Here is a 227,520-nt window from a genome sequence, read left to right as displayed (position 1 = left end):
GGGCAACAACGCGCGCCATTTTAGGCAGGTGCAGGCCGCTGGCCAGCTCCGGGTAATGGCTTTCAACCTGACGCTGCACCGGTGTTTTCTGTAGCGGCTGACCTGTTGTGCGGTTTCGCGGCGTCCAGGTGATTGTCATGGTGTCGCTGTTCAGCTGCACCTTTGTGACGCGCTGGCCGTTCACCTCTACGCCCGGACGAAGTGACTGAATCACAGGTACGGTCATCGTATTGCCACCGGCAGTGGACTGGCTGAACTCCGGCGGAATATCCACCGGCTTACCGGCAAACAGCGCCTTTTCAGCGCCGCCCAGATACATGCTGCCATCGGGCAGCTGATACCAGATGTAATCGGCAACCCCGAAGGCGCGCCCCAGACTGGCCAGCAGCTGAAATCCCGTGCCGCTGTGCGTGAAATGCGGGATCGGCCTGTCGCTGTAATCTGCCTGCGGCACGGTGACAGTCAGGCCGCTGTGTTCTTCCAGCCAGGCGGCAATCTGGCGAAGCGTCGGGTGCTGGAAGGCGCACGGCCAGGCGCGATCAAATACGCCGCACAGCTCCCGGATGAAAAGGCGCTGATAGCCGGTTTCTGAAGGCTGCGAGCGCTCCACGTATCCGGTAAACCAGCGCAGCAGCCGGTCAGGGTAGCCGGTGTCAATGCGGACCATTTTGCCGGTGTAATCCGTGCTGGTCTTTGCCGTGATAAAGCCACGGCCACAGCTGTTAAGCTCCAGTACCAGAGCGGCATCCGTCAGATGCACTTCGTCAGTTGACAGGTAAAGCCGGGTTACAGGTTTCATCGCTATTCCAGTGCGTCGTTCACCGGCTTAAGCACTTTGCGCTCAAACCACGTCATTTGTTCTTCGCTCTCGCCTGCGGCCTGCCCTTTACCGCCCGCGCTGCCGGTCTGTTTCGTGGCCGTGGTTTTACCGCTTGCGCGCGCTTCACGCTTTTCCTGAACGCTGACATGCTCAGTCAGCGTGAACGTTATCAGCCAGGACATTTTTCCTTCCTGCTGCGGTGCGTCCACGTTGCCGGTGAAAGTCGCCTCACGAAAACTCACCGCGCGCGCTACCTCATGCGCCACGCGGTATTTCTGCCGCTGGCCACTGGCATCAGTTGCAGACGCCAGCTCAAAAATGCGCTTCAGCAGGGCAATATCACTGAACCCGATTTCGCCGCTGATCCGCAGCTCTTTTCCCTTGATGCCCTGCTCTGCTTTTGCCGTTGAACTGGTCTGCCCGGACTGGTCTTTGTCCTGAAAAGCCATTGAAACGGTCACCCGCATATTTTTAAGCGGGATGCCCTCACCGTTAAGCGCCAGCGTCGGGTTTGTACTCATGGATCATGCCTCTTATTCCTTCAAGATTGTCACCGACCAGCATCACCGCAGCCGTATGCACAGCGGACGGCTGCGGAATGTCTTTCACCAGCTGCGTGAGCGTAGTCACCACGTCGCCGCTGCCGGTAAACACCCATGCCCGTGCGCTTTTGCCCTGCAGATCGCCCAGCCCGGCGGCAATGTCTGCCAGCATGGCATCACGTTTCTGGCCAAACGCAGCCAGCTGCGCTTTCAGCCCGTCAAGCCCTGCCGCCGCGCCTGCTTCGCTCTGTGCCTGTTTCACGGCAGCGGCTGCAAACGCGGCGCGGCTGGATGGCACGGACAGCGGCACTGACGGCGGCAGCGCAGCGCTCATACCTGCAGGCAGCTGCATCTTTTCCGTGGCCAGCGTGGCGGCTGACTGCGCCAGCCGCTTTACCTGCACAAACGCCGGTGCCGGAAAAACCTCAGTCAGCTGGTTCAGTGAGGACATAAAACTGTCATGCGTCTGGTTGGCCACCATCAAAATCACCACGTCAGACTTTCCGCCGATGCCTGCCAGCTTCTGCGCCAGATAGGCCGTGGCGTTAACCGGACTCAGATACGCGCCGTTATCGGTTTGCTGTCCCAGCCCGTAAATCCACGGATGCACCGGGACCATGCTGCAATTCAGCGCGGTCACTGCATCCGTCAGCGCCAGCCGCGCCTCACGCCACATCATTCAGCTCCGGCCATACAATGTTATCCGGGTCTGAAACATCAAGCTCAATCAGATCAAGGCGGTAATTTTTCAGCGCTGTCAGACGGGCAGACTGCTCAGCGGTTGCTCTGCCCAGCTCTACCGCATCCAGTAGCGGGGACATTTCTGCAACCGCATCAGCAATAAGTGACAGGCGTTTTTTATCTGCCAGCTCAACCCTTTCAGCCTGGGTGTAGGTGCGCGGGACGATTGCGGAACCGTCAAACATCCATGAACCATCAATTGAGATACCTTCGGGAACCGCTTCTTTTTCGACTTCAGCAACGGAATATCCGCCAGGGTAAAGGCGCGATGCGTCAAACCCGAAAGAACGGATCACGCCGTCGCTGTCAAAGCAGACTTTAAGCGTGTCATCGCTGAAGCGCATACGGTGAAAATACCAGTCCTCACCTTTCTCACTCTGAAAATAAAGCGCGGGGATCATTAAATCCGCATATTCCGGAATGTACTGCGTGAAATTTTTGAGTATTAACATCATGCCGTATGCCCTACATTTACCCATCCCATTGACGGGACATATTTCTGAATGGGACGGTAAAACACCGTATCCCCGCCGGGGTTATCGCCTTCATAATTCCAGCCGGTCATCACACAACCACCGGGAACACGTTGCTGGCCGTTTTTAACAATGAGGAATGCGCCCTCACCACCCAGAGCAACATCCTGAACCCTGTTCAGCTGCGCATCATTTGCTTTGTTCCAGGCATCATTAGCTCTGCCATTTACCGCGTTGATAGTGTTATTTACGTTACCAAGTTGGCCGTTAATCCAGTTGCTAATCCATCCTCCCCAGATAGAGCCGTAAACATTGCCATCGGTAGAGACAATGGCCCCTCCTGCGTAAAGCGCGGCCGGTGCCCTGAAACTACCGTCATTGCGGAATGCAAAGGAATGGACCACGCCAAAACCATCCACCAGAACCTCTGCAAACGCATAATTGCCGATAACTTCAACCATGCGAAAACAGGCCGACGCGCCATCCTTAAAATCCCTGTCGCCGCCTCGGTTTTTGAGACAGGATCGAAACAAAGGCGCATAAAGTGCCTGTCCCGTGTTACCACTTTTGGTATTGGAAATTACGGTAACGCTGGCTTCCTCATTCAGCGTGCCGCCGGTGACAGGATAAGCGCCAGTTTGTGCCGCACTCGGCGGGTTAGCCGTGGTAAATAGCGCCCCTACATCTGTTGTATCCACTGTCGCGTGCAGCTTTCCGTCATCGCCCCAGTCAATAAAAATACTGTGTGCGCCTGAAGAATGTTTACCGCCATTAGCCTGCACGGCTTTGTAGTTACCGACCTGATCCAGTGAAAGAGCCTTTCGCGCTTCGTTTTTATCAGCAAGGTCTTTAAGATTTTCAGATGCCTTCAGTCGCGAACTGGCATTATCGTTTGCCGCTTTTACCGCTTTAGGCGTTGCTGCAGCCGTTTCGCTGGCGCTGTCTGTTGCACTGCTCAGCTGAACGAAGCCCTTTTCTTTAAGTGTCGCATCCGGGTGATTGCGTGATTGCTCATGTTTTCTCAGCGCATCACTGGCCTGCTGATTATCCAGCGACCCCTTGGGGCGCAGGTCTGTGATATTCCCGGCAGCGTCAATGCTCGCCAGCGCGGACACGTAATGCTTAACACCGTCCAGCTCATAATCAGCAAGATCAGCCGCCACAGTGATTTTGCTCTGCACGCCCCAGACGCTGGCCAGCGTCCCGGTAAAGCACACGTCCAGCCATACTTTTACCGGCTTCACGCCGACCGTAATATTCTGGTCAGCATCCAGCTGGGCGCGCAGGCCGCCCACGTATCCCGCACCACGGGAAACAAAAAACTGCGTGCCGCTTTTGCCGACCAGCCAGCCGTCACCGAAAAACGCCGCCGGGCCGTAAATATCGGTGTTTTCCAGCCGCTGACGTTCATCCATCGCCCCCATGCGCGCGGTGAAATCAATCTGCCACGTTTCCGCTGGCGTACTGATATCGGTTTCCTGCTGTGCGCCGCTGTACTCCATCAGGAATGAACGTGTCAGAACGTTGCCCTGCTGGCCCTCGCGCGTTTTCAGCTTCTGCTGTGCCGGGGCATGTACGATCATGGCCAGCGTGCCGGTTGCGCTGTTCACCAGGCCAATCCAGTTAAACGTAAAATCGCCCGTGTCCGCGCCCAGTACCACCGAATGCACCACCGCATTCTGATTCACCACGCCTTTGCGCGTGACCGCCTGCCGGTGAACGATTTGTGCCTCTGGCGGGATGCCCTCACTGCGGTCTACCGGCTTAGCCGGATCGAGGCCCGGCACGTTCGCAAAAATAAACCCATCCAGTAAAACCGGCTCACCGGATTCCGCCTGGCGCGCTTTCCACTGCTCAAATGCTGTCGTGATAACTGTCTGTGACATAGTTTTTCCTTAAATTCCTGCGCTGAACGTCGCGCTGGCCACGTCCGCCCCGGCGATGCGCGCCGGATATACCACATATTCACCCTGGTCCCAGCCTGCACGGATGGCGAATGGCTGCGAGGTGATCACCTCAAACTGATAGCGGCGGCACGTCCTGCCGTATTGCTGGATAATCTGAAGCAGCAGCTGCGCGTTGTCCGCAATCTGGCTGTCTGAAACCCGCACCTGTATTACGTCCCAGTCAATGCCGGGCTGGCGCTCGACCAGCTCCACATAGCCAATCCCCAGACGCTCAAAAATGCTGATAAACCCTGCCACGGACCCGGCATCGCGCGCGTTAATAAACGCAAACGCTACGCGCCTGCGGAACAGTGAAAGCGGCTCACCGTTGAAGCGGGTAATATCCCGGTCATACGCCAGCAGATTCAGCAGCGGTTCAGAACAGGTCAGCGGATCAAACTGGCTGACCGGCCACGTAATCCAGCCGTAAACCTGCGCCCAGAATCGGCGCGCGGCTTTCAGAAGTTTGTCTGGCTCCCCTTTGCGCATCCACGTGGGCAGACGCAACCCGGCCAGCTTTTTATCGAAATCAGTCATGTTCAATGCTCACTGTCAGGCTGTTAAGACGCGGCACGCTCAGATCACTGACGATATCGTCCAGCGAAAAGATGACCGAATCGACCTCCGGAAACGTCCTGTGCAGCTCACGCCCAAGATTCGAAAATGAAAAGCGTGCGTAGGGCCACGTCTTTTTAACGTCATAGTCAGCGTTTTCGCGGAATGCGCTGCGGATCAGGTTTCCGGCGTTTTTTATCAGCAGCGCCTGATTTTCGGCTGTTACGTTGTCCAGGTTCTTGAGATACATTTTCACGCTCAGATCGTGCCGGGTTTCCGGCATTGCGAAGCACTGCATATCATCACCGTGGCCGTGATGGCCCTGTGTGTTGATGTAGTCATTCACCGCCGTAATAAACGGCTCTGACAGCACGCCGGAATCCAGCAGAAGATAAGCATTTGCCGTTCCCGGCCCGCGCGGCGCATCGTGCAGGAAGAAAATCCGATCAATGCTCAGCCCTACTACCCCGGCAATCATTGAGCGGTAAACCGCGTCTGTATGGTAGTTACCCACCAGGTTAAACTGATTGCGGCAGCGCTCGCGCAGCTCGTCATCACTCTCTTCATCTGCGCCCGGCACGGTCAGCCAGTCTTCCTCACTCTCCGCCTGCGTGATGCCGGTGACGGCCACCGGCAGGATGCGGTAATAACCCGGCGCAAGGTTCCAGGCGGCCCCCACATCTGACGCACGCACCGGGATCAGCGCGCTGGCCACCCCTGCCGGAATGGTGAAATCAGCAACGGTCACCAGCTCGTAAACCACGCCATTAATGCGCTCAGTCTGGATACGCGTACCGGCCTGCACGGTCACATCTGCCCCGGCGCTTTCCTTAGTGAACCGGATCACGCCCTCAGCCCGGCTGGCCGGTTTTGCCGTGACGTTGACCGCCCACGCCAGCAGGCGCAGCATCTGGCCGCCTGCCGTGGCCACGAACATATTCACCAGCACCGTATTGATCATGACGTCTGCCAGCCAGAGCACCGGCGCGGTGATAATGGCCGTGACCAGTCGCCAGAACGGCGACATGCGCGACGTGTTGGTGATAAGCCCCTCCTGCGCGGCAATAGCCGTAAAGCGCGCTTTCAGCTCCGCTTCAGTCACCGGCATCCCGCTTTCTTTTACTACCTGCGTAAAATCCACCTGCGGTTTGTCCGTCATATATCCACCCCGTAAGACAGTGCGCCGAAATCGTATGTGCTGGCCGTCACCCAGAGGCGTGACAGGCTTTCTTCTGTCAGCTCAATGGTGCCGGGGATAATCCGTTCATCGTCCTCAATCAGTAATTCAAGCCGCGTCAGGATATCCGCACGCATCGTCGGGCTGCGCTCCGCGATTAACTCCGTCAGCAGCCCGGATTCAAGGATTGCGTGTGCAATATCCTGCTGAATACTTTTTCGGTTATTACAGGTGACCGGTTCTTTACCGGTATTTAAAACAAAGTTTCCGTTTTCAATCAGAAGATCGATATACAGTAATTCACTCATCCCGCCAGCTCCTGCCATTCCATTAGCTGCTGCGGCGTCATGCCGCCACCTGTATTAATTTCCACTTTTTCGATGCGTTTACTGTTATCCGTTACGCTCCGGCTGCTGCTGGAAATGGTTTTATTAATTCCGCCTGTCTCAACACCTTTTAACTGGCCGCCGGTTGTCAGGTTATTTTCGACGCGCGGCGGCGGTGCGGCAGGCTCCCCAAATTCCGCAATATCCACGCCGGGAATTTTATTTATTTTGCTGATAATCCAGTTCAGTGAACTCAGCGCGGTTTTTTTAATGTTGTCCCACAGGTTCGCGAAGAGGTTCATTATCCCGCTGGCCATATTCCCCAGCGTTTGCGTCACGGAAAAACCGGACAGCAGCGACACGAAACTCTGCCAGCCTTCGCTGATAAACGCCCAGGCTTTGCCAAATACACCGGCTACAGCGGCCACCGCGCCGGATACAACCTGAAAGGCTTCGGTGTTCATCACGGCGGCTTTGATTGCATCCCAGTGCGCGATCAGCAGATAGCAGCCTGCGGCCAGCAATGCAACTGCGCCAATGATCAGCAAAATCGGCCAGCTCATGAAGTTAATGGCCACACCGGTCATTACCGATGCCATGCGCACGGCCAGCAGTACGCCGCGCAGGGTTCGCATAACTATCGCGTAAGCCTTAACCGCTGCCCCAGCTAGCCAGATCGCCCCGGTGTAAAGGCGCGTTACCAGCAGCAGCCCCATCACGATGCCGCGCAGCCCGGTCATAACAAACGTGGCCATGCCCATCACGATATTGGCCACCGCGCCTGCACCGGCAAAGCTCAGCACGGCCAGCGCCACATATCCGACCACGCGCGCGATGTTCGGAAACATCTGCATCCAGCGCGCGAACGTCTGCCCCATATCCGCCAGGCGGTTCAGTAGCGGATAAATCACCGGAATCAGCGTCAGACCGATCACGCGCCGGATGGCTTCCAGAATTTGAATAAACCGGTCCCACGGCTTAACCATCTTCGCGGCCATTTCCTGCGTGCGCTTAAGCCCGTCATTGCCGCCCAGCTCGGTGATGTTTCGCTGCAGTGCGGTCACGTTGCCCCAAAGCTGTTTGACCACCGCTGAACTGTCACCGAACGCATCATCCAGCGCCTTCTGCGCCTCCACGTTGCCGGTGATACTCGCGCCGTATTTAGCCTGCAGCTTGATCAGGATTTCCGGCATGGACAGCATCTTTCCGGATTCATTTTTGAAGCTCATGCCCAGCTTTTTCGCGCCTTCCTCAGCACCGGTCAGGAATCCTTCATACGAACCGGACGCCTCTGTACCCAGCGTGCGTTGCAGCTCCCCCATCACGGCAAGCTGCTCATTAAGGCCGATGCCGTAGTTTGTGCCGACGCCGCGTGCGCCCTCCATCAAATCTTTAATTGCGCCCATTTCCACGCCGAAGCGCTGACGCATAAACGCCACTTTCCCCGAAAGCTGCTCCGCAAACTGCACGTTGCCCAGGCGCTCCGCATCCTCACGGAAGTTGCCGAACATCTGCCCCATGAACTCTGCCGACTCCGCTGCTGTACTACCCAGCGCAGCGGCGGTCAGGTTGGCAATCCGGGTAACCTTCGGCAGCTCGTCACCGGTCAGGCCGCTTATGGCGGCGTTAATGCTGGCCGTTGACTGCACAAACTCCACGGCGCTTTTGCCGTAGGTCATCGCAAAAAGGTTCGCGTCCTTTTCAACCTGCTGCAGCGCTGTGCTGTCGATGCCGCGCGCGGTCTGCTCCTGCAGCGCGTCATACATTTCAATGGCCGGACCCAGCGCGCCTTTGATGGCCTGACCCACGCCCCACAGCGCCGCGCCGCCAACACCAACGCGCTGAAACGCTGAGCGGGACTGGTCTGCAAATTCCGTGACGCCTGCCTGTGCCTGACGAAGCGGCCGCGTTACCTTGTCGATCAGCGATAACGTAAATTCCAGCTGTTTCATTCGCTTCCCTTAAACGCCAGCGCAATGCCGTTTGCTATGGCAATGCGCTGGTTTTCCCAGTGCCGGTTATCAAGCCACAGCGCGGCGGCAAGGTTATCCACGCTGTCATCCTCTCCGGGCAGCCAGCGACGGCGTAAAATCAGATATTGTTCGAGTCCGTTGGCGTCAATATTACGGACCCGCTCACTTAGTTTTTTACGGTGATTTCCAGCTCAGGTGTATATTCTTCCAGCACCTTACCCACAATCTGTAATGCCGCACCCGGCAGCGCCAGTAATTCCTGCAGCGCGTCTTTTGTTTCCGGCGTTACAATACGGACCAGAAAGTTATGCGCCGGGGAAACTTTATTTCCCATCGTGATTTCGTTGATATATTTGTTATAGGCGGTGACGTTCGGCGTAAAAGAAACGTCTTTGCCTGCGATGGTCATTTCAATTTTTTTATCACTCATGCTTTCTTCTCTCTTAAATTAATTTCGTCAATAAGCTGGTTATGGCGCGCCGCGCAGGTTGAATAAATATCAATCCACTGAATTAATAATTCTGCTGCGGCTCTGCCGTTGGTGCCGTTTAATCGGGGAAGATTAACGGGACATTTTGTTTTTAGATTTTCCTGATAGGGTATGCTCTGCGTTTTCACTGGCGGCGTTGTACAGCCTGAAATAATCACCAGACAGACAATCATTACTGAAAACGGGCTTATCCAGTTCAGCGCGGATGCCTGCCGGTATCGCACCTTTTAATTCCTCCAGTTTGTTTTCAAGCTGCCTGGCGGATTCGCTTGCCACGCCCTGCAACTGATCACGCGCCCTGTCAGCGGCAATCCCGGCGGCACGCTCTGCGACCAGCTCCATGCTGTCGCGCTTCCACTCCGCGCCGGTCCAACCTGCCAGAAACGCCAGCCCCAGACCGGCCAGCAAAAACAGCACGTTTCTGGCCATCAGCGAACACCGTTATGCTCAAGGCTGAAGTGGTTACCATCCGGATTCGACTTAAAACGCCCGCCCCAGCTGCCGCCCAGTGATTCCCAGTATTCACCCAGCGCCCGGTAATCCTCGGTGCGGGTTTTATACTCGCCGTTAACAAACAGGTTAAAATCCACCGCCAGCCGCTGCGTGTGCAGACTGTTGGCGATGCCGCTGCCCTTCTTCGCATTCAGCGCGGCCTGCTCCGGCGTGCGGTATGCCTCCCCGAACGTCAGGCGCATCCCGCGATCATTTGCCCAGGTGATCAGCTGTGCAATCAGCCCGGTAAATAACTGCTGCTTTTCCGATAGCGTCACTTTCACTTCTCCTTATCGTCGCCACCCAGACGGCGGCGCAACCACATTTCGCAGAACTGATAACCCAGAATCCCCAGTCCCGCCCCGACCCCGTTCACCGCCAGCGGCGACATATCCGGGAACTGCACCAGTGCCGCACCTGCCGCGACCGAAATGGCCGACCCCAGAATGACGCGCCCCACAATCAGGCGCGGCGTGATTTTTTCATTACTGGCCAGCACCTTGCCCAGCGCGATAATCCCGCCGAGCACCAGCAGCTGCATCAGTGTTTTTTCATGGTCCTGCATCGTATCCCCGTTAGCTGATCAGGCTTTCCGTTGCCGCCGCTTCCAGATACGGCACGCCGTTAATATTCACGAACTTCGGACTGGTCACGAAGTACTTCACCTTGTGCGTGCTGACAGCGCCGCCCTTCGGATCGATATCCAGCACGTTACTCAGCACCAGTTTGCAGCCAAAGGCTTCCACCTTCGTTTCTTCGCTGCCGACCTTCGCATAAAACAGAAAGTCCAGCGTATCGATGCCGCGCCATGACCCGGCGGCACGCGCCTTCGCGGTCAGCTGCTGAAAGGTTTTGCTGCTCAGCTCAATCTCACCTTCTGCAGCGACTTCCCCGGCTACGTGTCCGTCAGGGACGCCGCGCGTGGACGCCGCCGCCGTGCTGTCCGTGATATCGAGTGAGATTTTTTCGACGTGAAGTAATTCCCCGTCGATGTTTACATCGAATGACTGACCGCTGATGCGCTGACTCATGCTGCCCCCTCAGTGCTGTCCAGGCTGGTATCCAGTAGCAGCCCCACGGTAATTTCCTTTGGTGATTCAACCGGACGCATCACGATATAAATCTCCACCTGTTTAGCGCTTTTCCAGCTGATTGATACGTCACCGTCGCGCGGCGATTTCACCTCACCGGGGAAACGGATGCCGTTAATCTGGACTGACTGCGACATTTCACGCAGCGGCTTCGCAAAACTCTGCTGCGCGGCGGCAATGCTGCCCGGCGTGCTGTTCAGCGTGCGGTCAGCGATTCGGGCGATGGCCAGCAGGCGCACGCGGCGTGCAATTTTGTCAGCAATTCGCACGTACTCGATAACCTGATAATCCCCGCCTTCCACATCCAGCGTGCGCCCGTCGGACCAGTAAAGCCCGTCATAATCCGGATACCACATCGGCACGCTGAAACGCAGCTTTTCCAGCGCCTGCAGCGTGGCCAGCTCAAGCACTTTGTCAGTGCCATCTACCGGCAGGCTGTCACTGCCCAGACTTACCAGCGCCCCGGTTTTCACGCGCGCCGGGCTGTCAGCAATGGTCACGGCGCGGTTACAGAGGCGACCTGCCAGCACGCCCGGCTCATTGCCCCACAGGCGCGGAACCAGCTGCACCGCTGACGCAGAAATTCCGCTCTGCAGCTTACTCATGCGCGTCAGATAATCCGCCCAGGCTTCGCCAGTCTCCGGACCGCCAACTGACAGAATGAACCACACCCAGCGTCCGAACTTCGCCAGCAGCGCGCTGCGAAGCGAGGCGGCAGCGTTAATCTCTTTCTTATCCGGAACATCCGCGCACAACACGACCCCTTCCACGGATGCCACCTGCTGCGCGCTCAGTACGGCATCTGCCCATGCCGACAGCTCTGCATCTTCGGCCAGGACGTGAACGAATGCGGACCAGTTCTGACCGGCATTTTCCAGCGCGGCCATAACCTGACTTTTCAGCACCGAATCCGCCGCACCCAGCTGCGCATCAAAATCGGTCTGCGTATTAACCGCCAGCGTCTTCCCGGCGTTAGTTGCGCCGCGTCCGATAAAGAGCACGACGCGCTCAATATCCTTTGTTTCACCCTGCAGCTGATTAAGCTGATTGACCGTTACATTTGGCCAGCTCATACCCTTCCCCTGATATCCTGCGCATTAACGTCCCAGCCGTAGCCAATGGCCTGCAGCTGGCGCGCCAGCGCCTTATTGAAATCGTCGCTGCCCATCCCAAGAAACGGACGGGACGGCACATCGACAGTCCATACCGTTTTTGCCGCCCGCCCTGTCAGCTTGCGGATCAGCAGACCGGCCTGCGCATATCCCATCGTTTCGGTAATTTCCTTAAACGGCGGCTTACGCCAGCGCTTACCGCGCCTTACCCTGTAGCCCAGCTTTCGCAGCCGTTTAGCCTGCGCCAGCGTGGCCATTTTCCCTGCCGGTGCGGTGCGACCCTTACCGCGCGCCCTGACGCTGGTTTTCATGCCTTCCTGCTGCGCGTAACCCACGGTCCCTGCCGGTACTGCTTTGTCCCCATTTCGGTATCCGCCGCCCTGCAGATAAAGCCGGACGGCTTCAATTTCGGGCATTTCGCGGATATGCAGCAGGTTCGGCAGATTGCGCAGCATCTTCCCCCTGCGTCGCGTTTTTCTTGCCTGCCACGGCGTGCCGTCCGGTGACTGCTGATTACGCACGTTGCGCTTTGCCGCCGGGATCACGCCATATTTCGCCATGCGCCAGATAAGCCGCTGGCGCTTTTTGTCGGGCAGCTCCAGCTTTGCAATCTCGCGGCGCATGTCACGCAGCTGCGCGGCGTTAATCTCCGCCCCGAAAATCACTCCTCAACCTCCGTGTAAATCATCGCGCTCAGCGCCGTCCAGATTTCCGGATCGGCCAGCCGGTAGCGTCCGCCCTGATAAGGAACCGGCCCGTTTTCGTCCGGCACGATAATCAGCCGTTCCGCCATCGGCACCGTAACGGTCACAATTGCGGCTTCCTCGTCTATCAGCTCAATGTCCCAGTCCGGATCGGCATTAGTGATGCCGACCTGGCTGAATAAATCCCGGTCCTCTGTATCAGTCGCCTGCCACACTTCCAGCAGCGCCATCAGCAGACGCGGATCACACTCACGGTACGGGAAGCGCTCCCAGATTAGCTCTGCGTCATAGCGGATCACCGAAAGCTGCACCTGCCCCAGCCCCATATCACGCGCGGCGGGAATGGTTTTAAGTCCCGTCATTTCACTGGTGAATGACTGCATGGCACGCTGTGGCATTTCTGACTTAATAAAGCTGGTCAGTGATTCAAGCTGACTTTCTGTGCTCATACCTGCCTCACCGTGGCGCGCTTAAGCCCCTTAATCAGGCGGATAGTCACCGACGCCTCCGCCAGCAATCCCTTGCGCGTTTCATCGCTCTCCTGTCCCGGATGCGACTCGCGGCGGCCAACAGACGCAAACTCACCCATCAGGTCCGCTTTTGCCCTGGCATACACCGCCTTTTTATACTGCGCCGCCAGCTGACTGATGCCGTTCATGCTGACCCCCGGCACGTCAGCAGCGGTCTGGTATCCTGCCGCCCGGTGCTTTTCCTGCACACCGGCAAGCCCGCTGTTTACCTCCGCTGCCGACGTAAGCAGCGCATTCGCCACTGTTTCCGCGTCTACGTCAGCCGGAATACTGCGGCTGCGCTGGAAGTCTGACAGGTTCATATCCGGCCAGAATCCGTCATTGGTCAGCGGGCTGTCCTGGTATTCAATCGGCTTGCCACTGAACATAAAATCCCCCTTAAAAAGGTGGGCTGACCGGAATCCACGGCGCATTACACTGCGTGTTCTGCCCTCATCCGCGCCCACCCGGCTTGCGGTAGTCGTTATTCAGCCGTAAGCGCCCGGATGCGCGCCGCAATCGTTTTGCGCATCGTGCCTACGCCTGCTCTGTGATACTTCGCCTCGGCGGCCGCCAGCAGCCGGTCAGCTTCAGACAGCGTTTCGACGCTATCTGAAGCCGCCGCCCGCGCCTGTCCTGATTCATCACGCAGCAGCAGAAGCCCCGCGAATTTGAACCACTTAGCGGTAATCTCCTCGTGCAGCCGCCAGCGCTGCGTAACGTTCTCAAACGTCCGCGAGAAATAAGGCTCTAAGTCTTCACCCGCCTGGCTGGCCTGCTCTGCCCAGTTCATCATCTGATCGGCCACAAAAGCCGGGAATCGTGATTTGATGTTTTCCGGCGTGGCCTGCTCCTGCGCAATGGCAATGTCTGCCCAGTCCAGCGCCTGATCGAACTCGCCTACGTCAAACAGCCAGACGACGCAGTACGCAAACACCGGATTGGCATACACGCGGCCCAGTTCGAGATAGCTTTCGACCGTGGGCATCCACTTCGGCAGCAGCACATCACGCTTCATTGCCACGCGCTCTGCCGTGGTATCGAGGCTGCGTAATACCGCCACGTCTTCCATGATTTGCTGCATCTGCAGGTGAAGGCTGGCCGTGGTGTTCACTTCCTCAAGCCGCGCCTGCTGCTGCTGCATGGCCACGCGCTGGCTGTGTCGCTGTGCGGGTGAAAGACTCATAATCAGCCCTCTGCCGGTTCGGTCACCTTGCCGATGGTCACCGCATCTTCGTCAATGGCCGCATAAAGCTCCGGCTCCTCAACGGCGTAACCTTCATTGCGCAGGTACTTGTTTTCGTACTGTTTGCGGTCTTCCACAAACTCCGCCTTACGCTGACGCGTGCCGCGCTGCGTGTAGATGTGCAGGTTTGACAGTGGCGTGACCACCATGCGCTTGCCCGGCATAAACGGCGGAATAATCGCGGTGCGCCCGGCAATGGTGCTGCCCAGCATCTGCGCGGCGATTTTCTCCGTGGGCTTGTCCGCCTTCTGATACAGGCGGTACTGCTCCGCCGCAACCAGATCGGCCCCGACCAGCACCACCAGACGCGGATCGTTACGGAACTGTGCCGGAATTTTGGCGTTAATCAGGTCAGAGGCCATCGCATCCAGCGAGCGATAATCACCGGCATCGTCCAGGGTGACCGCATCGGTCATAATCTGGAACCCGTCTTTGAAGCCTTTCATGCGCTGATGCCAACCGATATTCACGTCTTCGCCGTTCGGGTTTTTATCCGGATCGGTTGTCGTCGCCACCTCTTTGCCGTTAAAGCCGATGCGCAGCATGTCCAGCGCAAACGCCTGGTTTGAAAACGTCTGCACCATCTGGAAAAACTCACCTTCATCACCGGCGTTTGCCCACAGCGACAGCAAATCCCACTGAAGTTCGGCGCATGAATCCGTTTCGACCAGCTTGTAATCGTTGCCGTCTACACCGACTTTGCGACGAAAACGCCCGCCAGCCACGCGCCCGGTATGTAATCCAGATTTGCCAACCTGAACGACCTGACCACTTAACTGGTCCACATCCGCGATGGTGATCAGATCAAGAAACTCTACGGACTCCAGCAGCGCAGCGCGTAAGCTGGTTTCCTGCGGATCGGTGAGGCTGAATGCGCGGGCCGGATTCGTCACGCCGTAATGCTCAGCCAGACCGGCAGAGAAAGCGTCAATGAATGCCAGTGCGCGTTTGTTTAACTTCATAAATAACCCTCTCGCAAATAATGCGATTTATAGAAACTTCCCTGACGAAGGCGAAATTAGATGAATTTAAATTTGCGGCTTTCCTGCTTATCGCCGGGATTACGCTTCGGCAACTGGGTAATCTTGTTATCCAGCTTTCCAAAGTTTTTAATGACTGCCCCGATGTTTTCACGCAGCGTTGCAAATTCCTGCGTATCCACCACTTCGGCAATGGTATCCACATCTTCCTGCGTGGAAGCCAGCTGCGTTTCGATTGCAGACACACGGCCTTCCAGATTATTCAGGGCTTCAGCCAGCGCCTGTAATTTGTCGCTGTCTTCAGGCGCGTCAGTATTCACGTCATCTTCAGCGAATTTTTTAGGCTGAATGCCAAACAGCTTTTGCCAGTTTTTCATTTTTGTTTCCTGTTCCACTTTTCCATTCCGGCCAAACTTATAGCGATAGCAGCCGGGTTTGATTTTTTTGCGCTGGCTAAAGCGCATACGTGAAGTGCCCACGCTGGCAGGCGAGTCCGTTGCCGCCAGCCCTTCGAGATAGCTGCGCCCTGTGCCGCGAAAGTTTCCGTCTTCGGTCAGTTCTACCGAAAAATAAAGAAGCTGATCGCGTTTATTGGCTTCAATCAGGCTCATATTCGGACTGATTTTTGCGTAAAGCCTTACCAGCCCGTCATCACCTTCCTGCCACATCACCTGTTTTACGCAGCCCCCATTTCCGTAATCGCGTTCATGCTCCGGCCAAATAAGTGCGGCGTATAATTCAGGGTCATATGTTTCAGCAGCATCAATTAACCATTCCCGTTTTAATTCCCGGCGGTCAACCGTATCTCCCTCGGTGGCAATACACAGCCAGTCAGTACATAACTGTGACATATATTTTCCTGCCCTCCGTAACAGCAGAGCCATTATTAATGATTTAAACGCCTGCCGCACCCTGACAAATTCCACTGCGTTCGGATAACAGCAATTAAGCGAACCATAAAGAATCAAAGCGGGATTTTTATTTACTCTGCATCGGCATAATAGCGTTCAGGCAAATAAAGGAATGAATATTTGATGGCTAAATACAGTGATGAATTACGCGGCGTTGCGCGCGCCCTGTATTTAAGGCGGTATACGCCGAAGGAAATTGCCAGTGAATTAAATCTGCCGAATGCGCGGATTATTTATTACTGGGCTGAAAAGGAAGGCTGGGCAGACATGCTGAGCCACGAAAGCACGGAAGATGCGATTGAGCGCCGCATCCAGCTGCTGACCGGACGCGATGGCAAAACAGAACTGGAACTGAAAGAACTGGATCAGCTGATTGCCCATTCAGTAAAGCTGCGCGCGCAGCATAACAAACACAAAGAGAAGCTGGCCGCCGCGCGCCCGGCATCTGCAGGCTGCAGCAACGGCGGCAGCGAAGAGGAAGGTGATCAGCCGCGCAGTAAGCGCAAATACAATAAAAACGACGTATCCGGACTGACGGAAGATGACCTGAACTTATGGGCTGAAGAACACCTGTTTGGCTACCAGAAACACCTGCGCCTGAACATTGGCCAACAGGTGCGCAACATCCTCAAAAGCCGCCAGATCGGTGCGACCTGGTATTTTGCTTTTGAGGCGTTTGAAAACGCCGTGCTGACCGGTGACCCGCAGATTTTCCTTTCCGCTTCGCGTGCGCAGGCGGAGGTTTTCCGCTCATACATCGTCAACATCGCACAGGAATACTTCGGCATCACGCTCACCGGCAACCCTATCCGCCTGAGCAACGGCGCAGAGCTGCGCTTTCTGTCCACGAATAAGAACACGGCGCAGTCATATAGCGGCCACCTCTACTGTGACGAATATTTCTGGGTGCCGAACTTCGCGCGGCTGAATGAAGTGGCGTCTGCGATGGCCACACACGACAAATGGCGCACCACCTACTTTTCAACGCCGTCAGCCAAAACTCATCAGGCTTACCCGTTCTGGACCGGTGAGGAGTGGAAAAAAGGCAGTAAAAAGCGCGCCGCCGTGGTGTTTCCCACGTTTAACGCCATGCGCGACGGCGGACGCCTCTGCCCCGATGGCCAGTGGCGCTACGTCATCACGATGGAAGACGCGATTGCTAACGGCTTTAACCTCGCCAGCATCGACAAGCTGCGCAACCGCTACAGCAAAGACACGTTCGATATGCTGTACATGTGCGTCTTCGTTGACAGTAAAGACGCGGTGTTCAGCTTTTCCGACCTGGAAAAATGCGGCACTGATATCACGTTCTGGCAGGACCACGACCCGAAAGCGCGCCGCCCGTTTGGCGATCGTCCTGTCTGGGGCGGTTATGACCCTGCCCGTTCCGGCGACCTGTCTACATTCGTGATTATGGCCCCGCCGGTGCTGGCCGGTGAGAAATTCCGCGTGCTGGCCATCATCAACTGGCGCGGCATGAACTTCCGTCATCAGGCCAGCGAAATCAAAAAACTCTTTACCCGGTACAACTTCACCTATCTGGGCGTAGACGTGACCGGCATTGGCCAGGGCGTTTACGACAACATTCACCCCTTTGCCATGCGCGTGCTTAAACCTATCCGCTACGACCTGAGCACTAAGAATCGCCTGGTGCTTAAGGCGGCAGACGTCATTGAAAGCGGCCGCATTGAATGGGATGCGGATCTGAAGGAAGTGGCCGCGTCGTTTATGTCTATCCGGCGCGCCGTCACGAAATCAGGCAGCGCGGTGACCTTCGTCGCTGATCGCACGGCTGAAACCGGCCACGCAGAAGCAGCCTGGGCAATTATGCACGGTCTGGACAACGAGCCGCTCAACTACGAGCACAAACCTAAATCCAAATGGAAGTTTCAGAAGGCAGCATGAAAAAACGATATAAGCAACGCGCCAGCGGCGCACAGCAGGCGGCAGGTAAGCGCAAAATGTCAGTGCTGCGCTTCGGCAAGCCTGAACCGGTCCTGACCACCGGCACCGATTACCGCGACGTGTGGTATGACAACGATTTTGACCACTACAGCCTGCCGATTGATCGCCTTGCACTGGCGCAGCTGGTAAATCTCAACGGCCAGCATGGTGGCATCCTGCACGCGCGTAAAAATATGGTGCTGTCGGATTACCTGGGCGGCGGTCTGACATTTGACAGCCTTGAGGCTGGCGCGATGGATTTGCTTACGTTCGGGGATCTGGCGCTCGTTAAAATCCGCAACGGCTGGGGCGACGTGGTTGCCCTGGAACCGATGCCCGGCCTGTATATGCGCCGCCGCAGGGATGGTGAATTTGTGGTGCTGCAGAAAGGTGAACCGCTGGTATACGCTGAAAAGGATGTGATTTTTATCAGGATGTATGACCCGCAGCAGCAGATTTACGGCCTGCCGGATTATATCGGCGGCATTCACTCTGCCCTGCTTAACAGCGAAGCGGTGATTTTCCGCCGCCGGTACTATCACAATGGCGCACACACCGGCGGCATCCTCTACACCACGGACCCGAACATGACGGATGAAGTAGAAGAAGAAATTGAGCAGCAGCTGGCCAACAGCAAAGGGATCGGCAACTTCAGCACTATTCTGGTGAATATCCCCGGCGGTGATAAGGAAGGCGTGCAGTTTATCCAGATGGGGGATATTGGCGCGAAAGATGAATTTGCCAACGTGAAGAACATCAGCGCACAGGACGTGCTGAACGCTCACCGCTTTCCGGCTGGGCTTGCGGGGATTATCCCGCAGAACACTTCCGGCCTGGGTGACCCGGAAAAAGTGGAAGCCACCTATAAGAAAAACGAGGTGGCACCACTTCAGCGCCGCCTCATGATGGCGGTGAACGGTGATCCGGAAATACCGGAACACCTTCACCTGAAATTTTCCCAGCAATCAAAGAACAAGGATGCGGCATGAGGCGTAATCGGATAAAATCCAGGCAAACTTATAACGCCGGAGCCGCAAATATGCGCGTGTTAAAAATTGAGTGCCCAGAGTGCGGTTCAAAAGCTGTGATTCGTAAAACCAACCGGAAACATAAAGAGCTGGCAGATATCTATTGCAGCTGTTCAGACGTTGAATGCGGCCACACATTTGTAATGAATCTTACTTTTTCGCATACCCTTAGCCCTAGCGCTAAGAAAGGCGATTTACTGCTTCAGCAAGTTATCTCGTCAATGTCACCGCTTCAAAAGCAGATCGCTTTAGAACTCTTACAGACGAATACTGCCGCCTGATTTACAGCCCCGGCGAGGGGCTGTTAGTTTCACGAACTTTAGCCTTTACTTCGTCTGCCATGTTCGTAGCAAGTTCTGCAATCCACATCCCTGCCATCTCTTTATCCTCCTGACTATACAAATCATTTACTAAGGTTCTAGTAAGTAATTCAATACGTTGCAAACGAACCGCTACCGCAAGAAAATCCTTCATTAATCCTCCCTCACGCAAAACACTGGATATGCGTACAGTATAGCAAGTGTAATAAAATATGAACCTTTTTTTTAAGATTCATCCGCTATAAATGCTATGCAATACCGGGCGTTAGGCTACGACCAGCCCGGCCAGCACTCATTTTCATTGGTATCAGGAACGTCTATTAACCGCTCCGCCTGATACTTCACAAGACCATGCCCCCTGAAAGAGATTGCTGCCCCGGTTAAGAGGCGGTCAATTTCTTCATCACTGCCCTCAAACCCTCTGCCTTTCAGCTCCACTTCTAACCTGCGGCGCTTCGGCCCCGTACAGTTATTGACAGAACTCCAAGGGGCGGCGTTGCCGCCAGAAAAACCAGCCTCCGCTGACGCTTCGGCCAGTTTGGCGACCTTTTCCCACTTAACCAGACGTGTTGGCACTTCCGAACCGGCAGCACGCGGACAGTAAACCCCCTGCACCCGCTGAACGTCTTCACCGTACTCGTTGCCACATTCCGTAATTTCGTAAGCCAGACGAACAACCAGATCACACCGGGCAACGAGTGGACCGCCCTGCGCCTGCGTGTATGCTGCCCAGTCCACCGCCACGCTTGCAGATGCCAGAACCGCATCCATTTCTGGCTGCTCAATCTGCTGGTCACCCAGTCTGCGCAGTTCACGCCACACCGTCACCGGCGCACCGCCAATCTGCTGAAACTGACGGATGCGCCAGCGTGATGCCCAGGCAGAAACAGCTTTTGCCATTTCGCGCGCATTTCCGCCCGTTTCGCCGTCGCTTTCTTCATCAAGCGCATAGCCGTCGATGTTTTTAGAGATATATTTTGCGATGTAGCCCGTCGCGCTGCCTTTAGTGGGATCAATCGGCTCAACATGAAAACGCGCCTTTAACGCCTTCTCTGTGTTCAGTTCCTCACTGTCAGCTATCCGCGCGTGGTAACACATAATGTCTCGCACTTCGTCAACGTGTTCCGGACGCATGAAAAGCAGCATGTGCCAGTGTGGCGTTCCATCGTGATGCGGCTCCACAACGCGGAAGCCGAAAACGTGGATACCGGCACGGGACAGCGCAGCCCGGATTTTTGCCCAGACTGAACAGAGATATTTTTGAGAGTCGCGCGGGTTGGCACCGTTCCACTGTGAAACGAACCCACCTTTGCTGTGTACGGCATGAAAACGTGATGGCGCGGTGATCGTGTAAAAATCACCGGCATAACCTTCATGGTTGGCGATATCCTCAAACCCGCGCATACGCGCCATCAACTCACAACGTCGAATAGCGGGATTAGCATTGCTGCGGTTGACCATATCGGCCAGCGCAATGCGATCACCATCCTCATTAACCAGATCAAACTTTTTGAAAAACTCGCGGTTACGCTTTTTCTGTTCTGCCCACTCTCCAAGTGTTCCGCGTGAAACGTAGGGACTGGCGGCCTTCTGAACCTGCCCCACGGCAATAGCCATATGCTCACGGTGCAGATCACGACGACGCTGCAGACGAACCCGCCACCATTCAGGTGACATCATGCGCAGAATAGCGCTTTCAGCGTTGCGACGCTTAATCCTGCCGGTCTTCTTAACGGATAGCCAGAAAGGCGGCGTGGTGCCGCATTTCAGTGCTTCCTGTGCCAGAAATACATAACCCTGAGCCGTGCGCTGCTTCAACTCGTCTTCATCAGGTTTATCGTCGGGCGCGGTCATTTCAGCCCAGGAGTGAAAAGCCTCGCCTAAGTGACTGGCAATGTTATAAGCCAGATCACGTACACGGTCCCGGTCATAGCCCGGCAAATCATCAAGGTTATCTTTGAAAGGCGAAGGCATACCGGTTGAGTAATCACGCTGCCATGCTGCGTTAACGAGTTTCAGACGTGGCAATACGCTCTTACCGATAGTGTTGCGTAAGAACGTATTGGCACGACGGCGACCGTTTTTTGATGCCTTTAAAAGCGATTCATATTTCTGGCCAAAATATCCCGACAGGTAATCCGGAATGTTATGCAGGTACTGGCTGCGCCACTCATGATCGGTGGAATCGCAATGCCAGAGTTTAAGCTCTGTATGGGTGATGCCCTGCGGTGCTCCAGGCGCAAAGAACTCACGCCGCATTTTATTGACGGCGTGATACTGGCCATTATGATTTAGAACTTCATGAACGCTCACATTTACCTCAAGGAAGCTATGGAAAACAAATATTTGAAAGATTGCGAACGCCCTGCGCATGACGTCCGCATTACGGAATGGCTTGCCGTTCAGGAAAACGATTCAGGCATAACTTCTTATAAAATTGCTTTGTTTCATGACGGCTATTTATACCGTTCGATTAGCTGCACTGACCTCGCAGAGTATGTTGCTGCGTCGGAGTTTCTGAAGTCGCTGACGCTGGTAAACTGTCTTGATAGCACCGCCACTTTTCGCGGGTTTGATGCAGTGTTCGCAACTCTTCAGGACTATAAAAAAGCTTTTCCAGCTCGTCAGCCGCCTCTTTAATGCTAGTTTTTTGAGCACACTTCAGCACACACATTGCAAGGGTGAACGCTTCCTGAGTTGGTTTTACTGCCATAGCGCACCGCCCTTGCCATCAATCGCTTCGGCTTCCTGCCGAATCAGTTCAACAATCTCAACAGCAGACAGTCCTTTATTGGCGGCGTGTGTTGCCAGGCGATCAAGGCGGCCTGACAGCTTTGTTGCCACATCCTTGCCACCTTCCACACGCGCCTGACTGCACAGCTCCTGAACCAGTTCAGTGCTGCCGGCCGCTTCTTTTTTTAAATCCTGACGTGTCATTCTCATGGCAATTTCTCCAATTAAGAGCGCACGAATCCCCGGCTATCCGTTGGAAAGCCAAAAAATCGTGCGTCGGGTTATTAGCGGTTAAACAGCGAATTAAGAATTGAGGAACGGAAAGGCTTTACCTGCATCTGCGACTGGTTAGGCGATGACAGCAAATGTAATTCGTAAGACACGCTCCACCATGACCGGATAAGCGCTACAACGGGCGATGCTCCAAGGAAGCCAGCTGCGAAGTAAATTGCGCGGATTGCGCTCAGCGCTTCAGTCTGCTGCGTGTGGGTTTCTGCTTCACGGAATGCACGGCACCAGAAAGCAGAACTTACCAGCAGCCACTGAATTTTGTCGTCCAGTTGGATAGTGTCGTTAAATACAAATTGCTTAAGCGCGACTGTGCCGCCTTCGGTGTCACACTTACTCAGGAAGAACTCGGCATAATCCGGGTTAACGCCCCAGTCGCGGAAATCTTCAAGCAGCCCTTTTTTTTCAACGGTGATGATATTCATAATATTTCCTCAGTGGGCGCGATTGTCAGCGGGTTTGCGCAGCTGCTGCCGCGCCTTTATCAGTTCATGAACTGGTGTCCCCGGTACTGTAGGGACTGATCGCGCTGCGTGTAGCGCGCTCGGTGATGGTTTCTTTTCCTGTTGAAACGCCAGCGGCCCCAGCCCCTTGAACATTTCAACCATGCACTTCAAACGCTGCAGGCCACGCTTAATCTGATGTAACTCGTGGTCAGTAAACTGGCTCCACGAATAACGGCAGTGACGCGCCTTTAAACCTGCGGCGTGCAGAATAATTCCGCGCTGATTCTCGCTAAGCCGTTCCCAGACGCTGTATGCCTGTGTGCTGTGACCAGAAACCATCTGGCGCAGCACGCCCAGCCATTTTTCATCATTTGCATTCATGCTTTGCCTCATGATTTTTTCGGGTTAAAGCAGGATTCCAGCGCAGGCCGTTAGGCAGCTGGATGGTTCCATGCCCATACGCAGGCAACTGTTTTGATGGCGACTGGCGCTTTAACAGGTTTACGAATACGAACACATTCACCTCACACAACGATGCCAGGCATTGACGCGCTTACCACATCAACGGCAGCAGCCAACACCGGCACGGTTTGAAAACGACTTTCAACGGAATAGACGAGTAAAGACAGGCTGCGGATAGCATCACTGGCTCTGTTAAGAATCTGATTGCGGCGTGCAACGGTCATCTTTTCCGTTGAAACCGCTTCCCCAGCGATTACCCCGACGCTGGCCACGGCAGTTAATGCACAAAACTGCATGTTTTCAGGTTGGGCGTTGTTTACCGGTACAGAAGGCTGACAATTAATCTGGCGTAGAAAACCATCCAGAATGGTTGGGTCTTCGGTGAGATCGATGATCGCCAGCAGTTCAGGTAATGTCAGTTGGTGCGACTGGTCCGGATTCAGCTTGTTACGCAGTGTGGCCGGTTGCATTCCTACTTTTTTAGCCAATTCTGTGACGTTATGTGCCAGTGAAAACTGGCGACAGGCATCATCAAGATAGTTTCGTACTGAAACTTTATAATCGTACATGTTTTGCACCGTTCAAATTGATAATTTTGAAAGCCTGAGTTCCCCACTGGGTTCAGGACGGTTCACGGCCAACAATTATCTGGAAACGGTTGTGACCTAATGCCTGACGAGCCTGTCTTTCAATGAACTTGAGATAGTGAATTGATGTACGACCATTTTTATGAGTTTTCTTATCCTGTGAAAGAATGCCCTTTTCACACCATGACCGCACAGTGCGTACCTTAACGCCTTGCAGCTCACTGAATTCTTTAGGCGTTACCTTAGCCTTGGGGATATAAATTGAAATCGAAGCAGCCATAAGGCATAGTCTCCTGTTGAGTATTCATGAGTTAACATGTCGTAACACCCAGTTCGCAGCTGGGATACGCAGAAGATAGGATCACTACTGGGAAATGTCAACTAAAACGTTCGCACATGGGATAACCCTAACGCCTACTGAAGGTGGAAGGGATGCTATAGAAAGGATTTGTGAGGCTTATGGCTTCACAACGCGGCAGCAGCTAGCTGATCACATGGGAGTTTCAAAGGGCGGAATTGGAAACCGCTGGATGCGAGACACATTTCCATATGATTGGGTGATTGTTTGCGCTGCGGAAACCAAAGCCTCTCTCGCCTGGCTTATGACTGGTGAAGGCCCAGCGTTCGACCCGAAAGAATCTGACGTTATTAGTATAAATAATATAAAACTAATTAACGGGGTGATTCATCAGGCTAGCTATAACCTGTTCGACTTATCATTTTTAAGAAACGATTTAAAAAAACCAGTTCAATTAATTGATGGTGATCAGCGATATATTCTCGAAACCTCTTTTACCGACATCAACGATGGGTTGTGGCTGGTTGAGATTGATGGCACATGTAGTTTAAAGAAAATATCAAAAATCCCGAACAAGAAAATCAAAGTCAGCGATGAACAAGTATCATTTGATTGTTCCGTTGATGATATTAAACCGATTGGCCGTGTTGCCATGACTGTTAATAATATTTAAGGCTGCTTTGTGACTATCCGAAAACTGGAAACAGGAAAATGGATATGTGAATGCTACCCTAATGGCCGCACAGGCAAACGCATTCGCCGCCAGTTCGCTACCAAAGGCGAGGCTGTAGCTTTTGAAAAGCATACAATGGATGAGGCTGAGGCTAAGCCTTGGCTGGGTGAGAAGGAAGATAATCGTAAACTAAGTGAGCTTATTGAACTCTGGCAATCAGTTCATGGTGTTACGTTGGCAGATGCCAGCAATACAGCTAACAGATTACAGATAATCTGTGAGTCGCTGGGAGATCCAATAGCTTCAACAATCACAAGCGAAGATATTGCTGATCATCGTATGCGTAGGCTTAAAGGCGAGGTATTCCGGAAAGATAAAAACCGGTATTTACGACCAGCCTCTACAACAACTGTAAATCTGGAATGCACCCGCCTGCATGGGATGTTTAGCAGATTAAAGAAACTCAAATATATTAAATACCCTAATCCTCTTGAAGACATAGAAGCTTTTAAAGTAAAGCAAAAGGAACTTAGTTTCCTGCGCACCGAAGAAATTCACCGTTTGATTCAAGCCTGTAATGATTATGGGAATAGCGATCTTTTTACTGTTATCAGAATATGCCTAAGCACGGGATGCCGCTGGAATGAAGCCGCACAGCTAAGAGGCTCACAGGTCATTCCATATAAGATTTCATTTACTAACACCAAAAGCGGAAAGAATAGAACCGTACCCATATCAAAATCATTATATGAAAGTATCCCAAAAAAACAGGGTCTTCTTTTTGGTAAGGTTTATAAGCGTTTCAAAACAGTTTTAAAAATGGCTGCAATTGAATTGCCAAAACATCAGAACACTCACGTTCTACGTCATACCTTTGCAAGCCACTTCATGATGAATGGCGGCAATATTCTTGTTCTCAAAGAAATACTGGGTCATTCAGAGATCAATATGACAATGGTTTATGCTCACTTCGCGCCTAATCACCTGGAAGATGCCATTGTTAAGAACCCCTTCTGCACGGCTGGACTGGAAGAAACCAATGGCGGCAAAATGGCGACACAAACTGTCAACTTACAGCATACAAGCGTTAACGAATCACACTTAACCGCTTGATTATGAAATAAATTGCATATAATTCAAAGGGGTGTGAAGTTATGCAAAAAACCATTCTGATTACAGGTTGTTCCAGCGGTATTGGCCTGGTCGCCGCGCACGATCTGCTGGCGCGGGGTTATAAGGTGATCGCCGCCTGCCGAAAAGCCGACGATGTCGCCCGCATGAACACGCTGGGTTATACGGGCATCCAGCTCGATCTCGACGATCCGCAGAGTGTCGATCGGGCAGCGGATGCGGTACTCGCGCTCTGCGATAACCGTCTGGCCGCACTGTTTAACAATGCCGGATTTGGTCTCTATGGCCCGCTGCATACGCTCTCGCGTCAGCAGTTAGAGCAGCAGTTTTCCAGCAACTTTTTCGGCGTCCATCAGCTGACGCTGCGGCTGTTGCCCGCGCTGCAGGCCAGCGGTGATGGCCGCATTGTTAATACCAGCTCGGTGCTGGGCCTGATCTCCACGCCTGGCCGGGGTGCCTATGCCGCCAGTAAATATGCGCTGGAAGCCTGGAGCGATGCGCTGCGGCTCGAAGTGCGCAGCCGTGGCATCCGGGTCAGCCTGATTGAGCCTGGCCCGATTGAGACCCGCTTTACCCACAATGTGACGCAGGGGGAACAGCATAACCCGGTGCGTAACCCGGGCCTCGCGGCACGCTTTACCCTGCCAGCGGAAGCCATTCTGCCTAAACTTCGTCACGCACTCGAGAGTAAACATCCACGTTTGCGCTATCCGGTGACGCTGGTCGCACACGTAATGAGCCTGCTGAAACGGTTACTGCCAGGCTGGATGCTGGATCGCATTTTGCGCAGCCATTAATCAGCCATGCGCAATAGCGCTTGAAGCCGGGCCAGTTGGCCCCATATTCTTAGAACACTTTTTGCAAAGAGACTTATCCATGTCACCACACGCTTCTATCATCGACATCAACGAATCTAACCTGCAGCAGACCCTTGAGCAGTCGATGCAGCTGCCGGTGCTGTTCTACTTCTGGTCTGAGCGCAGCCAGCACTGTCAGGAGCTGACACCTGTGCTGGAGCGTCTGGCGCAGGAGTACGCGGGTCAGTTTATTCTCGCAAAACTCGATTGCGACAAAGAGCAAAGGGTGGCGTCGCAGTTTGGTCTGCGTTCAATCCCGACCGTCTACCTGTTCCAGGATGGTCAGCCGGTTGACGGCTTCCAGGGACCGCAGCCGGAAGAGGCGATCCGTGCCCTGCTGGAAAAAGTGCTGCCGCGTGAAGAAGAACTGAAAGCGCAGCAGGCGATGGCACTGATGCAGGAAGGTAAACCGCTGGAGGCATTGCCGCTGTTAAAAGATGCGTGGCAGCTGAGCAACCAATCCAGTGAGATTGGTTTCCTGCTGGCAGACGTGCTGATTACCCTGAACCGCAGCGATGAAGCGGAGGCGGTGCTGAAAGTTGTCCCCCTTCAGGATCAGGATACCCGCTATCAGAGCCTGATGGCGCAGATCGATCTGCTGAAACAGGCTGCGGATACGCCGGAGATTCAGCAGCTGCAATCCGAGCTGGAAGCGGACCCGTCTAACGCCGGGCTGGCTGCTAAACTCTCGTTACAGCTGCATCAGGTGGGTCGTAATGAAGAAGCACTGGAACTGCTGTTCAGCTTCCTGAAATCCGATCTCAATGCCGCTGATGGCCAGGCGCGTAAAATGCTGCAGGAGATTCTGGCAGCGCTGGGAACCGGCGATGCACTGGCTGCGCGTTATCGTCGCCAGCTCTATTCCCTGCTGTACTAAACAGCAGCACCACGGGCCGAAGCGACTCGGCCCGTTAATCTGACAATGCGGAGGTTGTATGATAACAGTGATCCCTGCCCTGATTATTCTGGCACTGGTTGCGGTCTGGGCGACCGTCAAGATCGTCCCACAAGGTTTTCAATGGACGGTTGAGCGCTTTGGCCGTTATACCCGCACGCTACAGCCAGGATTAAGTCTGGTGGTGCCGTTCATGGATCGCGTTGGTCGCAAGATCAACATGATGGAACAGGTACTGGATATCCCCTCTCAGGAGATCATCTCCAAAGATAACGCCAACGTCACCATCGATGCGGTCTGTTTTATTCAGGTCGTTGACCCGGCGCGTGCCGCCTATGAAGTCAGCAATCTTGAGCAGGCGATTCTGAACCTCACGATGACCAATATGCGTACCGTGCTGGGCAGCATGGAGCTGGACGAAATGCTGTCACAGCGCGACAGCATTAATACCCGTCTGCTGCATATCGTGGATGAAGCCACCAATCCGTGGGGCGTTAAGATTACCCGCATCGAGATTCGCGACGTGCGTCCACCGCAGGAGCTGATCGGCGCAATGAATGCACAGATGAAAGCGGAGCGAACCAAGCGCGCCGATATTCTGACAGCCGAAGGGGTACGACAGGCGGCAATCCTGCGCGCTGAAGGGGAGAAGCAGTCGCAGATCCTCAAAGCGGAAGGTGAACGTACCTCGGCGTTCCTGCAGGCAGAAGCCCGTGAACGTCAGGCTGAAGCGGAAGCTAACGCCACTAAAATGGTCTCGGAAGCGATCGCCGCGGGAGACATTCAGGCTATCAACTACTTCGTGGCGCAAAAGTACACCGATGCGCTGCAAAAAATCGGTGAAGGCACTAACAGCAAAGTCGTGATGATGCCGCTGGAAGCGAGCAGTCTGCTGGGGTCGATTGCGGGGATCGGTGAACTGCTGAAGGAATCGCGTACCGAGTCGAAACGCTGATGCTGATGGAAATCATCGCGCATCCGCACTGGTTCTGGCTGACGCTGGGTGGATTACTGCTGGCGGCTGAGATGCTGGGCACCAGCGGTTATTTGCTGTGGAGCGGGCTGGCGGCAGTTATTGTCGGCATCTTTGAGTGGCTGGTGCCGGTGAGCTGGACGACACAGGGGTCACTCTTTGCCGTGCTGACCCTGGTCTGCGTCTTTCTGTGGTATCGCTGGATGCGCCACCGTGAAACGCGTCAGACGCCCAATGCCCTGAACCAGCGCGGCAGCCAGATGATCGGGTTGCAGCTGACGCTGGATACCGCGCTGCATAACCGTACCGGGCATATACGCATCGGTGACAGCAGCTGGCGAGTTGAGGCGGAGCATGATCTGCCTGCGGGCACGCCGGTCGTCGTGGTCGGCATTGAGGGGATTACTCTGCGAATTCAGCCACGCTGACCGCAGCACCCGGCCAGATTATTGATAATCGGGCACTCTGCGCTCTCATCGCCCGGACAGGCGTCCGCCAGCGCCAGCAGACGAGCGCGCATGGCGTGAAGCTCTTCAATGTGCGCCGCAATTTCATCGGCTTTCTGCAGCGTACGGGCTTTTACATCGGCACTGTGTCGCGAGGGATTATTAAACAGCGCCACCAGCTCGCGGCACTCATCCAGCGTAAAACCCACCTGCCGCGCCTGACGTAACAGGTTCAGTTCATCCAGATGGTGACCGTCGTAATGGCGGTAACCATTTTCACTGCGCAACGGCGGCGTCACCACGCCTTTCTCTTCGTAGAAACGAATCGCCTTGCTGGTCAGCCCGGTCTTTTTCGCCACATCGCTGATGTTCATTTTCGTCCCCTTGACCTTCCCCTTGATGGAAGGTTTATGCTTAAGCATGAATCGAAACTGACCAATCGGTCAAATGGGATCACAAGAGGAGTTGATTATGTCACACACTATTTCTCTGGCACTGGACGGCTTGTCCTGCGGCCACTGTGTCAAACGCGTCAAAGAGGCACTCGAGCAACGCGACGATGTTGATCAGGCTGAGGTGACCCAACAGGAAGCGCAGGTCTCCGGTCACGCGGATGCGACTGCACTGATCGCCACGGTTGAGCAGGCGGGCTATCACGCGACGCTGAAAACGGCGGACGCGTCCCCAAAGTCTGAACCGTTGACAGCATCGGAGCCGCCGCCGGAGGCGCTGACAACGGAGATCCCTTCTCATCCGGCAGAAAAAACATTACCTGCCCACGTGCTGCTGATTGAAGGTATGACCTGCGCCAGCTGCGTAAGTCGGGTGGAAAAAGCGCTACAGCAGGTCACAGGCGTCAGCCAGGCGCGGGTCAATCTCGGTGAGCGCAGTGCGCTGGTGCTGGGCAATGCTGACCCGCAGCAGCTGGTCGCTGCCGTTGATGCCGCGGGTTATGGCGCGCAGGTGGTGGATGACGAGCAGGAGCGACGTGAGAAGCAGCAGCACAGCGCCCGCAGCGCGATGCGGCGTTTCAGCTGGCAGGCGGCTGTCGCGTTAGCCTTTGGCGTGCCGCTGATGGTCTGGGGCATGGTGGGCGACAACATGATGCTCACCGACCATAACCATGGCATCTGGCTGACGCTGGGCATCGTGACGCTGCTGATCATGGTCGTGACCGGCAGTCACTTTTATCGCAGCGCCTGGCGCAGTTTACGTAATGGCAGCGCCACCATGGATACGCTGGTGGCACTCGGCACCGGCGCGGCCTGGATTTACTCCTTTAGCGTGGTGCTGTGGCCCGACTTTTTCCCGCCGCAGGCGCGCCATCTCTATTTCGAAGCCAGTGTAATGATTCTGGGCCTGATCAATCTGGGGCATGCGCTGGAGCAGCGCGCGCGTCAGCGATCGTCCAAAGCGCTGGAACGACTGCTGGATCTGACACCGGCTCAGGCGCGGCTGGTCGATCCCCGGGGCGACAGGCTGATCGCGGTCAGTGACGTCCAGCCCGGCATGACGCTGCGGCTGGTCACCGGCGATCGGGTGCCGGTCGATGGCGACATCACCACAGGGGAAGCCTGGTTTGATGAAGCGATGCTCACCGGCGAAGCGGTGCCGCAAAGCAAAAGTCCGGGTGCGGCGATCTTCGCCGGCACCCTGGTGCAGGATGGCGCGTTAGAGTTTATCGCCCGGGCGACCGGGAATCACACCACCCTGTCGCGCATTATCCGGCTGGTGCGTCAGGCGCAGAGCAGCAAACCGGATGTGGGCCGCCTGGCCGATCGCATCTCCGCTGTGTTTGTACCGGTAGTGGTATTAATTGCGCTGCTCAGCGGCGCAGTGTGGTACCTGTTCGGGCCGCAGCCACAAATCGCCTACATGCTGGTGATCGCGACAACCGTCCTGATTATCGCCTGCCCCTGTGCGCTGGGACTGGCGACGCCGATGTCGATTATTGCCGGTGTTGGCCGTGCCGCCGAGCTGGGCGTACTGGTGCGCGACGCCGATGCCCTGCAGCGCGCCAGCCAGATCGACACGCTGGTGTTTGATAAAACCGGCACCCTGACGGCCGGAAAGCCGCAGGTCAGTGAAGTGCTGGTCTGGGGTAATGCCAGCCGTGAATCGGTGTTAACGACTGCGGCTGCGCTGGAGTTCGCCTCAGGTCATCCGCTGGCGAAAGCGATTGTCGCCGAAGCGAAGCTGACTCAGCCAGCGTCGTTAACGCAATTTCGTACAATACGCGGCAAAGGGGTCAGCGGTAGTCTGGATGGCAGAGCGCTGCTGCTGGGTAACGCAGCGCTGTTGCAGGATAACGGCGTCGACTACCGGGCGGCAGAAGCAGCGATCACGCGCCTGACGCAACAGGGTGCCACGCCGGTATTACTGGCGGAACAGGGGCAGCTCACCGGGCTTATCGCGCTGCGCGATCGGCTGCGTCCTGAAAGCAGTGCAGCCCTTAAGCGACTGCATCAGCAGGGTTATCGCCTGATTATGCTGACCGGCGACCATGAAAGTACCGCACGCGCCATCGCTGCCGAAACCGGCATTGATGAAGTGATTGCAGGCGTATTGCCTGAAGGCAAAGCGGCTGCAATCGAACAGCTACAGCAGCAGGGCCGTCGCGTCGCGATGGTCGGTGATGGCATCAATGACGCACCTGCACTGGCGCAGGCGGATGTGGGCATTGCGATGGGTGGCGGCAGCGATGTGGCGGTAGAAACCGCGGGTATTACGCTGATGCGCGCCGATCTTAACAGCGTGGCAGATGCGTTAGCGCTCTCTTCCGCGACGCTGCGCAATATCCGGCAGAACCTGTTTGGCGCATTTATCTATAACAGTATCGGTATTCCGGTAGCCGCGGGCGTGCTCTATCCGCTGACCGGCACCCTGCTCAGCCCGATTGTGGCAGGTGCGGCGATGGCGCTCTCCTCCATTACCGTGGTCAGCAATGCTAACCGCCTGCTGCGTTACCGGCCACCGCGCCAGTAATCGCCGTTTCAGCGCTGTTTTTCACGCTCTGAAGTCGCTAGCATGGGGTTTTGAATCGCAAAGGACCGGGAATGACAGGCAACATCTGGCGCTCACTGCGCGGCCTTATCAGCCAACTTTTTCCCGCCAGTTACCGCTGGCCTGCGCTGGATGTCCGGATTGGCAATCGTCAGCTGCATCTGGTGGGCAGCATCCACATGGGAACGCGTGACATGCAGCCGTTGCCCGCTCGCCTGCTGCGGCAGTTGCAGCAGGCGGATGCGCTGATTGTGGAAGCGGATATTACCCAGGGTGGCTCGCCCTTTGACCATTACGGCGATCGTCCTGCGCTCTCTGAACGACTTGAGAGCAGCGCGATGCAAACGCTCACCGCACTGTGTCAGGAGATGAGTCTTACGCTTAGCCTGCTGGATAATCTGCCTGCCTGGCAGGTGGCGCTAATGTTACAGGCTCAACAGGCACAGAGGCTGGGATTACGGCCTGACTACGGCATTGATTATCAGCTGTTGCAGGCAGCGAAAAGCCTGAACAAACCCGTGATTGAACTGGAAGGCGCCGATGCGCAGATCGCCCTGCTGACCGCGTTACCGGATGATGGCATGGCGCTGTTACAGGATACGCTGCTGCACTGGCACACTAATGCACGACTGCTGCAGATGATGCTGAGCTGGTGGCTTGATACGCCGCCACGCCAGCCGGAAATCACCCTGCCCGCGACGTTCAGTCAGGCGCTGAATGATACGTTGATCGGTCAGCGTAATGCGCAGTGGTGTGACCGGCTGCAGGGGTTGGCGGCGGGAAACTATGTGGTTGCGGTGGGTGCTTTGCATCTTTACGGCGAAGACAATCTGCCTGAGATGCTGAAGAAGCCCTGAAAAAAAGAGAGCCGATAAGTTTATCGGCCCGTCAAAGAGGAATTTGTTTATGATTTTGGTTATCGCTCAGCAATCAGATTGCTGGCGCGCGGCCAATTTTACGCAAAGAACAAAATTTCGCCACCTTTTTCCATGATTCTGCGCAATAAGATTTTTCTTAGTAAGGAACCTGTATGACGCCCGCCGTAAAATTGCTGGAAAAACAAAAGGTCAGCTTTATTCTGCATCCTTATGAGCATGACAGTAACGAAACGCATTTTGGTGACGAAGCGGTCCGCAAGCTTAATCTTGATGCGCGCCAGGTCTATAAAACGCTGCTGGTGGCACTGAATGGTGAGGCGAAACAGCTGGCGGTAGCGATTACGCCGGTATCGACCCAACTCGATCTGAAAAAGGTGGCAAAAGCGCTGGGCGCGAAGAAAGCGGATATGGCCGATCCGCAGCTGGCACAGCGGGTTACCGGCTATCTGGTGGGCGGTATCAGTCCGCTGGGGCAGAAAAAGCGTCTGCCCACGGTAATCGATGACTCTGCCAGCGCGTTTGACGCCATGTTTATCTCTGGCGGCAAACGGGGCCTGGATATTGAACTGGCGCCTCAGGATCTTTCACGCCTGCTGGACGCGCCGTTTGCGGATATCGCCCGCCACGACTAAACCCGCGGCTGGGCGCACAGCTGATCGATCATCCAGCGCCCCGCCGGACCGGGCGGCGTTCGTCGTGACCAGACGACTTCAACGGCGATGTGCTGTGGCCAGCCCGACATCGACAACTCTTTCAGCACGCCATGCCCAAACTGTTTCACCAGCCAGCGTGGCAGAATCGTCCAGCCAAATCCCTGCTCCGCCATCTCCAGCAACAGTAAATAGGTGGGCGCTGACCAGATGCGACCCATGGGCGCGGGTTCATGCGCCTCAACCCAGGTGTTAAGTCGCAGATGCCGCACGCTTTCCAGTTCGCTTTCGCTCAGGGTATCAGGCTGTGCCAGCGGATGATCGCGATGTAAAAAGACCGCCATCTGCGCTTCAACCTGCAGCCGCGCTACTGCGATATCAACCGGCAGATTGGGCTGCGCCCGCACGACGCCCAGATGTACCCGCCCGGCCTGCAGCAGATCCAGGACATCCCCATCTTCAGCAATCATGACTTCCAGTTCGATCTCCGGATAACGGGCATCAAATTGCCTCAGCAGATGTTCATGATGATCGGTTTGCCAGAAATCGGACATGGCAAAACTGAGCCGGGGTTCAACGCCCTGCGACAGACGTATCGCCAGCGCATCCAGCCGCTCGCTGGCCGACAGAATCTGCTGAACCTGAGGAACAACCCGGCGTCCCTGCTCGGTGAGGATCGGCTGACGGCCCGTGCGGTCAAACAGCTCAAAGCCGAGGTCATCTTCTAAATTTGCCACCGCTGCGCTGATGGTGGACTGACTTTTACCCAGCGCACGCGCGGCCGCCGAAAAGGAGCCACTCGCCACGGTCTGCATAAACGCCTCAAGGGATTCCGGGGAGTATCGCATCTGTTCCATCGCTTTTTTCGATAGGTGTTCATTATATCTTAGCATTCTGACATGTGAAAATGCGCCGCATTATTGAAGGAGAACAAACAATGCGTACCCGCTCACTTAAAGAACGTATTCTTCATGCTGTCTGCTTTGAAACGCTGGCGATTCTGACCGTTTCGCCGCTGGCAGCATGGATCATGAATAAACCGCTGTTTCAGATGGGCTCGCTGGCGATCATGCTCTCTACGGTCGCGATGCTATGGAATATGATTTACAACAGCGGGTTTGATCGGATCTATGCGCCAGGCCAGAAACGCGGTCCGGGCGTGCGCGTGTTACATGCGCTGGGATTTGAAGGGGGATTTATCCTGATTGGTCTGCCGATCGCCGCCCTGATGCTGGATATCACCCTGTGGGAAGCTTTCCTGGTCGAAGTAGCCTTCTTCCTATTCTTCCTGCCTTTCACCATGGCTTACAACTGGGGATGGGACAAACTGCGCGAGCGCTGGATCAGACGTCACCCCTGCCGGGCATAAGAAAAACGGGAGGCGCAAGCGCCTCCCGGTCAGTTCAATGCGTGGCGGCTGTTTCGTTCCCCCACGGCCAGATCCACGCCAGAATCATTTTGGGATAGTTACGCTTCCGTGCTTTCTCTGCTGCCTCATCCCGCGCCCGAATCTGCTCATCGGTCAGATGTACGATCTCGCCTTTCGGCTGATAGTCACTGGCTTTAACCGGTGAATGCGCCTTAATAAAGTCGCGCAGCACCTGCGCATCGACTGCTCCGCTGTTGACGTACCCGGCATGATTATCCAGACGCGGATAGCCGTCGCCGCCCGCCGCATTAAAGCTGTTGGTCGCCATGCGATAATGCTGCGTATCTTCAATCGGTTTGCCGTTAATACGGACGTTACTGACATGCTTTCCGTCGGCGGTCAGGCTGATACCGGCAAACTGGGCATAGCCACCTGAGTCAGGCTGAATATTGGCGACCACATCCAGATATTTTTTGATCTCTGCGCCGGTCAGGCTGACCGAGACTACCTGGTTGCTGAACGGCTGGACCTGCAGCAAATCACGCCAGCTCAGCTTGCCCGATTTCAGCGAGGTGCGAATACCGCCGCCGCTCATCACCGCAAAATCGGCTTTAGTATGCGTCATCTGGGCGCGCAGAATCAGCTGGCCGAGATTGGTCTGCTCAAACCGAACCTGCTCTTTTTCACCGCTGAAGTCGCCGTCAACGCTGCCGACACTCAGGGTCAGCTTCGCCTCTGCCCGCTTCTGAAACGGCATCAGCAGCTTCATCATCGCGGTATTTTTCGGGATCTCTTCCTGCCAGGTGAGCCAGGTTTCACTGCCATCTGCATTCTTTACCTGATGTTTGAGGTTGACCGGCACCAGCTGATAAGCCTCCAGCGACACCTCTCCATTACGGAAGGTGAAGTCGCCACGGCCGACATATTTGCCCCACTTGTCGGCCTGCATAATCCAGATGCCGTTCTGCTGATCGGGTTTGCAGGGCTGGCCGGGCTGATAATTTTTAACGCTGACGTTCTCTTTTTCCATGCAGACCGCATCATGAGAATGTCCACCCACAATCAGATCGATTGTGCCGGCAGGCAGGCTGCGGGCCAGAGTAACGTCATCGATGCCGTTGCTGCCATGCTTACCGTCGTCATAGTGGCCAAGGTGAGTCAGCGCGACAATCACGTCCGGCTTCTCGGCGGCACGCAGTTCAGCAACCGCCTTCACCGTCTCCGCGACAGGATCGCGGAACTCGGTATCTTTCAGCCCAGCCGGGTTAGCCAGTTTTGCGGTGTCCGGGGTAATTAACCCGACGACAGCGATTTTCAGCCCGAGGCGGTTGAATACCGCCCAGGGTTTAAACAGGCGCTGATCGGTGCCTTTCTGATAAACGTTGGCGGCCAGCAGCGGGAATCGCGCCCACTTCTCCTGCTTGCGCAGAACCGCAATCGGCTTGTCGAACTCATGATTGCCCAGCGCCATCGCGTCATAGCCAATCAGGTTCATCGCGCGAAAATCGGGTTCAGCATCCAGCTCGTCGGACTCCGGCACGCCGGTATTTACATCACCGGCAGAGAGAATCAGTGCGCCGCCGCCTCTGGCCTGGACATCGTAGCGCAGGGTATCCATCAACGTTTTCTGCGCCGCCAGACCATATTCGCCCTGCGCATTAAACCAGAAGTGGCCATGCTCATCGTTGGTGTGCAGCAGGCTGAAGCGATAGGTGCGATCGGCCTCGGCGGCCTGTGAAAACAGCGGCATCAGGGCCACCAGTAGCGCCACACCTGCCCCTGTCCATTTTGATAACAACACGGTGATTCTCCTTAATTTACTTTCTGGCCCGATTATTTGCCGCTTTGCCCCACTGTGTCGCATATTCCCCCGGCGAACTCAAGGCCAATGCACATCTGCATGCATGCAGGTGCTCACGCTTTTCGTCTCTGCCTCCCCTTTGCAGAGCCGCAGAGTGACACCCGTGCAACAGCGGGCTATCGTGCCAGCCCGGGTCCGGTTTCTCACGGCTGAGCAGGAACAGGCAGTAAACCATGTTGTTAACCGATTGTTTACTGCTGCAAAAGTGCCGCTGGCTGGCTTTACACCCTCTGTGCGCGCATTTATCCCTTATTAATCCCAGACCGGCGTAATTTACCGAAGCTAATTTTTATTTATCCGGCCCTGTTTAAAGCGTCAAATCAGCCAATATTATGGATAATGGACAAAAACACCCTTTCGATTGTGTTTTCGACTTTTTTTCATGATTTTTTAAGGTGTTCCCGCAAATTGCTCAGCGAAAGAGGTGATTTTGTTTTAAACTCATTTGTTACAAGCGGATACATTTGTATACAAGGAGACAGGCATGCATCACACCACACCGTTGATCACTACCATTGTCGGAGCGCTGGTTCTGGCATTTCTCCTTGGGATGCTGGCAAACCGCCTGCGTATTTCGCCCCTCGTTGGCTATCTGATGGCCGGCGTGCTGGCTGGCCCCTTTACGCCCGGCTTTGTCGCAGATACCAATCTGGCCCCTGAACTGGCAGAACTCGGCGTTATCCTGCTGATGTTTGGTGTCGGCCTGCACTTCTCAATGAAAGACCTCATGTCGGTAAAGTCGATCGCCATTCCCGGTGCCATCGCGCAGATCGCAGTCGCGACGCTACTGGGAATGGGATTGTCATGGACGCTGGGATGGTCGTGGATGACCGGCCTGGTGTTTGGTCTCTGCCTCTCTACCGCCAGTACCGTGGTGTTACTGCGCGCGTTAGAGGAACGACAGCTGATTGACAGCCAGCGTGGACAGATAGCCATTGGCTGGCTGATTGTCGAAGATCTGGTGATGGTGCTGACGCTGGTGCTGCTGCCAGCCATTGCGGGCATGATGGAACAGGGCAACGCCAGCGCCGGACTGCTGGCCTGGGACCTGCTGTGGACCATCGGCAAAGTCGCTGCGTTTATGGTGCTGATGATGGTGGTGGGACGCCGTGCCGTGCCCTGGATCCTCGCCCGCAGCGCCGCCACCGGCTCACGCGAACTGTTTACGCTGGCGGTGTTAGCGCTGGCATTGGGCATCGCCTTTGGGGCCGTTGAATTCTTTGATGTTTCATTTGCGCTGGGTGCTTTCTTCGCCGGTATGGTGCTGAACGAGTCGGAACTGAGCCACCGTGCCGCACGCGATACCCTGCCGCTGCGTGATGCGTTTGCCGTGCTGTTCTTTGTTTCGGTCGGCATGCTGTTCGACCCGTCGATTCTGGTGACACAGCCGCTGGCGGTACTGGGCGCGCTGGTGATTATCGTGGTGGGCAAGTCGGTTGCCGCGTGGCTGCTGGTATCGCTGCTCGGCCATTCGCGCCGCACAGCACTGACCATTTCGGTCAGCCTGGCGCAGATTGGTGAGTTCGCCTTTATTCTCGCCGGTCTGGGCATCTCGCTGGGTCTGCTGAGTGATGAGGGCCGTAATCTTGTGCTGGCCGCCGCTATTCTGTCGATTATGCTTAACCCGATTCTGTTTACCCTGCTGGAGCGTTTCCTGGCCAAAACGGAATCCATGGAAGAACAGACGCTGGAAGAAGCTATTGAAGAAGAGAAGCAGATCCCAGTGGATTTCTGCAATCACGCAGTGATTGTGGGCTATGGCCGGGTTGGCAGCCTGATTGGTCAGAAGCTGCTTGAGGCTAATGTTCCGCTAGTGGTGGTTGAAAACTCCCGTACGCGGGTCGAAGCGCTGCGTGAACAGGGCATCAAGGCGGTGCTGGGGAATGCCGCTCGCGCGGACACCATGGAACTGGCACGGCTCGATTGCGCCCGCTGGCTATTACTGACCATCCCGAATGGCTACGAAGCGGGTGAAGTGGTGACGGCGGCGCGTGAAAAACATCAGAATATCGAGATTATCGCCCGCGCTCACTATGACGATGAGGTGGAGTACATCATGGAGCGTGGCGCTTCGCGCGTGGTGATGGGTGAACGTGAGATTGCCAGCAGTATGCTGCAAATCCTGCAGGATGAGATGACGCAGGGCGAAGATTTACAGCCCTGCGACGTCGTGCGCTAATGCCTTTTTAGCAAGGCCTCGCAGGCTACTGATATATCAAAATCAGGGTAAATTTTACCGCAACGAATAAACTCAATGCGCAGGGAACATGGGCAGAGGAGGAAAGCGTCCCGCGCCATGGACGGTGCGGGCCGAGCGGCCAGGGACGGTGCGGGCCGAGCGGCCAGGGATGGTTTAAGCGCCTTTCCGATCTGACCGTGTTCCCTTAGCAGGCTCGATCTCACCGCTAAACGAGCCAGACGTTGCCAGTCATCTAAGGCCCTTCTGTTCAGAAGGGCCTTTTTTACGCCCTGAGGCGACCCGCGTTACCGATCCCAGTAAGACTCTTCCAGACTGTCTTCGCGCTCCGGCAGGCCGCGGGTTAAACGCGGTGAATGCTGATTCAGCACCTGATAGCTGACGCGGTTGGCATACTTACACACCTGTGCCAGCGACGAATAGGTCAGATACGGACGCGCATGTTTACTGGAGTTCGGCACATTCAGGCTGTGATAGTTGTTAGCCGTAATGTCATGCAGCAACGCCGCCAGCGCGCCATCTCCGGCGCCATTGGTGTTCATGATCTTTTCCGGCCCGCCCATATAAGGCGCGATGTGCGAGAAGATGCGCAGCGGCTGCTGGCAATCCTGCTGACGCATCACGCGGCTGAACTCATACTGGTTGAATTCCGCAATCGCGCCAGGCAGCAGCGGATGGTTGGTTTTACGTTTGAACTCGTCTTCGGTGTAGCCCGCCATATAAAGCCCAATCGGGCCAGCGGTGCAGAGCACCAGATCCACCCAGTCCAGCGCCATATCGGAAGCAAGCAGCGGATCGGATTCGCCGGTCAGCGCCAGCGCTTCCTCCTCGTTCATCGCCACGATGCTGACGTGCTCGCGCAGGAAATCCCGCCAGAACTGAGGATTGTCGCCAATCACATGTTTGGTGCCCAGCGTCAGTACCACCGGCACGTTGTGGCGTTTGGCATATTCAATCGCCTGTAACGTTGCCTGCGGCATGGGTTCACCTTCGGCGCAGCGCACCAGATAGGAGGTCAGCACCAGCGCAGACGCACCGGCAATCACCTCTTCCGGCACATTATCCGGATGCAGCTGGTTCATCTGGCCGGGGCTGATCGCGAAGGTTCGCTCTCCATGTTCGCCAATCAGCGTAAAGCAGCGGCCAATAGCGCCATCAACGCCCTGCAGATAATTAAGATCGACCCGGCTTGAGGTGTTGCAGAGATAGCGATAGGCGTAGCCGCCAATCTGGATATTGTTGCACATTACGCCCAGCAGCACGGAGCGGTCATCGGCCAGCACCGAGAAGTTGTGCAGGGTGTTACCAATGGTGCCACCGGCAAACTGATGGGTGATCAGCGCATCGCGCATCAGCTCGTTGTACAACGCTTCCGCGACGGCATTATCGATAACCAGCGAGTGCCCGGCACTCAGGCCGTAACGGGCGAGAAAGTCGTCATCGACTTTGGCTTCGATATCCACCAGCGTCTGGTCGATACCCACCACCCAGCTGCCAGCATCTACATCGTGCTGAGCGGGCTGTAACAAGGGATCGCGTGCGCTGACGGGAAAGTAGTGTTTGGATTTGCGTTTGCCGGGAAATTTCATCGGGAATGCCGTCTGGAAAAACAGGCGGAGAATGATATCACACTCTCCGCCTGCGCTTTAACGGCGTGCGTCGACCAGTTGCACCATCATGTCGATATGCGCCTCATCGGCGTTCAGCGCCGGGATATACTCAAACTTCTCACCGCCGGCATGCATAAAGATTTCGCAGTTTTCACCACTGATCTCCTCCAGCGTTTCCAGGCAGTCAGACGAGAAGCCCGGACTCATGACCTGAACATGTTTGATCCCTTTGGCAGGCAGACTTTCCATGGTTTTGTCGGTGTAAGGCATCAGCCACGGCTCACGACCAAAACGCGACTGGAAGGTCATCATGTACTGATCCTCACGCAGACCCAGCGCTTTGACCAGGGCCGCCGTGGTATCGGCACAGCGCTGCGGATAGTCATCACCTTCGTTGGCGAAGCGCTGCGGAATGCCGTGGAACGACAATACCAGCAGATCGGGCTGACCGTGCCGCTCAAACGAGCGCTCTACCGTCGCTTTCAGTGCAGCGATATAGGCCGGATGTTCGGCGTAATCACGGATAAACTGCACATCGGGCAGCGAGCGATACCCTCTGAAGACGGTGGTCAGGCCATCCCATACCGCGGCCACGGTAGAGCAGGAGAATTGCGGATAGAGTGGCAGTACAATCAGGCGGGTGACGCCCTGCGCCATCAGCTTATCCACTGCGCTTTTCAGGCTCGGATTGCCATAGCTCATACCCAGCTCGACAGGCATATCGACGCGAGCCGCCAGGGCATCACGCTGACGCTGACTGTAGACCAGCAGCGGTGATCCACCTTCCATCCAGACCGATGCGTAGAGCTTCGACACGCGCGGCGAGCGAAACGGCAGAATGACAGCATTGAGAACCGGCCACCAGAGCCAGCGCGGTGCATCGACCACGCGCGGATCGCTTAAAAACTGTTTCAGATAGCGTTTAACTGCAGGTGTGGTTGGGGCGTCTGGCGTACCTAAATTAACCAATAACACGCCGGGCTTATCTTGCCTCATTTGAGTTCCTTGATGACAACGGGGATGCGTGAAAACAGGGAAATTGTAGCGGAATTAGTGGGAGGTAAAAGCAATTACTGCAAAAGGGGCCAGTGATACCGGCCCCATTGAGCTTAGCCGAGGATCTTTGCCAGCTCGGCACTCACTTCGGTCACCTTACGGGTGCCGTCGATTTTGTGATAGGCGGTGTTGCCCGCTTCGGCTTCTTTGCTGTAGTAAGCAATCAGCGGCGCGGTCATCTGATGGTATTCCACCAGGCGCTTACGCACGGTCTCTTCCTGATCGTCTTTGCGCGTGGTCAGCTCTTCGCCTGTGACATCATCTTTACCTTCCACTTTCGGTGGATTAAAGGTGACGTGATAAACGCGGCCAGATGGCGCGTGAACGCGACGGCCCACGATACGTTCAACAATCAGCTCGTCCGGTACAGCGAACTCCAGCACGTGATCAACGGTGATCCCGGCTTCTTTCATTGCATCTGCCTGAGGAATGGTGCGCGGGAAACCGTCGAGCAGGAAACCGTTTTTGCAGTCTTCCTGAGTGATACGCTCTTTAACCAGCGCAATCACCAGCTCATCGGTTACGAGTTTGCCAGCATCCATGATGGCTTTCGCCTGGTTACCCAGCTCGCTGCCTGCTTTTACTGCTGCACGCAACATGTCGCCAGTGGAGATTTGCGGAATGCCGTACTTCTCCATGATGAATTGGGCCTGAGTCCCCTTACCTGCGCCCGGAGCTCCGAGCAGAATAATACGCATTGCGTAAATCCCCTTGCGAATCGCATTGATCTATCTTAGAAGCGGAAGAACATACCATTATGACCCGCTCATCACAAGGAAGGGCGAGGATCGCTCAGGGCGGCTTTACTCTGTTTGTGGCCCTGAACCCGACCCGGCGGGTGGGACTGCTGCTTTTTCAGATTAACCGCCTGCGCTGAGCAGAAATGGCGGGATGCCGCACAGCCATAAAAAAAGCCGGTGATCATCACCGGCTTGATTTTGATGACCGCGTCAGGCCTGGACTGCTGTTTGATCGAGCCAGCGCAAAAAACACGGTCAGATCGGAAAGACGCAAAAGCCGTCATCCATGGCGCGGGACGCTTTCCTCTTCTGACCGTGTTCCCTGCGCACTGGGTTCATTCGTTGCGGCCAGAATCCCCCTGCTTTGACTTTAACAGCCGTCTGAGGCCGGTGAAATTCACCGGCCTGTTGCCGTTATGCGGTCAGCAGCTGGTTCATGCGACGGATAAACTGGTTAGGATCGTCCAGCGTGCCGCGCTCGGCCAGCAACGCCTGATCCAGCAGCAGTTCAATCCACTCACCAAAGCGTGTTTCATCCTGCGTATCGGCAACACGTTTCACCAGCGGGTGATCCGGGTTGATTTCAAACAGGTACTTCACTTCCGGCACTTCCTGTCCAGCCGCCGCGAACAGCTTCGCCATCTGCGTGGTCATCTCGTTGGCGTCGGTAGTCACAATCGCTGGCGTATCGGTCAGACGATGGGTCAGACGCACCTCTTTCACGCGTTCGCCCAGCAGATTTTTCACCCGCTCAACAAACGGCTCCAGCGCTTTTTCCGCCTCTTTCTGCTCTTCGGTCTCTTCATCCGCCAGCTTGCTCAGCGACTCATCCGCTTTGCTGACCGACTGGAAGGTTTTACCGTCGAACTCGGTAAGGTAACTCATCATCCATTCGTCGATGCGATCGGAAAGCAGCAGCACCTCAATGCCTTTTTTGCGGAACAGTTCCAGATGCGGGCTGCTCTTCGCGGCGGCATAGCTGTCAGCGGTGATGTAGTAAATCTTCTCCTGACCTTCCACCATGCGGCTGACGTAATCTTCCAGCGAAATGGTCTGTGCCGAACCTTCGCTCTGGGTGGTGGCGAAACGCAGCAGTTTTGCAATGGTTTCCTGGTTGGCGTTATCTTCCGCCGGGCCCTCTTTCAGCACCAGACCGAACTCATTCCAGAAGGTCTGGTATTTCTCGTTATCTTCTTTCGCCAGTCTTTCCAGCATCTGCAGGGTACGCTTAGTCAGCGCAGCACGCAGACTCTGGGTCACGCGGCTATCCTGCAGGATCTCACGGGAGACGTTCAGCGGCAGATCGTTCGAGTCAATCAGACCACGCACAAAGCGCAGGTAGTTCGGCATAAACTGCTCAGCGTCATCCATGATAAAGACGCGCTGCACGTAAAGTTTCAGGCCATGCTTCTGATCGCGGTTCCACATATCGAATGGCGCACGCGCCGGAATGTAGAGCAGGCTGGTGTACTCCTGCTTACCTTCCACCCGATTGTGGCTCCAGGCGACCGGATCGCTGTAGTCATGGGCGATATGCTTGTAGAACTCATTGTACTCGTCGTCGCTGATCTCAGATTTGTTGCGGGTCCACAGCGCCTGGGCTTTGTTGATTTTCTCCCAGTGCGTTCCCTCGCCCTCTTCATCTTTGCTCTCGATCTCAACCGGCAGCGCGATGTGATCGGAATATTTGCTGATGATGCTGCGCACGCGCCATGCGTCCAGGAACTCATCTTCGCCTTCGCGCAAATGCAGGGTGATCTCAGTACCGCGATCGGCTTTCTCAATCTCCGCCAGGGTATATTCGCCCTCGCCTGCGGATTCCCAGAACACGCCTTCATCGGCTGATGCGCCAGCGGCACGGGTACGCACCGTGACTTTGTCCGCCACGATAAAGGCAGAGTAGAAACCGACACCGAACTGACCGATCAGCTGGCTGTCTTTCGCCTGATCGGAGCCCAGCGACTCCAGGAAAGATTTGGTGCCTGATTTGGCGATAGTCCCGAGGTTCTCAATGACCTCATCGCGACGCATACCGATACCGTTGTCGCTGAGCGTGATGGTACGGTTGTCCTTATCAACAGAGAGACGAACACGCAGCTCGCCATCACCTTCATACAGGCTGGAATCTGACAGCGCACGGAAGCGCAGTTTGTCTGCCGCATCTGAGGCGTTGGAGATCAGCTCACGCAGGAAAATCTCTTTGTTTGAATAGAGAGAATGGATCATCAGGTGCAGAAGTTGTTTTACTTCCGACTGAAAGCCACGGGTCTCTTGTCCTTTCATGGTCATTGCTACCTCAACAAAACAGGTTGAACAAACGTTGAGGTTGATGTGGGGATGACAGGAGGAATTTCAAGCCGGTGTCTGTCACAACACCGGCAAGTGATTAAAATTTAAACTTCTGGCGGCCTGCCAGCGAGTGGGACAGCGTGGTGCCATCCACCATCTCCAGCTCTCCACCTACCGGCACACCGTGCGCGATACGGCTGGCGTCAACGCCATACTGGCCACAGAGCTCCGCGATGTAGTTTGCGGTTGCCTCGCCTTCTACCGTCGGGTTGGTGGCGAGGATCACTTCCTGCAGCGTTTCACTCTCCAGCCGCTGCTCCAGACGATCCAGACCGATATCAGCCGGACCGATGCCGTCGAGCGGCGAGAGATGCCCCATCAGCACAAAGTAGCGACCGCCAAACTGACCGGTTTGCTCAATGGCGTGGATATCTGCCGGGCTTTCTACCACGCAGATTTGACCATTCTGCTGACGCCGTGGATTGGCGCAGATGGTGCAAATTTCCTGCTCGGTGAATGTCCGGCAGTCAGAACAGTGTCCGATCTCCGACATCGCCCGGGTCAGCGCCTGTGCCAGCCGCATGCCACCGCTGCGATCGCGCTGCAGCAGCTGAAAAGCCATGCGCTGTGCCGACTTCGGCCCAACGCCGGGCAGACAGCGCAGCGACTCCATCAATGATTCAAGCAGTGGACTGGTTTGCATCAGAACGGCATCTTAAAGCCTGGTGGCAACTGCATGCCTGAGGAGACAGACGCCATCTTCTCTTTCTGGGTCTCATCAATGCGACGTGCCGCATCGTTGAACGCCGCGGCAATCAGATCTTCCAGCATATCTTTGTCATCTTCCAGCAGGCTGGGATCGACTTCCACGCGACGGCAGTTGTGCGCGCCGTTGATGGTGACTTTTACCAGGCCAGCACCCGATTCACCGGTCACTTCAATCGCGGCGATCTCTTCCTGAACCTTGGCCATTTTGTCCTGCATCTGCTGGGCCTGTTTCATCAGGTTGCCCAATCCGCCTTTACCACCAAACATAGTTTTCTCTCTCAGCTGAGGCTACAACGCTATCGTTACGATAGCAGCAGCGTGTCTAAACAGGTCGGATACTCTCCTCATCCAGATCGGCATCAAAAAATCGCTGCAGCGTCTGAATGTGGGTATCACAGGTGATCGACTGACGCGCCTGCGCCAGTTTCTCTTCGTAAATGGCCTGACGCCACTCCAGTGGCGTCAACACCGATGAATTATCGTCTTCAACGACAGAGAGTTCAACTTTCTGCCCGGCACTCTGGCTAAGCGCATCACTTAGCACCTGCTGCGCCGACGGTGAATTAAGGTGACGCTGGCTGCTGCGCAGATGCAGGCAGACACCATTTTCAGTTGTCTCTTTCCAGGCATTTAATGCCAGCTGCTGCACCAGCTTTGGCAGCGGCAGGGTTGTAATCTCTGCGGCCCAGGGATCGCGCTGCTGCGCCTCTTCGGCCAGACGCGCCGCCAGCTCAGGGGTTTTCTCATGCTCCAGCGCGGAACGCAAGGCCTTAGGCGTCGCCACCGGCTCCGCCACTTCAACCGGCTGATTAACCGCTTTCCAGCGGTATGCTTCCTCTTTTACCGGGGCGGCGGGCTCACGATCGCGGATACGCTGCTGACTGCGCTCGGTAACCGAGGCCAGCCGCTCCAGCGCGGAGTTGGCCGGCCGCGCACCTGGCGCCGCCGGCTCACTCTTTTTTGGCTTGTTCGCTCCCTGACGCAGCAACTGAGTGCGCGCCTGCAGGAGCTGGCTGGTGGAACTGGAAAGTGCCGTGTCAGGCGCCGCATCCGGTGGCGGCGCAGGCTGCGGAGCCGGATCGGGCGCGGCCATCTGTGGCTGAGCGGCCACCTGCTGTTGCGGAGCAGGCATCGGCTGCTGCGCTACGGGCGACCTTGTCTGAGCAGGTGACGATGTGGCTGGCTGTGCTGTCGTGGGTCGTGCTACAGGCGCAGGACCGGATGGTGCCGGTGACGTCTGCGCCGGAGCAACAGGTGCCATCTGTTCCGTTAACGCGGGACGCGCAATGGGTTCTGCCACCGCCGCTTTAGGATGAAACGCCAGGGCGCGCAGCAGCGTCATCTCAACGCCCATGCGGCGATCGGGCGCAATCGGCAGATCCTTACGGCCCATCAACAGGGTCTGATAATAGAGCTGCAGATCGGCTGGCGGCACCACGCGGGCCAGTTCACGCAGTCGGATCGCATTGCTTTCTTCGTCATCGTTGAGCGAGGCCGGCAGCAGTTGCACCATCGCAATCTGGTGCAGCAGGCGCAGCATCTCGACCAGCAGCGCCTCCCATTCCACCCCACGTGACGCGGCCTGGCTCAGCAGGTTCATTACCTGCTGACCGTTACCGTCAACCAGCGCTTCCAGCAGACCCAGCGGCTGTTCATCATCCAGCGTGCCGAGCATAACGCTGACCGTGCTGCTGGTCACCGCGCCCTGCCCCATGGCAATCGCCTGGTCGGTGAGGCTCAGCGCATCACGCATACTGCCATCGGCGGCACGCGCCAGCAGCTGCAGCGCCCGGGTTTCGCTCTCAATCTGTTCCTGCTTCAGCACATGCTCAAGCTGCTGACGGATTTGATCAACATCCAGCGCTTTGAGGTGGAACTGCAGGCAGCGCGAAAGAATGGTCACCGGCAGTTTCTGCGGATCGGTGGTCGCAAGCAGGAATTTAACGTGTGAAGGTGGCTCTTCCAGCGTCTTTAACAGCGCATTGAAGCTGTGACGCGACAGCATGTGCACTTCATCGATCAGATAAACTTTGAAGCGGCCACGCGCCGGGGCGTACTGCACGTTGTCGAGCAGATCGCGGGTGTCTTCAACTTTGGTGCGTGAGGCGGCGTCAATCTCAATCAGATCGACAAAGCGGCCCTGCTCAATTTCACGGCAATTATCGCACTGACCACAGGGCGTGGCGGTGATGCCGGTTTCGCAGTTAAGGCCTTTGGCCAGCAGACGCGCAATGGTGGTTTTCCCTACGCCGCGGGTGCCGGAGAAGAGATAAGCATGATGGATGCGTCCCAGAGACAATCCATTCGCCAGCGCCGTCAGAACATGTTCCTGACCGACAACATCAGCAAAAGCCTGGGGACGCCATTTTCGCGCAAGTACCTGATAGCTCATGTGGAGTTCGACGAAGTTGGATGGAAAGATGAGCGCAGACGCTCTGCAACCCCTGTATAAGATTGCAGTAGTCTATCAGCTACGCTTTTGGCTGGCACTCGTTATCTTGACGCCGGAGGCGTGACGGCCTCGCCGGGTAGCGAGACCGAAAGCGTGGCTTAGTGGCCGGGGAATTTGACCAGGCTGTAGCTCTCAACGCCCAGGGCATTGAGACGCGATTCACCGGTCAGATCGAACAGGTTGATAATGAAGGCTGCGTCTTTCACTTCACCACCAGCACGGCGAATCAGTTTAACGGTCGCTTCGATGGTGCCGCCGGTCGCCAGCAGATCGTCAACCACCAGCACCAGATCGCCTGGCTGGATGGCATCTTTGTGCAATTCCAGCTTATCGGTGCCGTATTCCAGTTCATAGGACTCGCTGTAAACCTCACGCGGCAGTTTGCCAGGCTTACGAACCGGAACAAAACCGACACCGAGACCTAATGCCACAGGTGCACCAAACAGAAAACCGCGCGCTTCCGTACCCACCACTTTGGTGATGCCTTTATTACGGTAACGCTCAACCAGCAGCGCAATCGACGCGGCGTAGGCTTTCGGATCTTCCAGCAGGCTGGTGACATCGCGGAACAGGATGCCTGGTTTAGGATAATTGGGGATACTTTTAATGCTGTTTTTAATGAATTCAAGCTGCTGCGCAGTGTCGGTCATAATGATACGCCTGGTAAAAAATTCTGTTTCGCGCAGCTTCAAAAGCGCTAATACCTGGTAAAAGGCTCAGCGGAAGTCAATTCACAAAGGGAAGCCACGCACGAAGACGCCCAAATCTAAGCAAATGACCGGCTAAATGCAACTTTATCGCGGCGGCGGCGGTGCGTCCGCTGTTTCTGCCACCACCGGAATACGCCACATAAACAGCAGCAGCGCCGCCAGCATGATTAGCAGCATGATGCGAACCCAGAGCTGATGCACCAGGAAAAGTGAGAGACTAAAGGTGGCGACAATCAGGCAGATAGCGCGCAATTTGGCACCCGGTGGCATGGCGCGATGCTGTTGCCAGTGACGCAGATAGCGGCCAAACGGTGATTTCCACAACAGCCAGTGATGGAATCGCGGCGATGAACGGGCAAAACACCAGGCCGCCAGCAGCATGAATGGCGTGGTGGGTAATAAAGGTAATACAATGCCCAGCGTCCCCAGCACAATCGCCAGCCAGCCGAGGGTTAATAACAGAATGCGTTGCATGAATCTCGCCCAGCTCTTTCCTCATCAGCGTACGTTAGCACAACTCAGGGCCAGACGATGAGTGCGATCGCTGTGCAACAGCGCCTGCACCAGCTCCTTATCGCCCTGCGTCAGGAGATTGCCCGCCATCCCGATGGCGTTTGCCGTCTGCCACGTTTTGATACTCAGCTATTCCAGACCAAAGGTACGCGACTGGCAGATTATCTGCAGGAGGTGGAACAGAACTTCGCCCGATTATGCGATGTTAGCCATGACCTTGCCCGCAGTGCCTGGCTGGCTGAACGCCTGGTCGATCAGATTGCCGCCCTGCAACGCGAGGCGAGTACCCAGCAGTTGCGTACCCGACGCGAACAACCAGTAAAGAACCCACGCGCGACTAAATATCAGGAGTACCGTGAATTTGAACGGCGTTTACTGGCGATGATCGATCAGCGTGAGCAGCGGCTGGCACTGGCTGAAACCCTGGCGGTACAGCATCAGCTGAAGCAGGATCTGGAAACGCTGGAGGGACGACTGGCACGCTGTCGACAGGCGATTCGCTCGGTTGAGTGGGCCTCGTCATTGCGCGGCAGTGAAGACGGCGAATAAAGCGCAGCGTGATAAAAGCGCTTCTATACTGGGTGTAATTCTGCGTGGAGAAGAACCATGGGTTTACTGACCTGGCTGCTATGCGGGCTGCTGCTGGGATTGCTGAAGCGTCTGCTGATGCCGGGACGACCCGGCGGCCTGATGGCGACCCTGACGCTATCGATGATCGGCGCACTGATTGGCGGCTATATCGCCACCTATTTTGAACTGGGCTCGCTGGCAACGTTGCACGCTGGCGCGCTGGGCATGGCGATTCTCGGCGCAGTGCTGATGCTGCTGGTCGCGGCCCGCTTACGTATTTAGGAGAAAAGATGTCACTGGAAAACGCCCCTGACGACGTCAAACTGGCAGTGGATCTGATTCAGCTTCTGGAAGAGCATCAATTGCCGGTTGAAACGGTGCTTTCAGCGCTGGCCATGGTGCAGCGCGATTTCGAGAACAAGCGCGATGGGCAGCCTGCTTAGCGCTGAGCAGTCAGCGTCGGACTAAGACGCAGCATATCAATAAAGGCATTGACCAGCGTTGGCGCGTCAGCGGCTAAATCAAAACTTTCGGGCGCAAACAGCCAGCTTTCCATCATGCCATTAACGTAACCACGCAGGATTAGTGCGGCCTGACGCGTACTGAGACTGCCCGGAAGTTGTCCGGCTTCAATGCACTGACGCAGAACATCTTCTATTTTGTCGTAGCACTCCAGCAGCAGGCTTTGCTGAATATTTTTCAGCGCCGACATTTCGCCTACAAATTCACATTTATGGAAAATGATCTCCATTAGAGCGCGGCGCTGCGGATCCTTTGCTGTTGCATCAAAGATATAGACCAGCATTGCGCGCAACACAGAGAGTGGATCACCAGGGTATTTTGTCTGATACTCAAGTTCCACATCGTCCAGACCAGCATCACAACGAAGCCATATTTCATGTAATACATCGGCTTTATTTTTGAAGTGCCAGTAGATAGCCCCACGCGTGACACTGGCGGCGGTGGCGATCTCTGCAAGAGAAGTGGCTGAGACGCCCTGCTGCGAAAACAGAACAATGGCGGCATCAAGAATTTGATGTCGCGTTTCAAGTGCTTGCGCTTTGGTTTTTCGTGCCATAGGGGGCTTTTTTTACAAACAGGTAAGTTTACATACATTTGTGAATGTATGTACCATAGCATGACCTGCGACTTGACACAGCAATGGGTTTTTCAGTTTGTGATCCATTGACCAATTGATATCGGACACTAGAGGTTTATTTATGAATAAAATCAGAGGATTATCGCCTCTGGCGGCCGTCCTGATGCTATCAGGCAGCTTTTTGTTAACAGGATGTGACAACAATAAATCCGAACAAGCTGCCCAGCAACCGCCAGCAGTGGGTGTTGTGACACTTAAAACTGAACCCCTGAAAATTTCGACTGAATTACCTGGCCGCACCTCAGCATATCGTGTGGCTGAAGTCCGTCCGCAGGTTTCCGGTATCATTCTGAAGCGTAACTTCATTGAAGGCAGCGATGTCAAAGCAGGTCAGTCTCTTTATCAGATCGATCCGGCGACTTATCAGGCCGCTTACGACAGTGCTAAAGGCGATTTGACTCAGGCTCAGGCGAATGCACGCATCGCTCAGCTGACCGTCAAGCGCTATAAACCGTTGCTCGGCACCAAATATATCAGTCAGCAGGATTATGACACCGCCGTTGCTACTGCCGCGCAAAACGATGCTGCCGTGCAGGTGGCAAAAGCCAATGTTGAAACGGCCCGTATTAACCTGGCATATACCAAAGTGACCTCGCCTATCAGTGGCCGCATCGGTAAATCCTCTGTTACCGAAGGTGCACTGGTACAGAGCGCACAAACCACCGCGCTGGCTACCGTGCAGCAGCTTGATCCCATGTATGTCGACGTGACCCAGTCGAGCGAAGATTTCATGCGCTTACGTTCAGAACTGGAATCGGGTCAGCTGAAGCAGAATGATGGCAAAGCCAACGTGACGCTGCTGATGCAGAATGGCAGCAGCTATGCACAGACCGGTACGCTGGAGTTCTCTGACGTGACCGTTGATGAAACCACCGGCTCCATCACCCTGCGCGCCATTGTCCCGAACCCTAACCACACGCTGTTACCGGGCATGTTTGTTCGTGCGCGTCTGGATGAGGGGATCAACCCGAATGCAATGCTGGTGCCGCAACAGGCTGTCACCCGCACGCCAACGGGTCAGGCAACCGTGATGGTTGTGGGTGCAGATAACAAAGTCGAATCACGTCAGGTCACCACCTCTCAGGCGATCGGTGACAAGTGGTTAGTGACCGACGGCGTTAAAGCAGGCGAACGTGTGATCAGCACCGGTCTGCAGCGTGCCAAGCCAGGCGCACAGGTTACTCCACAAGAAGTTTCAGACGATGCGAAAGCGGCACCCGATTCAAAGCCGCAGTCTGATAAGTCATCGTCATAACAGGAGCCGTTGATTCATGGCTAAGTTCTTTATCGATCGCCCCATCTTTGCGTGGGTGCTCGCCATCATCATCATGCTGGTCGGTGCGCTATCGATTCTCAAACTTCCGATCGAGCAATATCCTAATGTTGCGCCGCCGGCGATTGAGATTCAGGCGACCTACCCTGGTGCGGATGCAAAAACGCTGCAGGACTCGGTGACGCAGGTCATTGAGCAGAACATGAACGGTATCGATGGACTGATGTATATGTCCTCGAGCAGCGACTCATCCGGTACGCTGACCCTGACTATTTCCTTTGAGTCAGGAACAGATGCGGATATCGCGCAGGTTCAGGTGCAGAACAAACTGCAGCTGGCGACGCCGCTGCTGCCGCAGGAAGTGCAGCAACAGGGGATTCAGGTTAAAAAATCCTCCAGCAGCTTCCTGATGGTTGCGGGCTTCATCAGCGACGATGACAATATGACGCAGAATGATATTTCTGATTTCATTTCATCGTCCATCAAAGATCCTATCAGCCGTACCAAAGGTGTGGGTGATACCCAGGTATTTGGTGCGCAGTACGCGATGCGTATCTGGATGGATCCGCACAAGCTGAACAACTACAACCTGACCCCGGTCGATGTGATCAGCGCGCTGAACACTCAAAACACCCAGGTCGCTGCCGGTCAGTTGGGCGGTACGCCTCCGGTTCCGGGCCAGCAGCTTAACGCCTCCATCATTGCGCAAACCCGTCTGACCTCAACGGATGAGTTCGGTAAAATTCTGCTCAAAGTAAACGAGGATGGTTCTCAGGTTCGTCTGCGTGATGTGGCCAGAATTGAGCTCGGCGCAGAAAACTACGAGATCGTTGCCCGTTATAACGGCAAGCCTGCATCCGGTATCGGTATCAAGCTGGCCACCGGTGCGAATGCGCTGGATACCGCCAATGCGGTAAAAGCCGAGCTGGCCAAACTGCAGCCAACGTTCCCTGCCGGGTTAAAAGTGGTTTATCCGTATGACACCACCCCGTTCGTTAAGATCTCAATTTTCGAAGTCGTGAAAACGCTGATCGAAGCGATTGTGCTGGTGTTCCTGGTCATGTACCTGTTCCTGCAGAACTTCCGCGCCACGCTGATTCCTACCATCGCCGTACCTGTGGTATTGCTGGGTACGTTTGCCGTTATCAGCGCGTTTGGTTATTCGATAAATACCCTGACGATGTTCGGGATGGTGCTGGCCATCGGCTTGCTGGTGGATGACGCTATCGTGGTGGTCGAGAACGTCGAGCGCGTCATGGCGGAAGAAGGATTGCCGCCAAAAGAAGCGACCAAGCGTTCCATGGAGCAAATTCAGGGCGCACTGGTCGGTATCGCGCTGGTGCTTGCCGCCGTATTTATTCCGATGGCGTTCTTTGGTGGGTCGACCGGCGTTATTTATCGTCAGTTCTCAATCACTATCGTTTCAGCGATGGCGCTGTCGGTGCTGGTCGCCTTTATTCTGACGCCGGCACTCTGTGCCACCATGCTGAAGCCGGTTAAAAAAGGCGAGCACGGTAAAACCACCGGTTTCTTCGGCTGGTTCAACCGCATGTTCGACAAAAGCACCCACCACTATGTCGACAGCGTCGGTCACATGATCCGCAGTACGGGTCGCTATATGGTGATCTACCTGCTGATCGTGGTCGGTATGGCGTTTCTGTTTATGCGACTGCCCTCTTCATTCTTACCGGAAGAGGATCAGGGTCTGCTGCTCGCTCAGGCTCAGCTGCCAGCGGGTGCAACTCAGGAACGTACCCAGAAAGTGCTGGATCAGGTGACGGATTACTTCCTGACGCAAGAGAAAGATACGGTTAAATCCGTGTTCACCGTTAACGGCTTCGGCTTTGCTGGTCGTGGACAGAACACCGGTATCGCTTTTGTCAGTCTCAAGCCGTGGGATGAGCGTGCCGGTAGCGACATGAAAGTTCCGGCGATTGCTGGCCGTGCCATGCAGGCGCTGGGCGCGATCAAAGATGCGATGGTCATCCCCTTCAACCTGCCAGCGATTATCGAGCTGGGTAACGCGACCGGCTTTGACTTTGAGCTGATCGATCAGAACAACCTCGGCCACGATAAGCTGACGGAAGCACGTAATCAGCTGTTCGGTATGATTGCGCAGCATCCTGATACGCTGGTGGGTGTTCGCCCTAACGGGATGGAAGATACACCGCAGTACAAACTGACTATCGATCAGGAAAAAGCGCAGGCGCTGGGCGTATCACTGAGTGATATCAATACCACGCTGGCAGCCTCCTGGGGCGGCTCCTACGTAAATGACTTTATCGACCGCGGTCGTGTGAAGAAAGTTTATGTCATGGGTAATGCGGATTCCCGTATGCTGCCGGACGACATTGGTAAATGGTACGTGCGTAACAGCAGTGGAACCATGGTGCCCTTCTCTGCCTTCTCGTCAGCGAAGTGGCAATATGGTTCACCGCGTCTTGAGCGCTACAACGGTCTGCCAGCCATGGAAATTCTGGGCCAGGCCGCACCAGGCAAAAGCTCCGGTGCAGCAATGGACCTGATGGAAGAGCTGGCGGCGAAGCTGCCTGCTGGCATCGGCTATGACTGGACCGGTATGTCCTATCAGGAACGTCTGTCAGGCAACCAGGCACCTGCGCTCTATGCCATCTCGCTGATTGTGGTCTTCCTGTGTCTTGCCGCACTGTACGAGAGCTGGTCGATTCCATTCTCGGTCATGCTGGTTGTTCCACTCGGGGTCATCGGTGCGCTGATCTTTACCACGCTGCGTGGCCTGAGTAACGACGTCTACTTCGTGGTGGGGTTACTGACAACCATCGGCCTCTCGACCAAGAACGCCATCCTTATCGTCGAATTTGCCAAGGATTTGATGGATAAAGAGGGTAAAGGGCTGATTGAAGCAGCGCTGGAAGCCTGTCGTATGCGTCTGCGTCCTATCCTGATGACGTCACTGGCGTTTATTCTCGGGGTGCTGCCGCTGGCGATCAGTACGGGTGCTGGCTCCGGTTCACAAAACGCCGTAGGTACTGGCGTTATCGGGGGCATGGTCACCGCGACCATACTGGCGATCTTCTTCGTTCCTGTGTTCTTTGTGGTGGTACGCCGCCGCTTTGGCAAGAAAAAAGAAGAATCAGCGAACAGTCATCCGGTTGAGCACAACCAGACTCACTAAGCTGTAAATCATCTGAGGCCGCGCAAGCGGCCTTTTTTTTGCCTGCGATTCTGCCCTTCTCCCTTCCTGACACTTCACGCGAGCTGACATTCTGGCAGTTGCAATCCTGAACGGTGCGGCGCATAATAATGTTATATTATAACATTACAAAGGCGGGCATTATGAAAGCGAATATTCATCCTCACTATCGTCATGTGGTCTTCCATGACACATCAGCTGACGTTTATTTCAAAATCGGTTCAACCATCAAAACCGATCGCACCGTAGAGTTTGAAGGTGAAACGCTGCCCTACGTCACGCTGGATGTGTCGTCGGCCTCGCACGTTTTCTATACCGGCAAACAGAAAGATTTCGCCAAAGAGGGCAGCACCGCGCGCTTTAATCAGCGTTTCGGGCGCTTTCTTGGCCGTAAATAAGGAAAAGATTCATGCAGGTATTGAGTTCGCTGCGCTCAGCAAAAAATCGCCATCGGGATTGCAGGGTAGTGCGCCGCAAGGGACGGATTTACGTGATCTGTAAAACGAATCCACGCTTTAAAGCCGTACAGGGAAGGAAGAAAAAACGCTAGTGTGTGTCGTGATGACTGGCCGGGCTTGCCCGGCCTTTTTTATGCTTAGCGCATGCTCTTCAGCATCGCATTCACGTTATGTTTAAAGGCCGCCTGATAAGTGGCTGCCGGGCCAGAGGCGGTGGACAACGCTTCCGGATAGAGTTCGCCACCCGGTTCAGCGCCGGTGGCACTGGCAATCTGTTTAACCAGGCGCGGGTCGGTCTGATTCTCGATGAAATAGCGGTTGATATGCTGCTGCTTGAGTTGGGTGATTAAACTACCCACGTCACTGGCACTCGCTTCCGCTTCAGTAGAGAACCCTACCGGCGCAAGAAACGTCACGCCATAGCGCTGTCCAAAATACCCAAACGCATCATGACTGGTCAGCACTTTCCGCTTGTCGACAGGCACAGCATCAAAGGCCATTTTTGCCCAGCTATCCAGCGCCTCCAGTTGCTGAATGTAATTCTGACCGCGCTGACGAATGGCTGCGGCATCTTCAGGATCGGCTTTGACCAGCGCATTCATCACATTGGTCGCGTAAATCACACCGTTCTGCATGCTGTTCCAGGCGTGCGGATCGGTAACGGTTTTGCCGTCCTCCTCCATGCTGCGGGTCGTAACGCCGGTGGAGGCGACAACCGGCTGGCCGCGATATCCGGAGGCGCTGACCAGCCGATCCATCCACCCTTCCAGTCCCAGTCCACTGACAAAAACCAGATCGGCCTTTGCCAGTGCCTGACTGTCCTGTGGCGTCGGTTCAAACGTATGAGGATCGCCATTCGGCCCCACCAGGCTTTTCACGTTGACATGGTCGCCGCCGACCTGCTTAACGATGTCTGCCAGCACGGTAAAGCTGGCCACCACATCCACTGTTTTTGCCATCGCAAAAGGCGTGGCAAACAGCGCCGCGAGCGCCAGGCTAACCGGTAATTTCTTCATAGATAGATACCCCTTAAGATTAATGGCGGCGCAAAATCCCGCCGCACGGCCCTGCAAGAATGGAGAGAAAAAACAGCATGGCGGCGCTCAGCACCACAGCGGGGCCGGCCGGCAATGAAAAGTGCCAGGAGAGCATCAGCCCCGCCAGCGCTGAAATCATTGCCAGGAAAATGGCAATCACCAGCATTGCGGCAAGATGACGGCTCCAGAAACGGGCGCTGGCGGCGGGCAGCATCATCAGTCCCACCGACATCAGCGTGCCCAGAACCTGAAAGCCCGCGACCAGGTTCAGCACCACCAGCATTAAAAACAGACCATGCACCAGCGGCGCGCTCCATTTCCCCTGCGCCCGCAGAAAGTCACCGTCAAATGCGTCGATGACAAGCGGACGATAGATGATCGCCAGCACAATCAGCGTAAAGGCAGCGATGCCGCCGACCAGCAGCAGCGCGGCATTATCCACCGCCAGCAGCGAGCCAAACAGAACGTGCAGCAGATCCACGCTTGACCCGCGTAATGAGACCAACGTGACGCCCAGCGCGAGGGAGCCAAGATAGAATCCGGCAAAACTGGCATCCTCTTTCAGGGGCGTATAACGACTGACCGCGCCAGAAAGCAGCGCCACGGCTAAACCGGCGATCAGGCCGCCGATACCCATCGCAACCAGTGACAGGCCGGAAATCAGATAGCCAATAGCGGCACCGGGCAGCACTGCATGTGATAAGGCATCACCAATCAGGCTCATCCGGCGCAGTGAAAGGAACACGCCGAGCGGCGTAGCGCTGACCGCCAGTGCAAAGCAGGCCACCAGCGCGCGCCGCATAAAACCGAACTCAATAAAAGGCTGCATCAGGGTCACGGCGCACAACTCCGCAAAGGGATAGCAGGCTGGCTGGTGCAGTTGACCTCACTATCATCCATCGACATCACGTTACTGAAGTAGCGCGCCACCAGCGGGCGATTGTGCAGCACCACCAGCAGGGTTGTGCCGGCCTGCTGTTGCTGTTCAAGGATCGACATCAGTAATGTCACGGTCTGGCTGTCAATGCCGTTGAAAGGCTCATCCAGCAGCCAGAGCTGGCTGCGCTGCAACATCAGCCGCGCAAACAATACGCGCTGAAGTTGTCCGCCTGATAAAGTCGCGGGCTGCGCATCTGCATAATCACCCATCTGAACGGCCTCCAGCGCTTGCCAGATTTCCCGGCGTAGTACCCGGTTAATACCGCCGAACCAGCCGCAGCGCGGCCAGCAGCCTATGGAGACCAGTTCAAATACTGTCAGGGGAAAACGGGTTTCAAGTTCTGTACGCTGCGGCATCCAGCCGATATCCCGACGCGAAACCTGCAATTCACAACGTCCGGCTATCGGTGGCAACAAACCCGCAATGGTTTTGAGCAGGGTTGATTTGCCACTGCCATTAGCACCGACCAAGGCTGTCATTGAGCCAGCTGCAAGCTGCCCGGTAACCGGCGGGGTTACGCTCTGTCCCTGATAGCCAGCACGAAGCGTATTGAACCGGATCATGCGCTGATCCCCCATTTTATGGCCACGGCAAGCAGCGCGATGAATAGCACCGCTACACTCAGCCGCCCACCCAATGACATAAGTAATCCACTCTGACGCATCGTCTCACCAATATGTTATAACATAACAATCAAGATACCGGATATTCCCGTCAGGGAAACGCGTGATTGTGTATCAAAAGATAAACAGCGATGGGACTTACGGCAGGAGGCTGGCAGGCACAGTCGCCTGCTGACGCGCAGATGCTGACAGTTTTGTGCTCTGCTGGCTTGCAAACCAGTTGCAGAAAACCAATGATAGGTTTATTAACGGTTATTAGTGGATCAGATATGCTGTCACGTATTGAATGTGATATTGCCCCGGGCGAATCAGACTGCGCAAAAATAGCAGAGATTGTTCAGCGGAATATTCTCAAAATAACAGATTTGCTGGTGGGCGATTTACGCTGGTACTCACAGAATGCACAGTTAGTTCCAGGCAGTTTAAAAATTGTTTCGGTTGAATACCTGGATATGAATAGTTTTAAATTACTTTACGATTTTGACTGGAATTTATTTAGTCCCTGTCTGGATCTAAATGAAACCGTGACGCAATCTGAGCAGGTAAATTTTCACATTAAGCCCGGAGCACTTGAGTTTGATGTGATCGACAATCAGCAGCCCTCCCCTGGCGATGAATTGTAATATTTAGTAATGGAGGTGAGCAGAACTAATGGTTCTACACTATCTTTAAGGTATCCCGTTTAATAACTGCCCGAATAATCGCTTCCTGGCCGCGTTATCCAATATCGCCGCCCTGCGGCAACTGTGCTAGCTATGGAGGGGAAAAAGATGGACGAATACTCACCGAAACGGCATGATATTGCCCAGCTTAAATATCTGTGTGAGAGCCTGTTTGACGACAGCATGGCAACATTAACCGACAGCCATCACGGCTGGGTGAACGACCCCACTTCTGAAAGCAATCTGCAGCTTAACGATTTGATTGAACACATTGCCTCTTTCACCATGAATTACAAAATTAAGCACGTTGAAGATGAAGCGCTGATTTCGCAAATCGATGAATATCTTGATGATACTTTTATGCTATTCAGCAACTATGGTATCAATAGTCCGGATCTTCAACGGTGGCAACGTTCAGCAAAACGCTTATTTAATCTGTTCACTGAAGAGTGCGCTTTTCTCCAGCAACCAAGCCATTCATTATAGTACAGACATGAGAACGGTTTATTTATGAACAAAACCCTGACTAAAACCGATTATTTGATGCGACTGCGGCGTTGCCGCTCTCTGGATACCCTGGAAAGGGTCATTGAAAAAAATAAGTATGAATTACCCGAGGATGAATTAGCGGTATTTTACTCTGCAGCTGACCATCGCCTGGCGGAACTGACGATGAACAAGCTTTATGATAAAGTCCCAGGTTCAGTATGGAAATTTGTCCGCTAATCTGACGGATTGCTGCTACGTTTAATCTCCTCTTTAGTACCAGATATTCCTGCCTGCCGGCAAAGGATCGGCCCAGGCGGGTTTTGCCTGTCTGCAGTTTATGGAGAGGAGATATTCAGAGGGAGAAAATGGTGGGGGCCCTGCCAGCTACATCCCGGCACACGCGTCACCTGCTGCGGCTGCTTCCTTCCGGATCTGACCGAGTTCACAAGCTAGCATTGCGGGAGAACCAACAGGGCCCCCATTGACAAGCCCTCTTTACGAGAGCGGGGGCATTATCTGGGAAGGAGGTGGCAATTGCAAGCGTAGTCGGGACAACCGTTGTTTTCTTGAACAACCAACGTGCTGGCACTGTCTCTTCATCCTCGCCATGCTAAAGTTAAAACCCTATTCCTGATGAAAAAAGCAGAAGAAATAAGCACATGGATCAGCCTGACTCTTTCCGGCAACGCATCTGGCAAATTGTTGCCGCCATTCCCTATGGCCACGTCGCGACCTATGGCGACGTTGCGCGACTGGCGGGTTCCCCGCGCGCGGCACGTCAGGTGGGCGGCGTGCTGAGCCGGTTACCAGAAGGCACCACGCTTCCCTGGCATCGTGTCGTCAATCGTCACGGTACTATCTCACTGCAGGGCGACAGTCTGTTGCGGCAGCGGGATGCGCTGGAAGCGGAAGGTATAGAGGTCAGTAATGAGGGACAGCTCGATCTTAAAACTTATCGCTGGGATTTCAGGCAGGAAAAAGGGGCGACAACGTCGCCCCGATAAATTAAATATGGGTTGGTGCCGGAACAGCAGCCGATGGCGTCACCTGAGTGGGTGACGTCGACGGAACAGTCGTCGCTGCGCCTGGCTGAGTTGGCATCGCTACTGACGGTACCGGTACCAGCAGCAGTTCAGCTTTAGTGCCGCCCTGGTTGATGACCGGCTTCACGCCTTCAGTGACAAAGGCCAGCTTGCCATCAATTGAGATGGCTGCGCTTAACAGAATGCGCGCGTTGGGCTGAATGTCGGCCGGGTTAAACGGTAATACAAACTGGAACGGTGCCTGTTTGCCTTCAGTACGCACCACGCGCTGCGACAGCACTTTTGATGGCGCGTCGGATACAGAGGCATCAGAAAGCGTCACGGTTAATACCGCATCCGGCGGCAGCGCAATGCGCTGGCGGATAAAGACTGAACCACTTACGTTTGGCTGCGCAATCGCGGCCGTCTGTCCTGCAACTGCAGAACCCAGCGTTGGTGTTGGCACTGGTTTACTCTTGTCGGCACATCCCGCAACAGCAACCGCAATAACTACCCCACTGAACACATGCCTGAGTTTCATTGATGTCGTCTCCATTTGATCAAAATGATTGTCGGCAGCGAATCCTGCTTACAGCGCTTCACTCGCCGTATGTGCTTAATATTGGCACAAAAATGAAATTTTGCCTGGCACAGGCAAAGCGGAAAGTCTGATTGACGTCAACTGGTCCGATCTTTCACACTGAGCGAGTCACTATATTGAGGAATGCGCCATGAGTCAGGCACTGCAAAATCTGCTGAATTTATTGAATCTGGAAAAACTGGAAGAGGGTTTATATCGCGGCCAGAGCGAAGATCTGGGACTGCGCCAGGTGTTTGGCGGTCAGGTGGTGGGTCAGGCACTGTATGCCGCGAAGCAAACCGTCGCGGAAGATCGCATTATTCACTCATTTCACAGCTATTTTTTGCGGCCCGGCGATAGCCAGAAAGCGATTATCTATGATGTTGAAACTCTGCGTGATGGCAAAAGTTTCAGCGCACGCAGGGTCAGCGCCATTCAGAATGGCCAGCCGATTTTTTATATGACGGCCTCTTTCCAGTCACCGGAAAGCGGATTTGAGCATCAGAATCCGATGCCCCAGGTGGCGGGGCCAGAAAACCTGCTAACCGAACAGGCGATGGCGCAGAAAATGGCGCATCTGCTGCCAGAAAAGTTACGTGAAAAATTTATTGCTGAACGTCCGCTGGAGATTCGCCCGGTGCAGATCCATAACCCGCTTCGTGGACATGTGGATAAACCGGAGCGTCAGGTCTGGATCCGTGCCACCGGCCCCCTGCCCGATGACCTGCGTATCCATCAGTACCTGCTCGGCTATGCCTCTGACCTCAACTTCCTGCCGGTCGCGCTGCAGCCGCATGGCAAAGGCTTTTTAGAGCCGGATATGCAGGTCGCCACAATCGACCACTCTATGTGGTTCCATCGCCCGTTCGACTTCACTGAATGGCTGCTCTACAGCGTGGTCAGTACCTCAGCTTCTGGCGCACGCGGTTTTGTCCGCGGCGAGTTCTACAATCAGCAGGGTGTGCTGGTAGCCTCAACCGTTCAGGAAGGGGTAATGCGCCAGCGCAGCGAATGAAGAGAATAAAAAAAGGGGCGATTGCTCGCCCCCGATTGTTCATTTCAGTGCCTGTCCATTACTGGTTGTAAGCATTCTCGCCGTGGCTGTTTACATCCAGGCCTTCGCGTTCATGCTCTTCCGGTACGCGCAGTCCGACAATCAGATCGGCCAGCTTGAAGCCGATGAAAGCGACAACGCCGGACCAGACAATCGTCAGACCCACGCTGAAGAGCTGCACCCAGACCTGATGGCCCATGGTGACGCCCTGCGCATAGCCGACGCCGCCCAGTGAAGAGGAAGCAAACACGCCGGTCAGGATACAGCCGACAATACCGCAGACGCCATGCACACCGAATACATCGCACGGGTCATCGACGCGCAGCCATTTTTTCAGAGTGGTGACGCCCCACAGTCCCGCGAGGCCGCCGACCAGACCGATGATTAATGCACCGCCAACGCCGACATAACCACAGGCCGGTGTAATCGCGACCAGACCCGCAATAAAGCCTGAGCAGGCACCCAGCAGTGAAGGCTTACCGCGTACCGCCCACTCGCCAAAGGTCCATGCCAGTACGGCACCCGCTGTTGCCACCACGGTGTTCAGGAAAGCCAGTGCGGCGATTTCGTTTGCTGCTGAAGCTGAACCGGCATTAAAGCCAAACCAGCCAACATAAAGAATAGCGGTGCCGGTGAAGACCATCGGCAGGTTATGTGGCTTGAACGCCTCTTTACCAAAGCCCGCACGTTTGCCCACCAGATAAGCACCCACCAGACCTGCGACAGCCGCGTTGATGTGCACCACGGTACCGCCAGCGAAGTCCAGAGCGCCATCCTGAGCCAGGAAACCGCCCGCCCAGACCATGTGTGCGATAGGTAAATATGAAAGCGTCAGCCAGACACCGACGAAGATCAGTACGGCAGAGAAACGGATGCGTTCTGCAATGGCACCAACAATCAGGCCCACGGTAATACAGGCAAACGAGGCCTGGAATGCTACGTGGATATACTGATAGAAACTGCCCATAACGGCGGTGAGCTGAATGTTTTTCAGCATGGCCCAGCCAAAGCCGCCAAAGAAGGCATTGCCTTCACTGAAGGCCAGTGAATAGCCGTAGACCACCCACAGCACGCAGACCAGCGAGAAGGTCACAGCAACCTGCGTCAGCATCGACAGAACGTTTTTGCCACGAATCAGACCGCCGTAAAACAGCGCAATACCTGGAATTGACATAAAGAGCACCAGCGCGGTGCAAATCATCATAAATGCGTTATCAGCCTTGTCCGCAACGGCAGGCGCAGCCATTGCGAGTGAGGGTAACAGTGCCAGGCTGGTGAGACCCAGCTTCGTGAAAATTTTATTCATTTTTATTCCATCCCATCACAGTACTGAGTCTTAATTACAGAGCGGCTTCGTCGGTCTCGCCGGTACGAATACGGATGACGCGCTGCAGTTCAGCCACGAAAATTTTACCGTCGCCAATTTTGCCGGTGTAGGCCGCTTTACTGATGACATCCACCACTTCGTCTAACTGATCGTCGGCAATCGCGATATCAATTTTGACCTTCGGCAGGAAGTTAACGCTGTACTCTGCGCCACGATAGAGCTCTGCATGGCCTTTCTGACGACCAAAACCTTTCACTTCGGAGACGGTCAGTCCTTGAATGCCGATAGAGGATAAAGCTTCACGTACATCCTCCAGTTTGAATGGCTTAATTACGACGGTAACCAGCTTCATTGGATCCCCTCCAGCGAGTAAATAGGTAACGTTTATGGACACGCAGGGATATAAGCAAAGCCTGTGCCAGAGTGTAAAAGTGCCCTTAATCAGTGAGTCAGGCGAGACGGAGCAAGGGATGCTTCAAGGAAGATATGAATGAGAATGGGTGTGTGACAGGGATCGCAGCCTGAGACTGCACTCCTTTGGTGCTCCAGGCGTCAAAGGAGTGCATTTATACAGATTATTCCGATAAAGCTGCGCAAAAAAGGTGCAAGTCAGCTTTCAGATGTTACAGGTACGCCCGACGCCAGATCTTCCCCTGCCTGTTGCAGCTGATACATCTGCCAGTAACGTCCCTGTAGCGCCAGCAGTTGCTGATGAGTGCCCTGCTCAACCACACGACCACGATGCAGCACCAGAATCTTATCCGCATCGATAATCGTTGAGAGGCGGTGAGCGATCACCACCAGCGTGCTGTGTTGCCGTAGCGTCGCAAGCGTATGCTGAATGGCCTGCTCGGTGCCGGAGTCGATGTTAGCGGTCGCCTCGTCGAGGATCAGGATCTGCGGCAGATCAACCAGTACCCGGGCCAGCGCCAGCAGCTGCTTCTGCCCGACCGACAGATTATTGCCCTGCTCGCCCAGCCGGGTGTGAATCCCCTCCGGCAGGGCATGCGCCAGCAGTGCCAGCTGCACCTGTTCCAGCACGGTCCAGACGGCCTCTTCGCTGATGTCGCGGCCCAGCCGCACATTGGCCAGCAGCGTATCGGCCACCACCACCGGATCCTGCTGCACCATCGCGATACCGCGTCGCAGCACGGCATGGCTCAGGTCGCCAATCGGACGATCATCAATACGGATTTCGCCGCGCGTCACCGGGTAATAACCCATCAACAGGTTAGCGAGGGTACTTTTGCCACTGCCGGTATGGCCCACCAGCGCCACAAACTCACGCGGTGCGACGTCAAGATTGATATCACTCAGCACATCGCGGTTTTCACGGTAGGCAAAACTGAGGTTGTTCAGGGCAATACGACCTGAAGCCAGTGGCTGCTGATCGGCACCATACTGCTGCTGGGCGGCATCCATCAGCTCGAAGATACGCTCGCCAGACACCACCGCCTGCTGCAGCATCGACTGCTGGGTGGTCAGCTCAATCAGTGGCTCATTCAGACGGCCCAGGTAAGTAATGAAGGCATAGAGCACCCCCACTTCAAACACGCCAGGCACCGAAAAACTGAACAGAATCAGCAGCCCGCACAACACCATCGCTGAAAACAGGCTCAGCAATGGACGCAGCAGAAAGCCATCGAGACGCAGCGTCTCCATTCGCGCCAGATAGTGAGAGCGGCTCGCTTCGCCCATACGCTCACCAAATCGCGCCTGCTGACGAAACTGCTGAATCACACTCATGCCGCTGATCACTTCGTTGAAGCCATTGTTGATGTCAGCCAGATAGCTGCGAACCCGTCGGGCAATCGGCGTGCTGTAACGCTGATAGATGAGCATCACTATCAGTACCAGCGGGAAGATCATCATTGCTACCAGCGCCATGCGCCAGTCAAGACTGAACATCGCCACCATCATGGCGCCGACCAGCGCAGCGCTGCGCAGTACGGTTGAAACTACCGTGACATAAAGATCGCGGATCACTTCGGTGTCATTCGTCACGCGCGAAATAATCTGCCCGACCGGCTGAGTATCAAAAGCGCTCAGCGGCTGACAGAGCGCGGCATTCATCACGTCACTGCGTAACCGCTGCACCACACCAATGGCGGCGCGATTGAACAGCAGCGCCTGCCAGTAGTGCAGCCCGGCGGCCAGTAGCTGAAGCAGGACAAAGCTGATGACCAGACCGGCCACCAGCCCCCAGGGCATCTGATGTTTCGCCACCAGGTTATCGATAAAATAGCTGACCAGCACCGGACCGGTTACTTCCGCCGCGGCAGCGATCCACAGCATGCCTACCGCCAGCGACAGGGATTTACGCCAGGGCTTACCGTAGCTCAGCAGGCGCTTCAGGGTGGGCCACAAGCGGGCAGATTTAGCCATGCGGCACTCCTTTCTCATTTTCATCATCATCCAGCGCCGCTTCCAGTTGCTGGTAACGGTACATGTCACGATACCAGCCAGCGCTGGTGGTCAGCGCGTCATGATCGCCACGCTGTGCCACGCTGCCCTGTTGTAACACCAGGATTTCACTGGCTTCCGTCAGCGCCGACAGGCGATGCGCGCTGATAATCAGTGTTTTTCCCTGCCCCCAGATGCGCAGGTTATGCAGGATTTCGTGCTCGGTACGACCATCCACCGCAGAGAGCGCATCGTCCAGAATCAGGATTTCTGCGTTCAGCAGCAGTGCCCGGGCAATTGAAAGACGCTGCTTCTGTCCACCCGACAGCATCACACCTCGCTCCCCGACTTCGGTTTCATAACCCTGCGGCAGCCGCAGAATATCGTCATGCACGCAGGCCAGCGTGGCGGCCTGTTCAATCTCCTGCCGGGTTGCGCCCGGTTTCCCCAGCGCAATATTGTTCGCTACGCTGTCCGAAAACAGGAATGGTGTCTGGCTGACCACGGCGAGACGACTGCGCCAGCTGTCCAGCCGCAACTGCGTCAGCGGGATCTGGTGATAACGGATGTCGCCCTGCTGAATATCAAAATGGCGCTGGATCAGGCTCAGTAAGGTACTTTTTCCGCTGCCAGTTGGCCCACACAGTCCCAGCATTTCGCCGGGCTTCAGCTGGAAGCTGACATCACTTAACACCGGAGCCGCGCTGGCCGGATAGTGAAAGGCGCGAATCGCGACCTGCAGCGTGCCCGGTTCAGGTGGCAGAGACTTATCGCCATCTTCCACCGCGGGCGCTTCCGCCAGCAATGCACCGATGCGGCTCCAGGCGGCGCTGCCGCGTTCGACGATATTGAACATCCACGCCAGGGCGAGCATCGGCCAGATCATCAGGCCGAGATACATCACAAAGCTGGTCAGCTGCCCCAGCGTCATCTGGTCATGCCACACCAGCCAGCTGCCGCCGCCAATCGCCAGCAGGTTTGAGAAACCAATAGCGATGTAGATTGTGGGATCGAAACGGGCATCGACCCGCGCCACGCGCAGGTTCTTATCACCTGTATCGCGGGCGATATCGGAGAATTGCTGCGACTGATGCTGTTCAAGACCGAAGGATTTAATCATCCGGATGCTGGTCAGGCTCTCCTGTGTCTGATCGTTAAGGCTGGAGAAGGCCGCCTGGGCCAGTTTGAACCGATGATGAAGCTGATTACCGTAGCGATGGATGACGATTGCCATAATGGGCATCGGCACCAGCGCCAGCAGGGTCAGCTGCCAGCTGATCTGCGTACTCATCACCAGCAGCACCACACAGCCCATCACCAGCGAATCGACCAGCGTCAGCACCCCTTCCCCGGCCGCAAACACCACCCGATCCACGTCGTTAGTGGCACGCGCAATCAGGTCACCGGTACGGTGACGCAGATAAAATGCCGGTTGCTGCCGACTCAGCTGGCGATAGAAATCTTCGCGCAGCTCAACCGCCAGCTGGTAGGAGGCACCAAAGAGCAGCACGCGCCAGACATAACGCAGCAGATAGACCACCACTGCGGTTGCCAGCATGATACCAATCCACATCATGATGCGGCTGGTACTCATGTTGTCACGTGTGACACCATCAACAATGACACCGACGACATGCGGCGGCAGTAATTGCAGAACAGCAATAACAATCAGCAGGATGACCGCGCCCAGATAGCGCCGCCACTCCCGCAGAAAATACCAACTTAATTGACTGAATAATCGCACAACGCTGCTCTCAATCTCAGGCCCTCAGGGGGCGACAGGTAAAGCCGTGGTGTATTTAATCTCTTCCATGGCGAAGCTGGATGTCACATCAATCAGGCCGGGCACACCGTTCACTAATCGCTTGTAGAACGCATCATAGCTCTTCATGTCCGCCACCTGAATGCGCAGCAGGTAATCATACTCACCTGCCATCCGGTAAAAGGCCATCACCTCGGGCATGCTGCTGACCACCGAGACAAAAGCCTGATACCAGTCGCGGCTGTGCTGCTGGGTCTTCACAAACATAAACGCCGTCAGTGACAGTCCGATTTTATCCCCATCCAGCAGCGCCACCCGGGCGCGAATAATGCCATCATCTTCCAGCTTTTTCAGGCGCTTCCAGCAGGGTGTGGTAGTGAGGTTGACGGCATCCGCCAGCGCCTGCAGTGACAGCGTGCAATCCTGCTGCAGCAGTGAGAGCAGTTTAAGGTCAGTTTTATCTAACATACGGGACTCCGGGAGAATCATTTTCTCCATTACCGCGATTTTAGCGGTATTTTTGCAATCTCTTTTTCCTGCACGTGCCATAAAATAGCCGCATCACTTCTTTACCGGATGCCTGAGATGCAGACCTGCTGGATTCGCCACGCTATCAACGAAATTAACGCTGATTTTCAACGATCGGCTGAAACCCATTTGATCCGTTTCGATCTGGCGGATTTTCCCGGCATCTGGTTCTACCTGAAAGATGAGAGTACCCATCCCAGTGGCAGTCTGAAACATCGGCTGGCACGATCCCTGTTTCTCTACGGTCTCTCCAACGGCTGGATTAAAGAGAATACGCCGATTATCGAAGCCTCATCAGGCAGCACGGCCGTTTCTGAGGCGTACTTCGCAAGGTTGCTAGGCCTGCCCTTTATTGCGGTGATGCCCGCCAGTACGGCGAAACGTAAAATTGAGCAGATCACCTTTTATGGCGGACAGTGCCATTTTGTCGAGGATCCCTGCCAGCTTTACGCAGAATCTGAACGGCTGGCACGTGAGCTGAATGGCCATTTTATGGATCAGTTTACCTATGCTGAACGCGCTACCGACTGGCGCGGTAATAATAATATTGCTGAAAGCATATTCCGTCAGATGCAGCATGAGCCCTATCCGATTCCCCATACGGTGATTATGAGCGCGGGTACCGGCGGCACCTCGGCGACGCTGGGCCGCTATATCCGTTATCAGGGCCTGGATACGAAACTGCTGGTGGTGGATCCGCAGCATTCGGTGTTTTTCGATTACTGGCAACAGCGTGATGCAACGCTGACCAGCACACGTGGCAGCATGGTCGAGGGAATTGGCCGTCCGCGCGTGGAGCCGTCGTTCATGCCTGACGTGATTGATGAAATGATCAAAGTACCGGATGGTGCAACGCTGGCCGCCATGCTGAAGCTGGAAAAGATTCTGGGACGCAAGCCTGGGGCCTCTACCGGCACCAATTTCTGGGGCATGATGCAGGTGGCGAAACGCTTACGGGCAGCGAATCAGCAGGGATCCGTGGTGACACTGCTGTGCGACAGTGGCGAACGTTATCCCGATAGCTACTATCAGCCGGAATGGGTGGCAAAACATATTGGCGATATCACGCCGTGGCAGCGCGAACTCGAATAAAAAACCGGACATCCTGTCCGGTTCACGGCAATCCTCAGCATTCGGGGGAATACGCGAGGTCGGGTGTAGCCAGCCAGTGATTTAAATAGTGAGACACCGCCTGTGTCTCGCAATGCCCTAATACCGGCAGATGCGGTAGCGCGGCTTTCAGCTGCGCCATCGCATTGCCCATGATGAAACCCCGTCCAACCTGCGACAGCATCTCTCTGTCATTCATTGCATCCCCGAACGCCATGCACTCCGCCAGCGTCAGTGACAGATGGTCGCACAACAGTGCCAGCGCGCTGCCTTTGTTGCAGCTGGCGGGCAACACTTCCAGACAGTCCACCGCAGAGAAACAGATATTTGCCTGCTCACCCAGCGCCGCATCCAGCTCTGTTTTCAGCTGACACAGACGCTGATGCTGATCGATAAAGCAGATTTTTGTTACCTGATGCGCGGGCAGCCTTTTCAGATCGCACAGCTGATAGCCAAATCCGCTCATCTGATGGGCCACCAGCAGCTCAGGCTGGGGTCGATCGGTAAACCATCCCTGATCGTTGAAAACGTGGATCGACGCGGGTGTTTCCCAATGGCGATGAATGACCTCTTCAGCTACCGCAGAGGGCAGATCGCGGGCAAAGATCAGATTGCCAGACCGATCGTGTACGCGGGTGCCATTCCCGGTAATCAGCCACGCGGGCAGCGTTAATTTCTCCCGCAGAATCTGCATCTCCAGCAGATGGCGGCCCGTCGCCAGCGCCAGATTAACGCCGCGCAGATGCAGCGCCTGCAGACTGTCCAGCGTCTGCTGACCCAGTTGATGATCCGGCAGTAATAATGTGCCATCCATATCGAATGCGGCTAAACGCATTATGGTTACCCTCCTGCTGAAAAGATGAGCTTACTATTGCCTGTTAATTACGGAAGTAATAGTGAATACTTTTAAAAAACTGTTCCGGGTTTATCATGCGTCAGCTTAACCGCCTTAATCAGTTTCAGCGCCTGTGGCAGCAGAGCCAGGGCATCCCTCAGCAGACCTGCGTGGCAGAGATGGCGCGCCACTGCATCTGCAGTGAGCGTCATCTGCGCACGTTACTGTCACAGTGGCAGCACGCTGGCTGGCTTAGCTGGCACGGTGAACCGGGCCGTGGCAAACAGGGTCGGTTAGTGTTTCTGCGCACGCCTGAACAGTTACGGCAGCAGTTGCTGCAAAAACAGCTTGATGCCGGAGAGGCAGCTGACGCTTTACAGCTGCTGGATCTGCCGCCGGAAAGGCTGATTAATATGCTGCGGCCGTTAATGGGTGGACAGTGGCAGAACGACACGCCGGTTCTGCGCATCCCCTACTATCGTCCCATGGAGAGTACCGAGCCACGCCAGATTACCGGGCGGGCTGAACAGCATCTGGTTCGTCAGATCTATTCCGGTCTGATCCGTTTTGAGCAGGATGAACCGGTCGGCGATCTGGCGCATCACTGGCAGCACGATGAAGCGTCCTGTAGCTGGTTATTCTGGTTGCGGCCTCAGCTGATGTGGCATAACGACGAGCCGGTGCAGGCCGCGCAACTGGTGGTGCAGTTCCGCCAGCTGCTGCAGGATACGCGTGTCAGGATATTGCTTGCCGATGTGGTCAGCGTGGATGCGCCTCACCCGCTGGCGGTGCGGTTTAACCTGCGACGACCTGATTTCTGGCTGCCTCACCGGCTTGCCCATCTTTTGTGCCTGTTGCCCCATCCCGATTATCCCGCCACAGGCAGCGGGCCATGGAAACTCAGGCATTTCAGCGCTGAGCTGGTCAGGATTGAAAGCCATGCGCGCTGGCATCTGCAGCGTCCGCTGTTGCAGGCGGTAGAGTACTGGATTACTCCTCAGCTGTTTGATGCCGCACTCGGCAGCAGCTGTCGCCATCCGGTGCAGATTGCCATTGGCGATGCCGCTGAACTCAGGACATTAAAGCCGGTAAGCAGTAGCATCAGTCTCGGCTTCTGTTATCTGGTCTGCCGCCCGCGAGCCGGATTTACACCCGCGCAGGCGCGCACGCTTTTCCAGCTCATCCAGCAAAGCGGCATCGTCAGCCGGTTGCCACTGGATGAGGGATTGATTACCCCCAGCAAAGAGCTGTTACCCGGCTGGGAAGTACCGCTGATTGATAGTGTTCCGGTCCCCTTGCCCCCCACCCTGACGCTGCATTATCAGTTGCCGGTTGAGCTGCATCAGATGTCACAGGCACTGGTCGCCCTGTTAAAACAGCACGGCTGTACTCTGAACGTCGTTTTTCATCCGGTCAAAAGCTGGCATCATATCGCCCCGCCTGATGAGGCGGATATCGTGATGGGCGATCGGTTGATTGGCGATGCGCCGGTCTTCACACTGGCGAGCTGGTTACAGATTGACCCGCTATGGCGTCGGCTGTGGCCCACACCGCAGGGCGAAGAAGTCCAGGCGCAACTGCTGGCTATCCAGCAGATATCAGACGGCAATAGTCGTACCCGTGCGCTGCAGCAGCTTTATCATCAACTGATGACGGACGGCATCCTGCTGCCCCTGTTCAATTATCGCTACCAGATTTATGCCCCCCCTGCCGTTGAAGGGATAGAGCTGAACACGCTGGGCTGGTTTGATTTCAGCCGCGCATGGATTCCGCCGCCTATTGATCCGCCTTGCAGCTGTTCAGCGGCGGACTGAGGCATTACCATAAGCGCAAAATTAATTATCAGGGAAACACCATGAAACGCGCGGTTGTAGTTTTCAGCGGTGGACAAGACTCCACTACCTGCCTGATTCAGGCTGTACAGCTTTATGATGAAGTTCACTGCGTCACTTTCGACTATGGACAACGCCACCGGGAAGAGATCGAGGTCGCCCGCGATCTGGCGATGACACTGGGTGCGCGCGCACACAAAGTGCTGGACGTGACCATGCTGAACGAACTCGCCGTCAGCAGCCTGACGCGGGATAACATTCCGGTGCCGGCTTATAATCCTGAGGCCAGTGGCTTACCCAGTACGTTCGTGCCGGGCCGCAATATTCTCTTTCTGACGCTGGCCTCGGTTTACGCGTATCAGGTCGAAGCAGAAGCGGTCATCACCGGCGTCTGTGAAACCGATTTTTCCGGCTATCCCGACTGCCGCGATGAGTTTGTCAAAGCGCTGAACCATGCGGTGTCGCTTGGCATGGCGCGCGAGGTGCGTTTTGAGACGCCGCTGATGTGGCTCAATAAAGCGGAAACCTGGGCGCTTGCAGATTACTGGCAGCAGCTTGCGCTGGTACGCGAGCAGACGCTGACCTGCTATAACGGTGTGAAAGGCGACGGATGTGGTGAGTGTGCTGCCTGTCATTTACGGGCTAATGGCCTCCAGGGTTATCTCAACGATCGTGCTGGCGTCATGGCAGCAATGAAAGCAAAGAGCGGCCTTAACTAAGGCTGTCTGGCGTGGCGGCAAAGCAGTTCGGTTTGCCGCTTTTTATCGGCTCATGCCATCAGACGCATCAGTCGCTCGCGTAACTCCCCTTCCAGCGCAACCGCCTTTTGGGTCCGCAAATCAATACAGACAAACGTGAGTACGGCATCCGCCACCACGGTCTCCTGACCTGCCAGCAACACCCGCTGGGCAATAATGCCGCTTTTGCCATTTAACTGCGTAATCTCACTGTCGATAACCAGTACGTCGCCCAGCACGGCCGGGCGACGATAGTTGATGTTGATATTGACCACCACAAAAGCCAGTTTCTGTTCCTGCAACCAGTGGAACGCTTCAGCCTCTTCCAGCCATTGCCAGCGCGCCTCCTCAAGAAACTCAAGATAGCGCGCATTGTTGACGTGCTGATAGACATCCAGATGATAGCCACGCACTTTTATGGTGGTCTGCATGATCATGCTCTCCTGCTACTGTGAGTTAACTGGTTGGACCTGTTCACTTTAGCAGAGTCGTCTGGTTAGCGTGGATTAAGCATCACAGATGTGTACTGCCTCACAATTTCAGCCGGGCCGCATTTCGCTCTATCAGCGCGTTACCGATACCCGGTACTTCACTGAGTTGCTGAATCGCGCTAAAGGGTCCGTACTGTTCGCGATAGTTCACAATCGCCTGCGCTTTCTTCAGCCCCACACCATTCATAGCGGCAGAGAGCTGTTCCGCTGTCGCTTCATTGATGCTGACCTGCTCCTGCTTTGGCTGCAGCTGCGCGGCTGTCTCCGGCTTCGGTGCAGGATGTGTGTTCTGCGAGACCGCCGGACTGGCAGGTTCAGGTGCCGCAGAGACGCTGCCGTGACAGAGTACACCGCCCAGTGCGAGTGAGAGATAAAAGGCAACAAGTTTAGATTTAGCCATGCTGTGTTTCTCCTTGTGTGTAAACAGCAGCGACAGAGTGGCACTACGCTGCACAAGGCTCAAAAGCGGAATATCAGAAATGGAAAAGGCCGCGAATGCGGCCTTTGATTGTTACAGTCGTTGCGTAATTTTTGCGAGGCTTACTGCATTTGTGCGGCAGCGCCGTACTTGATTTTGGCCTCTTTACGCAGATTTTGCAGTAGGGCTTCAAACGTCAGCTGCGCATTATTCTGCGTAACGCCTTTGACCATTTCGTCAATCTGCGCCTGCGGCATGCTGCCGGTTTTAACTTTATCTACCGCCACCAGCACCACATTGCCCTGCATATCTTCGCTGACACCCCATGAAGGCTTATTATCAGCAGGCTGAGGCAGGTTAAAGGCGGCCTGTGCCACCGGATCCTGTGCATTGCGATCAACGGTTTTGCTGGCGCTAAGGGTCAGGCCTGCTGCAGTCAGTGCGTCCAGCTTGCCCGCTTTGAGGTCGGTCAGCAGTTTATCGGCCTGGGCTTTAGCCTGCTGTGTCGCTTTGTCATGCTTAAGCGTATCCGTAATCTGCGCCTTCACCTGCTCCAGCGGTTTTACCGCTTCCGGTTTGTGCTCGCTGATACGCAGTACAAAGGCACGGTCGCCATCGACGGTGATAATATCGGAGTTGTTACCCGGCGCACCGTTCTGACCCACCAGACCACCGTTAAAGATCGCCTGCTTCACCGCATCGAAGTTAAGTGCGTCTGGCAGTGTGTCCTGACTGAACCAGCCGGTCTCTTTCGCTTTCAGACCCGAAGCCTGCTCGGCACCCGCCAGTGACTCATTGTCATTGCTGGCTGCTTCACTGACTTTCTGCTGCAGTTTGTAGAAGGCATCAACGCCCTTCTCCTGCTTCACTTTCGCTGCAACAGCGCTGCGAACCTCATCCAGTGGTTTAACCTGCTCTGGCTGAATATCGTCAAGACGAACCACCAGGAAGCCCACTGACGATTTGATCACGCCTGACATCTGGCCTTTCTCAGTCAGACCCGCATTTTTCAGCTCATCCGGGGTGGTTGACGGTTCCAGCCAGCCCATATCACCGCCCTTACGCGCAGAGATGGGGTCGATTGATTTGGCTTTCGCCACATCCGCGAAGTTAGCGCCACCTTTCAGCTGAGCCAGTACCGCATTGGCATCCGCTTCCGTTTTGGTCTGAATAACGCTGTAGCGATTACGCTGTGGTTGCGAATAGTCTGCTTTATGTTGGTCGTACCAGGCCTGAATATCTGCTTCGCTGGCATCCTGCTGCATGCTGGCGGCATCCATCAGGATGTAGCTGACGCGGAACTGTTCCGGCGCCATAAAGCTGGTTTTATGCTGCTGATAGTACTGACTGATTTCGTCGTCGGTGACGGTTTGTTTCGCCATCAGGGCATTAACGTCCAGCGTCGCCTGACGAATATCACGTTGCTGTGAAACCAGGTCCACCAGTTTGCTGGCTTCGCCTTTCAGCGTGAAATCTGTGTTCGCCACGGCATTGATCAACTGCTGATTGGAGAGTTGCTTGCGCAGCGCTTCAGCATACTGGTCGGCGCTGAAACCCATGTTGCCGATCAGCGCCAGATATTTAGCATTGTCGAATTTTCCGTTGGTCTGGAAAGCCTGCTGATTGAAGATAGCCTGCTTAACCTGATCGTCACTGATGCTGAGATGAAGCTCTTTGATGTAGCTGTCGAGCAGCGCCTGGTCGATCAACTGCGACAGCGCCTGCTGACGCATCTGCTGCATGAAGCCATCGTTGCTGGCCAGCTGCGAGAACTGGTCACCCAGCATCTGTTGCTGGCGACTGCGTTCGCTGTTAAACGCCTGCTCCAGCTGTCCCCGGCTTATCTCCTGACCGTTAACTTTGGCCGCATAGTCGTTATTGCCGCCAATCAGATAGTTGCCAACGCCTGTCAGCACAAAAGAGACGATAATCAGTCCCAGAATAATCTTGAGCACGACATGGTTCGACGCCGCGCGTAAATTGTCCATCATGGTATGGCAACACTCCGCTGTAGTGTGAATGTAAAGCTCGGTCGCAATTCGCCACTGGCTGGCGACTCACGCAACTGCTGGCTTAGCTGGCAGTCTCAATCCGGTCCAGGTCCATCTTACGGCCCGATTCTCACCGGTTAAAACAAAAAAGGCACATCTCATTGATGTGCCCGTATGTTACATGAGAACGGGTTAATCGTCCTCTAATCCACTGAAGAAAATGCGTCAATGAATCTATTCGTTATTATTAATTGACAGCGTCTTTCAATGCTTTACCAGCACGGAAACCGGGTACTTTACCAGCCGGGATGGTGATCTCTTTACCGGTTTGCGGATTGCGGCCGGTGCGTGCAGCGCGGTCACGCACAGAGAATGTGCCGAAACCCACCAGAGCCACTTCATCCCCCTCTTTCAGCGCATCTGAAACTGAGCCCATAAATGCATCTAAAACACGTCCTGCTGCAGCTTTAGAAATATCAGCATCGGCAGCAATTTTGTCGATCAATTGTGACTTATTCACTCTCTTCATCCCCTCTTTTATTATTTCACATCGTACCGGGCTTCCGGCCGGGTACGAACGCGCAGCAAGTTATATCAAGCCTGTGGAGCCGAAACAACGGAATTTCTCTGAGAACGTCGCCCCGACAGTCACCTAAATTAGCGGCACAAAAAAAAGCTGGCAAGCGCCAATTGCCTTGCCAGCTCCGCTTTTTAACGGTTTATGCCGTTAATCACTATTTTGCTGTTGCGACCTGCATGCCGTAAGGCGCATTTTCCAGTGCCAGATTCAGCACCTCTTCAATGCGTTTCACCGGATGGATCTCCAGATCGGCAATCACGTTCTGTGGAATCTCTTCCAAATCACGCTTGTTGTCGTCCGGGATCAGCACGGTTTTAATGCCACCACGGTGTGCTGCCAGCAGTTTCTCTTTCAGACCGCCAATCGGCAGAACCTGACCACGCAGGGTAATCTCACCGGTCATAGCGACATCCGCACGCACCGGGTTACCGGTCAGACAGGAGACCAGCGCGGTACACATTGCGATACCTGCACTTGGACCATCTTTGGGTGTGGCGCCTTCTGGCACGTGAACGTGAATATCGCGTTTTTCGTAGAAGTCACCATTAATGCCCAGCTTCTCGGCACGGGCACGCACCACGGTCAGCGCAGCCTGAATAGACTCCTGCATTACTTCACCCAGAGAACCGGTGTAAGTGAGCTTACCTTTACCTGGTACGCACGCAGTTTCGATAGTCAGCAGATCGCCGCCCACTTCCGTCCACGCCAGGCCAGTGACCTGCCCCACACGGTTTTCACTGTCAGCACGGCCATAGTCGAAGCGCTGTACGCCCAGGAAGTCCTTGAGGTTTTCACCATTGATGGTGATGTGCTTTTTCGTCTTGTCCATCAGCAGTGATTTCACCGCTTTACGGCACAATTTCGACAGCTCACGCTCAAGGCTACGCACGCCGGCTTCACGGGTGTAGTAACGGATAATGCCGACAATCGCGCTATCTTCAACCGTAATTTCACTGGCTTTCAGGGCGTTGCGTTCAATCTGCTTGGTCAGCAGATGCTGCTTAGCGATATTCAGTTTCTCATCTTCGGTGTAACCCGACAGACGAATCACTTCCATACGGTCCAGCAGCGGTGCCGGGATATTCATTGAGTTCGATGTTGCCACGAACATCACATCAGAGAGGTCGTAGTCGACTTCCAGATAGTGGTCGTTGAACGCAATGTTCTGCTCTGGATCAAGCACTTCCAGCAGCGCTGAAGCCGGGTCGCCGCGCATGTCCGAAGACATTTTGTCGATCTCATCCAGCAGGAACAGCGGGTTTTTAACCCCGACTTTCGCCATTTTCTGGATGAGTTTACCCGGCATGGAGCCGATGTAGGTACGACGGTGACCACGGATTTCCGCTTCATCACGCACGCCACCCAGCGCCATACGGACATATTTACGTCCGGTCGCTTTGGCGATCGACTGACCGAGGGACGTTTTACCTACCCCTGGCGGTCCGACCAGGCACAGAATCGGCCCTTTGATCTTGCTGACGCGACTCTGAACCGCAAGATACTCAAGAATACGATCCTTCACGCGCTCCAGGCCGTAATGGTCAGTATCCAGGGTCTCCTGCGCTTTACGCAGATCTTTCTTCACTTTGCTGCGCGCGTTCCACGGAACCTGCACCATCCAGTCGATGTAGCCGCGAACCACGGTCGCTTCAGCGGACATCGGGGACATCATTTTCAGCTTCTGCAGCTCAGCTTCTGCTTTTTCACGCGCTTCTTCCGGCATTTTTGCCGCGTCGATTTTGCGTTTTAACGCTTCATACTCGTCAGGCGCATCGTCCATCTCGCCCAGCTCTTTCTGAATTGCCTTCATCTGCTCATTCAGATAGTACTCGCGCTGGCTCTTCTCCATCTGCTTCTTAACACGGTTGCGAATACGCTTCTCAACCTGCAGCAGATCGATCTCAGATTCCATCATCGCCATCAGATATTCCAGACGCTCATTGACGTCGGACATCTCCAGCACAGACTGTTTGTCTGCCAGTTTCAGTGGCATATGTGCTGCAACGGTGTCGGCAAGGCGGGCCGCATCGTCAATATTATTCAGTGAGGTTAAAACCTCAGGTGGGATCTTTTTATTAAGTTTGATGTAGCCTTCAAACTGATTGATCGCCGTACGCACCAGCACTTCCTGCTCGCGCTCTTCAATCTCTGGCGAAACCAGATATTCAGCTTGAGCCACAAAATGGTCACCGTTGTCGGCCAGCGTCGTAATATGGGCGCGCTGTAAACCTTCCACCAGGACTTTGACCGTGCCATCCGGCAGTTTCAGCATTTGCAATACTGAGGCAACGGTCCCTACTGAAAAGAGATCGTTAATGCCAGGTTCATCCGTTGAAGCCTCTTTCTGTGCGACCAGCATGATTTTTTTATCATGATCCATTGCGGCTTCAAGGCACCGAATTGATTTTTCCCGGCCAACAAACAACGGAATTACCATGTGCGGATAAACCACCACGTCGCGCAGCGGCAACACGGGGATTTCAATGCGTTCAGAACGCTCAGGATTCATAGAGCTCTCTCTTTGTTTAATGTCCGCCAGGTGATGGGAACCGCATCAGGCAGGTATGCAGTTAAACCCACAGGTATCTGAGTATATGGGGATGATTGTCCGACATTCAACGTCACAGAGGCGAGAAAAGCAAAAGGGGAAACATTTTCCCCTTTTTTAATAGAACAACATGGACGATCTGTTTAATTATTCGCCAGATGCCTGCGCTTCATGCTTGCCGTAGATCAGCATGGGCTCAGACTGACCTTCAATAACTGATTCATCAATCACTACTTTTTCCACGTCATCCATGGAAGGCAGGTCGTACATGGTTTCCAGCAACGCGCCTTCAACAATAGAACGCAGACCACGCGCACCGGTTTTACGTGACATCGCTTTCTTAGCAATGGCGGTTAATGCCTCGTCACGGAACTCCAGCTCAACGCCTTCTAGGTTAAACAGCGCCTGGTACTGTTTTGTCAGGGCGTTTTTCGGCTCACGCAGAATCTGAATCAGTGCTTCTTCGCTCAGTTCACTCAACGTTGCGACCACAGGCAGACGACCGATAAACTCAGGGATCAGACCAAACTTGATCAAATCTTCAGGTTCACACTGTGACAGCAGTTCGCCTTCGCTGGCTTTCTGCGACTTCCCTTTTACGGTAGCGCCGAAGCCAATACCGGATCCGGTTTCCACACGCTGGGAGATCACTTTATCCAGGCCGGCAAATGCGCCGCCGCAGATAAACAGAATTTTCGAGGTATCAACCTGCAAAAATTCCTGCTGCGGATGCTTACGTCCACCCTGCGGCGGAACAGCAGCCACGGTGCCTTCAATCAGTTTAAGCAGAGCCTGCTGTACACCTTCGCCTGACACATCACGTGTAATCGACGGGTTATCTGACTTACGTGAGATTTTGTCGATTTCATCGATGTAGACGATGCCGCGCTGTGCTTTCTGTACGTCGTAGTCACATTTCTGCAGCAGTTTCTGGATGATGTTTTCAACGTCTTCACCCACGTAACCGGCTTCAGTCAGCGTGGTGGCGTCAGCCATAGTGAATGGCACATCCAGCAGGCGCGCCAGCGTTTCTGCCAGCAGCGTTTTACCACTACCGGTCGGGCCGATCAGCAGAATGTTACTTTTGCCCAGTTCGATGCCATTGCTGGTATCGCCGTTACGCAGACGCTTGTAGTGGTTATAAACCGCAACCGCCAGCACTTTCTTCGCTCTTTCCTGACCGATAACATAATCATCGAGGTGATGGCGAATTTCATGTGGGGTTGGCAACGCACTGCGTTCACGATGCGGGGCAACTTCTTTAATCTCTTCGCGAATGATGTCGTTGCACAGGTCAACACACTCATCGCAGATATACACTGACGGCCCGGCAATCAGCTTACGCACTTCATGCTGGCTTTTGCCGCAAAAAGAGCAGTACAGCAACTTTCCTGAACCGTCTTTGCGCTTATCTGTCATCAGTTAACCTCTTCTTGTTCTCAGGCCATACCCGCGTACGGCTCAGGCCGTACAGGGACGGCCGAAATTCATTCAACCCATAATAGTACCGTTGTCCTGTTAACTATAGACCAGGGACAACGGTAAGTCGGGGTCTTATTGGCGATGCGTCAGAATTGAATCGACTAATCCATACTCTACCGCTTCATTTGCAGAGAGGAAACGGTCACGCTCGGTATCACGCTCAATCTCTTCCAGCGTTTTACCGGTGTGCTCAGCCATCAGCTCATTCATACGCTGTTTAACTTTGAGGATTTCACGCGCATGGATTTCAATGTCTGACGCCTGGCCCTGATAGCCGCCCAGCGGCTGGTGGATCATCACGCGCGAGTTTGGCAGACAGAAACGCTTGCCTTTGGTGCCCGCTGTCAGCAGGAACGCACCCATTGAACAGGCCTGTCCCATACAGATAGTGCTGACATCCGGTTTGATAAATTTCATGGTGTCGTAAATCGACATACCGGCCGTGATCACACCGCCTGGCGAGTTGATGTAAAGATAGATATCTTTTTCCGGGTTCTCAGCTTCCAGAAACAGCATCTGCGCCACGATCAGATTCGCCATGTGGTCTTCAACCTGGCCAGTCAGAAAGATAACGCGCTCTTTAAGCAGACGGGAGTAGATGTCGTAAGAACGCTCACCACGCGAAGTTTGTTCAACCACCATTGGCACCAGCGCATTGTGCGGTGCAGTATATTCACGATCGCCACTGTATGACATTACCGTCTCCTGGATAAATTTCATTGGCAACATTCTGTACCGATTCTACGTAAGACGCGCGGGAAACTCCACGTCGCACCTTTTCCGACACCTTCAGGACGGTTAATCAGCCAGCCTCACTCTTCATTCTGCATACTCCCACTATCTGGGGATGCTGCACGCATGTTTCAAGCATAACAATCTTTTCCCTGTTCGCTAACCCGGAAAAAGCGATGCGTGAATAATTTGCCGATTAATTAAGCAAATAGCGGCGAAGAGTCGCGTTCTGTACGCAAAACACAAAAAAGCCCGCGACTTTTCAGTCACGGGCTTAGCACAGACGGTTAACTGCGTGATCAGGCCTGAGCGGCCTGATTCATCAGTTCCTGGAAGTTGGTCTCTTTCTCGGTCACTTTAGCTTTCGCCAGGACCGCTTCAACCGCTTGCTCTTCCAGCGCGACGTTGCGCATGTTGTTCATCAGCTCGTTATTCTTGCTGTAGAACTCGATAACTTCTTTCGGATCTTCATACGCAGAAGCCATCTCTTCGATCATGGTGTTAACGCGCGCTTCGTCAGCTTTCAGTTCGTGGGTACGAATCACTTCGCCCAGCAGCAGACCGACAACAACACGGCGTTTAGCCTGCTCTTCAAACAGTTCGCGTGGCAGTTCCAGCGCCTGCTGTTCGTTGCCGCCGAAACGCTGTGCAGCCTGACGACGCAGAACGTCGATTTCGCTGTCAACCAGCGCAGCTGGCACGTCGATTTCGTTCGCTTCAACCAGGCCGTCGATCGCCTGAGTTTTGATGCGGTTACGGATAGCGCCTTTCAGCTCGCGATCCATGTTCTTACGCACTTCAGTACGCAGACCGGCAACTGAACCATCTTCAACGCCGAAACGTTTGATGAACTCTTCAGTCAGCTCTGGCAGCTCACGCGTTTCAACTTTCTTCAGCACGATCTCGAATTTCGCATCTTTCCCTTTCAGGGTTTCTGCGTGATAGTCGTCCGGGAATTTCACGTCGATAGTGAACGTTTCGCCCGCTTTGTGGCCCACAACGCCTTCTTCAAAGCCTGGGATCATGCGGCCCTGGCCCATGGCCAGAACGAAATCAGTGGCTTTGCCGCCTTCGAACTCTTCGCCGTCAACAGAACCGTTGAAATCGATAGTTGCACGATCTTCCGGGCCTGCAGCTGCGTCGCTTTCGATCCAGTTGGCCTGCTGCTTACGCAGGGTATCCAGCATGGTATCAACGTCAGCATCAGTCACTTCAACGACAGGTTTTTCAACTTCGATGTTTTCCAGGCCTTTCAGCTCAACTTCCGGATAAACTTCGAATTCAACCGCGTAGGTAAAATCCTGACCTTCTTTGTATTCGCCTGGCACGTAGTTTGGTGCGCCAGCCGGATTAATTTTTTCTTTGATGATGGCGTCAACAAAGTTGCGCGTCATCAGCTCGCCCAGCACGTCCTGACGGACAGAAGCGCCGTAACGCTGCGCTACGATGTTCATCGGCACTTTGCCTTTACGGAAACCATCGATGCGAACTTTCCTGGCAACGTCAACCAGTTCTTTTTTTACTGCGCTTTCGATGCTGTCAGCTGCAACAGTAATCGTAATGCGACGGCCCAGGCCCTGAGTGGTCTCTACAGAAACTTGCATCTTGTTACCTCAAAAAATCACGTGCTCGGTCAACTTCAGACACCACACATCGTGAAATGCGCCGTATCCAACAACCGGGACGGCTTCCGTGAAGAGAACCTGATCCCTGTTACCAGAAGCGTCCCGAAGACATTCCGGAAAAATAGACGCAGCATTATAGCGGCATCGCTGGAATGAGTCGAGGACGCTAACTCACCACTTTTCAGCAGGTTTGCTGCTTTTTTGAGCCAGGGATCGCGTTTTTCGCTAAATCACAGAAAAAACGGCCAGCAGGCCGTTTCAGAGAAGGGAGATCAGGCGAGACTTCCGGCACCACGACAGTTAGGTGAAGCCAGAACGGTATCCTGCAACCCTTCCCACTCTTTCAGGGTGTAAGTATGCAGGGCTAAGGCATGGACACTGCCCGCTAATTCAGCCGCCAGTTCACTATAAATCAGACGATGACGCGCCAGGAAGCGCTGGCCTGCAAAGCAGTCGCTGACAATAACCACTTTGAAGTGACTTTCCGATCCGGCAGGCACGTTGTGCCGGTAACTTTCGTCATGCACTTCCAGATGAGCTGGCTGAAACGCCACACGCAGCTTTTCTTCTATTTGTTCGCGGATCATGGCTATTACTCCTCAATGGCGAGCGCGGTGCCCCATCTTATTCAATCTTAGTCGCTTTTAGTGCGCTTACCCGCCGGCGGACGCTAAATATTGCATTTTATGTCAGCCCGCTTCCGGCAGGCATCATAACGCAGTCGAAACCATCAGCAAACCAGCCTGTCAGAGAAGAGGCTTAAAACGGTTTCAGAGACAATTTCACCCGTAACAGGGCTTTTTTCACTGCCGGGCAATGCTATGATGGCCGCAGTTTTTGCAAACCAACCCCCTGACACCCACGAGAAAAAGTATGTTGAAAAAACTGTTATTCCCACTGTTGGCTGCGTTCATTTTAGCCGGCTGTGCAACCAGCAATAATACCCTCACTATCCAGCCTAAAATTCAGCTGCCGCAGCAGGATCCGGGCCTGATGGGCGTGACTGTGAGCATCAATGGTGCCGACCAGCGTAAAGATCAGGCGCTGGCAAAAGTTAACCGTGATGGTCAGTTAGTGACCCTGACGCCATCGCGCGATCTCCGTTTCCTGCTGCAGGAAGTGCTGGAGAAGCAGATGACCGCACGTGGTTATATGATTGGTCCTGATGGCGCGGTCGATCTGCAGATTGTGGTTAACAATCTCTACGCTGACGTGACGCAGGGCAATGTGCGCTACAGCATCACCACCAAAGCGGACATCTCTATCATCGCGACCGCCAAAAACGGCAACAAGCAGGTTAAAAACTACCGCCAGACTTACAGCGTAGAAGGCGCGTTCAACGCTAATAACCAGAAGATCACTAACGCGGTCAACGCCACCATGAGCGATGTAATCGCGGATATGGCACAGGACACCAGCGTTAACGACTTCATCAAGCAGAACACCCGTTAATACCGTCTCACCTCTGCCCTGCCTCGTGCAGGGCATTTTGTTATCTGCAGGATCCGCATGAACCACTATCTTCGCCTCTTCAGCCAGAAAAACGCCGCTGTACTGTTGCTCCTTGGTTTTGCTTCCGGACTGCCACTGGCACTGACTTCGGGTACGTTGCAGGCATGGATGACGGTGGAAAATGTCGATCTGAAAACCATCGGCTTCTTTTCACTGGTCGGCCAGGCCTATGTCTTTAAATTTCTCTGGTCGCCGATGATGGACCGCTATACGCCGCCGTTTCTCGGCCGGCGTCGCGGCTGGTTACTGCTGAGTCAGCTGGCGCTGGTGGGCGGGATTGTCGCGATGGGATTTCTGCAGCCAGGCCGCGATCTGACCCTGATGGCGGCGCTGGCAGTACTGATCGCCTTCTGCTCCGCCTCACAGGACATCGTTTTTGACGCCTGGAAAACCGATATTCTGCCACCTGAAGAGCGCGGCAGCGGCGCAGCGATTACCGTGCTGGGCTATCGGCTGGCGATGCTGATTTCAGGCGGGCTGGCGCTGTGGCTGGCTGACCGCTATCTGGGCTGGCAGGCGACCTACTGGCTGATGGCACTGATGATGGTGCCAGGCATTATTGCCACGCTGATGGCGAGCGAGCCGGACACGCGCACTTCCACCCCGCATTCACTGCGAGAGGCAGTTGTCGACCCGTTGAAAGATTTCTTTCAGCGCAACAACGCCTGGCTACTCATTACGCTGATTATTCTCTACAAGCTGGGCGATGCCTTTGCCGCCTCGCTGACCACCACTTTTCTGATCCGCGGCGTCGGGTTCAATGCCGGTGACGTCGGCCTGGTTAACAAGACGCTGGGTCTGCTGGCGACCATTATCGGGGCGCTTTATGGCGGCGTACTGATGCAGCGCCTGAGTCTGTTCCGGGCGCTGCTGATTTTCGGCGTGCTGCAGGCGGTTTCAAACTTTGGTTACTGGCTACTGGCGGTGACCGACAAACAGTTGTGGAGCATGGCCAGCGCAGTCTTTGTCGAAAACCTCTGCGGCGGCATGGGCACCGCGGCCTTTGTCGCGTTGTTAATGACGCTGTGCAATAAATCGTTCTCAGCTACCCAGTTTGCCCTGTTATCGGCGCTCTCCGCAGTGGGCCGGGTCTATGTCGGCCCCGCAGCGGGGTGGCTGGTAGAACTCTGGGGCTGGCCAACTTTTTATGCTTTCACGGTGATCGCGGGTGTGCCGGGCCTGGTGCTGCTGGCTTTTTGCCGCCAGACGCTTAATCAGGTCGAGCAGAGTGGCAATTTCCTCACACGGAGCTACTATCCTCATGGCTATCGCTGGACTAATCGTCTGTTTGCAGCCGGTTGCGGCGTGCTGGCTCTCTGGCTGCTCGCGCTGGCACTGAATGCACTGGGGCTGATTGCGCTGGCACCGCTATTGACCCGCCTGTTTGAGCTGGGCATGAGCCTCTCTCTGCTGGCGGTGCTTGCCGGGGTGTTGCTGGATTACAAGGCACTGAAGAGAACGCCGGTGTTGCCCGCGTCAGATGCTTAAGTGAAATCGATAGGTTAACGGGCTGCGGCTTATTTTGTGACGTCCGGATAAGTCGCCGTCATTTATCATCGCGTGTTATTTTTAAAAAATAAGAATAGATCCTGAGGAGGCGTAGCGGAAATACTAAAAACCGGTTAGCAATTACTTTAGTTAAATTTCATCGCGCAAATGATGCAGACTTGTTAAATATTTGGGAGTTAAAAGTAAGGGTTATTCCTTTCCCTGATTTTTTTACGGTTACTTCCATCGGTTTTTGTTATATTGATGCCAACTGCTTGTCTGCGTTAATTATTTGTCACCTGGCGCAACATCTGTGACACCCTTAGCAAAAGGTGTCAACACGTATCTGACACATCCTTAAGCTGGTTTACACTGCATAAACCTTCCCGTAAAATGCGCGCACACTTAAACGACAATAGAGCCCTTTGTCATTGAGGTCGTTAAATGAGACTCAGTAAATACAATAAAAGTTTGGGGATTTTGTCATTAATTGCAGGCACTTTATTAATGAGTGGCTGCGATAGTGCATTGTTAAATCCCAAAGGACAGATTGCACTGGAGCAACGTTCGCTGATACTGACTGCCTTTGGCCTGATGTTGATCGTCGTGATTCCCGCAGTCCTGATGGCCGTGGTGTTTGCCTGGAAGTATCGGGCGTCCAACACGAATGCGAAGTACAGCCCTAACTGGTCACACTCTAACAAGGTTGAAGCCGTGGTCTGGACCATTCCGATCCTGATCATTCTCTTCCTCAGCGTACTGACCTGGAAATCAACCCACGCACTGGAGCCCAGCAAACCGCTGCAATCTGATGTGAAACCGGTTGAGATCGATGTGGTTGCACTGGACTGGAAATGGTTGTTCATTTATCCGGAACAGGGTATTGCGACCGTGAACCAGATTGCCTTCCCGGCAAATACTCCGGTGAACTTTAAAATCACCTCTAACTCCGTCATGAACTCTTTCTTCATTCCAACACTCGGCAGCCAGATTTATGCGATGGCGGGTATGCAGACCAAACTGCATCTGATTGCGAATGAACCAGGCACTTTCGACGGTATCTCTGCGAACTTCAGTGGTCGCGGTTTCTCTGGCATGAAGTTTAAAGCCATTGCAACCAAAGACGATGCGGAATTCCAGCAGTGGGTGGCTAAAGTCAAAGCAGCCCCTAACACGCTGACCACCATGGAAGATTTCGAGAAAGTGGCTGTGCCAAGCGAAAATCATCCGGTGGAATATTTCTCTTCAGCTGATCCGAAACTGTTCATGCAGGTTATGGACAAGTTCAGGATGAGCCACGGGAAAATGGACATGCCACAGCATGAAGGTATGGACATGAGTCACGCCGCTTCCGCGGGAGCCGAGGAATAATACGATGTTAGGAAAATTAACACTTGATGCAGTGCCGTATCATGAGCCGATTATCATGGTTACGGTTGCCGCTATCCTGATAGGTGGTGCTGCGCTGGTCGCTGCGCTCACCTATTTTGGTAAGTGGAAATATCTGTGGTCTGAATGGCTGACGTCAGTTGACCACAAACGCCTGGGTATCATGTATATCATCATGGCGTTCGTCATGCTGATTCGTGGCTTCGCAGATGCCATTATGATGCGTACCCAGCAGGTGATGGCTTCGGCCGGTGAAGCGGGAATTCTGCCACCGCACCACTACGACCAGATCTTTACCGCGCACGGCGTGATTATGATCTTCTTCGTGGCGATGCCTTTCGTGGTTGGCCTGATGAACATCGCCGTTCCGTTGCAGATTGGTGCACGTGACGTTGCGTTCCCGTTCCTGAACAACCTGAGCTTCTGGTTTACCGCGGTCGGTGTGATCCTGGTTAACCTGTCTCTGGGTGTGGGCGAGTTCGCACAGACCGGCTGGCTGGCTTATCCGCCGCTCTCCGGCGCGGAGTACAGTCCCGGCGTCGGGGTCGATTACTGGATCTGGAGCCTTCAGCTCTCAGGTATTGGTACGACCTTAACCGGTATTAACTTCTTCGTGACCATCCTGAAGATGCGCGCACCGGGCATGAGCCTGTTCAAAATGCCGGTCTTTACCTGGACCGCGCTGTGCACCAACGTCCTGATCATCGCTGCGTTCCCGGTTCTGACCGTGACCCTGGCGCTGTTGACCCTTGATCGTTATCTCGGCTTCCATTTCTTCACCAATGAAATGGGCGGGAACATGATGATGTACGTCAACCTGATCTGGGTCTGGGGCCATCCGGAAGTGTATATCCTGGTACTGCCGGTGTTTGGTGTGTTCGCAGAAATTACCGCGACCTTCTCCAAAAAACGTCTGTTTGGTTATACCTCGCTGGTATGGGCGACTATCGCCATTACCGTGCTGTCGTTCATCGTCTGGTTGCACCACTTCTTCACCATGGGTGCGGGTGCCAACGTTAACGCCTTCTTCGGTATCATGACGATGATCATCGCGATTCCGACCGGGGTTAAAATCTTTAACTGGCTGTTCACCATGTATCAGGGCCGCATTCAGATGCACTCTGCCATGCTGTGGACCGTTGGCTTCCTGGTAACCTTCTCTGTAGGGGGTATGACCGGCGTACTGCTGGCCGTTCCGGGCGCTGACTTTATTCTGCACAACAGCCTGTTCCTGATTGCACACTTCCACAACGTAATCATCGGTGGTGTGGTCTTCGGTTGTATGGCGGGCGTGACCTACTGGTTCCCGAAAGCATTCGGCTTCACCCTGAACGAAACCTGGGGTAAGCGCGCATTCTGGTTCTGGATCATTGGCTTCTTCGTTGCCTTTATGCCGCTGTACGCACTGGGCTTCATGGGTATGACCCGTCGTCTGAGCCAGGATATCGATCCACAGTTCCACCCTCTTCTGGTGGTTGCTGCGGTCGGTGCAGGTCTGATTGCACTGGGTATCCTGTGTCAGCTGACCATGTTCTACGTCTCCGTACGTGATCGCGACCAGAACCGTGATGTGACAGGTGACCCGTGGGGCGGTCGTACGCTGGAGTGGGCAACCTCTTCACCACCTCCGTTCTATAACTTTGCTGTGATCCCACATGTCCATGAGCGTGATGCGTTCTGGGAAATGAAAGAGAAAGGCGAAGCGTACAAACAGCCGGCATCGTATGAAGAAATTCATATGCCGAAAAACAGTGGTGCGGCAATCGTCATCTGCGCATTCGCTACTGTGATGGGCTTCGCGCTGATCTGGCATATCTGGTGGATGGCGGGTCTTTCATTCCTCGGCATGATCGTTACCTGGATCGTGAAGAGCTTCGACGAAGACGTGGATTACTACGTTCCGGTTGCCGAAGTTCAGAAGATTGAGAACCAGCACTTTGACGAAATCAGCAAAGCAGGTCTGAAATAATGTCAACTGAAACTCTGATTAAACATCACCACGACGCCCATGCGGAGCATGGGCATCACGATGCAGGAGCCAATAAAGTCTTTGGCTTCTGGATCTACCTGATGAGTGACTGCATTATCTTCGCAACCCTGTTTGCGACCTATGCCGTCATGGTCAACAACACTGCCGGTGGCCCGGCAGGTAAAGATATCTTTGAGCTGCCGTTTGTTCTGGTAGAAACCGCCCTGCTGCTGTTGAGTTCGATCACTTACGGCATGGCTGTTATCTCCATGAACAAGGAGCAAAAAGGTGCCGTTATCGGCTGGCTGGCGCTGACCTTCCTGTTTGGTCTGGGCTTCATCGGTATGGAAATCTATGAATTCCATCACCTGATTGCTGAAGGCTTTGGTCCGGATCGCAGTGGCTTCCTGTCAGGCTTCTTTACGCTGGTCGGTACCCACGGTCTGCACGTGACCTCCGGTCTGATCTGGATGCTGGTTCTGATGTTCCAGATTTCCAAACGTGGCCTGAACGCGACTAACCGCACCCGTATCATGTGTCTGAGCCTGTTCTGGCACTTCCTGGACGTGGTCTGGATTTGCGTCTTCACCGTTGTTTACCTGATGGGAGCCATGTAATGAGTCATTCTGTTAACGAACATGGCGCTTCACACGGTAGCGTGAAGTCCTACATGATCGGCTTCATCCTCTCTATCATCCTGACGGCAATCCCGTTCTGGATGGTGATGGATGGCAGTGCATCTCACGGTACTATCCTCGGTGTTGTTCTGGTGTGTGCGGTCATTCAGGTGCTGGTTCACCTGGTGTACTTCCTGCATTTAGACAGCAAATCTGAGGGTGGCTGGAACATGGTAGCCATTGTTTTCTCGGCCATCATCATCCTGATTGTCGTAGTAGGCTCACTGTGGATCATGTGGAACCTCAACTACAACATGATGCCTCACTAAAGAGTCACGCGTAATGTTTAAGCAATACCTGCAAGTTACAAAACCAGGAATTATTTTCGGGAATTTAATTTCTGTGATCGGCGGATTCCTGTTGGCCTCCAAAGGCAACACGGATTACGCCCTGTTTCTCATCACCCTGGTGGGCGTGTCACTGGTGGTTGCATCGGGTTGTGTTTTCAACAACGTGATTGACCGCGACATCGACATCAAGATGGAGAGAACCAGGAATCGGGTGCTGGTAAAAGGCCTTATCTCCGCGAAAGTAAGCCTGGTTTATGCCACTGTGCTGGGTATTGCTGGCTTTGCGTTGCTCTACTTCGGTGCTAATCCGCTGGCCATGTGGCTGGCGGTGATGGGCTTCGTGGTGTACGTGGGCATCTACAGTCTGTATATGAAGCGTCATTCCGTTTACGGAACGCTGATTGGCAGTCTGTCGGGTGCTGCGCCGCCGGTTATCGGCTACTGCGCCGTCTCTAACCAGTTTGATGCTGGCGCGTTGATCCTGCTGGCTATCTTTAGCCTGTGGCAGATGCCGCATTCGTACGCGATTGCTATCTTCCGCTTTAAAGATTACCAGGCAGCGAACATCCCGGTTCTGCCGGTGGTGAAAGGCATTTCCGTCGCGAAGAATCATATTACGCTCTATATCCTGGCGTTTATGATTGCCACGCTGATGCTGACGCTGGGCGGTTACGCGGGCTACAAATATCTGGTGGTGGCCGCTGCGGTCAGCGTCTGGTGGCTGGGCATGGCGTTATCGGGTTACAAAACCGCAGATGACCGTGTCTGGGCGCGTAAGCTGTTTGTCTTCTCTATCGTAACCATCACCGCGCTGAGCGTGATGATGTCGGTAGATTCGATGGCTCCGGCTTCGAAGGACCTGCTGACCTACGTCTGGTAACCGGCACCGATACAGCATGAAAAGGGCGCGATTTTCGCGCCCTTTCTTTTTGTTACCACTGCTTAAAAACTATTGTTTTACCCGCCCTGCCCCGCCCCCTAGAATAAATGCAGCACATTAACAGAGGTTGGAATGAACGATAATAAAATGACTCCGGTGGAGCTGCGCGCCACATGGGGCCTCGGTACGGTCTTTTCCCTGCGTATGCTTGGGATGTTTATGGTCCTGCCGGTACTGACCACTTATGGCATGGCATTACAGGGCGCGAGTGAAACCTTAATCGGTCTGGCGATTGGCATCTATGGCCTTGCCCAGGCGATATTTCAGATTCCTTTTGGTCTGCTCTCTGATCGCATCGGCCGCAAGCCGTTGATCGTCGGCGGACTGCTGCTGTTTGTTCTGGGCAGCGTTATCGCAGCCTGCACCGACTCCATCTGGGGCATTATTCTGGGCCGTGCACTGCAGGGTTCGGGCGCGATTGCGGCTGCGGTGATGGCGCTGTTATCCGACTTAACCCGTGAGCAGAACCGTACCAAAGCGATGGCGTTTATCGGCATCAGTTTTGGCGTGACCTTCGCGATTGCGATGGTGGTCGGTCCGGTTGTGACTCATGCATTGGGTCTGCATGCGCTGTTCTGGATGATTGCAATTCTGGCGTCGCTGGGAATCGTGATCACCCTGCTGGTAGTGCCATCGGCCTCCCATCATGTCCTGAACCGTGAATCAGGCATGGTGAAAGGCAGCTTCCGCAAAGTGATGGCTAACCCGCGTCTGGTAAAGCTCAACATCGGGATTTTCTGCCTGCACGTTCTGCTGATGTCGAGCTTTGTTGCGTTGCCTGGGCAGTTTGAACAGGCTGGATTCCCGGCCCCCGAGCACTGGAAAGTCTATCTCTCTACCATGCTGATCGCCTTTGCGGGCGTGGTGCCGTTCATCATTTATGCCGAAGTGAAGCGCCGTATGAAGCGCGTGTTTGTCGGTTGCGTCGGAATGATTGTCATTGCGGAGATCGTGCTCTGGGGTGCAGAAGGCCACTTCTGGACGCTGGTAGTGGGTGTTCAGCTCTTCTTCTTCGCCTTTAATCTGATGGAAGCCATTCTGCCTTCGCTGATCAGTAAAGAGTCACCCGCAGGTTACAAAGGTACGGCGATGGGGATTTATTCCACCAGCCAGTTCCTGGGCGTGGCCGTTGGCGGCAGCATGGGTGGCTGGGTGTTTGGTCATTTCGATGCACAGACCGTGTTCCTGGTGGGCGCGATGGTGGCAGCGGCCTGGCTGTTTGTCAGCATGACGATGCAGGAGCCGCCTTATGTCAGCAGCCTGCGCATTGTGCTGAGTGATGCGGCACTGGCTGTGCCGAATCTGGAGCAGCGTCTGAAGGCGCAGAAGGGCGTTAATTCCGTGTTTATCGTGCCGGAAGAGAAAAGCGCGTATATCAAAATTGATAGTAAGGTCACCAGCCGCCCTGAGCTGGAAGCGCTGCTGGGGAGTTGCTAGTTTAAGAAAATTTTCGCGACAACTTCCGCTCGTTTCGCTTCAGGATCGAGCTGGCTCAGGGAACAGGGTCAGATCGGAAAGTCGCAAAAGCCGCCATCCATGGCACGCTCGGCCCGCGCCGTCCTGGCGCGGGACGCTTTCCTCCTCTGACCCTGTTCCCTGCGGCCCTGAGCTTTTGCGCTGCTGCCAGGTCACCCGCATTTAAGTTTCTGAATAAATATCAACCCGCGCAATCCTTCTTACAGACCACTAACCAGCTTAAAGCGATGGGAGCCTGTGCCTGTAGCAAAGCATCGCGGGCAGGGACAAAAACGCCGGGAGCGTTTTTGAACAACGCAACGCGTTGGCCCGGCTACGGGCGCACCTCAGGGATGAGGTACGTACTAAAAACGCCAGGCGTTTTTGAACAATGCAAAGCGTTGGCCCGGCAACGGGCGCACCTCAGGGATGAGGTGCGTAATCGCCCGCGCTGAGCCAGCCATGGATGGCGCTGTTGCGTCTTTGCGTAAGGCACTGGCTCCCTGAGCCGGTACACGATCTCGCAGACGCCGCAACTCCTAACCTGCTCTATACGCTAGACATTTTCAAAGTAATATCCCCTATTAATAACAAAAAACCCGGCCTGAGCCGGGTTTTTTATCACTGCATTCATGCTGAAAATTCAGCCTCTCCCACTTAATCGCGGAAGTTTTTAAACTGGAACGGCTGGCCCAGATTGCTGCCGCGCACGATCGCCATCGCACCCTGCAAATCATCACGCGCCTTGCCGGTCACACGCAATGCTTCACCCTGAATCTGGGTCTGCACTTTAAGCTTGCTGTCTTTAATCAGCTTCACCAGCTTCTTCGCCACGTCGCTCTCAATGCCTTTCTTCAGTTTGGCATCGACCGCCCAGCTTTTGCCGCTGTGCTCGATCTCTTCCGGCACCTCTAAAGCTCCGCCTTCAATTCCGCGCTTCAGCAACTTCTCACGTAAAATATCGACCAGCTGCTTAACCTGGAAATCAGACTCGCTGGTGATCTTGATGGTTTCATTCTTTTCGTTGAGCTCGAACTCGGCGTTCACGTTGCGGAAATCGAAGCGGGTAGACACTTCACGGTTAGCATTCTCCACCGCATTGCGAATTTCCTGCAGATCGACTTCTGAAACGATATCGAAAGATGGCATCTCTTCTTCTCCTGACGCTAAAGTGACATGCATAATACGCGTCTTAAGGTGCTAAATAAAATCAGGCTGCACACAACGCTATAATGTAGGTGTGACAGTAAATAACAGATGGATAGCCCGCCAGCGGGAGGCAGCATGAAAATTACCGTGTTAGGTTGCGGTGCATTGGGTCAGGTCTGGCTGACAGCGCTTGCCCGCCAGGGACATGAAGTACAGGGATGGCTGCGCGTGCCGCAGCCTTACTGCTCAGCCAATGTGATCGATCCACAGGGCAACATCTCGAATCGTACGTTTATCGCCAACGATCCGCTGTTCCTGGCGGAAAGCCAGCTGCTGCTGGTCACACTCAAAGCGCCACAGGTCTCACCCGCCGTGAAGAATCTGGAAAGTGTGCTGCCAGAAAACTGCCCGGTGCTGCTGCTGCACAACGGCATGGGTACGCTGGAGGAACTCAAAGGGCTGACTCAGCCACTCCTGCGTGGCGTCACCACCCATGCAGCGATGCGTGATGGCACCGTTATCAAGCACATCGCCAGTGGCATCACCCACATTGGTCCCGGTAACCGCAAAAGCGCCGCTTACAGTGACCTTGCCGACATCCTGCACCCTGCCCTGCCCGACGTTGCCTGGCATGACAATATCCGGGCGGCCTGCTGGCGCAAACTGGCCGTCAACTGCGTCATCAACCCGCTCAGCGTGGAGTATGAATGCCAGAACGGCGCACTACGCGCGTATCCGGAGCAGATCGCGCAACTGTGCGAAGAGATCAGCTGGGTTATGGATCGTGAAGGCCAGAACGTCGCCAGTGACAGCCTGCAGGACATCATCTTCGACGTGATCGAAAGCACGGCGGCCAATATCTCATCGATGCTGCAGGACGTTCGCGCCCAGCGGCTCACCGAAATCGACTATATCAGCGGCTTTCTGCTGCGCCGCGCCCGGACGCACGGCCTGGTGCTGACGGAGAACACCCGTCTGTATGACATTGTAAAACGCAAGGAGTCCCATTATGACCGCGAACGCATCGGTGCTGGTTTGCCTGGCACATGGCAGTGAAGAAACCGAAGCTGTCACCACCATCGACCTGCTGGTTCGGGCGGGCCTGAAGGTTGTCACCGCCAGCGTCGAAAGCGATGGCAGCCGTGAGATCGTCTGCTCACGCGGTGTTCGTCTGCTGGCTGACGTCACGCTGGTTGAAGTCGCCGACAACGATTTCGCCGCCATCGTCCTGCCCGGCGGCCTGAAAGGCGCGGAGACCTTCCGTGACAGTCCGCTGCTGGTCGAAACGGTGCGTCAGTTTCACCTCAATGAGAAAATTGTCGCCGCGATATGCGCAGCCGCAGGCACGGTACTGATCCCTCACGATCTCTTCCCGGTCGGTAACATGACCGGCTTTCCTGGCCTGAAAGAGACGATTCCTGAGGAAAAGTGGATGGAGCGACGTGTCGTCTGGGATCCCCGCGTTAATCTGCTGACCAGCCAGGGACCTGGCACGGCAATGGATTTTGCGCTGAAGCTGATCGATCTGCTGGTGGGAAAAGAGATGGCGCGTGAGGTCGCTGCACAACTGGTGCTGGCTCCCGGCATTTATGACTATCAGGCGTAAAGACTCAGGCTTAAAACGAGAAAGCCAGTCAGACCTGAACAGGCACTGACTGGCTCAGAGCGATGACTACGGGCGGTAGACTTTAACGTTCTTAAAGCCCTGCTCATGCAGATAGAGCGCCTGCAGACGGCTCATCACACCACGATCGCAGTAGAGCAACCAGGTGCGGTTCTGATCGAGATCGCCAAACTGCGTACTGAGTTTGTAGAATGGCAGCGACTTCACTTCCGTGGCGTTCAGCGTCAGGGGCTTCTCTTCCTGCTCATCAATAGAGCGGATATCCAGCACCACATCGTTGTCACTCAGAAGCGCGACGGTCTCAACTTCCACCACCTCCTCTTCCGTTTGCTCAGCAATAGTACGGATATCGACATTGGTCGCTTCTTCGATGACCCGATCCAGAATCGAGAAGTCGAAATTCTGCTCTTCCGCTTCGATCTTCGCCTTCACCGCCTTCACCGTCGGGCTTTTTGAGATCACGCCGCAATATTCCGGCATGGTGCTGGCGAAATCTTCGGTGCCGATCTCCCGGGCAACTCTGATGATGTGCTCTTTGTCATGAGAGATCAGCGGACGCAGAATCAGCGTATCCGACGCGTTATCAATCAGGCGCAGGTTGGTCAGCGTCTGGCTCGACACCTGCCCTACCGCTTCACCCGTGACCAGCGCCTGCACGCCGTAGCGCTCAGCAACCGTCGAGGCAGCACGTACCATCATGCGCTTCAGCACCACGCCCATCTGGCCGTCATCCACTTTTTCGAGGATCTCACCGACGACCGGCTCAAAATTGATCGCCACGAAGCGCACGCGGTGTGAACGACCAAAACGATTCCACAGATAGTGCGCAACCTGACGCACGCCAATCTCATGCGCGGCACCGCCAAGGTTAAAGAAGCAGTAATGCACGCGGCTGCCGCGGCGCAGCAGCATATAGCTGGAGACACCGGAGTCGAAACCGCCGGAAATCAGCGACAGCACATCTTCCTGCGTGCCGATCGGGAAACCGCCCAGACCTTCATAGCGCGCCGTCACCAGCGTCAGGCGATTCTCTTCAACTTCAAGGTTCACCGTCACGTCAGGATTTTTAAGCTGCACGCGGGCGCTTTCAATATGCTGATTCAGACCACCACCCACATAGCGCTCTACATCCTGCGAACTGAAGCTGTGCTTACCGCGACGTTTCACACGCACGCAGAAGCTCTTGCCCTCAAGACTGTCGCGATACTGCGCTAACGTCTGTTCAAAGATGTGATGAATATCGGTGTACTCGCGATCTTCAACCGCTAAAACGTGATGGATACCGGGAATGCGGGAAAGCTCATCGGGAATAATGTCCGCCAGCGCAGCATTTTTTGACCGCACTTCAATGTGATCCCAGTAGCGCACAACGGCGATGTCGTCGCTGACGGTTTTCAGGACGTTGCGGATATTGCTGGCAAGAATCTTGATAAAGCGCAAACGCACCGACGGACTCTTGATGGTGATTTCAGGAAATAACTTGATGATAAACTTCATGGCGACACAGCTTCGTTGGGCAAATAAGTGCTAAAACAGGCGGCACTTAGCTGGTAAAATCACAAAATTGCGGGCTGCAAGGCGCAACCGCATCCGAGGCGCGGGAGTATATCACCTTTGTCAGGTGACTGCTTCTTCATCAGCCGCCGCATTGATTATTTTGCTAATCATAGGGTCTCAGCTACCATGACCGATTGCGAGATAATGTCCCAACCGTGAGTCGACACGAAATATGCCGAAAAAAGCCGAACAGCCAGCCAGCTTTGAAACGTCATTGCAGCAGCTGGAGCAGATTGTCAGCCGTCTGGAAAGTGGTGAACTGCCGCTGGAAGAAGCCCTGAACGAATTTGAGCGCGGCGTGCAGCTGGCGCGGAATGGCCAGCAGACGCTGCAGCAGGCTGAACAGCGGGTCCGCATTCTGCTGAACGATGATAAAGATGCCGACCTCACTGCTTTCACGCCGGAAAATGACTAATGGATTTTGCCCGCTTACTCGACGTTTATCAGCAGCAGGTGAACGCCGCGCTGACGCGTTTTATAGAGCCACTTCCTTTTCAGAGTTCTCCTCTGGTGAATGCCATGCATTATGGGGCATTATTAGGCGGTAAACGTCTGCGTCCTTTTCTGGTCTACGCGACCGGCGAAATGCTCCACGCCAATCCGGCGAGTCTGGATGCTCCTGCCGCCGCAGTTGAATGCATTCATGCGTACTCTCTGATTCATGACGATCTCCCTGCGATGGACGATGATGCACTGCGTCGCGGGCAGCCAACCTGTCATATTAAATATGGCGAAGATACCGCGATTCTGGCGGGCGACGCCCTGCAGACGCTGGCCTTTTCCATTCTGGCCGATGAAGCAATGCCCGGTGTCAGCGCCGAATATCGATTGATGATGCTCTCCGAACTGGCAAAAGCCAGTGGCGTAGCCGGAATGTGTGGCGGGCAGGCACTGGATTTAGCGGCGGAAGGCAAATCCGTCGATCTCGATCAGCTGGAACAGATCCATCGCCATAAAACCGGCGCCCTGATCCGCTCAGCGGTACGGCTAGGCGCATTAACGGTAGGCGATGCGGGTCGTGAAGCGCTGCCGCTGCTCGACCGCTATGCAGAGGCGATTGGTCTCGCGTTTCAGGTGCAGGACGACATTCTGGATGTGATCGGCGACACAGCCGTGATCGGAAAACGTCAGGGTGCCGATCAGGATCTGGGGAAAAGCACCTATCCTTCACTGTTAGGCCTTGAAAGTGCCCGTGCCAAAGCGCGGGATTTGTATCAGGAAGCTCTTGATGCTTTAGAATTGCTCGCTGCGCACTCTTATAACACTACAGCACTACAGGCGCTGGCGAGCTTCATAATTGAACGCGACAAATAACTTCCATAATGAGTCTCTGATGAGTTTTGATATTGCTAAATACCCGACACTGGCGCTGGCAGACACGGTTCAGGCGCTGCGCGCCCTGCCAAAAGAGAAGTTGCCTGCGCTGTGTGATGAACTGCGTCAGTATCTGTTAGACAGTGTGAGCCGCTCCAGCGGCCATTTTGCATCGGGTCTGGGCGTGGTTGAACTGACGGTCGCGCTGCATTATGTCTATAACACCCCGTTTGACCATCTGGTCTGGGATGTGGGTCATCAGGCTTATCCGCATAAAATTCTGACGGGTCGCCGCGATCGCATCGGCACTATCCGTCAGAAAAACGGCATACACCCGTTTCCATGGCGCGGAGAAAGTGAATATGACGTCCTGAGCGTCGGTCACTCATCGACCTCTATCAGTGCCGGTCTCGGCATGGCAGCGGCGGCAGAACGTGAAGGTCAGGGCCGTCGCACTGCCTGTATTATTGGCGATGGTGCGATTACCGCAGGTATGGCGTTTGAAGCGATGAACCATGCTGGTGATATCAAGCCGGACATGCTGGTCATCCTCAATGATAACGAGATGTCGATTTCCGAAAATGTCGGCGCGCTGAATAATCGCCTGGCGCAGATCCTGTCGGGGAAAACCTACGCACGACTGCGCGAAGGCAGTAAGCGCGTGCTGACAAATCTGCCGCCAATCAAAGAGCTGGTCAAACGCACCGAAGAGCATCTCAAAGGCATGGTCGTGCCGGGCACGCTGTTTGAAGAGCTGGGCTTTAACTATATTGGCCCGGTTGACGGTCACGATGTGCTGACGCTGGTCAATACGCTGAGCAACATGCGCAGCCTGAAAGGCCCGCAGTTCCTGCATATCATGACGAAGAAAGGTAAAGGCTACGCCCCGGCAGAGGAAGATCCGATTGCCTGGCACGCCGTTCCTAAATTTGACCCGGCGATTGGCGAACTGCCGAAAAGCGCAGAGGGTCTGCCGAGCTACTCTAAAATCTTCGGCAACTGGCTGTGCGAAATGGCTGCCGACGATCCGAAGCTGATGGCGATTACCCCGGCGATGCGTGAAGGCTCCGGCATGGTGGCTTTCTCTCGCGAATTCCCGAAACAATATTTTGACGTAGCGATCGCCGAGCAGCATGCGGTGACCTTCGCGGCCGGTATGGCGATTGGCGGCTATAAGCCCATTGTTGCCATCTATTCCACTTTCCTGCAACGCGCCTACGATCAGCTGATTCACGACGTCGCCATCCAGAAACTGCCGGTCCTGTTTGCTATCGATCGCGGTGGTATTGTTGGCGCGGATGGTCAGACCCACCAGGGCGCGTTTGATCTCGCCTATCTGCGCTGCGTGCCGGATATGGTGATCATGACGCCGAGCGATGAAAATGAGTGTCGGCAGATGCTCTATACCGGCTATCACCATCAGGCTGGCCCGAGTGCGGTGCGCTATCCGCGCGGCACCGGTGTCGGTACCCCGCTGGCTCCACTACAGAGTCTGCCGCTGGGTAAAGCAGTCGTGAAACGTCAGGGTGAAAAGCTGGCGATTCTGAACTTCGGTACCCTGCTGCCGGAAGCCGCCGCCACGGCGGAAGCGCTGAACGCGACACTGGTCGATATGCGCTTTGTGAAGCCGCTGGATGAAGCGCTGATCGCCGAGCTCGCTAACACCCACGACTCGCTGATAACGCTGGAAGAAGGCGCCATCAAAGGCGGTGCGGGCAGTGGCGTAAATGAGTTTGTGATGGCGAAACGCCTGGGCATTCCGGTACTGAACATCGGCCTGCCCGATGAGTTCATCCCGCAGGGCACGCAGGATGAAGTGCGTCATGACTATCTGCTGGACGCGGAGGGCATTCAGCAACAGATCGCCCGCTGGCTGGCGCAGTAACCTCTCCTCTCTGCGCTCCCCCCTGGGGAGCGCAACATCCTGCTATGCTGTAACCTTTGCACTTTCGCAGGAGCCTCCACCATGAAAACGATTCAACTGGGTACCACCGATCTGCAGGTTTCGCGTCTCTGTCTCGGCTGTATGACCTATGGCGAGCCAACGCGCGGTAATCATGCCTGGACGCTGCCGGAAGCAAGCAGCCGTCCGCTGATCCAGCAGGCGCTGAACGCGGGCATCAACTTCTTTGATACCGCCAACAGCTATTCCGATGGCAGCAGTGAAGAGATTCTGGGCCGGGCGCTGAAAGAATTTGCCCGCCGCGAAGAGATCGTGGTCGCCACCAAAGTCTATTTCCCGCTGACCAATCTCTCACAGGGACTGTCGCGCAAAAATATCCTGCAATCCATTGATGACAGCCTGCAGCGTCTCGGCATGGAGTATGTCGACCTGCTGCAGATTCACCGCTGGGACTACGAGACACCGCTGGAAGAGACGCTGGAAGCGCTGCATGACGTAGTGCAGTCCGGCAAAGCCCGCTATATCGGCGCCTCATCCATGCACGCCAGTCAGTTTGCGCAGGCGTTGCAGCTGCAGTCAGATCAGGGCTGGCATCGCTTTGTCAGCATGCAGGATCAGTACAACCTGATTCAGCGTGAAGAGGAGCGTGAAATGCATCCGCTCTGCCTGAAAGAGCAGATCGCCGTGCTGCCATGGAGTCCCCTGGCGCGCGGTAAGCTGACCCGCCCGTGGGGGGAAAACACCGCACGTTCCGCCTCCGATCAGGTGATGGCAAAGCTCTATGACAACACCGAAGAGAACGATGCCGTGATTGCAGAGCGGCTGGCACAGGTGGCGGAAAGTAAAGGTGTGACGCGAGCGCAGGTGGCGCTGGCCTGGCTGCTGAGCAAGCCTGCCGTTACGGCACCGATTATTGGCGCGTCGCGCGCTGAGCAGTTTGAGGATCTGGTGAAGGCGGTGGATGTCACGCTGAGTGACGACGAGATTACCCTGCTGGAAGAAACCTATCAGCCGCATCAGGCGGTGGGATTCGAATAAATCAGAATGTGACGCCCTGGCCGGGCGTCACCTCTTATTCAGGCGTTCAGCCTCGGCAATTAACCCGCCAGCCAGACCCCAAAGCCATAAAGCATGGCCGCAGAAATCACGCCAGCAATGATGTCATCCACCATAATGCCCATACCGCCATGCACATTGCGGTCAAACCAGCGAATCGGCCATGGTTTCCACATATCAAGAATACGGAACAGCACAAAGCCGCCCAGCACCCATTGCCAGCTGTTGACCGGGATCGCCATCAGCGTAATCCACATGCCGATAAATTCATCCCAGACAATACTGCCGTGATCGTGTACGCCCATATCTTTGGCGGTGCGATGGCAGAGATAGACACCGACGCAGATTCCAACCAGCACAACCAGCGAATAGAGATCCTGCGGCAGAAAGGTCATCAGCCACCAGAATGGGATGGCCGCCAGCGATCCCATGGTACCAGGCACGACCGGGCTTAATCCGCTGCCGAAACCGGTGGCCAGCAGATGCCAGGGATTGCTCATCCGCAGGCGTCTCTTCGCCACGTCGTTATTTAGTATCAAAGTGATCAAACCCTTTATGATGGAATGTGGCAGGTTTGCCATTATCCAGCAGCGTTAAGCCTTCTGATTCCGGTGCTATCTGTCCGATGCAGGTATAAGGCACGCCCAGATGCCCCAGCGCCACATCAAGCGCGCCGCGATTCACTTCCGGCACGGTGAAGCAGAGTTCGTAATCTTCTCCGCCACTCAGCGCCCAGCGCAATACCTGCTCAGGGTCAAAATGGTCGCGCAGCGCCGGCGACAGCGGCAACGCATCCAGGTTAAGCCGTGCACCACAGCCGCTGGCTTTCAGCACGTGGCCGAGGTCGGAAATCAGGCCATCAGAAAGGTCCACCGCTGAAGAGGCCAGCGAACGCAGTGCCTGGCCCTGCAGAATACGCGGCATCGGACGCAGATGCCGTTTAATCAGCGCCTCATGCACCGCCGGATCGCTGATGCGGCAGTGATGCTGCAATAGCGCCAGACCCGCTGCGCTGTCACCCAGCGTGCCGGTCACGTAGATCCAGTCGCCCGGCTTCGCTCCGGAGCGTTTCAGGGCGCGGCCCTGCGGCACCAGACCGTGAATCGCCAGCGTCAGGCTCAGCGGGCCACGGGTCGTGTCACCGCCCACCAGCTGCATGTCGTAATATTCCAGCAGTTCAAACAGGCTTTCGCTAAAGGCAGAGAGCCAGCTCTCATCGACCTGCGGCAGCGTTAAGGCCAGCGTCAGCCACGCGGGATCGGCGCCCATGGCAGCGAGGTCGCTAAGATTAACAGCCAGGGCTTTGTAACCCAGATCGGCGGGATGAATATCCCGTAAGAAGTGCACACCCGCGACCAGGGTATCGGTGCTAATCGCCAGCGTCTGTTTTTCCGGCACGCTAAGTAACGCACAATCGTCACCGATGCCGAGTTCGACATCACGGCGGCTGCGTGTTCTGCGGTTGAAGTAGCGTGCGATGAGTTCAAATTCACCACAAGACATAATTACGTTCCGCTTAACTCTTCATGAAAAAAGGCCGGCAAGCCGGCCTTTTTGTTTATTTGCGATTGGGTCGAATTTGTGGACCGGCTTTATCCAGCACGCCGTTAACAAATTTATGACTGTCTTCGGCACCGAAGACTTTCGCCAGCTCAATCCCTTCGTTGATGGCCACTTTATAGGGCACATCATCACGTTTGCTCAACTCATACAGCGAGATGCGCAGGATAGCTTTTTCTACCTGGCCCAGCTCTTCGAGCTGACGCGACAGATAGGGCTTCATCAGTCCATCCAGATACGCACTGTTGGTCGCCACACCGGACAGCAGTTCGCGGAAGTAAGTAATGTCGACGTCTTTGACGTCCTGTTCCGCCAGAAACTGGTATTCCACATCGGCAATGTCGTTATTCGACAACTGCCAGGAGTAAAGCGCCTGAACAGCGCACTCACGGGCGCGACGACGAGCAGCAGGTTTCACAAAATTCCCCTTACAAAAATCAGGCTTTAATGGCTTTCAATACGTTGATCATTTCGAGCGCAGTCAGCGCCGCTTCAGCACCTTTGTTACCCGCTTTGGTGCCGGCACGCTCAATGGCCTGCTCGATGCTTTCAGTGGTCAGCACGCCGAACGCGACAGGAATGTCGCTGTTCATGGCAACGCTGGCGATACCAGAGCTGGCTTCACCCGCCACATATTCGAAGTGCGCAGTGCCACCACGAATAACGGTGCCGAGTGCGATAATCGCATCATGCTTGCCGGAGTTCGCCAGCGCACGTGCTGCCAGCGGCAGTTCGTAAGCACCCGGCACCCAGACAACGGTGATATTTTCATCTTTGACCTGGCCGATACGTTTCAGGGCATCAACTGCGCCATCCAGCAGGCTGTCATTAATGAAGTTGTTAAAACGCGCGATGACGATGGCAACATTGGCCTCAGGCGTTGCAACAGCAGCTTCGATAACTTTCATACTTATCCTTTCAGGGGTTTGGTTGGCCCCGCGCAGGGGGGCGGATTCTATCATACTCTTAGGCGGCGTGCTCTCGCTTTTCCGGGCATGCTATTGCGGTGTCAGGGTCAGACGTAAATCGTCACCGACCTGCCGGACATCGCTGAAACGGAACGCAGGTGCGTCAGCCAGTTGGCTGAGCCCCGGCAGCTGACACAGGCCGCGTCCTTCATGACCTAACAGCTTAGGTGCCAGATAAACGATCAGTTCATCCACCAGCCCGGCCTGTAACAGGGCACCGGCGAGCGTCGCACCCGCTTCAACCCAGACGCTGTTAATCTGTCGCTGTCCCAGCAGCATCATCATCGCCACCAGATCCAGCTGCTGTTCGCGCAGCGGCACGGCGATTTGCGTGACGTCAGCGGGCCAGAGCTGCTGATCCGGCTGATGGCGCATCAGCCAGGTTTCGCCCGGCTGTGAGATAAGCCGATGCTGCGGCGTCACGCGATTCTGGCTGTCGATAATCACACGTACCGGCTGACGCAGTTGCTGCTCATCAACCAGAGCCTGGCTGTCGGTATTGAGTTCAGACCAGCGCACGGTCAGAGAGGGATCGTCCGCCAGCACCGTAGCGCTACTGCTGAGAATGGCGGCGCTTTGCGCCCGCAGACGCTGCACATCACGGCGGGCAGCCTCAGAGGTGATCCACTGGCTCTCGCCACTGGCCATGGCCGTGCGGCCATCCAGTGACGCGCCCAGCTTGAGCTGAATCCAGGGAAAGCCGGTGCGCATGCGCTTGAGGAAGCCGCGATTCAGTGCTTCGGCTTCCGGCATCATCAGACCATGGCTGACGTCGATGCCCGCCTGATGCAGACGGTGCAGTCCGCGCCCCGCGACCTGCGGATTCGGGTCCTGCATGGCGGCGACGACACGGATCACACCTGCGGCGATCAGCGCATCACAGCAGGGCGGCGTGCGGCCATGATGGCTGCACGGCTCCAGCGTGACATAGGCCGTTGCGCCACGCGCTTTCTCGCCAGCCATGCGCAGAGCGTGGACTTCGGCATGGGGTTCACCAGCACGCTGATGCCAGCCCTCACCCACGACTTCACCATCGCGCACAATCACACAGCCGACATTCGGGTTCGGCATGGTCGTAAAACGGCCGCGTCGCGCCAGTTCCAGCGCACGCGCCATGTAGCGTTCGTCCATACTCTAATCCTGTAACCGGGCGATCTCTTCGCCAAAATCGCGAATATCTTCAAAGCTGCGGTAAACCGAGGCGAAGCGAATATAGGCGACTTTATCGAGCTTTTTCAGCTCATCCATCACCAGATTGCCAATCAGCTTACTGGGGATCTCACGTTCGCCGGTGGCGCGCAGCTGCGTTTTAATATGGTTTACGGCGCTTTCTACCGCGTCGGCGCTGACCGGACGCTTCTCAAGCGCTTTCATCATCCCGCTGGCCATTTTGTCTTCATTGAAAGGCTCGCGCACATCATTGCTTTTCACCACGCGGGGCATCACCAGTTCCGCCACCTCAAAGGTGGTGAAGCGTTCATGACACATCAGACACTGGCGGCGGCGTCGCACCGAGGAGCCTTCACTAACCAGACGAGAATCAATCACTTTGGTGTCCACAGCGGAGCAGAATGGGCAATGCATGACGTTTCCTGACGCGAGAGTGATGGGCCATACAGTGTAGCGCGAACTGCGAATCAACAAAATCTCTTCCGTGTCTTTCGCGGGCTTCTCATCGCAGGATAAACGATGCTAAATTTCGTCTGCGGCAAAAGGGACTACGCTTTAAGAGCTGCAATTAAAATTTTCCACTAACACATTGGAGGTTGTATGGGTCTGTTTAACTTTGTGAAAGAAGCCGGTGAAAAACTCTGGGACGCCGTAAACGGCGGTGACGATCAGAATAAAAAGCTGCAGGATCACATCAACAAGCTCGGTTTGCCAGACAGCGACAAGGTGGACGTAAAGGTCAATGGCGATACCGTCACCGTGACCGGCGATGGCCTTTCTCAGGAGCTGAAAGAGAAGATTCTGATCGCGGCAGGTAACGTGGCAGGCATCACAAAAGTGGAAGACAAGGTCACCGTGACAGACAGCGCGGCCGAGTCAGAGCTTTACACCGTGAAGAAAGGCGACACGCTGAGCGCTATTTCTAAACAGGTTTACGGTAACGCTAACGAATATAACAAGATTTTCGAAGCGAATAAGCCAATGCTCACCCATCCTGATAAGATCTATCCTGGCCAGGTTTTACGTATTCCAAAATAACGGACAAGGATAACTTATGAGCAGGATGGTTTGGGTTCCGGTGGCGTTCTCACTGGTGGCGCTGAGCGGCTGCAGTAGCAGTGCAGGTAACCCGCAGGTCAGAGAGCTGCATCAGGAAGTGAGTCAGCTCAATCAGCAGATGCAGCATCTGACCACGCAGGCCAGCGCGCTGGAGATTCAGGGGCAGCTTAACAGCCAGTTGCAGCAGGGTGCCTGGCTGGTGCCACAGGCGAATACGCCAGTGGCGCTGCAGACTCAGCTCGGCACGTTGCGACTGACGCTGTCCCCTGTCACTGCGGAAGCCAGCGGTTCGCGGGCAACCCTGACCGTACGCTCAATGGACGATCGGCCTTTGCCCGCCCTCCACGCGACGGTGATCTGGGGTGAACTCGACCCGGCGACCGGTAAACCGCTGAGCAGTGACAGTCTGACGCAGACGGTGGCGGTGCCTGCCTCGCTGCTGCCGCAGCATTCGGCGAGCATTCCGCTGCGTCTCAGCGGCCTGACGCCGGAGCAACTGGGTTATGTCCGCGTGCATAACGTGACCGCTGACGCACCGCCCCCGACCTCCCCTGCGGCACCCGCTAATCCTTAGCCGTGGTGCAAAAAAAACGGGCAGCCAAAAGGCTGCCCGTTTTTATTTCTGATGCGCGATTAAGGCAGGATAGAAGGCTGATCGGCGCCCTCTTTCTCGACTTTCTGCACCATCATATGTTCACGCTTCATACCCAGCTTCAGCGCCAGCGCTGAAGAGACATAAATCGATGAAATCGTACCAATCGTCACACCAATCAGCATGGTCAGTGAGAAGCCTTTCAGCAGCGCACCACCAAATATGAACAGGATGAGGATCATCGCCAGCGTCGTCAGCGAGGTAATCAGGGTACGGCTTAACGTCTGGGTCAGTGACACGTTGGTAATATCGTAAGAGCTGCCGCGACGGATCTTGCGGAAGTTTTCACGAATACGGTCAGAGACCACGATTTTATCGTTAAGCGAGTAGCCAATCACCGACATCAGCGAAGCAACAATCGTCAGGTCGATTTCAATGCGGAACAGCGCCAGCAGGCCGCAAGTGATGATCACGTCATGCGCCAGCGCCAGCACGGTGCCCAGCGCCAGACGCCACTCAAAGCGAAAACCGATATAGATCAGAATCGCAATCAGCGCCGACAGCAGCGCCATCGCACCCGCCTGCGCCAGGTCGCTGCCCACACTCGGCCCCACGAACTCAATGCGCTTAACGGTCGCGTTTTGCTGCGTGGTCTGGTTGATCACCGACACCACTTTATTGCCTAACTCGGTACCTGCCGGGCCGGTAACCGGTGCCATACGCACCATCACGTCACGGCTGCTGCCAAAGTTCTGCACCAGCGGCTCGTCAAAGCCCGCTTTCACCAGTTCGCTACGCAGCGTGTCGAGGTCGGCCGGTTTCTCCAGCGCGATCTCAATCACCGTACCACCGGTGAAATCGAGGCCCCAGTTAAAACCACGCACGCCCACGATCACAATCGCGGCCACAATCAGCAGTCCCGAAATGATGAAGGCCAGCTTATCCCAGCGCATAAAGTCGACGACTTTACGCCCGTGGTTCAACTGCTCAATGTTATATTCCTGTGCCACAACGCACTCCTCAGATAGACAGCTTGTTGATGCGTTTGCCACCGTAAACCAGGTTAACAATGGCACGGGTACCGATAATCGCGGTGAACATTGAGGTCGCGATACCAATTGCAGTGGTAATCGCAAAGCCTTTGATCGAACCGGTGCCGACCGCGTAAAGAATGATAACTTTGATCAGGGTGGTCACGTTCGCATCGACAATACTGGAGAAGGCACCTTTATAGCCTTCATGAATTGCCTGCTGAACCGAGCGCCCGTTGCGCAGCTCTTCTTTAATACGTTCGTTAATCAGTACGTTGGCATCGACTGCCACCGCCAGCGTTAACACGATACCGGCAATACCCGGCATGGTCAGGGTCGCGCCCGGCAGCAGGGACATGATGCCGACAATCAGCACCAGGTTCACCAGCAGTGCACTCGTCGCAATCAGACCAAACTTCTTATAGAACACCACCATAAACAGGATCGAGGCAAGCAGACCCCACAGGCAGGCTTCCAGACCCTGAGTAATGTTCTGCTGACCCATGGTCGGCCCGATAGTACGCTCTTCCACAATCTGGATCGGCGCAATCAACGCACCGGCACGCAGCAGCAGCGACAGCTGACGCGCTTCGTTCGGGTTGTTGATACCGGTGATGCGGAAGCTGTTCCCCAGGCGAGACTGGATATTGGCGACGTTAATCACCTCTTCCTGCTTCACCAGAATGGAACGGCCATTGGCATCTTTCTTACCGCTGTCCTTGTACTCCACAAACAGGGTCGCCATCGGCTTGCCGATATTGTCCTTGGTGAAGTTGGACATGATGTTACCGCCTGCGCCATCCAGTGAAATGTTCACCTGTGGCTGGTTGTACTCATCCATGCTGGAGGTTGAGTCGGTGATATGGTCACCGGTCAGGATCACCCGCTTGTAAAGCACGACCGGCTGGCCATCACGCATGTCTTTAACTTCAGAGTCACCCGGTACACGGCCACTGGCCGCCGCAGTCGGATCCACGCTGGTGTTCACCAGACGGAATTCCAGCGTCGCGGTGGCACCCAGAATCTCTTTGGCGCGCGCCGTATCCTGAATACCCGGCAGCTCAACCACGATACGATCGGAACCCTGACGCTGAACCAGCGGTTCAGCTACGCCCAGCTGGTTTACACGGTTACGCAGAATCGTAATGTTCTGCTGAACCGCATATTCACGTGCTTCGCTGAGACGGGCATCGCTCATGGTGGCACGCAGCGCATCGCTGCCGCTGCTGTTGATCACCAGATCCTGATGACGGGAACTCAGCCAGGAGATCGCCGCGTCGCGGCTGGCAGCGTCACGGAAACGAATTTCCACGCCGTAGTTCGCGATTTTATTGACGTTGGTGTAGGGGATATTTTTGGTGCGCAGGTCGCTACGCAGCGTGTCAGCATTCTGCTCCTGCAGCTTGCTGAGCGCGGTGTCCATGTCCACTTCCATCAGGAAGTGCACACCACCACGCAGATCGAGACCGAGTTTCATCGGCTCTGCTGACAGCATCGTCAGCCAGCGCGGCGTGGCAGGCGCAAGGTTCAGCGCGACAACGTAGTTTTCACCCAGCGCTTTCATGATCGCTTCACGGGCGCGTAACTGCACATCCGTATTAGCGAAACGCGCGGTAATCGCACCATTTTCCAGCGCAACAGATTTGCTCTGGATATGGTCTTGTTTTAATGCGGACTGAATTTGATCCAACGTCTGCTCACTGGCGGCGCTTCCGCGCGCACCAGTGATTTGAACGGCCGGATCCTCACCATACAGGTTGGGAAGCGCATAGAGCAGGCCGACGAGAATCACGACGACCAGCATTACGTACTTCCACAAAGGATAACGATTTAACACGGCAGTTCCCTTAGGGAAGAAAGAATTACAGCGCCTTGATAGTGCCTTTCGGCAGCACGGCGGCGACGAAATCACGTTTAATGACGACTTCATTGGTGTCATTCAGCGCGATAGCTACGTAGCCCGTGTCAGAGACTTTCGTTACGCGGCCTACGAGGCCACCGCTGGTCAGCACTTCATCACCCTTAGAGATGGAATCCATCAGCTTCTTGTGCTCTTTCGCACGTTTCTGCTGCGGACGCAGGATCATGAAATAGAAAATCAGACCAAACACCACCAGCATGATCACCAGAGAATACGGACTTCCCTGAGACGGAGCGCCTGCTGCGGCCACGGCGTCAGAAATGAATAAGCTCATTAAATTTCCCTCATTGATGAATTATCAGACGTTAATGGCGGAACTTCTTTGCCCGTCCGTTGGTAAAACTCAGTTACAAAGCGCTCTAATTTACCCTCTTCGATGGCCTGGCGTAAACCTGCCATCAGACGCTGGTAGTAGCGCAAATTGTGGATAGTATTCAGACGCGCGCCCAGTATTTCGTTACAACGGTCGAGATGATACAAGTAGGCACGGCTATAATTGCGACAGGTGTAACAATCACACTCCGCATCCAGCGGCGCAGTGTCATCTTTGTAGCGGGCGTTGCGAATCTTCACCACACCTTCGGTGACAAACAGGTGACCATTTCGCGCATTACGGGTTGGCATCACGCAGTCAAACATATCAACGCCGCGACGGACGCCTTCAACCAGATCTTCTGGCTTGCCGACACCCATCAGATAACGCGGTTTATCCTGCGGAAGCTGCGGACAGACGTGCTCAAGAATACGGTGCATGTCCTGCTTAGGCTCACCCACCGCCAGGCCGCCCACAGCGTACCCATCAAAGCCAATCTCTACCAGACCTTTCACCGAGACATCTCGTAAATCTTCGTAAACCGAGCCCTGAATAATGCCAAATAAGGCATTTTTATTCCCGAGGCTGTCGAAACGGTCACGGCTGCGTTGCGCCCAGCGCAGTGACATCTCCATGGAGCGTTTGGCGTAGTCCCAATCCGCCGGGTACGGCGTACATTCATCGAAAATCATCACGATGTCGGAACCCAGGTCGTACTGGATCTCCATCGATTTTTCCGGATCGAGGAAGATCGGGTCGCCATTGATCGGGTTACGGAAATGCACGCCCGCTTCGGTGATTTTACGGATGTCGCCCAGACTGAAGACCTGGAAACCGCCGGAGTCGGTCAGGATCGGCCCTTTCCACTGCATGAAGTCATGCAGATCGCCATGCAGTTTCATAATCTCCTGGCCGGGACGCAGCCAGAGGTGGAAAGTATTGCCCAGAATGATCTGCGCGCCGGTTTCCTGCACTTCTTCCGGCGTCATGCCTTTCACGGTGCCGTAGGTGCCAACGGGCATAAACGCCGGGGTTTCCACCACGCCGCGATCAAAAATCAGACGGCCACGGCGTGCGCGCCCATCTGTGGTATCAAGTTCAAATTTCACAAAGCCTCCATCGGAGAAACAGTCCGATGCAGATAACCTTCGTCACGTAACAGGCGATTCCGGCTATCGGTTAATAAATCAGTCGCCCACTTTTTCCAGCGGCGCCTGCGGATTTTTGCTGATAAACATCGCATCTCCATAACTGAAGAAACGATATTGCTCAGCCACGGCTGCGTGATACGCCGCCATGGTGTGCTGATAACCGGCAAACGCCGAGACCAGCATAATCAGAGTCGATTCGGGCAGGTGGAAGTTGGTGATCAGCGCATCGATCACCTGATACTCATAGCCCGGATAGATGAAAATCTGCGTATCGTCGAAGAACGGCGCAATCAGGGCATCCTGACTTGCTTTGGCGGCGCTCTCCAGCGAACGGACAGAGGTGGTGCCGACGGCGACCACTTTATTGCCACGCGCTTTACAGGCCAGCACCGCGTCGACAACCTCCTGCGGCACTTCGGCATACTCCGCGTGCATGTGATGCTCTTCGATGGTTTCGACACGCACCGGCTGGAAGGTGCCTGCACCGACATGCAGCGTCACAAAGGCCATCTCGATGCCCTTCTCTTTCAGCGCCTGCAGCAGCGGTTCATCGAAGTGCAGACCAGCTGTCGGAGCCGCGACGGCACCCGGACGGGCGCTGTAAACCGTCTGATAAAGCTCGCGATCCGCCTCTTCATCAGGACGGTCGATATACGGCGGCAGTGGCATGTGACCGACGCTGTTGAGGATATCGAGCACCGCGCGCTCATCATCAAACGCGATCTCAAACAGCGCATCGTGGCGTGCCACCATGGTCGCTTTCACACTCTCATCTTCGCCCAGCAGCAGTTCTGCCCCCGGCTTCGGCGCTTTTGAGGCGCGCACATGTGCCAGCACGCGCTTGTCGTCGAGCATCCGCTCCACCAGCATCTCGATTTTGCCGCCGCTGGCTTTACGGCCAAAGACGCGCGCCGGAATCACACGGGTGTTGTTGAACACCAGCAGATCGCCTGGATTCAGCTTATCCAGCACGTCGGTGAAAACACCGTGCGACAGCGCACCGCTGGGACCGTCGAGCGACAGCAGACGACAGCCGCTGCGCTGCGCCTGGGGATAGTGAGCAATCAGGGATTCGGGCAGTTCAAAAGCAAAATCGGCGACACGCATTGAAATGTTCTTTCTCAGGCAAAAACAGGCGGCACAGTTTAGCGGAAAACCGACCAATTCTGAACAACTGGCTGCGCAAAGGCAGTTCAGCCTATAATGCGGCATGAACTTTCTTGCGCATCTCCATCTGGCTAAGCTGGCCGACAGCTCCTTACTCGGCAATCTAATGGCCGACTTTGTGCGGGGCAACCCGCACCAGCACTGGTCCGCGCCTGTCGCAGACGGCATTCTGATGCATCGTCGTCTGGATGTGATGACGGATGCGCTGCCGGAAGTGCGCAGCGCCCGTCAGCTGTTCCGTGCGGAAACCTATCGCGTCGCCCCCATTACGCTGGACGTCATCTGGGACCATTTTCTGGCCCGTCACTGGCAGCAATTTACGCCCGACCAGACGCTGGTGCAGTTTTCTGCCACCGCCGAGCGCGAAATCCTGCCGCAGCTGGCCGACACGCCTCCTGAATTTCAGGCACTCAACGCGGTGATGTGGCGCGAGCGCTGGTTTGAGCATTATGCCCAGCCTGCGCGGCTGGAGCGGGTGCTGCACGGCATGGCCAGCCGCCGTCCACGCCTGGCGGCACTGCGCGACTCCTACCACGATTTCACGCAACATTATGATCAGCTGGAAGCGCTGTTTTTTGTTTTTTATCCGCGTTTAATGGCGCTGGCGACCAGCAGAACCCTGTAAAACCCGATCCTCTGCTACCGGGCTGACGGACATGCGCTTTTGCCTGATGAAAAAAGCCAGCAGCCCGGCTCAGCACCATCTTGCCATTGCTGCTTATCTGCGGCTTAATGAAGCCTTTCTTAACAATAGTGAAGTAAACATCATAGCCAGACCGCCTGTTCAGGCGCGCCTTCCGTTCGTTATGGCAAAAAAATCATAAGAGGAAAAGATGTCATCCGCTTCGCATTCTGAAATAGACGCGCGTTACCGTTACGCCTGCGACATCGCCCGTGCAGCGGGCAGCCGGGCCCTGTCATGGTATCAGCAGCGTCAGACACTGGTCGTGGAACACAAAAGGGATTTGCAGGACGTAGTCAGCGAGGCTGATCGTAACGTTGAGGCATTAATTAAGACCTTAATCGCTGAACGTTTTCCTGAGGATATCGTCTATGGCGAAGAGAGCGGCGGCGAGGTTGAGGGTGCGCCCTTTATCTGGGTTGTCGATCCAATCGATGGCACCGCCTGTTTCGTCAACGGCCTGCCTAACTGGTGCGTTTCACTGGCGGTGGTCTGCGAAGGGGAACCGGTGATCGGCGTAGTCTGCGATCCCAATCATCAGGAGCTGTTCCACGCACGGGCAGGCCAGGGGGCATGGCTGAATGAAAGTCGCCTGCAGGTTCATGGCGCTACGCATCTCAACGAGGGTTTACTTGGCATCAGTAACTCCAGCCGGACGCCGGGCGAAAGCGTCTCACGCCTGATCAGCGGCTTAATTGAACAGGGTGGTATGTTTATTCGCATCGGTTCGGGTGCGCTGACCAGCGCCTGGGCAGCAGCCGGTCGGCTGATTGGTTACTACGAAGCGCATATGCATCCGTGGGATAGTCTGCCGGGCATCGTTCTTATGCGCGAAGCAGGCGGTGTTACCAATGATTATCTGCGTAATGAAGGCCTGAAAAACGGTAACCCGGTGTTGCTGGCCAATGCGGCTCTGTATCCAAAAATTAAAGCGCTGACCGGCAACGGCGCACTGGAAGAGTAAATGACGCTGCCAACCCTGTGCCGCTGTGCGCTAATCCTCGGTTCTCTCTGGCTGTTAAGCCCGGCGACACAGGCGGCGGATTACCAGCTGGAGAAAGTGGTTGAACTGAGCCGTCACGGCGTACGTCCACCCACGCCAGGCAATCGTAAAGAGATGGAAGCCGCCAGCCAGCAACCCTGGACACAGTGGACCACTGCCGATGGCGAGCTGACGGGTCACGGCTACAGTGCCGTAGTGAATAAAGGACGCTGGGAAGGCGAGCACTATCGCCAGCTTGGCCTGCTGGGCACGGGCTGTCCGGATGCCGCTCAGGTCTACGTGCGCGCCAGCCCGCTGCAGCGCACCCGCGCCACGGCTGCGGCGCTGACGGACGGCGCGTTTCCCGGCTGCGGCGTAACCGTACATCACGTCGCGGGCGATGTTGATCCCCTGTTTCAGGGTGAAAAGCTGACGGTCACCCGGACCGATCCCGCGCAGGAACTGGCTGCTAAACAGCAGAAAGCGGGCGATCTGGCACACCTGCAACAGCAACTGCAACCGGCGATTCAGCAGCTGAAAGCCACCGTCTGCCCCCCCGCAACGGATTGTCCCCTGTTTGAGGCGCCCTGGACGTTCCGGCAAACCCGCAACGGGAATAGTTACGTTTACGGGCTGAGCGTGATGGCGAGCATGGTGGAGACGCTGCGACTGGGCTACAGCGAAAATCTGCCGTTTGATCAGCTCGCCTGGGGGCATATCACTTCGGCCGCGCAGATCACCTCCCTGCTGCCGCTGCTGACCGCCAACTACGATCTCAGCAACGACGTACTCTACCTGGCACAGCGCCGTGGCTCGATACTGCTCAACACGATGCTGGAGGCGATCGCTGCCGACAGCTCGCCGGGCCGCTGGCTGGTTCTCGTCGCGCATGACACCAACATTGCGATGGTGCGCACCCTGATGGACTTTAACTGGCAGTTACCCGGCTATTCTCGCGGTAACATTCCGCCGGGCAGCAGTCTGGTGCTGGAGCGCTGGCGCGACACCCGTAGCGGCGAGCGTTTTTTGCGGCTCTATTTTCAGGCGCAGAGTCTGGATGGCATCCGCCAGCTGCAACCGATTGATGATAAACATCCGTTATTACGGCAGGAATGGCATCAGCCCGACTGCAGAGTTACCGCTGTCGGCCTGCTCTGCCCTTATCAATCCACACTGACTCATCTGCGTAAAAACCTGGATAACAGCGCTGTGCTGCCGGTTTCGGTTATATTGCCCTGAGTCTGTGGCTAATCAAATTAAGGCCGCAGCCGCAATGTGGCCTTAATAATGTTAACCGCTGTTAATTAACGCCACTCCGACCTTTTCTTATTTAATTCGCCTGACTATCAGCGCCACGCATTTTGATTTACGATAGTCCTGTCAATCATCCCTTTATTATCTATTTTCCTGTAATTCTTGCGTATTTCGGCGACTGGTTTCGCCGTTTTTTATTTCCGCCTCTCTGCTTTTTTAGCGGGTCAGTGCCCATATAGCGGCACATTCCTGCGCATGAAGCCCTTCAACAATTTTTCCCGCCTGTAATCTTCAGCGATATTCACTGTCCGTTTGAATAATCTTTTCGGGATACATTGGCCGTAATAAACCGGCGCAGAGTCTTATTTCGATAACAGTGGTTCAACGCGTAATAAAAGAATTCAGCGTTGTGGCGAAGATCACACAAATAAATAGCGATGGGAGGAAATAAATGAGGGAAACAGCGGGTTCTGCTCCCCCATAAATCGGGAGAGCAGAACAGGAGATTAGCGTGGTTTACGCACCAGCTTATAGCCCAGCAGCAGCACCACAATCCACACCATGCCAACATAGAGTGAAATGCGGGTATCGGGGAAATAACCAATCAGCCCGATAATAAAGCAGAGGAACGCCACGCCGACGCCAGCCGTCCAGCTGCCACCTGGCAGTGCAAACTGCAGCTTACTCGCTGCCTCTTTGCCAATTTTGCGACGGAAGGCAATCTGCGACAGCAGAATCATGATCCAGACCCACACCGTTGCAAAGGTCGCCAGCGAGGCGATGACCAGGAAGACTTTTTCCGGCATCAGGTAGTTGAGATAAACCGCAATCAGCATGGCGAACATCATCACCACCACCGTCACCCAAGGAATGCCGCGCGACGAGACCTTCATAAAGACTTTCGGCGCATGACCCTGCTGCGCCATCCCGTGCAGCATACGGCCCACGCCAAACACATCGCTGTTAATCGCCGAGAGCGACGCGGTCAGCACGACGAAATTGAGGATAGAGGCGGCTGCCGCGATCCCCAGATGCTGGAAGGTCAGCACAAACGGGCTGCCCGAGGTTCCTACCTGATTCCACGGGTAGATCGACATAATCACAAACAGCGTGCCAACGTAGAACACCAGAATGCGCCACGGCACCGAGTTAATCGCGCGCGGAATCGACTTCTCCGGATCTTTCGCTTCACCCGCAGTGATACCGATGATTTCGATGCCGCCATAGGCGAACATTACCATCTGCAGCGACAGCAGCATGCCGACGACGCCGTGGGCGAAGAAGCCGCCGTTGGTCCACAGGTTATGGATACCGGTCGGCTGACCGCCGTTGCCAATCCCCCAGATAATCATGCCGAAACCAGCCAGAATCATCACGATGATGGTGGCGACTTTGAAGAAGGAGAACCAGAACTCCACTTCGCCGAACACTTTCACGCTCATCAGATTGACGGCACCGATGATCAGCACCACGCTCAGCACCCAAATCCAGTGCGGCACCTCAGGGAACCAGACGCCCATATAGATGCCGAACGCGGTAACGTCCGCTATCGCCACAATCAGGATTTCAAAACAGTAGGTCCAGCCGGTGATATAGCCCGCCATCGGCCCAAGATAGTCCTGCGCGTAGCGGGAGAAAGAGCTGGCCTGAGGATTGTTAACGGACATCTCACCCAGCGCGCGCATGATGATATACGCCACTGCCCCGCCGATGATGTAGGCGAGCAGCACGCTCGGTCCGGCCATTTTTATCGCGTCAGCGGAACCGTAAAACAGCCCGGTGCCAATCGCCGATCCCAGCGCCATAAAACGGATGTGGCGCGTGCTCAGTCCGCGTTTGAGCTTGTTGGTTTCTTGCATAACAACCTGTACCTGTGAAATGAAAAAACCACGGGCAAGCCCGTGGTTAAAGAAGAATCAGTGCGCTCTGTTACGAGTGAACCGTCACCTGTTCCGGTCCTTTCACCCGATCCACAACAGCGGCAATCAGCAGCATTACCAGTGACGGTGGCAACCAGGCAAGACCCTGGTCAGCCAGCGGCAGGTGCTGACTGAATGCCGGCAGCAAATCTTTAAACCCGGTGGTTTTAATCGCATCAACAATGCCAAACAGCAGGCTGACCAGCATCGCTGGCGCGATAATCCGGCTGCTCTTATTCCACCAGTTAAGGGTGAAACTCAGCACCACCAGCACGATACAGGGCGGATAGATCGCCGTCAGTACCGGGATGGAGATCTGAATCAGGTGGCTCAGGCCGAGATTCGACACCACCATCGAGAACAGACCCAGAATAAACACCAGCGTTTTATACGACAACGGCAGGTATTGCGCAAAAAATTCCGCACAGGCACAGGTCAGGCCGACGGCGGTCACCATACAGGCGACGAAGATCAGCGCGGCCAGGAAGAAGCTGCCCATGCTGCCAAAGGTATGCTGAACATACGCGTGCAGAATCGCTGCGCCGTTAGCATTTTGATCCACCAGCGCCCCGCTGCCTGCGCCCAGTTTAAACAGGCAGAGGTAGACCAGCGTCAGGCCCAGACCGGCAATCAGTCCTGCCAGCACGGTATAACGGGTCAGCAGCGCGGCATTATCAACACCACGTGAACGGGCGGCGTTAACGATCACGATGCCGAACACCAGCGCGCCCAGCGTATCCATGGTCAGATAGCCATTAACGAAACCGCTGGAGAACGCCGCACGCTGATAGTCCGCGGTCGCCGGAATGGTGCCGCCTGCGGGCCACACCAGTGCAGCCACGCCCAGCACGGTCAGCGCGATAATTTTTAGTGGCGCCAGGAAGTGCCCTACCGTGTCGAGCAGCTTGCCCGGATAGAGCGACACGCCAATCACCAGCGCGAAGTAGATCAGGCTATAGATGAACAGCGGCAGCGCGCCATCGCCGGTCAGCGGTGCAATGCCCATCTCAAACGAGACGGTTGCCGTGCGCGGCGTAGCAAACAGCGGCCCGACAGCCAGATAGCACACGGTGGCCAGCACGATGCCAGCGACCTTGCCAATCGGGGTGCTGAGCGCATCCACGCCGCCGCCGACGCGGGCCAGGGCGATCACGGTCATAACGGGCAGACCAACAGCGGTAATCAGAAAGCCGATGGCGGCTGTCCAGACGTGTTCGCCAGACTGAATACCGACCATGGGCGGGAAAATGATGTTGCCCGCGCCAACAAACAGGGCAAATGTCATAAAGCCCAGCGCGAGAATGTCCTTCGAAGTTAAACGATGTGTCATACGGCCTGTCACTGATGTTGCGGTGGAAGTTGGGTTAGTGTTGTCCCCTCGCTGCGTGCAAACCGCGATCTGGCTGACAATGTCAGCGCATTATGCTCGTCGCAGGGTAAAGCGCAGGTGATTTAAGCTGCTTTTATTCTGTTCACAGAGGGATGGATCGACAACGGCGCTAAGTAAAACGTTTATAGCGGTGAAAGGCAATACGGGATCGGAAAACCAGAAGGTTATGCCGCCATTTTTTCAAAAGGCAGTGGATAGCGTTAATTTTTGCCGCAGGCACACAAGATGATGTGCTTAAATAACAGACAGAGCGTGAGAAAACCCCGCATAAACGGGCCAGAAGATACACAAAAGGCGCGTTTTACGCGCCTGTCTGCGCAACGTTACAGCATTACCATACCTGATTAGCGATATCGACCACTAAACGAATCTTCTGCCATTGCTCGGCTTCGCTCAGGCTGTTGCCCTCTTCGGTAGAGGCAAAGCCGCACTGCGGGCTGAGGCAGATCTGGTCCAGGCTGACATACTGCGTCGCCTCTTCCAGCCGGGCTTTCACCTGCGCCGGATCTTCCAGCTCACCCACTTTGGTGGTGATCAGCCCCAGAACGACCTGCTGATGGCCCGGCTTAACGTAACGCAGTGGCTCAAAGCCGCCGGAACGGGCGTTGTCATACTCCAGGAAGAATGCATCCACGTTGACGCTGCCGAACAGGATTTCGGCCACCGGGCCATAGCCGCCTTCAGAGATCCAGGTTGAGCGGAAATTCCCGCGGCAGACATGCAGACCCACGGTCAGATCGGCAGGTTTATCTTCCAGCGCTTTATTCAGCACCTGAGCATACGTCTGTGCCAGCTGGTCCGGATCATCGCCACGAGCGCGGATATCGCGCTTCTGATCTTCAGAACAGAGGTACGCCCAGACGGTGTCATCCAGCTGCAGATAGCGGCAGCCCGCGTCGTAAAACGCCTTGATCGCCTGTTTGTACGTCTGCGCCAGATCGTCGAAGTAGTCCGCCAGATCGGGATAGACTTCCGAATCAATCACTTTGCGGCCACCGCGGAAGTGCAGCACGCTGGGGCTGGGAATGGTCATCTTCGGTACCGCATCACCGGCAATACTCTGCAGGAAGCGGAAATGGTCGAGCATCGGGTGATCCGCCGGGAAACCGAGTTTGCTCACCACTTTCACGCCATGCGCTTTAGTCTGCACGCCATTAAACTGGATGCCCTGTTCCGCTTCATAGCTCTCAACGCCGTCAAGACCATAGAAGAAGTCGAAGTGCCACCAGCCGCGACGGAACTCGCCGTCTGTCACCACTTTCAGGCCATTTTCACGCTGTTTCGCGACCACATCGCGGATTGCCGCATCTTCAACCTGACGCAGGGCGGCGGCATCAATCTCTCCGGCTGAAAACTGTTCGCGTGCCTGCTTAATTGCAGCGGGACGCAGGAAGCTGCCAACGGTGTCGGCGCGGAACGGGGCGGTTTCTCTTTGCATGATCACTCCTGTCCTTCCTGCAAATGATTACGGCAGGAAATAATTACATTCTGATATAAATAGCCATCTGGATGGCTATATGTCTGAATGCAGAGTGACACGAGTAACCTCTGTCTGCAACTGAAGAAAATTCAGCAATGATGAAAAAAATTCATGCTGGAAGATTATTGCAGCGCTGCGCGCGCCTGCGCCATCTGGCTGTCAGAGAGCGGCAGGTAGCCCGCTTCGCTGACGCGCCGCTGTCCCTGCACGGAAAGCACCTGCTGCAGAAACGCGGCTACCAGCGGTGGCAGCGGTTTGCCGGGCGCTTTGTTGACATAGAGATAAAGCGGACGCGCCCAGGGATAGCGGCCGCTGCGGATCGCATCGGCATCCGGAGCAATCGCCTGGCCCTGGTCATTCACCACCGCCAGCATTTTTACGCCGCTGAGGTGAAAGCCGAAACTGGCATAGCCGATGCTGCGCGAATTACCAGCCACCGCCTGCACCACCGCCGCCGAGCCGGGAAACTCCGCTACGTCACTGCGGAAATCGCCTTTACACAGCACCTGCTGTTTGAAGAACCCCCAGGTGCCGGAGGCGGAGTTGCGCCCATAACGCTGAATCGGCCGTTCGCGCCACTGGTCGCCGGTTAAACCAAGATCGCCCCAGCGCAGCGGCACACTGTGCGCGCCACACAGGCGGGTAATGGAGAAAATCGCGTCGAGCTGGCGCGGTTCAATATGCTGCAGCGGATTGCGCTGATTGACCACCACCACCAGCGCATCCATTGCCACCGGCACCGCCAGCGGTGGATAGCCGTAGCGCGCCTCAAAGGCCTGACGTTCATCAGCCTGCATGGGGCGACTCATCGGCCCGAGCTGTGCGGCACCCGCCGCCAGCGCGGTCGGCGCGGTAGACGAACCGGAGGCCTGAACCTGCACATTGACGCCCGGTGCCTGGCGGCTGAAATCTTCGCCCCACAGGGTCATCAGATAGCCGAGCGTGTCGGATCCGACGCTGCTGAGATTGCCGGAGAGCGTGCCGGGCTGGGCCAGCGCCAGACCCGGCAGCAGAGAGACGATTAATAAAAGAAGGAGGCGCATCAGAGAGATCCGGCAGCGATTAATGAACGGCATTCTCCTGCATCACGCTGTTCACAATCAACCTCGCGGGCAGCGTAAAGGTAAAACAAGTCTCTTTATGTGGCACGCTGGTGATATCGAGCCGCGCGTTGTGGTGGCTCAGCGCATGTTTCACAATCGCCAGTCCCAGCCCGCTGCCGCCGGTAGCACGCGAACGCGCCTTATCAACCCGGTAGAACCGCTCGGTCAGACGCGGAATATGTTCTGACGCAATACCCGGCCCGTTGTCGCACACCCGGAAGGTCGCGCCCTGCTTGCCACGCAGCCAGCTGATATCAATCCGCGTGCCCTCCGGCGTGTGATTCACCGCGTTGTACACCAGATTGGAAATAGCACTGCGCAGCTGTTCGTCGTTGCCGAACACTTTCAGATGGGGATCGGTATGGAAATGAATATCGTGACGACCGCCACTCAGCGTCGCCGCCTCATGCTGCAGCAGCTTCAGCATCACCGGCACATCGACCTTCTCTTTGAGATCGATCGCGGGCGCGGCTTCGATGCGCGACAGCGTCAGCAGCTGTTTCACCAGGCTGTCCATGCGGCGCGTCTGCTCCGACATGGTGTGCAGCGCTTTGCTGCGCGACGGCTCGCTCATCACCGAGTCATTCATCATCTCCAGATAGCCCTGCAGCACGGTGAGCGGCGTGCGTAACTCATGGCTGACGTTGGCAAAGAAGTTGCGGCGCGCCCCTTCCAGCTGATGCATCTGCGTCACATCACGCGCCACCAGAAGCCACTGCCCTTCGCTATAGGGCATGACGCGGAATTCCATGTGAAGTTTGTTGTTCAGCACCAGCGTCAGCGGCTTGTCAAAATCGCGCTGGCGCAGATAGCGGGAGAACTCCGGGTAACGCAGCAGATTGAGGATATTCTGGCCATTATCTTCCGGCCAGCGCAGGCCCAGATGCTGCTGTGCCAGGCCGTTACACCAGAAAATAGTGCCCTCTTCCGTGGTCAGGATCACCGCATCCGGCAGCGATTCGGCCCCGCTGCGAAAACGCTTAATCAGATTACCGAGTTCACGCCGCCGCCGCCGGTTGCGCAGCTGCATCTGGTAAAGCCCATAAAACAGCGGTTCCCAGCTGGCACGCCCGGTCGGTGGCGTCATGGTGCGGTCGAGCCACAGCCAGTGCGACAGCCGCATCAGATTGTGGAAATGCCACAACAGCACCATGACCACGCTCAGCAGCAGCCACCAGGGCAGGCCGCCAAACAGCAGCCCCAGCAGCGCCGCAGGCAGACAGGCCAGCAGCAGTTCTGTCAGTAATCTCTTCCAGGAGAGGCGTTCCAGCACGGTAAAGGCTCCGTTTAGTAGCGGGCAGAGAAACGATACCCTGTTCCACGGACGGTTTGTACCATGCGATCGTGGCCGGAGACTTCCAGCGCTTTACGTAAACGGCGAATGTGAACATCGACAGTGCGATCTTCCACATACACATTGGTGCCCCAGACGTGGTTCAGCAGCTGTTCGCGGCTGTAGACGCGCTCCGGGTGGGTCATAAAGAAGTGCAGCAACTTATATTCGGTGGGGCCCATCTCCAGCGGCGTGGTTTCGGACATCACGCGATGTGAGGAGGGATCCAGACTCAGCCCCTGCATCTCAATCACCTCTTCCACTGCCATCGGCGAAATGCGGCGCATTACCGCTTTGATCCGCGCCATCAGCTCTTTAGGTGAAAACGGCTTGGTAATGTAATCATCGGCGCCCACTTCCAGGCCACGTACCCGATCTTCCTCTTCGCCGCGCGCGGTCAGCATCATCACCGGGATATCGCGGGTCATCGCCTCGCGCTTAAGATGCTTGATAAACTGAATCCCGCTGCCACCGGGTAACATCCAGTCCAGCAAAATCAGATCGGGCCAGGGTTCAATCAGCTTGCCAACGGCGCTGTCATAATCTTCCGCCTCGATTGGCTGATAGTCGTTCTGCTCCAGAACAAAACACAACATTTCACGGATGGGGGCTTCATCCTCCACAACCAAAATGCGCTTAGCCATTATTACTCCTGCTGATTATGACGGCTGTCACTGAGATTCGCGGCGCCATTATGCGTCAGATTTGTGACACTTTTATGAAAAACATAACCTGCCTGTAACCTCACTGGTAATCATTTATGACAGCGCAGCGACATTTTTTTGCTTTGGCCGCAGAGCCAGTATAATCGCCCGGCGAATCACAACGGCAGGGACTCATCATGCGCATCATTCATACTGCGGACTGGCATCTGGGGCAGTTCTTCTACAACAAAAGTCGGGCGGCGGAACATCAGGCGTTTCTCGACTGGCTGTTGATCCAGATTGAACAGCATCAGGTGGATGCGCTGATTATTGCAGGCGACCTGTTTGATACCGGCACGCCCCCCAGCTACGCCCGCGAGATGTTTAACCGCTTCGTGGTGGCGCTGCAGCCTGCGGGCTGTCAGCTGATTGTGCTGGCGGGTAACCACGATTCCGTGGCAACGCTGAACGAGTCACGCGAACTGCTGGCCTGCCTCAACACGCGGGTAATCGCTACACCGCAGGCGCAGGATGATGTGCTGCTGCTCAACACCCGCCAGGGCGAGCCGGGTGCCCTGCTGTGCGCCATTCCCTATCTGCGCCCGCGCGATATCCTGCGCAGCCGGGCGGGTCAGTCGGGACGCGACAAGCAGACCTCGCTGCTGGAGGCGATTGCCCACCACTATCAGCAGCGTTTCGCCGCCGCCCAGGCGCTGGGCTATGCGCTGCCCGTCATTGCTACCGGGCATCTCACCACCGTTGGCGTCAGCCAGAGCGATTCAGTGCGTGACATCTATATCGGCACGCTGGATGCGTTTCCCGCCAGCGCGTTTCCCGCTGCTGATTATATTGCGCTCGGCCATATTCATCGCGCCCAGCGCGTGGCGGGCAGCGAGCATATCCGCTACAGCGGCTCGCCGATTCCGCTGAGCTTTGATGAGCTGGGGACTGAAAAAAGCGTCTTCCTGCTGGAGCTGGCGGCCAGCGGCCTGCAGTCAGTCACGCCGCTGATGGTGCCACAGGCGCAGCCGATGCAGGTGCTGAAAGGGTCGCTGGCGCAGATAGCGGAACAGCTAAATGCCTTCAGTTCGGCAGAGCAGGAAAAACCGACCTGGCTCGATATCGAAGTCACCACTCAGGAGTACCTCAGCGATCTGCAACGTCAGGTCGAAACCCTGACCGCTACGCTGCCGGTCGAAGTCTTGCTGCTGCGCCGCAGCCGTGAACAGCGGCAGCAGAGCCTGGCGCGGTTCGACAACGAAACGCTGAGTGAGCTGAAGGTGGAAGAGGTCTTTGCCCGCCGCCTGGCGCTGGATGAGGAGCTGCAACCGGCGCAAATCGACGAGATGATCATCCTGTTCCGCCAGACGCTGGCCGCCATGGAAGAGACCCAATGAAGATCCTTACGCTACGGTTTAAAAACCTCAATGCCCTGCGCGGTGAATGGTTCATCGACTTCCGCGCCGAGCCTTTTGCCAGCAACGGCCTGTTTGCGATAACCGGGGCCACCGGGGCGGGTAAAACCACGCTGCTGGACGCCATCTGCCTGGCGCTCTATCACCAGACACCGCGCCTGGGCGCGATTTCCCAAAGCCAGAATGCGCTGATGACCCGCGACTGCGCAGAATGTCTGGCTGAGGTCGAGTTTGAGATCAAAGGTGAAGCCTGGCGCGCCTTCTGGAGCCAGAACCGCGCGCGCGGCACCGCTGACGGCAAGCTACAGGCGCCGCGCGTTGAGCTGGCGCGCTGTGACGACAACACCATTGTTGCCGATAAGGTCGGTGACAAGCTGAAGCTGATCGAAACCCTGTCAGGTCTTGATTTCGAACGCTTCACCCGCTCAATGATGCTGTCACAGGGCCAGTTTGCCGCCTTTCTCAACGCGAAAGCCAGTGAACGCGCCGAACTGCTGGAGGAGCTGACCGGCACCGAAATCTATGGCCTGATTTCCGCTGCCATCTACGAGCGTCATAAAGAGGCGAAAACCCAGCTGGATCTGCTGCGCAGCCAGGCGGGTGCGATGGCGCTACTGGATAGCGACGCCCGCGACGCGCTGCAACAGCAGCTCAGCGATCTGACCAGGGCTGAACAGCAGCTCAGCGCGGATTATCAGCAGGCGCAGCAACAGCAGCAGTGGCAGCAACAGGCACAGCAGTTACAGCAGGAGAGTGCGCAGGCTGAAGCGGCGCTACAGCAGGCGCAGGCCGCCTCACAGGCGGCTGAAACCGACCGCCAGCGGCTGGCTCGCAGCGAACCGGCTGAAAAGCTGCGGGTAAAACTGCAGCAACGTGACGCATTGCGCAGTGAACAGCAGCAGGCTGAGAGCCGCTATCAGCAGCTTACCGCAGCGCAGCAGCAGGCCCAGAACCAGCAGCAGCATCATCAGCAGAATTATGCGGCCGCTCAGACCGCCCGCCAGCAGGCGCAGCAGGAACAGCAGCAGCAGGAGAGCCTGCTGACGGAACAGGTGCTGCCGCTGGATCAGCACATCACGACGCTGCAGCAGCAGCTTGCAGAGCAGCAGCAGGAAAATGCCCGGCAGCAACAGCATGCCGACCAGACCCAGGCCAGCCTGACGCAACAGAAGCAGCAGGTCGCGGGCTGGCAGCAGGCGATTACCGAACAGCATCAGTTACGTGAGCAGCTGGCCGATCTGGCGCACTGGGGTGCTTCGCTGCCGGTATGGCAGGAGAACTTTGCCCTGCTGGCACAGCGTGAGGCAACGCTGGCGGGACTGACACAACAGCGCGAACAGCAGCAGCAACAGATCGATGCGCAACAGGCGAAACAGCAACAAGAGGCACAACAGGCACTGCCGCGCCAGTTGTCAGAGCAACAGGCCCGCCAGGCGCTGTCGCAGGCGGAGCAGGTACTCACTTCGCTTCAGGAGCAGCATCCGCCTGCCGCACTGCGGCAGGCATTAAGCCAGTTGCAGAACAGCCGTCCGGCGCGTCAGCAACTGCTGCTGCTCTCAACGCAGTGGCAGCCGCTGCACCAGCAGCTGGGCCAGCGCCAGCAAAGGCTGAGCGCGCTGGAAAAAGCGCATCAGCAGAGTGAAGCGGAACTCCAGAGCCTGCGCGAGACGTGGAAACGCGAAAAACAGCAGCTGGATGATGTCGAAAAAATCTGCGCGCTGGAGCAGCAGATTGTCGACCTCAACGATTACCGCGCCCGGCTCACCGCCGATCAGCCCTGCCCGCTGTGCGGCTCCTGTACCCATCCCGCCGTTGAGGCCTACAGCACACTTGAAGTGAGTGCTAACCAGCAGCGCCGGGCTGCGCTGCAGCAGCAAACCGAGGTACTGCGTGAAGCGGGCACGGCAAAAAATGAACAGCTGAAGCAGTCAGTAGTGCAGCAGCAGGCCCTGCGCGATGAAATCGCCGGGATGCAGCAACAGCTTGATCAGCTTGAGCAGCAATGGCAGGCGCTGAGCGGTGAGCTGGCACTTACCTTCCCGCTTGCCGATCGCGAGGCCTTAGCCGCGTGGCAGCAGCAGCAAAGCGACCGTGAAAGTCAGCTTGAGCAGCAGCGACAGGCTCAGGAAGCCGCTGAGCAGGCGCGCCAGGCTGCGAAAGATCACCATCTTCAGCAGCTGCAGGCCTGGCAGCAGCACCAGCAGGCCGAACAGCTGGCGCAGCAGTCGCTGACCAGCCTGCAACAGGCGCTGGATGCGCTGCAACAGCGTCAGCAGCAGGAACAACAGGCCTGGGAGCAGTTGCAGAGCCGTCTGGAGCAGCAGTTCAGCGCGCACCATCTTGCCCTGCCCGATGCCGCCGATCGCGATGCGTGGCTGGCGGAGCAACAGCGGCGCTGGCAGCGCTGGCAGGAAAGTGATCAGTTGCTCGCTAACCTGCAGCCGAAGCTGTTAAAAGGGGAAACCCAGCTCACTGCCCTGCAACAACAGGCAGAGCAGGAACAGCAGCAGCTCGCCATCCGTCAACAGCATCAGCAGCAGAGCCAGGCGCAGCTCAGCGAAATGCGTCGTGCCCGTCTGGCGCTGTTTGGCGATCGCGATGTCGCCAACGCCCGTCAGCAGCTGCAGGCCCGCGTTCAGCACGCTGATGAACAGCTGGCACAGCAGCTCACCGCCCTGCAGCAGGCGCAGGCCGAGGTCAGTCGCCTGCAGGGTGAGCTGTCGGGGCTGGAAAATCAGCGTCAGACGCTCAGCGGCAAACTGGCAGAGGCGGAAAGCACGCTGCAGCAGGCACTGGAGAGCGCCGGATTTATCGATGAAACCAGCCTGCGCGCGGCGCTGCTGGATGAGCAGACCGCGCTGCAACTGCGTCAGCAACTGCAGCAACTCGATCAGCAATGCCAGCAGCAGCAGGCGCGACTAGCGGATCTGCAGCAGCGGCTCAGCGTTCATCAGCAGGCGAAACCCGATGCGATGCCGGAATCCGCCGAAGCACTGGCGCAGCAGCTGGAGCAGTTACGGCTGGCCCTGCGCGACAACGCCAGCCAGCAGGGTCAGATTCAGCAGCAGCTGCACAGCGACGCCAGCCTCCGCGCCCGACAACAGAGCCTGATGACGCAGATTGAACAGGATGGTGTGGTGCTGGCGCAGTGGAGCCTGCTCAACGATCTGATCGGCTCCGCTAGCGGCGATAAATTCCGGCGCTTCGCCCAGGGGTTAACGCTGGATCATCTGGTAGCGCTTGCCAACCGTCAGCTCGATCGGCTGCATGGCCGTTATCTGCTGCAGCGCCGGGCGCAGGATCTGCTGGAGCTGGATGTCGTCGATACCTGGCAGGCCGACGCGGCGCGCGATACCCGCACGTTGTCAGGTGGCGAGAGTTTCCTGGTCAGTCTGGCGCTGGCGCTGGCGTTATCGGATCTGGTCAGCCACAAAACGCGCATCGAATCGCTGTTTCTGGATGAGGGGTTCGGCACGCTGGATGCCCAGACGCTGGACACCGCGCTGGATGCCCTCGACGCGCTGAACGCCAGCGGCAAAACCATCGGGGTGATCAGCCACGTGGAAGCGATGAAAGAGCGTATCCCGGTGCAGATTAAAGTGCGCAAGATGAATGGATTAGGGTACAGCCAGCTGGAATTGCCGCAGGGATAACGGGCACCAGAGCGCCCGTTTGAGTCTGATCAGCGGGTGCTGACGACTTTGTAGCGAGGGCCGGTAAGTAATCCGCCCTGCTCGTTCTGTGACAGCAGACGATTGCTGGTCAGTCCGGCCACGGTATGGGCTTTGTCAGTGACGTTGTCGGAAATCTGCTTGATCGCCGCGCTGACCAGAATACCAATCACGCCGTTGTTGTTATTATTGCCCTGATCATTGTCGGTAGCGGTAGCGGAACCCTGCCAGATCTCTTTGCCGCTGCGTAAATCCACCAGCCGTGCTTTGGCGGTCACGGTGGTCACGCTGTCGATCACCCGATAGCTGCTGCCATAGTCGCTGATCGAGATATAGAGCGCGCTGTCGGCGTGGAAGATCTCATTCAGACGTTTCGCGCTGACCGCCTGGGCGTCGCTGGCGCTGGTCAGGCCGTTCTGCTGAAAGGTCTCTTCAACCACCGCCACCGGGAAGACGTAGTAACCGGCTTCGGCCAGCGGACGCGTCACCAGCGAGTTCAGGCTGTGAGCGGCGTTGATATCCGGCGAGGTGTTAGCGGCAGGCAGCACCAGAATCGAGGCAGGCTTGCTGGCACGAAACGCAGTGTAGTCGTACGGTTTTTTTGGCTGCGCACAGCCAGTCAGCAACAGCACCATCAGCGCGCCGCTCAGGGCAATCCATTTTTTCACTGTACCACTCCTTGTTTTTTACTCATCAGAAAATCCATGTAAGGTGCTGATTCGGGGAACAGCTGCTTCTCGGTGGCGAACTGACCAAACGCTTTATTGGTATCACCGGTTTTAGCGTAGAGCAGGCCGAGCTGCGCATGCAGGCCTGGCGGTACGGGCTGACCCGCAGCACGGGCTTTTTCCACATCCAGACTCAGCGCATCAATCTGCTTCAGCGGATCGCCGCTTTGCTGATAGTAGCTATAAATCTGTTCCTGATAGTCGCCCCAGTAGTAGATCGTTTTCGGCGCTTTTGGCGCACAGCCGGCCAGCAGCGCCGCTGCTATCAGCAGGCTGCTCAGTGTCATCATTTTCATTTACTGCTTCCTTATTTAGCCGGACGCCATGCGCCGTTGTTGATTCCATCCACTAAATGATCGACCGCTTCGCGAATCGCCAGATCCATCACTTTGCCGTTCAGCGTCGAGTCATAGCTGCTGGTGCCGCCAAAGCCGATCACTTCACGCGCCGAAAGCTGGTACTCGCCTGCACCCTGGGTGCTGTAAACCACTTCAGAGGTAGTGACATCCACCACGTTGAGATTCACTTTGGCATAGGCGATCTGGGTTTTGCCGCGGCCCAGAATGCCCCACAGCTGCTGATCGCCCACTTCTTTGCGGCCAAACTCGGTAATATCACCGGTGATGATGTAGTTCGCGCCTTTGATATTCTGCTGGCTGCGTTTGAAGTCTGACTCCTGCTGCAACTCTTTCAGATTGCTGCGATCCAGCACGCTGAAGCGATTGGTCTGCTGCAGATGGGTAATCAGAATGGTTTTCGACTGATTACCCAGCCGATCGACACCATCAGAGAAGATGCCATTCATGTACGAGGAGCGGTTATCGAACTGACCTACCGCAATCGGGCTGCGCACGCCCTGATAAACCGGCTGGCTGGCTGCACGAACCTGCGGAGCCTGAATAGCACGGGAAGATTCGGTAGCACAGCCGCTGATTAGCGAGGTGGTTAACAAGGAGAGTGCCGCAAAGGCATATTTTTTCTGCATTTCTAATCCATGAAGTGAAAAAAGACATCATCCGCACAGGGGCGGTAAATTCTGGTTCTGCCGACAGTCGGAGGAATGCCATAGCATTCAGCAGGCCGGTCTGTAGACTGTCGGCAGCAGACCGGAAGATCTTTAGAAAAAAGTGGCTAATTTAATGAATTTAATTAATACAATAGTGAGAGTATTGCCAGGTGTGATTATTGCAATGGCGCTCAGCGCCTGTCAGCAACCTTTGACAAAGCAACGGGATAGCGTGGCAAACCTGTGTGAGCCTGCGAAGGATCCGGACAGCAAATCCTGTCACTGGACTAATCAAATGCAGCCGGTACTGAATCGACAGTTTACTGATGCGGCGCGTTACGCCGGTCAGCAATGTCTGGTACGGATGGAGTGGCAACAACACAGCAGACATTATGCCGTGACGCAGACTCAGGGGGATGAGGCGCTCTGCCTGCGTGCCTGGCAGCTGGTGGCACAAACGCGCGATCTGCCCCCGCCGCCGGAGCCGGGACAACCGGCGTGGTTTGGCTTTGCGCCGCGTGGTTAGCTGGCCAGACCTTCCTGGCGCCACTGGCGCGGACTGATGCCAAACCAGCGGCGAAATGCGCGTGAGAACGCGCTGACTTCCGAGTAGCCCAGCAGCAGCGCCATCTCCGAGATCGGCAGCTGCTTCTGCTGCAGATAGTACGTCGCCATTTCGCAGCGCACCTGATCCACCAGCGCAGTAAAGCTGCTGCCCTCTTCGCGCAGCCGCCGCTGTAGTGACCAGCTCGACAGCCCGAGTTTATCCGCCACCTCTTCCAGCACCGGCTCGCCCTGCATCAGCGATAAATTAACCTGCGAACGCGCCTGCTCAATCATGCTCTGCTGAGACGTCCCGCGGTTCAGCCGCCGTATCGCATCCTGCATCACCATCAACAGGATCGGATCGCTCTCCGGCATCGCGCGCAGCAGATCGCGTTTCGGGATCACCAGCGAATTAAACGGCTGATCGAACCAGACCGGCGCATCAAACACTTTGCAGTGATCGTGCCACTGGCCGGGACGCGGATGCTCGAAATGGACTTCGCGCGGCGCCCAGTGTCTGCCCGCGACGTGCCGGATCAGATTCATAAACATCCCCAGCGTCAGCTCGGCATCCTGACGGCGCGACAGAATAGCCCCGTGGCGCACCTGATAGTCGAGCCGCCAGCACTCTCCCTTATCCACCAGCCGGGTTAAGGTGTCGTGCTGATGCCAGGGAAAGGCGTTAACCACATTGTGCAGCGCCTGTTCCAGCGTGGCGGAGCACAAGCCAATGTAGCCGATCAGGCCTAATGACTGCGGTTTAAACTGCCTGCCGTAGTGCAAACCGAAGTTATCAAAACCAGAGTGGCGCGCCGCCTCTTCCAGCACCCGACAGTAGTTCACCAGCCCCAGGCTTAGCGTCGGACTGGCCAGACGTTCCGGATCGATGCCGCTGATGCCAAATATGCGATCAACATCGCCGCCCTGAGTATGAATAAACTCGCTCAGGCCGGTCGCCGCCGCTGCCAGTACGCCGTGATTGCCTGCCCCTGCCGCGGCAGAGCAGGCCGCAAACGCATCGGGCTTGATCAGTGTCGGATTCATGGTCGCCTCAGTCAGAAGTCAGGTGGATCACCCGTTCCTGAGATCAGAGCAAATTCCATACCAGGTCGCTAAGCCCCGCCTGCGGGAGGTCCGGACTGCGCGCGGACACGGCATCCGGCACTGCGGCGGCGCAGCCACGCCCGCCGCTGGTGCATCAGACACCGACCGGCAGCGCTTTACCCTCCAGATAATCGCGGCAGAGTCGGACCGAGTGACTGGCCCACGCCGGGCCGAGACTACGCGCCATTTCGGTTTCAGCATGCGATCCTACCCAGGCGGTGAGCTGAATACGACGCTGGATCAGCAGCGCGGGCAGCATGGCCATCTCCGCATCGCTGATATGCGCCACCTGCTCATAACCGCGTATCCAGTGATCGATCCACTCTGGCGCGCGCGGGTGATGCTCAACAAAACTGATCGCGGCCGCCAGATCGTGCAGATACCAGCCGAGTCCGCAGTCATCGAAGTCGATCACCCGCGTTTCGCCCTTGTGCAGCAGCAGATTGGTCAGCCGCAGATCGGCGTGGATCAGGCCATAGCGATCCGATCCCTTACCAAACTGCGCCATCGCCGCGCCGACCTGCGCGATCGTCTGTTCGACGACGCCGTGATCGGCAACAGGCAGATTCGGCGCATCCTGCCAGCGCCCCCAGTGACTCTCAGCGCTGGTCATGGTGTGGTGATCCCAGACAATCCGCTGGAAACCCGCGGGTGGCTGCCACTGTTTGCTGTGCTGATGCAGCCGCGCGGTAATCTGGCCCAGCTGCTGAAAGGCGCGGGGATCAACGTCGGTGGTCGGCATCTCCCCGTCGATCCAGTGAAACAGCACCACGTAGCGCTCACTGCCATCCGGCAGCCGCAGCGTCAGCACCGTTTCGCCCGCGTTGTCCGGCACCGCTTCCGGCACCATAATGCCGGTTTCGCGCAATGCATCGAGCCACAGCAGTTCGCTGAGGATATCTGCTTTCTGATGGTAATCGCCGCGATGCAGCCGCAGCGCATAACGCCGGCCTGCCGCTTTCACCAGGAACGTGGCGTTCTCTGAGCGGCACAGCAGGCTGAGCTGACCCTGCAGCTCGGCGGGATAGCAGGCGAGCGCCTGCTGCGCCATCAGGGTGAGTTGGGAATCAGTCAGGTTGTCATATTGTTTAGCGCTCATCATCCGGCTCCTTTTCACTTGCGTTATCTCAGCATGCGTTGCCAGAAGGTGAGCTGCTTGACCTCAGAAGAGACAAAGTTGACCGCAGCGTGCAGCTGGCCAGGTTGTTGCCTGTGAGTTGACTGTGGAGGACAGAAGTTACTGCGCCCGCGTCAAGTCGTGGTGAGTAATGCAACGGCATTATCCCCTTACTTTAGTAGTTATGGCGGTGAAACGCCGCGTGAGACCAACAACGACGGGGATAACAGTATGACAAACAGACTCAAGCCCACGCTGGGCACCCTGCATCTGTGGGGGATTGCGGTTGGCCTGGTGATCTCAGGCGAATATTTTGGCTGGAGTTACGGCTGGGCTGTGGCAGGCACGCTGGGATTTCTGGTGACCACGGCGCTGATCGCCACGCTCTACACCTGCTTTATTTTTAGCTTCACCGAGCTGACCACCGCGATCCCCCATGCGGGCGGCCCCTTTGCCTATAGCCGTCGCGCCTTTGGCGAAACCGGCGGGCTGATTGCCGGTCTGGCGACGCTGATTGAGTTTGTCTTTGCGCCACCGGCGATCGCCATGGCGATCGGGGCTTATCTCAATGTGCAGTATCCCGAGCTGAACCCGAAAACCGCAGCGGTCGGCGCGTACCTGGTGTTTATGACGCTGAATATTCTCGGCGTAAAACTGGCAGCGATGTTCGAACTGGTTGTCACCGTGCTGGCGGTCATTGAGCTGCTGGTGTTTATGGGCGTGGTTTCACCTGGCTTCAGCCTGGCGAACTTCGCCGCAAACGGCTGGGCGGGCAGCGACAGCTTCGGCCTGCCCGCCTTCTCCGGCATTTTCGCCGCCATTCCCTTCGCTATCTGGTTTTTCCTGGCCATTGAAGGCGCCGCGATGGCGGCCGAAGAGGCGAAAGATCCCACCCGGACCATTCCCCGCGCCTATATCAGCGGGATCCTGACGCTGGTGGTGCTGGCAATTGGCGTGATGCTGATGGCGGGCGGCGCAGGCGACTGGCGCAAACTTGCTGACATTAACGATCCGCTGCCGCAGGCGATGAAAATGATCGTTGGTGAACACTCTAACTGGATGCATATGCTGGTGTGGATTGGGCTGTTTGGCCTGATTGCCAGCTTCCACGGCATCATCCTCGGCTACTCACGGCAGTTTTTTGCCCTGGCCCGCGCGGGCTATCTGCCCCCTTCGCTGGCAAAACTGTCGCGTTTTCAGACCCCCCATCGCGCAATTATTCTCGGCGGCGTGCTGGGCATCGCGGCGATTTACAGCGATGGCGTGATTAATCTGCAGGGGATGACGCTGACGGCAGCGATGATCACCATGGCGGTGTTTGGCGCGATTGTGATGTACATCATGAGCATGCTGAGCCTGTTTAAACTGCGCCGCAGCGCGCCGGAGATGGTGCGCAGCTTCCGCGCGCCGGGTTATCCGATTGTGCCGGGCATCGCCCTGCTGCTGTCAGTCGTCTGCCTGCTGGCGATGTTGTGGTTTAATCCGGTGATTGGCGCGCTGTTTGTCGCCATCATGGTGGTCGGCTATCTCTACTTCCTCGCCACCAAAGCGCAGCGCGATCGGGCACCGCAGGACACGATGCTGGCTGGCGAATAACCGCGGCGCGGCAGGATGCTGCGCCAGAGGTTAACGGTTCAGCACCCGGGCTTCAGGTGCTGAACCGCGGGCAGGATCGGCATCAGCCGTTAAGCGGCCAGAGCCACGCCGCACCGCGCACGCCGCTGGAATCGCCATGCTGCGCCTTCAGCACCGGCGTTTCACACTCCCCGCCAAACACCCACTTCTTCATCAACACCGGCACGGTCTGATAGAGACGATCCACATTGCTCATCCCGCCACCCAGCACGATCACGTCGGGATCGATCAGGTTCACCACCTGCGCCAGTGATTTGGCCAGCCGCAGCTCATAGCGGCTCATCGCCAGTTCGGCGATCGGATCCTGCTGTGCCAGCAGCGAAACGATCTCTGCGCCTTTGCGATGCACGCCGCTCAGCCGCTGGTAGTCGATACCAAAACCAGTGCCGGAAACAAAGGTCTCGATGCAGCCCTGCTGCCCGCAATAACAGGGCACTTCCTGGCGGTAGCGCAGCTCATCTTCATCCATCCACGGCAGCGGATTGTGGCCCCACTCGCCAGCATTGCCGTTGCCACCGATGCGCGACTCCCCGTTGATCGCCACACCCGCGCCCGACCCGGTGCCGATGATCACGGCAAACACCAGCGACTGTCCGGCTCCCGCCCCATCAACCGCTTCCGACACGGCCAGGCAGTTAGCATCGTTGGCGATGCGCACTTCCCGGTTCAGTGCCTGAGCCAGATCTTTATTCAGCGGCTGGCCGTTGAGCCAGGTGGAGTTGGCATTTTTCACCCGCTTACTGAAGGGCGAAAGCGAGCCAGGGATCCCAAGGCCGACCGTACCGGTCTCGCCGGTTTTCTGCTCGGCCAGTGTGACGAGATCGACAATCGCCTGCACCGTGGCCTGATAGTCATCACGCGGGGTATTCACCCGATGGCGGAACATCTCCTGTCCCTTATCCGACAATGCAATCACTTCTGTCTTGGTGCCACCCAGATCTATGCCTATGCGCAAGGTTACGTCCTCGTTATTCGTTCAGGTGAGAGATACAGTAGAAGGCGGCTGCCTTAAAGGCAATGAAACCACTCCGATGTTTCGCTATCATGCGCGCTGACTCTCGCAGACTTGTGCGCCCGATCGCGCCCCGGTAAGGAATCCCGATGTTGTGGTTTAAAAATATGATGGTTTATCGTCTGAATCGTGACATTCCGTTGTCCGCAGATGAGATGGAAAAACAGCTCGACGCCTTCACGTTTTCACCGTGTGGCAGTCAGGATATGAGCAAGACCGGCTGGGTCCCGCCGATGGGTAACCGCAGCGATGCGCTGACCCACGAGAACAAAGGCCAGATTGTGATTTGCGCCCGCAAAGAGGAGAAAATCCTGCCGTCGCCGGTCGTGAAACAGGCGCTGGAAGCGAAAATCGACAAGCTGGAATCTGAGCAGAGCCGCAAGCTCAAAAAGACCGAAAAAGATTCGCTGAAAGATGAAGTACTGCACAGCCTGCTGCCGCGTGCCTTCAGCCGTTTCAGCCAGAATTATCTGTGGATCGACACGGTCAATAACCTGATTATGGTTGACTGTGCCAGTGCGAAAAAAGCGGAAGATACTCTGGCGCTGCTGCGCAAAAGCCTGGGTTCACTGCCGGTGGTGCCGCTGACGCTGGAAAATCCGATTGAGCTGACCCTGACCGAGTGGGTACGCTCGGGCGACCTGCCTGCCGGTTTTGCACTGATGGATGAAGCGGAGCTGAAAGCGCTGCTGGAAGATGGCGGTGTGATTCGCTGTAAAAAACAGGATCTGGTGTGCGATGAGATCGCCAACCACATTGAAGCGGGTAAGCTGGTGACCAAACTGGCACTCGACTGGCAGGAGCGCATTCAGTTCGTACTGGCGGATGACGGTTCAGTAAAACGTCTGAAGTTCAGCGACACGCTGCGCGACCAGAACGACGATATCGATCGCGAAGATTTTGCCCAGCGTTTTGATGCAGACTTTATTCTGATGACCAGCGAACTGGCGGCACTGACCAGCAATCTGGTGGAAGCGTTAGGCGGCGAAGCCCAGCGTTAATCAGAATCACCCGGACAGATATTGTTTGCCAAAAAAATGGCCGCTTCGCGGCCATTTCAGAATGCTGACAAACCCAATCACGGTTGATCTCGCAACTGCACATTCGCTAAAAGCGCAGGGAAAGTGGGCAGAGGAGGAAAGCGTCCCGCGCCATGGACGGCGCGGGCCGAGCGGCCATGGATGGTTTAAGCGACTTTCCGATCTGACCGTTTTCCCTTCGCAGGCTCGATCTCACAGCTGGCCAGGGCAAACTTTATCAGCAACTTCAAGGGCCGCTTGGCGGCCCTTTTTTTAATCTTTATCTTTCAGGTAACGGCAGAGATAGGAACTTGGCTCGCCAACCTGCAGATGAAATTCGCTGTGGCCCGGCACGTTAAACACCGAACCCGCTTCAAACCATTTCCACTCGGTCTCACCTGGCAGCAGCACCTTAAGCGAGCCGCTGACCACGGTCATCTCTTCCGGCTGGCCGGTACCAAATGTGTATTCACCTTCAGCCATCACGCCCACGCTGGCACGGCCGGTGCTCGCACTGTCAAAACCGATAGATTTAACTTTTCCGTCAAAATACTCACTTACGTTGAGCATAATAGTTCTCCAGAGCACATGTTGTGTGTCAGGCAGTGTAGAAGGGAACCCGCTGATCTGTCACGCGAAATGATGGCGGTTTGTGATCGCCTGCGTCAGGGCAGCAGCTCCGCCGCCAGTCGGGCTACCAGCTGATTAGAGAGCAGAACCGGCACGTCCAGCCGCTGCTGTAACCATGCCCGATGCTGCTGGTGATAGCCCATGCAGTCAAGCACCACCAGCTCTGCGCCCTGCGCTTTCAGGCGGTTTGCGGCATCGGCGAAGGTTGCCTCATCGCCCTGATAGGGGCTGGCGACCGCAAAACAGGGCTGCGCGGGCAGTGGCTGCCACTTGCCAGCCTGTTCAACAATCTGCTCCTCAACCGGCACCACAATCCCGACCCGCTGCTGCTGCACCATGGCGCGGATAAGCGGAGGAATGATGCGATCCGGCTCCAGCAGCAGCGCACGCCGGGTAACGAGCTGGCTGAATTCACCGGTGCATAGCAACAGAATGGTGTCATACCCCATCTGCTCCAGCGCGCTGATTTTACGCTGTAATCCCTGCTCCACCTTCGACGCCGACAGCCGCACCTGTTCGCCACTCTGTAACCGAGATACCAGAACCCTGTCGCCTGCGGCTGGCGTGAAGTGGTCGGCAATCTCAGTAGCGTCCAGTCCATCCAGCAGACCGGCATGATCGGTCACCGCATCCGGCAGATGCTGACGCAGCAACGGCAGAATATCGCTGCGTGGTGACTGCCCGATTGTCAGGGTCGCCAGTGATTTCGCCATCTTAGTGGTTCCGGTGGCGCAGGTGCGCCAGGCTGCCATAGAGCGTAATCAGCCGCGCATACTCTTCAGCGTCATAGAAGTGACAGGTTCCACGACCAAACGCCTTCGCCACCTCAATTGCAAACTTCGCCGCTGCCGCAATGTCCACCTCATGACTGGCCCCGGTTCCGCAGCCCGGCACCACCGACTCGGCAGTGATCGCCACACCGACCACCGGCACATCGGTGGCGGTCGAGGGTTGCAGGATGCTGTTGAGGTGATAAACACCGTTGCCGTAAGGGGTAATATCCTGCGTAGTGATGGGAAAGGTCACCGCCGGACGGCCGCTGGTCATCTCCATAATGCGCAGCAGATCTTCCGAAACCCGCAGGATATAGCCCTCTTTCACCGTCGGCGACAGGGCAAAGCCTTTGTGATTGATAATGCGATTACCTTTGGTGGTATCGATCGACAGAATCGCATCCACGTCCGCCACCACTTCATTATCATTCATGGTGACATCATCAATCGGCGAATCCATAAAATCGACCGGCTGATGCGGCCGTGTCGGTGCATCGGGACAGATATGAGTAGTGATGATTACGTCGCCGGCGAGCCTGTCACCTTTGCTCTGCATCTGCGCCAGTTTAAGCGCACTGGCGATCGCCGCTATTGCGCCATCCGCATCGGATACCATGCCGATACGCCCAGGACGGGCACCAATGCCACCCAGGCGACCAATGATGCCCAGCGTCGGTGCAGACCCGCCGCCTGATTTACCCTCCGTACCCGGGATATCAATGCGCACAAAATCAGTACGACCTTTGGGGCCGGTGACGCGGGTAAAGCGGGCCATAACGTGAGGATAAGAGGTAAACAGATCCACGACCTGCTGCCCGTCAATGTGGGCACTATCCAGTAACTCAAAAACCGCCAGGGTCTGCTGCAAGCTCATGCTTTATCCTTTATTTTTTGCTGCTGCTGGCAAACAGCGAATGAAAGAAGCTATAGAGAGCATCACCGGCAATGAAGCCTGCCGCCATGACCTCCATGGGCGACCGGCCGCGTTCGCCCCAGATGCGAATGATCACAATGCGTAAGGCGATCCCCACCACCACCGCCCAGCCCGCCATCGCGTTATTAATTAATAAACCAGTGGCGAGCAGCACGCCCAGCTGGCGTTTCGGCCCGCCGATCAGCTGGATAAGGGCACCCGGAATAGCCCACATCAGCAGGTTTCCGGCGATACCGGGTTCAGCACCCGCCTGAATTGTTTTGGCATACACCCGCGCCACCGGCGGCAGCAGATTGTCTGTAAAGAAAAGAGTGTGCGCGTACCAGACAAGGGGAATCGACACCACAAAGGCGATCATGGCCGCGATCAGCTGGATACGACGTCCCCACAACTCCTGCTGCAGATCCGCCCCGTTACCGCGCAGGATAAAGCCCGCCTTCAGGTCATAACCCATGTCGGCAAACGCCGGGCCGGTAGCGGCCGTAAAGCCGCACAGCAGGCAGAGCGCCAGCGGTGGAAAGCCGATCAGAATGCCGATAATCAGCGTAATCAGCGCCACAGCAAAGGCCGGGAACCAGCCGGAGTGCATGGCGGCAATGCCGACAATCAGTTCATGGGCGAAAGCGGCAAACGCAGCATAGAGAACAAACAGCAGCAGCATCGCGATGCCCATCTCACTCCACAGACCACCCGCCAGGGCCAGCAGCGCCGAAATCACGATATACCCCACGCTGCCGAAACCCAGCGCCCGCTGCACTTCATTACCGTTGCGGCTCACCGTCAGCGCATCATTTTTACGGCTGCGGATGACCATCACTACCTGAATCAGCGCCACCAGACCGGCACCGACCATGACCCCATGCGGAATATAGAGCGCATTGATATCAATACCGGCCACCGGCTGCGCGTAGGCGCGCAGCAGAAAACCGATGCCGAGCATCGACAATGCCCAGATATTGCCAATAAACGCGGTGCCAAAAGCGGACATCGGAATCTTCAGCATGGCGCCGACAACGCCACCGGCAATGCCCGCCACCAGCAGCCACGCCTGGCGTCCGCCTTTATCCCCCGCTTTAATCGCTTCTGCTGCCGCAACGCCTGGCGGCCATGCATTACTGGCCGGAAACACGCGGGTATCAAACAGCCGATAGAGCAGCCAGGCATCGAGCAGCATCGCGGCGCTGACGCCACAGAACAGCGGCAGCACCAGCTGAGGCTCACCCAGCGCCCAGGGCACAGCAATCGGCATCAGCAGACTGTTAGCCGCCCCGAAGGTCGCTGAAGAGATGGCGGTCTGCGCCAGGTTCTGGATTTCAATCGAACGATAACGGCGAAATGCCTGCAGCGGAATACGCGCCAGCAGCATGGCAAACAGCGCCCCGATAATGGAGGTATTAGGCGTTACGCCAATCGTCGTAATCAGCTGAATGCCGATAATGGCACCCGCGATGGAAAGAAAAATTAAAACCAGTGCCACGCCAATGTGTCTGATTGGATTTACCCGTTCCATATGTCCCCGCCAGTCCTTGTTGAGAAGAAATGAAATAACGTCCGCCTGCCTGATGTCAGGTTTACGCCGGTTTTCTGGTTCACTGCCCTGATGCGCGCCGCATAGCAACAGCCATTGCAGATGGTCGTCACCCCGGATGCTGAACCGATACAGGAGACAGGGGGAGACGAACACAGGCAACCGGGTTGCTGCGGACAACGTAGCGATCAGATTGAAAGAAAAAGGCCCGAAGGCCCTGGTTTTCCCTGGTGTGGCGAAAGTATTACGCCGATAAAATCGTGGTGAAGTTACGCGCCATATTTGTCGGTCATCTCTGTGGCCGTTGCACGTAGTGCTTCAAGGAGCGCTGGCGGGAAACCCGGTTCACTCTCCTGTGACAGAAACGACAGGCAGAGTGCCACCGTTTCGCCATGATGTTTGTTATGAACAATGACCGACAGCGAGCTGATGCCTGGCAGTGATTCATTGCGGGCCAGTGACCAGCCGTGCTGGCGGATTTCAGCCAGTCTGGCACAGAGCGCCTCGGGACTTTGCGGCGAGTTCGCCGGGCCAGCCTGCCAGTGATCATGAAAGCGCGCTATGACCTCTTCGTCACTGAGTTGCGCTAACAGCGCCCGACCGGTTGACGTCGCAGCGGCAGGCATTCGACTGCCGGGCGGTGTGACCATCTGCGTAAAGTGACGCCCATGAAACATGCGCATTACTAATACTTCCCGTCCATCGAGCTTCGACACGTATCCCATGCAGCCGGTCTTCGCAGCCAGCCGGACCATCGCCGCTGAAACGCTATCGACCAGCGGTGCCGAGAGATAATGACCAGCGGCGGCCAGCAACACGCGACCAATATGATAACCGCGCGTGTCCGCATCCCGCTCCAGCAGCCCCTGACTTTCCATCGTGGCCAGCAGACGTGAAACGGTGCTCTTCGGCAGCGTCAGCGCCTCAACCACCTCACTGAATGAGAGACCAACATGCCCCTGCGTCACACCTTTGTGCTGAAACAATCGGAGTACGGCAGCCGCATTTTCAAGTGTGGTCATGTAACGTGTTCCACTATATGGAACTAAGTTCCTCTGTTGGTTTGACGAAAGTAAAACGTGACGCTGAATCGGTCAAGCGACAATTCAACACTTACCGTTATCGGCAGCAGAGAAAATAATGTGACAGAAATGATTAGCGGGGCTTTATATGGCGACGTGAAGAGAGTGCAGAACAGACGCATGAGCAGAAAGCATACGACAGGAAATCTGCGTAAATTTCGCTTCTTTAGTAATCAGGTCGCTATGAGTGCAAAGAGGCGTTGTACTGGAACAGCGTTGCGCTGAAAAAGACGGGATTATCAGACATGACAGGCTGGCGTCCCTGCCAGCAGCAAAGCTTTACTCTTTCTCGACATCTTCGTAACGCTCTTTGGCGTCACGCGCTTCTTCTTCCGTTTCGTGCTCACTGATTAATGAATTCGGTTTGGGATGATCAGCACGCAATTCGTAGGAGGTTACTTTGTTTCCCTCAGGACCCTTTTCAACAGGCACAACTTTCGCTTCACGTGGGTATGGTGGTCTGGTCGGCATAGTATGTCCCTCTTGTCTGAATAACATTCCACAGGACAGGCTGTTGCCTGTCATAGGATAAGTATAGACAATGCCATCCGAAGCGGGATCAAAGCGGGAAAAATCTGAGGGTTAGCTGGCGCGCGCCAGAGAGAGGGAAAGCAAAATCTCCTCCACTACGCACTCAGGCGATTGCATGGCATTCACCTGATGATGGGCTGCGGACTGATAGAGATGCGCGCGTTCACGCAGCACATCACTCATCTCATCGGCAATCGGACGTCCGGTCAGCGTCGGACGCTGAGCCGCTTCAGGTTCGCTTTCCAGTCGTTCTGCCAGCACTTCGGGCGACGCGCTGAGCCAGATCACCCGGCCCTGCTCCTGCATGAAACGGCAGTTCTCTTCAGCCAGAATCATCCCGCCACCGGTGGCAATCACGGTCCCGGGTGCCGTCACCGCTTTAAGCGATTCCGTTTCACGGGCGCGAAAACCTTCCCAGCCTTCTGCCGCAACAATCTCGGCCACGCTGCGCTGCGTGCTAAGTTGCAGATGGTGATCGGTATCCGTAAAGGCGTAGCCCAGCGCCTGCGACAACGCTTCGCCGACCGTGGTTTTGCCGCAACCGCGAGCGCCAATCAAAAAGATGGGTAGTGACATCAGGGCCGTTCCTCCGCCTGACCGCGCGATGCGGCTGCATGGTTAGCTTAATAATGCGACGCATGATAACTGGAAATTATTATTGCCTCCACCTGTCAGGCATGATTTACGCATTTTCGTTACCTGAACAGCGATAATCTTTGTGTTTTCAACGGGAAAAGCATGCACGTTTTGTGCATCACGGCGCTAACAGGACGATAAAAAACGCGCAAAACAGCGTCCGGAATGCGCTGGCAATATTTGCTTACCGCCGCGATTTTACTTTTCTTACCGGCGCCCCCATATACTGGTAACAATCGCCACAGGAGAGTCATCATGCAACGCGAAGAACAACAACTGATTGAAGGGCTGTTCAGCCGTCTGAAACAGGCTGAAAGCCAGACCGCGGCACGCGATGCCGCAGCCGAACAACTGATTAACCAGCATCTTCAGGCGCAGCCGGGCGCGCCTTACTACATGGCGCAGGCGATCCTGATTCAGGAAGCGGCGCTGAAAAAACTCAATGAGAAAGTGTCAGCGCTGGAAAGCCAGGTTGCACAGTTGCAGCAGCAACAGCAGCAACAACCCGCACAGAGCAGCGGCGGCTTTCTGTCGGGACTGTTTGGCAGCGGTTCGCGCCAGCAGCAGCCCGTCCAGCAGCAGCAACAGCAACCATCGCCGTGGAACAGTGCGCCGCAACAACTGGCACAGCAGCAATATGCCCCTGCTCAGGCAGCAGCGCCACGCGGCACCGGTTTTCTTGGCGGCGCACTACAAACAGCAGTGGGCGTGGCAGGGGGTGTGGTGATGGCCGATATGCTGACCAGCATGTTCCACCATTCACAGCCGGAAGAGATTGTGAACATCATCAATGAGCCGCCGCTGCCGGAGGTGAATGATAATCTCAACACCTTTAACGGTGGCGATGACAACGCCGATGCCTTTAACGGCGGTAACGATAACGCCTTCCTCGATCAGAACTCAGGCTGGGACAGTAATTATGCCGACAACAGCGATCTGAACGATTTTGGCGGCGGTGATTTCGACGATGACGACAGCTTCGTTTAAGTCGAGCGTTTCTGCTGAGTGAGCCAGCTATCCAGCTCATTCGCAAACTGCTGGCGGTCACGCGGACTCATCGTCGCGGGGCCGCCGGTCTGCACGCCGCTTGACCGCAGAGTATCCATAAAATCCCGCATCGTCAGGCGTTCACGTATCGTTGCCGGTGAGTAACGTTCACCGCGCGGATTCAGCGCTGCCGCCCCCTTCTCAATCACCTCAGCCGCCAGCGGAATATCGGCGGTGATCACCAGATCGCCAGGCTGACAACGCCTGACAATCTCATTGTCCGCCACATCAAATCCGGCTGGCACCTGCAGGGTGCGCAGATAAGGCGATGGCGGCACACGCAGAAACTGGTTTGCCACAAAAGTGACCGTGGTGGAGGTGCGATCCGCCGCACGGTAGAGCACCTCTTTGATCACATTCGGACAGGCATCGGCATCGACCCAGATAAACATCATGATTCCTTACAGTCAGAGAAGCCTGAGATCTTGCCGGGTTCTCCCTGAATGGCAAATTTTATTTGCGGCACGCTTTCCAGCCCGCATCCGGCTGACTTGTTATTCGGGCTGGCTGAAGTAAGCTAGCCCACTGAGAAAACCGAATAATGTCCTAAGGAGATGGCGATGCTGGCAAAAAAAATCGGGTTTATCGGCGGGGGAAACATGGCGAAAGCTATTATCGGCGGACTGGTCAACAGCGGCAAAATCGCCCCGTCTGATATCTTCGTTTACGATCGCAAAGCAGAGACCAACCAGGCGATGGCAGAGCAGTATGGCATCAACGCAGCTGAGAGCGCGGATGCGCTGGCGCGTGAGGTGGACATCCTGTTCGGCGCGGTAAAACCCAATGTGATTCTGAAAGTATTAAAAGAGCTGGCCGGCAGCCTGAAAAAAGAGGCGCTGGTAGTGTCGATTGCGGCGGGCGTGACGCTGGATTCGCTTTCATCGGTGCTGGGCTACGATCGTAAAATTGTCCGGGCGATGCCGAATACGCCCTCGCTGGTCAGCGAAGGCATGACCTCGGTCACGCCCAACGTGCTGGTTGAGCAGGCGGAGATCGACGAGGTCGTCGCGATTTTTGAGAGCTTCGGCAAAGCGGCCGTGGTGGATGAATATCTGATTCACTCCGTGGTCGGCGTCAGCGGTTCTGCACCGGCCTACGTCTTTATGTTTATCGAGGCGATGGCGGATGCGGCCGTACTGGGCGGCATGCCGCGCGCCCAGGCCTATCAGTTTGCTGCACAGGCGGTAAAAGGGGCGGCGGAGATGGTGCTGACCAGCGGCAAACATCCGGCTGAACTTAAAGATATGGTCTGCTCGCCTGGCGGCACCACCATTGAAGCCGTGAAGGTGCTGGAAGAGAAAGGGATGCGCTCGGCGGTGATTGAAGCAATGCAGCAGTGCATGGCGAAGTCCGAAAAACTAAGCCGCAGCTAAGCGTTCAGGCACTGCGCAGGGCGGACCGGCTCGCGGCCCGCCTTGTGCGCAACTTAACTGATGTGCGCCTGAGCGAGCGCCACCGCGTCGGCAAGCGACATCGGTTGCTGCATCCGCTCCACCAGCTCAGCAGTCAGCGTATACATACCGCATGAGCAGATCGCCGCCAGTTGCCCCTGCTGACCATAAAACGCCATAAACTTTTTGTCCTCCAGCGAGCCGATCAGCTCGAAATTATCCCATTCTGCCGCATGGCCAACATACTCATAACGGGTGCCATACTGCGTGGTCCAGAAGAACGGCACACGATCAAAGGCAACGTTCTGATCCAGCATATTCCATGCGGCGGTCTGTCCCTGCTGATGCGCGACGCGATAGTGCTCAATGCGCAGCGGACCCTGTGCCGACGGATACGTGGCGATATCACCCGCCACCCAGATATTGTCAGCGACCCGTAAATGCTCGTCTGACTGCAGACTGCCATCCTCTGCCAGCGCCAGATCGTGGATAAAGTCGGTAGCCGGTTTTACGCCGGTAGCAAACAGCACAACGTTCGCATCCAGCTGCCGTCCACCCTTAAGCTGTACGCCACTCACCTGCTGGTCGCCCTGTATAGCTTCAATCTCGCCCTGCACCCACTTCACGCCGTTTTGCTCATGCAGCTGGTAGAAATAGCGGCCTATCTGATCGCCAAACCGTTTTGCAAAGGGCAGCGCCTGACGGGCAATCACCGTAACGTCGATGTCACGATTACGCAGTGCCGACGCCAGCTCGGTGCCGATAAAACTGTTGCCGATAATCATGATTTTATGGCTGGCATCCACCGCTTTAAGCAGCTCATCGGTCTGCGCTTTGCTGCGCAGCAAATAAACTCCTTCAAGATCGCTGCCTGGCAAATCGGGACGGACAGGCTTTGCGCCGCTGGCGATCAGCAGTTTGTCGAAGGCAAGCGTTTCGCCATCGTCGAAGATCAGCCGTTGCTGCTGCGTATCAAGGCGACTCACGGTAGCCTGCACGCGTTCAACGTGATCCATCACATCCGCTTTCAGCAGCTGTGGCACCTCGCTGATGTCCATTTTGCCCGACGGCACAAATTTGGTCAGCGCAGTGCGGTCGTAAGGCGCGTCCGCTTCCCGCTCAACCAGAATCAGGCGGCCTTTGAAGCCGTCATGACGCAGACGCCACAGCGCTGCGCTGCCCGCAGCGCCACCACCCAGCACTACATAAACCGGTGCGTCTGCTCCGCTGCCAATGGGTGCAGCGGGAGACATCGCTTTTGGGTTTACCAGCACCCGGCCCTCTTCAATGCGCAGCGGATATTGCTTAAGATCGGCCAGCGCCAGCGGTTCACACATTTTGCCATCGGCGATATGAAACGCGGCTTTGTGCCACGGGCAGACCAGCCGGTCGCCACAAATCGCGCCCTGCTCCAGCGGCGCGCCCGCATGCGGACATTTCGCCTGATACGCGCGTACGTTGTCCCCGTCGCGAATCAGTAACACCTCTACCTCACCCAGCGTTTTCTTAACCGGCTGTCGCTGCGGCAGATCGTTCAGGTCGGCGGTAAATTGATAGTTCACGGCATGGCTCCTTTCGCTGTTTCGGGTCTGGTGCTGCGCGGTAAAACAAAGCCTGCGCAAATCCCCACAAACAGTAAGTGTGGCAAAGGAACCGGGAAGCCTGATGAGGAATGTTTGTCAGAGGGGTTAAGGTTTTGTTGTGGAAGGTAATTTAATCAGCGTTAAGGAACTGAATCATCGTTGCGCAGAAAGAAGAAGCGGCCACCTGCGTGGCCGTGGGGGATGATCAGCTTTTTTTCAGGCACTGGCTCATAAAGGTTTTACGCGCATCGCCTGCCAGCTTTTTATCGCCAGCTTCGCCGTTACAGCTTTTCATTTTCATCTGCTGCGACGACATGTGCGACAGTTTGCTGTCTTTTTTCAGGCATTCACTCATAAAGTTTTTACGTGCATCCCCTTTGAGATCCTGTGATTTAGCATGCTGGTTACACATTGTCATCTTTTCCTGCTGCGGGGTCTTCTCCGCCGCACCCGCCAGCCCGCTGACCAGCAGGCCCGCCATCATCATCGCCATTAAACCGACTTTCATCTTGTTATCTCCACAATGGATTGTCCCCTGTTATTCTGGCAGCGAATAAGCAAAGCGGAAAATGTTTCATGTCAAAGTGATGTGAAGATCCCATTCCAGATTGGTACCGGGCTCGTTACTGGCGGGGATGCCGGAGCAGCTTTTCGATGTAATTACGCAGCAACAGCGCATCGTTGTCATCGGCACAGGCCACGTTGTCCATGGCGGTTTCAATCGTAGTCGTCATGTCCAGATGTTGTTGCGGATCCAGCTTGCGAACCAGTGCGGTCACGACAATTTCCAGCGCCTCAATCTGCGCCACCTGCTCTTTCGCTGTCGCTTCTTTTTCAGCCAGCTTAACCAGTAACTCAGCAATCAGGTTTTTCATGCTGTTGTCTCAGCGGTGAAGAAAAGCTGAAACTATCACCACGCTGGCTAAAAAAACAGAGGGCAACTCACCTTTTTTCAGCGAGTTAGCCTGCACCGCTGCGCTTTTCACGGCGATTTCCGGCTAACTTTGCAGGCGAAACGTTTTGCGGACAAACATCACCGCTGTTAAACGTTTCGCCTGCCAGCATTCAATAAGCAGACTTAACGCGGATCGACAAATCCGCGGCCCGGTCCGCCGCCAGGTCCGCCCCAGCCACCACCTCCTCCACCGCCGCCGCCAGGAGGCGGGAAAAGACATCCGCTTAATGCAGTCACTAATGCCACAACGGCAGCCAGCTTAACGATTCGTACCATATTTACCTCAGGGTGATGAAATCGGGCTGAGTGTATGAAGCCACCCGCATGGCGACAAGTGAGATTCCTCCGCATCCGGCCGCTATTCATCTTTGCTGACCAGACTTAACGTTTTACAGTCAGTAAGCCGCCACATTCTCAACACTGCGGCCCGCTTTCGGGGAAAACTATTTGTGCAAATCGGGATGGCGAACGCTTTACAGCCTGAACAATTTTGCGCATTGTGAGCGCATCACATTTACAGGATATAACCATGACTCTCTCACAGGCTGCTTTCAGTGACATCCTCTCCCGGCGCGACTGGGAAAATCCGGTCGTGACCTCGCTGCATCGGCTGGATGCGCACCCGCCTTTTGCCAGCTGGCGGGACGAAGCAGCGGCGCGTGATGACACGCCCTCGGTGTCACTGCAGAGCCTGAATGGGGAGTGGGGTTTCAGTTACTTTGCGCAGCCTGAGGCGGTCCCGGCCAGCTGGTTACTGCAGGATCTGCCGGATGCCAGCACGATTCCGGTGCCGGCAAACTGGCAGATGCACGGCTTTGATGCGCCTATTTACACCAACGTGCAGTATCCCATTCCGGTTAATCCCCCGTTTGTACCCAAAGAGAACCCGACAGGATGTTACTCGCTCACATTCAGCACGGACGCCGCCTGGCTCACTTCCGGGCAGACACGCATCATCTTTTACGGCGTCAATTCAGCCTTTCATCTGTGGTGCAATGGACAGTGGATTGGCTACTCTCAGGACAGCCGCCTGCCCGCCGAATTCGACCTGAGCCCTTATCTGCGACCGGGCAAAAACCGGCTGGCGGTGATGGTGCTGCGCTGGAGCGACGGCAGCTATCTTGAAGATCAGGATATGTGGCGGATGAGCGGCATTTTCCGCGATGTCACGTTACTGCATAAGCCGCAGGTGCATCTGGCTGACGTGCAACTGGAAACCCGGCTCAGCCCGGAGTTTACCCGTGCCGAGCTGCGCGCCCAGGTCCGCGTTGCCTTGCCGCCTGACCTCACCTCGCGCTATCAGCTGCGCCTGACGCTGTGGCAGGGTGAACAGCCGGTTGCGCAGTGTCAGCAGCTGCTGGGCAGTGCCATTATTGACGAGCGGGGTCACTATCCTGAACGCGCCCTGCTCAGCCTGCCGGTGGAACGGCCCGCGCTGTGGAGCGCTGAAACACCACACCTCTATCGCGCCACGCTGGCGCTGCTGGATGGGGATCAGCAGCTGATCGAGGTGGAAGCGTATGATGTCGGCTTCCGTCAGGTCACTATCGATAACGGCCTGCTCTGTCTCAACGGCAAACCGCTGCTGATCCGTGGCACTAATCGCCACGAACACCATCCGGAGCTCGGTCAGGTGGTGGATGAGGCAACGATGTGCCGCGACATTGAGCTGATGAAGCAGCACAATTTCAACGCGGTGCGCTGTTCGCACTATCCCAATCATCCGCTCTGGTATCGGCTGTGCGACCAGTACGGGCTTTATGTGGTGGATGAAGCGAATATCGAAACCCACGGCATGCAGCCGATGAACCGGCTCTCCGACGATCCCCGCTGGTTCGCTGCCTTTAGCGAACGTGTGACGCGTATGGTGCAGCGCGATCGTAATCACTGCAGCATTATTATCTGGTCGCTGGGCAATGAGTCGGGACATGGTGCCACGCATGACGCGCTCTACCGCTGGGTGAAAAGCAGCGATCCTACCCGTCCGGTTCAGTATGAAGGCGGCGGTGCGGACACCGCCGCGACCGATATCATCTGCCCGATGTATGCCAGGGTCGATGAAGATCAGCCATTCCCGGCGGTGCCGAAGTGGTCGCTGAAAAAGTGGATCGGCCTGCCGGGCGAAACGCGTCCGCTGATCCTGTGTGAGTATGCGCATGCCATGGGCAACAGCTTTGGCGGTTTCGCGAAATACTGGGAGGCCTTCCGCCAGTTCCCGCGCCTGCAGGGCGGCTTCGTCTGGGACTGGGTGGATCAGAGCCTGACCCGCTATGACGATCAGGGCAACCCGTGGCAGGCTTACGGCGGTGATTTTGGCGATAAACCCAACGACCGCCAGTTCTGTATGAACGGGCTGGTGTTTGCCGATCGCACGCCGCATCCGGCGCTGTATGAGGCGCAGCGCGCACAGCAGTTCTGGCAGTTCACCGTCGATCCCGGCGACCCGCTGAGCGTTACGGTCAGCAGCGACTACTTATTCCGTCACAGTGACAATGAAGTGCTGCGCTGGCGCATTGAGCAGGAAGGCCTGGTAGTGACGGAAGGTGAAGTTTTACTGGATATCGGCCCACAGGGTCAGCAGCGGATCACCCTGCCGTCACCGCCCGCCTTACAGGGCGAATGCTGGCTTAATGTTGCTGTTCATCAGATTCACCCGACCCGCTGGAGTGCTGCCGACTGGCGTGTCGCCTGGCATCAGTGGGCGCTGCCTTCGCTGCTGGCGCTGCCCCCGCTGCCGGAAAAAGCTGAAGCACCGGCCCTCCATGATGACGCCAGTGAGATTGTCGTCACCCATCAACAGCAACGCTGGCATTTTTCTCGCCACAGCGGCGAACTGACGCAGTGGTTCGTCAATGAGACACCGACGCTACTCTCGCCGCTTCAGGACTGCTTTATTCGCGCGCCGCTGGACAATGACATCGGCACCAGCGAAGCGGAAAGGGTAGATCCTAATGCGTGGGTCGAACGCTGGAAGGCGGCAGGATATGACCAGATGAGCAGCCAGCTGGTGTCGATAGCCGCGTATGCGTTGCCGCAGGCGGTGCAGATCGAAACGCTGCATAGCTGGCTCGCCAGTGGCAAGCTCGCCTTTATCAGCCGTAAGCGTTATCTGATCAATGCGCAGGGGGAGTTGCAGTTACAGCTTTCCGTTGAGCAGTCACGCGGATTGCCACCGCCCGCGCGCATCGGCTTACGCTGTGAGCTGGCGCAGATCCCGCAGCAGGTAAGCTGGCTCGGCCTGGGACCGCATGAAAACTATCCCGATCGCCAGTTGGCCGCGCAGTTCTCACGCTGGCAACTGCCGCTGGATCAGCTTTCAACGCCCTACGTTTTCCCCGGTGAGAATGGTCTGCGTGGCGGCACCCGCCAGCTCGACAGCGGCAGTTGGCAGGTCAGCGGTGATTTCGCTTTTTCGCTGAGCCGCTTCAGTCTGGAACAGCTGCGTGAGGCATCCCACCGCCACCTTCTGCGTCCGGAGGCGGGCTGCTGGCTGCACCTGGATGCCTTCCATATGGGCGTCGGCGGTGATGACTCCTGGAGCCCCAGCGTCAGTCCTGAGTTTTTGCTGACTCAGCAGCGCTGGCAGGCTGAACTGAAGATTTGTCAGCCGACGCGGGCAACACAGTCTTCGGACGCCGGTAAAAGCGTTTCAGAAACAGCACGTTAATCAGCACCACAACGGCGGTGGCACAAAAGACCCAGCGGAAACCTGCCACCGCCGAGACCGCTGCGCCCAGTAATGGGCCAGCAACATTGCCAAGATACATAAACGACTGGTTATAACCGAAGATCCGGCCGGTGATATTGTCGCGCGAATGACGCACCAGCAGGGTCTGCACCGCAGGCATCATCGCGCCATCGGCGAAGCCCAGCAGAAAACGTAAGACGCCCAGCTGCGTGGCACTGGTCACAAAAGACATCGCGATAAACAGCAGCAGCGAGATGACCATCGTCGCCAGCAGGATACGCTGCGTACCAATGCGGTCACCGAGTCGTCCCAAACGTGGCGCGGCCAGCAGTGCAGAGACGCCGGGCAGTGCTGCAATTACGCCACTGAGAAACGCGATATTCTCTGCGGTGGGCGCCAGCTCGCGCACAAACAGCGTCAGGATCGGGTTCACCGATCCGTTGCACATCTGGATCACCATGGTGGTGAAAAACAGGCAGAGCATCAGCCTGGGGTTGTCCAGCGAGCGGAAAACCTCGCGTCCGCTGAGCTTCTCTTTTTTACTCACCGGGGTGTAACCGGTCTCTTTAATCAGGAACAGCGTCACCAGAAAGCTGACCATCAGCAGCGCCGCGGTGACGATAAATACCGTGCGCAAACCGACCCAGTCAGCCAGCAGCCCACCCAGCATCGGCCCCAGAATCACACCGCCAATCTGTCCGGTGGAGACACAGCTCAGCGCCCAGCCGCTGCGTTCACGCGGCACCTGAGCCGCCACCAGCGCCATCGCGTTGGGGATATAGCCGGAGGTCAGCCCCATCAGGGCGCGCAGCAGCAGCAACTGCCAGGCTTCGGTGACAAAAGCCTGCAGCAGGATCACCACGCCCATACCAAACGCCGCACGCAGCAGCATCAATTTACGGCCTTTGCGATCGGCCAGACTGCCCCACAGCGGGGCGACCGCCGCCGAAACCACGAAGGTGATACTGAAGGTGAGCCCCGACCAGAGACTCAGGGACTCGCCTCCGGTGACGCCAAGCTGCTCAAGGTAGAGCGGCAGAAACGGGATAATCTGGCTGATGGCCAGGCCAGTAAAAAAACAGCCAAACCAGACCGAGATCAGGTTTATCTTCCAGGGTTCAATAATGCGTGGCATGAGCAGATAATTCAAAGAGAGGGAGTACTTAGTTTAACGCGACGATTCTTAACGTGACCGACATAACATGGCACAAACGGCAAAAGACCGGATTCCTCTTGATTCAGCGCAATTACCCGCGAAAATTTTCTCTGACCAGCGGTTTACAGCGTGAATCCCGTGGCCGACGGCCTGCCCTGGCACCCTCTTCCTCAACCATGCCTCATCAATGTGGAAAAATATGTCATTCTGTTACTGACAACGATTCACGCCGCTTCTATGTTTAAAAAATCGCCAGTCGTGGCGATGTGGCGATCATTCTGCCTAGCGCGACGTCCTCCGCTAAAAAACGGTCCAGACCATCCGGCTACGCTGAGGCAGTTCAGCTTATGACATGCATAGATGCTCTTACACCTGTGTAAGGGTCGGGATAGTGTTTCAGCGGAGGTAGGGAAATGAGAGTGCAAACGAACAGTGCCAGCCGCGCTATCAGTGACTATTTCAACAGCCCGAACTGGCGAACACCGCCAGAGTCCGATCTGCTGGCGGTTATTCTGCGTGAAATTATGGAGGCGGGAGAACCCGCGACCAGTAAGGCGCTGATTGCGCGGGTGATTGACAAACTGGAAGTGGAAGGCGATGAAGCGCAGTTGCAGCGGTATCGCACCCTGCTGGCACAGCTCATCGACACGCAGCCGGAGGTGTAAAACGGCGGTTTACTTCACCCAGCGCAGTTTATCCGCTTCGCTGACGCTGGCCCGTCCACTGCTGCGCTGAAACAGGCAGAGCTCCCGTCCACGCCTGTTTTTCATATGCTGCTGGGGATAGCGTCCTTCCAGCAACAGTGCGCTGTAACCTGTGTTGTCGTCATACTCAATCGGCTCGCCCAGCACTTTTACTTTGCTCAGGTGGCTGGCGTTAATACACGCCTGCGTCATGATCTGACGGCTCTTCTGCCAGGCCTCTTCACTGGAGGCCTGTGCCAGCGTGCTGCTGAGTAACAACGTGGGCAGCAGTGCCACGATGATGCGTTTCATCTTCTCCGCTCCTGTTCCGGCCCGAAGGCGCTAAAAAAATTCCCGCCGGGGCGGGAATAAACAAGACGAGCACTATTTATTGTGTGACGAGGAAGTTTCTTAAACGCGCTGCTATCCTCGCCTGCCGTTATGACAAGCCTATGACAGACCGGCCGTCAGCCACAATAAACTGAGCTGATATTGCCATTTTTGTCGGCCAGGAAGTTAAGCCGGTTGAGGTTGAAGTCCATGGTGACCGCAGAATTATAGGGGATTGGACGTACCTGCTGTTCAAAGTGTTGACCCTGAAGCACGGTTAACGGTTTGCCGACATAGTTCTGAAACTGAGAGGCACCGCAGCGGTCGGCTTCAGGATCCTGCGGCACACTGGCGGTGTCAGGTTTACTGGCAGACTGACAGGCGGTTAATGCAAACAGACCCACTACCAGCAGCCCTTTTCCATAAAATTTCACGTTTGTTCTCCTGTTGGACGTGTAAAACCTGCCCCAAGAGTAGCAAAGCGTGCCTGCTGACCAGAAGCCGGAAAAGGTAAAGTTGTTACAGTGAGCGCGGATCCGGGTGTCACACAGGGGCATTTTTTAAGATTAATCGCACTCACTGCCTAAAAAAAACACAGTGAGCCGCTACACTATCTTAAGACTATTCTTAGCGCTGTGGAGGTCATGATGGAACTGATTATTTTTGTTGTCTGCGCAATACTGATGACCGCCGTGGCGGTCAAAGTCCGTTAAACCGGCTCAGCCTGATTTTGCGTTGTTCTTTCCAGAAGCGTACTGAATGCAGCCAGCGGCATCGGCCGACCGAGGAAGTAGCCTTGCCCCTCTTCGCACGAGAGCTGTTTTAGCTGGTTCAGCTGCGCTTCTGTCTCAATTCCCTCCGCCGTAATCGTCAGCGCAAAAGCGCGTGCCAGCGCAATAATGCCCGCCACGACCGATTGCGCCTGCTGCGACTCCGGGAAATCTTTCATCCAGGAGCGGTCTATCTTCAGACCGTTAAACGGGAAGGTCTTCAGGTAGCCCAGCGCGGCATAGCCGGTGCCAAAATCGTCAACGGTTAACCTCACCCCCAGTGACCGTAAGCCCTGCATCACCTCCAGCGCATGCTGTGGATGTTCAAAGGTGACATTTTCCGTGATCTCCAGCTCCAGCCTTGTCGCTGGCAGACCACTTTTCGCCAGAACATCTGCCACACGTTGCACCAGATCGCTGGTACGAAACTCCATCGGCGAAATATTGACTGACACATAGCGATCGCCGCCCCAGCCCAGCGCATCCTGGCAGGCGCGCATCAGAACCCAGTCGCTGATAGTGGCGATCAGACCGCTCTCTTCCGCCAGCGGAATAAAGTGGTCAGGCGTAATCCACTGATCCGGGGCAATCTGCCAGCGAATCAGCGCTTCAGCGCCGGCCAGCTGACCGGTCAGCAGCTGATAACGGGGCTGATAGTGCAGACGGAATTCGTTGTTAGTCAGCGCTTTCTCAATGCGCCGCGCCATTTCACGCTTATCTTCGCGCTGGCTCGCCATTTCATTGGCGTACCAGACCCACTGATTACGTCCCGCATCGCGTGCTTCATTCAGTGCGATATCCGCCATCTGCAGCAGCGCTTCCGGATGGCTGGCATCCTGCGGCGCACAGGCAATGCCCATGCTGATGGTGAGATAGTGGACATGCTGGCCGGTGCTGACTGGCTGCTGAACCTCGTGCACCAGCTGAGCACAACGCTGATCGATCCGCTCACGGTTCGTTTCCCGTAACACCAGGACAAATTCATCTCCGCTCAGCCGCGCCACCAGCTCCTGCGGGCCGATACAGTGCTTCAGACGCTGCGCTATCTGGCTCAGTACCTCATCGCCCGCCGCATGGCCCCAGGTTTCATTGATTGGCCGGAACTGATCGAGATCGAGAGTAATCAGCGTCAGCGGCGCAGCGCCATCAGGCAGCGCAAGGTGCAGCGTCAGAAACTCCAGCAGCTGCACGCGGTTCGACAGACCTGTTAAAACGTCGTGACGCGACAGAAACTGAATGCGTGCCTCCGCTTCCATGCCCTGGGTAATGTCCGATACCGTGCCGCGAAACCCGATACGTCGCGCATCATGCCAGATGGTTTTCGCTACCAGCTGACCGATGCGGCGGTGACCCTGAGCCGACATAAACTGACAGCGCAGCGGCATCTGTTGCTCTTCCGCCTCCTGCCGCAGCAGCCAGGCGACCAGCGAATGGCTGGGATGAGTCAGCAGGTGATCGATGTGACGTCCCAGCCAGTGTGTGATGTCATGGCCGGTAAGGGTATGAAAACGCGCTGACAGATAGATCAGACGGCCCTCTTCATCCGTTTCCCAGATCCAGTCTGACGCCGCCTCAGCGAGATCGCGAAACCGCGCTTCACTGTTGGCAAGCTCCTGCTGACTGATTGCCAGCATGGCAAAGCGGCGGTCAGAGAGAATCGCATTAGAGAGCGCATGGCGGCTGACGCGATGGGTGATGATGCCGATGATGATCGCCGTCAGCAGCAGCAGTGGCAACAGCAACCCGATCAGGCCCATGCCCGGCATTTTTGACGTCCAGCGCAGCACAATGGGCTCGCCGCCTGGCAACGGGAGTACCATTCGCGGTTCACGCAGGGCATCCTCTTCACTGGCGGGCAGACGCAGTTCGCGCACATCCAGCGTCGCGCCGAGTGCCTGTAATTTGGCGGGTGTGAACAGATTCACGAACACCATGATAGACGCAGGTCCGGCCATAGGCGGCACGTTAGGCAGTTTACCGCTGCTGATAGGTGCAGCCACCACAATCGCGGGCAGATGATTGATCAGCGCATTGCGGGTCATCGCTTTATTATTGAGCTGACGCGCTGCCGCAATAAGCAACGGTGTTTCATTACCCAGCCAGGCTTCCAGCGACGTATCCGCCAGTTGCCCATTAATCACGCTGTAGGTAGTGCGGCCTTTGCCGTCAACCACGAACACGCCTTCATAGTGATACTCTTCGTAAAGACCCGGTCCGAAGTTCTCTTCGTCAAACGCCCAGACCTTGTTCACCCTGACATGGAGATTGCGCCAGGCTTCTCCCCAGAAGGCATAATCCCGGATATCGGTGACCATCGCCTCCTGACGATTTTGCCACGTCTGCTGCATCAGCATGCGGTCATGCTCAACCGATGCGCTGTTCTGACGCTGCGCAATCGTCAGCACCATCAGCATCGAGAGCACCAGCACACCAGACAGCAGCAGCGAAAGCGTACGCAGGCTGCGCCGCGTAAAGCGGACAGTGCGATCTTCAGCGGCATGTCTGAATGGCGGCGACGGCGGCGCCGGAGGGTTAAAAGTCATTAAGAGTGCTCACTACACAGCCAGGGGTTGAGATCACAGACCTGCAATACAACATGCGTTGCTGGCCAGATTAGTTTCATCAGTTATCGGCCTGGGTGCTCTGGTGTTTAGTCTGCGGCTAACATTTTGCGCTTAAATAATGTGTAACAGGCTCACTCGACAGCGATCGGGTGCATTGCTACTATGCGCTTACCTTCGCTGGCTGAGTCGCCTATGAACACCAATTCCGACAGAGTGACCCTGACGCTGTTCTACGTCGGCAGCTTTGTGGTCTATTACCTGGTTACCATGCTGATCACGCTGTTCCCTAATTACAGCGTGCTGCGTAATGACGGCCTGCTGGTGCCCGTACTCTGCCTGTTTGAATTTGCTGTTATCTATCCGCTTTATCGCTTCTACTGCCAGCGCCGCACCGATTTGCCGCTGGGTGAACTTTATACGCTGCAAACCCTGCTTTTTACCGGCGCGCTGTTTGTGCTGATGGCGGCACAGATGCAGTTCATGCAGCCGGAAGGCTGGCTGGTGATGCAGGCCCAGCAGGGACGCAATTCGCTGTTGATCCTGCTGCTGACCGCCGTACTGCTGGCGCCGGTGTTTGAAGAGGTGCTGTTCCGCGGTTTCCTGTTACAGGGTTTTCTGCTGTGGGCGCCGCGCAGCCGTTTCGCCTGCATGCTGCTGACCTCACTGCTGTTTGCGGTGATGCATACACAGTATGTGCACTGGCAGACCCTTATCGCTCTGACGCTGTTTTCACTGCTGCTCTGCTATGCGCGGCTGCGGAGTAACAGTCTGGCGCTGCCCATTTTCCTGCACACCCTGAATAACCTGATTGCGCTGCTGCCCGCCTGGTATTTCGCTGGCTGACTCCCCGCCTGCGTCCTTGTCTTACACAGCCCTCATCCTGCCGCAGACCGCTTCCTGGCAGGTCATAGCTCACACTGACAATGCCGCCCCGTCACGTTTGTCTATACTGGATGTTAAAAAGGGATAAAAAGCACCACAGTCCGGACCACCAGACCGTGTAAAGGAGAGGATCTATGTTGATAGGATTTGTGTTGTTAGTGAGCGCGTGTGGCTACGACGCCTGCGAAGCGCTGCCGGTCTCGGAGCGCATTTATCCGACGAAGGTGGACTGTGAAACGATGGCAAACCGTATTCATAAAGTCAGACCGAATGTGGTCCTGCTTTGTGGTGAGGTCCATCGCTGATTCAGGACCAGATTCAATAAAGCAGGGCTGCAACATTGCAAGCTGGCGCTTTAGCGTACAAAATATAAGCTGTTGTTACCCATTACCGTTGTGAATCCCATGAAAACATCACGCCCCCGTCGTCCTGGTGGACGCTGGGTTTACTATCTTTTGTATGATGGCATTCTGTGGCCCTGCCCCGTCCGATGGGAGTGGGAGAGCAGCTATGGCGGCTGGTTGCCATTTTATTACACGCCAACTTTTGAGTTTGTGGTGGGCGATCCGCGTAAGGCTTATCGCATTGCGCGCAGCGATGTGCGGACTAAACGGCGCGAGGATGCCTTTGTCTGAATGCGTTTATCGCCACGGCAGCCACGAGGCGGTGAGCAGAAAATAAACCACTTCCAGTACGATAATTACCATCACTAATATGCCCAGCGAGTGGCGACTAATCCACTTCATCTGCTCAGGCCCAGATCATGGCAGCCCAGCGTATCAGCAGCAGCGCGCCGCAAATGCACAACAGAACCAGCACCATCTTCCAGTACTTTTTGGCCGCCCGGTATCTTGTCACCTCGGTCTCCCCTAATCAGAAAGCGAAGATGCGCCAGAAGGCGCATCTGTTCCGGTCAGCAACAGGACCGGGAGGCATAGCATAACGTCCGGGCCACCAAAAGGCGACCCGTTGCCGGCATCAGTTGTTCAGGGTGTAATCCAGCGTAATTTCCGCGTTCAGTACCTGAGAAACCGGGCAGCCCGCTTTGGCTTTGTTGATGATTTCGTCGAAGGTCGACTCATCAATGCCTGGCAGGGAGATGGTGCTGGTCAGCGCCACTTTGGTGATGGCAAAGCCCTCGCCTTTTTTATCCAGTGACACATCAGCCGTGGTATCAATGCTTTCCGGTTTATGGCCCGCATTGCCCAGCATCAGCGACAGTGCCATAGAGAAACAGGCCGCATGCGCTGCACCAATCAGCTCTTCCGGGTTGGTGCCTTTGACGCCTTCGAAACGGGTATTAAAGCCATAAGGCTGCTGGCTCAGCACGCCGCTTTCGGTGCTGACGGTGCCTTTGCCTTTAATATCGCCTTCCCAGTGCGCCGAACCTTTCTTATGAATGGTCATGTCATTCCTCCTGTTGGTAAAGAAGCTAAGTATAGACAATACATTCATTTTCGCAGGCTAACTCACCGCGCGGGGACGTGATACCGTGCCTGTTGGTGTCAGCAGCGTCTCCGCCTGCACCAGCGAATCGCGGGTAATTTCACTTATCGATTTTGCGCCGGTCAGCGTCATGGCCACGCGCATCTCTTTCTCAATCAGGTTCAGCAGGTTTTCCACGCCGCGCTGTCCATGGGTCGCCAGCGCATAGATAAACGCCCGTCCCAGCAGCACGCTATCTGCCCCCAGCGCAATCATCCGCACCACATCCAGCCCGTTGCGAATACCGCTGTCTGCCAGAATAGTAATGTCACCTTTGACCGCATCGGCAATCGCTGGCAGCGCACGGGCTGAGGAGAGCACGCCATCCAGCTGGCGTCCGCCGTGATTCGAGACCACGATGCCATCAGCGCCAAAACGTACCGCGTCGCGTGCATCTTCCGGATCGAGAATGCCCTTGATCACCATCGGCCCGTCCCAGAATTCGCGGATCCACTCCAGATCTTTCCAACTGATCGAGGGATCAAAGTTGTTCGCCAGCCAGCCAATATAATCTTCCAGCCCGGTCGGCTTGCCGAGATAGGCGGAAATGTTCCCCAGATCGTGCGGACGGCCCTGCAGTCCCACATCCAGCGCCCACTGTGGATGGGTGACCGCCTGCCAGTAACGACGCAGCGCCGCGTGATTACCGCTCATCCCGGAGTGCGCATCGCGATAGCGCGCGCCCGGCGTCGGCATATCCACGGTAAACACCAGCGTTGAACAACCAGCGGCTTTTGCACGCTCCAGCGCATTGCGCATAAAGCCGCGGTCACGCAGCACGTAAAGCTGGAACCACATCGGACGATTGATCTGCGGGGCCACCTCTTCAATCGGGCAGACTGAGACTGTCGACAGGGTAAACGGAATGCCTTTCAGGGCTGCCGCACGCGCCGCCTGCACTTCGCCGCGACGGGCATACATGCCGCACAGGCCGACCGGTGCCAGCGCAACCGGCATCGACAGGGTTTCATTAAATAATTTCGTTTCGAGGCTAAGTTCCGACATGTTCTTCAGAATGCGCTGGCGCAGCGCCACGTCAGAAAGGTCCTCCACGTTACGTCGCAGGGTGTGCTCGGCGTAAGCCCCGCCATCAAGATAGTGAAACAGGAACGGCGGCAGGATACGTTGCGCGGCGGCGCGATAGTCACTGGCAGCTGAGATAATCATCAGTCAGATTCCTTTGGGTTGCGTGTGTCGTTATCCGGTAAGCGTGTGATGCGCGCCTGGCGCGCTTCATCTTCATGGAGACTTTTCAGCGTGGTATGGACAAAGCCCAGATGCTGCATCGCCGCCTGACGGGCCGCGTCGGCGTCGCCCGCGAGGATCGCATCCAGCAGCCCCCGATGCTGTTCCGTCAGGCGGGCAAAAATGGCTGGCTGGGTGTACATGCGCTGACGGCTCTGCATCACCGACGACTGCAGCAGCTCGAAAAAGCCGCGCATGGTCTGCAGCAGCACCACATTGTGTGACGCCTCGGCAATCGCCAGATGGAAGCGCACATCCGCCTGGGCAGCGAGGTCAGGATCGTCACTCTCTTTCAGCTTCAGGGGGGCGTCAAAGGCGTACTGCAGCTTCTCTTTGTCGGCGTCGGTGGCGCGCAGTGCCGCATGCCAGGCAGTACTGGCCTCGATGGCATGGCGCGCTTCCAGAATGTCGTAGCGGTAGTCGGGATCGTCGCGCAGCAGCTGGCGAATCGGTTCGACGATGCGCTGTTCCGACCAGGGTGCCAGCTGCTGACGAATCCAGGTGCCGCCGCCGCGCCGGCTGATGAACATGCCACTGCTGATCAGCTGCTGTATCGCTTCACGCAGCGAGGAACGTGAGACGCCGAGTTCAGCAGAGAGCTGGCGCTCGGCGGGCAGGCGCATGCCCGGCTCGAGCTGATGTTCGGTGATATAGGCCCGCAGGCGTGTCACCAGCGGATCGGCAGTGTTGCTCATGGGATCATCCAGGGGAAGACGTAGGCCTGAAGTGTGGTAATCCCCCCCACCATACAGGTGAAAATCAGGCTGTGTTTAACCGTAAACCGGAACAGATCGGACTCTTTTCCCACCAGCCCGACCGCCGCACAGGCGATGGCGATCGACTGCGGCGAGATCATCTTACCCGTCACACCGCCGGTAGTATTAGCCGCCACCAGCAGAACATCGGAAACGCCGATCTGCTGGGCGGTAGTCGCCTGTAACGCGGCAAACAGCGCATTCGATGAGGTATCGGATCCGGTCAGGAAGACGCCCAGCCAGCCCAGGAAGGGCGAGAAGAAGGTAAACGCGTGGCCGGTGTGCGCCAGCGCCAGAGCAAGCGTGGCAGAGAGACCGGAGTAGTTGGAGATAAACGCAAAGGCCAGCACCATCCCGATGGAGTAGATCGGCAGCGCCAGCTCTCTCAGCGTTTCACCAAAGGTCTGCAGCGCTGCCTTTGGCTTCATGCGCAGGAACAGCATTGCCATAATCGCCGCAATTAAAATGGCGGTGCCGGTTGCAGAAACCAGATCCAGCTTAAAGATCGCCGGATAAGGCGTTGCACTGCCGACCACGGGCGGCATCCGCGCCACCAGCTCATTCAGCATCGGCACCGGCACCGCCAGCACCCACTCATAGAGTGCACCACCTTTGGCGAACAGCGCTTTAAAAGGCGGGATGCTCCAGAGCGTGACGGTGGCGGTGAGAAACAGGAACGGCATCCACGCGCGGATCACCTGCCCCAGCCGATACTTCTGTGGCGGTTGCAGCACATCGCCGTGCTTCGCCTCTGCATCGGCAAAACGAAAGATGCGTACCGGTTTCCAGACCCGCAGGAACAGCGTCAGCGAAATCAGCGAGGCGAGCGACGAGATAATATCGGGCAGCTCCGGCCCCAGGAAGTTGGAGCTGAGGAACTGGGCAAGGGCAAAGGATCCACCCGCCACAACGACCGCTGGCCAGGTCTCTTTCACGCCGCGCCAGCCATCCATAATCGCCATAATCCAGAACAGCACAATCAGCGTCAGCAGCGGCAACTGGCGTCCGGCCATCTGGCCGATGGCGAAGCTATCCAGTCCGGTGACCTGACCCGCCACGATAATCGGAATGCCCATTGCGCCAAAAGCGACCGGCGCGGTATTCACAATCAGGCAGAGCCCGGCAGCGTAGAGCGGATTAAATCCCAGCCCCACCAGCAGCGCCGCGGTAATCGCCACCGGCGCTCCAAAGCCCGCCGCGCCTTCCAGGAAGGCCCCGAACGAGAAGCCGACAATCAGCATCTGCAGACGCTGATCGGGGGTAATGGAGAGGATAGAGGCACGGATAATATCGAACTGGCCGGTTTTGACCGAGATTTTGTAGACGAACACGGCGGCGACAATAATCCAGGCAATCGGCCACAGCCCATAGAGAAAACCGTACACCACGGCGGCCAGCGCCTGGGCAACGGGCATCTGATAGAGAAACAGCGCCACCAGCAGCGCCAGCACCACGGTGGTGGTGGCGGCCAGATAGCCTTTCATCTTCAGCTTAATCAGTGCAAAGAAGAAAAACAGAATCGGGATCAGCGCGACCAGGCTTGAGAGCCAGATATTACCCAGCGGATCGTAGTTTTGTTGCCAGATCTGCATGCCAGTATCTCCAGAGGAAAAGGTGATGTGGCATGCAGATGCAGTACTGTATGCCATCTGCCCCGGATTGGTCAGACCAAACCGCTGTATTGGGGCTTATGACAACAGATAGTTAATGCATTGTTAATCTATAGCAACAGAAGTTGGGCGAATTTTCCCGGAGTGTGAACCAGAGAAAAATATTACCGGGATTGGTCGGACCAAAATCAGCAATTTATCTCCGGGAAAGCGCGCTGATAGCTGTGCGGATGAAAACGCAGATTAAGCACAATCAGCAGCAGCGTGACCGTCGCCTGCAGAATCCAGACGCTGGTGAAATTTCCGGTGAGCGCATGCAGCTGACCGGCGATAAACGGCATGCTGCCCGCAATAATAAAGCCGACGCCCTGCATAAAGGCCACCAGCCGCGCGCCAGCCTGGGGCTGCTCCAGATGATCCAGCGCCAGCACCAGTGCCAGCGGAAACGCCCCGCCCAGCCCGAAGCCCGCTATCCCCGCCCAGAACCATGGTGCCAGTTGTGGTGCAAACAGGAAGCCGAGCATGCCGCAGAACTGCATAGCCAGGGTGAGCAGCAGCAATGGACGACGATCGCGGCCCCGCGCCAGCAACGGCAGCAGCAGCGCACCGGTAACCTGACAGCCGATCATCATACCGAGCAGTGAACCGCCCGCCTGCGCACTCCAGCCACGCTGATGGTAAAAATCGGGCAGCCAGGCAACACAAATGGCGTAACCGCCGTTCACCAGCCCGAAGCTCAGCGCCAGCGTCCAGGCGCGGGTTTTTCGCCACAGCGAAGGCACTGCGTCGGCCTCCGTGCGGGCTGCGGGTGGCGTGGTGGTGATCAACAGCCAGAGCAGGATAGCCAGCACCACCGGCAGCGCCCAGCTGCTCAGTGCCCCCTGCCAGCCAGCATGTGCGCTCAGCCACGGCGAGATCGCCGCGCCAATCCCGCCGCCGCCCATCAGCGCCGCTGCCCATAGTCCGGTCACGCCCGCACTGCGGCTGCCAAAGCGCTGACGAATCAATCCCGGCATCGCCATCTGGACGATACCAATGCCCGCCCCACCCGGCACGGCAGTCAGCACCAGCCCGCGTCCGTCAGTCACAAACCATCGACTCACCAGCGCCAGCAACAGCAGCAACAGCCCGCCCAGCAGTAATTTACGTACCGCAAAGCGCTGCATCAGCGGCGCACTGACCAGGGCAATGGCACCCATCATCATCATCGGCACCGCAGGCAGCAGCGAGGCCGCCAGCGGTGACAGACCGATGCTCTGCCGCAGCTCACCGAGTAACGGACTGACAGAGGTCATCAGTGGCCGCATATTCAGCCCGGCCAGCACCAGCGCCGCCAGCAGCAGGTTGTTCTCTCTCTTCATATGAAATCTACGCCATTAAAAGTTGCCAGCCTGACAGCAGTCGCTACTATCTGGAAATGAAATATTACTCTGCCAGGTAGTGGAAAAATGAATCGTCAGCCGATGTTCACTCCGCAACAGCTGCTCAGCTTTGTGGCGGTGTGCGAAACCGCCAGCTTTACCCGCGCCGCCGACAGAGTGCACCTGTCGCAGTCTACCGTCAGCCAGCAGGTGCGGCGGCTGGAGGAGATGGTCGGTAAAGAACTGCTGGTCCGCTCCTCGCATCAGGTAAAGATCACCGAAGAAGGCGAAAAACTTTTAGGTTACGCCCGGCGGATTATTGCCCTGAACGGGGAAGCGCACGATGTACTGAGTGACCAGTGGCGCGATGGCGTGCTGCGCCTTGGCGTGCCGGAAGATTTTGCCGCCCCCACGGCCGGTCTGCTGGCGCACTTCAGTCGTGATCATCCGCAGCTGCGGCTGGATGTGATGAGCGGTATGCAGGTGGAGCTTCGTCGTGCCTGGCAGCGTGAAGAGCTGGACATCATGCTGATTAAACAGCCCGCTGGCGACCGTCCGCTGGCGTCGCGTCCTGAACCGCTGCTGTGGCTCGACAGTGCAGAGTGGCCCTGCTTTGAGCAGACGCCGGTGCCGCTGGTGCTGTTTCCCCAGCAGGGGCTCTATCGCGATGAGGTCTGTCAGACGCTTGATGCGCTGGGCCGAAGCTGGCGCATCAGCTACAGCAGCGCCAGCCTGGTCGCGCTGGCCGCCGCCAGTGCACAGGGGCTGGGGCTGACGTTACTGCCTGCCAGCTGCCGTCTGCCGGAGCACCGGGTTCTGGGTCCTGAACAGGGTCTGCCGGTGATTAATACCTTTGAACTGGCGCTGTTCTGCCGTCATCCGCAGGATCCGCTGCAGCGCGAACTGGCGGCGTCACTGGCGGCATTCGGCAAGCTGCGCTGGCAGTGAAATATCGAATAGCCGTCAGTGGAAAATAACGCAGCAGGGTGACGCGTCGTTTGTCAGATTAAGACCTTGTTCACTTTGCAGGAGCCTCTGATGCCTATTTCCTCTTCGCCGAGCCGCCGTGATTTCCTGGGGCAAAGCGTTCGCTGGACCGCCGCAGGCGGCTTGCTGGCCGCCGGTCTCGGTCAGGCCAGTGCCGCCACCCGCTCATCGTTGTCCGCCATCAATCCCGACCAGCCCGCCGCCCTGCCCCGACAGGACCACTATCTGCTGCGCAATGTGCGACTGGAAGAGAGTTTTATCCGCGAGGGTGACGACGTCGTCGCGACCCGGACCGGTCTTTACGACATCAGCGTGCGCGACGGCAAAATTGACCAGCTGACCTCGGCGGGCCAGGGTGACAGCACGCTACCGTCATGGGATGCGCAGGAGGCGCTGCTGCTGCCCGCGACGCAGGATATGCATATCCATCTTGATAAAACCTTCTACGGCGGTCCGTGGCAGGCTCCACGTCCACGTCAGGGCAAAACCATCATGGATATGATTGCGCGCGAGCAGGTGCTGATTCCGCAGCTACTGCCGCACTCCCAGGCCCGTGCCGAAGGATTGATCGCCCTGCTGCACGCCAAAGGTACTACCCGCGCCCGCAGCCATTGCAATATCGATCCGGTCAGCGGCCTGAAAAGTCTGGAACATCTGCAGGCGGCATTAGCCCGTCATCCTGCTTTTTCCTGTGAAATTGTTGCCTTCCCGCAGCACGGCCTGCTGCATTCGCAGGTTGATGGCCTGATGCGTGAGGCGATGCAGAACGGCGTTGAATATGTCGGCGGGCTGGATCCCACCAACGTGGATGGTGCGATGGAGAAGTCGCTGGATGCCATGTTTCAGATTGCGCTCGACTATCAGCGCGGTGTGGATATTCATCTGCATGAAACCTCACCGGCTGGCGTGACGGCGATTCAGTACATGATTGACACCGTGGCGCAGAATCCGGTGCTGAAAGGTAAAGTGACGCTGAGCCACGGTTTTGCGCTGGCGACGCTCACCGGCAGTGCGCTGGATAACATGATCGAAGGGCTGGCGGAGCAGCAGTTCAGCGTCGCTTCCACGTTGCCGATTGGCAGGCTCACTATGCCGATTCCTCAATTGCAGGCGGCGGGCATAAAGGTGATGACCGGCACCGACAGCGTGATCGATCACTGGTCCCCGTTTGGCACCGGCAGCATGCTGGAAAAAGCGAATCTCTATGCACAGCTCTATCGTGGTTCGGACGAGTTCTCGCTGTCGCGAGCGCTGGCCATCGCCACAGACGATCGGCTGCCGCTCTCTGCTCAGGGCGATCGTCAGTGGCCTGCGCCGGGCGATGATGCGAGCATGATGCTGGTAGCAGCGAGCTGTTCCGCTGAAGCCGTGGCGCGCATTTCACCGGTAGTGGCGACCTTCTCACGCGGTAAGCCGGTCTTTGCGCTGGTCTCGGCCTGACACAGCAGGGCTGCGGACAAAAACGCTCCCGGCGTTTTTGTCCCTGGCGCGGGACGCTTTCCTCTCCTGACCGGCTTCCCTGCGCTTTAAGCTTGTTTATTGCTGATAGATTCTCAGTACCCGTGATTTACCAGCAGCGACGGTCCTGAAACGGGAAGCGTCTGCCGGACGTGAAGCGAAGGGAGCCTATGCCTGTAGCAAAGCATAGCGGGCCACAGATAGCAGTTTTGCGTCTTTGTCGAGGGCATATACTCCCTGAAGCCTGCTCTGCGGCTAACACATACCTGCTCAGGATTTGCCAGCAGCGACCTTACTGCCTGAACATGTCCCCCTCATACGCCCCCTAAAAACAACAGAGCCTCCACACGGGAGGCTCTGCATTTACCTGAGCGGAGTGCGGGTTACGCGCTTTTGGCCCATTGATCATTCGACATTAATTCCATTGCCAGCGCGTATAAGCGACGATCTTCCTGATCACAGGGCTCATCTTCCGCATAACAGCCGATCATGGATGCGATTTTATCCGCAGATAAACTCTCGCCATGAACATGCAGTGTCAGTACGGCGCGGCCTACTATTTTAAGCACATTTTCATGTGGTCCCTGGATGCTATTACTCAATGCAAATACCCTCTACCGGTCGTTGTACCAGGAATATGGCGCGATAAATATAAAGCAATTAGATCAGGATTTTTATCGGCACCAGTGGTGATATTTTTTAATGATTAATTCTATTACTGAAGTCTTAGTTGAGGATTTATCTGATTAACAATGAAATATTTTTTTAAAAACGGTCACTTATAAAATAATTACTGGTATTAACCGATCGTCACTCTGGAACAACCACGTTAAGCCGGCGTTAATCTATAAAAATAAACCACCTTTTTTCAGTAAACTTCAGCTTATTCCTAAGCGCACCGGCAGATTTAGTTTCATACCGCTAACCATCGAGGTTCCCGTTGCTGTCAGGCGTGCTTTCTGCCAGACTTGCCCCGCAATAATGCCCCACACTTTCAGCCTCAGAGGCCGCGCCCGTGACCGCTTTTTCTACCCTCAATTCGCTTCCCGACAGCCAGCTCGATAACCTGCGCGAGATGGGCTACACCAGCATGACGCCCGTGCAGGCCGCTACGCTGCCCGCCATTCTGCAGGGACGCGACGTGCGTGCGCAGGCGAAAACCGGCAGCGGTAAAACGGCTGCCTTTGGTATTGGTTTACTGCACCATATCGACAGCATCCGCTTTCAGACGCAGGCACTGATCCTCTGTCCGACCCGTGAACTGGCGGATCAGGTGGGTAACGTGCTGCGCCAGCTGGCACGCTTCACCCGCAACATCAAAGTCCTGACCCTGTGTGGCGGACAGCCAATGAGCGCGCAGCGTGATTCGCTGGTGCATCCACCGCATATTGTGGTCGGCACGCCGGGTCGTATCCTCGACCACATCAACCGCGAAAACCTCAAGCTGGACCAGCTCAGCACGCTGGTGCTGGATGAGGCGGATCGGATGCTGGAGATGGGCTTCCTCAATGATATGGAAACGATCATTGAAGCGACGCCCGCCTCGCGTCAGACGCTGCTTTTTTCCGCTACCTGGCCCGACGGTATCACCGCTATCAGCACCCGCTTTCAGCGTGATGCACTGAGCGTTGTCACTGAAGATGTCAGCGAACTGCCCTCAATCGACCAGCAGTTCTTTGAAGCCAGCCACAATGAAAAACTGGGCCTGCTGATAGCCCTGCTCAGCGATCGTCAGCCTTCATCCTGCGTGGTCTTCTGCAACACTAAACGTGAGTGTGATGATGTTGCTGCGGCGCTTAACGCGCGTGATATCAGCGCCCTGCCACTGCATGGCGACCTTGAGCAGCGCGATCGTGAACGCGTGCTGATTCGCTTCGCGAACGGCAGCGGTCGTGTGCTGGTCGCCACCGATGTCGCCGCGCGCGGACTCGACATCAAATCGCTGGCGATGGTGGTCAACTATCAGCTCGCCTGGGACCCTGAAGTTCACCTGCACCGCATTGGTCGTACGGCGCGTGCAGGCGAGCATGGTGTTGCCGTCAGCCTGGTCGCGGCCGATGAGATGGCGCGTGCGCATGCGCTGGAAGATTTCCTGCAGCAGAAACTGCCGTGGGTCTCGGCCAGCACGCTGAAAAAGGGCAGCAGTAAGCCACTGCCTGCCGCCATGATGACGTTGTGCATTGATGGTGGTCGTAAAGCCAAGATACGTCCGGGAGATATTCTGGGTGCGCTGACGGGTGAAGCGGGTTATCGCGCTGAGCAGATTGGGAAAATTGTCCTGACCCCGACCCATGCCTATGTAGCGATTGAGGCAAATCAGGCCAAAGCGGCGCTGGTGAAACTTAAGCAGGGCAAAATCAAAGGCAAAACCTGCCGGGCGATTCTGCTGAAAGACTAAATAAAAAAGGGCGAGGTCATGACCTCGCCTGGTCTGTTATGGCTCTTCGATGCGTGACACATGCAGCGTGGTTTTATCGCCTTTGCCCTGTACCTTGCCACTGACGCGCACTTTGTCCTCAGCGGTGTAGGTTTTACCATCAAAGGTCTTCTTCGGGGCAATAATCGGTAATGTCCCGGTGTTGTCGCGGAACTGATACCGCTCACCCTGCTCTTTCTTCACGATGTAACCTTCCAGCGTTACATACCCGCCCTGACGGAAATCGCGGATCTGATCGATGTGGGTCTGGCCGGTATCTTCTGACCCTTTATAGCCGGCATCCTGCTTGTGTTGCGGCGGCGGCGTATCGCCTGCTTTGTATCCGCCCTCTTCAGCTGAAACGCCCGCGCTCATCATCACCAGCAACGACGCTAAAATCACTTTTTTCATTTCACACTCCTTTATTGGAAAGGTGTCCATGTTGAACCTTCAGGGTTAAGCCTGGCACAATAATTGGCATCCGTTTTATTTCACCCTTCTCTTCTCACCTTTTTCCGTTTGCTGCCGATAACCTGTTCACACCCTATTTCACCAGCTGCGTTAATGCAGAGGCAACCATGGATAATTTTCAAAAAGAGATCGATGAAAGAGCGAACCTCGCGTTATCGAACAAGTTTGAGCTGCTGCTGTTTCGCTTAGGTTCCGATCAGCTGAAAGGCAAGTCTGAACTGTTTGGCATTAACGTCTTCAAGCTGCGTGAAATTGTACCGATGCCGACCATCACTAAAGCCGCGGGCATGCGTTCGCCGCTTCTGGGGATGGCGAGTATTCGTGGTCAGTTCATTCCGGTGATCGACCTGCCTGCAGTAGCGGGCTGTGTGCCGGAAACCGGTCTTAACCTGCTGCTGGTGACCGAGTATGCCCGTAACACCCAGGCGTTTGCCGTGGAGTCAGTAGAAAACATCGTGCGTCTCGACTGGAGCCAGGTGCATACCGCTGAAGCCGGTATCGGCGGCCGTAATATTACCAGCATCGCCTGCCTGGACAGCGACAAACAAAGCAACGAGCTGGCGATGGTGCTGGACGTTGAGCAGATTCTGTATGACATCATTCCTTCAGTGCGCGGCGTTGAACCGGAAGCGGCCAGACCACGTGCGTTCAACTATCGCCCTGGTGCAGTCGCCATTGTGGCAGAAGATTCTAAAGTGGCGCGTCAGCTGCTGGAGCAGGGCCTGAAGAGCATGGGCATTCCGGCGCTGATGTTTAACACCGGTCTTGAAGCCTGGGAAAAAATTAAGCTGATGAGCCAGGAAGCACAGGCTGCGGGCGAGTCGATTCACGACAAAATTGCGCTGGTCCTGACCGATCTGGAGATGCCTGAGATGGATGGCTTTACGCTGACCCGCAACATTAAGCGGGACCCGATTCTCAAGGTTCTGCCGGTCGTCATTCACTCCTCACTCTCTGGCAGCGCCAACGAAGATCATGTGCGCAAAGTGGGTGCCGACGGTTATGTGGCGAAGTTTGAACTGAATGAGCTGTCAGACGTGATTTTCAACGTTCTCGACACTGCCCGCTAAACAAATCCGGGCCGCGAAGAATGCCCGGTATGTTTTTACTTTTTAGCCAGCAGAATGGCTGGCCTGATCAGGAACCGACTATGCATATTGAAACTTTACCTGTTACACCGGCACCTGCTACCCCTTCTCCTCAGAAAGTGCTGCGTGGCCGTTTACGCCAGCTGGCCTGGATTACCGCCGTCACGTTAAGTGTCGCATTCTGGGTAGGCCTCTACTTCTTAGTTTTCTGAATCCGGTCATGCTTGTCTGGATCGGGCCGTCAGCATTCCTGCTGACGGCCCTTTTTTTTGCCTGAGTTTCCCCTTTGTTTATTTGTTAACCCTTTCTGAAGCTTTTCAGTGACTATTTATTCACGCACCGTTATTACTTAAAAATTATTAAAGGTACATGTTTGTGCTCCGATAACTGTATGCGCGAGATCACCTTTTTGCCTGCGGCTGTGACCACAGACATCAGCAAGGCACTGCGCACAACAGCAGAGAACCTGAGTGTTGCTAACAAACTGATTAATAATAAAACGGGGAAGAGAACATGTTCAGTATCAAGAATATGAAGGTGGGAATGCGGCTCGCAGCAGCCTTCGGTATTATTGTGACGTTACTGATAGTGATTGGCGTAACATCCATTACCAGAATTAACAGTATTAATACCGCGATCTCATCGATCGTTGACGATCGCTATGTGAAAGTACGACTGGCATTTGATGTGCGCGATGGCGTCAACGATCAGATCAAATACCTGCGCGGCATGGTGATCGACACAAACCGTCCGGAAATGAATGTGAAACGTTATGGGCAGCTGGATGAAGCCACGCAACGCACTAACATCGCGATGAAAAAGATTGAGGACATCCAGGTTACACCCGTCGGTAAGAAAAAGATCGCTGGTCTGCTGGCCTCGTCTCAGGCATTTGAGCAGGTCAAAACTGAATTGATCGGCCTGATCAAAGCGGGCAATTTTGATGCAGCCAGCGCCTATGTCCTGAAATCGATGACCGCCACCCAGAATAAATTCCTGCAGGATGCGGTAAATTTTGCCAACTCTCAGGACTCGCAGCTGCGCAGCGAAGGTCAGGGTATTGTGGAAAATGGTCAGTCCGCCATCTCCATCACGCTGATTTTCTCCGCGCTGGCGATTCTGGCCGCGATTATGCTGGGCTACTTCCTGACCCGCTCTATTGTGCGTCCGCTGGTTGCTGCGGTTGACGTTGCTGAACGCGTTGCCGCGGGCGATCTGAGTACCCAGATGCAGGTCACCTCGCGTGATGAAACTGGCGTCCTGATGCAGGCGCTGCAGCGAATGAACGATAACCTGCTGTCGATTGTGACTGAAGTACGCACCGGATCCGACACTATCGCGGTCGCCTCTAATCAAATCTCCAGTGGTAACCTTGACCTCTCGACCCGCACTGAGCAGCAGGCCAGTTCACTGGAAGAGACCGCCTCTGCCATGGAGCAGATGACGTCGACCGTGAAACACAATGCCGACAACGCGCGTGAAGCTAATCACCTGGTATCGACGACTTCCAGCGTAGCGCGTGAAGGTGGCGTGGTCATGGAAAAAGTGATCGAGAAGATGGAAGCGATCGCCCTCTCCTCACGCAAAATTGTCGATATCATCAGCGTTATCGACTCCATCGCCTTCCAGACCAATATTCTGTCTCTGAACGCCGCCGTTGAAGCGGCGCGGGCGGGTGAACAGGGTCGCGGCTTTGCGGTGGTTGCAAGTGAAGTGCGTAATCTGGCACAGCGATCAGCCTCCGCGGCCAAAGAGATTAAGGTACTGATTGAAGATTCGGTCGCTAAAGTCGATGAAGGCAGCAAACTGGTCACTCATGCGGGTTCGACCATCGGTGAGGTGGTAAACAGCGTGCAGAGCGTGGCGAATATTATGAGCGAAATCACCATTGCCAGCAGCGAGCAGAGCAGCGGTATCAATGAGATCAATCAGGCGATTACCCAGATGGAAGCGGTAACGCAGCAGAACGCCGCGCTGGTTCAGGAAGCATCAGCTGCTTCACAGGCACTGCAGGATCAGGCTGAGCGTATGGCGCAGGCGATGAGCGTGTTTAATACCGGCAAGCTCGCACTGCAACCCGTGCTTCGCTGATTCCCTTTAATGGCCTGCTCCGGCGGGCCTGTTTCAGATCGGTGACAGTAAACGAACAGGTTACAGGTGGTTGAGCAAAAAGTTACGCAGGGAAGCTAAGGTATTCCGGCGGGTACAGAAGAAAGGATGAGGGATGGCGGAGGGGAAACAGCAGAAAACAAAAAAGGCTGCCAGAGGCAGCCTTTTATTACTGTAAATGCAACAACGCTATAAAGCTCACTAGCCTTTATCAGAGAGCGCGAAGCTGGCTCTGAATTGCAATCCTCGCCGCGTTCACCTGAACAACGACAGATTTGCAGAAAATGCATTTCGCTCCATGCGGATTGGCTCTTGTAACATCAAAATGTGATGTACGAAACTGTGAGCCATTACAGTGAGGACATTTAAAAGTAATTTTCAGTCCTTAGAGACCAACAACGTTCGCAGCAGCTGGGCCTTTGGCGCCATTTTCTACTGTGAATTCAACTTGCTGACCTTCGTCTAATGAACGGAAATCGGTGCCCTGGATTGCAGAGAAATGTACGAATACATCTTTGCTGCCGTCTGCAGGAGAGATGAAACCGAAGCCTTTCTCTGCGTTAAACCATTTAACGGTACCGCGAATTTTGTTAGACATGCTTAAATCCTTAATATATCGAGCCTTCCGGCATAATGGCCTGAGAACAGATTTTAATCAGAACGTAAGAGAAGACTCAAAAAGAAGGGATGTCTCGCGACAAACTTAGAGATGAGAACTGCTTTGGTTACTTACTTTGATAGTGTCTGTTAATCAAACCGACGATTCATTAGGCCACACTTCACCAGGCGACGCAAGCCGTTATTCAAATTAAACGCAAATAGCGTGGCCTGAACTTAGCGGCGATGAGTGAACGGTTCAGCGTTCCGGACTGACAACCTGGCCAGAGCGCGCATTGTTTATGGCAGACAAACCCTGCCGCACCAGCAGATAGCGGCTGGCGACGGTAAATTCTCAGTGTGGGTTCTTTAATCAGAATGAAGGCTTAAGAATGGCCTGCAGAAATTTATTCCGGCGTGAGGCTGAAAAAGAGCGGAGTGGTGCCGGAAACAGGAGTCGAACCTGCGACCTTCGCATTACGAATGCGCTGCTCTGCCAACTGAGCTACACCGGCAAGGGTGAGAAGTACGGGTGCTACGGTAAAAAAGAGCCGTTATTACGTCAAGTGCACTTGTTTGAAAAGCATTCATATTTCCCCATATGACAATGATATTTTCACCTGACTTTTGTTACCGGTTAAAAAAGGGCGAGGCCGGAGCCTCGCCCAAAACATGCCGATCATCAATCGTAGTAAGGAACCTTGCGGTCAACGCCGTTGATATTGATCAGCACAAAACCGGTTGGCGCGGTTTTATTGGTCGGTGTACCCGCAGCGGTCGCGAGCGTCACCACGCCCTTCTCGTTAGCACCAATACCTGCCAGTCCATTGTGCATGCCGAAGCGTGCCGCAGGTTTCAGGTTGCTGATATTGGTGATGTCCGTCACCACCGACATATCCGACTGGAACAGCGAGCAGGAACCGGTGTCGAAACGGGTCGGACCGGTGGTCTTCAGGTTGAACATGGTCTCGCCGCTGTTGGCTTTCAGCTTGACCCAGATGACGGCATAGGTGGTCCCTACCCGGCCATAACGAATGTCCAGCACGGAAGGCTGTCCCATGTGGTAAGCATCGGCCCAGACCGTCTCCAGTCGCTGCAGGTTGATCAGGGTTTTACCAGTGGCAGGCATATTGACCGGTGAACCGGCGGTGCCGGACGGCGTGGTGGCATCCGCTTTACTGATCAGTTCCATCACCCATTGCTGGTTAGGCGCCGGGAAATAGAGCTGCCCCAGCCGATACCAGTTGTCGGTCGCGGTGTTATTCACCACTTTATAGCCGCTGTAATAGCCAGCACGCAGCGAACCGGTCATGAACGTGCCGTAGTTCTCATCCCGACGATAGCCATATTCAAAGGTCGATAACCACTTACTCCCGGCCAGATCATTAGTGATTTTCGCCCCCGCCTGGAGGTTAATATGGCGCATTACCACGCGGGCATTATTGAGATTGAGCGGCGTGGCGCAATCTTCAATATTGAGCGTCTCAATGTTCCAGCCGCCGTCCGACAGATCCCCCGGGTTAGTCGTGTGCTCAATCCAGACGTTGCGTATGACGCCCTGCGTAACGCGCGGCATGTAGAGCGTGGCGTCGCCGTAGCCCGACTGGAAGTTGGCATTACAGAGCTCAATGGCGGTTGAGTGGTCCCAGTTCCCCTTCGGTGTGTTTGACCAGCCGACATCAAACACGCGTGAATAGGTCGTGGAGGTGTAGATCTGATCGAACTTACTGTCGAGCGTATCCTGCAGCTTAAAGACGGTTCCCCCGGTACTTTGCGCCTTGAAGCAGAAGATATTGACGATCTGGCCGCCGACAATCGTGTTTTCGAAGAACGGCTGAACGTTGCTGCACTGTTCAGGCGTGACGGTGACTTTGAGTGTGGTGTCGACAGTCCCGGCATTAGCCTGTCCGTGCCAGCAGATGCCTTTGATGGCGATTTTACGCGCATTAACCTTAAACACCGGAGTAGCACTTTTGTCAGAAATAATAGTGGTGCGCGGTGACGAGCCGAGTTCGATATCGTCACCTGCCAGACCAAAGAACGGCAACTCTGTATCGCTGATATCGATAGGTGAAATCAGGAAGCGACCACCCGGAAAACGTACCGGAATCGCTTTCGCATAGGTGTTGTAGCTCTGCGTCCATGCCAGCATGCGCTTAAAGGCATCAGTGTCATCGGTGACGCCATCCCCTTTCGCGCCAAAGTGCAGGATATTCACTTCGGCGGGATCGTTGATGGTGCGCTTCCAGTAGAAACCGTTACCCACCGCCACTGTACCGCCATCATCTTTCAGCGGCGTGGTGGTGAGGAAACCGACAAAGTCTGCGCCGCCACGGAAGCTGGAGTCTTTGTCGTAATAGCGTTTCAGGCTCGCGACTTCACCTGATTTTGGTGGAACAGTGGTGCGCAGTTCAGCAAAAGAGTTAACTTCGATCATAGAATCCTCCTCAGGATCATTGAGATATCGCGCTGACCATCAGCGCACTACTTAGCCGCAGCCGGATGGCCGCAGAGGGTGTCCCACATGTCGTTGTGGGTGTTGATGGCGCGCACTGTCCTGACGTCCATTTTTTGCGCGTCATCGCCGTAGGTATAAAGAGGGGAAAAAAGTACGCAGGCAGAGTCGGTGATCGCCACCGGCTCAGGGTTTGTGGTATTTCGACTGCTGCAGCTTGTCGCGAGCAGCAGCGTCATCAAGGCTATGGTTGTCAGTCGCCACACGGTTAGCCTCCTCGCGGTTATGTTGTTGTTGTTGCGCCACTGCGCTGACGCGGGACGCCTCTTGTTGCGCGTTTGCGACGTCAGATCGCGCTTTTTGCTGCACTTTGCCGATTTTCCTGCCGCCGAAATAACTGGCGCCCAGTGCCGCAATGATGCCGGCCAGTGCAGCAAGCCAGTGCCAGCTGCCGCCCAGTAAAGTGGTAATCAGCGTCATGGTTTCGCTCCTTCCGTTTGCTCTTTCGCGTTAAGCAGATTTTTCTGACGAACAAATTGTGCAATCACGCCCATCGCCACCATGAACGCCCCCACAAACCCCAGGTAGTTGTGTGGCAGAATCGATTTCACGTCCTCCGGCAGCACGTTCCAGGCATCAACGGCGGCAGAAGGGAATGACTGTGCCCAGGCGCTGAGCATGGATCCCAGCGACGCGAGCCAGACGGACCAGGTTTTGAAGAGCAGGCGGGCATGAGAGACAAACTGCAGGGTGGTGAAGCGCTGCAACAGCAGCAGGATGATGATCGCCGTCAGTACGGCGACGAGAAACATGAGCCATCTCATAGCAGCCCCCTGTAAACCGCATAGGTTCCGCTGCGCATCATCTCCGCATGACGCCGGGCGCGGCCCGGTGTCTGGCGGGCCCAGAGGCTGTTCATCATCGCTTCAGCTGCCTCATTGAATTGTTCAGCAGCGATGGCGGTGAGCATGTTTTTGAACTGCATAACGCCTTCGACGCCCAGCTGATAGGTCATGCTCAGCAACACATCCGTGCGGGCGTCATTGCACTTCGCCAGCGCGTTACGCAGCAGATCCCTGCCCTGCATCTCCTGAACTTTGTTTTCAAGAATGCACTGCTTCCAGACATCCCCGACGCGCCGTGGCACGCGGAAAGTGTAATTACTCAGCGATGCCCCCTTAGGCCCGATGCGGATACCGCCCGCGACCGTGGGAAAGCCCAGCGTGTCGAGGTAAGGCGTGTCGACATATCCCTCTTCAAAATTCAGTACTGCAATTATCTGGCTCATAACGACTCCTTAATGACGGGTTAAAGCAATTCACCATTGTGAAAAGAAATACATAACGCCTGCTGATCATTACCCGTTCAGGCGCGGCAAGAGGCCTGACTGACCCTGCAGCAAAACTGAACAGTAATTCAGCAAATTGCATCCAGTGAGAGCTGGAGATAACGAAGAGTTAGCCGGAACGGAAATGCACGCTTTCTTCGCGCTTCAGCTCACGGCGTAGAGGTGAACATGCGGAAGACAGCAATTGTCGAAACTGGGTGTTTCCTGACTGGTGACGCGGGGTGCAGTGATTGCGCGATCAACGCGCGGGGCGACCTGACGCTGGCAGATTTGCTCTGCACGTCTCAGGACGGGGGGTTCAGTTGGGAAGTTCAGGGCCTGGTCGATGCTCTGAGTCAGGCTGCTGAGAGGTTGGCGCCGCCGATGGCGACGAGTACGTGCGTTGCCCACAAAAACGCTTTTGCCATAGTGAATTATCGCCATAACTCCTCCTGTGAATGAGTCTTTGGCGATGGGGTGGCAGGCGCGAGCTTTCGGTGATCCGAACGGGCCCGAATGACGTGTATCGCGCTCGCACGCTCGCCGCCCGGCTGCGTTAGCAGCCAGGTGGAAAGTAAGCGAGGGGAAATAAACGGCATCTGACGACGCTGCATTTTGCGCATCCACCCCATCCCAAAGTTCACTGACTTTTGGGTGGTATGATTCGCGCTTGTGCAGCGCCTCAATTGTTTAAGAGCGGCTCATCCGTGAAAGAACTGCTTCGTTCATCCATATCCAAATTATTAACAGGTTCTTATGCTTTATCAAACACTGTTGGTTAATTTTTTATTTACTGCTGGTTAAATTTATGAATTTATGCCGATTATTTTTTTGCAGCCTGTCTGAGAAAGGCGGCAAAAGCGGCCTTAGCCGAGGATCTGATAGTGACGCGCCTGACTCATGATCACTTTTGCCAGGACCTTCAGGCTGGTAACGTCGTCGTGATTGAGATACCAGGTTTCATAGCGTTTATTATCTGAAATTACAGCAATTTTCTTATGCTGCAGCTGCAGACGCTTGAGATAGAGTTGCTCATCGAGGGTAAAAATATAGATGCCATCACCGTCGAACATCCGCACGCTGATATCCACAAACAGCTGATCGCGCGGTGCAAAGGTGTCAGCCATAGAGTCGCTATTGATGGCAATTAACCGGATGTTCTCCGCCGGCCGCCCGTTGAATAGCACCCGCGCCTCATCCAGACCATATTCGATCGCCTGGATGGTCTCTACAAACTCATCACGCGCGGGCAGACCCGCAGCGCTTCGCTGCCCGATATCAAGGCTATCCACCCGAAACACATTCTTATGGCCGGTAAACGTACTCAGCGTTACCGGGTCTGCGGGTTGTTCCATACCGTATTGCAGCCACTCTACCCTGACTCCCAGCAGCTGGCTGAGCGCCAGTAAATTGCCGCCATCAGGCACTGACTGCGCGTTAAACCACTTCCACACTCCTGGTGTTGAAATCTTACAGCCCTGCTGCTGCAGGGCTCTGGCAACCTGTTTGTTTCGTCCATGTCCGACAATGCCGGCACTCTCACAGGCCGCTATCAGCCTGGTGGTGAAAGCTTGTCTTGTACTTTCTTTTTTAACCATTAGTTAATAATCAGCCATAGAAGAGATACTGGATGTTATTTTCATTATTGCTACCAGTTCATTTTATATTACCGCTCGTTTACTACCTAACCGCTTTATCAAGCATTTCTAATTATCATTATCCGCTCCGGCCTGCAGCTGAACAAAAAATATTGCCTCAGGCCGCATACAGCCCCGCCTTTCAGGAATGTTCCGTAAGAAATTGCGTGAAATTCAGCCAGCATAACGGGCAACGGTGACAGGATCGGAATGAAAATTGATCAGATGGGCAGAAAACTCTATCTTTCACTGGACCGGAAAGCCGGGCTAAAAAAAACGGGAGTCTCTGAAAGACTCCCGTTTTGTTAAAAATTATCGTAGCTATGACCGGAGCGTGTCGTCGCCCCAGGCAATCCATTTATAGGTGGTCAGCGCCTCTAATCCCATTGGGCCGCGTGCATGCAGCTTCTGGGTACTGACCGCCACTTCGGCACCCAGGCCAAACTGCCCGCCATCGGTGAAGCGGGTGCTGGCGTTAACATAGACTGCTGAGGAGTCGACCTGACGAACAAACCGCGCGGCGTTGCGGGTATCGCGGGTCAGGATGGCATCCGAGTGCTGCGTGCCGTGCGTACGGATGTGATCGATCGCCTCATCCATATCCGCCACTAATTTGACGTTAAGGTCCAGCGACAGCCACTCATCATTGTACTGCTGAGGATTAACCTGGATGACCGAAGCCGGGCCCTGCTGCAGCTGCGCCAGCACGTTGCTGTCAGCATGCAGCGCGATGCCTTCCTGCGCCATACGCGCGCTGAAAGCGGGCAGGAAACGTTCGGCCATCGCCTGATCCACCAGCAGCGTTTCCAGCGAGTTACAGGCGCTGGGACGCTGTTTTTTGGCGTTGACGAGCAGATCAAGCGCCGGTTCAATCTCCATCGTCTCATCAATGTAGATGTGACAGACGCCGATGCCGCCGGTAATCACCGGGATAGTGGAGTTTTCCCGGCACAGCTTGTGCAGCCCGGCTCCGCCACGCGGAATGAGCATATCGACGTAGCGATCCAGCTTCAGCAGCTGATTCACCAGCTCGCGATCCGGATTTTCAATCGCCTGCACGATAGCCGTCGGCAGACCGTGCTGTTTCAGCGCGTTCTGGATCACCCGGACGGTGGCCGCATTGGTGCGCCAGGTCTCTTTGCCGCCACGCAGAATGGCGGCGTTGCCGGTTTTCAGACACAGGCTGGCGACATCAACCGTGACGTTAGGACGCGCCTCATAAATGACTGCAACAACGCCCAGCGGCACGCGACGGCGTTCAATACGCAGTCCGCTGTCGAGCTGACCGCCGTCGATTAACTGTCCCACCGGATCGGCCAGCTGACAGACCTGACGCACATCGCTGGCGATGCTGGCGAGGCGTTGCGGGTTGAGTGTCAGCCGGTCTAACAGCGCGGCACTCATGCCGTTCTGACGCGCATCGGCTAAATCCAGCTCGTTAGCAGCCAGAATGTCTGCGCTCTCCGCCTCAAGGCGGTCAGCAATGGTCATCAGAACCTGATTCTTCTCAGCCGTCGACAGATCGGCCACGGTATACGCTGCGGCACGCGCCGCTTTTCCCATCTCTTCAAGCATTGTCCGCTCCTTAACTGACGATCATGTCGTCGCGGTGAACGGCCACCGGGCCATATTCATATCCCAGAATTTCGCTGATCTGCTGGCTGTGATGGCCGGCTATCATGCGCATCGCATCACTGTTGTAACGAGAAACACCGTGAGCAATATCCCGGCCCTGCAGGCTGCGGATGCGGATCACTTCACCGCGCGAGAAATTTCCCTGAATAGCACGGATGCCCTTGGGCAGCAGCGAACTGCCGCGTTCAATGATGGCCGCCAGTGCCCCGTCATCGACGGTGAGTTCGCCCGCCGGTGGCGCACCGAAAATCCAGCGTTTACGGTTCTCCAGCGGCGATTGCTGTGCATGGAATCGCGTACCAACCGGCTTACCGTCAATCACATCGCTGATCACACCGCTGCGACTGCCCGAGGCGATAATCACGTCTATTCCGGCGCGGCAGGCAACATCCGCCGCCTGAAGCTTGGTCGACATACCGCCGGTGCCGAGACCGGATACGCTGTCACCCGCGAGCGCGCGTAACGCATCATCGATCACGTGGACGTCGCTGATCAGCTCAGCGTCAGGATTGTTGCGCGGATCGGCGGTAAACAGACCCTGCTGATCGGTCAGCAGCAGCAGCTTGTCGGCACCGCCGAGCATCGCCGCCAGCGCCGAAAGATTGTCGTTGTCGCCCACTTTGATTTCAGCGGTAGCAACCGCATCGTTCTCGTTGATCACCGGCACAATGTGGTTATCCAGCAACGCGCGCAGCGTATCGCGGGCATTCAGGAAACGTTCGCGATCTTCCATGTCGGCACGGGTCAGCAGCATCTGACCAATATGGATGCCATAGATGGAGAATAACTGTTCCCACAGCTGAATCAGACGGCTCTGCCCCACCGCAGCCAGCAGCTGCTTTGAGGCGATGGTGGGTGGCAGTTCGGGGTAGCCCAGATGTTCGCGTCCGGCGGCCATCGCGCCAGAAGTGACGATCACAATGCGGTGGCCTGCGGCATGCTGCTGCGCACACTGACGAACCAGTTCCACCATGTGCGCCCGATTTAACCGGCGAGAGCCGCCGGTAAGAACGCTGGTACCCAACTTGACCACTAAGGTCTGACTGCCACTCATATTTCCTGCCGTAGTGAAAAATTTTTACGAAAGGACGTTTTAACAGGAGTCGATACGGAAGCCAACAGCCAGCGGGGGAAAAGCACGAATTTACGCGGACAAGGCGGTAGACCAAAAGTTCAGCATTAACAAGAAATCCGGAAAAGTGTCATAAAAAGTTCATCACGGACGGGTAAAAAGTCGGTGTTTTACAAAAACTTTCGTTTTTTTACGGCGTTCACATTGGGATTGATAGCAAATGAAGAAAAGCACACTGGCCATGATCGTCTCCACGCTGACGCTGGCTTCTGCCGCGCACGCTGCCGAAATCTATAACAAAGACGGCAACAAACTGGATTTATACGGCAAAGTTAAAGCTGAGCACTACATCAGCGATAATGCCAGCGCAGACGGTGACAAGTCTTATACCCGTATCGGCTTTAAAGGCCAGACGCAGATTAATGACCTGATGACCGGTTACGGTCAGTGGGAATATCAGTACAACGTTAATAACTCTGAAGGCAGCGACGCCAATAACGGCAACAAGACCCGCCTGGGTTTTGCTGGCCTGAAATTCTCGCAGTATGGTTCGGTGGATTATGGCCGTAACTATGGCGTGCTGTATGACGTTGAAGCCTGGACCGACGTGTTCCCGGAATTCGGTGGGGACGGCACGGCCCGTTCCGATAACTTTATGACCCAGCGCGCCACCGGCGTCGCCACTTACCGCAACAACAACTTCTTTGGTCTGGTCGATGGCCTGAAATTTGCGCTGCAGTATCAGGGCAAGAACGACGCCACCAGCGCCAACAGCCGTACTGACATTAACCGCCAGAACGGCGACGGCTACGGTGCTTCATTGGGCTATGCGCTGGGTGATAGCGGCGTGAGCCTGATGAGTGCCATCACCTCATCTGACCGCACCAACCAGCAGCAGGCGCGCGCCTATGGCGGCGGTGACCGCGCAGATTCCTGGGGCGCAGGGGTGAAGTATGATGCCAACAGCGTTTACCTGGCGGCGATTTACACCGATACCCGCAACATGACGCCAATCAGCGGCACCAACCGTAATACCGGCGCTGCCGTCGCGGGCGCAGCCAACAAAGCGCAGAACATCGAACTGGTGGCGCAGTATCAGTTTGATTTCGGCCTGCGTCCTTCTATTGGCTATGTGCAGACCAAAGGCAAAGATATTGAAAACGGTATCGGTGATGCAGATCTGGTGAAATATATCGATGTGGGTGCAACCTACTACTTCAACAAAAACATGTCCGCCTTCGTGGATTACAAAATCAACCAGCTGGATGATGACAACGCGCTGTCGATCAACAACGACGACATTGTGGCAATGGGTGTGACTTACCAGTTCTGATTTGAGGCTCGAAAACCGGGCGGATTTGGATCTGGCAGCAACGCATAAATTCAACACGCAGGGAACACGGTCAGAAGAGGAAAGCGTCCCACGCCACGGACAAAAACGCCGGGAGCGTTTTTGAACAACGCAAAGCGTTGGCCCGTTTACGGACGCACCTCAGGGATGAGGTGCGTAATCGCGTGAGCAGAGCGTGCCATGGATGGCGGCTTTTGCGTCTTTCCGATCTGACCGTGTTCTCTGCGAAAACTCGATCTAACAGCGGGCCAGACTTCAACAAAAATGGCGAGTTTTTAAACTCGCCATTTTTTTCGTCTTTATTTTACTGAACTACCTAATCAGGCGCTCAGCTTCACCGGTTTCTCATCGAAGTCGCTGGCCGGGATAAGATCCAGCTCTAACTCCTTCAGCATCGCTTTCAGGCGGGTATGGAAATTCCGTAAGGTCTCTTCCACACGTGCCGTGTTCTCTTTGCCTTTGATGTTTGCCACCGACCAGTCGCCCTCTTTATCGAACAGACCGATATGGTAGACATAGGTAAAGTGGTCAGCCTGCGCTTCCAGCTCCATCCACCAGCCCCAGAACTCACGCAGTTCCGGCGCCGGTTTCACATTGACGCAGGCAGCCAGACAGTCGAAGAAGAACCGGGTTTCGCCACATTTCCCATCGCGAATATAAGGCCCAAGCTCGGTAAAACGCTTAAGCAGGCGACTGCGGGGATGACCACTTGGTAACGTCATGCTGATTCTCCATAGGTTTTGACCGCTATACAGCCTTGATTTCCGGGCGGCCCGATTACGTCATAAGCCTTTATAAGGCCGCCCGGAAGAATTCCGCTACTAGTTGTAGCAAATACTGTAAATTTTGCCAGTTACCTTTTTAAACGCTTCTCCAGCCAGTCGCAAATCTCATTCAGCGCCTTGTCGAAACTGGCCATCATCGGCTTCACCGGAATCAGCAGCGCTTTGCCGTCTGACGACGAGTTAGCGATCAGCTTGCTCTCTTCTTCCGGACTGAAAAGATCGTTCTGCCAGTAACCCGACAGCATCGGTGTCGGCGTCCGGCGGCCCAGCAATCCCTGGGTTTTAAGCGAATAACGATTGAGTTCGGTGCGCAGTGCGCTGTCGGAAGCGGTCGCCATGCCTAACCGGCTTGCCAGCATATCCATATACATATCCGGGATCTCATCCTGCAACGCCGTCTGCGTCAGCAGCGCATGCACAATCGGGCCAAGACAGGCGACGCCGCGCAGCCGCTGCGATTCCAGATAGGCCAGCCGCACCGCCACGTTCGCGCCAAAGCGATAGCCAAACGCCGCCACACGGGTATGGTCAACCCAGGGCACGTTTTTCAGATCGCGCAACACCTGCTGATGCAGAAAACTGGTGTCCTGATTCAGCGTCCATTTCACCGAGTTACCCACCGACGGCACATCAATGGTCAGCATCGCAATGCCGCGCGGGGCAAGATAGTCATGGAACAGGCGGTAATGATCGCTCTGTAACGAGTCGAGCGCGCCGCAGAACAGCACGGTGGGATAAGGCGCTTCGACATCCGGTGGTATGTGCAGAAAGCCGCTAACCGGACTGCCGCCCGTGATGGCAAACGTCAGGGATTTCAGTTCGCCCGGCAACCGCTGAGTGGCCTCTTCATAGGCGCGATTGGCCAGCGTCTGTGCCTGGTCAGCCAGCTCATCGCCTTTTATATAGGGATAAGCGGCAACGCTATAGAGGTGCGCCGCGTGCAGCCAGTAGTCACCCGCCTCGCTGTCGTCGGTCGCCTCCAGCGCTTTCTGCTGCCAGATGCCTGCCTGTCTGCACCATTCAAAATGCCAGTTACCGCTGCGGAAACCGATTACCGTATCGAGCAGCGTCTCATCGGTATGTTCAACGTTACTGATGGCAATACGCGCCAGCACTTCACTGATCTCCTGCGGCGTCAGGCCGCGCCATGTCCACATCAGCTTGTTCAGCATGCGATACCAGCCACGCTGGCTGTCACCATCCAGGGCTGAGTGGATATCCGGGGTAGCGTGATGCTGGCGGCGAACCAGGGAAGAGGTTTCAGGATGCTTAAAGCGCGGCTTGAATAGCTCCTCGCTGAGATTTTTGCTCGACATACTCACTTCTCCTGCAACAGAACGGCGATGGCTAAGTGTACTGTACGGCAATTCGGGGTGCGAGGCTCAGAAAGCACAACGCCCGGAAAACCGGGCGTTGTCTGATGTGTATCAATCAGTTTTTTACAATCGGCGGAATGTAGACCACGCCCATATCCCACGGCTGCTCAATCCAGGTATCCTGCGGAATATCGACAATATAATCATCAACCAGTGAGCGACCAGCGGGTTTCGCGAAAATGGTGCAGAAACGCGCTTTCGGGTACATCTCGCGAATCGCCTGAGCGGTGCCGCCGGTATCCACCAGGTCATCGATCACGATAAAGCCTTCACCGTCGCCTTCCGCACGCTTCAGCACTTTCATTTCGCGCTGATGATCGTGGTCATAGCTGGAGATGCAGACGGTATCAACGTAGCGGATACCCAGTTCACGTGCCAGCAGCGAAGCCGGTACCAGACCGCCGCGGCTCACCGCGATAATGCCTGTCCACTGTTCAACAGGAAGCAGGCGCTGGGCCAGTTTACGGGCATGAATCTGAAGCATGTCCCAGGTAACGACGTATTTTTCGCTCATAAAATAGAAATCCCAGCCAACCGAGGTGGCGTAAAAATGTGCAACGGGGGAAAGGTTGCGCGAGATTATAAGGAGTTGACGCACTAAAAACCAGCACCCGCGCGCTGGTTGCGGCTTTTTAGCGCGTCTGAGAGCGCACCCGGTAAAAAACAGTGATATTCTCAGGCCTGGCTCGTCAGATTCTCTGACGGCGATTTTTCACTGGAAACTCGCGATGTCCGGCCTCGCCGGTACACTGACACAGGAGACCTGTCGTGTCTGAATTGTCTCAACTCTCTCCACAGCCACTGTGGGATATTTTCGCTAAGATCTGCTCTATTCCCCATCCCTCTTTTCACGAAGAAGCGCTGGCGAACTACATCACCGGCTGGGCTAAAGAGCAGGGCTTCTGGTGTGAGCGCGATCAGGTCGGCAACATCCTGATTCGTAAGCCCGCCACCGCAGGCATGGAAAACCGTACCCTGGTTGCGCTGCAGGCGCATCTGGACATGGTGCCGCAGAAAAATAACGACACCGTGCATGACTTCACCAAAGACCCGATTCAGCCCTGGATTGACGGCGAGTGGGTAAAAGCACGCGGCACCACGCTGGGCGCGGACAACGGCATCGGTATGGCTTCTGCGCTGGCGGTGCTGGCTGACAACAGCCTGACGCATGGCCCGCTGGAAGTGCTGCTGACCATGACCGAAGAGACTGGCATGGATGGCGCGTTCGGTCTGCAACCCAACTGGCTGCAGGCTGAAATCCTGATCAACACCGACTCCGAAGAAGAAGGTGAGATCTACATGGGTTGTGCAGGCGGTATCGACTTCGTCTCTACCCTGCCACTGACCCGCGAAGCCGTGCCTGCTGAGTTCCAGACCCTGAAGCTGACGCTGAAGGGACTGCGTGGCGGTCACTCCGGTGCCGACATTCATATGGGCCTCGGCAACGCCAACAAACTGCTGGCACGCTTCCTGGCGGCACTCGCGGCTGAACTGGATCTGCGTCTGCTGGCGTTCAGCGGCGGTACGCTGCGCAACGCGATTCCGCGTGAAGCCTTTGCTACTGTGGCGGTCGAGAGTCACAAAGCGGATGCGCTGAAATCCGCAGCGGCGCACTTCCTGAGCGCCATCAAAAACGAGCATGGCGTTAAAGAGCCAAACATCGCACTGGTCACCGAGCCGCTGGCGCATCAGGGTAATGCCCTGAGCACTGACAGCCGCGATCGCTTCCTGAATCTGCTGAACAGCACGCCAAACGGCGTGATCCGCAATTCAGACGTGGCGAAAGGTGTGGTCGAAACCTCACTGAATATCGGTGTGGTGACGATGGAAGATGACCACGCAGAGATCAACTGCCTGATCCGTTCGCTGATCGACACCGGCCGCGATTATGTGGTGCAGATGCTGACCTCGCTGGGCCAGCTGGCGGGCGCGCAGACCAAAGCGAAAGGCGGCTACCCAGGCTGGCAGCCGGATGCGGACTCTGCCATCATGGCACTGACCCGTCAGACCTATATCGCGCTGTTTGATAAGACCCCGAACATTCAGGTGATTCACGCCGGTCTGGAGTGTGGTCTGTTCAAAAAGCCTTATCCGGATATGGATATGGTCTCGATTGGGCCGACCATCACCGGGCCGCACTCGCCGGATGAGCAGGTTCACATCGAAAGCGTTGGTCTTTACTGGAAATTACTGACCACCCTGCTGAATGTGGTGCCAGAAAAGTAATTCTGTCACAAAAAAAGTAAACCAGGCTCCGGCCTGGTTTTTTTATGCCTGTCACTTATCCCCAGCATAATTCGCTGCCTTTTCCGCGCTTTACCCCGCTATTCCGCCACGTTCCCGCGCTTCGCTGGTCACAGCCGCCGTTATGTCCGGATGTCTGGATGGCTAATAAGATTTCGTGCTAGCTTATGCGCTTTCGGCTGTTGCCGCGCCTTAAGGTTCAGGAAAAAATGCGGCCAGTGATTCTTCAGGAGAGTAATGACATGCCAGGGTTAAACCGCCTTGAGATGCGTAACATCTCCATCGCTTTTGGCGGGTTTGCCGCGCTATCGTCGGTGGATTTCCGCAGTGACGGCCATTCGGTTCATGCCCTGACCGGCGCGAACGGCGCGGGTAAATCTACCCTGATGGCGATCCTTTCCGGCGCGCACAGCCACTACAGCGGCGAAATCCTGCTGGATGGTGAACCGGTCTCCATCCGCACGCCGCGTGATGCAAAACAGCTGGGTATCCATCTGGTTCAGCAGGAAGTGGATGTGGCGCTGGTGCCGCAGCTCAGCGTGGCAGAAAACATTCTGCTGGATCGGCTGGCAGAACCCGGCCAGCGCTATCGCTGGGGTGAGATCCGCCGTCAGGCGCGGGCGCTGCTGACGCAACTCGACGTGGCACTGGACGTCAACCGGCTGGTAGAGCGCTGCACCCTGGCGGAAAAACAGCAAATTCTGCTGGCGCGGGCGCTGTCGCACCACTGCCGCTTCCTGATTCTGGATGAACCCACTGCCCCGCTGGATCAGCACGAAAGCGAACGGCTGTTTGCCGTGGTGCGTCGTCTGCAGGCCAGTGGGATCGGCGTGGTGTTCATCTCTCACCGCATCCATGAACTGAAAGCCATCTGCGACCAGCTGACGGTGCTGCGTGATGGCCGGTTGATCGAAACCGGCCCGATGGCGGCGCTGAGCGGCGAGCAGATCGTGGAGAAGATGCTGGGCCACCAGCTCACCGATATCTTCCCGGCCCGTCGTGAACAGCAGACACAGCCGCTGCTGCTGGCGGTGGAAGGACTGCACGATGAGCAGCTGCTGCAGGATATCTCGCTGCGGCTGCACAAAGGGGAAATTCTGGGCATCGCCGGACTGGCCGGTGCCGGCAAAACCGAACTCTGCAAGGCGCTGTTTGGTGCCAGCAAAAGCCGCGTCAGTCGCGGTGAACTGCACGGTCAGCCGTGGCAGCCGCGCTCGCCGCACGACTCCGTCAGTCGCCGCATGGCGCTGGTGCCGGAAGAGCGGCGCAAAGAGGGGATCTTTATCGATGAGTCGGTGGCGATGAACCTTAGCGTCAGCGCCGACGACAGCTTTTCGCGCTGGAGCCTGTTCGGGCATCGCCAGGCGTGGCGCTGGGCGGAGCAGGTTATCCGGCAGTTGCAGGTGCGCACCACCGGCCCGGCACAGACACTGCGGCGTCTCTCAGGCGGCAACCAGCAGAAGGTGGCGATTGGCAAATGGCTGCGCAACAACGCTGACGTGCTGATTTTCGATGAGCCGACCAAAGGCGTCGATATCAAAGCCAAAACCGAGCTGTTCACCCTGATCGACAACCTGGCGCGCGAGGGTAAAGGCATCATCTACGCGTCGGGTGAATTTTCTGAACTGGTCGGCTTATGCGACCGGATTTGCGTGCTCTGGGATGGACGTATTGTGGCCGAACTGGCCTCACGCGACGTCACCGAAGAGACGCTTTTGCTCTATTCCACCGGAGGAACCCCTGCGTGAGCAGCAAAGAAACCATCCTGAACCTGACGGCCGCGCCGTGGCGTCACCAGTTGTTCGACTTTCTCTATAAATGGGGCATGTTACTCACGGTGGTGATCCTGATCGCTGCCTTTGGCCTGGCCTCTGACAGCTTCCTTGAGCCCAACAACATCATCAACATTCTGCGATCGATTGCGATTGTGACGGTGATTGCGATCGGCGTGTCCATCTCGCTGACCGTGGGCGGCTTTGATCTGTCGGTCGGCTCGACCGCCTCGCTCGCCAATGCGTTAGTGATTTCGCTGTTTGTCTGGTACGGCTTCGGCACGACCACCGCAATCCTGATTACCCTGGCGCTCTGCACCCTGGTCGGGCTGTTCAACGCCTTTCTGATTGTGATCCTGCGCATCCCCGATATGTTGGCGACGCTGGCAACCCTATTTGTGATTCAGGGTGTGGCGATGACCTACAGCTTTGGCGGGTCGATCACCGAGAACATGGTGCTGCCGAGCGGTGATATGGCGGAAGGCACTATTCCGGCCGCGTTTGGCCTGCTGGGTCAGGTGCCGACCATCGTCATCATTATGCTAGTGGTGACCGTTGCCGCACAGCTGGCGCTATCTCTGACTAAGCATGGCCGCCGCATGTATGCGCTGGGCGGTAATCCGGAAGCGGCGCGCCTCTCGGGCATCCGTACCACCCGCTACCGGGTGCTGGCTTATGTGATCGCCTCACTGCTCGCCGGTCTGGGCGGCATCCTGCTTGCTTCACGTATCGGTTCATCGCAGGTCAATGCCGGCAGCGGCTACCTGATGGATGCGGTCGCGGCGGCGTGGATTGGCTTTTCGCTGGCCGGTTCCGGCAAGCCCAACGCGCTGGGCACGCTGGTCGGCGCGGTTATCCTCGGCGTGCTGCAGAACGGCCTGGTGATGCTCTCTGTGCCCTACTACGCCATGGACATTATTAAAGGACTGGTGCTGGCGTTAGCACTGGCGATTACCTATATCCAGCGCCGCTGAGGCGCGTTTACCGGAGTTGATAACAATGCAAAAAATAACACTCTCGCTGCTGGCCCTGAGCCTGCTGAACGCCAGCGCCGCCTTCGCGGACACCGTCACCCCGGTGCCTGCGGCAATCGCCAGCCATGATGGCCTGATTCGTATTGCGGTGATCCGCAACCTCGGCTCCGATGACAACACCACCCAGTTTGTTGCCGGTGCCATACAGCAGGGTCGCCAGCTGGGCTTTAAGGTCAGCACCTTTCTCAGCAACGGCGATGATGCGCGCTTTCAGGATTTCGTGAATCAGGCGATCAGCCAGAAATATGACGGCATCGTGCTGTCGCACGGCAAAGCGCCCTACGCCAGCGGACTGGTAAAGCGTATCGCCGATGCCGGTATTAAGCTGTCCGTGTTTGATACCCCGGTGGATAACCCGATTCCTGGCGTCACCGTCACTGCGCAGGATGATGCTTCGCTGGCGCAGCTGTCGCTAGGTCAGCTTATCCACGACTTCAACGGTAAGGCGAACATCGTCAAGCTGTGGGTCGCCGGTTTCCCGCCGATGGAACGCCGTCAGGTCGTGTATGAAAAACTGCTGAAAGAGAATCCGGGCATTCACCAGCTGGAGTCGATTGGCGCCGTCTCTACGGACGTTCAGGGCGACACCGCCAACAAGATTGGCGCGATTCTGGCGAAATACCCGAAAGGCAAAATCGATGCCATCTGGGGCGCCTGGGATGCGTTCAGTCAGGGTGCTTACAAGGCGCTGCAGGAGAATGGTCGTACCGAGATTAAGCTCTACAGCATCGACGTCTCGAACCAGGATTTGCAGCTGATGCGCGAGAAAAACAGCCCATGGGTGCAGACGGTGGCGGTCGATCCTAAAACCATCGGCGCGGTGAATATGCGTCTGGTGGCGAAGAAGATTGCCGGTGAAGAGACGCCAGCGACGTATCAGTTTAAAGCCGCGTCGATCTCTCAGCAGCAGCTCAACAGTCAGCCTGGCGCGGTGAACGTTGCCTCGCTGAACAAGATCATTCCGGGCTGGGGCGGCAATGAAGATTTCATCGCACCGTGGTTTGCGACCCTTGAGGCGAAATACAAGAAGTAATCCGGCGTCAGCCTTGCCGACTGGTGAGGCTGACCGTTACAGACCCAGCAGCAGCTGACGCTCCAGCTGGGGATCCACCATGGTGACATGCAGTCCCACCAGCCGCACGCCACGCCCGGCGCGACGCTCATCCCAGGTTTTCCGGGCGATGGCAATCATGTCCTCTTTATTCAGCACCGGCCAGATATGCTCCTGGGTCGTCTGCTGAAAATCGCTGAACTTCAGTTTCACGCCCTGCCGCGCCACCTGCTTGTCCGGTCGAATCTGCGTCAGCCGGCGATCCAGTTCAGCATAGAGAAAGTCGATAATCTCCAGGCAGGCGTCCCAGTCGCTGATATCTTCCGCCAGCGTGCGTTCCACCCCCAGTGATTTACGCTCGCGCTCGACGATCACCTCACGATCATCAATGCCGTTGCTGCGTTCCCACAGCACCCGGCCAAACTTACCAAAGCGCTTCAGCAGCAGCGCTAAATCAGCCTTCTGTACGTCGCCACAGGTGACCAGCCCCATCTCCTCCAGCTTTTTGGCCGAGACCTTGCCGACACCGGGAATTTTCGCCAGCGGCAGGGACAGCAGAAAACCGGCCATCTCCGGCGGGGTAATTACATACTGTCCGTCCGGCTTATTCAGGTCCGAGGCGATCTTCGCCAGAAACTTAATTGGCGCGATACCCGCTGACGCGGTAAGCCCGGTTTCACGGAAGATGGTCGCACGGATTTCCTGTGCCATCAGCGTGGCGGAGCCGTGACAGTGCGGACTGTCGGTGACATCCAGATAGGCTTCATCAAGGGAGAGCGGTTCAATCCGCGGTGTGTAGCGGGTAAAGATGTCGCGAATCTGCGCGGACGCTTCTTTGTAGGCGTCGAAACGACCTGGCAGCAGGCGCAGATGCGGGCATAACTTGAGGGCCATGCCGGTTGGCATCGCACTGCGCACGCCAAATTTGCGGGCCGGATAGTTGGCAGTGCTGATCACGCCACGGCGTTCGCGGCTGCCGCCAATGGCGATCGGGATATCGCGCAGCTGGGGATTATCACGCATCTCCACCGCGGCATAGAAGCAGTCCATATCGACATGAATGATTTTACGCATACCCCCTCCGGCACTGGATAAGTATACAGTTGGCAGGGGTAACTGCAATATTTGTCGGGCCCACAATTAAAGTTTACAAATTTGTGGCCGAATATCTTTCAGTAAATCGCGAATCTGGCTGTCGGCGTCTTGCTAAAAAAACAGACAATGTTTAATGTTGCGCTGCGGTAGCGGACAGTTCCGATAATGCAAACAAAGACGCACATTTTGCGTCATGTTCTCTTCACCTCAAGGTATACACAGCATGGGCAAAATCGCACTCCTGTTTGCGATGATTTTACTGCCAGCCCTCAGCATGGCAATGACACCCGAACCCGTCTCAGCGGCACCGGTCAGCAAAGAATTAAAAAAGCAGTTACTCGGCACCCCGGTCTACATCCAGATCTTCAAGGAAGAACGCACGCTCGAACTCTACGGCAAAATCGGTAACGAATTCCGCCTGCTGGATACCTATCGCATCTGTAACTTTTCTGGCGGCCTCGGCCCGAAACGTCGTGAAGGCGATTTCAAAAGCCCGGAAGGTTTTTACAACGTGAAGCTGAATCAGCTGAAGCCGGATAGCCGCTTTTATCGCGCGATCAACATCGGCTTCCCGAATCAGTACGATCGTAATCAGGGGTATAGCGGCAACTACCTGATGATTCATGGCGACTGTAAGTCAATTGGCTGCTATGCCATGACGAACGCCTATATGGATGAGATTTTTACCTATGTGAACGCGGCGCTGCGTAACGGTCAGCAGGATGTTGGCATCAGCATCTATCCGTTCCGCATGACCGACAGCAACATGCAGCGTCACCGCTACTCCAGCGACGCCAGTTTCTGGCAGCAGTTGCAGCCGGGCTATGCGTACTTTGCGAAATATCACCAGCCGCCGATGGTCAATGTTGCCAGCGGGAAATATGTGATGAACAGCAGCCCGGCACCGGTGTTAGCCAGTCCCGAAGCCGCTTCACGTTCATTCCTGGCGCTCTCCAAGGCAGAATAACGCCCATTCACCTGGCGCAATCCGCTGCCAGGTTTCATTGGCCGTCAGTGGCTGCGTAGCAATCACCGTCACCACGTCATGCGGCGTGGTGTGCTGCTGAAAATCCACCTCCACATCCTGATCCAGTAATTGCGCCCGGCCAAACGGTGCCCGGCGGGTGATCCAGAACAGATTGGTGGAGCAGAAGGCCATCAGATAGCGGCCATCTGACAGCAGCATGTTAAACACGCCCTTCTGCCGCAACGAACCGGCCAGCTCTCCGATAAAACGAAACACCGCAGGCCAGTTGCCCGGCGTGCGTGGATAGCGCGTCGCCAGCTGATGCAGGATCCAGCAGAACGCCTTCTCACTGTCCGTTTCACCCACCGGCCGGAATGTACCGGTCTCCAGCTGACGATAGCCCTTAAGCTGACCGTTGTGCGCATAGGTCCAGTTTCGCCCCCACAGCTCGCGAGTAAACGGATGGGTGTTTTCCAGCGACACCTGACCACGATTCGCCTGGCGGATGTGCGCCACCACCGAATGCGATTTGATCGGATACTCCTGCACCAGACGCGCAATCGGCGAGTTAAAGCTCGGCAGCGGATCTTTAAACGTACGACAACCTTTATCTTCGTAAAAGGTAATGCCCCAGCCATCTTTGTGAGGCCCGGTTCCACCGCCACGCTGAACCAGTCCGGTAAAGCTGAAACAGATATCCGTGGGAACATTGGCGCTCATCCCGAGCAATTCGCACATAGCCACCACCTCTGATTTTGAGGCCTCCCGTCAGGCGGGAGGCCCACGCTGTTACTTCACCATCTCTTTTTCGATCAGCAGCATCAGGATATGGATCACTTTAATGTGGATCTCCTGAATGCGATCGGCATAACCAAAGTGTGGCACGCGGATTTCAATATCGGCACTGCCTGCCATCTTACCGCCATCTTTACCGGTCAGGGTGATCACTTTCATCCCCTGCGCACGTGCAGCTTCAATCGCTTTAATAATATTGGCAGAGTTCCCGGAGGTTGAGAGGCCCAGCAACACATCGCCTGGTCGTCCTACCGCTTCCACATAGCGCGAAAAGACATAGTCATAACCAAAGTCATTACTGACGCAGGAGAGATGGCTGACATCTGAGATGGCAATCGCCGGATAGCCAGGACGATTTTCACGGTAGCGACCGGTCAGCTCTTCGGCGAAGTGCATGGCATCACAATGTGAACCGCCGTTACCGCAGGAAAGCACCTTGCCGCCCGCCTTGAAGCTGTCAGCCAGCAGCACCGCAGCACGTTGGATCGCATGAATATTGGCGTCATCGCTGAGGAATTTTGTCAGCGTATCAGCAGCTTCATTAAGCTCAGAGCGGATGATGTCCTGGTACATAGGGATGTCCTTTTTTAGGAGAGGTTAATCGCAGCAAGTTTAACGGAATGGCCGGTCAGCGCAAAGCGTCATGCCATGTCCGGCCAGGCAGTGGCGGCGATTAACATTGCCACAGTTGATGCAAAAATGGGCTAAAAACGGTTTTTGTGAGGCAGGTTGTAATTGCGATGTAAACAAATTGATAAATCCCGCCAACTACTCTAAACCTCTCTACACAACAGGTCAGACCTCTTACTTCCTGGAGCGGTTCATCATGATAATTGTTTCAATATTTGCCACGCTGGCGCTGATTGGCGCTCTGTTCTATCACCGCCTGTCGTTACGGCTCAGCAGCGCAATCCTGTTGCTGTGGACTGCCGCGATGGCTGTTGCTCACCTCTGGACGCCGTGGCTGCTGCTGCCGCTGGCGATCGTCCTGCTGCCATTTAACCTGCCGTCACTGCGCCGCAGCCTGTTTTCAAAACCGATCTTTCAGCGCTTCCAGAAGGTGATGCCGCCGATGTCGCGCACCGAGAAAGAAGCGATTGATGCGGGCACCACCTGGTGGGAAGGCGATCTGTTCCAGGGCAAACCGGACTGGCAGAAGCTGCACAGCTATCCACAGCCGCGCCTCACCGCCGAAGAGCAGGCTTTTCTTGATGGCCCGGTCGAAGAAGCGTGCCGCATGGCTAACGATTTCCAGATCACCCACGAGCTGGCCGATATGCCGCCGGAACTCTGGGCCTATCTGAAAGAGCATCGTTTCTTCGCGATGATCATTAAGAAAGAGTATGGCGGACTCGATTTCTCCGCCTATGCGCAGGCCTGTGTGTTGCAAAAACTGTCTGGCGTCTCCGGGATTCTGGCGATTACCGTGGGCGTGCCTAACTCACTGGGTCCGGGCGAATTGCTGCAGCATTACGGCACCGAAGAGCAGAAAAATCACTATTTACCGCGGCTGGCACGCGGCGATGAGATCCCCTGCTTTGCGCTGACCAGCCCGGAAGCGGGTTCAGATGCCGGCGCAATCCCCGATACCGGCGTCGTCTGCATGGGTGAATGGAAGGGTCAGCAGGTGCTGGGCATGCGCCTGACCTGGAACAAGCGCTACATCACGCTGGCACCGATCGCCACCGTGCTGGGCCTGGCGTTTAAACTCTCTGACCCGGAGCATCTGCTCAGCGACAACGAGAATCCTGGCATTACCTGTGCGCTGATCCCAACGAATACCCCCGGCGTGGAAATTGGCCATCGCCACTTCCCGCTTAACGTACCATTCCAGAACGGCCCAACGCGCGGCAATAATATCTTTGTACCGATTGACTATATTATCGGCGGGCCGGAAATGGCCGGACAGGGCTGGCGGATGCTGGTGGAGTGTCTGTCAGTGGGCCGCGGCATTACGCTGCCCTCGAACTCAACCGGCAGCCTGAAAAGTGTGGCGCTGGCGACAGGGGCCTATGCCCATATCCGCCGTCAGTTCCGGGTTTCAATCGGTAAGATGGAAGGGATTGAAGAGCCGCTGGCGCGCATCGCCGGTAACGCTTACGTGATGGATGCGGCAGCGACGCTAATTACCGCCGGGATTATGCAGGGTGAAAAACCGGCGGTGCTGTCGGCGATTGTGAAATATCACTGCACCCATCGCGGCCAGCGCGCCATTATCGACGCCATGGATATTGCGGGCGGTAAAGGCATCATGCTCGGCAACAGCAACTTCCTGGCCCGTGCCTATCAGGGCGCACCGATCGCTATCACGGTGGAAGGCGCTAACATTCTGACCCGCAGCATGATTATCTTCGGACAGGGCGCGATTCGCTGCCATCCTTATGTGCTGCAGGAGATGGCAGCCGCCGCCAGCAACGATGTGAACGCGTTTGATCACGCGCTGTTCAGCCATATCGGTTATGTGGGCAGCAGCACCCTGCGCAGTCTGTGGCTGGGCTTAACCGCCGGACGTACCAGCGCCAGCCCGACCCGCGATGGCACCCGCCGTTATTACCAGCACCTGAACCGCATCAGTGCCAATCTGGCGTTGCTCTCTGATGTGTCGATGGCGGTACTGGGCGGCAGCCTGAAACGTCGCGAGCGTATCTCGGCGCGTCTGGGCGATGTGCTGAGCCAGCTCTATCTCGCTTCCGCGACGCTGAAACGCTATGACGATGAAGGCCGTAACGAAGCCGATCTGCCGCTGGTTCACTGGGGCGTGCAGGATGCGCTGCATCAGGCGGAAGTGGCTATCGACGATCTGCTGCGTAACTTCCCCAACCGTCTGGTGGCGGGCGCATTGCGGATGACCATTTTTGCTGGCGGTCATCACTGCCCTGCGCCATCTGATCGCCTGGATCATCAACTGGCAAAAATGCTGCAACAGCCGTCAGCTACCCGTAGCCGTCTGGGCCGTGGCATGTACCTGACGCCGAGCGAGCACAACCCTGCCGGTCAGCTGGAACAGGCGCTGCAGGATGTGATGGCGGCAGAAGTGATTCATGACAGGCTGTGCAAACAGACGAAGCAGCATCTCTCCTTTACCCGGCTGGATGCGCTGGCGAAGCGCGCGCTGGAGCAGGGCTGGATTGATGCTAAAGAGGCGGATGTGTTGCAGCGTGCTGAAGCCAGTCGTCTGCGGTCGATTAACGTTGATGAGTTTGAGCCGGAGGCACTGGCAGTACCGATGCCGGAGAAAGCCCCTCAGCCTGCGTCACGGGCGAGTGAGGCGGCATAGGATTAGCGTCTGCTCAGGGAGCATACGCCCTCCGTAAAGACGCAAAAACGCCATCCATGGCATGCTCAGCGCGGGCCATCCATGGCCCGCGATGCTTTACTCCAGGCGTATGCTCCCATCGCTTGAAGTTCAGCGCTCTTCATCAGGAGGGCGACACTATGCCAAATCAGGGGAAATCTGACCGCAATGATTAAGCCCAAAGCGCAGGGAACAGGGTCAGAAAAGGAAAGCATCCCGTGCTACGGGCAGGGCGAGCAAGGGAGGGCGTATGCTCCCTGAGCCAGTACTGTTTTTAGAGGCCGACATCACGTCGGCCTTTTTTATCCCGCCTGACGGATACGGGCAATCAGCGCATCCACATCTTCTACGTGATCGGCGGCCAGAATCAGCGTGCGTCCCAGGTTAATCGCATTACGGATGCAGTCGATACGCATCGCCGGATCGGCAATCAGCTTCATATCCGCTACATGTGACATCCCCACCGTGCGGCGAATCAGTTCCGTGCCGCAGTAACCGATGGTATCGGCCCACACTTTACGCAGAAACGCCGCCGCATAGCCTGGATAAGCCATCGCCTCATCGCGGGTTTTCTCAGCTGCCAGCGCCAGGAAGCCTGACGCAAAGGTCGTCCAGAGGGTGTGAACATCGCTGAGGCGCTGTTCACGTGCATCGGCGGCTTCACGCGGAGGCAGCAGCCCCGGCAGACCACAGTAGTTAATCAGCAGATTGCCGATAGCAGTGCCAATATCAAACCCGATGGGGCCAAAATAGCCAAATTCTGCATCAATCGCTTTCAGACTGCCGTCCGCAACGAAAATTGAGCCACTGTGAATATCGCCATGCAGCAAGGCTTCAGCATGGGCAAAGAAGCGATGTTTAAGGCCGCCCACCGCAATGCGTAACGCATCATCATCACGCAGGCTGGCGACCAGCGGCTCAAGCGCCGCGGGATAGCTGTTGCGCTCATGGTTGGTGTAGGGATCGTTGAAGAAAAGATCTTCGGTGATTTCACACATTTCCGGATTAATAAAACGCGCCACTTCCGCTTTTTTCTGATGTGGATGCAGGATGAAATCGGAGGTATGGAACAGAGTCTGCGCCAGATAGTCGCCTAGCTGCTGCGCCGCTTCCGGATAATACACGCCCTTCACCAGCTCGCCGCGCCAGATGCGATGGCTGGAAAGATCTTCCATCACCATCACTGCCAGCTCCGCATCATAATGGGTGATCTTCACCGTGTGCTGCGGACAATACTTGTAGTGCTCGACCAGGGTCTGCGCTTCCAGCCGCGCCCGATCCAGCGTCAGCGGCCAGGACTCCCCCACGCAGCGCACATAGGGCAGTGCCTGCTTGACGATAACGCGACTATTGCCCTGATCGTCATAAATCTTAAACACCAGGTTAAGGTTGCCATCACCAATCTCTTCTGCGCTGCTCAGCGCGGCAGGATTGTCCACGCCGCCAAATTGTCGGGCATACTCCACAGCATCAGCAGCAGTAAAGGTACGGTATTGCGACATTGCCTGTTCCTCATCGTTCGAAGGGGGTCACTCAGGTGTAATAAGCCGTTCAGACGTCTATACATCCGTTCAGCATGTTGGCACAATACGCATCATTAACGCAACATGGATTTCACCCACAATGCAGACACTTCAAACCACCAGTTTACAGGTTCGTGACAATCAGCTCTGGATTCTGGATCAGCAGGCGCTGCCGCAGCAGAAAAACTGGCTGCCTGCGCACAGCGTGCCTCAGCTGGTTGAACATATTCATGCGCTGCGGGTGCGCGGTGCGCCGCTGATTGGTCTCTCCGCTTCGCTGTTGCTGGCGCTGCTGGCAGAACAGGGACTGACGCGCGCTGAACTGGCACAGGCGCTGGAGACGCTGCGCGCCGCCCGCCCTACTGCCGTCAACCTGATGAACAACCTGGATCGGATGAAAGTGGCGCTGGCTCAGCCGGACTTTGTCCCCGCGCTGGTTGAAGAAGCCTGGCGGCTGGTGCAGGAGGATAAGCAACTGTGCGACGCCATCGCAGACGCAGGTTGCACACTCGTAAAACCCAACAGCCAGTTGCTGACCCACTGCAATACCGGCGGGCTGGCCACTGCTGGCGTGGGCACCGCGCTGGGCGTTATTGCCCGCGCCCATCAGCAGGGGCTGGTTAAGAATGTCTGGGTGGATGAAACCCGCCCGCTGCTACAGGGTGGCCGGTTGACCGCCTGGGAGCTGGGCGAACTGGCGGTTCCTTACACGCTGATCACCGATTCCATGGCTGCCAGCCTGATGGCCCGTGGCGAGGTGGATGCGGTGTGGGTTGGCGCTGACCGCATTGCCGCCAACGGCGATGTCGCCAATAAGATTGGCACCTACAGCATGGCCGTGCTGGCGCATTATCATCAGATTCCATTTTACGTGGCGGCTCCCCATACCACGCTGGATCGCAGCTGTCCTGACGGCGCAGCGATTCCCATCGAGCAGCGCGCCGCCAGCGAAGTGACAGGCGTGGCCGGCAGTTTTGGCAGCGTACAGTGGGCACCGGAAGCGGCGAAGGTTTACAACCCGGCGTTCGATGTCACGCCTGCCGCCCTGATCAGCGGCTGGGTACTGGATACCGGCGTGGTCACGCTTGACCAGGTACAGAACGGCATCTTCCAGCCGCAGTAACGCGCTGCGAGGCGTTTGCCGCTGATGGCAGACGCCTCGCACATCGGCTGAAAGATTACGCCAGACGCGGATAGGCATCCGCGATCTTGTCGCCGGTAAAGTTCGCTACCCAGCCTTCCTGATTATCGAAAATCCGAATCGCCGTGAAGTGCGGTGACGATCCCATATCGAACCAGTGCGGGGTGCCCGCGGGCACCGAGATCAGATCATTTTTCTCGCACAGGATCTGCAGGATCTCGCCATCCAGATGCAGGCAGAACAGCCCGGCCCCCTCGACAAAGAAACGCACCTCATCTTCGCCGTGCGTATGCTCATTGAGAAACTTCTCGCGCAGCACGGTTTTCTGCGGATTGTCGGCACGCATGCTGATCACGTCCCAGCTCTGATAGCCCTTCTCCGCCACCAGCCGATCGATCGCATGCTGATAGGCGTTGATCACCGTTTCGGCATCCGGGTTTTCACCCAAATCGCGATCGGCTTCCCAGCGTTCAAAACGGACGCCTTTAGCATTCAGACGGTCACGAATCGCTTCTGCGTCGGTGCTGTACCACACCGGCTGGCTGGCTTCGCGGTCGGTAAAAATAGTCAGTGCGCTCATCCTAAATCGACTCCGGGTTAATCTGGGAAAAATCCGTCACCTGACGATGGCGGCTCTCGTCATCCGCCTCGCCACGCAGTAATTGCAACGTCTGCCAGCCCGCCTCCGCGGCGGCATCCAGCTCCTGATGAATATCGGAGAGAAACAGCAGCTGCGCCGCTGGCTGACCAATTTCAGCGGCGATAGCGCGATAAGCCGTGACTTCACGCTTGGCGCCGACGTGGGTGTCAAAATAGCCGCTGAACAGGCCAGTAATATCACCTTCGTCGCTGTAGCCAAATAACAATTTCTGCGCCGCAACCGATCCGGAGGAATATACATAAAGTTCAATACCCTGCGCCTTCCAGCGAGTGAGTGCTGGGAGGACGTCGGGATAGAGATGACCGGTAAAACTGCCGTTCACGTAGCCATCGCGCCAGATCATCCCCTGCAGCGCTTTCAGGCCGGTGGATTTGCGATCCTGGTCCATAAAGCCCAGCAGAATGTCCGTCACCCCGTCCAGATCGGCCTGCGGCTGACCGGCCTCTTCACGTACCGACTGCAGCGCCGCCGCCACCTCAGGCTGGTGCGCATTGTCACGCACGAAGTCCGGCAGGTGCGTGCGGGCATAGGGAAACAGGATGTTGTGTACAAAGCGGATATCGCTGGTGGTGCCTTCGATATCAGTAACAATGGCGCGAATCATGCTTTCTCCAGCAGGCGACGTTGACGTTCACATTCAAATAAAAATTCCAGACCTTCCAGATGACGGCGGGCTTCGCTGACATCCCGGCCCCAGCAGGTTAAGCCGTGGCCGCGCAGCAGGAAGCCGTAACGCAGCGGAAAGCGGGCGGCGTAATCTTCAATTTCTGACGCCAACGCCGCAATGTCCTGACTGTTGTCGAATACGGGAATCGCCAGCGTATCCAGATGGGTGTGCTGGCCACTTAACGATTTCTGCATCTCATAGCCGTGCAGCAGCAGCGCCGCGCCCTGCTCCACCCGCGACAGCACGGTCGAATTCACCGTGTGGGTATGCAGCACCGCACCCGCCTCGGGAAAAAGGCGATAGATCATCGTGTGCAGCCCGGTTTCAGCCGACGGCTTACGGCCAGAGAGCGACTGGCTGGTGGCAATGTCGACCTCGATAAAGTCATCCCGCGTCAGCGTGCCTTTATCTTTACCCGATTCACTCAGCAGGCAGACATGTTCATCGCGGCGCACGGACATATTGCCGCCGGTGGCGGGTGCCCAGCCTTTCGCCCCAATCCAGTGACAGGCAGCAACCAGCTGATCTAACGGAAGACTCTGCGACATAATGGTTCCTTGCGGTGAAATGAGATTCCGGGTAAGTACGCGTAGCCAACGCCGCCGACGCGTGGCTCATGACGCATGTAAATGCTAAATGATCCGCATCTCAGCAAGGCGGCAAGTGCGCGCATCCCCGGGAGCTTACATAAGTAAGTGACTGGGGTAAGCAAACGCGGCCAACGCCGCTGACGTGCGGAGCATGACGCATTTAGCCGTCTAAGCGTCTTGATTGCCAAATACTACCATCCTGTTTATAGTGGCACAAACCCCGGGTGACACCGCATCAATCTTCGCGCTTAAGGCCTGACACCATGACGCAGCACAACCTGATCCCCGAGAGCAAACTCCCTTTGCTCGGCACCACGATTTTCAGCCAGATGAGTGCGCTGGCGCAGCAGCATAACGCCATCAATCTCTCCCAGGGCTTTCCCGATTTCAGCGGCCCGGACTATCTGCAGCAGCGGCTGGCGTATCACGTCAGCCAGGGCGCGAACCAGTATGCGCCGATGACCGGTGCGCTGCCGTTGCGTGAGGCGATTGCAGAGAAAACCGCGCGGCTTTATGACTATCGTCCGGATGTGGAAACGGAAATTACGGTGACGGCGGGCGCGACCGAAGCGCTCTATGCGGCGATTACCGCGCTGGTGCGGCCGGGCGATGAGGTGATCTGCTTTGATCCCAGCTACGACAGTTATGCCCCTGCGGTGGAGCTGTCGGGCGGCGTGATGAAACGCATTACGCTGCAGCCGCCTGCCTTCCGGGTGGACTGGCAGGCATTTGCTGCGCTGCTGAGTGACAAAACCCGGCTGGTGATCCTGAATACGCCGCACAATCCTTCGGCCACCGTCTGGCAGCAGCAGGATTTCGCCGCGCTGTGGCAGGCGATTGCTCAGCACCCAATCTATGTGCTGAGCGACGAAGTGTATGAGCACATCTGTTTCGATGAGGCGGGCCACGCCAGCGTGCTGGCCCATCCTGAACTGCGCCAGCGCGCCATTGCGGTGTCATCGTTTGGCAAGACGTTCCACATGACCGGCTGGAAAGTGGGTTACTGCATTGCTCCTGCGGCGATTAGCGCTGAACTGCGCAAGGTGCATCAGTACCTGACCTTCTCGGTGAATACCCCTGCGCAGCTGGCAATTGCCGATATGCTGCGTGAGCATCCGGAACACTATTTTGAGCTGCCGGCGTTTTATCGTGACCGGCGCGATCGGCTGGCGACGGCGCTGAGCAACAGCCGCTTTAAGGTACTGCCCTGCGAAGGCACCTACTTTTTGCTGGTCGATTACAGCGCCATCTCCGATCTGGATGATGTCAGTTTCTGCCAGTGGCTGACCCGCGAAGTGGGCGTCGCCGCGATTCCGCTGTCGGTGTTCTGCGCCGATGCTTTCCCTCATAAACTGATCCGCCTCTGTTTTGCCAAACAGCCGGCGACATTAGATGCCGCCGCGGAGCGCTTATGTCAGCTTTAAAAATTACCGTTTTGCAGGAGACGCTGAGCTGGATGGATGGCGAGGCCAACCTGCGACATTTTGACGCGCAGCTGGCCGGACTCACCGGACGTGACCTGATTCTGCTGCCGGAGATGTTTACTACCGGCTTTGCGATGGAGGCAGCGAAAAGCTCGCTGCCACAGGCGCAGGTGGTTGAATGGCTGCATCAGCATGCCCGCCGCACCGATGCCCTGGTCGGCGGCAGCGCGGCGATTCAGACCGACAATGGCGCGGTTAACCGCTTCCTGCTGGTCGAGCCGGACGGCACGCTGCATCAGTATGACAAGCGTCACCTGTTCCGCATGGCGGATGAACATCACCACTATCTGCCCGGCGAACAGCGTCAGGTGTTTGAGTGGCGCGGCTGGCGCATTCTGCCGCAAATCTGTTACGACCTGCGCTTTCCGGTTTTCTCGCGCAACCGCAACGATTACGATCTGGCGCTCTATGTTGCCAACTGGCCAGCGCCACGTACGCTGCACTGGCAGGCGCTGCTGTTAGCGCGGGCGATTGAAAATCAGGCTTATGTGGCAGGCTGTAATCGTGTTGGCAGTGACGGCAATCAGCATCACTACAGCGGCGACAGTCAGATTATTTCGCCGCAGGGCGAGATCCTCAGCGCGGCCGAGCCGCATCAGCGCGCCCGGCTGGATGCTGAGCTGTCGCTGGACGCGCTGAAGGCCTACCGCGAGCGTTTCCCGGCGTGGCAGGATGCGGATCGTTTTTCGCTGTAAACCACCGACGATTAGCTGCCGCGATAGGTTGACCACGACCAGGGTGAAATCAGAAACGGCAGATGGAAGTGGCTGCCCGCCTCGGCAATGACAAAATCGATCTGGGCGCTGACGTAGAGCGCATCCCGACCGGCAGCGGCAAAATAGTCGCCAATTTCCGCCGTTAAACGGTAATGGCCCGGCGTCAGCGGCTCGGGCGTCAGATCTTTCAGACGTCCGTCGCTGTCCGTTTCACCCTGTGAAATCGGAAACCACCCTTCCGGACTGTTCTGCTCCAGTGAAATCGCCACGGCGCTGGCCGGTTTGCCCAGCGCCGTGTCAAGAATATGGGTCGTCACGGTACTCATTGCATCATCTCCTTAAGGCGTAACAGGGTAATTTCACGCAGCTGATCCAGCGCCTCCTGCTGCTCGGCAATATCATCATTCTGCAACCGACGCTGCAACTCTGCCAGCATCTGCTCGCCGCTGCGCCCTTTAGCGCGTATCAGAAACACCCGGCCAAAACGTGCTTCATACGCCTGATTAGCCTGCTGCATCGCCCGTTGCAGGGCGTGATCGGCCTGCTGCATTGCAGACTGCTCGCCACGTGACAACGCGGCTTCCTTATCTGCGCCGTTCACGCGCTCACCGATGCGCGGATGTGCCGACAGGGCGGCCTCCAGTTCAGGCTGCTGCCACTGACGCGCCAGCGTATCGGCAGTAGCCAGTAATGCATCGGTGCTGGCAAAAGGCCGGGCCGCCACCAGCGCCTGCTGCCAGTGCGGGATCGCCACACAGTGCCGGATGGCCGCCTGCGCTTCGTCAGCGGAAAGCTGATTAAATGTGGCTAATTCCATGTTCAGCTCCGTCCGGCAATCAGCGAGACCGCCTGTAAATAGGCCTGCAGCGCAGGTGCCACATCGTCCACCGCCACCGACTCAGCCGGATGGTGACTGATGCCGCGATGGTTACGCACAAATAACATGCCGACCGGCCAGCGTTCAGCGATGGCGATAGCGTCGTGTCCGGCACCGCTCGGCAGCGACAGACTGCGACCCTGCACCGTTTCCACCGCATGGCTCAGCGCCTGTTGCAGCGCAGAGTCACAGGCGGTGGCACCGATGCGATAATATTCGTTCGATTCAAACTGAAGTCCACGGCGCAGTGCAATCGCCTCTGCCTGGGTTAACAGGCTGGAGAGCAGCGTCTCCAGCGGCGTGTCCAGCGGACCGCGTACGTCGAGTGACAGCGACACCTCGCCGGGGATGACATTCACCGCACCCGGCGCACAGTTAATCGTACCGACGGTAGCGACCAGCTGCGGGTCCTGCTCACGGGTGGTCTGCTCGATAAACACCATCCACTCGGCAGCGGCGGCCAGCGCATCTTTGCGGTGCGTCATCGGCACCGTGCCCGCATGGCCCGCTTCGCCGGTAAAACGGCAGTTGAGGCGGCGCGCACCGTTGATCGCCGTGACCACGCCCAGCGCCAGCTCCTCCTGCTCCAGACAGGGGCCCTGCTCAATGTGCAGCTCAAGATAGCCGACGATGTCCTCAACCCGCCGCGCCGCAGATACGATCCTGTCGCTGTCGAGCCCGACATCGGTCATCGCCTGCGCCACGGTGATGCCGTTGCCGTCAGGATGCGTCACCCAGCTCTGCGGCCAGCTGCCGGTAATACCGCGACTGCCGAGCAGCGTAATGCCAAAACGGGTGCCCTCTTCGTCGCCGAAGCCAATCACCTCAATCGCCAGCGGCAGACGGCACTGATGTTCGTTAAGCCACTGCACGGTTTCAATGGCGCTGAGCACGCCCAGCATCCCATCATAGCGCCCGGCGTTGCGTACCGTGTCGAGATGCGAGCCGAGCAGCAGCGCAGGCGCACCCGCTTCTGCCGCCTCGTAGCGCCCACAGATATTGCCAACTTCATCCTGCCACACCTGCATTCCCGCCGCCTGCATCCACTCACCGACGCAGGCGTTAGCGCGCAGATGTTCTGGCGAGAGGTAGACGCGGGTCAGTCCCTCAGCCGTTTCGCTGATCGCGGCCAGCGTATCGCAGCGCGCCATCACGCGCTGTGCCGCGACCTGGGCTTCGCTGGCGCTCATCATCATGCGTGGCTCCCGTAGTGATCCCACGCGGCCTGTGCGGCGGCACCCTGCGGCGTGCGGTAGCCGACGTAGGTCAGCACCGTTTCCAGCGCCGACAGGGTCTGCATCACGCAATCTTTACGCGCGTTGTAGCCCATGGTGCCGATGCGCCAGACCTTGCCATGCAGCGGACCAAATGAGGTGCCAATCTCAATGCCAAAATCTTCCAGCATCAGCTTGCGCACCTGATCGCCATTCACGCCGGACGGGATCATCACGCCCAGCACGTTGTTCATTTTGTTTTTCAGATCGCCGAAGGTCTCCAGCCCCATCCCCTGAATGCCTTTCAGCATCGCTTCGCCATGCAGTTTGTGGCGGGCGATGCCGTTATCCAGCCCCTCCTGCAGGATCAGACGGGCGCATTCGCGCGCGCCAAACAGCGCACTGGTCGCTTCGGTGTGATGGTTGAGCCGCTCCGGGCCCCAGTAATCCATGATCATGCCGAGATCAAAATAGTTGGAGTAGATCATCTCCTCTTCGCCATCCTGATGCGCTTCGGTGCGGATCCCCTGCTCTACGCATTTGCGTTTGCGGATCACCGCTTCCATCTCTGCGCTAAGGGTGACCGGCGAGGTGCCCGATGGCCCGCCCAGGCATTTCTGCATCCCCGCCGACACCGCATCCAGTCCCCAGGCGTCCGTTTCCAGCGCGTTACCCGCCAGCGACGCGGTCGCATCGGTGTAGAACAGCACGCCATACTGTTTGCAGATTGCGCCCAGCTGCTCCAGTGGTTGCAGCATGGTGGTCGACGTGTCGCCCTGCACGGTCAGCAACAGACGCGGTCGCACTTTTTTGATCGCATCTTCAATCTGGTCCGGGGTAAAGACTTCGCCCCACGGCACTTCAATGGTGTGCACGTCCGCACGACAGCGGCGGGCAATTTCGCACAGCAGATGACCGAAACGGCCAAACACCGGTACCAGCACTTTGTCACCAGGGCGAATAGACGACAGCAGAATCGCTTCGATACCGGCACGTGACGTGCCATCAATCAGCAGCGTCCAGCGGTTTTCGGTGCGGAACACGCCGCGATAGAGCGCCATCACTTCGTTCATGTAGTGGGTCATCGCAGGATCGTACTGACCCAGCAGCTGACTCGACATGGCGCGCAGCACACGGGGATCGGCGTTAATCGGCCCCGGTCCCATCAGCAAACGCTGTGGCGGATTGAGTTGCGGGAATTTTGTTATATCCATCATCATTTCCTTTTCTAAGACTCAGAGACGAACCGAAGAAATAAACTGCTTCAGCTCCGCCGTCTGCGGCTGGGCGAACAGCGTTTTACTGTCGCCCTGCTCCCAGACGCGCCCCTGATGCATAAAGACCACCCGATCGCCCACGTCGCGGGCGAAGTTCATTTCATGGGTGACGAGGATCAGCGTCATGCCCTCTGCCGCCAGCTGCTCCAGAACCTTGAGCACTTCGCCCACCAGTTCAGGATCGAGCGCGGAGGTGATCTCATCACAGAGTAAAACTTTCGGCGTCATCGCCAGCGCACGGGCGATCGCCACGCGCTGCTGCTGACCGCCGGAGAGGCTGGCAGGATAGTAGTTAAGGCGTTCGCCCAGTCCGACCTTCTCCAGCATCTGTGCCGCCAGCGCCCGGCACTCGGCCTCGCTTTTCTTCAGCACGCGGCGCGGTGCCAGCATGACGTTCTCCAGCGCTGTCATGTGCGGGAACAGGTTGAAGCTCTGAAACACCATTCCGACCGAGCGGCTGATTTCACGCGCCTGCGAATCGCGGTCGGTGATCGTCATTCCGCCCAGCTTGATGCTGCCCTCCTGATAACCTTCCAGCCCATTCATGCAGCGCAGCAGCGTGCTTTTACCCGATCCGCTGCGACCGATGATCGAGATCACCTCGCCCATGTCGATATCCAGATCCACGCCTTTCAACACATGGTTGTCGCCGTAATATTTTTGCACCTGATTAATGGTGATGAGCGGCATTGAATTTTTTCTCCAGATACTGGCTGTAGCGAGACAGCGGATAACACATCAGGAAGTAGCCCAGCGCCACCAGCCCAAAGACTTTAAACGGCTGATATGTGACGTTGTTGAGAATGGTGCCCGCCTTGGTCAGCTCGATGAAGCCGATAATCGACGCCAGCGCGGTGCCCTTGATCACCTGCACGGCGAATCCCACCGTCGGGGCGATACCGATGCGGATCGCCTGCGGTGCCACCACCCGCCACAGCGTCTGACCAAAGGTCAGGCCGAGGCAGCGCGACGCTTCCCACTGCCCTTTCGGCAGGGCGCGGATGCTGCCGTACCAGATGTCCACCAGAAAGGCGCTGGTGTAGAAGGTCAGCGCCAGTGAGGCGGCGGTCCAGGGGGCGACATCGATCCCAAACAGGCCGACGCCGAAAAATGCCAGGAACAGCTGCATCAGCAGCGGCGTGCCCTGAAACAGCGCGGTGTAACCGCGTATCAGGCGCGTCAGCCATTTACGCTGCAGCAGCCGCATAAACAGCAGCGGCAGCGTCACCAGCGTGCCGCCAACAAAGGCCACCAGCGACAGCAACAGGGTCCAGCGCGCCGCCAGCAGCAGGTTGCGCAGAATGTCCCAGTCGGTAAAGGTCGTCATCATGATGGCTGCACTCCAAACCATTTACGGCCAATCGCCAGCAGCAGATGGCGCATCGCAATCGACAACGCCAGATAGATCAGCGTGGTCACCAGATAGACCTCAAAACTTAAGAAGGTGCGCGACTGGATCAGGTTGGCGGCGAAGGTCAGCTCCTCATAGGAGACCTGCGACACCACCGACGAGCCCAGCATCACGATGATGCACTGACTCACCAGCGCCGGATAAATGCGCTGCAGCGCAGGCGGCAGCACGACCCGCAGAAAAGTCTGGCTGCGGGTTAATCCCAGCACCCGTCCCGCTTCCCACTGCCCTTTGGGCGTCACCTGAATCCCGGCGCGGATAATCTCGGTGCTGTAGGCGCCAAGGTTAATCAGCATCGCCAGCAGTGCCGCCTCACCCGCAGTGAGTTTCAGCCCAAGCGCAGGCAGACCGAAAACGATAAAGAACAGTTGCACCACAAACGGCGTATTGCGGATCAGCTCGACATAGATGCCCCACAGACGGCTCATCCAGCTCGGTTTGCCGCTGCGCAGCGCCGCGCCCGCAATGCCGAGCGCCACGCCACCGGTGGTCGCCAGCACCGTCAGCTGGATGGTGACCCACAGACCGGAGAGCAGCTCCGGCCAGTAGGGCCACAGGGCGGGAAAGTTAAGTTGCCCGATCATGAATCCGTCCTCAGGCGCCGAGGTTCGCAGGCAGCGGTGCTTTCAGCCACTCTTCAGAGAGTTTATTCAGCGTGCCGTCTTTAATGCCCTGCTCAATCAGCTCATTCACTTTAGCTTTCAATGCAGGCTCATCTTTTTTCAGGCCGATATAGCAGGGTGAATCTTTCAGCATAAACTGCGCCACAGGCGCTTTGGCCGGATTCTGGCGCGCAATCGCGGCGACGACCAGGTTACCGGTTGCGACATACTGCACCTGACCAGAAAGATACGCAGACAACGTGGTGTTGTTATCTTCGTAGCGTTTCACCTGCGCATCTTTCGGGGCCACTTCGCTGAGCACCATATCTTCTACCGCACCGCGCGTGACGCCAATCGACTTGCCGCTCAGAGCCGACGCCGCTTTGATTTCATCGCCCTTCGGTCCGAAGACGCCCAGGAAGAACGGCGCATAGGCACGGGTGAAGTCGATCACTTTCTCACGCTCGGCGTTTTTACCCATGCTGGAGATAACCAGATCGACCTTGTCGGTTTGCAGATAAGGCACGCGGTTGGCACTACTGACCGGCACCAGCTGCAACTTAAGTTTCATCTGCTTCGCCAGATATTTCGCCGTGTCGATGTCATATCCCTGCGGCTGCAGGTCAGTGCCGACCGAGCCAAACGGCGGAAAATCCTGCGGCACGGCGACACGGATGACGCCGCGCTTCTGGATATCCTGCAGTTGATCGGCCAGCGCACTGCCCGTTTGTGCCATCAGTAATGCCGCTGTCGCAACTGCCATCAAAACTTTTTTCATTATGCACCCCGGTGAGATTAACGTGAAACAAAAGATTCTTTGACAAACAATCTGCAACTAATGTGCCAATACGGGCGGCAACAGAAAAAGGGTTAAGCGGCAGAGAGTTCAGTGGAAATACGGCGTAATCGGGGCAATCACGCCGGGGAAGTGGTGTTCTGAAATGGGGCAAAGCACCAAAACGGTGCCTGTTAACGGTGCTCCAGCTCGTCAAACTGCTGGTAAAGGTCGGCGATCTGATGAATACGCTGACGTCCCTGTGCCAGCATTTCATGCAGCAGCGCATTGGCGATCAGATTAACCAGACTCATGGCGGCACTGTAGCTGTCGAAGGCGGAAACACTGTCGAGTGGCGTACAGAGCTGCCAGCGCGCCAGCGCAATCACCGTCTGCGCCTGCGGCTCACACAGTGCCAGCATCGGGACACCGGCAGCCTGCAGCTGCTGCATCAGCGGACGAATGATGCGCGCACGACGACGAAACGCCATCACGATCACCATGTCGTCCGGCGTGATATCCACCAGCTCCTCAGCCAGCGTCTGGCCCGGCTGCGGCAGGATATGCACCTGTGAACGCGCCTGCACCAGCTGCTGGCGCAGATGGAGCGCCACCGGATAGGCGTTGCGCATGCCGATGATAAACACGCGCTTAGCCTGCGCCAGCTGCTGAATCACCTCATTAAAGTGTCGGGCATCCAGGCTGTTTACCCACTGCGTCAGATTAGCCATCTCCTGCTTGTAGTGGCGCGCCAGCAGCGTATTGCCCTGCACCGCATCACGGTTATCGGTCAGCGGCATGCCGCTCTGCCGCAGGATGCGAAGCTCATCACGCATATCCTTGTACTTCTCATAGCCCAGACGCTTAAACAGTCGACTGACCGTGGCTTTCGACACGCCACTGAGCCGCGCCAGCTCGGCGCTGTTGTAGCTGATCAGGTCATCGAAGTGGTCAAACACGAAGTCGGCAATACGCTGCTCCTGCGGAGAGAGCTGGGGATAGTGACTTCTGAGTCGTTCATCAAGCTGTTTCATAAGGCGTCCTGTAACTTTTGTTTCAGCAGAAGCTAGCACAATTTACGCCAGGTTAACCGGCGCATTGTCAGCTGAGCATGAAAACTGGAACAGCTCTTGCTTTGTTATGGGTTCTGTCACCCGGATAACGAGAAAAAGATGATTCAAAGCAATATGGCCCCGCAGGGGATGGCGGTGACGCCACACCATCTGGCGAGTGAAAGCGCACTCGCAGTACTGCGTGATGGCGGTAATGCCATTGAAGCGATGGTGGCTGCTGCCGCAACTATCGCCGTGGTCTATCCGCACATGAACGGACTGGGCGGCGATGGCTTCTGGCTGATTCTGCCGCCTGGCGGCGATCCGGTTGCTATCGACGCCAGCGGCGCAGCCGGTTCACTGGCGCACCGCGATTTTTACGCCGATTACCCGAAGATCCCACATCGCGGGCCGAAAGCGGCGCTGACGGTGGCCGGTACGGTCAGCGGCTGGCTGGATGCACTGACGCTCTCTGCAGAGATGGGCACCCCGCCACTGCCGCTGGCCCGTCTGCTGCGGGATGCGATTCGCTACGCCGCCGACGGGATTCCGGTGACCGCCTCACAGACCGCCGCGACCACGAACTTCCTCAGTGAGTTGCAGCATCAGCCCGGCTTTCGTGCCCATTTTATGCCCGACGGCGATGTGCCGCAGCCGGGCAGCCGTTTTACCCAGCCCGCGCTGGCGAACACCCTGAGCCAGCTCACCGAAGAGGGACTCGACAGCTTTTATCGCGGCCCGCTGGCTCACCATATGGCCGGTGAGATGGCGACGCTGGGCATGCCGGTGACGCTGGCCGATCTGCAGCAGCATTACGCTCGTCGCACGACACCGCTGCATCTCGCCCACAGCGAAGGCGACATCTGGAATATCGCTCCGCCAACCCAGGGCGTCGTGTCGCTGGCGATCCTCGGCATCACCGATCGGCTGGAGATGACGGAGGCTGACGACGCGCAGACGGTGCACCGCATCGTGGAAGCCACCAAAAAAGCCTTTGCGCTACGCGACAAACACATCACCGATCCGCGTCACATCACCGAAGATGTGCAGGCGCTGCTGGATAGCGATCATCTCGATACGCTCGCCAGCCAGATCGCCGATGGCGAGGCCGCCGCCTGGGGCAGCGGACGCGGACCGGGCGATACGGTCTGGATGGGCGTGATGGACAGCAGCGGTCTGGCTGTTTCCTTTATTCAGAGCATTTACCACGAGTTTGGCAGCGGTGTGGTGCTGCCTGGCACGGGCATCACCTGGCAGAACCGGGGCGCTGCGTTCAGCCTCGACCCTGACCATCTGCTGGCGCTCGCGCCCGGTAAGCAGCCGTTCCATACCCTCAATCCCGCCGCCGCACGGCTGAAAGATGGCCGGACAATGGTGTATGGCGCGATGGGCGGAGATGGGCAGCCGCAGACCCAGGCGGCGATTTTCACCCGCCATGTGATTCAGGGGCTGCCGTTACAGCAGGCGGTCAGTGCGCCGCGCTGGCTGCTGGGCCGGACCTGGGGGCAATCGTCCGACTCGCTGAAACTGGAAGGCCGCTTTGACGACGAAACGGTATTGATGCTGCGTCTGTGGGGACATGAGGTGGAACGGCTGCCGGACTTCAGCGAATCCGTAGGCCATGCGGGCGCGATTGTGCGTCACAGCAACGGCATGTTTGAGGGCGCAAGCGACCCACGTAGTAACGGCAGCGCTGCCGGTTTTTAACAGGAGCGAATCATGAATCAACAAGAGTGGGCCAGCTACATCGGCCATATGGAGCAGATCCTGCAACTGGAACTGGATGAGGCACGTCGCGCTGAGCTGCTGATCCAGCTTTCACGCATTGCGGAAATGGCTGCGCCGCTGATGGCGTTTCCGCTGGATGACCGGCTGGAAGTCGCAGGAGTATATCAGGCATGAGATTAGGTGATGTTTCAATTCAGACGCTGCAACGGGCGATTCAGCAGGGTGAGATCAGCGCACTGGAGGTGGCGAAGCACACGCTGCAGGCGGTTGAGCAGCACAACCCGGCGCTGAATGCCTGGACGGAAGTGACCGGGCCGCGCATGTTAAAAGAGGCCAGCGTCATTGATGCACAGCGGCAGCGCGGCGAAACGCTGCCACCGCTGGCGGGCATTCCGTATGCGGTGAAAAACCTGTTTGATGTGGTGGGTCACAGCACCCTGGCCGGTGCCAGCCTGTTCCGCGATCGCCCTGCGGCACAGGCAGATGCGTTTGCCGTTGATAAGCTGCGTCATGCTGGTGCGCTGCTGTCGGGTATGCTGAACATGGATGCCTATGCCTACGGTTTTACCACCGAGAACAGCCATTATGGTGCGACCCACAATCCGCGCGATCTCAGCCGCGTGGCGGGCGGCTCGTCAGGCGGTTCGGCCGCCGCGGTAGCCGCCGGGCTGGTTCACTTTTCGCTCGGCAGCGATACCAACGGTTCGATTCGGGTGCCCGCGTCGCTGTGCGGTATTTTTGGCCTTAAGCCCACTTTTGGCCGTCTGTCGCGTAGCGGCAGCCATCCGTTTGTCGCCAGCCTTGACCATATCGGGCCGCTGGCCCGGCGGGCTGAAGACCTGGCGCTGGTTTATGATCTGTTACAGGGCGCAGACCACGCCGATGCGTTTCAGGCCGATCGTCCGCTTGCCGCGACGCTGCCGGGGCTGTCACAGGGCAGCGAAGGCTTACGCTGCGGCGTGCTGGGCGGCTTTTTTTCCCGCTGGTGCGATGATGACGCGCGCGCTGCCGTCGCGGTGGTCGCGGCCGCGCTGGATGCACAGGAAGAGGTGCTGATGCCCGACGCGGAGCTGGCACGCTCGGCGGCATTTATCATGACCGCCGCAGAAGGCGGCAATCACTATCTGCCTGCCCTGCGTCAGATGCCGGAGCAGTTTGAACCGAACTCACGCGAGCGTCTGCTGGCGGGTGCCATGATGCCAGGCGCCTGGTATGTGCAGGCGCAGCGCTTCCGTCGTTATTTCCAGCAGCAGGTGTTACCGCTGTTTGATCATTTCGATGTGCTGATCGCCCCGGCAACGCCCTGTAGCGCGATCACGATCGGCCAGCAGACGCTGTCGATTCAGGGTGAATCGCTGCCCGCTAAAGCAAGTATGGGGATGCTGACGCAGCCGATCTCCTTCCTGGGATTGCCGGTCTGTACCGTGCCGCTGGCGACCCGGAGCGGCCTGCCGATTGGTTTACAGCTTATCGCCCGTCCGTTTAACGAAGAGGCAGTGCTACGCGCCGCCTGGGCACTGGAACAACAGGGCATTACGATACCGCAAATCAATATGGCAGGAGCCTGATGAACAGAGAGATTAATTTACCGCAGGTGCTCAGCGAGGTGACGGCGCAGTTTTACCGCTACGAGCAGGCGCTGGTTAGCAATGATGTGGACGAACTGGATGCGTTGTTCTGGCACGACCCGCGAACCGTGCGCCTCGGCGCGGGTGAGAATCTGTATGGCATTGATGAGATTCGGGCCTTCCGTGCCGCGCGTCCGTCAGCCGGGCTGGACCGGACGCTGCGCAACACCGTGATTACCACCTTTGGCGAGGATTATGCGGTCTGCAGCACCGAATTTACCCGCACCGGCAGCGATAAAATTGGCCGCCAGCAGCAGACCTGGGTGCGCATGCCCCACGGCTGGTGCATCGTGGCGGCGCAGGTCAGTCTGATGAGCTGACGGCCTCCGGCGCTTCGCCCAATCAGTACGGGGCAAGCGCCGGACCCGGCTTACGGAGCCGGGTGCGTCATGATCCAGTGGTCAGCGATCTGCTGACGGGTACAAATCCAGACGTCATCGTGCTGCTGAATGTGATCGAGGAAGTTTTGCAGCGCGCGGAATTTGCCAGGACGCCCCAGCAGGCGGCAATGCATGCCGATCGACATCATCTTCGGCGCGGTTTCCCCCTCTTCATACAGCACATCGAAGGTGTCCCGCAGATAGGTGAAGAACTGTTCGGCGGTGTTAAAACCCTGCGGCGAGGCAAAGCGCATGTCATTGCATTCCAGGGTGTAAGGAATAATCAGGTGCGGTTTCACCGTGCCATCCTGACAGGTGACCTGGGTCCAGAACGGCAGATCGTCGCCGTAGTAGTCACTGTCGTAGCTGAAACCACCCTGCTCCACCACCAGCCGGCGGGTATTCGGGCTGTCGCGGCCGGTGTACCAGCCGGTCGGTGCTTTACCAAACAGATCCACCAGCACATCAACCGCCTGCTGCATATGCTGACGTTCGGTTTTTGCATCCATGCCCTGATAGTGGATCCAGCGCCAGCCGTGGCTGACCACATCGTAATCCGCCTGTTTAATCGCCTCGACGACTTCCGGGTGACGCGCCAGCGCCATCGCCACGCCAAACACGGTTAGCGGCAGACCGCGCTTCTGAAACTCATTGTGAATGCGCCAGAAACCGGCGCGGGAGCCATATTCATACAGCGACTCCATCGACATGTGACGATCGGCATAGCTGGCTGCACCGATGATGTCGGAGAGGAACTGTTCTGAGCCCGCATCGCCGTGCAGCACGCTGTTTTCTGCGCCCTCTTCATAGTTCAGAACAAACTGCACCGCCACACGGGCGTTGTTGGGCCAGGCGGCGTGCGGCGGATTAGCACCATAACCGATTAAATCGCGCGGATAGTTTTTGTTAAAGCTGTACTCTTTCTTCTCTGCAGCGTCAGTCATCACTCGCTTCCTGTCTTAAATCGGGAAAGTTCCGTTAGTTTAGATGCTGAAACGCACCTGAGAGAGGTTTCTGCAAAGGCCAGGCCAGATCGCCATGTTTGCTGGTGCCAAAGCCCAGCGCCACCAGCGACTCCACCATTTTCACCGCCGCGCTGACGCCGTCGATCACCGGCAGGCCCAGCTCCTGGGTCAGCGAAGCAGCCAGCGTGGCCATTCCGCCACAGCCCAGCACAATCGCCCCGCTGCCATCTTCCCGTTTCGCCTGAATACAGCGTTCCCGCACTTTCTCCTGCGCCAGGCCGCTGCCATCTTCCAGCGCCAGTACCGGCAGATCGATGGCGTGCAGCGCGGCACAGTGATGGGTAAAGCCATACTGCTGCAGCAGATGACGCGCAATCACCAGGGTGCGTGGCAGCGTGGTAACAATGGAGAAACGCGTCGCCAGCAGCGTGGCGGTATGCATCGCCGCTTCCGCAATACCGATCACCGGTCCGCTGGCCAGCTCGCGTGCCGCCAGCAGACCCGGATCGCCAAAGCAGGCGATGACATGGCCGCTGACGCCCTGCTCCCTGCCGAGTTTGATCTGCTCCAGCACGCCGATGGCGGCGATCGCCTCATCGAAGTGGCCTTCAATGGAGGGCACGCCCTGCGACGGCGAAACGGCCAGAATTTCGGTACCCGGCGCGGCGACCGCACGGGCGGCCTGGCAGATGGTTTCAGTCATCGCCAGGCTGGTGTTGGGGTTAATAACCTGAATCAGGCTCATAAGGCAGCTCCAGAGCCTGAGGCAAACAGTCGGGAGAAATCGGGCAGGGTTTCCCCGCTGCGCGCAAAATGCAGGCTGGAAACGATGTGCTCAAAGTGATGCTGTAGCGCCTGCGTCAGCGGTTCCAGCGCACGCGCGCGCAGTAACTTCAGCAGATTCGCGTGATCGTCACAGCGGCAGCCGCGCTGCCACGGCGCGCCATAAGCGGCAATCACCAGCGACGAGCGCTGCGTCAGGCTGGTCACCATGCCGGTGAGCACCTGATTGCCGGAGATCGCCTGCAGCTGGATATGAAATGCCGCAGAGAGCCGGATCGCTGCCGGACCATCCTGATCGGCAAGGGCCTGGTTCTCCTGCGCGATGAGCTGCTCCAGCGCCACCAGATGAGGCGGCTGCAGATGCGCCAGTACCGCAGGCAGATTGGCGCACTCCATTAAACTGCGGGTAGAGAAGATGTCCCGCGCCTCTTCAACACCGGGTGTCGCCACCTGCGCACCACGTTTGGGCGTCAGCGTCACCATCTGCACCGCCGCGAGGCGTTGCAACACTTTGCGTATGCCGGTGCGGCTCACGCCAAATACTCCGGAAAGGGCCTCTTCCGGCAATTTACTGCCCGGCGGCAGCTGATGCTCAACAATGGCGTTCATTAGCGCCTGGTAGATCCCTTCATCCTTATCCTGCAGCCTGGTGGCGTCTCGCTGGCCTGTTTTACTCGTCATTACCTGCTCCGGTCGCTCGCTGTATGCCACATATCGTATACGTTAAAATTAAAAATTGTATACAAGAAAAGAGATCTGGCCTGAATCCTGCAATACCGTTTTACCAGATTATTCATTTCACTCTCGGGTATAGGAGCAGGTTTCATGCCAAATCAATCAACGGTGGCCAGCACGGCCTCTGAAGCCAGTGCCCGTTACAGCCCACGGCTCTGTAACGAAGACCTGGCACCGACACGCGATCAGAACTGGTCGTGGTACAACATTTTTTCCTTCTGGATGTCCGATGTGCACAGCATGGGTGGTTATGTGGTGGCCGCCAGCTTCTTCACGCTGGGATTAGCCAGCTGGCAGGTGCTGCTCTGTCTGCTGGCCGGGATCTGCATCGTGCAGATCTGTGCGAATCTGGTGGCGAAACCGAGCCAGATGGCGGGCGTACCTTATGCGGTGATTTGCCGTCAGGCGTTTGGCGTGTTCGGCGCCAATATTCCGGCAGTGATCCGCGGGCTGATCGCGTTCGCGTGGTATGGCATCCAGACCTACCTGGCGGCGAACGCCCTGATGCTGGTGCTGCTGAAGTTCGCGCCGTCGCTGACGTCGATGACCGTACCGCACTGGCTGGGCCTGTCGCTGCTGGGCTGGTGCTGCTTTGGCATTATGTGGTTACTGCAGGCGATGGTGTTCTGGCACGGCATGAACGCGATTAAACGCTTTATTGATGTCGCTGGACCGGCTGTCTATGTGGTGATGGTGGCACTGGCGGGCTGGATTGTATACAAGACCGGCTTCGATGGGATCTCCTTTACCCTTGCCAGCAAATCACTGACTGCAGGTGAGCAGACGTGGCAGATGATTACGGCCACGGCGCTGGTGGTCTCCTACTTCTCCGGTCCATTGCTGAACTTCGGTGACTTTTCACGCTATGGCAAAAACATGTCCGAGATTCGCCGTGGCAACCGCTGGGGCCTGCCGTTCAACTTCCTGCTGTTCTCTGTGGTGACGGTGGTGATTGTGTCAGGTACCCAGTCGCTGTTTGGCAAGATGATTACCGATCCCATCGAAACCGTGAGCATGGTCGGCAACGATCTGGCGGTGGCGATTGGCCTGCTGACGATGATTACTGCTACCATCGGCATCAATATCGTGGCGAACTTTGTTTCACCTGCTTTTGACTTCTCCAACTGTTCACCGCAGAAAATCAGCTTCCGCACTGGTGGCATGATCGCCGCCGTGGGTTCCGTGCTGTTAACGCCGTGGAACCTGTTCCAGTCCCCTGAGCTGATTCATTACACGCTGGATGTACTGGGATCGTTCATCGGACCACTGTTCGGCATTCTGCTGACCGATTTCTACCTGATTAAACGTGCACGTATCTCGGTCGATGACCTGTTTAACGATACGCCAGCAGGCCGTTACTGGTATCGCGGTGGCTTTAACCCCAAAGCGATTGGCGCGCTGCTGCCGTCGGTAGCGATTTGCCTGGTGATTAGCTTTATCCCTTCCCTGCATCAGGTGGCGAACTTCAGCTGGTTTATTGGTGCCGGTCTGGCGGCAGGCTGCTATCGCTTTATCGCCCGTGAAGATCGCGAGAAGGAGGATGTGACCCGCTGGCATAGCGAGGGAATGGCGCAGAAGAAGCAAGCCGCCGCTGAATAGCAGACAGCAAAAAGCCGATTCATTTCTGAATCGGCTTTTTTAAAGAGATTGGCGGAACGGACGGGGCTCGAACCCGCGACCCCCTGCGTGACAGGCAGGTATTCTAACCAACTGAACTACCGCTCCGCGCTTTGTTCCCCGTCGGGAACGAGGCGCATAGTAATGGCAGGCCGTTACGGCGTCAACGCTTTTTCCAGGTGAATGAATCGTTTGCTGTTTTTTTCAGCTTGGCGCTGATTTTATCCACAAAAACAGGCTCTTCAGCCGCGCCACAGACAGCTGCCGCCTTTTTTCATCACCAGATCCAGACGGGACTCATGAGCAACGACCTCTTCTTCGCTGGCCGTCACCACACGCAGTGCAGAAGCGGGACGCACGATGCGCTGAATGCTCTCTCCCTGTGCCTGCCGGGCGCTTTCACTTTCTGATAAGAAGGAGAGTGACGTCTGCCCGCCGGTCATGGTCAGGAACACTTCAGCCAGAATCTCGGCATCGAGCAGTGCGCCGTGCAGGGTACGTTTGGTGTTGTCTATTTCGTAACGTGAGCAGAGCGCATCAAGGCTGTTACGCTTGCCGGGAAACATTCGACGCGCCAGTGCCAGGCTGTCGGTAATTTTGCAGAAGGTTTCGGTTTTCTCAATGCCGCGGTTCAGCTTTGAAAATTCGTAATCCATAAAGCCGATATCAAACGGCGCGTTATGAATGACTAACTCGGCACCGCGAATGTAGTCGAGAAACTCATCGGCGATTTCGCTGAACGCGGGCTTGTCGGCCAGAAACTCATCGGCAATCCCATGTACACCAAAAGCTTCAGGATCGACCAGCCGATCGGGCTTGAGATACATATGGAAATTGTTGCCGGTCAGGCGACGGTTAATCACCTCTACCGCACCAATCTCAATGATGCGGTGCCCCTCATAATGTACCCCGATCATATTCATGCCGGTGGTTTCAGTATCGAGAACGATCTGGCGGTTATTTGCAGTGCTCATAAGACCCGTTTTATGTCAGACTTGGCGCTTTTGAGAGGAAGTCTACCAGAGATGCGCAAACAGGTAGAGATATTCACCGATGGATCCTGTCTTGGAAATCCCGGTCCCGGCGGTTACGGTGCGATTTTACGCTACGGTCAGCATGAGAAAACCTTCAGCGCGGGCTATTACCTTACCACTAACAACCGGATGGAGCTGATGGCGGCGATTGTCTCGCTTGAAGCGCTGACCCAGCCGTGCGATGTGGTGCTCAGCACCGACAGTCAGTATGTGCGTCAGGGGATCACCAGCTGGATCCATAACTGGAAGAAGCGTGGCTGGAAAACTGCCGATAAAAAGCCGGTGAAGAATGTCGATCTCTGGCAGCGTCTCGACTTAGCCCTCAGCACCCATAAGATTCAGTGGGAGTGGGTTAAAGGGCATGCCGGACACCCGGAAAACGAGCGCTGCGACGTGCTGGCCCGCAGCGCGGCCGAAAATCCTGCCTTTGAGGATATCGGTTATAAAGCGGAGTCCTGATCCTCTGCCTTGCGAAACTGACGCGTGGCATTGACCGTCTGGCGGATCTTGCTGGTGCTCAGGCTCTTCTTTGCCCGGGTTGGCAGCAGCGGGAAGGTTCGCTTACGCGCCACCACAATATTCAGACACCCCAGCGCCGGTAAGTGGGCGCTGATCAGTTTTCCGCCCTGCCGGTGCCACGGCAGCACCTGAAATCGGGTGCGGTAGACCACCTCATAATTCAGCAATCCCAGCCAGTCGAGTAGCCGCATCTGGCTGAACATCCGCCCGCTCCAGGGTGCTTTGCGGGTTAATCCCGGTACCATTTTACTCACACCAAGCAGGCTGAAGGGATTGAAGCCGCTGATGATCATCCAGCCATCATCGATTAACACCCTGTCCACTTCGCGTAGCACCCGGTGAGGATCCTGACTCCAGGCTAGCGTATGGGCCAGCAAACAGGCATCAATAGACTTCGACTCAAACGGCAACTGCATCGGGTCAGCCCGCACCTGTAACAGCTCGCCTTCACTGCCCACATTGACCTGATGTGAAATAGCACAGTTTTCGGTGTTGATTTCTGCGCTGAGGTTGCCAAGCTTAAGCATATGAAAGCCATAAAGCTTTCCAAGGTAAGGCTGAAGCTGCTGCGTTAGCGCGTCGCGGAAATAATCTCCCCACGGCATATTGCGCCAGGACAGCGGTGCGTTCAGAACCTGGCGTGATTTAGCGGGCTTCATGCTTTACGCTCTTCCTTTTCCTACGACCTGCGAGAGGTGATGATGAATCTTACCAGTATTCCTGCGTTGCAGGACAACTACATCTGGACGCTGAATGATGATGAGGGTAAATGCCTGATCGTTGATCCCGGCGAAGCTCAGCCAGTGTTAGAAAAAATGGCGTCAAACGGCTGGCAGCCAGTCGCGATTCTGTTGACTCACCACCATAACGACCATACGGGCGGCGTGAAAACATTATGTGAGCACTTCCCTCACCTTGAGGTTTACGGTCCTCAGGAAACCGAAGCGAAAGGGGCCAGAACGATAGTCAGCGAAGGGGATAAAGTCACCGTACTGGGCCTGACCTTTGAAGTGATCCATACCCCTGGTCACACTTTAGGACATATCTCATATTACAGCTCACCTTATCTTTTCTGTGGCGACACTCTCTTTTCAGGCGGCTGCGGACGCCTTTTTGAGGGTACACCAGAGCAGATGTATGATTCGTTTCAAAAGCTTAATCAGCATCCAGGAGAAACCTTAGTCTGCTGCGCGCATGAATATACTTTATCCAATCTGAAGTTTGCTGCGGCTATTCTGCCCCATGACCCGCAAATAACGGCCGAATACCAGAAAATTAAGGACTTACGTGCCGAAAATGGCATTAGTCTGCCAACAAAACTGGCGCACGAACGGTCAATAAATTTATTTCTGCGTACGCAAGATATTGATTTGCAAAGGGCATTAAACGTTAACGTTACTGATGAACCGGTATGGCGGACATTTGCTGTTCTACGCGAGAAGAAAGACGCTTTTTGATTTTTCGGGTTGTGTTGTGAAAAGTCGTCACGTATAGTTGCTCGTCTTTTAAGCGAACTATTGACACACACATGAAGGCTAAAGCGATCTTACTCGCCTCAGTCTTGCTGGTAGGATGTCAGGCGTCCAGGAACGATGCCAATATCCCCGAACAGCATGCACAGAGTCTGTCTTCAGCTGGTCAAGGTGAAAATGGAAAGTACGGAGACGAGTTTTTGTCGCCGCGATGGCAGGAAGATGGAACTGGCCTCGCAGCAGACGCAGATCTCTGGAGTTTCATTAGTGACGAGTTGAAGATGGGGATTCCGGAAAACCCGGCAATCCGCGAACAAAAAAGTAAATTTTTAAAAAATAAGAGCTATCTCCACGATGTAACATTACGGGCAGAGCCGTACATGTACTGGATAGTCGAGCAGATACAGAAACGTAAAATGCCGATGGAACTGGTACTGCTACCCATAGTGGAGAGCGCTTTTGACCCTCGCGCAACCTCATCCGCCAATGCCGCTGGTATCTGGCAGATTGTTGCAGCTACGGGTCGAAACTATGGTTTGAAACAAAACCAGTATTACGATGGGCGACGTGATGTAGTCGCATCCACGAAAGTTGCGCTGGATATGATGCAGCGTCTTAACACCATGTTTGACGGTGACTGGTTACTGACCATCGCTGCTTACAACAGTGGTGAAGGACGGGTGCTCAAAGCGATCAAGCAGAATAAGGCGCGCGGTAAGCCGACTGACTTCTGGCATTTATCGCTGCCACGCGAAACGACCGTGTATGTGCCTAAAATGTTAGCTCTGAGTGAACTGCTCAAAAATAACAAGCGTTACGGTATCAAACTGCCGACACCTAATGAAAGTCGTGCTCTGGCACGAGTGGAAGTGGGTCAGCAGATACAGCTGACGCAGGCTGCTGAAATGGCAGGCATGTCGCTCACGAAACTTAAGAGCTTCAATACCGGCTACAAAGGCGGTGCAACAGCGCCAAACGGCCCGCACTATATTATGGTGCCGAAGTCGAACGTCGCGAAATTGCGAAACTCACTGGCTTCCGGTGACATCGCAGCGGTACAGCCTGTGCAGCTTGCGAAAGCCAGCGCGAGTGGCGGGTACAAAGTGCGACGGGGTGATACGCTTTCTGGTATCGCCGCTAAACTTGGCGTTAGCGTCTCGACACTGAAGCAGGAAAACAACCTGCGCGGTGCTGATATCCGACCGGGTCAGACGCTGACCATCGGTTCGAACGGCACCCGACTGGCTGATAACGGCAACAGCATCACCTATCGTGTTCGTAAGGGTGATTCTCTTGACAGTATTGCCCGTCATCACGGCGTCAATATTAAAGACGTGATGCGCTGGAACAGTGTGCTGGACAGTGCGAAAGATATTCAACCCGGCGATAACTTAACGCTGTTTGTGAATAATAACGCAACACCGGATACCTGATACGTTGAAAAGGCTGACATTTGTCAGCCTTTTTCATTTATTCATCTGCCGCTATTCAGGCCTCACACCAACATACCTCCCTGGCCCGGCGCAGGATTAGCCGCCTGAACTGAACTCCACCAGTAAGGGGTTATGATCGGAAGCGCGCGTCACCAGTACGGATGCCTCGCTCACTCTGAGATCGCGATAGAAGACGAAATCCAGTGGGCGACCAAACGCTTTGCGGCGGTGATCGGCCGTAAACATCACCTCTTCCAGCTTCATCCGCTGTGCAAACCGGTAGAGCGCATTGATGCGCTGACGGCTCCAGGCATTGAAATCCCCTGCCATGATTACCGGTCCCTGATGATGCATGATCTGTTCGCCAATGGGCCCCAGCTGTTTACTGTAGACGTCGACACCCAGGCTGAAGTTAACCGCATGGATGTTAACCACCATCAGCATTTCTCCTGCTGGCAGCGGATACGCCGTAACCAGTGCCGATTTTGACAGCCTCAGCAGAGGCTCACGCTCGCGTAATGGGCAACAATAGACCGGATGGGCAGAAGCAAGCGTCATCACGCCAGAGGGATGCTGAGGCAGCACAAAGGCAGGCACCTGATCGGCAGCCAGATAATTACTGGTGGCAAACTGCACCAGTTCGGGTGTGGTCTGCGCTTCCTGCAGTAACACCAGATGCGCATCCTTACCAAATCCTTCCAGCACTGACATCCAGTCTGCACGCTGCTGCTTGAAAATATTCCATACCAGAACTTTAAGGTTTGGATGCGCGGGCAACGGTGCGCCGGGTGGCAGTGCCTGGCCGAGATGGAGCATCGCCCCAGGTGGAAAGATCTGTTCCACTGGTTGTCCTGCTACATATCGCATTGCATAAGTTTTTTTGCGCACTTTCCCGCCTGGCTGATAATTCAAAAATACAGTTAACACCTGTCTGTTATAGGGATTCTAGACCGGGGTTTCAATGGATGCAGGTGAATGTCAGAATTCATCACGCTTTTCCAGAATAAAGGCGTTAGTTTAAGCTCGCTAAGCTAAACGAGGCAGAGCCAGGCCACATCAACGGTGCCATCATTGAGGACGCCTGTACTGGTTATGCCAGTATAATCGTTCATAAAATAGCTAAATAAATACGATACTATAGGGCGGCAAAATGAAGGCATCTTCTGACGAACTTAAAGTGTTTGTCAGTGTAGTAGAGAGTGGAAGTTTCAGCCGCGCTGCTGAGCAGTTGCAGATGGCAAACTCTGCCGTCAGCAGAACCATAAAAAAACTGGAAAACAAGCTGGGCATTGCTCTGCTGACCCGTACCACGCGACAGCTGGCACTTACGCAGGAAGGCGAACGCTATTTCCGCCATGTTCAGCGCTTTTTGCAGGAGATGACTACCGCAGAAAGCTATTTGATAGAAAGCTTACAGGAGCCCAAAGGGCTATTGCGCGTTGATGCCGCGACACCGGTTATTCTGCATTTGCTGATGCCGATGGTTAAGCCCTTTCGCCAGCGCTATCCCGGGGTAACACTTTCGTTGATCTCCTCAGAGAGTTTTATCAATCTGATTGAACGGAAAGTGGATATTGCGATTCGTGCCGGCAATCTTACGGACTCAACGCTACGCGCCAGATTGCTGTTTAACAGTTTTCGCAGGGTTGTAGCGTCACCTGCTTATCTCCGTGAGCACGGTGTACCACAAAAGGTGACCGATCTGGATAACCACGCTTGTCTTGGCTTTGAAGAATCCCCGAGGCTCAATCGCTGGCCCATCGCACGTGAAAGCGGCGAACTCTATGATATTGACTGGGCTATCTCTTCTAATAGTGGAGAGACGATTAAGCAGCTCTGCCTTACCGGCAATGGTATTGCCTGTCTGTCAGACTATATGATCGATCGTGAGGTTGCAGAAGGAACACTGGTGGAGGTGCTGGCCGATCAACGTCTGCCGGTCGAGATGCCCTTCAATGCGGTCTACTACAGCGATATCGGCGTGAGTCAGCGTGTGCGGGCTTTTATCGATTTTCTCAGCGAGTGGACAGCTGAGCAGCCGTGGCGCACGTGAGGTCTTTTGAACTGGCTTATTTGCTGCAATGGAAAAAGCCCTGACCGTTAAGTCAGGGCTTTCCAATTAAGTGGCGGAACGGACGGGGCTCGAACCCGCGACCCCCTGCGTGACAGGCAGGTATTCTAACCAACTGAACTACCGCTCCACCGATTCTTTCACGCTTATCAGCAACCGGCTGATAACCGTCTGTTCCCGTTATTTTCCCTGTCAGAGGAAAAGGAACAAATTTGATGCCTGGCAGTTCCCTACTCTCGCATGGGGAGACCCCACACTACCATCGGCGCTACGGCGTTTCACTTCTGAGTTCGGCATGGGGTCAGGTGGGACCACCGCGCTAAAGCCGCCAGGCAAATTCTTTGTGCTCTGTCCTGTGTCTTCTGTGCTGATGCTGCGTTGGCCGCCCTCGCGCTGCTCAGTCACATACGTCAGTATGCTCCTTCACATCGGTCGGTTGCCGCCTTGCCTCAGCGCAGAATCCTTCGGACTTCAGTCCGCAGGATACAACTATTATCCGGTAACAAAGCTGAAAATCTGTCTCTCAAAAACGCCTCTGGCGTTGTAAGGTTAAGCCTCACGGGTCATTAGTACCGGTTAGCTCAACGCATCGCTGCGCTTACACACCCGGCCTATCAACGTCGTAGTCTTCAACGTCCCTTCAGGACTCTCAAGGAGTCAGGGAGAACTCATCTCGGGGCAAGTTTCGTGCTTAGATGCTTTCAGCACTTATCTTTTCCGCACTTAGCTACCGGGCAATGCCATTGGCATGACAACCCGAACACCAGTGGTGCGTTCACTCCGGTCCTCTCGTACTAGGAGCAACCCCCCTCAATTCTCCAGCGCCCACGGCAGATAGGGACCGAACTGTCTCACGACGTTCTAAACCCAGCTCGCGTACCACTTTAAACGGCGAACAGCCGTACCCTTGGGACCTACTTCAGCCCCAGGATGTGATGAGCCGACATCGAGGTGCCAAACACCGCCGTCGATATGAACTCTTGGGCGGTATCAGCCTGTTATCCCCGGAGTACCTTTTATCCGTTGAGCGATGGCCCTTCCATTCAGAACCACCGGATCACTATGACCTGCTTTCGCACCTGCTCGAGCCGTCACTCTCGCAGTCAAGCCAGCTTATGCCATTGCACTAACCTCACGATGTCCGACCGTGATTAGCTGACCTTCGTGCTCCTCCGTTACTCTTTAGGAGGAGACCGCCCCAGTCAAACTACCCACCAGACACTGTCCGCAGCCCGGATAACGGGCCTACGTTAGAACATCAAACATTAAAGGGTGGTATTTCAAGGTTGGCTCCACGCAGACTGGCGTCCGCGCTTCAAAGCCTCCCACCTATCCTACACATCAAGGCTCAATGTTCAGTGTCAAGCTGTAGTAAAGGTTCACGGGGTCTTTCCGTCTTGCCGCGGGTACACTGCATCTTCACAGCGAGTTCAATTTCACTGAGTCTCGGGTGGAGACAGCCTGGCCATCATTACGCCATTCGTGCAGGTCGGAACTTACCCGACAAGGAATTTCGCTACCTTAGGACCGTTATAGTTACGGCCGCCGTTTACCGGGGCTTCGATCAAGAGCTTCTCCTTGCGGATAACCCCATCAATTAACCTTCCGGCACCGGGCAGGCGTCACACCGTATACGTCCACTTTCGTGTTTGCACAGTGCTGTGTTTTTAATAAACAGTTGCAGCCAGCTGGTATCTTCGACTGGCTTCGGCTCGGGGAGCAAGTCCCTCCACCTACGCGCCAGCGTGCCTTCTCCCGAAGTTACGGCACCATTTTGCCTAGTTCCTTCACCCGAGTTCTCTCAAGCGCCTTGGTATTCTCTACCTGACCACCTGTGTCGGTTTGGGGTACGATTCTGTGTTACCTGATGCTTAGAGGCTTTTCCTGGAAGCAGGGCATTTATCACTTCAGCACCGTAGTGCCTCGTCGTCACGCCTCAGCGTTGATAAGGGACCGGATTTACCTGGACCCTCCGCCTACACGCTTAAACCGGGACAACCGTCGCCCGGCTGATATAGCCTTCTCCGTCCCCCCTTCGCAGTAACACCGAGTACAGGAATATTAACCTGTTTCCCATCGACTACGCCTTTCGGCCTCGCCTTAGGGGTCGACTCACCCTGCTCCGATTAACGTTGAACAGGAACCCTTGGTCTTCCGGCGAGCGGGCTTTTCACCCGCTTTATCGTTACTTATGTCAGCATTCGCACTTCTGATACCTCCAGCATGCCTCACAGCACACCTTCGACGGCTTACAGAACGCTCCCCTACCCAACAACGCCTAAGCGTCGCTGCCGCAGCTTCGGTGCATGGTTTAGCCCCGTTACATCTTCCGCGCAGGCCGACTCGACCAGTGAGCTATTACGCTTTCTTTAAATGATGGCTGCTTCTAAGCCAACATCCTGGCTGTCTGTGCCTTCCCACATCGTTTCCCACTTAACCATGACTTTGGGACCTTAGCTGGCGGTCTGGGTTGTTTCCCTCTTCACGACGGACGTTAGCACCCGCCGTGTGTCTCCCGTGATAACATTC

At 56.1% G+C, this 227,520-nt stretch carries 231 protein-coding genes, 3 tRNA genes, 2 rRNA genes, 1 other RNA gene and 1 other annotated feature (1 of these 238 only partly in view); of the genes, 87 read left to right on the top strand and 150 right to left on the bottom strand.

Annotation, left to right across the window (positions count from 1 at the left end):
• The 21 genes from IBT54_RS10235 to IBT54_RS10135 form a co-directional block, all read right to left on the bottom strand.
• Positions 1-799, bottom strand: the beginning of a protein-coding gene (locus IBT54_RS10235) for a hypothetical protein (RefSeq protein WP_201252117.1). It extends 881 nt beyond the left edge of the window; the window shows 799 of its 1,680 coding nt (coding positions 1-799); it begins with the start codon at positions 797-799; its stop codon lies beyond the left edge, outside the window.
• A gap of 2 nt (positions 800-801) precedes the next feature.
• Positions 802-1,341, bottom strand: coding sequence for a hypothetical protein (locus tag IBT54_RS10230; RefSeq protein ID WP_187494307.1), 540 nt, complete (start codon positions 1,339-1,341; stop codon positions 802-804).
• Entirely contained in the window at positions 1,313-2,038 is a 726-nt protein-coding gene (locus IBT54_RS10225) for a hypothetical protein (protein ID WP_201252145.1), read from the bottom strand. The genes IBT54_RS10230 and IBT54_RS10225 overlap by 29 nt, the downstream gene beginning before the upstream one ends.
• Positions 2,028-2,558, bottom strand: coding sequence for a tail fiber assembly protein (locus IBT54_RS10220; protein WP_201252116.1), 531 nt, complete (start codon positions 2,556-2,558; stop codon positions 2,028-2,030). The genes IBT54_RS10225 and IBT54_RS10220 overlap by 11 nt, the downstream gene beginning before the upstream one ends.
• The gene (locus IBT54_RS10215; RefSeq protein ID WP_201252115.1) at positions 2,555-4,462 is read right to left on the bottom strand and encodes a phage tail protein; all 1,908 of its coding nucleotides are present in this window, start codon (positions 4,460-4,462) and stop codon (positions 2,555-2,557) included. The genes IBT54_RS10220 and IBT54_RS10215 overlap by 4 nt, the downstream gene beginning before the upstream one ends.
• A 9-nt stretch (positions 4,463-4,471) precedes the next feature.
• The gene (locus tag IBT54_RS10210; protein WP_187494304.1) at positions 4,472-5,059 is read right to left on the bottom strand and encodes a phage tail protein; all 588 of its coding nucleotides are present in this window, start codon (positions 5,057-5,059) and stop codon (positions 4,472-4,474) included.
• A complete protein-coding gene (locus IBT54_RS10205; RefSeq protein WP_201252114.1) occupies positions 5,052-6,236 on the bottom strand; it encodes a baseplate J/gp47 family protein in 1,185 nt (394 codons plus the stop codon). Before IBT54_RS10205 ends, IBT54_RS10210 begins: the two co-directional genes overlap by 8 nt.
• Entirely contained in the window at positions 6,233-6,562 is a 330-nt protein-coding gene (locus tag IBT54_RS10200) for a DUF2590 family protein (protein WP_187494302.1), read from the bottom strand. The genes IBT54_RS10205 and IBT54_RS10200 overlap by 4 nt, the downstream gene beginning before the upstream one ends.
• Positions 6,559-8,532, bottom strand: a complete 1,974-nt coding sequence (locus IBT54_RS10195; protein WP_201252113.1) for a phage tail tape measure protein — start codon at positions 8,530-8,532, stop codon at positions 6,559-6,561. The genes IBT54_RS10200 and IBT54_RS10195 overlap by 4 nt, the downstream gene beginning before the upstream one ends.
• Positions 8,533-8,719: 187 nt before the next feature.
• Entirely contained in the window at positions 8,720-8,983 is a 264-nt protein-coding gene (locus IBT54_RS10190; RefSeq protein ID WP_187494300.1) for a putative phage tail assembly chaperone, read from the bottom strand.
• Positions 8,984-9,115: 132 nt separating this feature from the next.
• Positions 9,116-9,472: a hypothetical protein gene (locus tag IBT54_RS10185; protein ID WP_201252112.1), complete on the bottom strand. Its 357-nt coding sequence runs from the start codon at positions 9,470-9,472 to the stop codon at positions 9,116-9,118.
• Positions 9,472-9,813, bottom strand: coding sequence for a M15 family metallopeptidase (locus IBT54_RS10180; RefSeq protein WP_182687451.1), 342 nt, complete (start codon positions 9,811-9,813; stop codon positions 9,472-9,474). Before IBT54_RS10180 ends, IBT54_RS10185 begins: the two co-directional genes overlap by 1 nt.
• Before the next feature lie 2 nt (positions 9,814-9,815).
• Positions 9,816-10,100, bottom strand: coding sequence for a phage holin family protein (locus IBT54_RS10175; protein WP_201252111.1), 285 nt, complete (start codon positions 10,098-10,100; stop codon positions 9,816-9,818).
• A 10-nt stretch (positions 10,101-10,110) separates the two neighbouring features.
• The gene (locus IBT54_RS10170) at positions 10,111-10,566 is read right to left on the bottom strand and encodes a phage protein (protein WP_201252110.1); all 456 of its coding nucleotides are present in this window, start codon (positions 10,564-10,566) and stop codon (positions 10,111-10,113) included.
• Positions 10,563-11,699, bottom strand: a complete 1,137-nt coding sequence (locus tag IBT54_RS10165) for a DUF2586 domain-containing protein (protein ID WP_201252109.1) — start codon at positions 11,697-11,699, stop codon at positions 10,563-10,565. The genes IBT54_RS10170 and IBT54_RS10165 overlap by 4 nt, the downstream gene beginning before the upstream one ends.
• Positions 11,696-12,403, bottom strand: coding sequence for a hypothetical protein (locus tag IBT54_RS10160; protein ID WP_201252108.1), 708 nt, complete (start codon positions 12,401-12,403; stop codon positions 11,696-11,698). The genes IBT54_RS10165 and IBT54_RS10160 overlap by 4 nt, the downstream gene beginning before the upstream one ends.
• The gene (locus IBT54_RS10155; RefSeq protein ID WP_201252107.1) at positions 12,400-12,891 is read right to left on the bottom strand and encodes a phage tail protein; all 492 of its coding nucleotides are present in this window, start codon (positions 12,889-12,891) and stop codon (positions 12,400-12,402) included. Before IBT54_RS10155 ends, IBT54_RS10160 begins: the two co-directional genes overlap by 4 nt.
• The gene (locus tag IBT54_RS10150) at positions 12,888-13,340 is read right to left on the bottom strand and encodes a head completion/stabilization protein (RefSeq protein WP_201252106.1); all 453 of its coding nucleotides are present in this window, start codon (positions 13,338-13,340) and stop codon (positions 12,888-12,890) included. The genes IBT54_RS10155 and IBT54_RS10150 overlap by 4 nt, the downstream gene beginning before the upstream one ends.
• Positions 13,341-13,435: 95 nt before the next feature.
• Positions 13,436-14,137, bottom strand: a complete 702-nt coding sequence (gene gpM / locus IBT54_RS10145) for a phage terminase small subunit (RefSeq protein WP_201252105.1) — start codon at positions 14,135-14,137, stop codon at positions 13,436-13,438.
• A gap of 2 nt (positions 14,138-14,139) precedes the next feature.
• On the bottom strand, positions 14,140-15,159 hold the full coding sequence (locus IBT54_RS10140) for a phage major capsid protein, P2 family (RefSeq protein WP_201252104.1): 1,020 nt from the start codon (positions 15,157-15,159) through the stop codon (positions 14,140-14,142).
• Positions 15,160-15,215: 56 nt separating this feature from the next.
• Positions 15,216-16,028: a GPO family capsid scaffolding protein gene (locus IBT54_RS10135; protein ID WP_201252103.1), complete on the bottom strand. Its 813-nt coding sequence runs from the start codon at positions 16,026-16,028 to the stop codon at positions 15,216-15,218.
• 183 nt (positions 16,029-16,211) lie between these two features.
• On the opposite strand from IBT54_RS10135, the gene IBT54_RS10130 reads away from it, so the two are divergent.
• The 3 genes from IBT54_RS10130 to IBT54_RS10120 are packed head-to-tail and all read left to right on the top strand — an operon-like array spanning position 16,212 to position 19,341.
• Positions 16,212-17,993, top strand: a complete 1,782-nt coding sequence (locus IBT54_RS10130; RefSeq protein ID WP_201252102.1) for a terminase large subunit domain-containing protein — start codon at positions 16,212-16,214, stop codon at positions 17,991-17,993.
• Complete coding sequence (locus tag IBT54_RS10125) at positions 17,990-19,021, top strand: phage portal protein (RefSeq protein WP_236263089.1); 1,032 nt, start codon at positions 17,990-17,992, stop codon at positions 19,019-19,021. The genes IBT54_RS10130 and IBT54_RS10125 overlap by 4 nt, the downstream gene beginning before the upstream one ends.
• Positions 19,018-19,341 (top strand): ogr/Delta-like zinc finger family protein, encoded by a 324-nt coding sequence (locus IBT54_RS10120; protein WP_187494289.1) that lies wholly within the window; start codon positions 19,018-19,020, stop codon positions 19,339-19,341. Before IBT54_RS10125 ends, IBT54_RS10120 begins: the two co-directional genes overlap by 4 nt.
• A 1-nt stretch (position 19,342) precedes the next feature.
• Here the strand turns inward: IBT54_RS10120 and IBT54_RS10115 are convergent, their stop codons facing one another.
• Both IBT54_RS10115 and IBT54_RS10110 read right to left on the bottom strand, forming a co-directional pair.
• The gene (locus tag IBT54_RS10115; RefSeq protein ID WP_187494288.1) at positions 19,343-19,534 is read right to left on the bottom strand and encodes a hypothetical protein; all 192 of its coding nucleotides are present in this window, start codon (positions 19,532-19,534) and stop codon (positions 19,343-19,345) included.
• Between the two features lie 116 nt (positions 19,535-19,650).
• Positions 19,651-21,639, bottom strand: coding sequence for a replication endonuclease (locus IBT54_RS10110; protein ID WP_236263101.1), 1,989 nt, complete (start codon positions 21,637-21,639; stop codon positions 19,651-19,653).
• A gap of 72 nt (positions 21,640-21,711) precedes the next feature.
• On the opposite strand from IBT54_RS10110, the gene IBT54_RS10105 reads away from it, so the two are divergent.
• Positions 21,712-22,020, top strand: a complete 309-nt coding sequence (locus IBT54_RS10105) for a hypothetical protein (RefSeq protein WP_201252099.1) — start codon at positions 21,712-21,714, stop codon at positions 22,018-22,020.
• 63 nt (positions 22,021-22,083) lie between these two features.
• On the opposite strand, the gene IBT54_RS10100 is transcribed toward IBT54_RS10105, so the two are convergent.
• The 6 genes from IBT54_RS10100 to IBT54_RS10075 all read right to left on the bottom strand — a co-directional run bounded on the left by IBT54_RS10100 (position 22,084) and on the right by IBT54_RS10075 (position 24,176).
• Positions 22,084-22,323, bottom strand: a complete 240-nt coding sequence (locus IBT54_RS10100; protein ID WP_201252098.1) for a DUF2732 family protein — start codon at positions 22,321-22,323, stop codon at positions 22,084-22,086.
• Positions 22,324-22,397: 74 nt separating this feature from the next.
• On the bottom strand, positions 22,398-22,826 hold the full coding sequence (locus IBT54_RS10095) for a hypothetical protein (protein WP_201252097.1): 429 nt from the start codon (positions 22,824-22,826) through the stop codon (positions 22,398-22,400).
• Positions 22,827-22,835: 9 nt separating this feature from the next.
• The gene (locus IBT54_RS10090; RefSeq protein WP_201252096.1) at positions 22,836-23,228 is read right to left on the bottom strand and encodes a hypothetical protein; all 393 of its coding nucleotides are present in this window, start codon (positions 23,226-23,228) and stop codon (positions 22,836-22,838) included.
• Entirely contained in the window at positions 23,215-23,364 is a 150-nt protein-coding gene (locus IBT54_RS25360) for a phage filamentation protein Fil family protein (protein ID WP_201252144.1), read from the bottom strand. Before IBT54_RS25360 ends, IBT54_RS10090 begins: the two co-directional genes overlap by 14 nt.
• A gap of 7 nt (positions 23,365-23,371) precedes the next feature.
• Positions 23,372-23,878, bottom strand: a complete 507-nt coding sequence (locus tag IBT54_RS10080; protein WP_201252095.1) for a phage regulatory CII family protein — start codon at positions 23,876-23,878, stop codon at positions 23,372-23,374.
• 52 nt (positions 23,879-23,930) lie between these two features.
• Positions 23,931-24,176: a Rha family transcriptional regulator gene (locus tag IBT54_RS10075; protein ID WP_201252094.1), complete on the bottom strand. Its 246-nt coding sequence runs from the start codon at positions 24,174-24,176 to the stop codon at positions 23,931-23,933.
• A gap of 94 nt (positions 24,177-24,270) precedes the next feature.
• On the opposite strand from IBT54_RS10075, the gene IBT54_RS10070 reads away from it, so the two are divergent.
• The 6 genes from IBT54_RS10070 to IBT54_RS10045 all read left to right on the top strand — a co-directional run bounded on the left by IBT54_RS10070 (position 24,271) and on the right by IBT54_RS10045 (position 29,151).
• Complete coding sequence (locus IBT54_RS10070) at positions 24,271-24,867, top strand: phage repressor protein CI (RefSeq protein ID WP_201252093.1); 597 nt, start codon at positions 24,271-24,273, stop codon at positions 24,865-24,867.
• A gap of 9 nt (positions 24,868-24,876) precedes the next feature.
• The gene (locus IBT54_RS10065) at positions 24,877-25,980 is read left to right on the top strand and encodes a tyrosine-type recombinase/integrase (protein WP_201252092.1); all 1,104 of its coding nucleotides are present in this window, start codon (positions 24,877-24,879) and stop codon (positions 25,978-25,980) included.
• A 41-nt stretch (positions 25,981-26,021) separates the two neighbouring features.
• Entirely contained in the window at positions 26,022-26,795 is a 774-nt protein-coding gene (locus IBT54_RS10060) for an SDR family oxidoreductase (RefSeq protein WP_201252091.1), read from the top strand.
• A gap of 79 nt (positions 26,796-26,874) precedes the next feature.
• The gene (locus tag IBT54_RS10055; protein WP_013357040.1) at positions 26,875-27,732 is read left to right on the top strand and encodes a co-chaperone YbbN; all 858 of its coding nucleotides are present in this window, start codon (positions 26,875-26,877) and stop codon (positions 27,730-27,732) included.
• 58 nt (positions 27,733-27,790) lie between these two features.
• Positions 27,791-28,705 carry an SPFH domain-containing protein gene (locus tag IBT54_RS10050; RefSeq protein WP_013357039.1) on the top strand — a complete coding sequence of 305 codons (915 nt, stop codon included), beginning with the start codon at positions 27,791-27,793 and terminating at the stop codon, positions 28,703-28,705.
• Positions 28,705-29,151 carry an NfeD family protein gene (locus tag IBT54_RS10045; RefSeq protein WP_201252090.1) on the top strand — a complete coding sequence of 149 codons (447 nt, stop codon included), beginning with the start codon at positions 28,705-28,707 and terminating at the stop codon, positions 29,149-29,151. The genes IBT54_RS10050 and IBT54_RS10045 overlap by 1 nt, the downstream gene beginning before the upstream one ends.
• Here the strand turns inward: IBT54_RS10045 and cueR are convergent.
• Complete coding sequence (cueR, locus tag IBT54_RS10040; protein ID WP_033731796.1) at positions 29,139-29,543, bottom strand: Cu(I)-responsive transcriptional regulator; 405 nt, start codon at positions 29,541-29,543, stop codon at positions 29,139-29,141. The two genes, IBT54_RS10045 and cueR, sit on opposite strands and share 13 nt — an antisense overlap.
• Positions 29,544-29,640: 97 nt before the next feature.
• On the opposite strand from cueR, the gene copA reads away from it, so the two are divergent.
• The 3 genes from copA (at position 29,641) to ybaK (ending at position 33,682) form a co-directional block, all read left to right on the top strand.
• Positions 29,641-32,154 (top strand): copper-exporting P-type ATPase CopA, encoded by a 2,514-nt coding sequence (copA, locus tag IBT54_RS10035; RefSeq protein WP_201252089.1) that lies wholly within the window; start codon positions 29,641-29,643, stop codon positions 32,152-32,154.
• Between the two features lie 71 nt (positions 32,155-32,225).
• Positions 32,226-33,029 carry a TraB/GumN family protein gene (locus IBT54_RS10030; RefSeq protein WP_201252088.1) on the top strand — a complete coding sequence of 268 codons (804 nt, stop codon included), beginning with the start codon at positions 32,226-32,228 and terminating at the stop codon, positions 33,027-33,029.
• Between the two features lie 173 nt (positions 33,030-33,202).
• The gene (gene ybaK, locus IBT54_RS10025; RefSeq protein WP_033782216.1) at positions 33,203-33,682 is read left to right on the top strand and encodes a Cys-tRNA(Pro)/Cys-tRNA(Cys) deacylase YbaK; all 480 of its coding nucleotides are present in this window, start codon (positions 33,203-33,205) and stop codon (positions 33,680-33,682) included.
• On the opposite strand, the gene IBT54_RS10020 is transcribed toward ybaK, so the two are convergent.
• The gene (locus IBT54_RS10020) at positions 33,679-34,548 is read right to left on the bottom strand and encodes a LysR family transcriptional regulator (RefSeq protein ID WP_041457183.1); all 870 of its coding nucleotides are present in this window, start codon (positions 34,546-34,548) and stop codon (positions 33,679-33,681) included. The two genes, ybaK and IBT54_RS10020, sit on opposite strands and share 4 nt — an antisense overlap.
• An 89-nt stretch (positions 34,549-34,637) precedes the next feature.
• Between IBT54_RS10020 and IBT54_RS10015 the strand changes: the two genes are divergently transcribed.
• A complete protein-coding gene (locus IBT54_RS10015; RefSeq protein WP_013357032.1) occupies positions 34,638-35,069 on the top strand; it encodes a multidrug/biocide efflux PACE transporter in 432 nt (143 codons plus the stop codon).
• A 34-nt stretch (positions 35,070-35,103) separates the two neighbouring features.
• Here the strand turns inward: IBT54_RS10015 and ushA are convergent, their stop codons facing one another.
• Positions 35,104-36,819, bottom strand: a complete 1,716-nt coding sequence (ushA, locus tag IBT54_RS10010) for a bifunctional UDP-sugar hydrolase/5'-nucleotidase UshA (protein ID WP_236263098.1) — start codon at positions 36,817-36,819, stop codon at positions 35,104-35,106.
• Between the two features lie 595 nt (positions 36,820-37,414).
• Between ushA and ybaL the strand changes: the two genes are divergently transcribed.
• Positions 37,415-39,109 (top strand): YbaL family putative K(+) efflux transporter, encoded by a 1,695-nt coding sequence (gene ybaL, locus IBT54_RS10005; protein ID WP_013357030.1) that lies wholly within the window; start codon positions 37,415-37,417, stop codon positions 39,107-39,109.
• Positions 39,110-39,414: 305 nt separating this feature from the next.
• On the opposite strand, the gene IBT54_RS10000 is transcribed toward ybaL, so the two are convergent.
• From IBT54_RS10000 to IBT54_RS09960, 9 genes are all read right to left on the bottom strand, one after another.
• Positions 39,415-40,716 (bottom strand): inosine/guanosine kinase, encoded by a 1,302-nt coding sequence (locus tag IBT54_RS10000; protein WP_201252086.1) that lies wholly within the window; start codon positions 40,714-40,716, stop codon positions 39,415-39,417.
• Between the two features lie 57 nt (positions 40,717-40,773).
• Complete coding sequence (gene hemH, locus IBT54_RS09995) at positions 40,774-41,733, bottom strand: ferrochelatase (RefSeq protein ID WP_013357028.1); 960 nt, start codon at positions 41,731-41,733, stop codon at positions 40,774-40,776.
• 113 nt (positions 41,734-41,846) lie between these two features.
• Positions 41,847-42,491, bottom strand: coding sequence for an adenylate kinase (adk, locus tag IBT54_RS09990; protein ID WP_013357027.1), 645 nt, complete (start codon positions 42,489-42,491; stop codon positions 41,847-41,849).
• 456 nt (positions 42,492-42,947) lie between these two features.
• A complete protein-coding gene (gene htpG, locus IBT54_RS09985) occupies positions 42,948-44,822 on the bottom strand; it encodes a molecular chaperone HtpG (RefSeq protein ID WP_013357025.1) in 1,875 nt (624 codons plus the stop codon).
• A gap of 97 nt (positions 44,823-44,919) precedes the next feature.
• On the bottom strand, positions 44,920-45,525 hold the full coding sequence (recR, locus tag IBT54_RS09980) for a recombination mediator RecR (protein ID WP_013357024.1): 606 nt from the start codon (positions 45,523-45,525) through the stop codon (positions 44,920-44,922).
• Positions 45,525-45,857: a YbaB/EbfC family nucleoid-associated protein gene (locus IBT54_RS09975; RefSeq protein ID WP_003850423.1), complete on the bottom strand. Its 333-nt coding sequence runs from the start codon at positions 45,855-45,857 to the stop codon at positions 45,525-45,527. Before IBT54_RS09975 ends, recR begins: the two co-directional genes overlap by 1 nt.
• A 55-nt stretch (positions 45,858-45,912) precedes the next feature.
• The gene (dnaX, locus tag IBT54_RS09970; RefSeq protein WP_110331468.1) at positions 45,913-47,982 is read right to left on the bottom strand and encodes a DNA polymerase III subunit gamma/tau; all 2,070 of its coding nucleotides are present in this window, start codon (positions 47,980-47,982) and stop codon (positions 45,913-45,915) included.
• Positions 46,510-46,571: a sequence feature (DnaX frameshifting element), on the bottom strand. It overlaps the preceding gene by 62 nt.
• A 158-nt stretch (positions 47,983-48,140) precedes the next feature.
• The gene (gene apt, locus IBT54_RS09965) at positions 48,141-48,692 is read right to left on the bottom strand and encodes an adenine phosphoribosyltransferase (RefSeq protein ID WP_147788558.1); all 552 of its coding nucleotides are present in this window, start codon (positions 48,690-48,692) and stop codon (positions 48,141-48,143) included.
• 144 nt (positions 48,693-48,836) lie between these two features.
• A complete protein-coding gene (locus tag IBT54_RS09960) occupies positions 48,837-49,226 on the bottom strand; it encodes a DUF454 family protein (RefSeq protein WP_013357021.1) in 390 nt (129 codons plus the stop codon).
• A gap of 57 nt (positions 49,227-49,283) precedes the next feature.
• Between IBT54_RS09960 and priC the strand changes: the two genes are divergently transcribed.
• The 3 genes from priC to rsmS are packed head-to-tail and all read left to right on the top strand — an operon-like array spanning position 49,284 to position 50,278.
• Complete coding sequence (priC, locus tag IBT54_RS09955; protein ID WP_147788559.1) at positions 49,284-49,814, top strand: primosomal replication protein PriC; 531 nt, start codon at positions 49,284-49,286, stop codon at positions 49,812-49,814.
• 57 nt (positions 49,815-49,871) lie between these two features.
• Positions 49,872-50,117 carry a membrane protein gene (locus tag IBT54_RS09950; protein WP_013357019.1) on the top strand — a complete coding sequence of 82 codons (246 nt, stop codon included), beginning with the start codon at positions 49,872-49,874 and terminating at the stop codon, positions 50,115-50,117.
• 8 nt (positions 50,118-50,125) lie between these two features.
• Positions 50,126-50,278, top strand: coding sequence for a pleiotropic regulatory protein RsmS (rsmS, locus tag IBT54_RS09945; RefSeq protein ID WP_013357018.1), 153 nt, complete (start codon positions 50,126-50,128; stop codon positions 50,276-50,278).
• Here the strand turns inward: rsmS and acrR are convergent.
• Positions 50,275-50,913 carry a multidrug efflux transporter transcriptional repressor AcrR gene (gene acrR / locus IBT54_RS09940; RefSeq protein ID WP_033731781.1) on the bottom strand — a complete coding sequence of 213 codons (639 nt, stop codon included), beginning with the start codon at positions 50,911-50,913 and terminating at the stop codon, positions 50,275-50,277. The two genes, rsmS and acrR, sit on opposite strands and share 4 nt — an antisense overlap.
• 142 nt (positions 50,914-51,055) lie before the next feature.
• Between acrR and IBT54_RS09935 the strand changes: the two genes are divergently transcribed.
• The 4 genes from IBT54_RS09935 to ykgO all read left to right on the top strand — a co-directional run bounded on the left by IBT54_RS09935 (position 51,056) and on the right by ykgO (position 55,989).
• The gene (locus IBT54_RS09935; protein WP_013357016.1) at positions 51,056-52,249 is read left to right on the top strand and encodes an efflux RND transporter periplasmic adaptor subunit; all 1,194 of its coding nucleotides are present in this window, start codon (positions 51,056-51,058) and stop codon (positions 52,247-52,249) included.
• A 16-nt stretch (positions 52,250-52,265) separates the two neighbouring features.
• Positions 52,266-55,421, top strand: a complete 3,156-nt coding sequence (locus tag IBT54_RS09930) for a multidrug efflux RND transporter permease subunit AcrB (RefSeq protein WP_033782198.1) — start codon at positions 52,266-52,268, stop codon at positions 55,419-55,421.
• Positions 55,422-55,582: 161 nt separating this feature from the next.
• The gene (locus IBT54_RS09925; RefSeq protein WP_033782196.1) at positions 55,583-55,837 is read left to right on the top strand and encodes a type B 50S ribosomal protein L31; all 255 of its coding nucleotides are present in this window, start codon (positions 55,583-55,585) and stop codon (positions 55,835-55,837) included.
• 11 nt (positions 55,838-55,848) lie between these two features.
• Entirely contained in the window at positions 55,849-55,989 is a 141-nt protein-coding gene (ykgO, locus tag IBT54_RS09920) for a type B 50S ribosomal protein L36 (RefSeq protein WP_009091664.1), read from the top strand.
• 45 nt (positions 55,990-56,034) lie between these two features.
• On the opposite strand, the gene IBT54_RS09915 is transcribed toward ykgO, so the two are convergent.
• From IBT54_RS09915 to IBT54_RS09905, 3 genes are read right to left on the bottom strand one after another with little or no spacing between them, the layout of a single operon-like run.
• The gene (locus IBT54_RS09915; RefSeq protein WP_013357013.1) at positions 56,035-56,913 is read right to left on the bottom strand and encodes a metal ABC transporter substrate-binding protein; all 879 of its coding nucleotides are present in this window, start codon (positions 56,911-56,913) and stop codon (positions 56,035-56,037) included.
• A 19-nt stretch (positions 56,914-56,932) separates the two neighbouring features.
• A complete protein-coding gene (locus IBT54_RS09910) occupies positions 56,933-57,772 on the bottom strand; it encodes a metal ABC transporter permease (RefSeq protein ID WP_041456684.1) in 840 nt (279 codons plus the stop codon).
• Positions 57,769-58,437, bottom strand: a complete 669-nt coding sequence (locus tag IBT54_RS09905) for a metal ABC transporter ATP-binding protein (RefSeq protein ID WP_147788561.1) — start codon at positions 58,435-58,437, stop codon at positions 57,769-57,771. Before IBT54_RS09905 ends, IBT54_RS09910 begins: the two co-directional genes overlap by 4 nt.
• A 329-nt stretch (positions 58,438-58,766) precedes the next feature.
• Here IBT54_RS09905 and IBT54_RS09900 point away from each other — a divergent pair, with 329 nt between their 5' ends.
• From IBT54_RS09900 to IBT54_RS09890, 3 genes are all read left to right on the top strand, one after another.
• Complete coding sequence (locus tag IBT54_RS09900) at positions 58,767-59,120, top strand: hypothetical protein (protein ID WP_041456682.1); 354 nt, start codon at positions 58,767-58,769, stop codon at positions 59,118-59,120.
• A gap of 147 nt (positions 59,121-59,267) precedes the next feature.
• Positions 59,268-59,645: an Hha toxicity modulator TomB gene (gene tomB, locus IBT54_RS09895; protein ID WP_013357010.1), complete on the top strand. Its 378-nt coding sequence runs from the start codon at positions 59,268-59,270 to the stop codon at positions 59,643-59,645.
• A 24-nt stretch (positions 59,646-59,669) separates the two neighbouring features.
• Positions 59,670-59,885: an HHA domain-containing protein gene (locus IBT54_RS09890; RefSeq protein WP_003850458.1), complete on the top strand. Its 216-nt coding sequence runs from the start codon at positions 59,670-59,672 to the stop codon at positions 59,883-59,885.
• 138 nt (positions 59,886-60,023) lie between these two features.
• Here IBT54_RS09890 and ffs read toward each other — a convergent pair.
• Positions 60,024-60,120: signal recognition particle sRNA small type (gene ffs, locus IBT54_RS09885), an RNA gene on the bottom strand.
• 187 nt (positions 60,121-60,307) lie between these two features.
• Between ffs and IBT54_RS09880 the strand changes: the two genes are divergently transcribed.
• Entirely contained in the window at positions 60,308-60,652 is a 345-nt protein-coding gene (locus IBT54_RS09880; protein WP_201252085.1) for an MGMT family protein, read from the top strand.
• Position 60,653: 1 nt separating this feature from the next.
• Here IBT54_RS09880 and IBT54_RS09875 read toward each other — a convergent pair whose 3' ends face one another.
• Positions 60,654-61,211 (bottom strand): YbaY family lipoprotein, encoded by a 558-nt coding sequence (locus IBT54_RS09875; protein WP_013357008.1) that lies wholly within the window; start codon positions 61,209-61,211, stop codon positions 60,654-60,656.
• A 190-nt stretch (positions 61,212-61,401) separates the two neighbouring features.
• Between IBT54_RS09875 and tesB the strand changes: the two genes are divergently transcribed.
• On the top strand, positions 61,402-62,265 hold the full coding sequence (tesB, locus tag IBT54_RS09870) for an acyl-CoA thioesterase II (RefSeq protein WP_013357007.1): 864 nt from the start codon (positions 61,402-61,404) through the stop codon (positions 62,263-62,265).
• 58 nt (positions 62,266-62,323) lie between these two features.
• Here the strand turns inward: tesB and amtB are convergent, their stop codons facing one another.
• The 5 genes from amtB to IBT54_RS09845 all read right to left on the bottom strand — a co-directional run bounded on the left by amtB (position 62,324) and on the right by IBT54_RS09845 (position 68,264).
• A complete protein-coding gene (gene amtB, locus IBT54_RS09865; protein ID WP_013357006.1) occupies positions 62,324-63,610 on the bottom strand; it encodes an ammonium transporter AmtB in 1,287 nt (428 codons plus the stop codon).
• 34 nt (positions 63,611-63,644) lie between these two features.
• Entirely contained in the window at positions 63,645-63,983 is a 339-nt protein-coding gene (gene glnK, locus IBT54_RS09860; protein ID WP_003850469.1) for a P-II family nitrogen regulator, read from the bottom strand.
• Between the two features lie 257 nt (positions 63,984-64,240).
• Positions 64,241-66,016, bottom strand: coding sequence for a SmdB family multidrug efflux ABC transporter permease/ATP-binding protein (locus tag IBT54_RS09855; protein ID WP_201252084.1), 1,776 nt, complete (start codon positions 66,014-66,016; stop codon positions 64,241-64,243).
• Complete coding sequence (locus IBT54_RS09850; RefSeq protein WP_013357004.1) at positions 66,009-67,778, bottom strand: SmdA family multidrug ABC transporter permease/ATP-binding protein; 1,770 nt, start codon at positions 67,776-67,778, stop codon at positions 66,009-66,011. The genes IBT54_RS09855 and IBT54_RS09850 overlap by 8 nt, the downstream gene beginning before the upstream one ends.
• A 24-nt stretch (positions 67,779-67,802) precedes the next feature.
• The gene (locus IBT54_RS09845) at positions 67,803-68,264 is read right to left on the bottom strand and encodes an Lrp/AsnC family transcriptional regulator (protein WP_033782182.1); all 462 of its coding nucleotides are present in this window, start codon (positions 68,262-68,264) and stop codon (positions 67,803-67,805) included.
• A 117-nt stretch (positions 68,265-68,381) separates the two neighbouring features.
• Here IBT54_RS09845 and IBT54_RS09840 point away from each other — a divergent pair, with 117 nt between their 5' ends.
• Positions 68,382-69,416, top strand: a complete 1,035-nt coding sequence (locus IBT54_RS09840) for a PLP-dependent cysteine synthase family protein (protein WP_041456680.1) — start codon at positions 68,382-68,384, stop codon at positions 69,414-69,416.
• A 34-nt stretch (positions 69,417-69,450) separates the two neighbouring features.
• Here IBT54_RS09840 and cof read toward each other — a convergent pair whose 3' ends face one another.
• Positions 69,451-70,272: an HMP-PP phosphatase gene (gene cof / locus IBT54_RS09835; protein WP_095707601.1), complete on the bottom strand. Its 822-nt coding sequence runs from the start codon at positions 70,270-70,272 to the stop codon at positions 69,451-69,453.
• 92 nt (positions 70,273-70,364) lie between these two features.
• Here cof and IBT54_RS09830 point away from each other — a divergent pair, with 92 nt between their 5' ends.
• Both IBT54_RS09830 and queC read left to right on the top strand, forming a co-directional pair.
• Positions 70,365-72,083: an SgrR family transcriptional regulator gene (locus IBT54_RS09830; protein WP_201252083.1), complete on the top strand. Its 1,719-nt coding sequence runs from the start codon at positions 70,365-70,367 to the stop codon at positions 72,081-72,083.
• A gap of 41 nt (positions 72,084-72,124) precedes the next feature.
• Complete coding sequence (gene queC / locus IBT54_RS09825; protein ID WP_095707747.1) at positions 72,125-72,820, top strand: 7-cyano-7-deazaguanine synthase QueC; 696 nt, start codon at positions 72,125-72,127, stop codon at positions 72,818-72,820.
• A gap of 50 nt (positions 72,821-72,870) precedes the next feature.
• On the opposite strand, the gene IBT54_RS09820 is transcribed toward queC, so the two are convergent.
• The 9 genes from IBT54_RS09820 to bolA form a co-directional block, all read right to left on the bottom strand.
• Entirely contained in the window at positions 72,871-73,269 is a 399-nt protein-coding gene (locus tag IBT54_RS09820) for a YbgC/FadM family acyl-CoA thioesterase (protein ID WP_201252082.1), read from the bottom strand.
• Between the two features lie 100 nt (positions 73,270-73,369).
• On the bottom strand, positions 73,370-73,729 hold the full coding sequence (locus IBT54_RS09815; RefSeq protein ID WP_033782171.1) for a helix-hairpin-helix domain-containing protein: 360 nt from the start codon (positions 73,727-73,729) through the stop codon (positions 73,370-73,372).
• A 140-nt stretch (positions 73,730-73,869) separates the two neighbouring features.
• Complete coding sequence (gene ppiD, locus IBT54_RS09810) at positions 73,870-75,738, bottom strand: peptidylprolyl isomerase (protein WP_201252081.1); 1,869 nt, start codon at positions 75,736-75,738, stop codon at positions 73,870-73,872.
• A gap of 247 nt (positions 75,739-75,985) precedes the next feature.
• The gene (gene hupB, locus IBT54_RS09805) at positions 75,986-76,258 is read right to left on the bottom strand and encodes a nucleoid-associated protein HU-beta (RefSeq protein WP_033731763.1); all 273 of its coding nucleotides are present in this window, start codon (positions 76,256-76,258) and stop codon (positions 75,986-75,988) included.
• A gap of 214 nt (positions 76,259-76,472) precedes the next feature.
• Complete coding sequence (gene lon, locus IBT54_RS09800) at positions 76,473-78,827, bottom strand: endopeptidase La (protein ID WP_003850493.1); 2,355 nt, start codon at positions 78,825-78,827, stop codon at positions 76,473-76,475.
• Positions 78,828-79,013: 186 nt separating this feature from the next.
• Entirely contained in the window at positions 79,014-80,285 is a 1,272-nt protein-coding gene (gene clpX / locus IBT54_RS09795) for an ATP-dependent protease ATP-binding subunit ClpX (protein ID WP_003850494.1), read from the bottom strand.
• Positions 80,286-80,420: 135 nt separating this feature from the next.
• Positions 80,421-81,044, bottom strand: a complete 624-nt coding sequence (gene clpP, locus IBT54_RS09790) for an ATP-dependent Clp endopeptidase proteolytic subunit ClpP (protein ID WP_010255410.1) — start codon at positions 81,042-81,044, stop codon at positions 80,421-80,423.
• Between the two features lie 335 nt (positions 81,045-81,379).
• On the bottom strand, positions 81,380-82,684 hold the full coding sequence (tig, locus tag IBT54_RS09785) for a trigger factor (RefSeq protein WP_201252080.1): 1,305 nt from the start codon (positions 82,682-82,684) through the stop codon (positions 81,380-81,382).
• Positions 82,685-82,977: 293 nt separating this feature from the next.
• Positions 82,978-83,292 (bottom strand): transcriptional regulator BolA, encoded by a 315-nt coding sequence (bolA, locus tag IBT54_RS09780; RefSeq protein WP_033731761.1) that lies wholly within the window; start codon positions 83,290-83,292, stop codon positions 82,978-82,980.
• A gap of 286 nt (positions 83,293-83,578) precedes the next feature.
• Between bolA and IBT54_RS09775 the strand changes: the two genes are divergently transcribed.
• The 8 genes from IBT54_RS09775 to IBT54_RS09740 all read left to right on the top strand — a co-directional run bounded on the left by IBT54_RS09775 (position 83,579) and on the right by IBT54_RS09740 (position 92,407).
• Positions 83,579-84,157, top strand: coding sequence for a lipoprotein (locus tag IBT54_RS09775; RefSeq protein ID WP_110331457.1), 579 nt, complete (start codon positions 83,579-83,581; stop codon positions 84,155-84,157).
• A gap of 57 nt (positions 84,158-84,214) precedes the next feature.
• On the top strand, positions 84,215-85,705 hold the full coding sequence (gene ampG / locus IBT54_RS09770) for a muropeptide MFS transporter AmpG (RefSeq protein ID WP_095707605.1): 1,491 nt from the start codon (positions 84,215-84,217) through the stop codon (positions 85,703-85,705).
• 444 nt (positions 85,706-86,149) lie between these two features.
• The gene (gene cyoA / locus IBT54_RS09765) at positions 86,150-87,076 is read left to right on the top strand and encodes a cytochrome o ubiquinol oxidase subunit II (protein WP_033731758.1); all 927 of its coding nucleotides are present in this window, start codon (positions 86,150-86,152) and stop codon (positions 87,074-87,076) included.
• Between the two features lie 4 nt (positions 87,077-87,080).
• A complete protein-coding gene (gene cyoB / locus IBT54_RS09760) occupies positions 87,081-89,063 on the top strand; it encodes a cytochrome o ubiquinol oxidase subunit I (protein ID WP_013356988.1) in 1,983 nt (660 codons plus the stop codon).
• On the top strand, positions 89,063-89,680 hold the full coding sequence (locus tag IBT54_RS09755; protein ID WP_009091720.1) for a cytochrome o ubiquinol oxidase subunit III: 618 nt from the start codon (positions 89,063-89,065) through the stop codon (positions 89,678-89,680). The genes cyoB and IBT54_RS09755 overlap by 1 nt, the downstream gene beginning before the upstream one ends.
• Entirely contained in the window at positions 89,680-90,009 is a 330-nt protein-coding gene (locus tag IBT54_RS09750) for a cytochrome o ubiquinol oxidase subunit IV (RefSeq protein ID WP_008924889.1), read from the top strand. The genes IBT54_RS09755 and IBT54_RS09750 overlap by 1 nt, the downstream gene beginning before the upstream one ends.
• A 13-nt stretch (positions 90,010-90,022) precedes the next feature.
• Positions 90,023-90,910 carry a heme o synthase gene (cyoE, locus tag IBT54_RS09745; protein ID WP_061061826.1) on the top strand — a complete coding sequence of 296 codons (888 nt, stop codon included), beginning with the start codon at positions 90,023-90,025 and terminating at the stop codon, positions 90,908-90,910.
• Positions 90,911-91,042: 132 nt separating this feature from the next.
• Positions 91,043-92,407, top strand: a complete 1,365-nt coding sequence (locus IBT54_RS09740) for an MFS transporter (protein ID WP_033782162.1) — start codon at positions 91,043-91,045, stop codon at positions 92,405-92,407.
• Positions 92,408-93,082: 675 nt separating this feature from the next.
• Here the strand turns inward: IBT54_RS09740 and IBT54_RS09735 are convergent.
• Positions 93,083-93,574 carry a YajQ family cyclic di-GMP-binding protein gene (locus tag IBT54_RS09735; protein ID WP_201252079.1) on the bottom strand — a complete coding sequence of 164 codons (492 nt, stop codon included), beginning with the start codon at positions 93,572-93,574 and terminating at the stop codon, positions 93,083-93,085.
• A gap of 135 nt (positions 93,575-93,709) precedes the next feature.
• Here IBT54_RS09735 and panE point away from each other — a divergent pair, with 135 nt between their 5' ends.
• Positions 93,710-94,630 (top strand): 2-dehydropantoate 2-reductase, encoded by a 921-nt coding sequence (gene panE, locus IBT54_RS09730; RefSeq protein ID WP_201252078.1) that lies wholly within the window; start codon positions 93,710-93,712, stop codon positions 94,628-94,630.
• Entirely contained in the window at positions 94,584-95,180 is a 597-nt protein-coding gene (yajL, locus tag IBT54_RS09725) for a protein deglycase YajL (RefSeq protein ID WP_013356984.1), read from the top strand. Before panE ends, yajL begins: the two co-directional genes overlap by 47 nt.
• A 66-nt stretch (positions 95,181-95,246) precedes the next feature.
• On the opposite strand, the gene thiI is transcribed toward yajL, so the two are convergent.
• Positions 95,247-96,695 carry a tRNA uracil 4-sulfurtransferase ThiI gene (gene thiI / locus IBT54_RS09720; protein ID WP_013356983.1) on the bottom strand — a complete coding sequence of 483 codons (1,449 nt, stop codon included), beginning with the start codon at positions 96,693-96,695 and terminating at the stop codon, positions 95,247-95,249.
• 232 nt (positions 96,696-96,927) lie between these two features.
• Between thiI and xseB the strand changes: the two genes are divergently transcribed.
• The 4 genes from xseB to IBT54_RS09700 all read left to right on the top strand — a co-directional run bounded on the left by xseB (position 96,928) and on the right by IBT54_RS09700 (position 101,010).
• Positions 96,928-97,170 (top strand): exodeoxyribonuclease VII small subunit, encoded by a 243-nt coding sequence (gene xseB, locus IBT54_RS09715; protein WP_013356982.1) that lies wholly within the window; start codon positions 96,928-96,930, stop codon positions 97,168-97,170.
• Positions 97,170-98,069 (top strand): (2E,6E)-farnesyl diphosphate synthase, encoded by a 900-nt coding sequence (gene ispA / locus IBT54_RS09710; protein ID WP_201252077.1) that lies wholly within the window; start codon positions 97,170-97,172, stop codon positions 98,067-98,069. The genes xseB and ispA overlap by 1 nt, the downstream gene beginning before the upstream one ends.
• 19 nt (positions 98,070-98,088) lie before the next feature.
• Positions 98,089-99,954 (top strand): 1-deoxy-D-xylulose-5-phosphate synthase, encoded by a 1,866-nt coding sequence (gene dxs, locus IBT54_RS09705; RefSeq protein ID WP_147788571.1) that lies wholly within the window; start codon positions 98,089-98,091, stop codon positions 99,952-99,954.
• 81 nt (positions 99,955-100,035) lie between these two features.
• Entirely contained in the window at positions 100,036-101,010 is a 975-nt protein-coding gene (locus IBT54_RS09700; RefSeq protein ID WP_201252076.1) for an aldo/keto reductase, read from the top strand.
• A gap of 59 nt (positions 101,011-101,069) precedes the next feature.
• On the opposite strand, the gene pgpA is transcribed toward IBT54_RS09700, so the two are convergent.
• From pgpA to nrdR, 6 genes are all read right to left on the bottom strand, one after another.
• Positions 101,070-101,609: a phosphatidylglycerophosphatase A gene (pgpA, locus tag IBT54_RS09695; RefSeq protein WP_195857285.1), complete on the bottom strand. Its 540-nt coding sequence runs from the start codon at positions 101,607-101,609 to the stop codon at positions 101,070-101,072.
• Complete coding sequence (gene thiL, locus IBT54_RS09690; protein ID WP_033731746.1) at positions 101,554-102,531, bottom strand: thiamine-phosphate kinase; 978 nt, start codon at positions 102,529-102,531, stop codon at positions 101,554-101,556. The genes pgpA and thiL overlap by 56 nt, the downstream gene beginning before the upstream one ends.
• 55 nt (positions 102,532-102,586) lie before the next feature.
• Positions 102,587-103,006, bottom strand: coding sequence for a transcription antitermination factor NusB (gene nusB, locus IBT54_RS09685; RefSeq protein ID WP_013356976.1), 420 nt, complete (start codon positions 103,004-103,006; stop codon positions 102,587-102,589).
• A gap of 19 nt (positions 103,007-103,025) precedes the next feature.
• Positions 103,026-103,496: a 6,7-dimethyl-8-ribityllumazine synthase gene (gene ribE, locus IBT54_RS09680; RefSeq protein ID WP_013356975.1), complete on the bottom strand. Its 471-nt coding sequence runs from the start codon at positions 103,494-103,496 to the stop codon at positions 103,026-103,028.
• Between the two features lie 90 nt (positions 103,497-103,586).
• On the bottom strand, positions 103,587-104,687 hold the full coding sequence (gene ribD, locus IBT54_RS09675; RefSeq protein WP_013356974.1) for a bifunctional diaminohydroxyphosphoribosylaminopyrimidine deaminase/5-amino-6-(5-phosphoribosylamino)uracil reductase RibD: 1,101 nt from the start codon (positions 104,685-104,687) through the stop codon (positions 103,587-103,589).
• A 3-nt stretch (positions 104,688-104,690) separates the two neighbouring features.
• Positions 104,691-105,140, bottom strand: a complete 450-nt coding sequence (gene nrdR / locus IBT54_RS09670; RefSeq protein WP_009091750.1) for a transcriptional regulator NrdR — start codon at positions 105,138-105,140, stop codon at positions 104,691-104,693.
• 186 nt (positions 105,141-105,326) lie between these two features.
• On the opposite strand from nrdR, the gene lysM reads away from it, so the two are divergent.
• Together lysM and IBT54_RS09660 are read left to right on the top strand one after the other, a co-directional pair.
• Entirely contained in the window at positions 105,327-105,764 is a 438-nt protein-coding gene (gene lysM, locus IBT54_RS09665) for a peptidoglycan-binding protein LysM (protein ID WP_033782154.1), read from the top strand.
• A gap of 16 nt (positions 105,765-105,780) precedes the next feature.
• On the top strand, positions 105,781-106,359 hold the full coding sequence (locus IBT54_RS09660; RefSeq protein WP_095707614.1) for a DUF3251 domain-containing protein: 579 nt from the start codon (positions 105,781-105,783) through the stop codon (positions 106,357-106,359).
• 59 nt (positions 106,360-106,418) lie between these two features.
• Here IBT54_RS09660 and secF read toward each other — a convergent pair whose 3' ends face one another.
• The 5 genes from secF to queA form a co-directional block, all read right to left on the bottom strand.
• Entirely contained in the window at positions 106,419-107,387 is a 969-nt protein-coding gene (gene secF, locus IBT54_RS09655; protein ID WP_201252075.1) for a protein translocase subunit SecF, read from the bottom strand.
• A gap of 10 nt (positions 107,388-107,397) precedes the next feature.
• Positions 107,398-109,245 (bottom strand): protein translocase subunit SecD, encoded by a 1,848-nt coding sequence (gene secD / locus IBT54_RS09650; RefSeq protein WP_201252074.1) that lies wholly within the window; start codon positions 109,243-109,245, stop codon positions 107,398-107,400.
• A 25-nt stretch (positions 109,246-109,270) separates the two neighbouring features.
• Complete coding sequence (yajC, locus tag IBT54_RS09645; protein WP_009091760.1) at positions 109,271-109,603, bottom strand: preprotein translocase subunit YajC; 333 nt, start codon at positions 109,601-109,603, stop codon at positions 109,271-109,273.
• The gene (gene tgt, locus IBT54_RS09640; RefSeq protein WP_013356969.1) at positions 109,603-110,751 is read right to left on the bottom strand and encodes a tRNA guanosine(34) transglycosylase Tgt; all 1,149 of its coding nucleotides are present in this window, start codon (positions 110,749-110,751) and stop codon (positions 109,603-109,605) included. Before tgt ends, yajC begins: the two co-directional genes overlap by 1 nt.
• Before the next feature lie 78 nt (positions 110,752-110,829).
• Positions 110,830-111,900 (bottom strand): tRNA preQ1(34) S-adenosylmethionine ribosyltransferase-isomerase QueA, encoded by a 1,071-nt coding sequence (gene queA / locus IBT54_RS09635; RefSeq protein ID WP_041456669.1) that lies wholly within the window; start codon positions 111,898-111,900, stop codon positions 110,830-110,832.
• A 103-nt stretch (positions 111,901-112,003) separates the two neighbouring features.
• Here queA and IBT54_RS09630 point away from each other — a divergent pair, with 103 nt between their 5' ends.
• From IBT54_RS09630 to IBT54_RS09615, 4 genes are read left to right on the top strand one after another with little or no spacing between them, the layout of a single operon-like run.
• The gene (locus IBT54_RS09630; RefSeq protein ID WP_033731737.1) at positions 112,004-112,585 is read left to right on the top strand and encodes an ACP phosphodiesterase; all 582 of its coding nucleotides are present in this window, start codon (positions 112,004-112,006) and stop codon (positions 112,583-112,585) included.
• Positions 112,586-112,631: 46 nt separating this feature from the next.
• Positions 112,632-112,784 (top strand): hypothetical protein, encoded by a 153-nt coding sequence (locus IBT54_RS09625; protein ID WP_158307093.1) that lies wholly within the window; start codon positions 112,632-112,634, stop codon positions 112,782-112,784.
• Between the two features lie 9 nt (positions 112,785-112,793).
• Complete coding sequence (locus IBT54_RS09620) at positions 112,794-113,606, top strand: inositol monophosphatase (protein WP_201252073.1); 813 nt, start codon at positions 112,794-112,796, stop codon at positions 113,604-113,606.
• Entirely contained in the window at positions 113,607-114,863 is a 1,257-nt protein-coding gene (locus IBT54_RS09615; protein ID WP_201252072.1) for a histidine-type phosphatase, read from the top strand.
• 521 nt (positions 114,864-115,384) lie between these two features.
• Here IBT54_RS09615 and proY read toward each other — a convergent pair.
• The 6 genes from proY to phoB all read right to left on the bottom strand — a co-directional run bounded on the left by proY (position 115,385) and on the right by phoB (position 122,747).
• Positions 115,385-116,737, bottom strand: a complete 1,353-nt coding sequence (proY, locus tag IBT54_RS09610; RefSeq protein ID WP_033731734.1) for a proline-specific permease ProY — start codon at positions 116,735-116,737, stop codon at positions 115,385-115,387.
• 70 nt (positions 116,738-116,807) lie between these two features.
• Positions 116,808-118,127 carry a branched-chain amino acid transporter carrier protein BrnQ gene (brnQ, locus tag IBT54_RS09605; protein ID WP_013356963.1) on the bottom strand — a complete coding sequence of 440 codons (1,320 nt, stop codon included), beginning with the start codon at positions 118,125-118,127 and terminating at the stop codon, positions 116,808-116,810.
• Positions 118,128-118,518: 391 nt separating this feature from the next.
• Positions 118,519-119,625, bottom strand: coding sequence for a cobalamin-independent methionine synthase II family protein (locus IBT54_RS09600; protein WP_013356962.1), 1,107 nt, complete (start codon positions 119,623-119,625; stop codon positions 118,519-118,521).
• A gap of 164 nt (positions 119,626-119,789) precedes the next feature.
• Positions 119,790-120,710, bottom strand: coding sequence for a PstS family phosphate ABC transporter substrate-binding protein (locus IBT54_RS09595; RefSeq protein ID WP_061063675.1), 921 nt, complete (start codon positions 120,708-120,710; stop codon positions 119,790-119,792).
• 19 nt (positions 120,711-120,729) lie between these two features.
• Positions 120,730-122,043: a phosphate regulon sensor histidine kinase PhoR gene (gene phoR / locus IBT54_RS09590; protein WP_095707620.1), complete on the bottom strand. Its 1,314-nt coding sequence runs from the start codon at positions 122,041-122,043 to the stop codon at positions 120,730-120,732.
• A gap of 14 nt (positions 122,044-122,057) precedes the next feature.
• Entirely contained in the window at positions 122,058-122,747 is a 690-nt protein-coding gene (phoB, locus tag IBT54_RS09585; RefSeq protein ID WP_003852491.1) for a phosphate response regulator transcription factor PhoB, read from the bottom strand.
• A gap of 197 nt (positions 122,748-122,944) precedes the next feature.
• On the opposite strand from phoB, the gene sbcD reads away from it, so the two are divergent.
• Both sbcD and IBT54_RS09575 read left to right on the top strand, forming a co-directional pair.
• The gene (gene sbcD / locus IBT54_RS09580) at positions 122,945-124,144 is read left to right on the top strand and encodes an exonuclease subunit SbcD (RefSeq protein ID WP_201252071.1); all 1,200 of its coding nucleotides are present in this window, start codon (positions 122,945-122,947) and stop codon (positions 124,142-124,144) included.
• On the top strand, positions 124,141-127,815 hold the full coding sequence (locus IBT54_RS09575) for an AAA family ATPase (RefSeq protein ID WP_201252070.1): 3,675 nt from the start codon (positions 124,141-124,143) through the stop codon (positions 127,813-127,815). Before sbcD ends, IBT54_RS09575 begins: the two co-directional genes overlap by 4 nt.
• Positions 127,816-127,844: 29 nt before the next feature.
• Here the strand turns inward: IBT54_RS09575 and IBT54_RS09570 are convergent, their stop codons facing one another.
• The 3 genes from IBT54_RS09570 to IBT54_RS09560 are packed head-to-tail and all read right to left on the bottom strand — an operon-like array spanning position 127,845 to position 129,546.
• The gene (locus tag IBT54_RS09570; RefSeq protein WP_230299971.1) at positions 127,845-128,501 is read right to left on the bottom strand and encodes a DUF799 domain-containing protein; all 657 of its coding nucleotides are present in this window, start codon (positions 128,499-128,501) and stop codon (positions 127,845-127,847) included.
• Positions 128,498-128,857: a DUF4810 domain-containing protein gene (locus IBT54_RS09565; protein WP_201252069.1), complete on the bottom strand. Its 360-nt coding sequence runs from the start codon at positions 128,855-128,857 to the stop codon at positions 128,498-128,500. The genes IBT54_RS09570 and IBT54_RS09565 overlap by 4 nt, the downstream gene beginning before the upstream one ends.
• Positions 128,858-128,868: 11 nt before the next feature.
• Entirely contained in the window at positions 128,869-129,546 is a 678-nt protein-coding gene (locus IBT54_RS09560; protein ID WP_013356955.1) for a CsgG/HfaB family protein, read from the bottom strand.
• Between the two features lie 154 nt (positions 129,547-129,700).
• On the opposite strand from IBT54_RS09560, the gene IBT54_RS09555 reads away from it, so the two are divergent.
• Positions 129,701-130,093 (top strand): cell envelope integrity TolA C-terminal domain-containing protein, encoded by a 393-nt coding sequence (locus tag IBT54_RS09555; protein WP_033782018.1) that lies wholly within the window; start codon positions 129,701-129,703, stop codon positions 130,091-130,093.
• Here the strand turns inward: IBT54_RS09555 and IBT54_RS09550 are convergent.
• Together IBT54_RS09550 and IBT54_RS09545 are read right to left on the bottom strand one after the other, a co-directional pair.
• Entirely contained in the window at positions 130,090-131,157 is a 1,068-nt protein-coding gene (locus tag IBT54_RS09550) for an AraC family transcriptional regulator (protein WP_013356953.1), read from the bottom strand. The two genes, IBT54_RS09555 and IBT54_RS09550, sit on opposite strands and share 4 nt — an antisense overlap.
• Positions 131,158-131,311: 154 nt before the next feature.
• Complete coding sequence (locus tag IBT54_RS09545; protein WP_201252143.1) at positions 131,312-132,316, bottom strand: phosphotransferase enzyme family protein; 1,005 nt, start codon at positions 132,314-132,316, stop codon at positions 131,312-131,314.
• A gap of 249 nt (positions 132,317-132,565) precedes the next feature.
• On the opposite strand from IBT54_RS09545, the gene eat reads away from it, so the two are divergent.
• Complete coding sequence (eat, locus tag IBT54_RS09540; protein ID WP_107319371.1) at positions 132,566-133,930, top strand: ethanolamine permease; 1,365 nt, start codon at positions 132,566-132,568, stop codon at positions 133,928-133,930.
• 82 nt (positions 133,931-134,012) lie between these two features.
• On the opposite strand, the gene mak is transcribed toward eat, so the two are convergent.
• Entirely contained in the window at positions 134,013-134,924 is a 912-nt protein-coding gene (gene mak, locus IBT54_RS09535; protein ID WP_201252068.1) for a fructokinase, read from the bottom strand.
• 146 nt (positions 134,925-135,070) lie between these two features.
• Between mak and rdgC the strand changes: the two genes are divergently transcribed.
• Positions 135,071-135,982 (top strand): recombination-associated protein RdgC, encoded by a 912-nt coding sequence (gene rdgC / locus IBT54_RS09530; protein WP_201252067.1) that lies wholly within the window; start codon positions 135,071-135,073, stop codon positions 135,980-135,982.
• Between the two features lie 291 nt (positions 135,983-136,273).
• Here rdgC and ppnP read toward each other — a convergent pair whose 3' ends face one another.
• From ppnP to aroL, 7 genes are all read right to left on the bottom strand, one after another.
• Positions 136,274-136,570 (bottom strand): pyrimidine/purine nucleoside phosphorylase, encoded by a 297-nt coding sequence (gene ppnP / locus IBT54_RS09525; RefSeq protein WP_013356948.1) that lies wholly within the window; start codon positions 136,568-136,570, stop codon positions 136,274-136,276.
• Positions 136,571-136,665: 95 nt separating this feature from the next.
• Complete coding sequence (locus tag IBT54_RS09520; RefSeq protein ID WP_201252066.1) at positions 136,666-137,343, bottom strand: AroM family protein; 678 nt, start codon at positions 137,341-137,343, stop codon at positions 136,666-136,668.
• 1 nt (position 137,344) lies between these two features.
• Positions 137,345-138,277 (bottom strand): DUF1177 domain-containing protein, encoded by a 933-nt coding sequence (locus tag IBT54_RS09515; protein WP_013356946.1) that lies wholly within the window; start codon positions 138,275-138,277, stop codon positions 137,345-137,347.
• 10 nt (positions 138,278-138,287) lie between these two features.
• On the bottom strand, positions 138,288-139,847 hold the full coding sequence (locus tag IBT54_RS09510) for an OPT/YSL family transporter (RefSeq protein WP_201252065.1): 1,560 nt from the start codon (positions 139,845-139,847) through the stop codon (positions 138,288-138,290).
• Positions 139,848-140,134: 287 nt separating this feature from the next.
• Complete coding sequence (locus tag IBT54_RS09505) at positions 140,135-140,887, bottom strand: IclR family transcriptional regulator (protein ID WP_095707629.1); 753 nt, start codon at positions 140,885-140,887, stop codon at positions 140,135-140,137.
• A gap of 339 nt (positions 140,888-141,226) precedes the next feature.
• Complete coding sequence (locus IBT54_RS09500) at positions 141,227-141,418, bottom strand: YaiA family protein (RefSeq protein ID WP_033731718.1); 192 nt, start codon at positions 141,416-141,418, stop codon at positions 141,227-141,229.
• Positions 141,419-141,529: 111 nt separating this feature from the next.
• The gene (aroL, locus tag IBT54_RS09495) at positions 141,530-142,054 is read right to left on the bottom strand and encodes a shikimate kinase AroL (protein ID WP_110331438.1); all 525 of its coding nucleotides are present in this window, start codon (positions 142,052-142,054) and stop codon (positions 141,530-141,532) included.
• 315 nt (positions 142,055-142,369) lie between these two features.
• On the opposite strand from aroL, the gene IBT54_RS09490 reads away from it, so the two are divergent.
• Positions 142,370-143,101, top strand: a complete 732-nt coding sequence (locus IBT54_RS09490; RefSeq protein WP_195857298.1) for a DUF2076 domain-containing protein — start codon at positions 142,370-142,372, stop codon at positions 143,099-143,101.
• On the opposite strand, the gene IBT54_RS09485 is transcribed toward IBT54_RS09490, so the two are convergent.
• Positions 143,098-143,553 carry a YaiI/YqxD family protein gene (locus IBT54_RS09485; RefSeq protein ID WP_013356941.1) on the bottom strand — a complete coding sequence of 152 codons (456 nt, stop codon included), beginning with the start codon at positions 143,551-143,553 and terminating at the stop codon, positions 143,098-143,100. The genes IBT54_RS09490 and IBT54_RS09485 overlap by 4 nt on opposite strands.
• A gap of 168 nt (positions 143,554-143,721) precedes the next feature.
• On the opposite strand from IBT54_RS09485, the gene proC reads away from it, so the two are divergent.
• The gene (proC, locus tag IBT54_RS09480) at positions 143,722-144,534 is read left to right on the top strand and encodes a pyrroline-5-carboxylate reductase (RefSeq protein ID WP_013356940.1); all 813 of its coding nucleotides are present in this window, start codon (positions 143,722-143,724) and stop codon (positions 144,532-144,534) included.
• Between the two features lie 53 nt (positions 144,535-144,587).
• On the opposite strand, the gene IBT54_RS09475 is transcribed toward proC, so the two are convergent.
• From IBT54_RS09475 to IBT54_RS09460, 4 genes are all read right to left on the bottom strand, one after another.
• Positions 144,588-146,114, bottom strand: coding sequence for an FAD-dependent oxidoreductase (locus tag IBT54_RS09475; protein ID WP_201252064.1), 1,527 nt, complete (start codon positions 146,112-146,114; stop codon positions 144,588-144,590).
• A gap of 226 nt (positions 146,115-146,340) precedes the next feature.
• Positions 146,341-146,643: a PsiF family protein gene (locus tag IBT54_RS09470; RefSeq protein ID WP_201252063.1), complete on the bottom strand. Its 303-nt coding sequence runs from the start codon at positions 146,641-146,643 to the stop codon at positions 146,341-146,343.
• Positions 146,644-146,758: 115 nt separating this feature from the next.
• Positions 146,759-147,010, bottom strand: coding sequence for an anti-adapter protein IraP (gene iraP, locus IBT54_RS09465; protein WP_033782005.1), 252 nt, complete (start codon positions 147,008-147,010; stop codon positions 146,759-146,761).
• Positions 147,011-147,213: 203 nt separating this feature from the next.
• Complete coding sequence (locus tag IBT54_RS09460) at positions 147,214-147,366, bottom strand: hypothetical protein (protein WP_167493437.1); 153 nt, start codon at positions 147,364-147,366, stop codon at positions 147,214-147,216.
• 253 nt (positions 147,367-147,619) lie between these two features.
• Here IBT54_RS09460 and IBT54_RS09455 point away from each other — a divergent pair, with 253 nt between their 5' ends.
• Entirely contained in the window at positions 147,620-150,757 is a 3,138-nt protein-coding gene (locus IBT54_RS09455) for a beta-galactosidase (RefSeq protein WP_201252062.1), read from the top strand.
• Here IBT54_RS09455 and IBT54_RS09450 read toward each other — a convergent pair.
• Positions 150,639-151,913 carry a multidrug efflux MFS transporter gene (locus IBT54_RS09450; RefSeq protein ID WP_013356933.1) on the bottom strand — a complete coding sequence of 425 codons (1,275 nt, stop codon included), beginning with the start codon at positions 151,911-151,913 and terminating at the stop codon, positions 150,639-150,641. The genes IBT54_RS09455 and IBT54_RS09450 overlap by 119 nt on opposite strands.
• Positions 151,914-152,347: 434 nt before the next feature.
• Here IBT54_RS09450 and IBT54_RS09445 point away from each other — a divergent pair, with 434 nt between their 5' ends.
• Positions 152,348-152,599 carry a biofilm development regulator YmgB/AriR family protein gene (locus tag IBT54_RS09445; RefSeq protein ID WP_013356932.1) on the top strand — a complete coding sequence of 84 codons (252 nt, stop codon included), beginning with the start codon at positions 152,348-152,350 and terminating at the stop codon, positions 152,597-152,599.
• Positions 152,600-152,608: 9 nt separating this feature from the next.
• Here the strand turns inward: IBT54_RS09445 and IBT54_RS09440 are convergent, their stop codons facing one another.
• From IBT54_RS09440 to IBT54_RS09430, 3 genes are all read right to left on the bottom strand, one after another.
• On the bottom strand, positions 152,609-152,929 hold the full coding sequence (locus IBT54_RS09440) for a hypothetical protein (protein ID WP_095707633.1): 321 nt from the start codon (positions 152,927-152,929) through the stop codon (positions 152,609-152,611).
• A 155-nt stretch (positions 152,930-153,084) separates the two neighbouring features.
• Complete coding sequence (locus IBT54_RS09435) at positions 153,085-153,381, bottom strand: I78 family peptidase inhibitor (protein ID WP_013356930.1); 297 nt, start codon at positions 153,379-153,381, stop codon at positions 153,085-153,087.
• A 275-nt stretch (positions 153,382-153,656) separates the two neighbouring features.
• Positions 153,657-156,260 carry an EAL domain-containing protein gene (locus IBT54_RS09430; protein ID WP_147788587.1) on the bottom strand — a complete coding sequence of 868 codons (2,604 nt, stop codon included), beginning with the start codon at positions 156,258-156,260 and terminating at the stop codon, positions 153,657-153,659.
• A gap of 213 nt (positions 156,261-156,473) precedes the next feature.
• On the opposite strand from IBT54_RS09430, the gene IBT54_RS09425 reads away from it, so the two are divergent.
• The 3 genes from IBT54_RS09425 (at position 156,474) to IBT54_RS09415 (ending at position 157,798) form a co-directional block, all read left to right on the top strand.
• Positions 156,474-157,124: a CPBP family intramembrane glutamic endopeptidase gene (locus tag IBT54_RS09425; protein WP_033732018.1), complete on the top strand. Its 651-nt coding sequence runs from the start codon at positions 156,474-156,476 to the stop codon at positions 157,122-157,124.
• Between the two features lie 173 nt (positions 157,125-157,297).
• Positions 157,298-157,468 (top strand): hypothetical protein, encoded by a 171-nt coding sequence (locus IBT54_RS09420; RefSeq protein ID WP_003850083.1) that lies wholly within the window; start codon positions 157,298-157,300, stop codon positions 157,466-157,468.
• Positions 157,469-157,567: 99 nt separating this feature from the next.
• On the top strand, positions 157,568-157,798 hold the full coding sequence (locus tag IBT54_RS09415; RefSeq protein ID WP_033731707.1) for a hypothetical protein: 231 nt from the start codon (positions 157,568-157,570) through the stop codon (positions 157,796-157,798).
• Between the two features lie 115 nt (positions 157,799-157,913).
• On the opposite strand, the gene yniD is transcribed toward IBT54_RS09415, so the two are convergent.
• The 6 genes from yniD to IBT54_RS09390 form a co-directional block, all read right to left on the bottom strand.
• Positions 157,914-158,021, bottom strand: a complete 108-nt coding sequence (gene yniD / locus IBT54_RS25175) for a small membrane protein YniD (protein WP_022625163.1) — start codon at positions 158,019-158,021, stop codon at positions 157,914-157,916.
• Positions 158,022-158,141: 120 nt separating this feature from the next.
• Positions 158,142-158,570: an OsmC family protein gene (locus IBT54_RS09410; RefSeq protein WP_013356926.1), complete on the bottom strand. Its 429-nt coding sequence runs from the start codon at positions 158,568-158,570 to the stop codon at positions 158,142-158,144.
• A gap of 57 nt (positions 158,571-158,627) precedes the next feature.
• Entirely contained in the window at positions 158,628-159,815 is a 1,188-nt protein-coding gene (lldD, locus tag IBT54_RS09405; RefSeq protein ID WP_013356925.1) for an FMN-dependent L-lactate dehydrogenase LldD, read from the bottom strand.
• Positions 159,815-160,588 carry a transcriptional regulator LldR gene (lldR, locus tag IBT54_RS09400; protein ID WP_201252061.1) on the bottom strand — a complete coding sequence of 258 codons (774 nt, stop codon included), beginning with the start codon at positions 160,586-160,588 and terminating at the stop codon, positions 159,815-159,817. The genes lldD and lldR overlap by 1 nt, the downstream gene beginning before the upstream one ends.
• Complete coding sequence (gene lldP / locus IBT54_RS09395) at positions 160,585-162,240, bottom strand: L-lactate permease (RefSeq protein ID WP_195857303.1); 1,656 nt, start codon at positions 162,238-162,240, stop codon at positions 160,585-160,587. The genes lldR and lldP overlap by 4 nt, the downstream gene beginning before the upstream one ends.
• A gap of 206 nt (positions 162,241-162,446) precedes the next feature.
• Positions 162,447-163,619 carry a cyanate transporter gene (locus IBT54_RS09390; protein WP_013356922.1) on the bottom strand — a complete coding sequence of 391 codons (1,173 nt, stop codon included), beginning with the start codon at positions 163,617-163,619 and terminating at the stop codon, positions 162,447-162,449.
• An 87-nt stretch (positions 163,620-163,706) separates the two neighbouring features.
• On the opposite strand from IBT54_RS09390, the gene IBT54_RS09385 reads away from it, so the two are divergent.
• From IBT54_RS09385 to dbpA, 3 genes are all read left to right on the top strand, one after another.
• Positions 163,707-164,567 (top strand): LysR family transcriptional regulator, encoded by an 861-nt coding sequence (locus tag IBT54_RS09385; RefSeq protein ID WP_095707639.1) that lies wholly within the window; start codon positions 163,707-163,709, stop codon positions 164,565-164,567.
• Positions 164,568-164,657: 90 nt separating this feature from the next.
• Positions 164,658-166,046 carry an amidohydrolase family protein gene (locus tag IBT54_RS09380; RefSeq protein ID WP_201252060.1) on the top strand — a complete coding sequence of 463 codons (1,389 nt, stop codon included), beginning with the start codon at positions 164,658-164,660 and terminating at the stop codon, positions 166,044-166,046.
• 1,033 nt (positions 166,047-167,079) lie between these two features.
• On the top strand, positions 167,080-168,462 hold the full coding sequence (gene dbpA, locus IBT54_RS09375; protein WP_201252059.1) for an ATP-dependent RNA helicase DbpA: 1,383 nt from the start codon (positions 167,080-167,082) through the stop codon (positions 168,460-168,462).
• A 36-nt stretch (positions 168,463-168,498) separates the two neighbouring features.
• On the opposite strand, the gene IBT54_RS09370 is transcribed toward dbpA, so the two are convergent.
• On the bottom strand, positions 168,499-168,891 hold the full coding sequence (locus IBT54_RS09370; protein ID WP_033731697.1) for a YgiW/YdeI family stress tolerance OB fold protein: 393 nt from the start codon (positions 168,889-168,891) through the stop codon (positions 168,499-168,501).
• Positions 168,892-169,058: 167 nt separating this feature from the next.
• Between IBT54_RS09370 and IBT54_RS09365 the strand changes: the two genes are divergently transcribed.
• The 3 genes from IBT54_RS09365 to IBT54_RS09355 all read left to right on the top strand — a co-directional run bounded on the left by IBT54_RS09365 (position 169,059) and on the right by IBT54_RS09355 (position 172,130).
• The gene (locus IBT54_RS09365; protein WP_013356916.1) at positions 169,059-170,021 is read left to right on the top strand and encodes a chemotaxis protein; all 963 of its coding nucleotides are present in this window, start codon (positions 169,059-169,061) and stop codon (positions 170,019-170,021) included.
• A gap of 80 nt (positions 170,022-170,101) precedes the next feature.
• Positions 170,102-170,251, top strand: a complete 150-nt coding sequence (locus tag IBT54_RS09360) for a hypothetical protein (protein WP_167493438.1) — start codon at positions 170,102-170,104, stop codon at positions 170,249-170,251.
• A 301-nt stretch (positions 170,252-170,552) separates the two neighbouring features.
• Entirely contained in the window at positions 170,553-172,130 is a 1,578-nt protein-coding gene (locus IBT54_RS09355) for a methyl-accepting chemotaxis protein (protein ID WP_201252058.1), read from the top strand.
• 229 nt (positions 172,131-172,359) lie between these two features.
• On the opposite strand, the gene IBT54_RS25170 is transcribed toward IBT54_RS09355, so the two are convergent.
• The 11 genes from IBT54_RS25170 to proB form a co-directional block, all read right to left on the bottom strand.
• Positions 172,360-172,530 carry a cold-shock protein gene (locus tag IBT54_RS25170; RefSeq protein ID WP_098053076.1) on the bottom strand — a complete coding sequence of 57 codons (171 nt, stop codon included), beginning with the start codon at positions 172,528-172,530 and terminating at the stop codon, positions 172,360-172,362.
• A gap of 3 nt (positions 172,531-172,533) precedes the next feature.
• Positions 172,534-172,746, bottom strand: a complete 213-nt coding sequence (gene cspA, locus IBT54_RS09350) for an RNA chaperone/antiterminator CspA (RefSeq protein WP_003854408.1) — start codon at positions 172,744-172,746, stop codon at positions 172,534-172,536.
• A gap of 438 nt (positions 172,747-173,184) precedes the next feature.
• Positions 173,185-173,260: transfer RNA gene (locus IBT54_RS09345), tRNA-Thr, on the bottom strand.
• A gap of 167 nt (positions 173,261-173,427) precedes the next feature.
• Complete coding sequence (locus tag IBT54_RS09340) at positions 173,428-175,182, bottom strand: glycosyl hydrolase family 28-related protein (RefSeq protein ID WP_013356914.1); 1,755 nt, start codon at positions 175,180-175,182, stop codon at positions 173,428-173,430.
• A 204-nt stretch (positions 175,183-175,386) separates the two neighbouring features.
• Positions 175,387-175,680 carry a hypothetical protein gene (locus tag IBT54_RS09335; protein ID WP_013356913.1) on the bottom strand — a complete coding sequence of 98 codons (294 nt, stop codon included), beginning with the start codon at positions 175,678-175,680 and terminating at the stop codon, positions 175,387-175,389.
• Complete coding sequence (locus IBT54_RS09330) at positions 175,677-176,024, bottom strand: hypothetical protein (RefSeq protein ID WP_013356912.1); 348 nt, start codon at positions 176,022-176,024, stop codon at positions 175,677-175,679. Before IBT54_RS09330 ends, IBT54_RS09335 begins: the two co-directional genes overlap by 4 nt.
• Positions 176,021-176,488 (bottom strand): glycoside hydrolase family protein, encoded by a 468-nt coding sequence (locus IBT54_RS09325; RefSeq protein WP_201252057.1) that lies wholly within the window; start codon positions 176,486-176,488, stop codon positions 176,021-176,023. The genes IBT54_RS09330 and IBT54_RS09325 overlap by 4 nt, the downstream gene beginning before the upstream one ends.
• 204 nt (positions 176,489-176,692) lie before the next feature.
• Positions 176,693-176,971: a hypothetical protein gene (locus tag IBT54_RS25455; RefSeq protein ID WP_033731690.1), complete on the bottom strand. Its 279-nt coding sequence runs from the start codon at positions 176,969-176,971 to the stop codon at positions 176,693-176,695.
• Positions 176,972-177,393: 422 nt separating this feature from the next.
• The gene (locus tag IBT54_RS09320) at positions 177,394-178,125 is read right to left on the bottom strand and encodes a S24 family peptidase (RefSeq protein WP_013356910.1); all 732 of its coding nucleotides are present in this window, start codon (positions 178,123-178,125) and stop codon (positions 177,394-177,396) included.
• A gap of 360 nt (positions 178,126-178,485) precedes the next feature.
• Positions 178,486-179,739 (bottom strand): glutamate-5-semialdehyde dehydrogenase, encoded by a 1,254-nt coding sequence (proA, locus tag IBT54_RS09315; RefSeq protein ID WP_201252056.1) that lies wholly within the window; start codon positions 179,737-179,739, stop codon positions 178,486-178,488.
• Between the two features lie 10 nt (positions 179,740-179,749).
• Positions 179,750-180,853: a glutamate 5-kinase gene (gene proB, locus IBT54_RS09310; protein ID WP_013356908.1), complete on the bottom strand. Its 1,104-nt coding sequence runs from the start codon at positions 180,851-180,853 to the stop codon at positions 179,750-179,752.
• Between the two features lie 238 nt (positions 180,854-181,091).
• Between proB and ompC the strand changes: the two genes are divergently transcribed.
• Entirely contained in the window at positions 181,092-182,204 is a 1,113-nt protein-coding gene (ompC, locus tag IBT54_RS09305) for a porin OmpC (RefSeq protein ID WP_013356907.1), read from the top strand.
• Between the two features lie 338 nt (positions 182,205-182,542).
• Here ompC and crl read toward each other — a convergent pair whose 3' ends face one another.
• The 3 genes from crl to gpt all read right to left on the bottom strand — a co-directional run bounded on the left by crl (position 182,543) and on the right by gpt (position 184,897).
• Positions 182,543-182,944: a sigma factor-binding protein Crl gene (gene crl / locus IBT54_RS09300; RefSeq protein ID WP_013356906.1), complete on the bottom strand. Its 402-nt coding sequence runs from the start codon at positions 182,942-182,944 to the stop codon at positions 182,543-182,545.
• 131 nt (positions 182,945-183,075) lie between these two features.
• Positions 183,076-184,323 carry an esterase FrsA gene (frsA, locus tag IBT54_RS09295; RefSeq protein ID WP_201252055.1) on the bottom strand — a complete coding sequence of 416 codons (1,248 nt, stop codon included), beginning with the start codon at positions 184,321-184,323 and terminating at the stop codon, positions 183,076-183,078.
• A 115-nt stretch (positions 184,324-184,438) separates the two neighbouring features.
• A complete protein-coding gene (gene gpt, locus IBT54_RS09290) occupies positions 184,439-184,897 on the bottom strand; it encodes a xanthine phosphoribosyltransferase (RefSeq protein ID WP_003851171.1) in 459 nt (152 codons plus the stop codon).
• A 254-nt stretch (positions 184,898-185,151) separates the two neighbouring features.
• On the opposite strand from gpt, the gene pepD reads away from it, so the two are divergent.
• From pepD to IBT54_RS09270, 4 genes are all read left to right on the top strand, one after another.
• On the top strand, positions 185,152-186,609 hold the full coding sequence (pepD, locus tag IBT54_RS09285; RefSeq protein ID WP_201252054.1) for a beta-Ala-His dipeptidase: 1,458 nt from the start codon (positions 185,152-185,154) through the stop codon (positions 186,607-186,609).
• Between the two features lie 260 nt (positions 186,610-186,869).
• A complete protein-coding gene (locus IBT54_RS09280) occupies positions 186,870-188,375 on the top strand; it encodes a sugar ABC transporter ATP-binding protein (protein ID WP_201252053.1) in 1,506 nt (501 codons plus the stop codon).
• A complete protein-coding gene (locus IBT54_RS09275; protein WP_201252052.1) occupies positions 188,372-189,373 on the top strand; it encodes an ABC transporter permease in 1,002 nt (333 codons plus the stop codon). Before IBT54_RS09280 ends, IBT54_RS09275 begins: the two co-directional genes overlap by 4 nt.
• A 25-nt stretch (positions 189,374-189,398) precedes the next feature.
• On the top strand, positions 189,399-190,466 hold the full coding sequence (locus tag IBT54_RS09270; RefSeq protein ID WP_147788595.1) for a sugar ABC transporter substrate-binding protein: 1,068 nt from the start codon (positions 189,399-189,401) through the stop codon (positions 190,464-190,466).
• A gap of 36 nt (positions 190,467-190,502) precedes the next feature.
• On the opposite strand, the gene dinB is transcribed toward IBT54_RS09270, so the two are convergent.
• Positions 190,503-191,558, bottom strand: coding sequence for a DNA polymerase IV (gene dinB, locus IBT54_RS09265; RefSeq protein ID WP_033781980.1), 1,056 nt, complete (start codon positions 191,556-191,558; stop codon positions 190,503-190,505).
• 244 nt (positions 191,559-191,802) lie between these two features.
• On the opposite strand from dinB, the gene dpaA reads away from it, so the two are divergent.
• A complete protein-coding gene (gene dpaA, locus IBT54_RS09260; protein WP_013356898.1) occupies positions 191,803-192,546 on the top strand; it encodes a peptidoglycan meso-diaminopimelic acid protein amidase in 744 nt (247 codons plus the stop codon).
• On the opposite strand, the gene IBT54_RS09255 is transcribed toward dpaA, so the two are convergent.
• Positions 192,517-193,284 carry a class II glutamine amidotransferase gene (locus tag IBT54_RS09255; protein WP_013356897.1) on the bottom strand — a complete coding sequence of 256 codons (768 nt, stop codon included), beginning with the start codon at positions 193,282-193,284 and terminating at the stop codon, positions 192,517-192,519. The genes dpaA and IBT54_RS09255 overlap by 30 nt on opposite strands.
• Positions 193,285-193,335: 51 nt before the next feature.
• Positions 193,336-193,914, bottom strand: a complete 579-nt coding sequence (gene lpcA, locus IBT54_RS09250; RefSeq protein ID WP_013356896.1) for a D-sedoheptulose 7-phosphate isomerase — start codon at positions 193,912-193,914, stop codon at positions 193,336-193,338.
• 253 nt (positions 193,915-194,167) lie between these two features.
• Here lpcA and fadE point away from each other — a divergent pair, with 253 nt between their 5' ends.
• On the top strand, positions 194,168-196,618 hold the full coding sequence (gene fadE / locus IBT54_RS09245) for an acyl-CoA dehydrogenase FadE (protein WP_201252051.1): 2,451 nt from the start codon (positions 194,168-194,170) through the stop codon (positions 196,616-196,618).
• 320 nt (positions 196,619-196,938) lie between these two features.
• On the opposite strand, the gene mtnK is transcribed toward fadE, so the two are convergent.
• Complete coding sequence (mtnK, locus tag IBT54_RS09240) at positions 196,939-198,138, bottom strand: S-methyl-5-thioribose kinase (protein ID WP_201252050.1); 1,200 nt, start codon at positions 198,136-198,138, stop codon at positions 196,939-196,941.
• A 121-nt stretch (positions 198,139-198,259) separates the two neighbouring features.
• On the opposite strand from mtnK, the gene mtnA reads away from it, so the two are divergent.
• Positions 198,260-199,282 (top strand): S-methyl-5-thioribose-1-phosphate isomerase, encoded by a 1,023-nt coding sequence (mtnA, locus tag IBT54_RS09235; protein ID WP_201252049.1) that lies wholly within the window; start codon positions 198,260-198,262, stop codon positions 199,280-199,282.
• Positions 199,283-199,337: 55 nt separating this feature from the next.
• Here the strand turns inward: mtnA and IBT54_RS09230 are convergent, their stop codons facing one another.
• The 3 genes from IBT54_RS09230 to IBT54_RS09220 are packed head-to-tail and all read right to left on the bottom strand — an operon-like array spanning position 199,338 to position 201,176.
• Positions 199,338-199,880 (bottom strand): acireductone dioxygenase, encoded by a 543-nt coding sequence (locus tag IBT54_RS09230; RefSeq protein WP_013356892.1) that lies wholly within the window; start codon positions 199,878-199,880, stop codon positions 199,338-199,340.
• A 1-nt stretch (position 199,881) separates the two neighbouring features.
• A complete protein-coding gene (gene mtnC / locus IBT54_RS09225; RefSeq protein ID WP_201252048.1) occupies positions 199,882-200,565 on the bottom strand; it encodes an acireductone synthase in 684 nt (227 codons plus the stop codon).
• Complete coding sequence (locus IBT54_RS09220; RefSeq protein ID WP_013356890.1) at positions 200,562-201,176, bottom strand: methylthioribulose 1-phosphate dehydratase; 615 nt, start codon at positions 201,174-201,176, stop codon at positions 200,562-200,564. The genes mtnC and IBT54_RS09220 overlap by 4 nt, the downstream gene beginning before the upstream one ends.
• Positions 201,177-201,481: 305 nt before the next feature.
• On the opposite strand from IBT54_RS09220, the gene IBT54_RS09215 reads away from it, so the two are divergent.
• A complete protein-coding gene (locus tag IBT54_RS09215) occupies positions 201,482-202,642 on the top strand; it encodes a pyridoxal phosphate-dependent aminotransferase (protein ID WP_107319359.1) in 1,161 nt (386 codons plus the stop codon).
• A complete protein-coding gene (locus IBT54_RS09210; RefSeq protein ID WP_013356888.1) occupies positions 202,630-203,397 on the top strand; it encodes an amidohydrolase in 768 nt (255 codons plus the stop codon). The genes IBT54_RS09215 and IBT54_RS09210 overlap by 13 nt, the downstream gene beginning before the upstream one ends.
• Before the next feature lie 11 nt (positions 203,398-203,408).
• Here the strand turns inward: IBT54_RS09210 and uraH are convergent, their stop codons facing one another.
• The 9 genes from uraH to hpxU form a co-directional block, all read right to left on the bottom strand.
• Entirely contained in the window at positions 203,409-203,744 is a 336-nt protein-coding gene (gene uraH / locus IBT54_RS09205) for a hydroxyisourate hydrolase (protein ID WP_013356887.1), read from the bottom strand.
• Positions 203,741-204,235 carry a 2-oxo-4-hydroxy-4-carboxy-5-ureidoimidazoline decarboxylase gene (uraD, locus tag IBT54_RS09200; RefSeq protein WP_095707649.1) on the bottom strand — a complete coding sequence of 165 codons (495 nt, stop codon included), beginning with the start codon at positions 204,233-204,235 and terminating at the stop codon, positions 203,741-203,743. Before uraD ends, uraH begins: the two co-directional genes overlap by 4 nt.
• 2 nt (positions 204,236-204,237) lie before the next feature.
• Positions 204,238-205,491, bottom strand: a complete 1,254-nt coding sequence (gene hpxK / locus IBT54_RS09195; RefSeq protein ID WP_095707650.1) for an allantoate amidohydrolase — start codon at positions 205,489-205,491, stop codon at positions 204,238-204,240.
• Complete coding sequence (locus tag IBT54_RS09190) at positions 205,488-206,723, bottom strand: alanine--glyoxylate aminotransferase family protein (protein ID WP_041456654.1); 1,236 nt, start codon at positions 206,721-206,723, stop codon at positions 205,488-205,490. The genes hpxK and IBT54_RS09190 overlap by 4 nt, the downstream gene beginning before the upstream one ends.
• 21 nt (positions 206,724-206,744) lie before the next feature.
• Complete coding sequence (locus IBT54_RS09185; protein WP_013356883.1) at positions 206,745-207,476, bottom strand: amino acid ABC transporter ATP-binding protein; 732 nt, start codon at positions 207,474-207,476, stop codon at positions 206,745-206,747.
• Positions 207,457-208,113 carry an amino acid ABC transporter permease gene (locus IBT54_RS09180; protein WP_033731668.1) on the bottom strand — a complete coding sequence of 219 codons (657 nt, stop codon included), beginning with the start codon at positions 208,111-208,113 and terminating at the stop codon, positions 207,457-207,459. The genes IBT54_RS09185 and IBT54_RS09180 overlap by 20 nt, the downstream gene beginning before the upstream one ends.
• Positions 208,113-208,781 carry an amino acid ABC transporter permease gene (locus tag IBT54_RS09175; protein WP_013356881.1) on the bottom strand — a complete coding sequence of 223 codons (669 nt, stop codon included), beginning with the start codon at positions 208,779-208,781 and terminating at the stop codon, positions 208,113-208,115. The genes IBT54_RS09180 and IBT54_RS09175 overlap by 1 nt, the downstream gene beginning before the upstream one ends.
• Positions 208,782-208,791: 10 nt before the next feature.
• Positions 208,792-209,577 (bottom strand): transporter substrate-binding domain-containing protein, encoded by a 786-nt coding sequence (locus IBT54_RS09170; protein WP_033731666.1) that lies wholly within the window; start codon positions 209,575-209,577, stop codon positions 208,792-208,794.
• A gap of 191 nt (positions 209,578-209,768) precedes the next feature.
• The gene (gene hpxU / locus IBT54_RS09165) at positions 209,769-210,608 is read right to left on the bottom strand and encodes a MurR/RpiR family transcriptional regulator HpxU (RefSeq protein WP_013356879.1); all 840 of its coding nucleotides are present in this window, start codon (positions 210,606-210,608) and stop codon (positions 209,769-209,771) included.
• 138 nt (positions 210,609-210,746) lie between these two features.
• On the opposite strand from hpxU, the gene IBT54_RS09160 reads away from it, so the two are divergent.
• Genes IBT54_RS09160 through hpxZ form a run of 4 tightly spaced genes read left to right on the top strand, consistent with a single transcriptional unit; the run spans position 210,747 to position 214,302 of the window.
• Positions 210,747-212,333, top strand: coding sequence for a gamma-glutamyltransferase family protein (locus IBT54_RS09160; protein WP_201252047.1), 1,587 nt, complete (start codon positions 210,747-210,749; stop codon positions 212,331-212,333).
• 12 nt (positions 212,334-212,345) lie between these two features.
• Positions 212,346-212,528, top strand: a complete 183-nt coding sequence (hpxX, locus tag IBT54_RS09155; RefSeq protein WP_033781957.1) for an oxalurate catabolism protein HpxX — start codon at positions 212,346-212,348, stop codon at positions 212,526-212,528.
• Positions 212,525-213,922 carry an AtzE family amidohydrolase gene (locus IBT54_RS09150; protein ID WP_201252046.1) on the top strand — a complete coding sequence of 466 codons (1,398 nt, stop codon included), beginning with the start codon at positions 212,525-212,527 and terminating at the stop codon, positions 213,920-213,922. Before hpxX ends, IBT54_RS09150 begins: the two co-directional genes overlap by 4 nt.
• The gene (gene hpxZ, locus IBT54_RS09145) at positions 213,922-214,302 is read left to right on the top strand and encodes an oxalurate catabolism protein HpxZ (protein WP_110331408.1); all 381 of its coding nucleotides are present in this window, start codon (positions 213,922-213,924) and stop codon (positions 214,300-214,302) included. Before IBT54_RS09150 ends, hpxZ begins: the two co-directional genes overlap by 1 nt.
• A 50-nt stretch (positions 214,303-214,352) precedes the next feature.
• On the opposite strand, the gene puuE is transcribed toward hpxZ, so the two are convergent.
• Genes puuE through IBT54_RS09130 form a run of 3 tightly spaced genes read right to left on the bottom strand, consistent with a single transcriptional unit; the run spans position 214,353 to position 216,791 of the window.
• Positions 214,353-215,306 carry an allantoinase PuuE gene (gene puuE, locus IBT54_RS09140; RefSeq protein ID WP_107319352.1) on the bottom strand — a complete coding sequence of 318 codons (954 nt, stop codon included), beginning with the start codon at positions 215,304-215,306 and terminating at the stop codon, positions 214,353-214,355.
• Positions 215,307-215,340: 34 nt separating this feature from the next.
• A complete protein-coding gene (hpxA, locus tag IBT54_RS09135; protein WP_033781954.1) occupies positions 215,341-216,072 on the bottom strand; it encodes an allantoin racemase in 732 nt (243 codons plus the stop codon).
• A complete protein-coding gene (locus IBT54_RS09130; RefSeq protein ID WP_201252045.1) occupies positions 216,069-216,791 on the bottom strand; it encodes a GntR family transcriptional regulator in 723 nt (240 codons plus the stop codon). The genes hpxA and IBT54_RS09130 overlap by 4 nt, the downstream gene beginning before the upstream one ends.
• Before the next feature lie 144 nt (positions 216,792-216,935).
• Here IBT54_RS09130 and IBT54_RS09125 point away from each other — a divergent pair, with 144 nt between their 5' ends.
• Entirely contained in the window at positions 216,936-218,444 is a 1,509-nt protein-coding gene (locus tag IBT54_RS09125) for an NCS1 family nucleobase:cation symporter-1 (RefSeq protein WP_110331405.1), read from the top strand.
• A 49-nt stretch (positions 218,445-218,493) separates the two neighbouring features.
• Here IBT54_RS09125 and IBT54_RS09120 read toward each other — a convergent pair.
• Together IBT54_RS09120 and dnaQ are read right to left on the bottom strand one after the other, a co-directional pair.
• Positions 218,494-218,570 (bottom strand) — tRNA-Asp (locus IBT54_RS09120).
• Between the two features lie 134 nt (positions 218,571-218,704).
• On the bottom strand, positions 218,705-219,436 hold the full coding sequence (dnaQ, locus tag IBT54_RS09115) for a DNA polymerase III subunit epsilon (protein WP_013356870.1): 732 nt from the start codon (positions 219,434-219,436) through the stop codon (positions 218,705-218,707).
• Between the two features lie 51 nt (positions 219,437-219,487).
• On the opposite strand from dnaQ, the gene rnhA reads away from it, so the two are divergent.
• A complete protein-coding gene (gene rnhA, locus IBT54_RS09110; RefSeq protein WP_013356869.1) occupies positions 219,488-219,955 on the top strand; it encodes a ribonuclease HI in 468 nt (155 codons plus the stop codon).
• Here rnhA and IBT54_RS09105 read toward each other — a convergent pair.
• The gene (locus IBT54_RS09105; protein ID WP_013356868.1) at positions 219,937-220,674 is read right to left on the bottom strand and encodes a class I SAM-dependent methyltransferase; all 738 of its coding nucleotides are present in this window, start codon (positions 220,672-220,674) and stop codon (positions 219,937-219,939) included. The two genes, rnhA and IBT54_RS09105, sit on opposite strands and share 19 nt — an antisense overlap.
• Before the next feature lie 42 nt (positions 220,675-220,716).
• On the opposite strand from IBT54_RS09105, the gene gloB reads away from it, so the two are divergent.
• The gene (gene gloB / locus IBT54_RS09100) at positions 220,717-221,472 is read left to right on the top strand and encodes a hydroxyacylglutathione hydrolase (RefSeq protein WP_033781946.1); all 756 of its coding nucleotides are present in this window, start codon (positions 220,717-220,719) and stop codon (positions 221,470-221,472) included.
• 71 nt (positions 221,473-221,543) lie between these two features.
• Positions 221,544-222,920, top strand: coding sequence for a murein transglycosylase D (mltD, locus tag IBT54_RS09095; RefSeq protein ID WP_013356866.1), 1,377 nt, complete (start codon positions 221,544-221,546; stop codon positions 222,918-222,920).
• Positions 222,921-223,016: 96 nt separating this feature from the next.
• On the opposite strand, the gene IBT54_RS09090 is transcribed toward mltD, so the two are convergent.
• A complete protein-coding gene (locus tag IBT54_RS09090) occupies positions 223,017-223,808 on the bottom strand; it encodes an endonuclease/exonuclease/phosphatase family protein (RefSeq protein ID WP_033732016.1) in 792 nt (263 codons plus the stop codon).
• Between the two features lie 262 nt (positions 223,809-224,070).
• Between IBT54_RS09090 and yafC the strand changes: the two genes are divergently transcribed.
• Entirely contained in the window at positions 224,071-224,973 is a 903-nt protein-coding gene (gene yafC / locus IBT54_RS09085) for a DNA-binding transcriptional regulator YafC (RefSeq protein ID WP_201252044.1), read from the top strand.
• A 71-nt stretch (positions 224,974-225,044) separates the two neighbouring features.
• On the opposite strand, the gene IBT54_RS09080 is transcribed toward yafC, so the two are convergent.
• The 3 genes from IBT54_RS09080 to IBT54_RS09070 form a co-directional block, all read right to left on the bottom strand.
• Positions 225,045-225,121, bottom strand: a tRNA-Asp gene (locus IBT54_RS09080).
• An 87-nt stretch (positions 225,122-225,208) separates the two neighbouring features.
• Positions 225,209-225,324 (bottom strand): 5S ribosomal RNA (gene rrf / locus IBT54_RS09075).
• Between the two features lie 212 nt (positions 225,325-225,536).
• Positions 225,537-227,520, bottom strand: a 23S ribosomal RNA gene (locus IBT54_RS09070); the annotation flags it as partial.

The sequence above is a fragment of the Pantoea sp. S62 genome, assembly GCF_016658625.1.
Classification (GTDB): domain Bacteria; phylum Pseudomonadota; class Gammaproteobacteria; order Enterobacterales; family Enterobacteriaceae; genus Pantoea; species Pantoea vagans.
The sequence above is the reverse complement of the archived record's forward strand: the minus strand, read 5'-3'. Positions and strand labels throughout refer to the sequence as shown.

Coding starts and splice junctions, on each gene's coding strand:
- IBT54_RS10210 (WP_187494304.1), bottom strand. CDS start 5,059: ATGACTGATTTCGATAAAAAGCTGGCCGGGTTGCGTCTGCCCACGTGG.
- IBT54_RS10215 (WP_201252115.1), bottom strand. CDS start 4,462: ATGTCACAGACAGTTATCACGACAGCATTTGAGCAGTGGAAAGCGCGC.
- yajL (WP_013356984.1), top strand. CDS start 94,584: ATGACCGCGAACGCATCGGTGCTGGTTTGCCTGGCACATGGCAGTGAA.
- IBT54_RS10000 (WP_201252086.1), bottom strand. CDS start 40,716: ATGAAATTTCCCGGCAAACGCAAATCCAAACACTACTTTCCCGTCAGC.
- cyoA (WP_033731758.1), top strand. CDS start 86,150: ATGAGACTCAGTAAATACAATAAAAGTTTGGGGATTTTGTCATTAATT.
- phoB (WP_003852491.1), bottom strand. CDS start 122,747: ATGGCTAAGCGCATTTTGGTTGTGGAGGATGAAGCCCCCATCCGTGAA.
- IBT54_RS09660 (WP_095707614.1), top strand. CDS start 105,781: ATGAGCAGGATGGTTTGGGTTCCGGTGGCGTTCTCACTGGTGGCGCTG.
- IBT54_RS09700 (WP_201252076.1), top strand. CDS start 100,036: ATGAAAACGATTCAACTGGGTACCACCGATCTGCAGGTTTCGCGTCTC.
- dinB (WP_033781980.1), bottom strand. CDS start 191,558: ATGCGTAAAATCATTCATGTCGATATGGACTGCTTCTATGCCGCGGTG.
- dxs (WP_147788571.1), top strand. CDS start 98,089: ATGAGTTTTGATATTGCTAAATACCCGACACTGGCGCTGGCAGACACG.
- IBT54_RS09390 (WP_013356922.1), bottom strand. CDS start 163,619: ATGAAGAGAGAGAACAACCTGCTGCTGGCGGCGCTGGTGCTGGCCGGG.
- IBT54_RS09175 (WP_013356881.1), bottom strand. CDS start 208,781: ATGATCGGGCAACTTAACTTTCCCGCCCTGTGGCCCTACTGGCCGGAG.
- acrR (WP_033731781.1), bottom strand. CDS start 50,913: ATGGCACGAAAAACCAAAGCGCAAGCACTTGAAACGCGACATCAAATT.
- IBT54_RS09415 (WP_033731707.1), top strand. CDS start 157,568: ATGAAAACATCACGCCCCCGTCGTCCTGGTGGACGCTGGGTTTACTAT.
- xseB (WP_013356982.1), top strand. CDS start 96,928: ATGCCGAAAAAAGCCGAACAGCCAGCCAGCTTTGAAACGTCATTGCAG.
- IBT54_RS09500 (WP_033731718.1), bottom strand. CDS start 141,418: ATGCCGACCAGACCACCATACCCACGTGAAGCGAAAGTTGTGCCTGTT.
- IBT54_RS10050 (WP_013357039.1), top strand. CDS start 27,791: ATGATAACAGTGATCCCTGCCCTGATTATTCTGGCACTGGTTGCGGTC.
- IBT54_RS09455 (WP_201252062.1), top strand. CDS start 147,620: ATGACTCTCTCACAGGCTGCTTTCAGTGACATCCTCTCCCGGCGCGAC.
- IBT54_RS09510 (WP_201252065.1), bottom strand. CDS start 139,847: ATGGAACGGGTAAATCCAATCAGACACATTGGCGTGGCACTGGTTTTA.
- iraP (WP_033782005.1), bottom strand. CDS start 147,010: ATGAAAAACCTGATTGCTGAGTTACTGGTTAAGCTGGCTGAAAAAGAA.
- mtnC (WP_201252048.1), bottom strand. CDS start 200,565: ATGATTCGCGCCATTGTTACTGATATCGAAGGCACCACCAGCGATATC.
- queC (WP_095707747.1), top strand. CDS start 72,125: ATGAAACGCGCGGTTGTAGTTTTCAGCGGTGGACAAGACTCCACTACC.
- mtnK (WP_201252050.1), bottom strand. CDS start 198,138: ATGTCGCAATACCGTACCTTTACTGCTGCTGATGCTGTGGAGTATGCC.
- adk (WP_013357027.1), bottom strand. CDS start 42,491: ATGCGTATTATTCTGCTCGGAGCTCCGGGCGCAGGTAAGGGGACTCAG.
- IBT54_RS09430 (WP_147788587.1), bottom strand. CDS start 156,260: ATGACTTTTAACCCTCCGGCGCCGCCGTCGCCGCCATTCAGACATGCC.
- IBT54_RS09335 (WP_013356913.1), bottom strand. CDS start 175,680: ATGACGCTGATTACCACTTTACTGGGCGGCAGCTGGCACTGGCTTGCT.
- gloB (WP_033781946.1), top strand. CDS start 220,717: ATGAATCTTACCAGTATTCCTGCGTTGCAGGACAACTACATCTGGACG.
- IBT54_RS10190 (WP_187494300.1), bottom strand. CDS start 8,983: ATGAGTGATAAAAAAATTGAAATGACCATCGCAGGCAAAGACGTTTCT.
- IBT54_RS09105 (WP_013356868.1), bottom strand. CDS start 220,674: ATGAAGCCCGCTAAATCACGCCAGGTTCTGAACGCACCGCTGTCCTGG.
- IBT54_RS09420 (WP_003850083.1), top strand. CDS start 157,298: ATGTTGATAGGATTTGTGTTGTTAGTGAGCGCGTGTGGCTACGACGCC.
- IBT54_RS10055 (WP_013357040.1), top strand. CDS start 26,875: ATGTCACCACACGCTTCTATCATCGACATCAACGAATCTAACCTGCAG.
- thiI (WP_013356983.1), bottom strand. CDS start 96,695: ATGAAGTTTATCATCAAGTTATTTCCTGAAATCACCATCAAGAGTCCG.
- IBT54_RS10165 (WP_201252109.1), bottom strand. CDS start 11,699: ATGAGCTGGCCAAATGTAACGGTCAATCAGCTTAATCAGCTGCAGGGT.
- IBT54_RS09840 (WP_041456680.1), top strand. CDS start 68,382: ATGCAGACCTGCTGGATTCGCCACGCTATCAACGAAATTAACGCTGAT.
- IBT54_RS09320 (WP_013356910.1), bottom strand. CDS start 178,125: ATGGTTAAAAAAGAAAGTACAAGACAAGCTTTCACCACCAGGCTGATA.
- IBT54_RS10105 (WP_201252099.1), top strand. CDS start 21,712: ATGGAAAACAAATATTTGAAAGATTGCGAACGCCCTGCGCATGACGTC.
- lpcA (WP_013356896.1), bottom strand. CDS start 193,914: ATGTACCAGGACATCATCCGCTCTGAGCTTAATGAAGCTGCTGATACG.
- IBT54_RS09830 (WP_201252083.1), top strand. CDS start 70,365: ATGCGTCAGCTTAACCGCCTTAATCAGTTTCAGCGCCTGTGGCAGCAG.
- IBT54_RS10070 (WP_201252093.1), top strand. CDS start 24,271: ATGTCAACTAAAACGTTCGCACATGGGATAACCCTAACGCCTACTGAA.
- hpxX (WP_033781957.1), top strand. CDS start 212,346: ATGAATCAACAAGAGTGGGCCAGCTACATCGGCCATATGGAGCAGATC.
- tomB (WP_013357010.1), top strand. CDS start 59,268: ATGGACGAATACTCACCGAAACGGCATGATATTGCCCAGCTTAAATAT.
- IBT54_RS09325 (WP_201252057.1), bottom strand. CDS start 176,488: ATGAGCCAGATAATTGCAGTACTGAATTTTGAAGAGGGATATGTCGAC.
- gpt (WP_003851171.1), bottom strand. CDS start 184,897: ATGAGCGAAAAATACGTCGTTACCTGGGACATGCTTCAGATTCATGCC.
- ushA (WP_236263098.1), bottom strand. CDS start 36,819: ATGCCGCTGTTTTCACAGGCCGCCGAGGCCGATCGCACCTATCGCTTC.
- IBT54_RS09470 (WP_201252063.1), bottom strand. CDS start 146,643: ATGAAAGTCGGTTTAATGGCGATGATGATGGCGGGCCTGCTGGTCAGC.
- IBT54_RS09330 (WP_013356912.1), bottom strand. CDS start 176,024: ATGAGATGGCTCATGTTTCTCGTCGCCGTACTGACGGCGATCATCATC.
- nrdR (WP_009091750.1), bottom strand. CDS start 105,140: ATGCATTGCCCATTCTGCTCCGCTGTGGACACCAAAGTGATTGATTCT.
- IBT54_RS09280 (WP_201252053.1), top strand. CDS start 186,870: ATGCCAGGGTTAAACCGCCTTGAGATGCGTAACATCTCCATCGCTTTT.
- IBT54_RS09950 (WP_013357019.1), top strand. CDS start 49,872: ATGGGTTTACTGACCTGGCTGCTATGCGGGCTGCTGCTGGGATTGCTG.
- amtB (WP_013357006.1), bottom strand. CDS start 63,610: ATGAATAAAATTTTCACGAAGCTGGGTCTCACCAGCCTGGCACTGTTA.
- gpM (WP_201252105.1), bottom strand. CDS start 14,137: ATGAGTCTTTCACCCGCACAGCGACACAGCCAGCGCGTGGCCATGCAG.
- IBT54_RS09220 (WP_013356890.1), bottom strand. CDS start 201,176: ATGTCGCAGAGTCTTCCGTTAGATCAGCTGGTTGCTGCCTGTCACTGG.
- IBT54_RS09425 (WP_033732018.1), top strand. CDS start 156,474: ATGAACACCAATTCCGACAGAGTGACCCTGACGCTGTTCTACGTCGGC.
- frsA (WP_201252055.1), bottom strand. CDS start 184,323: ATGTCGAGCAAAAATCTCAGCGAGGAGCTATTCAAGCCGCGCTTTAAG.
- IBT54_RS09485 (WP_013356941.1), bottom strand. CDS start 143,553: ATGTTTATCTGGGTCGATGCCGATGCCTGTCCGAATGTGATCAAAGAG.
- IBT54_RS09520 (WP_201252066.1), bottom strand. CDS start 137,343: ATGGCGAAATCACTGGCGACCCTGACAATCGGGCAGTCACCACGCAGC.
- IBT54_RS09875 (WP_013357008.1), bottom strand. CDS start 61,211: ATGAAACTCAGGCATGTGTTCAGTGGGGTAGTTATTGCGGTTGCTGTT.
- ppiD (WP_201252081.1), bottom strand. CDS start 75,738: ATGATGGACAATTTACGCGCGGCGTCGAACCATGTCGTGCTCAAGATT.
- panE (WP_201252078.1), top strand. CDS start 93,710: ATGAAAATTACCGTGTTAGGTTGCGGTGCATTGGGTCAGGTCTGGCTG.
- IBT54_RS09625 (WP_158307093.1), top strand. CDS start 112,632: ATGAAAAAAGCCAGCAGCCCGGCTCAGCACCATCTTGCCATTGCTGCT.
- dnaQ (WP_013356870.1), bottom strand. CDS start 219,436: ATGAGCACTGCAAATAACCGCCAGATCGTTCTCGATACTGAAACCACC.
- IBT54_RS09505 (WP_095707629.1), bottom strand. CDS start 140,887: ATGACCACACTTGAAAATGCGGCTGCCGTACTCCGATTGTTTCAGCAC.
- IBT54_RS09355 (WP_201252058.1), top strand. CDS start 170,553: ATGTTCAGTATCAAGAATATGAAGGTGGGAATGCGGCTCGCAGCAGCC.
- proB (WP_013356908.1), bottom strand. CDS start 180,853: ATGAGTGGCAGTCAGACCTTAGTGGTCAAGTTGGGTACCAGCGTTCTT.
- IBT54_RS09555 (WP_033782018.1), top strand. CDS start 129,701: ATGAATTTAATTAATACAATAGTGAGAGTATTGCCAGGTGTGATTATT.
- IBT54_RS09575 (WP_201252070.1), top strand. CDS start 124,141: ATGAAGATCCTTACGCTACGGTTTAAAAACCTCAATGCCCTGCGCGGT.
- lldD (WP_013356925.1), bottom strand. CDS start 159,815: ATGATTATCTCAGCTGCCAGTGACTATCGCGCCGCCGCGCAACGTATC.
- IBT54_RS10140 (WP_201252104.1), bottom strand. CDS start 15,159: ATGAAGTTAAACAAACGCGCACTGGCATTCATTGACGCTTTCTCTGCC.
- IBT54_RS09915 (WP_013357013.1), bottom strand. CDS start 56,913: ATGAAGAAATTACCGGTTAGCCTGGCGCTCGCGGCGCTGTTTGCCACG.
- IBT54_RS10110 (WP_236263101.1), bottom strand. CDS start 21,639: ATGCGGCGTGAGTTCTTTGCGCCTGGAGCACCGCAGGGCATCACCCAT.
- IBT54_RS09360 (WP_167493438.1), top strand. CDS start 170,102: ATGCATATTGAAACTTTACCTGTTACACCGGCACCTGCTACCCCTTCT.
- IBT54_RS09975 (WP_003850423.1), bottom strand. CDS start 45,857: ATGTTTGGTGGTAAAGGCGGATTGGGCAACCTGATGAAACAGGCCCAG.
- hpxZ (WP_110331408.1), top strand. CDS start 213,922: ATGAACAGAGAGATTAATTTACCGCAGGTGCTCAGCGAGGTGACGGCG.
- IBT54_RS09380 (WP_201252060.1), top strand. CDS start 164,658: ATGCCTATTTCCTCTTCGCCGAGCCGCCGTGATTTCCTGGGGCAAAGC.
- IBT54_RS10095 (WP_201252097.1), bottom strand. CDS start 22,826: ATGAATATCATCACCGTTGAAAAAAAAGGGCTGCTTGAAGATTTCCGC.
- ribD (WP_013356974.1), bottom strand. CDS start 104,687: ATGGACGAACGCTACATGGCGCGTGCGCTGGAACTGGCGCGACGCGGC.
- ispA (WP_201252077.1), top strand. CDS start 97,170: ATGGATTTTGCCCGCTTACTCGACGTTTATCAGCAGCAGGTGAACGCC.
- IBT54_RS10225 (WP_201252145.1), bottom strand. CDS start 2,038: ATGTGGCGTGAGGCGCGGCTGGCGCTGACGGATGCAGTGACCGCGCTG.
- IBT54_RS10175 (WP_201252111.1), bottom strand. CDS start 10,100: ATGCAGGACCATGAAAAAACACTGATGCAGCTGCTGGTGCTCGGCGGG.
- IBT54_RS10135 (WP_201252103.1), bottom strand. CDS start 16,028: ATGTCACAGTTATGTACTGACTGGCTGTGTATTGCCACCGAGGGAGAT.
- IBT54_RS09930 (WP_033782198.1), top strand. CDS start 52,266: ATGGCTAAGTTCTTTATCGATCGCCCCATCTTTGCGTGGGTGCTCGCC.
- IBT54_RS10130 (WP_201252102.1), top strand. CDS start 16,212: ATGGCTAAATACAGTGATGAATTACGCGGCGTTGCGCGCGCCCTGTAT.
- htpG (WP_013357025.1), bottom strand. CDS start 44,822: ATGACCATGAAAGGACAAGAGACCCGTGGCTTTCAGTCGGAAGTAAAA.
- IBT54_RS09190 (WP_041456654.1), bottom strand. CDS start 206,723: ATGGATATAACAAAATTCCCGCAACTCAATCCGCCACAGCGTTTGCTG.
- mtnA (WP_201252049.1), top strand. CDS start 198,260: ATGCAGACACTTCAAACCACCAGTTTACAGGTTCGTGACAATCAGCTC.
- ybaL (WP_013357030.1), top strand. CDS start 37,415: ATGCATCACACCACACCGTTGATCACTACCATTGTCGGAGCGCTGGTT.
- IBT54_RS25455 (WP_033731690.1), bottom strand. CDS start 176,971: ATGGCGATAATTCACTATGGCAAAAGCGTTTTTGTGGGCAACGCACGT.
- IBT54_RS09735 (WP_201252079.1), bottom strand. CDS start 93,574: ATGCCATCTTTCGATATCGTTTCAGAAGTCGATCTGCAGGAAATTCGC.
- IBT54_RS09815 (WP_033782171.1), bottom strand. CDS start 73,729: ATGGCTAAATCTAAACTTGTTGCCTTTTATCTCTCACTCGCACTGGGC.
- sbcD (WP_201252071.1), top strand. CDS start 122,945: ATGCGCATCATTCATACTGCGGACTGGCATCTGGGGCAGTTCTTCTAC.
- lldP (WP_195857303.1), bottom strand. CDS start 162,240: ATGCAGATCTGGCAACAAAACTACGATCCGCTGGGTAATATCTGGCTC.
- glnK (WP_003850469.1), bottom strand. CDS start 63,983: ATGAAGCTGGTTACCGTCGTAATTAAGCCATTCAAACTGGAGGATGTA.
- IBT54_RS09880 (WP_201252085.1), top strand. CDS start 60,308: ATGGATCAGCCTGACTCTTTCCGGCAACGCATCTGGCAAATTGTTGCC.
- IBT54_RS10170 (WP_201252110.1), bottom strand. CDS start 10,566: ATGAGTCAGCGCATCAGCGGTCAGTCATTCGATGTAAACATCGACGGG.
- IBT54_RS09160 (WP_201252047.1), top strand. CDS start 210,747: ATGATTCAAAGCAATATGGCCCCGCAGGGGATGGCGGTGACGCCACAC.
- rsmS (WP_013357018.1), top strand. CDS start 50,126: ATGTCACTGGAAAACGCCCCTGACGACGTCAAACTGGCAGTGGATCTG.
- IBT54_RS09365 (WP_013356916.1), top strand. CDS start 169,059: ATGGATAATTTTCAAAAAGAGATCGATGAAAGAGCGAACCTCGCGTTA.
- IBT54_RS09855 (WP_201252084.1), bottom strand. CDS start 66,016: ATGGCTAAATCTGCCCGCTTGTGGCCCACCCTGAAGCGCCTGCTGAGC.
- thiL (WP_033731746.1), bottom strand. CDS start 102,531: ATGTCTTGTGGTGAATTTGAACTCATCGCACGCTACTTCAACCGCAGA.
- tesB (WP_013357007.1), top strand. CDS start 61,402: ATGAGTCAGGCACTGCAAAATCTGCTGAATTTATTGAATCTGGAAAAA.
- cueR (WP_033731796.1), bottom strand. CDS start 29,543: ATGAACATCAGCGATGTGGCGAAAAAGACCGGGCTGACCAGCAAGGCG.
- IBT54_RS09515 (WP_013356946.1), bottom strand. CDS start 138,277: ATGAGCTTGCAGCAGACCCTGGCGGTTTTTGAGTTACTGGATAGTGCC.
- ampG (WP_095707605.1), top strand. CDS start 84,215: ATGAACCACTATCTTCGCCTCTTCAGCCAGAAAAACGCCGCTGTACTG.
- IBT54_RS09900 (WP_041456682.1), top strand. CDS start 58,767: ATGCTGTCACGTATTGAATGTGATATTGCCCCGGGCGAATCAGACTGC.
- IBT54_RS09440 (WP_095707633.1), bottom strand. CDS start 152,929: ATGAAACGCATCATCGTGGCACTGCTGCCCACGTTGTTACTCAGCAGC.
- apt (WP_147788558.1), bottom strand. CDS start 48,692: ATGACCGACACTGCGCAGCAGCTTGAATTCATTAAAAACAGCATTAAA.
- IBT54_RS10080 (WP_201252095.1), bottom strand. CDS start 23,878: ATGTACGATTATAAAGTTTCAGTACGAAACTATCTTGATGATGCCTGT.
- cspA (WP_003854408.1), bottom strand. CDS start 172,746: ATGTCTAACAAAATTCGCGGTACCGTTAAATGGTTTAACGCAGAGAAA.
- puuE (WP_107319352.1), bottom strand. CDS start 215,306: ATGACTGACGCTGCAGAGAAGAAAGAGTACAGCTTTAACAAAAACTAT.
- IBT54_RS09445 (WP_013356932.1), top strand. CDS start 152,348: ATGAGAGTGCAAACGAACAGTGCCAGCCGCGCTATCAGTGACTATTTC.
- IBT54_RS09620 (WP_201252073.1), top strand. CDS start 112,794: ATGTCATCCGCTTCGCATTCTGAAATAGACGCGCGTTACCGTTACGCC.
- IBT54_RS10060 (WP_201252091.1), top strand. CDS start 26,022: ATGCAAAAAACCATTCTGATTACAGGTTGTTCCAGCGGTATTGGCCTG.
- IBT54_RS09550 (WP_013356953.1), bottom strand. CDS start 131,157: ATGAATCCGACACTGATCAAGCCCGATGCGTTTGCGGCCTGCTCTGCC.
- uraH (WP_013356887.1), bottom strand. CDS start 203,744: ATGAGTACCGTGACGACCCATATTCTTGACACGGCGCTGGGCAAACCG.
- proA (WP_201252056.1), bottom strand. CDS start 179,739: ATGCTTGAAGAGATGGGAAAAGCGGCGCGTGCCGCAGCGTATACCGTG.
- IBT54_RS09600 (WP_013356962.1), bottom strand. CDS start 119,625: ATGCAAAGAGAAACCGCCCCGTTCCGCGCCGACACCGTTGGCAGCTTC.
- IBT54_RS09150 (WP_201252046.1), top strand. CDS start 212,525: ATGAGATTAGGTGATGTTTCAATTCAGACGCTGCAACGGGCGATTCAG.
- IBT54_RS09545 (WP_201252143.1), bottom strand. CDS start 132,316: ATGAGCGCTAAACAATATGACAACCTGACTGATTCCCAACTCACCCTG.
- IBT54_RS09740 (WP_033782162.1), top strand. CDS start 91,043: ATGAACGATAATAAAATGACTCCGGTGGAGCTGCGCGCCACATGGGGC.
- IBT54_RS09820 (WP_201252082.1), bottom strand. CDS start 73,269: ATGCAGACCACCATAAAAGTGCGTGGCTATCATCTGGATGTCTATCAG.
- ribE (WP_013356975.1), bottom strand. CDS start 103,496: ATGAAAGTTATCGAAGCTGCTGTTGCAACGCCTGAGGCCAATGTTGCC.
- IBT54_RS10155 (WP_201252107.1), bottom strand. CDS start 12,891: ATGAGCACAGAAAGTCAGCTTGAATCACTGACCAGCTTTATTAAGTCA.
- hpxA (WP_033781954.1), bottom strand. CDS start 216,072: ATGAGCCTGATTCAGGTTATTAACCCCAACACCAGCCTGGCGATGACT.
- IBT54_RS09210 (WP_013356888.1), top strand. CDS start 202,630: ATGTCAGCTTTAAAAATTACCGTTTTGCAGGAGACGCTGAGCTGGATG.
- IBT54_RS10030 (WP_201252088.1), top strand. CDS start 32,226: ATGACAGGCAACATCTGGCGCTCACTGCGCGGCCTTATCAGCCAACTT.
- proC (WP_013356940.1), top strand. CDS start 143,722: ATGCTGGCAAAAAAAATCGGGTTTATCGGCGGGGGAAACATGGCGAAA.
- IBT54_RS10045 (WP_201252090.1), top strand. CDS start 28,705: ATGCTGATGGAAATCATCGCGCATCCGCACTGGTTCTGGCTGACGCTG.
- IBT54_RS10195 (WP_201252113.1), bottom strand. CDS start 8,532: ATGAAACAGCTGGAATTTACGTTATCGCTGATCGACAAGGTAACGCGG.
- IBT54_RS09230 (WP_013356892.1), bottom strand. CDS start 199,880: ATGAGCGCACTGACTATTTTTACCGACCGCGAAGCCAGCCAGCCGGTG.
- IBT54_RS10150 (WP_201252106.1), bottom strand. CDS start 13,340: ATGTTCAGTGGCAAGCCGATTGAATACCAGGACAGCCCGCTGACCAAT.
- IBT54_RS10100 (WP_201252098.1), bottom strand. CDS start 22,323: ATGAGAATGACACGTCAGGATTTAAAAAAAGAAGCGGCCGGCAGCACT.
- hpxU (WP_013356879.1), bottom strand. CDS start 210,608: ATGAAACAGCTTGATGAACGACTCAGAAGTCACTATCCCCAGCTCTCT.
- IBT54_RS09925 (WP_033782196.1), top strand. CDS start 55,583: ATGAAAGCGAATATTCATCCTCACTATCGTCATGTGGTCTTCCATGAC.
- lldR (WP_201252061.1), bottom strand. CDS start 160,588: ATGAGCAACACTGCCGATCCGCTGGTGACACGCCTGCGGGCCTATATC.
- uraD (WP_095707649.1), bottom strand. CDS start 204,235: ATGGAATTAGCCACATTTAATCAGCTTTCCGCTGACGAAGCGCAGGCG.
- IBT54_RS09750 (WP_008924889.1), top strand. CDS start 89,680: ATGAGTCATTCTGTTAACGAACATGGCGCTTCACACGGTAGCGTGAAG.
- IBT54_RS10220 (WP_201252116.1), bottom strand. CDS start 2,558: ATGATGTTAATACTCAAAAATTTCACGCAGTACATTCCGGAATATGCG.
- ykgO (WP_009091664.1), top strand. CDS start 55,849: ATGCAGGTATTGAGTTCGCTGCGCTCAGCAAAAAATCGCCATCGGGAT.
- copA (WP_201252089.1), top strand. CDS start 29,641: ATGTCACACACTATTTCTCTGGCACTGGACGGCTTGTCCTGCGGCCAC.
- IBT54_RS09490 (WP_195857298.1), top strand. CDS start 142,370: ATGCAACGCGAAGAACAACAACTGATTGAAGGGCTGTTCAGCCGTCTG.
- IBT54_RS09615 (WP_201252072.1), top strand. CDS start 113,607: ATGACGCTGCCAACCCTGTGCCGCTGTGCGCTAATCCTCGGTTCTCTC.
- aroL (WP_110331438.1), bottom strand. CDS start 142,054: ATGTCACTACCCATCTTTTTGATTGGCGCTCGCGGTTGCGGCAAAACC.
- IBT54_RS10125 (WP_236263089.1), top strand. CDS start 17,990: ATGAAAAAACGATATAAGCAACGCGCCAGCGGCGCACAGCAGGCGGCA.
- dnaX (WP_110331468.1), bottom strand. CDS start 47,982: ATGAGCTATCAGGTACTTGCGCGAAAATGGCGTCCCCAGGCTTTTGCT.
- lysM (WP_033782154.1), top strand. CDS start 105,327: ATGGGTCTGTTTAACTTTGTGAAAGAAGCCGGTGAAAAACTCTGGGAC.
- IBT54_RS10200 (WP_187494302.1), bottom strand. CDS start 6,562: ATGAGTGAATTACTGTATATCGATCTTCTGATTGAAAACGGAAACTTT.
- yajC (WP_009091760.1), bottom strand. CDS start 109,603: ATGAGCTTATTCATTTCTGACGCCGTGGCCGCAGCAGGCGCTCCGTCT.
- IBT54_RS09450 (WP_013356933.1), bottom strand. CDS start 151,913: ATGCCACGCATTATTGAACCCTGGAAGATAAACCTGATCTCGGTCTGG.
- ybaK (WP_033782216.1), top strand. CDS start 33,203: ATGACGCCCGCCGTAAAATTGCTGGAAAAACAAAAGGTCAGCTTTATT.
- IBT54_RS09565 (WP_201252069.1), bottom strand. CDS start 128,857: ATGAAAATGATGACACTGAGCAGCCTGCTGATAGCAGCGGCGCTGCTG.
- rdgC (WP_201252067.1), top strand. CDS start 135,071: ATGTTGTGGTTTAAAAATATGATGGTTTATCGTCTGAATCGTGACATT.
- IBT54_RS10230 (WP_187494307.1), bottom strand. CDS start 1,341: ATGAGTACAAACCCGACGCTGGCGCTTAACGGTGAGGGCATCCCGCTT.
- pgpA (WP_195857285.1), bottom strand. CDS start 101,609: ATGGCAAACCTGCCACATTCCATCATAAAGGGTTTGATCACTTTGATA.
- recR (WP_013357024.1), bottom strand. CDS start 45,525: ATGCAAACCAGTCCACTGCTTGAATCATTGATGGAGTCGCTGCGCTGT.
- eat (WP_107319371.1), top strand. CDS start 132,566: ATGACAAACAGACTCAAGCCCACGCTGGGCACCCTGCATCTGTGGGGG.
- IBT54_RS09180 (WP_033731668.1), bottom strand. CDS start 208,113: ATGACGACCTTTACCGACTGGGACATTCTGCGCAACCTGCTGCTGGCG.
- IBT54_RS09755 (WP_009091720.1), top strand. CDS start 89,063: ATGTCAACTGAAACTCTGATTAAACATCACCACGACGCCCATGCGGAG.
- IBT54_RS09935 (WP_013357016.1), top strand. CDS start 51,056: ATGAATAAAATCAGAGGATTATCGCCTCTGGCGGCCGTCCTGATGCTA.
- IBT54_RS09130 (WP_201252045.1), bottom strand. CDS start 216,791: ATGACGAGTAAAACAGGCCAGCGAGACGCCACCAGGCTGCAGGATAAG.
- clpP (WP_010255410.1), bottom strand. CDS start 81,044: ATGTCATACAGTGGCGATCGTGAATATACTGCACCGCACAATGCGCTG.
- IBT54_RS10020 (WP_041457183.1), bottom strand. CDS start 34,548: ATGCGATACTCCCCGGAATCCCTTGAGGCGTTTATGCAGACCGTGGCG.
- proY (WP_033731734.1), bottom strand. CDS start 116,737: ATGCAAGAAACCAACAAGCTCAAACGCGGACTGAGCACGCGCCACATC.
- ppnP (WP_013356948.1), bottom strand. CDS start 136,570: ATGCTCAACGTAAGTGAGTATTTTGACGGAAAAGTTAAATCTATCGGT.
- IBT54_RS09890 (WP_003850458.1), top strand. CDS start 59,670: ATGAACAAAACCCTGACTAAAACCGATTATTTGATGCGACTGCGGCGT.
- IBT54_RS09370 (WP_033731697.1), bottom strand. CDS start 168,891: ATGAAAAAAGTGATTTTAGCGTCGTTGCTGGTGATGATGAGCGCGGGC.
- IBT54_RS09595 (WP_061063675.1), bottom strand. CDS start 120,710: ATGCGCCTCCTTCTTTTATTAATCGTCTCTCTGCTGCCGGGTCTGGCG.
- hemH (WP_013357028.1), bottom strand. CDS start 41,733: ATGAGGCAAGATAAGCCCGGCGTGTTATTGGTTAATTTAGGTACGCCA.
- IBT54_RS09630 (WP_033731737.1), top strand. CDS start 112,004: ATGAACTTTCTTGCGCATCTCCATCTGGCTAAGCTGGCCGACAGCTCC.
- IBT54_RS09845 (WP_033782182.1), bottom strand. CDS start 68,264: ATGTTAGATAAAACTGACCTTAAACTGCTCTCACTGCTGCAGCAGGAT.
- IBT54_RS10015 (WP_013357032.1), top strand. CDS start 34,638: ATGCGTACCCGCTCACTTAAAGAACGTATTCTTCATGCTGTCTGCTTT.
- IBT54_RS09340 (WP_013356914.1), bottom strand. CDS start 175,182: ATGATCGAAGTTAACTCTTTTGCTGAACTGCGCACCACTGTTCCACCA.
- ompC (WP_013356907.1), top strand. CDS start 181,092: ATGAAGAAAAGCACACTGGCCATGATCGTCTCCACGCTGACGCTGGCT.
- mltD (WP_013356866.1), top strand. CDS start 221,544: ATGAAGGCTAAAGCGATCTTACTCGCCTCAGTCTTGCTGGTAGGATGT.
- IBT54_RS10185 (WP_201252112.1), bottom strand. CDS start 9,472: ATGGCCAGAAACGTGCTGTTTTTGCTGGCCGGTCTGGGGCTGGCGTTT.
- IBT54_RS09905 (WP_147788561.1), bottom strand. CDS start 58,437: ATGATCCGGTTCAATACGCTTCGTGCTGGCTATCAGGGACAGAGCGTA.
- cyoE (WP_061061826.1), top strand. CDS start 90,023: ATGTTTAAGCAATACCTGCAAGTTACAAAACCAGGAATTATTTTCGGG.
- IBT54_RS09185 (WP_013356883.1), bottom strand. CDS start 207,476: ATGCCGCTCATCACCATTAATCAGGTGCAAAAATATTACGGCGACAAC.
- IBT54_RS09560 (WP_013356955.1), bottom strand. CDS start 129,546: ATGCAGAAAAAATATGCCTTTGCGGCACTCTCCTTGTTAACCACCTCG.
- IBT54_RS09270 (WP_147788595.1), top strand. CDS start 189,399: ATGCAAAAAATAACACTCTCGCTGCTGGCCCTGAGCCTGCTGAACGCC.
- IBT54_RS09385 (WP_095707639.1), top strand. CDS start 163,707: ATGAATCGTCAGCCGATGTTCACTCCGCAACAGCTGCTCAGCTTTGTG.
- yafC (WP_201252044.1), top strand. CDS start 224,071: ATGAAGGCATCTTCTGACGAACTTAAAGTGTTTGTCAGTGTAGTAGAG.
- IBT54_RS09170 (WP_033731666.1), bottom strand. CDS start 209,577: ATGAAAAAAGTTTTGATGGCAGTTGCGACAGCGGCATTACTGATGGCA.
- IBT54_RS10205 (WP_201252114.1), bottom strand. CDS start 6,236: ATGACGGACAAACCGCAGGTGGATTTTACGCAGGTAGTAAAAGAAAGC.
- IBT54_RS09215 (WP_107319359.1), top strand. CDS start 201,482: ATGACGCAGCACAACCTGATCCCCGAGAGCAAACTCCCTTTGCTCGGC.
- IBT54_RS09125 (WP_110331405.1), top strand. CDS start 216,936: ATGCCAAATCAATCAACGGTGGCCAGCACGGCCTCTGAAGCCAGTGCC.
- IBT54_RS09410 (WP_013356926.1), bottom strand. CDS start 158,570: ATGACCATTCATAAGAAAGGTTCGGCGCACTGGGAAGGCGATATTAAA.
- clpX (WP_003850494.1), bottom strand. CDS start 80,285: ATGACAGATAAGCGCAAAGACGGTTCAGGAAAGTTGCTGTACTGCTCT.
- IBT54_RS10090 (WP_201252096.1), bottom strand. CDS start 23,228: ATGAATGCAAATGATGAAAAATGGCTGGGCGTGCTGCGCCAGATGGTT.
- IBT54_RS10120 (WP_187494289.1), top strand. CDS start 19,018: ATGAGGCGTAATCGGATAAAATCCAGGCAAACTTATAACGCCGGAGCC.
- lon (WP_003850493.1), bottom strand. CDS start 78,827: ATGAATCCTGAGCGTTCTGAACGCATTGAAATCCCCGTGTTGCCGCTG.
- bolA (WP_033731761.1), bottom strand. CDS start 83,292: ATGATCCGCGAACAAATAGAAGAAAAGCTGCGTGTGGCGTTTCAGCCA.
- priC (WP_147788559.1), top strand. CDS start 49,284: ATGAGTGCGATCGCTGTGCAACAGCGCCTGCACCAGCTCCTTATCGCC.
- rnhA (WP_013356869.1), top strand. CDS start 219,488: ATGCGCAAACAGGTAGAGATATTCACCGATGGATCCTGTCTTGGAAAT.
- dpaA (WP_013356898.1), top strand. CDS start 191,803: ATGGGCAAAATCGCACTCCTGTTTGCGATGATTTTACTGCCAGCCCTC.
- IBT54_RS09960 (WP_013357021.1), bottom strand. CDS start 49,226: ATGCAACGCATTCTGTTATTAACCCTCGGCTGGCTGGCGATTGTGCTG.
- queA (WP_041456669.1), bottom strand. CDS start 111,900: ATGCGTGTCGCCGATTTTGCTTTTGAACTGCCCGAATCCCTGATTGCT.
- hpxK (WP_095707650.1), bottom strand. CDS start 205,491: ATGATGATGAGCGCCAGCGAAGCCCAGGTCGCGGCACAGCGCGTGATG.
- crl (WP_013356906.1), bottom strand. CDS start 182,944: ATGACGTTACCAAGTGGTCATCCCCGCAGTCGCCTGCTTAAGCGTTTT.
- fadE (WP_201252051.1), top strand. CDS start 194,168: ATGATAATTGTTTCAATATTTGCCACGCTGGCGCTGATTGGCGCTCTG.
- IBT54_RS10115 (WP_187494288.1), bottom strand. CDS start 19,534: ATGAAGGATTTTCTTGCGGTAGCGGTTCGTTTGCAACGTATTGAATTA.
- IBT54_RS09775 (WP_110331457.1), top strand. CDS start 83,579: ATGTTGAAAAAACTGTTATTCCCACTGTTGGCTGCGTTCATTTTAGCC.
- IBT54_RS10075 (WP_201252094.1), bottom strand. CDS start 24,176: ATGGCTGCTTCGATTTCAATTTATATCCCCAAGGCTAAGGTAACGCCT.
- IBT54_RS09460 (WP_167493437.1), bottom strand. CDS start 147,366: ATGGTACGAATCGTTAAGCTGGCTGCCGTTGTGGCATTAGTGACTGCA.
- cyoB (WP_013356988.1), top strand. CDS start 87,081: ATGTTAGGAAAATTAACACTTGATGCAGTGCCGTATCATGAGCCGATT.
- brnQ (WP_013356963.1), bottom strand. CDS start 118,127: ATGACACATCGTTTAACTTCGAAGGACATTCTCGCGCTGGGCTTTATG.
- IBT54_RS09255 (WP_013356897.1), bottom strand. CDS start 193,284: ATGTGCGAATTGCTCGGGATGAGCGCCAATGTTCCCACGGATATCTGT.
- tig (WP_201252080.1), bottom strand. CDS start 82,684: ATGCAAGTTTCTGTAGAGACCACTCAGGGCCTGGGCCGTCGCATTACG.